At 62.7% G+C, this 226,745-nt stretch carries 209 protein-coding genes (1 of these 209 cut by a window edge); 124 read left to right on the forward strand and 85 right to left on the reverse strand.

All coding sequences use genetic code 11. The annotated features are described in order from the left end of the window. The first annotated feature begins 227 nt into the window (after positions 1-227). Both folE2 and AC1MEK_RS10195 read left to right on the forward strand, forming a co-directional pair. A complete protein-coding gene (folE2, locus tag AC1MEK_RS10190) occupies positions 228-1,160 on the forward strand; it encodes a GTP cyclohydrolase FolE2 (RefSeq protein WP_480396146.1) in 933 nt (310 codons plus the stop codon). Further along, on the forward strand, positions 1,157-2,335 hold the full coding sequence (locus tag AC1MEK_RS10195) for an acetyltransferase domain-containing protein (RefSeq protein ID WP_480396147.1): 1,179 nt from the start codon (positions 1,157-1,159) through the stop codon (positions 2,333-2,335). Before folE2 ends, AC1MEK_RS10195 begins: the two co-directional genes overlap by 4 nt. On the opposite strand, the gene AC1MEK_RS10200 is transcribed toward AC1MEK_RS10195, so the two are convergent. Further along, positions 2,322-3,470: a MalY/PatB family protein gene (locus tag AC1MEK_RS10200; protein WP_480396148.1), complete on the reverse strand. Its 1,149-nt coding sequence runs from the start codon at positions 3,468-3,470 to the stop codon at positions 2,322-2,324. The two genes, AC1MEK_RS10195 and AC1MEK_RS10200, sit on opposite strands and share 14 nt — an antisense overlap. Before the next feature lie 197 nt (positions 3,471-3,667). On the opposite strand from AC1MEK_RS10200, the gene AC1MEK_RS10205 reads away from it, so the two are divergent. Both AC1MEK_RS10205 and AC1MEK_RS10210 read left to right on the forward strand, forming a co-directional pair. Next, positions 3,668-4,285, forward strand: a complete 618-nt coding sequence (locus AC1MEK_RS10205; protein WP_480396149.1) for a hypothetical protein — start codon at positions 3,668-3,670, stop codon at positions 4,283-4,285. Further along, on the forward strand, positions 4,278-5,000 hold the full coding sequence (locus tag AC1MEK_RS10210; protein WP_480396150.1) for a hypothetical protein: 723 nt from the start codon (positions 4,278-4,280) through the stop codon (positions 4,998-5,000). The genes AC1MEK_RS10205 and AC1MEK_RS10210 overlap by 8 nt, the downstream gene beginning before the upstream one ends. 45 nt (positions 5,001-5,045) lie before the next feature. Here AC1MEK_RS10210 and AC1MEK_RS10215 read toward each other — a convergent pair whose 3' ends face one another. Next, positions 5,046-6,203 carry a cysteine desulfurase family protein gene (locus AC1MEK_RS10215; protein ID WP_480396151.1) on the reverse strand — a complete coding sequence of 386 codons (1,158 nt, stop codon included), beginning with the start codon at positions 6,201-6,203 and terminating at the stop codon, positions 5,046-5,048. 209 nt (positions 6,204-6,412) lie between these two features. Between AC1MEK_RS10215 and AC1MEK_RS10220 the strand changes: the two genes are divergently transcribed. The 9 genes from AC1MEK_RS10220 (at position 6,413) to AC1MEK_RS10260 (ending at position 14,465) form a co-directional block, all read left to right on the forward strand. Continuing rightward, the gene (locus AC1MEK_RS10220) at positions 6,413-6,874 is read left to right on the forward strand and encodes an Lrp/AsnC family transcriptional regulator (RefSeq protein WP_480396152.1); all 462 of its coding nucleotides are present in this window, start codon (positions 6,413-6,415) and stop codon (positions 6,872-6,874) included. A 238-nt stretch (positions 6,875-7,112) separates the two neighbouring features. After that, positions 7,113-7,874 (forward strand): GntR family transcriptional regulator, encoded by a 762-nt coding sequence (locus AC1MEK_RS10225; protein ID WP_480396153.1) that lies wholly within the window; start codon positions 7,113-7,115, stop codon positions 7,872-7,874. Continuing rightward, positions 7,871-9,601 carry a fumarate reductase/succinate dehydrogenase flavoprotein subunit gene (locus tag AC1MEK_RS10230; RefSeq protein WP_480396154.1) on the forward strand — a complete coding sequence of 577 codons (1,731 nt, stop codon included), beginning with the start codon at positions 7,871-7,873 and terminating at the stop codon, positions 9,599-9,601. Before AC1MEK_RS10225 ends, AC1MEK_RS10230 begins: the two co-directional genes overlap by 4 nt. 59 nt (positions 9,602-9,660) lie before the next feature. Then, positions 9,661-9,906 carry a 4Fe-4S dicluster domain-containing protein gene (locus AC1MEK_RS10235; RefSeq protein WP_480396155.1) on the forward strand — a complete coding sequence of 82 codons (246 nt, stop codon included), beginning with the start codon at positions 9,661-9,663 and terminating at the stop codon, positions 9,904-9,906. A gap of 224 nt (positions 9,907-10,130) precedes the next feature. Further along, positions 10,131-11,540 (forward strand): ABC transporter substrate-binding protein, encoded by a 1,410-nt coding sequence (locus AC1MEK_RS10240; protein ID WP_480396156.1) that lies wholly within the window; start codon positions 10,131-10,133, stop codon positions 11,538-11,540. A gap of 21 nt (positions 11,541-11,561) precedes the next feature. Beyond that, entirely contained in the window at positions 11,562-12,344 is a 783-nt protein-coding gene (locus AC1MEK_RS10245) for an ABC transporter permease (RefSeq protein WP_480396418.1), read from the forward strand. Then, positions 12,344-13,192: an ABC transporter ATP-binding protein gene (locus tag AC1MEK_RS10250; protein ID WP_480396157.1), complete on the forward strand. Its 849-nt coding sequence runs from the start codon at positions 12,344-12,346 to the stop codon at positions 13,190-13,192. The genes AC1MEK_RS10245 and AC1MEK_RS10250 overlap by 1 nt, the downstream gene beginning before the upstream one ends. Positions 13,193-13,200: 8 nt before the next feature. Next, on the forward strand, positions 13,201-14,172 hold the full coding sequence (locus AC1MEK_RS10255; RefSeq protein ID WP_480396158.1) for a HEAT repeat domain-containing protein: 972 nt from the start codon (positions 13,201-13,203) through the stop codon (positions 14,170-14,172). Next, complete coding sequence (locus AC1MEK_RS10260) at positions 14,169-14,465, forward strand: DUF971 domain-containing protein (protein WP_480396159.1); 297 nt, start codon at positions 14,169-14,171, stop codon at positions 14,463-14,465. Before AC1MEK_RS10255 ends, AC1MEK_RS10260 begins: the two co-directional genes overlap by 4 nt. 135 nt (positions 14,466-14,600) lie before the next feature. Here AC1MEK_RS10260 and pcsA read toward each other — a convergent pair whose 3' ends face one another. Continuing rightward, positions 14,601-15,320 carry a phosphatidylcholine synthase gene (pcsA, locus tag AC1MEK_RS10265; RefSeq protein ID WP_480396160.1) on the reverse strand — a complete coding sequence of 240 codons (720 nt, stop codon included), beginning with the start codon at positions 15,318-15,320 and terminating at the stop codon, positions 14,601-14,603. 298 nt (positions 15,321-15,618) lie between these two features. Here pcsA and AC1MEK_RS10270 point away from each other — a divergent pair, with 298 nt between their 5' ends. Continuing rightward, positions 15,619-15,948, forward strand: a complete 330-nt coding sequence (locus AC1MEK_RS10270) for a hypothetical protein (protein WP_480396161.1) — start codon at positions 15,619-15,621, stop codon at positions 15,946-15,948. A gap of 131 nt (positions 15,949-16,079) precedes the next feature. Here the strand turns inward: AC1MEK_RS10270 and AC1MEK_RS10275 are convergent, their stop codons facing one another. The 3 genes from AC1MEK_RS10275 to AC1MEK_RS10285 form a co-directional block, all read right to left on the reverse strand. Then, a complete protein-coding gene (locus AC1MEK_RS10275; RefSeq protein ID WP_480396162.1) occupies positions 16,080-16,658 on the reverse strand; it encodes an N-acetyltransferase family protein in 579 nt (192 codons plus the stop codon). Between the two features lie 212 nt (positions 16,659-16,870). Next, positions 16,871-18,865, reverse strand: coding sequence for a peptidase U32 family protein (locus AC1MEK_RS10280; RefSeq protein ID WP_480396163.1), 1,995 nt, complete (start codon positions 18,863-18,865; stop codon positions 16,871-16,873). A 250-nt stretch (positions 18,866-19,115) separates the two neighbouring features. Further along, positions 19,116-19,496 (reverse strand): RidA family protein, encoded by a 381-nt coding sequence (locus AC1MEK_RS10285; protein ID WP_480396164.1) that lies wholly within the window; start codon positions 19,494-19,496, stop codon positions 19,116-19,118. 198 nt (positions 19,497-19,694) lie between these two features. On the opposite strand from AC1MEK_RS10285, the gene AC1MEK_RS10290 reads away from it, so the two are divergent. From AC1MEK_RS10290 to AC1MEK_RS10325, 8 genes are all read left to right on the forward strand, one after another. After that, entirely contained in the window at positions 19,695-19,919 is a 225-nt protein-coding gene (locus tag AC1MEK_RS10290) for a hypothetical protein (protein ID WP_480396165.1), read from the forward strand. A gap of 301 nt (positions 19,920-20,220) precedes the next feature. Then, positions 20,221-21,576, forward strand: a complete 1,356-nt coding sequence (locus AC1MEK_RS10295) for an MFS transporter (protein ID WP_480396166.1) — start codon at positions 20,221-20,223, stop codon at positions 21,574-21,576. A gap of 3 nt (positions 21,577-21,579) precedes the next feature. Further along, positions 21,580-23,343 carry a dihydroxyacetone kinase family protein gene (locus tag AC1MEK_RS10300; protein ID WP_480396167.1) on the forward strand — a complete coding sequence of 588 codons (1,764 nt, stop codon included), beginning with the start codon at positions 21,580-21,582 and terminating at the stop codon, positions 23,341-23,343. Then, on the forward strand, positions 23,336-23,806 hold the full coding sequence (locus AC1MEK_RS10305) for a ribose-5-phosphate isomerase (RefSeq protein ID WP_480396168.1): 471 nt from the start codon (positions 23,336-23,338) through the stop codon (positions 23,804-23,806). Before AC1MEK_RS10300 ends, AC1MEK_RS10305 begins: the two co-directional genes overlap by 8 nt. Beyond that, positions 23,803-24,606, forward strand: coding sequence for a triose-phosphate isomerase family protein (locus tag AC1MEK_RS10310; RefSeq protein WP_480396169.1), 804 nt, complete (start codon positions 23,803-23,805; stop codon positions 24,604-24,606). The genes AC1MEK_RS10305 and AC1MEK_RS10310 overlap by 4 nt, the downstream gene beginning before the upstream one ends. After that, a complete protein-coding gene (locus AC1MEK_RS10315; protein WP_480396170.1) occupies positions 24,591-25,397 on the forward strand; it encodes a sugar phosphate isomerase/epimerase family protein in 807 nt (268 codons plus the stop codon). The genes AC1MEK_RS10310 and AC1MEK_RS10315 overlap by 16 nt, the downstream gene beginning before the upstream one ends. Positions 25,398-25,401: 4 nt before the next feature. After that, the gene (locus AC1MEK_RS10320; protein ID WP_480396171.1) at positions 25,402-26,271 is read left to right on the forward strand and encodes a phosphogluconate dehydrogenase C-terminal domain-containing protein; all 870 of its coding nucleotides are present in this window, start codon (positions 25,402-25,404) and stop codon (positions 26,269-26,271) included. A gap of 97 nt (positions 26,272-26,368) precedes the next feature. Then, positions 26,369-27,406 carry a Gfo/Idh/MocA family protein gene (locus AC1MEK_RS10325; RefSeq protein WP_480396172.1) on the forward strand — a complete coding sequence of 346 codons (1,038 nt, stop codon included), beginning with the start codon at positions 26,369-26,371 and terminating at the stop codon, positions 27,404-27,406. Positions 27,407-27,454: 48 nt separating this feature from the next. Here AC1MEK_RS10325 and AC1MEK_RS10330 read toward each other — a convergent pair whose 3' ends face one another. The 4 genes from AC1MEK_RS10330 to AC1MEK_RS10345 are packed head-to-tail and all read right to left on the reverse strand — an operon-like array spanning position 27,455 to position 31,896. After that, entirely contained in the window at positions 27,455-28,420 is a 966-nt protein-coding gene (locus tag AC1MEK_RS10330; RefSeq protein ID WP_480396173.1) for a substrate-binding domain-containing protein, read from the reverse strand. 44 nt (positions 28,421-28,464) lie between these two features. Beyond that, complete coding sequence (locus AC1MEK_RS10335; protein WP_480396174.1) at positions 28,465-29,568, reverse strand: ABC transporter permease; 1,104 nt, start codon at positions 29,566-29,568, stop codon at positions 28,465-28,467. Beyond that, the gene (locus tag AC1MEK_RS10340; protein ID WP_480396175.1) at positions 29,565-31,145 is read right to left on the reverse strand and encodes a sugar ABC transporter ATP-binding protein; all 1,581 of its coding nucleotides are present in this window, start codon (positions 31,143-31,145) and stop codon (positions 29,565-29,567) included. The genes AC1MEK_RS10335 and AC1MEK_RS10340 overlap by 4 nt, the downstream gene beginning before the upstream one ends. A 4-nt stretch (positions 31,146-31,149) precedes the next feature. Then, the gene (locus AC1MEK_RS10345) at positions 31,150-31,896 is read right to left on the reverse strand and encodes a DUF2291 family protein (protein WP_480396176.1); all 747 of its coding nucleotides are present in this window, start codon (positions 31,894-31,896) and stop codon (positions 31,150-31,152) included. 162 nt (positions 31,897-32,058) lie between these two features. On the opposite strand from AC1MEK_RS10345, the gene AC1MEK_RS10350 reads away from it, so the two are divergent. Genes AC1MEK_RS10350 through nanR form a run of 3 tightly spaced genes read left to right on the forward strand, consistent with a single transcriptional unit; the run spans position 32,059 to position 34,717 of the window. Continuing rightward, on the forward strand, positions 32,059-32,781 hold the full coding sequence (locus AC1MEK_RS10350; protein WP_480396177.1) for a D-apionate lactonase family protein: 723 nt from the start codon (positions 32,059-32,061) through the stop codon (positions 32,779-32,781). Next, a complete protein-coding gene (locus tag AC1MEK_RS10355) occupies positions 32,778-33,974 on the forward strand; it encodes a D-apionate lactonase family protein (RefSeq protein ID WP_480396178.1) in 1,197 nt (398 codons plus the stop codon). The genes AC1MEK_RS10350 and AC1MEK_RS10355 overlap by 4 nt, the downstream gene beginning before the upstream one ends. Positions 33,975-34,024: 50 nt before the next feature. Next, positions 34,025-34,717 (forward strand): transcriptional regulator NanR, encoded by a 693-nt coding sequence (nanR, locus tag AC1MEK_RS10360; RefSeq protein WP_480396179.1) that lies wholly within the window; start codon positions 34,025-34,027, stop codon positions 34,715-34,717. A gap of 44 nt (positions 34,718-34,761) precedes the next feature. Here nanR and AC1MEK_RS10365 read toward each other — a convergent pair whose 3' ends face one another. Further along, positions 34,762-35,853, reverse strand: a complete 1,092-nt coding sequence (locus AC1MEK_RS10365) for an NADH:flavin oxidoreductase/NADH oxidase (protein WP_480396180.1) — start codon at positions 35,851-35,853, stop codon at positions 34,762-34,764. 88 nt (positions 35,854-35,941) lie between these two features. Between AC1MEK_RS10365 and AC1MEK_RS10370 the strand changes: the two genes are divergently transcribed. Next, positions 35,942-36,244 carry an ArsR/SmtB family transcription factor gene (locus AC1MEK_RS10370; protein WP_480396181.1) on the forward strand — a complete coding sequence of 101 codons (303 nt, stop codon included), beginning with the start codon at positions 35,942-35,944 and terminating at the stop codon, positions 36,242-36,244. 118 nt (positions 36,245-36,362) lie between these two features. Next, a complete protein-coding gene (locus AC1MEK_RS10375; RefSeq protein ID WP_480396182.1) occupies positions 36,363-37,346 on the forward strand; it encodes an Abi family protein in 984 nt (327 codons plus the stop codon). Positions 37,347-37,361: 15 nt separating this feature from the next. Here the strand turns inward: AC1MEK_RS10375 and AC1MEK_RS10380 are convergent, their stop codons facing one another. Continuing rightward, on the reverse strand, positions 37,362-38,291 hold the full coding sequence (locus AC1MEK_RS10380; RefSeq protein ID WP_480396183.1) for a LysR substrate-binding domain-containing protein: 930 nt from the start codon (positions 38,289-38,291) through the stop codon (positions 37,362-37,364). A 118-nt stretch (positions 38,292-38,409) separates the two neighbouring features. Between AC1MEK_RS10380 and AC1MEK_RS10385 the strand changes: the two genes are divergently transcribed. The 3 genes from AC1MEK_RS10385 to AC1MEK_RS10395 all read left to right on the forward strand — a co-directional run bounded on the left by AC1MEK_RS10385 (position 38,410) and on the right by AC1MEK_RS10395 (position 40,759). Further along, positions 38,410-39,414, forward strand: a complete 1,005-nt coding sequence (locus tag AC1MEK_RS10385) for an aldo/keto reductase (protein WP_480396184.1) — start codon at positions 38,410-38,412, stop codon at positions 39,412-39,414. 77 nt (positions 39,415-39,491) lie between these two features. Then, the gene (locus tag AC1MEK_RS10390) at positions 39,492-39,908 is read left to right on the forward strand and encodes an SRPBCC family protein (RefSeq protein WP_480396185.1); all 417 of its coding nucleotides are present in this window, start codon (positions 39,492-39,494) and stop codon (positions 39,906-39,908) included. Positions 39,909-40,048: 140 nt separating this feature from the next. Further along, on the forward strand, positions 40,049-40,759 hold the full coding sequence (locus AC1MEK_RS10395) for an SDR family oxidoreductase (protein WP_480396186.1): 711 nt from the start codon (positions 40,049-40,051) through the stop codon (positions 40,757-40,759). A gap of 166 nt (positions 40,760-40,925) precedes the next feature. Here the strand turns inward: AC1MEK_RS10395 and tauA are convergent, their stop codons facing one another. From tauA to AC1MEK_RS10445, 10 genes are all read right to left on the reverse strand, one after another. Further along, the gene (gene tauA / locus AC1MEK_RS10400; protein WP_480396187.1) at positions 40,926-41,912 is read right to left on the reverse strand and encodes a taurine ABC transporter substrate-binding protein; all 987 of its coding nucleotides are present in this window, start codon (positions 41,910-41,912) and stop codon (positions 40,926-40,928) included. 182 nt (positions 41,913-42,094) lie between these two features. Next, entirely contained in the window at positions 42,095-43,282 is a 1,188-nt protein-coding gene (locus tag AC1MEK_RS10405) for an MFS transporter (RefSeq protein WP_480396188.1), read from the reverse strand. Positions 43,283-43,463: 181 nt separating this feature from the next. Further along, positions 43,464-45,113, reverse strand: coding sequence for a dipeptide ABC transporter ATP-binding protein (locus tag AC1MEK_RS10410; protein ID WP_480396189.1), 1,650 nt, complete (start codon positions 45,111-45,113; stop codon positions 43,464-43,466). Further along, on the reverse strand, positions 45,110-45,997 hold the full coding sequence (locus tag AC1MEK_RS10415; protein WP_480396190.1) for an ABC transporter permease: 888 nt from the start codon (positions 45,995-45,997) through the stop codon (positions 45,110-45,112). Before AC1MEK_RS10415 ends, AC1MEK_RS10410 begins: the two co-directional genes overlap by 4 nt. A 3-nt stretch (positions 45,998-46,000) precedes the next feature. Further along, positions 46,001-46,951, reverse strand: coding sequence for an ABC transporter permease (locus AC1MEK_RS10420; RefSeq protein WP_480396191.1), 951 nt, complete (start codon positions 46,949-46,951; stop codon positions 46,001-46,003). Beyond that, positions 46,948-48,576, reverse strand: a complete 1,629-nt coding sequence (locus AC1MEK_RS10425; RefSeq protein WP_480396192.1) for an ABC transporter substrate-binding protein — start codon at positions 48,574-48,576, stop codon at positions 46,948-46,950. The genes AC1MEK_RS10420 and AC1MEK_RS10425 overlap by 4 nt, the downstream gene beginning before the upstream one ends. 157 nt (positions 48,577-48,733) lie before the next feature. Further along, the gene (locus AC1MEK_RS10430; RefSeq protein ID WP_480396193.1) at positions 48,734-49,534 is read right to left on the reverse strand and encodes a class II aldolase/adducin family protein; all 801 of its coding nucleotides are present in this window, start codon (positions 49,532-49,534) and stop codon (positions 48,734-48,736) included. Positions 49,535-49,562: 28 nt separating this feature from the next. Continuing rightward, positions 49,563-50,501, reverse strand: coding sequence for a D-isomer specific 2-hydroxyacid dehydrogenase family protein (locus AC1MEK_RS10435; protein ID WP_480396194.1), 939 nt, complete (start codon positions 50,499-50,501; stop codon positions 49,563-49,565). Next, the gene (locus AC1MEK_RS10440; RefSeq protein WP_480396195.1) at positions 50,498-51,634 is read right to left on the reverse strand and encodes an acyl-CoA dehydrogenase family protein; all 1,137 of its coding nucleotides are present in this window, start codon (positions 51,632-51,634) and stop codon (positions 50,498-50,500) included. The genes AC1MEK_RS10435 and AC1MEK_RS10440 overlap by 4 nt, the downstream gene beginning before the upstream one ends. Before the next feature lie 359 nt (positions 51,635-51,993). Further along, entirely contained in the window at positions 51,994-52,512 is a 519-nt protein-coding gene (locus AC1MEK_RS10445) for a DUF4142 domain-containing protein (RefSeq protein WP_480396196.1), read from the reverse strand. A gap of 213 nt (positions 52,513-52,725) precedes the next feature. On the opposite strand from AC1MEK_RS10445, the gene AC1MEK_RS10450 reads away from it, so the two are divergent. Together AC1MEK_RS10450 and AC1MEK_RS10455 are read left to right on the forward strand one after the other, a co-directional pair. After that, on the forward strand, positions 52,726-53,634 hold the full coding sequence (locus AC1MEK_RS10450; RefSeq protein WP_480396197.1) for a pyridoxal-phosphate dependent enzyme: 909 nt from the start codon (positions 52,726-52,728) through the stop codon (positions 53,632-53,634). 139 nt (positions 53,635-53,773) lie between these two features. Then, positions 53,774-55,696 (forward strand): tyrosine-protein phosphatase, encoded by a 1,923-nt coding sequence (locus AC1MEK_RS10455; RefSeq protein ID WP_480396198.1) that lies wholly within the window; start codon positions 53,774-53,776, stop codon positions 55,694-55,696. Between the two features lie 27 nt (positions 55,697-55,723). On the opposite strand, the gene AC1MEK_RS10460 is transcribed toward AC1MEK_RS10455, so the two are convergent. Continuing rightward, positions 55,724-56,704 (reverse strand): helix-turn-helix transcriptional regulator, encoded by a 981-nt coding sequence (locus AC1MEK_RS10460; RefSeq protein WP_480396199.1) that lies wholly within the window; start codon positions 56,702-56,704, stop codon positions 55,724-55,726. A 225-nt stretch (positions 56,705-56,929) separates the two neighbouring features. Here AC1MEK_RS10460 and AC1MEK_RS10465 point away from each other — a divergent pair, with 225 nt between their 5' ends. Next, complete coding sequence (locus tag AC1MEK_RS10465; protein ID WP_480396200.1) at positions 56,930-57,511, forward strand: TetR/AcrR family transcriptional regulator; 582 nt, start codon at positions 56,930-56,932, stop codon at positions 57,509-57,511. Positions 57,512-57,615: 104 nt separating this feature from the next. Continuing rightward, on the forward strand, positions 57,616-58,191 hold the full coding sequence (locus AC1MEK_RS10470) for a DUF308 domain-containing protein (protein WP_480396201.1): 576 nt from the start codon (positions 57,616-57,618) through the stop codon (positions 58,189-58,191). 10 nt (positions 58,192-58,201) lie between these two features. Here AC1MEK_RS10470 and AC1MEK_RS10475 read toward each other — a convergent pair whose 3' ends face one another. Further along, entirely contained in the window at positions 58,202-59,068 is an 867-nt protein-coding gene (locus AC1MEK_RS10475) for a LysR family transcriptional regulator (protein ID WP_480396202.1), read from the reverse strand. 102 nt (positions 59,069-59,170) lie between these two features. Between AC1MEK_RS10475 and AC1MEK_RS10480 the strand changes: the two genes are divergently transcribed. From AC1MEK_RS10480 to AC1MEK_RS10515, 8 genes are all read left to right on the forward strand, one after another. Beyond that, positions 59,171-60,292 carry a muconate cycloisomerase family protein gene (locus AC1MEK_RS10480; RefSeq protein ID WP_480396203.1) on the forward strand — a complete coding sequence of 374 codons (1,122 nt, stop codon included), beginning with the start codon at positions 59,171-59,173 and terminating at the stop codon, positions 60,290-60,292. A 39-nt stretch (positions 60,293-60,331) separates the two neighbouring features. Further along, on the forward strand, positions 60,332-60,622 hold the full coding sequence (gene catC, locus AC1MEK_RS10485; RefSeq protein WP_480396204.1) for a muconolactone Delta-isomerase: 291 nt from the start codon (positions 60,332-60,334) through the stop codon (positions 60,620-60,622). A gap of 58 nt (positions 60,623-60,680) precedes the next feature. Continuing rightward, a complete protein-coding gene (gene catA, locus AC1MEK_RS10490) occupies positions 60,681-61,586 on the forward strand; it encodes a catechol 1,2-dioxygenase (RefSeq protein ID WP_480396205.1) in 906 nt (301 codons plus the stop codon). Positions 61,587-61,694: 108 nt separating this feature from the next. Continuing rightward, complete coding sequence (locus tag AC1MEK_RS10495; protein ID WP_480396206.1) at positions 61,695-62,663, forward strand: AraC-like ligand-binding domain-containing protein; 969 nt, start codon at positions 61,695-61,697, stop codon at positions 62,661-62,663. Between the two features lie 85 nt (positions 62,664-62,748). After that, positions 62,749-64,125, forward strand: coding sequence for a Rieske 2Fe-2S domain-containing protein (locus AC1MEK_RS10500; RefSeq protein WP_480396207.1), 1,377 nt, complete (start codon positions 62,749-62,751; stop codon positions 64,123-64,125). Continuing rightward, positions 64,122-64,610 (forward strand): benzoate 1,2-dioxygenase small subunit, encoded by a 489-nt coding sequence (gene benB, locus AC1MEK_RS10505; RefSeq protein ID WP_480396208.1) that lies wholly within the window; start codon positions 64,122-64,124, stop codon positions 64,608-64,610. The genes AC1MEK_RS10500 and benB overlap by 4 nt, the downstream gene beginning before the upstream one ends. Before the next feature lie 10 nt (positions 64,611-64,620). Beyond that, on the forward strand, positions 64,621-65,643 hold the full coding sequence (gene benC / locus AC1MEK_RS10510; RefSeq protein ID WP_480396209.1) for a benzoate 1,2-dioxygenase electron transfer component BenC: 1,023 nt from the start codon (positions 64,621-64,623) through the stop codon (positions 65,641-65,643). 10 nt (positions 65,644-65,653) lie between these two features. Continuing rightward, complete coding sequence (locus tag AC1MEK_RS10515) at positions 65,654-66,415, forward strand: 1,6-dihydroxycyclohexa-2,4-diene-1-carboxylate dehydrogenase (protein ID WP_480396210.1); 762 nt, start codon at positions 65,654-65,656, stop codon at positions 66,413-66,415. Between the two features lie 178 nt (positions 66,416-66,593). Here the strand turns inward: AC1MEK_RS10515 and AC1MEK_RS10520 are convergent, their stop codons facing one another. Next, on the reverse strand, positions 66,594-66,977 hold the full coding sequence (locus AC1MEK_RS10520) for a cupin domain-containing protein (protein ID WP_480396211.1): 384 nt from the start codon (positions 66,975-66,977) through the stop codon (positions 66,594-66,596). A 137-nt stretch (positions 66,978-67,114) separates the two neighbouring features. Here AC1MEK_RS10520 and AC1MEK_RS10525 point away from each other — a divergent pair, with 137 nt between their 5' ends. Next, positions 67,115-67,981, forward strand: a complete 867-nt coding sequence (locus AC1MEK_RS10525; RefSeq protein ID WP_480396212.1) for a LysR substrate-binding domain-containing protein — start codon at positions 67,115-67,117, stop codon at positions 67,979-67,981. A gap of 102 nt (positions 67,982-68,083) precedes the next feature. Continuing rightward, entirely contained in the window at positions 68,084-73,219 is a 5,136-nt protein-coding gene (locus tag AC1MEK_RS10530) for a trifunctional serine/threonine-protein kinase/ATP-binding protein/sensor histidine kinase (protein WP_480396213.1), read from the forward strand. 51 nt (positions 73,220-73,270) lie between these two features. Here AC1MEK_RS10530 and AC1MEK_RS10535 read toward each other — a convergent pair whose 3' ends face one another. The 3 genes from AC1MEK_RS10535 to AC1MEK_RS10545 form a co-directional block, all read right to left on the reverse strand. Then, complete coding sequence (locus AC1MEK_RS10535; RefSeq protein ID WP_480396214.1) at positions 73,271-74,677, reverse strand: alginate export family protein; 1,407 nt, start codon at positions 74,675-74,677, stop codon at positions 73,271-73,273. 13 nt (positions 74,678-74,690) lie between these two features. Next, a complete protein-coding gene (locus AC1MEK_RS10540; RefSeq protein WP_480396215.1) occupies positions 74,691-75,587 on the reverse strand; it encodes a VOC family protein in 897 nt (298 codons plus the stop codon). 173 nt (positions 75,588-75,760) lie between these two features. Continuing rightward, positions 75,761-76,234, reverse strand: a complete 474-nt coding sequence (locus tag AC1MEK_RS10545) for a response regulator transcription factor (RefSeq protein ID WP_480396216.1) — start codon at positions 76,232-76,234, stop codon at positions 75,761-75,763. A gap of 176 nt (positions 76,235-76,410) precedes the next feature. Here AC1MEK_RS10545 and nfsA point away from each other — a divergent pair, with 176 nt between their 5' ends. Together nfsA and AC1MEK_RS10555 are read left to right on the forward strand one after the other, a co-directional pair. After that, positions 76,411-77,232, forward strand: coding sequence for an oxygen-insensitive NADPH nitroreductase (gene nfsA, locus AC1MEK_RS10550; RefSeq protein ID WP_480396217.1), 822 nt, complete (start codon positions 76,411-76,413; stop codon positions 77,230-77,232). A gap of 128 nt (positions 77,233-77,360) precedes the next feature. Continuing rightward, a complete protein-coding gene (locus AC1MEK_RS10555; RefSeq protein ID WP_480396218.1) occupies positions 77,361-78,653 on the forward strand; it encodes a chloride channel protein in 1,293 nt (430 codons plus the stop codon). On the opposite strand, the gene AC1MEK_RS10560 is transcribed toward AC1MEK_RS10555, so the two are convergent. Both AC1MEK_RS10560 and AC1MEK_RS10565 read right to left on the reverse strand, forming a co-directional pair. Beyond that, on the reverse strand, positions 78,650-79,306 hold the full coding sequence (locus AC1MEK_RS10560; protein WP_480396219.1) for an alpha-ketoglutarate-dependent dioxygenase AlkB: 657 nt from the start codon (positions 79,304-79,306) through the stop codon (positions 78,650-78,652). The genes AC1MEK_RS10555 and AC1MEK_RS10560 overlap by 4 nt on opposite strands. Continuing rightward, positions 79,303-80,871 (reverse strand): AlkA N-terminal domain-containing protein, encoded by a 1,569-nt coding sequence (locus AC1MEK_RS10565; RefSeq protein WP_480396220.1) that lies wholly within the window; start codon positions 80,869-80,871, stop codon positions 79,303-79,305. The genes AC1MEK_RS10560 and AC1MEK_RS10565 overlap by 4 nt, the downstream gene beginning before the upstream one ends. Positions 80,872-81,051: 180 nt before the next feature. On the opposite strand from AC1MEK_RS10565, the gene AC1MEK_RS10570 reads away from it, so the two are divergent. Further along, positions 81,052-81,177 (forward strand): hypothetical protein, encoded by a 126-nt coding sequence (locus tag AC1MEK_RS10570; protein WP_480396221.1) that lies wholly within the window; start codon positions 81,052-81,054, stop codon positions 81,175-81,177. Here the strand turns inward: AC1MEK_RS10570 and AC1MEK_RS10575 are convergent. After that, entirely contained in the window at positions 81,174-82,022 is an 849-nt protein-coding gene (locus AC1MEK_RS10575) for a LysR family transcriptional regulator (protein WP_480396222.1), read from the reverse strand. The two genes, AC1MEK_RS10570 and AC1MEK_RS10575, sit on opposite strands and share 4 nt — an antisense overlap. Positions 82,023-82,157: 135 nt before the next feature. Between AC1MEK_RS10575 and AC1MEK_RS10580 the strand changes: the two genes are divergently transcribed. The 3 genes from AC1MEK_RS10580 (at position 82,158) to AC1MEK_RS10590 (ending at position 84,807) form a co-directional block, all read left to right on the forward strand. Next, positions 82,158-82,298 (forward strand): DUF2256 domain-containing protein, encoded by a 141-nt coding sequence (locus AC1MEK_RS10580; RefSeq protein ID WP_480396223.1) that lies wholly within the window; start codon positions 82,158-82,160, stop codon positions 82,296-82,298. A gap of 18 nt (positions 82,299-82,316) precedes the next feature. Further along, positions 82,317-82,646, forward strand: a complete 330-nt coding sequence (locus tag AC1MEK_RS10585) for a hypothetical protein (RefSeq protein WP_480396224.1) — start codon at positions 82,317-82,319, stop codon at positions 82,644-82,646. 97 nt (positions 82,647-82,743) lie between these two features. Then, the gene (locus tag AC1MEK_RS10590; protein ID WP_480396225.1) at positions 82,744-84,807 is read left to right on the forward strand and encodes a hybrid sensor histidine kinase/response regulator; all 2,064 of its coding nucleotides are present in this window, start codon (positions 82,744-82,746) and stop codon (positions 84,805-84,807) included. 54 nt (positions 84,808-84,861) lie between these two features. Here AC1MEK_RS10590 and AC1MEK_RS10595 read toward each other — a convergent pair whose 3' ends face one another. Continuing rightward, a complete protein-coding gene (locus AC1MEK_RS10595) occupies positions 84,862-85,479 on the reverse strand; it encodes a hypothetical protein (RefSeq protein WP_480396226.1) in 618 nt (205 codons plus the stop codon). 200 nt (positions 85,480-85,679) lie between these two features. Between AC1MEK_RS10595 and AC1MEK_RS10600 the strand changes: the two genes are divergently transcribed. Both AC1MEK_RS10600 and AC1MEK_RS10605 read left to right on the forward strand, forming a co-directional pair. Next, positions 85,680-86,387 carry a hypothetical protein gene (locus AC1MEK_RS10600; RefSeq protein WP_480396227.1) on the forward strand — a complete coding sequence of 236 codons (708 nt, stop codon included), beginning with the start codon at positions 85,680-85,682 and terminating at the stop codon, positions 86,385-86,387. Between the two features lie 182 nt (positions 86,388-86,569). Then, complete coding sequence (locus AC1MEK_RS10605; RefSeq protein WP_480396228.1) at positions 86,570-87,850, forward strand: cytochrome P450; 1,281 nt, start codon at positions 86,570-86,572, stop codon at positions 87,848-87,850. 189 nt (positions 87,851-88,039) lie between these two features. Here the strand turns inward: AC1MEK_RS10605 and AC1MEK_RS10610 are convergent, their stop codons facing one another. Next, the gene (locus tag AC1MEK_RS10610; RefSeq protein ID WP_480396229.1) at positions 88,040-88,354 is read right to left on the reverse strand and encodes a DUF7693 family protein; all 315 of its coding nucleotides are present in this window, start codon (positions 88,352-88,354) and stop codon (positions 88,040-88,042) included. Between the two features lie 188 nt (positions 88,355-88,542). On the opposite strand from AC1MEK_RS10610, the gene AC1MEK_RS10615 reads away from it, so the two are divergent. The 4 genes from AC1MEK_RS10615 (at position 88,543) to AC1MEK_RS10630 (ending at position 91,669) form a co-directional block, all read left to right on the forward strand. Beyond that, positions 88,543-89,730: a DUF2252 family protein gene (locus tag AC1MEK_RS10615; protein WP_480396230.1), complete on the forward strand. Its 1,188-nt coding sequence runs from the start codon at positions 88,543-88,545 to the stop codon at positions 89,728-89,730. A 77-nt stretch (positions 89,731-89,807) separates the two neighbouring features. Further along, positions 89,808-90,251, forward strand: a complete 444-nt coding sequence (locus AC1MEK_RS10620; RefSeq protein ID WP_480396231.1) for a GNAT family N-acetyltransferase — start codon at positions 89,808-89,810, stop codon at positions 90,249-90,251. A 143-nt stretch (positions 90,252-90,394) separates the two neighbouring features. Further along, a complete protein-coding gene (locus tag AC1MEK_RS10625; RefSeq protein ID WP_480396232.1) occupies positions 90,395-90,871 on the forward strand; it encodes a hypothetical protein in 477 nt (158 codons plus the stop codon). A 435-nt stretch (positions 90,872-91,306) separates the two neighbouring features. Continuing rightward, on the forward strand, positions 91,307-91,669 hold the full coding sequence (locus AC1MEK_RS10630; protein WP_480396233.1) for a hypothetical protein: 363 nt from the start codon (positions 91,307-91,309) through the stop codon (positions 91,667-91,669). A gap of 546 nt (positions 91,670-92,215) precedes the next feature. Here the strand turns inward: AC1MEK_RS10630 and AC1MEK_RS10635 are convergent. Next, the gene (locus AC1MEK_RS10635) at positions 92,216-92,572 is read right to left on the reverse strand and encodes a hypothetical protein (RefSeq protein WP_480396234.1); all 357 of its coding nucleotides are present in this window, start codon (positions 92,570-92,572) and stop codon (positions 92,216-92,218) included. 213 nt (positions 92,573-92,785) lie between these two features. On the opposite strand from AC1MEK_RS10635, the gene AC1MEK_RS10640 reads away from it, so the two are divergent. Continuing rightward, positions 92,786-93,397 carry a DUF1826 domain-containing protein gene (locus tag AC1MEK_RS10640; RefSeq protein ID WP_480396235.1) on the forward strand — a complete coding sequence of 204 codons (612 nt, stop codon included), beginning with the start codon at positions 92,786-92,788 and terminating at the stop codon, positions 93,395-93,397. An 84-nt stretch (positions 93,398-93,481) separates the two neighbouring features. On the opposite strand, the gene AC1MEK_RS10645 is transcribed toward AC1MEK_RS10640, so the two are convergent. Further along, the gene (locus AC1MEK_RS10645) at positions 93,482-93,901 is read right to left on the reverse strand and encodes a DoxX family protein (protein ID WP_480396236.1); all 420 of its coding nucleotides are present in this window, start codon (positions 93,899-93,901) and stop codon (positions 93,482-93,484) included. A 431-nt stretch (positions 93,902-94,332) separates the two neighbouring features. Continuing rightward, positions 94,333-95,217, reverse strand: coding sequence for a nuclear transport factor 2 family protein (locus AC1MEK_RS10650; protein ID WP_480396237.1), 885 nt, complete (start codon positions 95,215-95,217; stop codon positions 94,333-94,335). A gap of 1,018 nt (positions 95,218-96,235) precedes the next feature. On the opposite strand from AC1MEK_RS10650, the gene AC1MEK_RS10655 reads away from it, so the two are divergent. The 5 genes from AC1MEK_RS10655 (at position 96,236) to AC1MEK_RS10675 (ending at position 100,127) form a co-directional block, all read left to right on the forward strand. Next, positions 96,236-96,802, forward strand: a complete 567-nt coding sequence (locus tag AC1MEK_RS10655; protein ID WP_480396238.1) for a DUF6630 family protein — start codon at positions 96,236-96,238, stop codon at positions 96,800-96,802. 205 nt (positions 96,803-97,007) lie between these two features. Continuing rightward, a complete protein-coding gene (locus AC1MEK_RS10660) occupies positions 97,008-97,586 on the forward strand; it encodes a hypothetical protein (protein ID WP_480396239.1) in 579 nt (192 codons plus the stop codon). Positions 97,587-98,025: 439 nt separating this feature from the next. Continuing rightward, positions 98,026-98,172, forward strand: a complete 147-nt coding sequence (locus tag AC1MEK_RS10665; protein ID WP_480396240.1) for a hypothetical protein — start codon at positions 98,026-98,028, stop codon at positions 98,170-98,172. Positions 98,173-98,643: 471 nt separating this feature from the next. Continuing rightward, positions 98,644-98,931 carry a hypothetical protein gene (locus AC1MEK_RS10670; protein ID WP_480396241.1) on the forward strand — a complete coding sequence of 96 codons (288 nt, stop codon included), beginning with the start codon at positions 98,644-98,646 and terminating at the stop codon, positions 98,929-98,931. Positions 98,932-99,155: 224 nt separating this feature from the next. After that, positions 99,156-100,127 carry an aliphatic sulfonate ABC transporter substrate-binding protein gene (locus AC1MEK_RS10675; RefSeq protein WP_480396242.1) on the forward strand — a complete coding sequence of 324 codons (972 nt, stop codon included), beginning with the start codon at positions 99,156-99,158 and terminating at the stop codon, positions 100,125-100,127. A gap of 77 nt (positions 100,128-100,204) precedes the next feature. Here the strand turns inward: AC1MEK_RS10675 and AC1MEK_RS10680 are convergent, their stop codons facing one another. Then, on the reverse strand, positions 100,205-100,804 hold the full coding sequence (locus AC1MEK_RS10680; RefSeq protein ID WP_480396243.1) for a histidine phosphatase family protein: 600 nt from the start codon (positions 100,802-100,804) through the stop codon (positions 100,205-100,207). Between the two features lie 69 nt (positions 100,805-100,873). After that, positions 100,874-102,916, reverse strand: a complete 2,043-nt coding sequence (locus AC1MEK_RS10685) for a TonB-dependent receptor family protein (RefSeq protein ID WP_480396244.1) — start codon at positions 102,914-102,916, stop codon at positions 100,874-100,876. A gap of 565 nt (positions 102,917-103,481) precedes the next feature. Here AC1MEK_RS10685 and AC1MEK_RS10690 point away from each other — a divergent pair. The 5 genes from AC1MEK_RS10690 to AC1MEK_RS10710 all read left to right on the forward strand — a co-directional run bounded on the left by AC1MEK_RS10690 (position 103,482) and on the right by AC1MEK_RS10710 (position 107,959). Continuing rightward, on the forward strand, positions 103,482-104,291 hold the full coding sequence (locus AC1MEK_RS10690; RefSeq protein WP_480396245.1) for an energy transducer TonB: 810 nt from the start codon (positions 103,482-103,484) through the stop codon (positions 104,289-104,291). An 88-nt stretch (positions 104,292-104,379) separates the two neighbouring features. Then, on the forward strand, positions 104,380-105,102 hold the full coding sequence (locus AC1MEK_RS10695) for a MotA/TolQ/ExbB proton channel family protein (protein ID WP_480396246.1): 723 nt from the start codon (positions 104,380-104,382) through the stop codon (positions 105,100-105,102). A gap of 1 nt (position 105,103) precedes the next feature. Next, on the forward strand, positions 105,104-105,505 hold the full coding sequence (locus AC1MEK_RS10700; protein ID WP_480396247.1) for an ExbD/TolR family protein: 402 nt from the start codon (positions 105,104-105,106) through the stop codon (positions 105,503-105,505). A gap of 142 nt (positions 105,506-105,647) precedes the next feature. Beyond that, a complete protein-coding gene (locus AC1MEK_RS10705) occupies positions 105,648-106,835 on the forward strand; it encodes an acyl-CoA dehydrogenase family protein (protein WP_480396248.1) in 1,188 nt (395 codons plus the stop codon). Between the two features lie 23 nt (positions 106,836-106,858). Continuing rightward, complete coding sequence (locus AC1MEK_RS10710; RefSeq protein WP_480396249.1) at positions 106,859-107,959, forward strand: sigma-54 interaction domain-containing protein; 1,101 nt, start codon at positions 106,859-106,861, stop codon at positions 107,957-107,959. Positions 107,960-108,001: 42 nt separating this feature from the next. Here AC1MEK_RS10710 and AC1MEK_RS10715 read toward each other — a convergent pair whose 3' ends face one another. From AC1MEK_RS10715 to AC1MEK_RS10790, 16 genes are all read right to left on the reverse strand, one after another. Further along, positions 108,002-109,825, reverse strand: a complete 1,824-nt coding sequence (locus AC1MEK_RS10715; protein WP_480396250.1) for an ABC transporter ATP-binding protein — start codon at positions 109,823-109,825, stop codon at positions 108,002-108,004. A gap of 80 nt (positions 109,826-109,905) precedes the next feature. Further along, on the reverse strand, positions 109,906-110,418 hold the full coding sequence (locus AC1MEK_RS10720; protein ID WP_480396251.1) for an N-acetyltransferase family protein: 513 nt from the start codon (positions 110,416-110,418) through the stop codon (positions 109,906-109,908). 154 nt (positions 110,419-110,572) lie between these two features. Beyond that, positions 110,573-112,003, reverse strand: a complete 1,431-nt coding sequence (locus tag AC1MEK_RS10725; protein WP_480396252.1) for an MFS transporter — start codon at positions 112,001-112,003, stop codon at positions 110,573-110,575. 160 nt (positions 112,004-112,163) lie between these two features. Next, positions 112,164-113,387, reverse strand: coding sequence for an acyl-CoA dehydrogenase family protein (locus tag AC1MEK_RS10730; RefSeq protein WP_480396253.1), 1,224 nt, complete (start codon positions 113,385-113,387; stop codon positions 112,164-112,166). Positions 113,388-113,421: 34 nt separating this feature from the next. Continuing rightward, positions 113,422-115,137 carry a dipeptide ABC transporter ATP-binding protein gene (locus AC1MEK_RS10735; protein WP_480396254.1) on the reverse strand — a complete coding sequence of 572 codons (1,716 nt, stop codon included), beginning with the start codon at positions 115,135-115,137 and terminating at the stop codon, positions 113,422-113,424. Then, complete coding sequence (locus AC1MEK_RS10740; RefSeq protein WP_480396255.1) at positions 115,134-115,997, reverse strand: ABC transporter permease; 864 nt, start codon at positions 115,995-115,997, stop codon at positions 115,134-115,136. Before AC1MEK_RS10740 ends, AC1MEK_RS10735 begins: the two co-directional genes overlap by 4 nt. Beyond that, positions 115,994-116,986 carry an ABC transporter permease gene (locus AC1MEK_RS10745; protein WP_480396256.1) on the reverse strand — a complete coding sequence of 331 codons (993 nt, stop codon included), beginning with the start codon at positions 116,984-116,986 and terminating at the stop codon, positions 115,994-115,996. Before AC1MEK_RS10745 ends, AC1MEK_RS10740 begins: the two co-directional genes overlap by 4 nt. Next, positions 116,983-118,668: an ABC transporter substrate-binding protein gene (locus tag AC1MEK_RS10750; RefSeq protein ID WP_480396257.1), complete on the reverse strand. Its 1,686-nt coding sequence runs from the start codon at positions 118,666-118,668 to the stop codon at positions 116,983-116,985. The genes AC1MEK_RS10745 and AC1MEK_RS10750 overlap by 4 nt, the downstream gene beginning before the upstream one ends. A 306-nt stretch (positions 118,669-118,974) precedes the next feature. After that, complete coding sequence (locus AC1MEK_RS10755) at positions 118,975-120,396, reverse strand: LLM class flavin-dependent oxidoreductase (protein ID WP_480396258.1); 1,422 nt, start codon at positions 120,394-120,396, stop codon at positions 118,975-118,977. A gap of 9 nt (positions 120,397-120,405) precedes the next feature. Then, the gene (locus AC1MEK_RS10760; protein ID WP_480396259.1) at positions 120,406-122,064 is read right to left on the reverse strand and encodes a dipeptide ABC transporter ATP-binding protein; all 1,659 of its coding nucleotides are present in this window, start codon (positions 122,062-122,064) and stop codon (positions 120,406-120,408) included. After that, complete coding sequence (locus AC1MEK_RS10765) at positions 122,061-122,948, reverse strand: ABC transporter permease (RefSeq protein ID WP_480396260.1); 888 nt, start codon at positions 122,946-122,948, stop codon at positions 122,061-122,063. Before AC1MEK_RS10765 ends, AC1MEK_RS10760 begins: the two co-directional genes overlap by 4 nt. Positions 122,949-123,049: 101 nt before the next feature. After that, positions 123,050-124,099 (reverse strand): NADP(H)-dependent aldo-keto reductase, encoded by a 1,050-nt coding sequence (locus AC1MEK_RS10770; protein WP_480396261.1) that lies wholly within the window; start codon positions 124,097-124,099, stop codon positions 123,050-123,052. A 35-nt stretch (positions 124,100-124,134) separates the two neighbouring features. Beyond that, positions 124,135-125,484: an LLM class flavin-dependent oxidoreductase gene (locus AC1MEK_RS10775; protein WP_480396262.1), complete on the reverse strand. Its 1,350-nt coding sequence runs from the start codon at positions 125,482-125,484 to the stop codon at positions 124,135-124,137. Then, on the reverse strand, positions 125,481-126,755 hold the full coding sequence (locus AC1MEK_RS10780; RefSeq protein ID WP_480396263.1) for an acyl-CoA dehydrogenase family protein: 1,275 nt from the start codon (positions 126,753-126,755) through the stop codon (positions 125,481-125,483). The genes AC1MEK_RS10775 and AC1MEK_RS10780 overlap by 4 nt, the downstream gene beginning before the upstream one ends. 58 nt (positions 126,756-126,813) lie before the next feature. Then, positions 126,814-127,746, reverse strand: coding sequence for an ABC transporter permease (locus AC1MEK_RS10785; protein ID WP_480396264.1), 933 nt, complete (start codon positions 127,744-127,746; stop codon positions 126,814-126,816). Continuing rightward, entirely contained in the window at positions 127,743-129,323 is a 1,581-nt protein-coding gene (locus AC1MEK_RS10790; RefSeq protein ID WP_480396265.1) for an ABC transporter substrate-binding protein, read from the reverse strand. Before AC1MEK_RS10790 ends, AC1MEK_RS10785 begins: the two co-directional genes overlap by 4 nt. 16 nt (positions 129,324-129,339) lie before the next feature. Between AC1MEK_RS10790 and AC1MEK_RS10795 the strand changes: the two genes are divergently transcribed. The 4 genes from AC1MEK_RS10795 to AC1MEK_RS10810 all read left to right on the forward strand — a co-directional run bounded on the left by AC1MEK_RS10795 (position 129,340) and on the right by AC1MEK_RS10810 (position 134,572). After that, the gene (locus tag AC1MEK_RS10795) at positions 129,340-129,837 is read left to right on the forward strand and encodes a hypothetical protein (RefSeq protein ID WP_480396266.1); all 498 of its coding nucleotides are present in this window, start codon (positions 129,340-129,342) and stop codon (positions 129,835-129,837) included. Between the two features lie 116 nt (positions 129,838-129,953). Continuing rightward, positions 129,954-132,110: a TonB-dependent receptor family protein gene (locus AC1MEK_RS10800; protein WP_480396267.1), complete on the forward strand. Its 2,157-nt coding sequence runs from the start codon at positions 129,954-129,956 to the stop codon at positions 132,108-132,110. An 80-nt stretch (positions 132,111-132,190) separates the two neighbouring features. Next, positions 132,191-132,922, forward strand: coding sequence for a class I SAM-dependent methyltransferase (locus AC1MEK_RS10805; protein WP_480396268.1), 732 nt, complete (start codon positions 132,191-132,193; stop codon positions 132,920-132,922). A gap of 612 nt (positions 132,923-133,534) precedes the next feature. Beyond that, on the forward strand, positions 133,535-134,572 hold the full coding sequence (locus AC1MEK_RS10810) for an ABC transporter substrate-binding protein (RefSeq protein WP_480396269.1): 1,038 nt from the start codon (positions 133,535-133,537) through the stop codon (positions 134,570-134,572). A 33-nt stretch (positions 134,573-134,605) separates the two neighbouring features. Here AC1MEK_RS10810 and AC1MEK_RS10815 read toward each other — a convergent pair whose 3' ends face one another. Then, the gene (locus AC1MEK_RS10815) at positions 134,606-135,505 is read right to left on the reverse strand and encodes a LysR substrate-binding domain-containing protein (RefSeq protein ID WP_480396270.1); all 900 of its coding nucleotides are present in this window, start codon (positions 135,503-135,505) and stop codon (positions 134,606-134,608) included. A gap of 190 nt (positions 135,506-135,695) precedes the next feature. On the opposite strand from AC1MEK_RS10815, the gene AC1MEK_RS10820 reads away from it, so the two are divergent. The 7 genes from AC1MEK_RS10820 to AC1MEK_RS10850 all read left to right on the forward strand — a co-directional run bounded on the left by AC1MEK_RS10820 (position 135,696) and on the right by AC1MEK_RS10850 (position 142,390). Then, a complete protein-coding gene (locus tag AC1MEK_RS10820; RefSeq protein WP_480396271.1) occupies positions 135,696-136,646 on the forward strand; it encodes a branched-chain amino acid ABC transporter permease in 951 nt (316 codons plus the stop codon). Continuing rightward, entirely contained in the window at positions 136,643-137,743 is a 1,101-nt protein-coding gene (locus tag AC1MEK_RS10825) for a branched-chain amino acid ABC transporter permease (RefSeq protein WP_480396272.1), read from the forward strand. The genes AC1MEK_RS10820 and AC1MEK_RS10825 overlap by 4 nt, the downstream gene beginning before the upstream one ends. Continuing rightward, positions 137,740-138,513, forward strand: a complete 774-nt coding sequence (locus AC1MEK_RS10830) for an ABC transporter ATP-binding protein (protein ID WP_480396273.1) — start codon at positions 137,740-137,742, stop codon at positions 138,511-138,513. The genes AC1MEK_RS10825 and AC1MEK_RS10830 overlap by 4 nt, the downstream gene beginning before the upstream one ends. Beyond that, on the forward strand, positions 138,506-139,222 hold the full coding sequence (locus AC1MEK_RS10835) for an ABC transporter ATP-binding protein (RefSeq protein WP_480396274.1): 717 nt from the start codon (positions 138,506-138,508) through the stop codon (positions 139,220-139,222). The genes AC1MEK_RS10830 and AC1MEK_RS10835 overlap by 8 nt, the downstream gene beginning before the upstream one ends. 77 nt (positions 139,223-139,299) lie before the next feature. Beyond that, complete coding sequence (locus AC1MEK_RS10840; RefSeq protein WP_480396419.1) at positions 139,300-140,451, forward strand: branched-chain amino acid ABC transporter substrate-binding protein; 1,152 nt, start codon at positions 139,300-139,302, stop codon at positions 140,449-140,451. 215 nt (positions 140,452-140,666) lie between these two features. Continuing rightward, positions 140,667-141,158, forward strand: coding sequence for an L-2-amino-thiazoline-4-carboxylic acid hydrolase (locus AC1MEK_RS10845; RefSeq protein ID WP_480396275.1), 492 nt, complete (start codon positions 140,667-140,669; stop codon positions 141,156-141,158). Continuing rightward, entirely contained in the window at positions 141,155-142,390 is a 1,236-nt protein-coding gene (locus AC1MEK_RS10850; RefSeq protein WP_480396276.1) for an allantoate amidohydrolase, read from the forward strand. The genes AC1MEK_RS10845 and AC1MEK_RS10850 overlap by 4 nt, the downstream gene beginning before the upstream one ends. 37 nt (positions 142,391-142,427) lie before the next feature. Here AC1MEK_RS10850 and AC1MEK_RS10855 read toward each other — a convergent pair whose 3' ends face one another. From AC1MEK_RS10855 to AC1MEK_RS10870, 4 genes are all read right to left on the reverse strand, one after another. Next, positions 142,428-144,629 (reverse strand): TonB-dependent receptor family protein, encoded by a 2,202-nt coding sequence (locus AC1MEK_RS10855; protein WP_480396277.1) that lies wholly within the window; start codon positions 144,627-144,629, stop codon positions 142,428-142,430. 199 nt (positions 144,630-144,828) lie between these two features. Then, positions 144,829-146,331, reverse strand: a complete 1,503-nt coding sequence (locus AC1MEK_RS10860; protein WP_480396278.1) for a tripartite tricarboxylate transporter permease — start codon at positions 146,329-146,331, stop codon at positions 144,829-144,831. Positions 146,332-146,337: 6 nt separating this feature from the next. Further along, positions 146,338-146,799: a tripartite tricarboxylate transporter TctB family protein gene (locus tag AC1MEK_RS10865; RefSeq protein WP_480396279.1), complete on the reverse strand. Its 462-nt coding sequence runs from the start codon at positions 146,797-146,799 to the stop codon at positions 146,338-146,340. Then, complete coding sequence (locus AC1MEK_RS10870) at positions 146,796-148,115, reverse strand: LLM class flavin-dependent oxidoreductase (protein ID WP_480396280.1); 1,320 nt, start codon at positions 148,113-148,115, stop codon at positions 146,796-146,798. The genes AC1MEK_RS10865 and AC1MEK_RS10870 overlap by 4 nt, the downstream gene beginning before the upstream one ends. 143 nt (positions 148,116-148,258) lie before the next feature. Here AC1MEK_RS10870 and AC1MEK_RS10875 point away from each other — a divergent pair, with 143 nt between their 5' ends. After that, entirely contained in the window at positions 148,259-149,230 is a 972-nt protein-coding gene (locus AC1MEK_RS10875; protein ID WP_480396281.1) for a Bug family tripartite tricarboxylate transporter substrate binding protein, read from the forward strand. Positions 149,231-149,295: 65 nt separating this feature from the next. On the opposite strand, the gene AC1MEK_RS10880 is transcribed toward AC1MEK_RS10875, so the two are convergent. From AC1MEK_RS10880 to AC1MEK_RS10895, 4 genes are read right to left on the reverse strand one after another with little or no spacing between them, the layout of a single operon-like run. Continuing rightward, positions 149,296-150,456, reverse strand: a complete 1,161-nt coding sequence (locus AC1MEK_RS10880) for a GNAT family N-acetyltransferase (protein ID WP_480396282.1) — start codon at positions 150,454-150,456, stop codon at positions 149,296-149,298. 30 nt (positions 150,457-150,486) lie between these two features. Beyond that, positions 150,487-150,933, reverse strand: a complete 447-nt coding sequence (locus tag AC1MEK_RS10885; protein WP_480396283.1) for an NUDIX hydrolase — start codon at positions 150,931-150,933, stop codon at positions 150,487-150,489. An 8-nt stretch (positions 150,934-150,941) separates the two neighbouring features. Then, complete coding sequence (locus tag AC1MEK_RS10890) at positions 150,942-151,463, reverse strand: HIT family protein (RefSeq protein WP_480396284.1); 522 nt, start codon at positions 151,461-151,463, stop codon at positions 150,942-150,944. A 10-nt stretch (positions 151,464-151,473) separates the two neighbouring features. Further along, entirely contained in the window at positions 151,474-152,487 is a 1,014-nt protein-coding gene (locus AC1MEK_RS10895; RefSeq protein WP_480396285.1) for a GNAT family N-acetyltransferase, read from the reverse strand. A 182-nt stretch (positions 152,488-152,669) separates the two neighbouring features. Between AC1MEK_RS10895 and AC1MEK_RS10900 the strand changes: the two genes are divergently transcribed. The 3 genes from AC1MEK_RS10900 (at position 152,670) to AC1MEK_RS10910 (ending at position 154,536) form a co-directional block, all read left to right on the forward strand. Next, entirely contained in the window at positions 152,670-152,819 is a 150-nt protein-coding gene (locus AC1MEK_RS10900; protein WP_480396286.1) for a hypothetical protein, read from the forward strand. A 105-nt stretch (positions 152,820-152,924) separates the two neighbouring features. After that, complete coding sequence (locus AC1MEK_RS10905) at positions 152,925-153,674, forward strand: SDR family NAD(P)-dependent oxidoreductase (RefSeq protein WP_480396287.1); 750 nt, start codon at positions 152,925-152,927, stop codon at positions 153,672-153,674. 25 nt (positions 153,675-153,699) lie between these two features. Beyond that, positions 153,700-154,536 (forward strand): CmcJ/NvfI family oxidoreductase, encoded by an 837-nt coding sequence (locus AC1MEK_RS10910; RefSeq protein ID WP_480396288.1) that lies wholly within the window; start codon positions 153,700-153,702, stop codon positions 154,534-154,536. A gap of 90 nt (positions 154,537-154,626) precedes the next feature. On the opposite strand, the gene AC1MEK_RS10915 is transcribed toward AC1MEK_RS10910, so the two are convergent. Next, on the reverse strand, positions 154,627-155,166 hold the full coding sequence (locus tag AC1MEK_RS10915) for a cupin (protein ID WP_480396420.1): 540 nt from the start codon (positions 155,164-155,166) through the stop codon (positions 154,627-154,629). A gap of 312 nt (positions 155,167-155,478) precedes the next feature. Here AC1MEK_RS10915 and AC1MEK_RS10920 point away from each other — a divergent pair, with 312 nt between their 5' ends. The 3 genes from AC1MEK_RS10920 to AC1MEK_RS10930 all read left to right on the forward strand — a co-directional run bounded on the left by AC1MEK_RS10920 (position 155,479) and on the right by AC1MEK_RS10930 (position 158,273). Then, entirely contained in the window at positions 155,479-156,174 is a 696-nt protein-coding gene (locus AC1MEK_RS10920; protein WP_480396289.1) for a 3-oxoacid CoA-transferase subunit A, read from the forward strand. 8 nt (positions 156,175-156,182) lie between these two features. Further along, entirely contained in the window at positions 156,183-156,824 is a 642-nt protein-coding gene (locus AC1MEK_RS10925) for a 3-oxoacid CoA-transferase subunit B (protein ID WP_480396290.1), read from the forward strand. Between the two features lie 147 nt (positions 156,825-156,971). After that, entirely contained in the window at positions 156,972-158,273 is a 1,302-nt protein-coding gene (locus AC1MEK_RS10930) for a tyrosine-type recombinase/integrase (protein WP_480396291.1), read from the forward strand. A gap of 37 nt (positions 158,274-158,310) precedes the next feature. Here the strand turns inward: AC1MEK_RS10930 and fhuB are convergent, their stop codons facing one another. The 5 genes from fhuB to AC1MEK_RS10955 are packed head-to-tail and all read right to left on the reverse strand — an operon-like array spanning position 158,311 to position 165,914. Further along, a complete protein-coding gene (gene fhuB, locus AC1MEK_RS10935; RefSeq protein ID WP_480396292.1) occupies positions 158,311-160,323 on the reverse strand; it encodes a Fe(3+)-hydroxamate ABC transporter permease FhuB in 2,013 nt (670 codons plus the stop codon). Then, positions 160,316-161,239 carry an ABC transporter substrate-binding protein gene (locus tag AC1MEK_RS10940; RefSeq protein ID WP_480396293.1) on the reverse strand — a complete coding sequence of 308 codons (924 nt, stop codon included), beginning with the start codon at positions 161,237-161,239 and terminating at the stop codon, positions 160,316-160,318. The genes fhuB and AC1MEK_RS10940 overlap by 8 nt, the downstream gene beginning before the upstream one ends. Next, a complete protein-coding gene (locus AC1MEK_RS10945; RefSeq protein ID WP_480396294.1) occupies positions 161,236-162,063 on the reverse strand; it encodes an ATP-binding cassette domain-containing protein in 828 nt (275 codons plus the stop codon). The genes AC1MEK_RS10940 and AC1MEK_RS10945 overlap by 4 nt, the downstream gene beginning before the upstream one ends. Beyond that, on the reverse strand, positions 162,060-163,754 hold the full coding sequence (locus AC1MEK_RS10950; protein ID WP_480396295.1) for a cyclic peptide export ABC transporter: 1,695 nt from the start codon (positions 163,752-163,754) through the stop codon (positions 162,060-162,062). Before AC1MEK_RS10950 ends, AC1MEK_RS10945 begins: the two co-directional genes overlap by 4 nt. 6 nt (positions 163,755-163,760) lie before the next feature. Further along, on the reverse strand, positions 163,761-165,914 hold the full coding sequence (locus AC1MEK_RS10955) for a TonB-dependent siderophore receptor (RefSeq protein ID WP_480396296.1): 2,154 nt from the start codon (positions 165,912-165,914) through the stop codon (positions 163,761-163,763). Between the two features lie 87 nt (positions 165,915-166,001). Between AC1MEK_RS10955 and AC1MEK_RS10960 the strand changes: the two genes are divergently transcribed. After that, a complete protein-coding gene (locus AC1MEK_RS10960) occupies positions 166,002-166,829 on the forward strand; it encodes an AraC family transcriptional regulator (protein WP_480396297.1) in 828 nt (275 codons plus the stop codon). 27 nt (positions 166,830-166,856) lie between these two features. Here the strand turns inward: AC1MEK_RS10960 and AC1MEK_RS10965 are convergent, their stop codons facing one another. After that, positions 166,857-167,795, reverse strand: coding sequence for an AraC family transcriptional regulator (locus AC1MEK_RS10965; RefSeq protein ID WP_480396298.1), 939 nt, complete (start codon positions 167,793-167,795; stop codon positions 166,857-166,859). A gap of 267 nt (positions 167,796-168,062) precedes the next feature. On the opposite strand from AC1MEK_RS10965, the gene AC1MEK_RS10970 reads away from it, so the two are divergent. Further along, on the forward strand, positions 168,063-168,599 hold the full coding sequence (locus AC1MEK_RS10970; protein ID WP_480396299.1) for a 2,4'-dihydroxyacetophenone dioxygenase family protein: 537 nt from the start codon (positions 168,063-168,065) through the stop codon (positions 168,597-168,599). Between the two features lie 92 nt (positions 168,600-168,691). Continuing rightward, positions 168,692-169,594, forward strand: a complete 903-nt coding sequence (locus tag AC1MEK_RS10975) for a LysR family transcriptional regulator (RefSeq protein ID WP_480396300.1) — start codon at positions 168,692-168,694, stop codon at positions 169,592-169,594. Between the two features lie 9 nt (positions 169,595-169,603). On the opposite strand, the gene AC1MEK_RS10980 is transcribed toward AC1MEK_RS10975, so the two are convergent. Continuing rightward, positions 169,604-170,236, reverse strand: a complete 633-nt coding sequence (locus AC1MEK_RS10980) for a cupin domain-containing protein (RefSeq protein WP_480396301.1) — start codon at positions 170,234-170,236, stop codon at positions 169,604-169,606. A gap of 315 nt (positions 170,237-170,551) precedes the next feature. On the opposite strand from AC1MEK_RS10980, the gene AC1MEK_RS10985 reads away from it, so the two are divergent. Together AC1MEK_RS10985 and AC1MEK_RS10990 are read left to right on the forward strand one after the other, a co-directional pair. Then, a complete protein-coding gene (locus AC1MEK_RS10985) occupies positions 170,552-171,613 on the forward strand; it encodes an ABC transporter substrate-binding protein (RefSeq protein ID WP_480396302.1) in 1,062 nt (353 codons plus the stop codon). 126 nt (positions 171,614-171,739) lie between these two features. Then, positions 171,740-172,987: an aspartate aminotransferase family protein gene (locus tag AC1MEK_RS10990; RefSeq protein WP_480396303.1), complete on the forward strand. Its 1,248-nt coding sequence runs from the start codon at positions 171,740-171,742 to the stop codon at positions 172,985-172,987. Between the two features lie 420 nt (positions 172,988-173,407). Here AC1MEK_RS10990 and AC1MEK_RS10995 read toward each other — a convergent pair whose 3' ends face one another. Beyond that, the gene (locus AC1MEK_RS10995; RefSeq protein ID WP_480396304.1) at positions 173,408-173,632 is read right to left on the reverse strand and encodes a hypothetical protein; all 225 of its coding nucleotides are present in this window, start codon (positions 173,630-173,632) and stop codon (positions 173,408-173,410) included. Positions 173,633-173,794: 162 nt separating this feature from the next. Here AC1MEK_RS10995 and AC1MEK_RS11000 point away from each other — a divergent pair, with 162 nt between their 5' ends. Beyond that, the gene (locus tag AC1MEK_RS11000; protein ID WP_480396305.1) at positions 173,795-174,289 is read left to right on the forward strand and encodes a GNAT family N-acetyltransferase; all 495 of its coding nucleotides are present in this window, start codon (positions 173,795-173,797) and stop codon (positions 174,287-174,289) included. 27 nt (positions 174,290-174,316) lie between these two features. On the opposite strand, the gene AC1MEK_RS11005 is transcribed toward AC1MEK_RS11000, so the two are convergent. The 3 genes from AC1MEK_RS11005 to AC1MEK_RS11015 form a co-directional block, all read right to left on the reverse strand. Then, entirely contained in the window at positions 174,317-174,865 is a 549-nt protein-coding gene (locus AC1MEK_RS11005) for a cupin domain-containing protein (protein ID WP_274130975.1), read from the reverse strand. 146 nt (positions 174,866-175,011) lie between these two features. After that, a complete protein-coding gene (gene denD / locus AC1MEK_RS11010) occupies positions 175,012-175,992 on the reverse strand; it encodes a D-erythronate dehydrogenase (RefSeq protein ID WP_480396306.1) in 981 nt (326 codons plus the stop codon). Between the two features lie 16 nt (positions 175,993-176,008). Then, positions 176,009-177,319 (reverse strand): MFS transporter, encoded by a 1,311-nt coding sequence (locus AC1MEK_RS11015; RefSeq protein ID WP_480396307.1) that lies wholly within the window; start codon positions 177,317-177,319, stop codon positions 176,009-176,011. 162 nt (positions 177,320-177,481) lie between these two features. Between AC1MEK_RS11015 and AC1MEK_RS11020 the strand changes: the two genes are divergently transcribed. The 3 genes from AC1MEK_RS11020 (at position 177,482) to AC1MEK_RS11030 (ending at position 182,939) form a co-directional block, all read left to right on the forward strand. Further along, entirely contained in the window at positions 177,482-178,258 is a 777-nt protein-coding gene (locus AC1MEK_RS11020) for a FadR/GntR family transcriptional regulator (protein WP_480396308.1), read from the forward strand. Between the two features lie 284 nt (positions 178,259-178,542). Continuing rightward, positions 178,543-180,108 carry a methyl-accepting chemotaxis protein gene (locus AC1MEK_RS11025; protein WP_480396309.1) on the forward strand — a complete coding sequence of 522 codons (1,566 nt, stop codon included), beginning with the start codon at positions 178,543-178,545 and terminating at the stop codon, positions 180,106-180,108. 83 nt (positions 180,109-180,191) lie between these two features. After that, positions 180,192-182,939 (forward strand): RHS repeat-associated core domain-containing protein, encoded by a 2,748-nt coding sequence (locus tag AC1MEK_RS11030; protein WP_480396310.1) that lies wholly within the window; start codon positions 180,192-180,194, stop codon positions 182,937-182,939. Here AC1MEK_RS11030 and AC1MEK_RS11035 read toward each other — a convergent pair. From AC1MEK_RS11035 to AC1MEK_RS11045, 3 genes are read right to left on the reverse strand one after another with little or no spacing between them, the layout of a single operon-like run. Continuing rightward, on the reverse strand, positions 182,932-184,902 hold the full coding sequence (locus AC1MEK_RS11035; RefSeq protein ID WP_480396421.1) for a hybrid sensor histidine kinase/response regulator: 1,971 nt from the start codon (positions 184,900-184,902) through the stop codon (positions 182,932-182,934). The genes AC1MEK_RS11030 and AC1MEK_RS11035 overlap by 8 nt on opposite strands. A gap of 43 nt (positions 184,903-184,945) precedes the next feature. Continuing rightward, the gene (locus AC1MEK_RS11040; RefSeq protein WP_480396311.1) at positions 184,946-185,320 is read right to left on the reverse strand and encodes a response regulator; all 375 of its coding nucleotides are present in this window, start codon (positions 185,318-185,320) and stop codon (positions 184,946-184,948) included. Positions 185,321-185,371: 51 nt separating this feature from the next. Beyond that, positions 185,372-186,793 (reverse strand): ATPase domain-containing protein, encoded by a 1,422-nt coding sequence (locus AC1MEK_RS11045; RefSeq protein WP_480396312.1) that lies wholly within the window; start codon positions 186,791-186,793, stop codon positions 185,372-185,374. Between the two features lie 783 nt (positions 186,794-187,576). Here AC1MEK_RS11045 and arnB point away from each other — a divergent pair. The 8 genes from arnB to AC1MEK_RS11085 are packed head-to-tail and all read left to right on the forward strand — an operon-like array spanning position 187,577 to position 196,425. Continuing rightward, on the forward strand, positions 187,577-188,725 hold the full coding sequence (gene arnB / locus AC1MEK_RS11050) for a UDP-4-amino-4-deoxy-L-arabinose aminotransferase (protein WP_480396313.1): 1,149 nt from the start codon (positions 187,577-187,579) through the stop codon (positions 188,723-188,725). Further along, positions 188,722-189,744: an undecaprenyl-phosphate 4-deoxy-4-formamido-L-arabinose transferase gene (arnC, locus tag AC1MEK_RS11055; protein ID WP_480396314.1), complete on the forward strand. Its 1,023-nt coding sequence runs from the start codon at positions 188,722-188,724 to the stop codon at positions 189,742-189,744. Before arnB ends, arnC begins: the two co-directional genes overlap by 4 nt. After that, positions 189,741-191,732 (forward strand): bifunctional UDP-4-amino-4-deoxy-L-arabinose formyltransferase/UDP-glucuronic acid oxidase ArnA, encoded by a 1,992-nt coding sequence (arnA, locus tag AC1MEK_RS11060; RefSeq protein WP_480396315.1) that lies wholly within the window; start codon positions 189,741-189,743, stop codon positions 191,730-191,732. Before arnC ends, arnA begins: the two co-directional genes overlap by 4 nt. Further along, the gene (gene arnD / locus AC1MEK_RS11065; RefSeq protein WP_480396316.1) at positions 191,732-192,616 is read left to right on the forward strand and encodes a 4-deoxy-4-formamido-L-arabinose-phosphoundecaprenol deformylase; all 885 of its coding nucleotides are present in this window, start codon (positions 191,732-191,734) and stop codon (positions 192,614-192,616) included. The genes arnA and arnD overlap by 1 nt, the downstream gene beginning before the upstream one ends. Further along, positions 192,613-194,259: a lipid IV(A) 4-amino-4-deoxy-L-arabinosyltransferase gene (gene arnT / locus AC1MEK_RS11070; protein WP_480396317.1), complete on the forward strand. Its 1,647-nt coding sequence runs from the start codon at positions 192,613-192,615 to the stop codon at positions 194,257-194,259. The genes arnD and arnT overlap by 4 nt, the downstream gene beginning before the upstream one ends. Beyond that, the gene (gene arnE, locus AC1MEK_RS11075) at positions 194,256-194,600 is read left to right on the forward strand and encodes a 4-amino-4-deoxy-L-arabinose-phosphoundecaprenol flippase subunit ArnE (RefSeq protein ID WP_480396318.1); all 345 of its coding nucleotides are present in this window, start codon (positions 194,256-194,258) and stop codon (positions 194,598-194,600) included. The genes arnT and arnE overlap by 4 nt, the downstream gene beginning before the upstream one ends. After that, entirely contained in the window at positions 194,597-195,034 is a 438-nt protein-coding gene (arnF, locus tag AC1MEK_RS11080) for a 4-amino-4-deoxy-L-arabinose-phosphoundecaprenol flippase subunit ArnF (protein ID WP_480396319.1), read from the forward strand. The genes arnE and arnF overlap by 4 nt, the downstream gene beginning before the upstream one ends. Next, positions 195,031-196,425 (forward strand): UDP-glucose dehydrogenase family protein, encoded by a 1,395-nt coding sequence (locus AC1MEK_RS11085; protein ID WP_480396320.1) that lies wholly within the window; start codon positions 195,031-195,033, stop codon positions 196,423-196,425. Before arnF ends, AC1MEK_RS11085 begins: the two co-directional genes overlap by 4 nt. Before the next feature lie 843 nt (positions 196,426-197,268). On the opposite strand, the gene AC1MEK_RS11090 is transcribed toward AC1MEK_RS11085, so the two are convergent. Then, entirely contained in the window at positions 197,269-198,894 is a 1,626-nt protein-coding gene (locus AC1MEK_RS11090) for an ArnT family glycosyltransferase (protein WP_480396321.1), read from the reverse strand. Between the two features lie 217 nt (positions 198,895-199,111). On the opposite strand from AC1MEK_RS11090, the gene pmrG reads away from it, so the two are divergent. Both pmrG and AC1MEK_RS11100 read left to right on the forward strand, forming a co-directional pair. Beyond that, positions 199,112-199,795 (forward strand): lipopolysaccharide core heptose(II)-phosphate phosphatase PmrG, encoded by a 684-nt coding sequence (gene pmrG, locus AC1MEK_RS11095; protein ID WP_480396322.1) that lies wholly within the window; start codon positions 199,112-199,114, stop codon positions 199,793-199,795. A gap of 43 nt (positions 199,796-199,838) precedes the next feature. Then, positions 199,839-200,687 carry a phosphatase PAP2 family protein gene (locus AC1MEK_RS11100; RefSeq protein ID WP_480396323.1) on the forward strand — a complete coding sequence of 283 codons (849 nt, stop codon included), beginning with the start codon at positions 199,839-199,841 and terminating at the stop codon, positions 200,685-200,687. Here the strand turns inward: AC1MEK_RS11100 and AC1MEK_RS11105 are convergent. Further along, complete coding sequence (locus AC1MEK_RS11105; RefSeq protein ID WP_480396324.1) at positions 200,647-201,939, reverse strand: sensor histidine kinase; 1,293 nt, start codon at positions 201,937-201,939, stop codon at positions 200,647-200,649. The genes AC1MEK_RS11100 and AC1MEK_RS11105 overlap by 41 nt on opposite strands. Before the next feature lie 281 nt (positions 201,940-202,220). Between AC1MEK_RS11105 and AC1MEK_RS11110 the strand changes: the two genes are divergently transcribed. The 3 genes from AC1MEK_RS11110 (at position 202,221) to AC1MEK_RS11120 (ending at position 205,903) form a co-directional block, all read left to right on the forward strand. Beyond that, positions 202,221-203,228 carry an iron ABC transporter substrate-binding protein gene (locus AC1MEK_RS11110; protein ID WP_480396325.1) on the forward strand — a complete coding sequence of 336 codons (1,008 nt, stop codon included), beginning with the start codon at positions 202,221-202,223 and terminating at the stop codon, positions 203,226-203,228. A gap of 99 nt (positions 203,229-203,327) precedes the next feature. Next, positions 203,328-204,842, forward strand: a complete 1,515-nt coding sequence (locus tag AC1MEK_RS11115) for an ABC transporter permease (RefSeq protein WP_480396326.1) — start codon at positions 203,328-203,330, stop codon at positions 204,840-204,842. Further along, the gene (locus AC1MEK_RS11120; protein ID WP_480396327.1) at positions 204,839-205,903 is read left to right on the forward strand and encodes an ABC transporter ATP-binding protein; all 1,065 of its coding nucleotides are present in this window, start codon (positions 204,839-204,841) and stop codon (positions 205,901-205,903) included. The genes AC1MEK_RS11115 and AC1MEK_RS11120 overlap by 4 nt, the downstream gene beginning before the upstream one ends. A 3-nt stretch (positions 205,904-205,906) precedes the next feature. Here AC1MEK_RS11120 and AC1MEK_RS11125 read toward each other — a convergent pair whose 3' ends face one another. Further along, positions 205,907-207,145: an MFS transporter gene (locus AC1MEK_RS11125; protein ID WP_480396328.1), complete on the reverse strand. Its 1,239-nt coding sequence runs from the start codon at positions 207,143-207,145 to the stop codon at positions 205,907-205,909. 241 nt (positions 207,146-207,386) lie between these two features. Between AC1MEK_RS11125 and AC1MEK_RS11130 the strand changes: the two genes are divergently transcribed. The 3 genes from AC1MEK_RS11130 (at position 207,387) to AC1MEK_RS11140 (ending at position 209,991) form a co-directional block, all read left to right on the forward strand. Further along, the gene (locus AC1MEK_RS11130; protein ID WP_480396329.1) at positions 207,387-207,659 is read left to right on the forward strand and encodes a DUF2790 domain-containing protein; all 273 of its coding nucleotides are present in this window, start codon (positions 207,387-207,389) and stop codon (positions 207,657-207,659) included. A 218-nt stretch (positions 207,660-207,877) separates the two neighbouring features. After that, positions 207,878-208,144, forward strand: coding sequence for a DUF2790 domain-containing protein (locus AC1MEK_RS11135; protein ID WP_480396330.1), 267 nt, complete (start codon positions 207,878-207,880; stop codon positions 208,142-208,144). 1,079 nt (positions 208,145-209,223) lie between these two features. Continuing rightward, entirely contained in the window at positions 209,224-209,991 is a 768-nt protein-coding gene (locus AC1MEK_RS11140) for a 2-keto-4-pentenoate hydratase (RefSeq protein ID WP_480396331.1), read from the forward strand. 100 nt (positions 209,992-210,091) lie between these two features. Here the strand turns inward: AC1MEK_RS11140 and AC1MEK_RS11145 are convergent, their stop codons facing one another. Beyond that, entirely contained in the window at positions 210,092-211,000 is a 909-nt protein-coding gene (locus tag AC1MEK_RS11145) for a LysR family transcriptional regulator (RefSeq protein ID WP_480396332.1), read from the reverse strand. A 132-nt stretch (positions 211,001-211,132) separates the two neighbouring features. Between AC1MEK_RS11145 and gcl the strand changes: the two genes are divergently transcribed. The 3 genes from gcl (at position 211,133) to AC1MEK_RS11160 (ending at position 214,771) form a co-directional block, all read left to right on the forward strand. Next, positions 211,133-212,908: a glyoxylate carboligase gene (gene gcl, locus AC1MEK_RS11150; protein WP_480396333.1), complete on the forward strand. Its 1,776-nt coding sequence runs from the start codon at positions 211,133-211,135 to the stop codon at positions 212,906-212,908. A 36-nt stretch (positions 212,909-212,944) separates the two neighbouring features. Beyond that, positions 212,945-213,727, forward strand: coding sequence for a hydroxypyruvate isomerase (gene hyi / locus AC1MEK_RS11155; RefSeq protein ID WP_480396334.1), 783 nt, complete (start codon positions 212,945-212,947; stop codon positions 213,725-213,727). A gap of 141 nt (positions 213,728-213,868) precedes the next feature. Further along, positions 213,869-214,771 (forward strand): 2-hydroxy-3-oxopropionate reductase, encoded by a 903-nt coding sequence (locus AC1MEK_RS11160; RefSeq protein ID WP_480396335.1) that lies wholly within the window; start codon positions 213,869-213,871, stop codon positions 214,769-214,771. Positions 214,772-214,836: 65 nt separating this feature from the next. Here AC1MEK_RS11160 and AC1MEK_RS11165 read toward each other — a convergent pair whose 3' ends face one another. After that, a complete protein-coding gene (locus tag AC1MEK_RS11165) occupies positions 214,837-216,165 on the reverse strand; it encodes an OprD family porin (protein WP_480396336.1) in 1,329 nt (442 codons plus the stop codon). A gap of 786 nt (positions 216,166-216,951) precedes the next feature. Here AC1MEK_RS11165 and AC1MEK_RS11170 point away from each other — a divergent pair. The 8 genes from AC1MEK_RS11170 (at position 216,952) to AC1MEK_RS11205 (ending at position 222,402) form a co-directional block, all read left to right on the forward strand. Beyond that, positions 216,952-217,452, forward strand: a complete 501-nt coding sequence (locus AC1MEK_RS11170) for a tetratricopeptide repeat protein (RefSeq protein ID WP_480396422.1) — start codon at positions 216,952-216,954, stop codon at positions 217,450-217,452. 62 nt (positions 217,453-217,514) lie between these two features. Continuing rightward, the gene (locus AC1MEK_RS11175; protein WP_480396337.1) at positions 217,515-218,012 is read left to right on the forward strand and encodes an RNA polymerase sigma factor; all 498 of its coding nucleotides are present in this window, start codon (positions 217,515-217,517) and stop codon (positions 218,010-218,012) included. Further along, positions 218,009-218,797 (forward strand): anti-sigma factor family protein, encoded by a 789-nt coding sequence (locus tag AC1MEK_RS11180; protein ID WP_480396338.1) that lies wholly within the window; start codon positions 218,009-218,011, stop codon positions 218,795-218,797. The genes AC1MEK_RS11175 and AC1MEK_RS11180 overlap by 4 nt, the downstream gene beginning before the upstream one ends. 138 nt (positions 218,798-218,935) lie before the next feature. After that, the gene (gene copC, locus AC1MEK_RS11185) at positions 218,936-219,322 is read left to right on the forward strand and encodes a copper homeostasis periplasmic binding protein CopC (RefSeq protein ID WP_480396339.1); all 387 of its coding nucleotides are present in this window, start codon (positions 218,936-218,938) and stop codon (positions 219,320-219,322) included. 4 nt (positions 219,323-219,326) lie between these two features. Beyond that, a complete protein-coding gene (copD, locus tag AC1MEK_RS11190; RefSeq protein ID WP_480396340.1) occupies positions 219,327-220,199 on the forward strand; it encodes a copper homeostasis membrane protein CopD in 873 nt (290 codons plus the stop codon). Between the two features lie 84 nt (positions 220,200-220,283). Next, positions 220,284-221,420 (forward strand): bifunctional DNA-binding transcriptional regulator/O6-methylguanine-DNA methyltransferase Ada, encoded by a 1,137-nt coding sequence (gene ada / locus AC1MEK_RS11195; RefSeq protein ID WP_480396341.1) that lies wholly within the window; start codon positions 220,284-220,286, stop codon positions 221,418-221,420. A gap of 50 nt (positions 221,421-221,470) precedes the next feature. Continuing rightward, positions 221,471-221,920, forward strand: a complete 450-nt coding sequence (gene parS, locus AC1MEK_RS11200; RefSeq protein ID WP_480396342.1) for a type II RES/Xre toxin-antitoxin system antitoxin — start codon at positions 221,471-221,473, stop codon at positions 221,918-221,920. Continuing rightward, positions 221,920-222,402, forward strand: a complete 483-nt coding sequence (locus AC1MEK_RS11205; RefSeq protein WP_480396343.1) for an RES family NAD+ phosphorylase — start codon at positions 221,920-221,922, stop codon at positions 222,400-222,402. Before parS ends, AC1MEK_RS11205 begins: the two co-directional genes overlap by 1 nt. Here AC1MEK_RS11205 and acuI read toward each other — a convergent pair. Further along, positions 222,393-223,376 carry an acrylyl-CoA reductase (NADPH) gene (acuI, locus tag AC1MEK_RS11210; protein ID WP_480396344.1) on the reverse strand — a complete coding sequence of 328 codons (984 nt, stop codon included), beginning with the start codon at positions 223,374-223,376 and terminating at the stop codon, positions 222,393-222,395. The two genes, AC1MEK_RS11205 and acuI, sit on opposite strands and share 10 nt — an antisense overlap. A gap of 60 nt (positions 223,377-223,436) precedes the next feature. Beyond that, entirely contained in the window at positions 223,437-224,075 is a 639-nt protein-coding gene (gene acuR, locus AC1MEK_RS11215; RefSeq protein ID WP_480396345.1) for an acrylate utilization transcriptional regulator AcuR, read from the reverse strand. Between the two features lie 115 nt (positions 224,076-224,190). Here acuR and AC1MEK_RS11220 point away from each other — a divergent pair, with 115 nt between their 5' ends. The 3 genes from AC1MEK_RS11220 to modB form a co-directional block, all read left to right on the forward strand. Beyond that, entirely contained in the window at positions 224,191-225,273 is a 1,083-nt protein-coding gene (locus tag AC1MEK_RS11220; RefSeq protein ID WP_480396346.1) for an NAD(P)H-dependent flavin oxidoreductase, read from the forward strand. Between the two features lie 168 nt (positions 225,274-225,441). Next, positions 225,442-226,209, forward strand: coding sequence for a molybdate ABC transporter substrate-binding protein (gene modA, locus AC1MEK_RS11225; protein WP_480396347.1), 768 nt, complete (start codon positions 225,442-225,444; stop codon positions 226,207-226,209). After that, positions 226,210-226,745: the 5' portion of a molybdate ABC transporter permease subunit gene (gene modB / locus AC1MEK_RS11230; RefSeq protein ID WP_480396348.1), read on the forward strand. The gene runs 145 nt beyond the window's last position; the window shows 536 of its 681 coding nt (coding positions 1-536); it begins with the start codon at positions 226,210-226,212; its stop codon lies beyond the right edge, outside the window.

The following is a 226,745-nucleotide window of genomic DNA, read 5'->3' on the forward strand; positions in this document are numbered from 1 at the left end:
CGCGATGTAATGGGATACACCGCGGGTCAACTGTAGGAGCGAATTCATTCGCGAAGGGGCGGTAGGAACGATACAGCTCTGTCGCCTGGAAGATTTTTCGCGAATAAATTCGCTCCTACAGGTTCGAGATCCCGCAGTCAGGTGGTATGAAGTGTGTTTTATAGCTGTTATGTTATAACGCTATGGGTGAGCGATTTCTGCTCGCGCGCTTCGAGAATTTCCGCCAGATGAACAATCCGCTTCCTGACGTTGCTTCCTCCGAATTGTCCCAGGCCTTGCTGCCCCTCGACTGGGTCGGCATGCAAGGCATTGACATCCCCCTGATCCTCGACGAGCCCGGCGCCGATGCGCCGGTGCATGCCCGCGCGGATTTGCAGGTCGACCTGCCGGTGCCGCAGATCAAGGGCATTCACATGTCGCGGCTGTACACGCTGCTCGACCGTTTTGCCGAGCACCAGGCGGTCAGGCCGGCGAGTCTGGCCGCACTGCTGGAATTGATGGTGACCAGCCACACCGATTGCCACAGCTCCCAGGCCCGTTTGCGCCTGGCGTTCGAGCTGTTGTGCAAGCGTCCGGCGCTGGTTACCCAGGGTTTGAGCGGCTGGAAGTCCTACCCGGTGACCATCGACGCGCAGTGGCAGCAGGGCCGCCTGCTGCTGGAGCTGGGCGTCGAGGTGACCTATTCGTCGACGTGCCCCTGCTCGGCGGCGTTGTCGCGGCAACTGCTGGAGCAGGCGTTCATTGCTCATTTCGGCGCAGGGCCGGTGGACAGCGCGCAAGTATCGGCGTGGCTGCGCAGCAACGGTTCCCATGCCACGCCCCACAGCCAGCGCAGTGTGGCGCGGGTGACGGTGCGCATCGATCAAGACGCCGAGCGCCTGGGCTTGCTCGGTTTGATCGACCTGATCGAGGACGCCCTCGGCACGCCGGTGCAGACGGCCGTCAAACGCGCGGACGAGCAAGCCTTCGCCCGGCTCAACGGGCAAAACCTGATGTATGTCGAAGATGCGGCGCGCAAGGTTCAGCAGGCGCTGGCGATCCGTTTTCCAGTGAGCTGCGTGTCCGTCAGGCATCTGGAAAGCCTGCATCCCCATGATGCCGTGGCGTCGTCATCCAGCGCAGCCATGTTCCAGAGCGCAGGGCAGGGGCGTCGGGCATGAGCGGCTTTCAATCGGTGTTGCCCAAGAGCCAGATCCAAGCCTCGACCCGCCTGCAATCGATCGACGCGCTGCGCGGGCTGATCATCGTCTTCATGCTGCTCGACCATGTGCGCGAAACCTTCTTTCTGCACCGCCAGGTGTCCGACCCGATGGACGTGGCCACTACCGCGCCAGAGCTTTTTCTGAGCCGCACTCTGGCGCATTTCTGCGCGCCGTTGTTCGTGTTCCTGACCGGGCTGTCGGCGTTTCTCTACGGCGAACGGCATTCAGGGCCGCGGCAGGTCAGCCGTTTTCTGTTCGTGCGCGGGCTGGTGCTGATCGCCCTGGAATTGACGCTGGTGAATTTCGCCTGGACCTTTCAGTTCCCGCCCAGCGTGATCTACCTGCAAGTGATCTGGGCCATCGGCCTGAGCATGATCGCGCTGGCGCTGCTGGTGGCCTTGCCGCGTTGGGCGTTAGCGGCGTTGGGCATCGTCATCATCGCTGGCCACAACCTGCTGGATGGCCTGCATTTCCGCGTCGATTCGCTGATGCACGTCCCGTGGGCGGTGTTGCACGACCGCGGCTGGATCGAGGTCAGCGACAGCCTGCGCCTGCGCACCTCATACCCGGTGTTGCCGTGGATCGGCGTGATCGCAGTGGGTTATGCCGCAGGGCCGTGGTTCGCACGCGATGCCGACGCGGGCAAGCGCGAGATCAATCTGATCGCCTGGGGTTTCGGGCTGCTGGTGCTGTTTCTGGCCTTGCGCGGCGTCAATGGCTACGGCGAAAAGCCCTGGGTGGTCGGCGAAACCATGGGCCTGACCGTGATGAGCATTTTCAACATCACCAAGTACCCTCCGTCGCTGCTGTTTCTCAGCCTGACCCTGGGCATCGGCCTGCTGACGCTGGCCTGGCTGGAGCGGGCGGCGTCTGCCCGATGGCTCAAGCCGCTGGTGATCTTTGGTGCGGCGCCGATGTTTTTCTATCTGCTGCACCTGTATGTACTCAAGGTGCTGTACCTGATCGCGCTTGCGCTATGGGGGCAGAACCACGGCAGCTATTTCGGCTTCGATTCGGTGGCGGCAGTGTGGGCTTGCTCGGCGGTGCTGATCGTCGCGCTGTTCCCGGCCGTGCGCTGGTTCGCCGAGCTGAAGGCCCGGCGCCGCGATATCACTTGGCTCAAATATTTCTAAGGGAGAGGCTGCGCTCCATCCGCGCCAGTGCTTCTTCGAGCATTGGCCGCGGGCAGCCAAAGTTCAGGCGCACGAACTGGCCGCAATCATCGCCGAACTCCAGCCCCGCGCTCATCGCCACTTTGGCGTTTTCCAGGAAGAACTGCTGCGGGTTTTCCAGGCCCAGCTCCGAACAATCGAGCCAGGCCAGAAAGGTGCTTTGCGGCAGGTTCATGGCGATGCCGGGAAAGCGGGTCTTGATGGCGTGGGCCAGGTAGTCGCGGTTGTCCTGCAGATAGGCCATCACCTGCGCCAGCCAAGGCCCGCCTTCGCTGTAGGCGGCCTGGGTCGCCTCGTAACCGAGCACGTTGACGCTGTCGACCAGCCCGCGCTGGCCGCCATTGAAGCGCTGGCGCAGCTCGGGGTTCTGCACGATGGCGAACGCGGTTTTCATGCCGGCGATGTTCCAGGCCTTGCTGGCGGACATCAGGGTGATGGTGCGCGCGGCGATGTCCGGGCTCAGGGCGGCGATGGGCGTGTGCGTGCGGCCGTCGAACAGGATGTCGGCGTGGATCTCGTCGGAAATGATCAGCACATCGCGCTCCACACAGGCCTGGCCGATGGCGCGCAGTTCTTCTGCCTCGAACACCTTGCCCAGCGGGTTGTGCGGGTTGCTCAGCAGCAGGGCGCGGGCATCGGACAGGGTGTTGTCCAGCGCGGCGATGTCGGTCGGGTAGTTGCCATCGGCGTCAGCGTGAAACGGCAGGTCGATCCGCGCCAGATTCCAGTTGCCCGGGGCGCTGAGCAGCGGCGAATAGTTCGGCGTCTGCACCACCACCGCGCTGCCGTCCTCGACCAGCGCGTTGAGCGCCATGTTCACCCCGGGCTCCACACCCGGCAGGAACACCAGATCCTGCGGCTGAATCTGCCAGCCATACAGGCTGGCCATACGCGCGACCAGCGTCTGGCGCAGGCGATCCTGGGCCACCGAATAACCGAGCAGCGGATGTTCCAGACGCTGCTTCAGCGCCTCAAGGATGGGCTCTGCCACTGCAAAGTCCATGTCGGCCACCCACATCGGCAACACGTCCTGCGGGTACTGGCTCCACTTCTTGCTGCCGGTGTTCAGGCGCGGGTAAACGGCGTTCAGGTCCATGCTCGGGCGGTCTCGGAAAAACGGATGGGCGATTGTGCCAGAGAGCGGGGCAGGTGTGTGGCCCTCGGTGCTGGTTTTGCGGGGGCGTCCAAATGTAACCTTTTTGGGTTACTTTGGCGAAAGTAACCTTTAAAGGTTACTTTTTTGAGATTTGGCCTATAGTGGTCGCTATTGCACCTGTCATCAATGGGGCGCCCATGAGCAGCAAAGCCGTTTTGACCGGCGATCTGATGCACTCTCAGACCGCCAGCGACACCCAGGCCTATCTGGCCGGGCTTAAAAAGGTCCTCGCCACCCTCAAGAAATCTTATGGCCTGACCATCGACACCTATCGCGGTGACGGTTTTCAGGTGGAACTGAAACAGACCGCCAAGGCGTTCGAATGCGCGCTGGCGATTCGCGCCGGGCTGATTTCGGCCAGCCCCGCGGGTGAGCGCTGGGATGCGCGGATCGCCATCGGCGTCGGCAGTGCGGCCACCGGGGCGGGCTACGGCGAAGCATTCGTGCTCTCGGGCCAGGGCCTGGACGGCATGAAAAAGCTGACGCTTGGGCTGTTCAGTCACGACGCCACGCTGCTGCGCAGCGCCGGGCTGGTCACCGAATTCGTGGCGGCCATCGTCGACAAATGGACCGTGGTCGAGGCGCAGGCCTATTACGCGCATCTATTGGGCGCTGGCGATCAGCAGAGCATCGCCGAGCAACTGGGCAAATCCCGGGTTGCGGTGAACAAGGCCTTGCAGCGCGGGCAGGCGCGGCTGCTGGATCGCTATCTGGCCTGCACCGGCCAGTGGCTCCTGGAGATGATCGATGCGTGATGCTTCTGTCGTGCTGTTGACGCTGATCCTGGTCAGCCTGTTGCTGGGTTTCGCCTTTGGCAAATGGCACGAACGTCGATCGGCGACCGTTCTGTCTAAATCCGTGCACGCGCTGATACAGGGGCTGTCGGTCGCGCTCTTGTTGTTCGCATTCGATCGTCACCTGTTGCCTGCGCTGGGGGCGGGTATCGGGTTTGCCCTGTGCCGAGGGCTGATCGGCTGGCTGGTGCCGAAGATCCGCTCCAGTTACGCCTTCGTGATCCAGTTCGTGCTGCAGATCGCCGCGCTGGTCGTGATCTGGCTCAGCGCGGAAGGCTACTGGAGCTGGGCGTGGGAGCTGTGCAAGACACTGTTCACTGCGCATAACCTGCTGGTGATACTGGCCTACGTGCTGGTGCTGCGCCCGGCATCGGTGCTGATCGGCGCGGTGTTGACGCCGTTCATGGCGGCGGTGGAGCAGAGCAGCAAGGATTCGCTGAAAAAGGCCGGCACCTGGATCGGCTACCTGGAGCGCACGCTGATTCTGACGTTCGTATTGCTGGGCAAATGGGAAGCCATAGGCCTGCTGCTCACGGCCAAGAGCATCCTGCGTTTCAACGACATCAAGGGCGCCGAGCAGCGCCCGCTCAGCGAATACGTGCTGCTGGGCACGCTGGTCAGTTTCACCCTGAGCATCGCCATTGGCCTGGCGGTGATGATGCTGGGAGGAAAGTAACCTCTAGGGGTTACTTTCCGGAATGTAACCTCTAGAGGTTACTTCTCACCAGAATGTCGTGGACGTGCTGCTTAAGCGCTGGGCGATCACCGCGATAGCCTTTTCCACATCTGCCGCCTGGGTCCAGCGGCCCAGGCTCAGGCGCAGACTGCTGCTGGCCTGGGCCTGGGTCAGCCCGATCGCCAACAAAACATGGGACGCGCCGCTGCTGGCCGAGTTGCAGGCCGAGGTCGAGGATATGGCAATGTCGCCCGCCAGGCTCATGGCGTTGAAACCGGCCTTGTCGACGCAAATGTTCAGGGTGTGCGGCACGCGCTGGGCCGGGTCGCCATTGAGGCTGACGCCCGGCAGCTGCAGCAGGCCGTCGCGCAATTGCGCCGACAGTTCAGCGATGCGCTGGATTTCTTCGACCATCTCGGCGCTCGCCAGCGCATAGGCCGCACCCATGCCGACGATCTGGTGGGTGGCCAGGGTGCCGGAGCGGAAACCCTGCTCATGGCCGCCGCCGTGGATTTGCGCTTCCAGCAACGGCCGCGCACGCTCGCCGACGTACAGCGCGCCGATGCCTTTGGGGCCGTAGATCTTGTGCGCGGAAAACGACATCAGGTCCACCGCAAGCGCCTTCAGGTCGATGGCCAGCTTGCCTGCACCTTGCGCGGCGTCGACGTGGAAGATCGCCCCATGTTCACGCACCAGCTCGCCAATGGCGGCAATGTCGGTGACCGTGCCCAGTTCGTTGTTGACCAGCATCAGCGAGACCAGCAGGGTGTCGTCGCGCAACGCCTGGCGCACGGCTTCGGGCTGGATCAGGCCCTGGCTGTCGGGCTCCAGCCAGGTCACCGGGAAACCGGCCTGTTCGAGCTGGGAAACGGTGTCGACCACCGCCTTGTGTTCGATGCGGCTGGTGATCAGGTGGCGACGCGGGCCTTTGGCGCTCTGCGCAATGCCTTTGATCGCCAGGTTGTTGGATTCGGTGGCGCCGGAAGTCCAGATGATCGACTCGGCGGCGCAGCCCACCAGCTCGGCGACCTGACGTCGCGCCAGCTCTACGGCCTGGCGGGCCTGATTACCGTAACCGTGGGAGCTGGACGCCGGGTTGCCGAAGGTGCCTTCGCGGCCCAGGCAGGTGACCATGGCCTGGATGACCCGGTCATCGACAGGGGTGGTGGCGGCGTAGTCGAAGTAACAAGGAAGTGTGCTCATGGAGGAGAAATCCGCGCTGTCCGTAATGCAGAAAATACTACTAGCGCCGAACTGAAAAAAAATTGATAACTCGACGCTGATTTACGCACTGGATAGATTATTTTTCTCTTCGTTCTTGCCTTTGAGGAATAAGATTTCAGATCACCTGCAAAACAGGATTATCCTTATCGCTTTCGGCAATAACGCTCCCGATCCGGTGACCTCCCATCATGGACAAGTTCGACCAGGCGATACTCGCCATTCTGCAAACCGATTGCACCCGGCCCATCGCCGAAATCGCCGATGCCATCGGCCTGGGCAGCACTGCCTGCTGGCGCCGGGTGCAGAAACTGGAAGAGCAGGGGATGATTCGCGGGCGGGTGGCGTTGCTCGACGCGGCGCAACTGAACGTCGCCGTCACCGTATTCGCCGCGATCCGCACCAACCAGCACAACGCCCAGTGGCTGACACGCTTTCACGAGCTGATCGCGACCCTGCCCGAAGTGGTGGAGTGCTACCGCATGGCGGGGGACACCGACTACATGCTGCGCATCGTGGTGCCCGACATTGCCGGGTATGACGCGGTGTACAAGAAGCTGATCCAGCTGTCGGGGATCACCGATATCAGTTCCAGCTTCGCCATGGAGCAGATCAAGTCGACGACGCAGTTGCCGCTGACTTACAGCGCATAACCTCAAAAGCGGCGCAATTCATGTGGGAGCCGGCTTGCTGGCGAATACAGGGTGTCAGGCAACACATCATTGACTGACACCCCGTATTCGCCAGCAAGCCGGCTCCCACGGCCTTCGGCCAGAGTCAAACGCAAAGCGTCGGAAAACGCAGCCATAACCTTATATCCAAACGATATTTCCCAGCCGCAGCTTAGGCTCATTAAGATCAGGTCATAACTCGTTATAACAAGTGATCGCAATGACCGATTCCGCCACAAGCCTTTCATCCGTTTCCAGCGTGCCGCTGCACACTCAGCTGCGTGATCTGCTGCGCGCACGCATTCTCGATGGCGAATATGCGCAGAACAGCCGCATGCCATCGGAGAGCGAGCTGGGCGCCATGTTCAAGGTCAGCCGCATCACCGTGCGCCAGGCGCTGGGCGATCTGCAGAAAGAAGGGCTGATTTTCAAGATTCACGGCAAGGGCACCTTCGTCTCCAAGCCCAAGGCGTTCCAGAACGTCAGCACCCTGCAAGGCCTGGCCGAATCCATGACCGGGCGCGGTTTCGAGGTGATCAACCGCTTGCGCAGCCTGCGCTTCGTGCCTGCCGACAAGCTCGTCGCCCAGCGCCTGAACATTGCCGAAGGCGACACCGTGACCCAGATCAAGCGGGTGCGCCTGATCAACCGCGAGCCCGTCTCGCTGGAAGTGACCTGGTTGCCCGGCCACTTGGGCGAGCGCTTGCAGAACGCCGATCTGGTGACCCGCGACATCTTTCTGATCCTGGAAAACGACTGCGGCCTGTCCCTCGGCCACGCGGATCTGGCCATCGACGCCGTGCTGGCCGACGACGACCTGACCCAGGCACTGAACGTAGAGGCGGGCTCGCCGATCATGCGCATCGAGCGTCTGACCCACACCGCAGACGGCCAGCCCGTGGATTTCGAACACCTTTACTACCGTGGCGATGCGTTCCAGTACCGCTTGCGGATCGACCGTCATCGAGAGGCTCAGCCATGACACGCCAGACCCTTGAACAGGAATACGACATCGTGGTGATCGGCGGCGGCACTGCCGGGCCCATGGCTGCGATCAAGGCCAAGGAGCGCAATCGCGATCTGAAGGTGCTGCTGATCGACAAGGCCAACGTCAAGCGCAGCGGCGCGATCAGCATGGGCATGGACGGCCTGAACAATGCGGTGATTCCGGGCCACGCCACCCCTGAGCAGTACACCAAGGAAATCACCATCGCCAACGACGGCATCGTCAACCAGGCCGCGGTGTACGCCTACGCGACCCACAGCTACGAGACCATCGAGCAATTGGACCGCTGGGGCGTGAAGTTCGAGAAGGACGAAACCGGCGACTACGCGGTGAAGAAGGTCCACCACATGGGCGCCTACGTGCTGCCGATGCCCGAAGGCCACGACATCAAGAAAGTCCTGTATCGCCAGTTGAAGCGGGCTCGGGTGAGCATCACCAACCGCGTGGTCTGCACCCGGTTGCTGACTGATGCCGAGGGCGCGGTCAACGGCGTGATGGGCTTCGACTGCCGCACGGCGGACTTCCATGTGATCAAGGCCAAGGCGGTGATCCTGGCCTGTGGTGCGGCGGGGCGCCTGGGTTTGCCGGCGTCCGGCTACCTGATGGGCACCTACGAGAACCCCACCAACGCCGGCGACGGCTACGCCATGGCCTATCACGCCGGCGCCGAGCTTGCGAACCTGGAATGCTTCCAGATCAACCCGCTGATCAAGGACTACAACGGCCCGGCCTGCGCCTACGTCACCGGCCCGTTGGGCGGCTACACGGCGAACAACAAGGGCGAACGCTTCATCGAGTGCGACTACTGGAGCGGCCAGATGATGTGGGAGTTTCATCAGGAGCTGGAAAGCGGCAACGGCCCGGTGTTCCTCAAACTCGATCACCTGGCCGAGGAAACCATCCAGAACATCGAAGAAATCCTGCACAGCAACGAACGCCCCAGCCGCGGCCAGTTTCACGCCAATCGCGGCACCGATTACCGCAGCCAGATGGTGGAAATGCACATCTCGGAAATCGGCTTCTGCAGCGGCCATTCGGCCTCGGGGGTGTGGGTCAACGAACGTGCCGAGACCTCGGTCAAGGGCCTGTATTCCGCCGGTGACATGGCCGCCGTGCCGCACAACTACATGCTTGGCGCGTTCACCTATGGCTGGTTCGCCGGCAACAACGCCGCCGACTATGTGGCCGCGCGCGGCTTCACCGAGCTCGATGCCGGGCAGATCGAACGCGAGCAGGCGCGGGTCTATGCGCCGCTGGACCGTGAGCACGGTCTGCCGCCGGCCCAGGTCGAGTACAAGCTGCGCAGGTTCGTGAATGACTACCTGCAGCCGCCGAAAGTGACCAAGAAGATGCAGATCGGCCTGCAGCGCTTCAGCGACATCGAGCGCGACCTGGATCAGCTCAAAGCCAACAACGCTCACGAATTGATGCGGGCGATGGAAGTCAGCGTGATTCGCGACTGCGCAGAAATGGCCGCCCGAGCTTCGCTGTACCGCGCCGAGAGCCGCTGGGGCCTGTATCACCACCGGGTCGACCACCCGCTGCGCAATGATCGCGACTGGTTCTGCCACTGCCACCTGAAAAAGGACGAAAACGGGCAGATGGTCAGTTTCAAGAAGCCGGTGGAGCCCTACATCGTCGCCCTGGATGCCGATGAAATGCAGGCCTATGACCGCCTGCGGGTGTCTGTCGACGCCGCCTGAACCTGTTACAGCAGTGCATTGAAAAGAGAGAGCGCGATACGCGCCAAGGAATCCGTGAAATGGCCTACCAGCCCCAGGAAGTGTTCTTCCGCTCCAACGCTCCGGTGACCATCGACGAAGACAAGTGCATCGCCGAAAAAGGCTGCACGGTCTGTGTCGAGGTGTGCCCGATGGACCTTCTGGCGATCAATCCGGCGACGCAAAAGGCCTACATGGCCTTCGACGAATGCTGGTATTGCATGCCCTGTGAAAAAGACTGCCCCACCGGCGCGGTCAAGGTCGAAATTCCGTACCTGCTGCGCTGATACCCAACCCTGTGGGAGCGAGCTTGCTCGCGAATGCGTCATGGCAGGCAGTTCGATTTGTCAGAACGTGTGCTTTCGCGAGCAAACGAAGGCCTGCAGGTGATGTTTGCAGTTTTCCAAAGCCATCCGGACACCCCGGACGCCCGAGCCTTACCCCCTCGTTTCCCACCGCGCCTGATCGCGGCGCAGACGACTCTATTATCTTGATTCAAGGGGAGACACCCATGCTATTGCGCGCCACTTTGGCCAGCCTCGTGCTGGCGACCCTGAGCCTGTCGGCCCAGGCCCAGACCATCCGCATCGCCATCGGCACCCAGGACACCACCATCAACTGCGCCGCTGGCGGGTTGTTGATCCGTGAGCTGGGCCTGCTGGACAAATACCTGCCCCACGACGGCAAGTACAAGGATGCGACCTACGACATCCAGTGGAAGAACTTCACCAGCGGCGCGCCGCTGACCAATGAAATGGTCGCCGGCAAACTCGACTTCGGCGCCATGGCCGATTTCCCTGGCGCCTTCAACGGCGTGGCTTTCGAAGGCGCGGGCAAGCACAGCCTGTTCATCAGCGTGCTGTCGGGCAACATCAAGGGCAGTGGCAACGGCATTGTCGTGCCGGCCGATTCCAGCGCGCAGTCGCTGGCCGATCTCAAGGGCAAGACCATTTCCGTGCCGTTCGCTTCCACGGCCCACGGCATGCTGCTGCGTGCGGTAGCCGCCCAGGGCTGGGACCCGCTCAAGGATGTGAACATCATCGCTCAGGCGCCGGAAGTGGCAGGCTCGGCGCTGCAAGCCAACAAGATCGACGCTCACGCCGACTTCGTGCCGTTCGCCGAGCTGTTCCCCAACCGAGGCTTCGCCCGCAAGATCTACGACGGCTCCCAGGCCAACGCGCCGACCCTGCATGGCGCGCTGGTGGACGAAAGCTACGCCCGGCAGTACCCGGAAGTGGTGGTGGCGTACCTGCGCGCCGGCATCGAAGCCAGCCAGCTGCTGGCCGCAGAGCCTGAGAAATACAGCGAGCTGATCGAGAAGGTCACTGGCGTCGAAGCCGAGGTGAACTACCTGTTCCACGGGCCGCTGGGCCTGCAGACCCGCGACCAGACCTGGAAACCCGAATACCGCCAGGCGGTCGGCACCGCCATCGATACCCTTAAACTGCTGAAGAAGGCCGATCGCGGGCTGGACCTGAACACCTTCATCGACGACCAGTACATTCGTGCGGCGTACAAGGCTGCAAATCTGGACTACAACGCACAGCTGGCCAACTACGCGCAGTCCCCGCTCAAGGCTGACGATGCGCTGACTGGCAAGCCGATCACCGAGTTCGGCCATGTCGCAGAAATCTGGGTCAAGGGCGAGCCCAAGGTCCGCCATTACGCCTCCGCCGAAAACGCTTTCACCGCACTGCAAGCCCTGAAAAAGGACGGCAAGGACATTCGTGCGGTGTACGCCCAGGCCGAAGACAGCGGCATCAAGCTGCTGGCCAGCCAGGCGTGGTTCGCTTCCGACAGCAAAGGGCGGCTGAACGCCTTCCTGCTCAAAGGCCAGGCGCAGCAGTTCGCCCAGGCCCAGGGCGGCAAGGTGCTGGATTTCAATGACGCCAGCGCCCACGTGGCGGTTGCCAGCCGCTGAGTCGCTCAGGAGCCAATGATGATGCCCAGTCAAACCCTTCGCCTACTGCCCAGAGCCGCCTCTCTGCTGATTTGCCTCGGCTTCTGGCAGCTGGCGGCCAGCCAGCACTGGAACCTGTTGCTGGTGACCTTCGGCAACGTACCCACCCCGCTGGCCGTGGCGCAGGCGGCGCTGAACCTGCTGGATTCCGGCCGCCTGCTGCAGCACCTGAGCGCCAGCCTCGGCCGGGTATTCGCCGGGTATCTGGCGGCGGTGGTGGTCGGCGTGGGGCTGGGCGTGGTCATTGGCCGTTCGCGTTGGGCCGAAGACTTGCTCCTGCCGCCGCTGGAGATGCTGCGACCGATCCCGGCGGTGGCGTGGATTCCGCTGGCGATCCTGATGTTTCCGTCGTCGGAGTTGTCGATGGTGTTCATCACCTTCACCGGCGCGCTGTTTCCGATCCTGCTCAACACCGTGCACGGCGTGGAGGGCGTCGACCGGCGCCTGATCGCCTCGGCCAGCAGCCTGGGCGCGGGCAAGGGCGCGATCCTGCGGGAAGTGATCCTGCCCGGCGCTGCGCCCGGGATCATCACCGGGCTTGCCATTGGCATGGGCACATCCTGGTTCTGTCTGGTGACCGCCGAGATGATTTCCGGGCAGTTCGGCATCGGTTACTACACCTGGGAGTCGTACACCATCCAGAACTACCCGGACATCGTCGTCGGCATGCTGCTGATCGGCCTGTTGGGCATGGGCAGCAGCCTGTTGATCAAACGTCTGGGACTGTTGCTCACGCCCTGGCACCGACCACGAGGAAACGCCTGATGAACATGAACACCAGCCCTGGCGGGCGCATCGACGTGCGCGGCATTTCCATCCGCCTGGGCGAAGGGCAAGCCGCGTTTGAGGCGGTGCAGGGGCTCGACTGCCAGATCGAATCCGGCCAGTTCGTCTGCATTCTCGGCCCTTCGGGCTGCGGCAAGTCCACCTTGCTCGGCGCCTTGGCGGGGCATCTTCAGCCGGCGGCAGGCCGCCTGCAGGTCGATGGCGCCGACGTCCAGGGGCCCTCGCCACAGCGCGGCATGGTGTTTCAGCAACACACGCTGTTTCCCTGGCGCACGGTGCGCGAGAACGTCGCGTTCGGCCTGAAGATGAGCGGCGTGAGCAAAGCGCAACGGCTGGCCGAGGCCGATGAAATGCTCGCGCTGGTGGGCCTGGAAGGCTTTGCCGGGCACTGGCCCAATCAGTTGTCTGGCGGCATGCAGCAGCGGGTGGAGATCGCCCGGGTGCTGATCAACCACCCACGGCTGCTGCTGATGGACGAACCCTTTGGCGCACTGGATGCGCTGACCCGCATGAAGATGCAGGCGTTGCTGCTGGACATCTGGACGCGGATTCGCACCACCGTGGTGTTCGTCACCCACGACATCGACGAGGCGCTGTTCCTGGCCGACCGGATTCTGGTGATGAGCTCCCGGCCTGGACGCTTCATCGAAGATCTGCGCCTGGATTTCCCAAGGCCGCGGAACACCGAGCTGCTGACCAGCCCGGCCTTCGCCCGGCTCAAACGCCACTGCCTGGAATTGCTGCACCACGAGAACGGCGGGCAACTGCCGCGCCTGAATCCGCTTGGGCTTCCCCATGAACACGACGGACTGCGACTGGCTTTATGAGTGCCCCTATGACTGACCTGACCTGCAACCTTGATGACATCGACCACCCGGACATCCTCGCGCTCAAACCGCGCCTTGAGGACCCCGACCCGGGTGTGCGGCGCATCGCCCTGATCGATCTGGCCGACCTGGAAGAGCCGGACGGCCTGCTCTGGCTGGTCGACCGGCTGGCCCGCGACCCGGCCGAGCCGGTGCGCGCCCAGGCGGCGGCATTGCTGGAAGCCTGGGAAGAACCCGAGGTGGTGCAGGCCCTGTGTGAGGCGCTGACCGATCCCGCTACGTCAGTGCGCGAGGCGGCGGCCCAGAGCCTGAGCGTGCTGAAAACACCGGAGGCGGGCAGGGTGATCCTGCCGTGGACGGCCCATGAAAGCGTGGGCGTGCGCATCGCAGCGTTTCGCGCCTTGCGTGAATTGCGTCTGGATGAGGCAGCGCCAGCGGCTCTTGCTGCGCTTGAGGATGGCAGCGCAGAAGTGCGGCGTGAGGCGGTGGGCGTGCTCGGCTGGCTGAAGAACACCGACGCGCTGGATGCGCTGGCCAATCTGGCCAGCCAGGATCCGGACAGCGAGGTGCGCCGGTCGGCGACCGGTGCCCTGGGGCTGGCCACTGATGCGAGCGTGTTGCCGGCGTTGTCACGGGCGTTGCAGGACGGCGTCTGGCAGGTGCGTGAAGAGGCCGCGACGACCCTGGGCAAGGTCGGGCAACTTCAGGCCGGCCCGGCCTTGATCGACGCGCTGGCCGATGAATACTGGCAGGTGCGGCTGCGCGCGGCCCGCAGCCTGGGGCGGCTGCGCCATCCCGATGCGTTGGCGCCGTTGATCGAAACGCTGAACCACAGCATCAGCAACTTGCGCAAGGAAGCGGCGCTGGCCTTGGGTGAGTTGCGCGACAAGGCGGCCCGGCCTGCGTTGCTGCAGCTTGAGCACGACGCCGATCCGGAAGTGCGCAAGGCCGTGCGCATTGCGCTGGGGCAGTTGCCATGAACGCGGCGCCTGTTTCCATCGGCAACTCCCGCGAGCGTCAGTCATTACGATTGAGTTGGCAGGATGGCCGAGAACAGCAACTCGATCATGTGCTGCTGCGCCAGCAGTGCCCGTGTTCGCAATGTCGGGCGTTCAGGTTGCGGGGGATGACGCCGGTGGTGGCGTCTACGGTGAGGTTGCTGGAAGTGCATCCCCAGGGCTACGGCGTGCAACTGGTGTTCAGCGACGGGCACCAGCGCGGGATTTATCCGTGGGCGTATCTGGCCGCCATGGAAAGTCGTGGACACCACTGAAAATCCTGCGGACGCGGTCCACCCTGTAGGAGCGAATTCATTCGCGAAGCGGCCTGTCAGGCGATGCTGCAATGTCGCCAGAACGATTGTTCGCGAATGAATTCGCTCCTACAGGTGGATCACAACCCGAGGCTTTTAAAACCGCGCCTTGTCGATCCACTCCAGGGACGTGCGCCAGATGCAGATCCCAAGGAAATACGCCGACATCGCCAGCCACACCCACAGCACGAAGGTGCCGTTATACGGGTGGTTGAGCACCAGCAGGAAACTGCACAGAAACCAGATGCTGGTCACGGCGATGTTGATCGGCATGAAGCGGCGCACGCGAAACGGGTGGAGGAACTTCATCCGGGTCACGGTCAAAAGCGCCAGGCAGATCACCGTGATGAAGGTCAGCCACGGCGCGGGCGAGAGGATGTAGACGCACAGCACGACCACGTTCCAGGCCGCCGGGAAACCCTGGAAATAGTTGTCCTTGCTCTTCATCTCCACGTTGCAGAAGCAGAACAGCGACGACACCAGGATGATCGACACGCTTAGCAGCAAGGTGTAGTCAGGCAGCGGGATGTAGCGGTACATGAACAGTGCCGGGATGAACACGTAGGTCAGGTAGTCGATCACCAGGTCCAGCACCGAACCGTCGAAATTGGGCAGCACCGACTGCACGTTGACCTTGCGTGCCAGCGAGCCGTCCACGCCGTCCACGATCAGGGCGATGCCCAGCCATAGCAGGCAGGCCTTGGGCTGGTTGTCGAGCAGGGCGATGGTGGCGAGGAAAGCGAGCACGACGCCGGTGGCCGTGAAGCCATGGGCGCCCCATGCTTTGAGCCAGGCGATGCGTTGAATTGGGATCATGGACGGTCCTTCAGAAAATAAGGCCAACCTGACGGGCCCGCCGCGTGAAGATGCCGACAGACCTGGCCAGAGGTGCAACTATCGACAGGTTCGCGAGCGATAAGGTTCACCTCCAACTTCTACACGGTAGCAGGCGGCGCGGCCTTGCGTTGCCTGTTTGTCATGAGACTGTGCATGTTTTTTTCGGCCGGCTGCGCCGTTGGTCGGCTGGGCTGAAAAGGCGGCATTATACTGGCCCCTCGCGCACGGCCATCTCTGCACAATCCACCACCTATCAAATAGTTAGGCAAGGATCTGCATGCAAACTATCAAGGTCGTGTTGCTGTTCTGTGGGTTGGCGGGCGCCTCATCCCTCACGTTTGCAAGGGATCTTTCCAGCCATGAGCGCGACCTGTGCACCTGGGGCGCCGGGGTCGCTGCCACGGCGCAGCAGTACAAACTGTCGGGGCTGACCCTGTACGGCGCACGAAACAAGATGCAGGCCCGACGCTTTCCCCAGCAGTGGATGCGCATGAGCGCCCTGGGGATCACCGAGCAGACCTACGACAGCCCCTCGCGCATGCGCCCGGAAAGCGTGAGGCAGGTGTATTACGAAGGCTGCACCCGGCATGAGCTTGCCCGACGTTGACCATCTGAACACCAACCCCTCTGTACGCAACGATCAGCCTCCCGTAGCAGCCGGGCTTGCCCGCGGGAGCGATCTTGAGGACTGTGCGACCTTGAGGGCGGCCGCCGGCAAGCCGTGCTGCAACGGGACGCTCAACCGCGCAATGACAACCGCTGCATCAGATACGCCTCGCCGGTCACCCGAATCATCGGATGCGGCGTGATCTGACACGTCTTGATCACCGCAAACCCATGGCGCTCATAAAAGCGCCGGGCACCGGTGTTGGCGGCGTAATCGATCAGGCTCAATCCTTTTAGCCCCATCTGATTGGCCCGCGATTGCGCACGTTCGAGAAACTTCAGCCCCAACCCTTTGTTGCGCCAGCCTTCATGCAGGGCCAGGCTGGAAATGTAGAGCGTGTCCGGCACCTCCATATCGGCATAAGGCGCCAGCACCGGGTCGGTGACCGGCGATGGCTGCGGATCCTCGCGCATGGCGTAGCTGTGCATCATCCCGATGACCGAGCCTTGCGACTCGGCAATCAGGCAATTCTGGTAGGAAAAATCCACATCTTCCCGGGCATAACGCCGGGTGCCCACTTCCAGCAGTTCCTCTCCCGGTTCTGCCAACTGGCTCCAGATGTAATCGGACGCGCCTTCGGAGGTGATCTGAAACAGGCGGGCGATCTCCCGCGCATCCTGCGGTGTGGCCGGGCGAAACTCGACAGTCATGGACAAGGCTCCAGTGGCACAAGGGCGCCTGTTATAGCGTGGAGTTTCAGCGGCTTGCCATGGGTTGGCGCAGGCGGGTCGCAATCAGGCCTGCGGCCGTCGTTGTGGGGGCGGTATTGGACACGTAGCAGCAGGGCTTGCCCGCGGGGCGATCTTGAGAACGCTCCCGCCGGCAAGCCGTGCTGCTACGAGTTGTGAATTGAATCAACGACTCAATGCGGCGCCCGTGGGATGGTCTTGAGCAGGTCGGCCGGGCTGATGTGGCCCACCACCGGCGCGCTGCCCGGTTGTGGCGAGCTGAGGATGTGGCCTTTCATCTTGCCGATGATGTGCATTTCGCACGGCTTGCAGTCGAATTTCAGGGTCAGGACTTCATCGCCTTGAATCAGCTGCATCGGCGCCACCTTGGTTTTCACGCCGGTGACGCCCTTGGCCTGTTTCGGGCACAGGTTGAAGGAAAAACGCAGGCAGTGCTTGGTGATCATCACCGGCACTTCGCCCGGTTCTTCGTGGGCCTCGTACGCCGCGTCGATCAGTTGCACGCCATGACGATGATAGAAGTCACGGGCTTTCTGGTTGTAGACGTTGGCCAGGAACGACAGGTGCGACTCGGGGTAGACCGGCGGCGGGCTGGTCTCGGCCTTGCGTCCACCGCGCGGATGGGCGGCGACACGGGCGGCGGTCAGGGCTTCGATCACTTCGCGGCGCAGGGCCTTGAGTTGCGAGTTGGGGATGAAGAACGCCTGCGGCGCGTCCAGCTTCACATCGGTGGCGTGGTACTGGGTGGTACCGAGTTGGCCCAGCAGATCGCGCAGTTGCTCCAGCGCCTGTTCCGGCTTGTTGGCGGCACCGAACGGGCCATCCAGCGCCACGCTGGCACTGATGCCTTCTTCGCTGGTGACCGTCAGATCCAGACGTTCCTCACGCAGGGTGGCCTGCCAGCTCACGCCGATGCGGCGTTCGGCGGAGGTCTTGAGCAGGGCCTGCTGCCAGTTGTGATCGAGGTTGCGGCTCAGCGGGTGGTTCGGGCGTACCTTGTACAGGTCGGCCGGCATCTCGTTGGGTTCGACGCGGTAGCGATAGCGTTTCTCGCCCTCTTCGTCGAACTCGCCTTTGGGCTCGGCGACGTTGGCGCGGAAACCCACGACTTCACGTTTGATCAGCACGTTCAGGCCGTCACCGTTGGACAGCGGCTCGTGGGTGACCACTTGCAGGTCGCGCTTGCCGACTTTTTCCACCACGCCCACCGGCAGGCCGGTGAAGGTCGGGGTGTCGAAGGCGCCGATGTCGATCTTGCGGTCGGTGACGAAGTAATCGGTACTGCCCCGGTGGAAGGTCTTTTCCGGGTCCGGCACGAAGAAGTGCGCGGTACGGCCGCTGGAGGCGCGGGCCAGGTCCGGGCGGTCTTCGAGCACGTCGTCCAGGCGCTGGCGGTAATAGGCCGTGATGTTCTTCACATAGCCCATGTCCTTGTAGCGGCCTTCGATCTTGAACGAGCGCACGCCGGCTTCGACCAGGGCGCGGATGTTGGCGCTCTGGTTGTTGTCCTTCATCGACAGCAGGTGTTTCTCGAAGGCCACGACGCGGCCCTGATCGTCCTTGAGCGTGTAGGGCAGGCGGCAGGCCTGGGAGCAGTCGCCACGGTTGGCGCTGCGGCCAGTCTGGGCGTGGGAAATGTTGCACTGGCCGGAGAAGGCCACGCACAGGGCGCCGTGGATGAAGAACTCGATGGCGGCATCGGTCTGGTCGGCGATGCTGCGGATTTCCTGCAGATTCAGCTCGCGGGCCAGCACCAGCTGGGAGAAACCGGCCTGATCGAGAAATTTCGCCCGCTCAAGCGTGCGGATGTCGGTCTGGGTACTGGCATGCAACTCGATCGGCGGGATGTCCAGTTCCATGACGCCCAGATCCTGAACGATCAGCGCGTCGACGCCGGCGTCGTACAGCTGGTGGATCAGCTTGCGCGCCGGCTCCAGCTCGTTGTCGTGCAGGATGGTGTTGATGGTGGTGAACACCCGCGCGTGATAGCGGTGGGCGAATTCCACCAGTTCAGCGATATCGCTGACTTCGTTGGCCGCGTTGTGCCGCGCGCCGAAGCTCGGGCCGCCGATGTAAATAGCGTCGGCGCCGTGCAGGATTGCCTCGCGCGCGATGCTTACATCGCGGGCAGGGCTGAGCAATTCCAGGTGATGCTTGGGTAGGGACATGTTTTTCTAGTCAGGGTCGTCACGGTCAAGGCGCGCATTGTACCGGTGAATCAACCCCGCGACATCCCTGGGCTGCCCGGTGGGCGACCCAGTGAGCTGCGCATCGCTGCTTCTGGCCGAAGGCCGTGGGAGCCGGCTTGCTGGCGAATGCGGGAATTCAGCAACATCTATAGCGGCTGACACAACGCTTTCGCCAGCAAGCCGGCTCCCACAGGTATGCGCTTCGCAAGTTAGCGGTAGTGCAGAAAAATCAGCCTTTGGCCGCCATCGCCGTCACTTCCACGCGCATGCCCTCGACCGCCAGCGCGGAGACGCCGACAGCAGCACGCACCGGCCAGGGTTTGGCGAAGAAGCGTTTGTAGACTTCGTTGAATGCGGCGCGGTCGGCCATGTCGGTCAGGTAGATGGTCAGGTGCATGACCCGGTCCATCGAACTGCCCGCACGTTCCAGCGCCACTTTCAGCGCCTGCAGCGTGCATTCGCTCTGCAGGGTGATGTCGCCCAGTTCCAGGCTGCCATCGGCGCGGGTCGGGACTTGGGTCGAGACCAGAATGCCGGCGAAACCGGCGACATCGGAGGAAATGGAGTCGGCATCGGGATCGGGCGTGAAGACAACGTTTTCGCTGGACATAGGCATCTCGTGATTGAAGTGAATCGCAAACCCGCCGCAGACGCGACCGGCATGACCGGCTGACATCATAAGGCACAACGCAGGGTTTCCGTCGCCTGGCCCGCAAAGCCAGTGAAAATGACCGGCCCGCCATTCTGCCCGGCAGCTCAAGCGCTATGATCGCCTCGTTCAGGATCATCCTCGGAATGGAGGTGTGTCATGGGCTTTACGATTTTCTATACCTTCGAAGGCTGCGAACGGGCGCTGGAATGTCATGACGACACCCTGTGCTCCCACGATGCGGTGTATTACGCCCTGATTCATTCCGGCGCGCAGCTGGGCGTTTCGGGCAGCGAATGGCAGGGCAGTTACCATTCGATGGTGCAGACGGCGGAGCGCTCCGGCGTCAGTCAGATACGCTGGCATCGTTCGCCAGCGCAGTGAGCGGCCGCTAACGCGCTTGGGCTGTACCTTTTCAATTTCGATGAACGGTAAGAACCGCCAGAACAGCCCATAAGCCGGGCCGTCCTGGCGGTTATGCCGTGCGTGATTTTAGGTTGTATAGAGATCATACCATCACCACAGTATACAAATGAAAAATGCCGTGATAGAACGTTGCTCAAGCTTAACGTTTGCCCTGCGACGCCAAGCCAAGGTCTGGGTCGCTGCCTTTGAGCGGCCCTAATAAGAAAATCACCTCATCACACCAGTCCTCCGGGGCCTGTCGATGAGCCGGAGAATCGCCATGCATGACAGCTCCGCATCCCCGGTCGAGCAATCGGCCATCCGCAAGGTTTCCATCCGCCTGGTGCCGTTCGTGGCACTCATGTTCTTCATCAATTTTCTCGACCGCACGGCGATCTCCTTTGCCGGGCCCAATGGCATGACCCAGGACCTGGGCCTGACCATCGCTCAGTTCGGGCTGGCGTCAGGGATCTTCTTCATCGGCTACATCCTGCTGGAAGTGCCGAGCAACCTGGCCTTGCACAAGTTCGGCGCGCGCAAGTGGCTGGCGCGGATCATGGTTTCGTGGGGCGTGGTGTCGTTGCTGTTCACCTGGGTCAGCAGCGTCGAAGGCCTGTATGCACTGCGCCTGTTGCTGGGCATCGCCGAGGCGGGGTTCTTTCCCGGCGCGATCCTGTTTCTGAGCCTGTGGGTGCCGGCGCGCTATCGCAGCAAGATCCTTGCGTTGTTCTATCTTGCGCAGCCGCTGACCATCGTCATCGGTGCGCCGCTGGCCGCGTGGCTGATCGGCCACGACGGGTTGTTCGGGCTGTCGGGCTGGCGGGTGATGTTTCTCGGCGTGTCGCTGCCGGCCATCGCGGTCGGGGTCATGGCCTGGTATTACCTGGTCGATCATCCGCGCCAGGCCAAGTGGCTGAGCGCCGAGGAGAAAGCCTGGCTGGTCGATGAGCTCGATCGCGAGCAGGGCCAGGCGCGCCACAGCAAGCACCACCTGAGTGTCGGTGCGGCCATGCTCAACGGTCGGGTCTGGGTCCTGTGCCTGATCTACTTCGGTTTCATCTACGGGCTGTACGCGCTGTCGTTCTTCCTGCCCACCATCATCGGCGGCTTCCAGTCGCAGTTCGGCACCACCTTCACCGTGTTCGAGAAGGGGCTGATTACGGCGATTCCCTACCTGCCCGCAGCAGTGGCGCTGTACCTGTGGTCCCGGGACGCAACCCGTCGCGGCTGCCGGACCTGGCACATCGCGCTACCAGCACTGACCGGCGCAGTGAGCATTCCACTGGCGCTGGCCATGGGCTCACCGACTGCGACCGTGGCCGTGGTGACCATCACCGCCTGCTCGATCTTCGCCGCGCTGCCCAATTTCTGGACGCTGCCGACCCAGTTCCTCACCGGCGCCTCGGCCGCTGCGGCCGTCGCCCTGATCAACACCGTGGGCAACGTCGCCGGGTTTTCGGCGGGCTTTGTGACCGGCGCGCTCAAGGAGTCCACCGGCGGCTACATGGTGCCGATGTTCGTGGTCGGCGGCCTGATGCTGATGTCGGCCGTCCTCATGCTCGCGCTGGGCACCCGTCGCCGGGTGGTCGAGCCCGCCGCCAAAGCCGTCTCGCAACAGGTCCTCCAGGGAGAATAAGAAATGACCCGTTTGTTCAACCAACCTGCAGATTTCGCCAGCGAACTGGTGGAGGGCTTCGTCGCCGCCCACCGCGACAAAGTGCGCCAGGTGCCCGGTGGCGTGCTGCGCAGTACCCAGTGCAAGGCGGCAGAGGTGGCGCTGGTCATCGGCGGCGGCTCCGGCCACTACCCAGCGTTCGCCGGGCTGGTCGGCCAGGGCCTGGCCCATGGCGCGGTGATGGGCAACCTGTTCGCCTCACCTTCGGCGCAACAGATCTACAGCGTGGCCCGGGCGGCGCACAAGGGCGGCGGCGTGCTGCTGGGCTATGGCAACTACGCCGGCGACGTGCTGCATTTCGGCCTGGCGCGGGATCGGCTCAACGCCGAAGGCATCGCCTGCGAAGTCATTGCGGTGACCGACGACATCTCCAGCGCCTCGCGGGACGAACTGCACAAACGCCGAGGCATCGCCGGCGATCTGGTGGTGTTCAAGACGGCCGCCGCCGCCTGCGAAGCGGGTTATGACTTCAATGAGGTGGTGCGCATCGCCCGCCATGCCAACGCCCGCACCCGCTCGTTGGGCGTGGCGTTCTCCGGCTGCACCTTGCCCGGTGCCGATCATCCGTTGTTCGAGGTGCCGCAAGGCAAGATGGCCCTGGGCATGGGCATCCATGGCGAACCGGGCATCGACGAGGGCCCGGTGCCCAGCGCCGATGAACTGGCGAACATTCTGGTGTCCTCGTTGCTCGCGGAATTGCCAGCAGGCGTGACCCAGGTGGCGGGGCAGCGGGTGGCGGTGATCCTCAATGGCCTGGGCAGCGTCAAGTACGAAGAACTCTTCGTGCTGTACCGGCGCGTCGCTCAACTGCTCGACGCCGCCGGTTTGACCGTGGTCGAGCCTGAGGTCGGCGAGCTGGTCACCAGTTTCGACATGGCCGGGTTGTCCCTGACCCTGTGCTGGCTCGACGCCGAGCTTGAAGGATTCTGGCGCGCTCCGGCATCGACCCCGGCCTACCGCAAGGGCGTTATGGCCCTCGATGCGCAGCAGGCCGAGGCTGATAGTCAGGTGTTTGACGAATTGGTCATCCCTGCGGCCAGCGTCAAATCCCGGCGCAGCGCCCACTGTGTCCTGCAGGCGCTGGAAGCAGCGCAGCAGGTGGTGATCAAACAGGTTGACGAGTTGGGCCGCATCGATGCGGTGGCCGGCGATGGTGATCACGGCATCGGCATGCAGCGCGGGGTCATCGCGGCAGTCGCCAAAGGCCGTGAAGTCCTGGCGCTCAATGCGGGCGCCGGAACGCTGCTGCGCATGGCCGCCGATGCCTGGGCCGACCAGGCGGGTGGCACCTCGGGCGCGCTCTGGGGCGTGTTGTTGACCGCTCTGGGTACCGCGCTGGGCGATCGACAGGATCCTGATGCCCTGTCAGTGGCCGAAGGCATGCGCCGCGCCAGCGACGGCATCCAGCATTTTGGCAAGGCGCAGGTGGGCGACAAGACCATGGTCGATGTGCTGGTGCCGTTCAGCGCTGCGCTGACTCAGGCCGCGGGGCAGGGTCTGGAACTGCATGAGGCCTGGCAACGGGCGGCGCAGGTCGCCAGCGACGCCGCAGCCGCCACCGCCGAGCTGCGCCCGCGCATCGGCCGAGCCCGCCCACTGGCGGAAAAAAGCCTCGGCACGCCGGATGCCGGCGCCTCATCGCTATCGCTGATCATCAATGCCATCGAGCCGGTCCTGCGGGCTGGCGCCATGGCACCCCGTCGAGTCGAGGAGACCGTTCATGAATGACCCACTGCGCATTGTCATCGGCGCCGATGACGCCGGTTACGAATACAAGGAAGCCCTCAAGCGCGACCTGCTGGCCTTGCCCGATATCGAGCTGGTGGAAGATGTCGGTGTCGACAGCCAGAGCCACACCGCCTATCCGCTGGTAGCGATCGCGGCCGCGGAGAAGATCGCCTCGGGCCAGGCTGATCGGGCGCTGCTGATCTGCGGCACTGGCCTGGGCATGGCAATTTCCGCCAACAAGGTGCCCGGTGTGCGCGCGGTCACGGCCCATGACAGTTTTTCGGTGGAACGGGCAGTGCTGAGCAACAACTCCCAGGTGTTGACCTTCGGCCAGCGAGTGATCGGCCTGGAGCTGGCCCGGCGTCTGCTCAAGGAGTGGCTGACCTACCGCTTCGACGAGCAGTCGGCGTCGGCGCAGAAGGTGCAGACGCTGACCGATTACGAGCGGGTCAGCGCCCGATGAGCGCGCCCGTCGTCACCTTGGGCGTCAGCCTGAAAATGTACTTCGGCTATCGGCGTACGCTCGACTGGTGCCAGGCCATCGCCGCGCAATTGGCCGCTCACGCCGACGTGCGCAGCGGCGCCATCGAAGTGTTCGTGATCCCCAGTTATCCGGCCCTGGCCCCTGTGCTGGAAATGTTCGACGGCCTGGCCCGGGTCGGCGCGCAAAACCTGTTCTGGGAGGACGAAGGCGCTTTTACCGGTGAAGTCAGCCCATTGATGCTGCGGGAAATGGGTTGCCGTGTCGTCGAAATCGGCCACGCCGAACGCCGCCGCTACTTCGCCGAAACCGATCGGCAGATTGCCGACAAGACCGCTGCCGCCTGGCGCAACGGGCTCACCCCGGTGCTGTGCCTGGGTGAGGAGGCGCGCGGTTCGGTGGATCAAGCGCTGCAGGTGTGTCTGCAACAGCTGGATGCCTCGCTGTCCAGTGCCCGGCACAAGGGGCTGCGCGGCGAGCTGATCCTGGCTTACGAGCCGCAATGGGCCATCGGTGCCGCCACGCCAGCGTCTGCCAACTACATCGGTCAGGTCTGCCAGGCACTGCGTGAAGCCACGGCCGATGACAGCGTCAGGGTGATCTACGGCGGCAGCGCCGGCCCCGGCCTGCTCAGCCAGTTGGGCGGGCAGGTGGACGGGCTGTTTCTGGGGCGCTTCGCTCACGATCCGGCGGCGTTCGCCAGCATCCTCGACGAAGCCGCACAGCTGTGCGACCGGGCAAGCACGAACCGGAAGGAGGGCGCAGCATGGCAATCGGCCTGAGTACCTATTCATTCTTCTGGCGCGCCAGCGAGCGCGTGCCCCATCCGCTGGACTTGTCGGCCATGTTGCAGCAAACCGCGGAACTCGGCGCCCGGGTGTTCCAGATCTGCGATTACAAGGGCATCGAGGCGCTGAACATCGGCCAGTTGCGCGACCTCAAGCGCCAGGCCGACGAGCTGGGTCTGGTGCTGGAACTGGGCACACGGGGATTGGAGACCGAGCATCTGCGCAAATACCTGGGCCTGGCCGAGGTGCTCGACGTGCGCCTGTTGCGCAGCATGTTCAACAGCAACAGCCTCAAACCCACGGCCGACCAGGCGTTCGAGTTACTGCAGAAGGTGCTGCCGGGCTTCGTCGAGCAGGACGTGAAGCTGGCGCTGGAAACCTACGAGCAAGTGCCCACGCGCACCGTGCTGGAGGTGATCGAGCGCATCGACAGCCCGTGGCTGGGCATCTGCCTGGACCCCGGCAACTGTGTCGCCGCGCTGGAGAACCCGACCGCGGTGATCGACGCCACGGCCGAGCGCGTGCTCAACCTGCACGTCAAGGATTTCGCCTTTTCCCGCCGCGACGGCTGGGTCGGCTTCACCTTTGCCGGATGCCCGATGGGCGAGGGCTTGCTGGATTACCCGTACATGCGCGGCAAGGTTCGGCCCACGAGCCGGCAGATCAACCAGATCATCGAACACTGGCTCCCCTGGCAACTGGACGCGGCCACCACCTGCGCGCTGGAAGACCAGTGGACCCGGCACAACCTGAACTACCTGAATGCAAGGCAAACCGAGGAGTAATCCCATGACATACGAACTCAAGAAAATCGCGATTGTGGGCGCCGGCGGCAAGATGGGCATGCGCATCTCCAGAAACCTGCAGGGCAGCCACTACAGCGTGACGTACTGCGAAAACTCGCCCAGGGCGCAGGAGCAGATCATTCAGGCTGGCCGCAGCCTGTCGGTGACCAACGAGGTCGTGCCACAGGCCGACGTGGTGATCCTGGCGGTGCCGGACGTCGCGCTGGAGGCGGTGTCGGCGCAAGTGGTGCCGCAAATGAAAAACGGCGCGATCCTGCTGACCCTCGACCCGGCGGCGTCCTATGCCGGGCTGTTGGCCCAGCGCGAAGGCATTCACCAGGCCGTGGCGCACCCTTGCCATCCTTCGGTGTTCCTTGAGCGATATACCAAGGAAGAACACGCCGATGCCTTCGGCGGCAACGCCGCGGTGCAGGATGTCTGCGCGGCGTTCGAATCCGGCAATGACAAGCAGCGTTCGGAGCTGGCCAACATCATCGCCGTGATGTACGGCCCGGTCGGCGTGGTGCATTGGGTCACGGTCAAGCAACTGGCCTACCTGGAGCCGACCCTGGTGGAAACCGTGGCCTGCATGGTCGGCAGCTTCATGAAAGAGGCGCTGGATGAAACCATCAACCGCATCGGTGTGCCGGAGGCGGCGGCCAAGGCCATGCTCTACGGGCATATCCAGATCGCCCTGGCGGTGTCGTTCAACAGCACCAACCCGTTCTCCGACGCCTGCATGATCGCGATGGAATACGGCCGCGAACAGATCATCAAGCCCGACTGGAAGAAGATCTTCGAGGAAAAGGAACTGGACCTGATCATCGCCCGCATGCTCAAGATCGATGCGGTGCGCAAAGCCGACGCCGCTTGATTCATACTCGTTGCAGGCTTTTTTGGCGTCCGTGGGCTCTGCCCCCGGGCGTCTTTTTATGTGTGGCGCACCAGAACCCTAAAAAGGAAGACAGGAAATGGACACCAAGCCCCTGCGCGGCGCGTTGATCGGCTGCGGTTTTTTTGCCCTCAATCAGCTGCGCGCCTGGCAAGACATCAAGGGCGTCGAGATCGTCGCACTGTGCGACCGGGACCCTGCGCGCCTGGCCGACTTCGCCCGCCACGCGCCTCAGGCTGCGACCTTCACCGACGCACAGACCCTGCTCGAGGAGCTTGAACTGGACTTTATCGACATCGCCACCCCGACCTCGGCGCACAAGCCCTTGGTGCTGATGGGCGCAGAAGCCGGCGTCGACGTCATCTGCCAGAAACCCTTTGCCGCGACCCTGGACGATGCCCGGCTGATGATCGAAACCTGCGCTGCGCGCGGCGTGAGCCTGACCGTGCACGAAAACTTCCGCTGGCAGGCGCAGGTGCGGGCGCTGATCGAGCAATTGCGCAGCGGCGTGATTGGTGCGCCGTTCTTTGGCCGGGTGAGCTTTCGCAGCGGCTTCGATGTGTACCGGCTGCAGCCGTACCTGGCGCAAACCCCGCGCTTCATCATCGAGGATCTGGGCGTGCATGTGCTGGACATCGCCCGAGCGCTGTTCGGCGAGGTGGCGCGGCTTGCCTGTGAGACCCGTCGGGTCAATCCTGCTATCGCCGGGGAGGATGTGGCCACGGTGATGCTGGCCCATGAACAGGGCGCCACTTGCGTGGTGGATTTCAGCTACGCGACCCGGCTGGCCAGTGATCCGTTTCCGCAAACCCTGATCGAGGTCGACGGCGAGCGAGGCTCGTTGCGCCTGCTGGCGGATTTCAGGCTGCAGATTCACGACGCCAACGGGCATGTCGAAACCCTGGATGTGTCGCCGGTGGCCCCGGCGTGGAGCGAGGCGCCCTGGCGGGCGATTCAGGAAAGTGTGCTGCGCCTGCAGCGCGAATGGCTGGCCAACCGCTTGAGCGAGCGGGATTGCGAGACGTCGGGCGTCGACAATTTCAATACCCAGGCGCTGGTGGAAGCGGCCTACGCGTCGGCAGCCAGCGGTGCTACGGTAGTGCCCGCGCGACGTTGAAAGCCCGTGCTGTTGCGGGGCGACAAAAGCGCCCCGCAGCAGGCGGTATCAGCGCATGCCGAAGCCGCCTTCGCGCACTTGCTTGCTGTTGTCGCGGGACACCATCACGCAGTCCACCGACTGTTTTTCCGGCTTGTCGGACTTGCCAGTGCGCAGGAATTGATCGGCCTGTTCCATCGCCATGGCCGCCATCTGCGTCGCCTGTTGCAGGCCCGTGGCGATGATCGGGCCGTCAGCTGCAATTTGCCGCACCACGTCCGGATTGCCGTCGATGCCCACCACTTTGACCTGGCCTTTGCCGGCATTTTTCAATGCCGCCGCCGCGCCCAGGGCCATGGTGTCGTTGCCTGCCAGCACGCCGACGATATTGGGGTTGGCCTGGATGATCGACTGCATGACGTTGTAGCCCTGAGTCTGATCCCAGTTGGCCGATTGCTGCGAGACCATTTTCAGGTCCGGGATCTGGTCCAGCACCCGGTGAAAGCCCTCGGACCGCACATGGGCGTTGACGTCAGAACTGCGCCCGATCAACTCCACGTATTCGCCCTTGAAGCCGACCTGCTCGGCGAAATATTCGGCCACCGAGGTCGCGCACTGGGAGTTGTTGGAGACGATCTGCGCGGTGGCGATGCCGTTAGCGTTCACTTCACGGTCGATCAGAAACACCGGAATCTTCGCTTCTTGCGCGCGCTTGACCGCCGCGATCGAGGCGTCGGAGCCCGCGTTGTCGAGGATGATCGCCGAGGCGTTGTCGCCAATGGCGGTCTGCACCAGGCGCAGCTGGATGTCCGGGTCGTCCTGATGCACCAGGGCATTGGTGCGGTAGCCGAGTTTTTTCGCGGCGGCCTCGGCGGTGTCGGACTCGGCCTTGTAGAACGCGTTGCTGTGAGACGGGGTGATGATCACGATCAGGTGATCAGCCGCTTTGAAATCGGCAGCCGACGCGGTCATCGGGATCAAGGCGGCAGACAGCACGGCCAGTGACAGCAAGTTGCAGGAGAAGAGTCTTTTCATTGTTCTAGTCATCCCTCGTGGTAGAAGCGTTCATGTCGGAAAAATCAGGCCGCAGTGCCTGGCGCGCCCCGGTCCTCCTGGGCCCTGGCCTGGCGCTGGGCGCTGGAAACCTCGACGCGGCGTTGCAACTGATCGACCACCACCGCCAGCACAATCACGGCGCCGGTGATGACGGTCTGCCAGAAATCGGAAATCCCCACCAACACCATGCCGTTGCTCAGCACGCCCAGCACGAAGGCGCCGATGATAGTGCCGCCGATGGTGCCCACGCCGCCGAACAGCGAAGCGCCGCCCAGCACCACCACGGCAATGGCGTTGAGTTCGTAGGAGGTGGCGATGGCCGGGTTGGCGGCGCCCAGGCGCGAGGCGATGATCAGCCCGGCCAGTGCCGCGCAAAAACCGGAAATGGCATAGGTGCCGATCTTCACCCGGCTGACGCGCACGCCTGACAGTTCGGCGGTGCGCTCGTTGCCGCCGATGGCGAACACCTGGCGGCCGAAGACGGTCTTGCGGCTGATGTATACGGCCACCAGAGTCAGCAGAATCATCAGCCAGATCGACACCGGCACCGACAGCACCCGTGCGGTGCCCAGCAGCAGAAAACCGCTGTTGTTCAATTCGGCCTGGCCGGTCAGGTCGCCGTAGGTGGCGCCACCGGACACCAGCTGCGCCGCGCCGCGCGCCATGTACAGCATGCCCAGGGTCATGATGAACGGCGTGACTTTGAGCCGGGTGATGAACCAACCGTTCAGCGCGCCGACCAGTGTCCCCAGCGCCAGGCTGATGATGCAGATCACCGGGATGCTGAAAAACGCCGAAACCCCGAGCCACGGCAGCCGCAGCCCTTCGCTGATCAGGTAACCGGCGACCATCGCCGCCAGGCCCGCCACCGCACCGACCGACAGGTCTATACCCGCCGCAAGAATGACGAAGGTCATGCCGATGCCGAGAATGGCGAACACCGCGACCTGCTCTGCGACGATCACCAGATTGCGCGCCGAGAGAAATGACGGCGCGATGGAAGAGAACAGAATCACCAGCAGCGCCAGGGCCAGATAGGCGCGCAACCTGAGCAGCAGCAAGGGCAGGGAACGCAGGCTGATCGAGGCGGTTTTGCGGGCAGGCAGGGAAAGAGATTCGGCCATCATGCGATTTCCTTCTGGGTGAGGGCCGGGGCAGCCGGCTCCTTGCGCGTCACTTGGGACCAGCCCACCAGAGTGGGTTCGTCCAGTTGCTGGCGGGTGAGATTGGCGGTGATGCGGCCCTGGCACATCACCAGCGCGCGATCGGCGCCACCGATGATTTCGCCCAGGTCGCTGGAGGCATAGAGGATGGTCAGGCCGGCTTTGGCCAGGCGGTCGAGCACGTCGAACAGCTCGCGCCGGGCCTTGATGTCGATGCCCCGGGTCGGCTCGTCGAGCAATAGCACGTGGGGTTGGGTGAGCAGGTTCTTGCCCACCACGACTTTCTGCTGGTTACCGCCGGACAACGAAGAAATCGCGACTCCGGCATTTTCAGTCTTGATGTGCAGTTCACGAATCATCCGCGCCACGTCCGCGTCCATCGGCTGGCGTGCCAGACCGTCGACGCGCTTGTAGCGGTTCAGATTGGCCAGCAGCAGGTTGTCGCGCACCGATGCGTGGGTAACCAGCCCCAGTTTCTGCCGGTCTTCGGGCACCAGGGCGATGCCGGCGCGAATGCGCCCGCCGATGTCCTGGCGAAGGGGCAGGGCCCGGCCATTGATTTCGATGCGGCCAGCGATGGCCTGGCGCAGGCCGATCAGGGTTTCGAACAGCTCGGTGCGACCGGCGCCCATCAGCCCGTAGAAGGCCACGATCTCGCCGCGACGGACGCTGAACGACACCTTGTCCAGCAGCAGGGTGCCGCGCTCGCTGGCCACGTCCAGATCGGTGACGCTCAACACCTGCGGCGCATCGAGAAACCGCTCGGGATCGTTTGCGCTGCGCAGTTCGGTGGTCATCTGGCTGCCAATCATGCGTTGCACCAGCCAGTCGATGGTCACCGCGCCGCGCACGCCAGTGCCGACCAGTTGGCCGTCACGCAGCACCGTGAAGTGGTCGCCGATCTCGATCAGTTCCTCCAGCCGGTGGGAGATGTAGATGATCGAGACGCCCTGGCGCTTGAGGTCGGCGATCAGCGAAAACAGCACACCTACCTCGGCCTCGCTCAACGACGAAGTGGGTTCGTCGAGAATCAGCACCCTGACGTCACTGACCAGGACTTTGGCGATCTCGACGATCTGCCGCTTGCCGATGCTCAACTCCTGGACCAGCGCATCGACGTCGATGTCCTGGCCCATGCGCTGTAGGGTGGCGTGGGCGCGCTGACGTTGTTCATCGATCAGCAGGCGGCCGAAACGGCTGCGCAATTCCTTGCCGATGAACATGTTCTCGGCAACGCTCAGGTTCGGGCACAGGTTGAGCTCTTGGTGGACGATGCCGATCCCGAGGGCCATGGCCTGACGTGGGTTGCTCAGTGTCAGCGCTTCATCACCGGTAAACATTTGCCCTGAGGTGGGCTGTTCAATTCCGGCGAGGATTTTCATCAGGGTCGATTTGCCTGCGCCGTTCTCGCCGATCAGCACGTTGACCTGGCCGTGCACCACATCGAAGTCCACACCCTTGAGTGCTGTCGTGCCTTGATACACCTTGCGAATCTGCCGCGCGTGCATCGCCAGCGTCGGGGCAGGAGTTGGGGCATTCATCCGCTTACTCCTTGACGTTGAGGCTGACGGGCAGGATGCGAATCGAGGTCGGCGACTGCAGGTTGAACACCCCGCGCAGCTCGATGGTCTTGCCCACCAGGGTGGCCGCCGGGGCCTGGCCGAAGGCGCGGGCCAGGGCCTGCTTGTTGAGCGCGGCCGCGACATCGGCGTACTGGGTCTGATTGGTGAAGGCGTTCAACGACATGTTGCTGGCGACATCGCGCAGCACGGTGCTGATGACCAGCGGCCCGGTCAGCACTTGGACTTTCTGTGCGGCAAGCGCCGGGTTGTCGGGAAATTCGAGGGTCAGCAGGCCCATCGGCGACTTCAGGTTGGCCTCGCTGACCCGGGCCGTACCGGTGACCACGAAGTTTTTCGCATTGCCGTTGTGCGCCACGGCAAAGCGGGTCGCCGCCTCGGCGGGGTTGGTCGCGATGGCGTTCAGTACCGTGGCCAGGTCCGCAGCGCTGTTGTCCAGCACCGGCTGGACGTCGCTGTCCCATCGCTGGGCGGCGTACTGTTCGGCGTTGAAACTGTTGAGGGCGAATTTCTGATCCTGGCCCTGGGTGTTGGCGCTGTGTGCGCTGTTGAACACCACGCGGCCGGTGACCGGGTCGAGAGGGCGAAGGGTGACCAGCGGCGAACCCAGCCAGGTGGCAGCGGCGAGGATCGCAGCTGTGGCACCGACGATGGCGAAAGCGGGCAGGCCTCGGAGAACAGGTGCAGGTGTACCGGATACGGTCAAGCTCATACAGATCTCCTCGCCAGTGTTGGCGCATTTTTGTACTTGTCAGGAGGTGCAGTCATCACTATATATCATCATCATACCAGTTCAAGGCAATGAGTTTTTTCGGCACTCAGCGATGTGGCGAACTACCTTGATCCCTCGAATAACAACAAAGGAAGGTGATCCATGAGCCCGGTGCAGGCACGTGAACAGCGGACATTCGGCACACTGCAGGCAGCTGCCGACACCGAAACAGGGCAGGTGGGTGAGCTGGATTTTCTCGTTCAGGGCGCGCAGCTCAGGCGCTTGCGAAGCGACGGGCGGGAACTGCTGCGCAGTGTCGGCCTGGTCATTCGCGACGGCTTCTGGGGCACCCATGAGCTGATCGAGCAGTCACGGGAAACCCATGCAAGCCAGGCGCTGTGGTGGCGCAAGGTGCAGGGCATCGTCGGCGATACAGATGCCGAGCCGACGCTGGACTGGGAAGTGCAGCTGACGGTGGCCGAATTGTCGGTGTCAGTCATCGCGCGCCTGACGCCACGCCGGGATTTTCACACCTGCCGCGCCGGCCTGATGCTGCTGCACCCCTTGCAGGGCGTGGTGGGAGCGCCGGTCAGCGTGCTGCACGGCAACGGCCAACGGGAGGTCGGAAAGTTTCCCGAACTGATCAGCCCCGGCCAGCCCTTTTTCGATATCGCAGGTCTGACCCACTCACCGACGCCCGGCCTGACCCTGGAATGGCTCTTTTCCGGCGATGTGTTCGAAATGGAGGACCAGCGCAACTGGTCGGACGCTTCGTTCAAGACCTACAACCGGCCGCTGGCCTGGCCGTGCCCTTATGTCATCGAAGCGGGCCAATGCATCGAGCAGGCCATCGAGTTGCGGCTGATTCGGGGAGGCCAGGTATGAAGCCCATCCAGCTCAGCCTCGACAACGCCTGTGCCCCGGCGTTACCCGATCTCGGTCATGGCCTTTGGGTCAATCGTCTGGATGACCCGGCTGCGGTGCAGACGTTGATCGGGCAACTGGCGGGCGCGCATCTGGATCTGCTGGTGGACCTGCGCGCCCCTGACGCTCTCGAAAAACTGGGCACTGCGCTCGCCCTGTGCAACCGGACGCAAACCCAGGCCTGGTTGCTGGTGATCGTCGACGACGAAACAGCCCAAGACCAGCTCAAGGCGCTGGCCGCGGCGCTTCAGCGCACCGCCGTTCGGCCCGAGGGCATCCTGTTGACGCCTGCGGCCTACCTCAATAGCTACCAGCCGGATGCGCAGTGGCCCACCGGGCCATGCCCCGATGATCTGGTGCGGCTGGGTCGGGCCATTTTGCCCGGCTTGCGGATCGGCGGCGGGGTGCCAACCTATTTCACTGAGCTCAATCGTTGCCGCCCTGACCCTGGGCTGTTCGATTACCTGACCCACGCCACCTCGCCGATCGTGCATGCCGCCGACGATCTGTCGGTCATGGAATCCCTTGAGGCGCTGCCGGATATCGTCCGTTCGGCCCGTGCCCTGGCTCACGGCAAACCCTATCGCCTGACGACCTCGGCCATCGGCGCCTGGTGCAACCCCTACGGCGGCAAGCTCACCCCCAACCCTGACCGGTTGCGCCTGACCCTCAGTGATCGCGATCCACGCCAGAGAGGCCTGTTCGCGGCGGCCTGGACCCTCGGTCATTACGCCGCCGTACAGCGTGCCGGTGTCGACGCCGTCGCGCTGTGGGCGGTGAACGAGCCCTTTGTGGCCGCCGAACCCGCCGGCTACTGGCCGGTGTTTCACATCTTGCGAGGCTTGAACCGCGGGCGTGGCAGCGCAGCCGTTTGCGTCAGCGCGTCGAGTCAAGACCTGGCTGTGGTGGGCTGGGAGGAGGGTGAAGACGTGCGCCTGTGGCTGGCCAACCTGACCGACCGGGAGCACAGCATCGAGCTGCCCGGGCTGTGCGGCAGCCATTACGCGCTGCTCGACGCTGACAACTGCGCAGCGGCGCAGCTGGACCCGGCGTTCATGTTGCACACAGCGCAGCCGCTGTCCGGCATCCCGCCGCTCAGTGCCTACGCCGTGCTGACGCTGGTGTGCCGACGCGGCGTTGAGTGTGGCTTATAATCGCGTTACCGTTGCCGCCATTTATGCTTTCAGAAAAGAGATGTCGATTCATGTCAGAGATCAAGAAACGCACCATCCAACGCAAAAAGCTTTCTGACATTGTCTTCGAGCAACTGGTGGCACTCATCGAAGAAGAGAATCTTCAACCGGGGGATCAGATGCCCGGCGAACGCGAGCTGATGGAGAGTTTTGGCGTCGGGCGCCCGGTGGTTCGTGAGGCCATGCAGCGTCTGGCCGGCATGGGCATGATCAGCATCCAGCACGGCGAGCGGGCCAAGGTCGGCCGGGTCGACATGCACTCGATGATTGGCCAGATCGATCTGGCGGCGCGCCACTTGCTGTCCAGCTCGGCGAAGAACGTCGACCACCTGCGCCAGGCGCGGGAGTTCTTCGAAACCGGCCTGGTCAAGATCGCTGCGCAAAAGGCCACGGCCGACGACGTGCTGCGTCTGGAAGCGGCGCTGGCGAAGATGCACAAATACCGCGAAACCGATGAGTTCATTCCCGCCGACATGGAATTCCACGCCGAGATCGCGCGCATTTCCGGGAACCCGATCTACGTGGCGATTTCCCACGCGATCCTCGACTGGATGGCCGATTACCGCGAAGACATGCTGCGCTTCAAGGGCCGGGAGATGACCCTCAAGGAGCACGGGGTGATTCTCTCGTACATCAAGGCCAACGATCCGGCAGGGGCCGAAAAGGCCATGCACCATCACCTGGTCGAGCGCGGGGAAGAATAAAAAATGGCCCGACATTCAGTGTCGGGCCATTGTTTGCCTAGCGCTTAGCGGTAGCGTTCCAGCCAGTGCGCATACGGGGCGGGCAGGGTCCACGAGGCCTTGTCCACACCCAGTTCCTTGGCGGCGAAGTACGGCCAGTGTGGGTCGGCCAGGTGCGCACGACCCACCGAGACCAGGTCCAGATGCCCGGCGCTGATCGACTCCTGCGCCAGTTGCGGCGTACCGAAACCCCAGGCCGACGTGACCGGGATGCCGGCTTCACGACGCACGCGCTCGGCAATCGGCCCCATGAACGCCGGGCCCCACGGAATGTTGGTCTCGGGAATGGTGAAGCCAACGCTGACGCTCAGCAGATCCAGCCCGCCATCCTTGAAGCGGCGCGCCAGTTCGATGGACTCGGTCAGGGTCTGCTCGTCGCGGCCGTCATATTCGATCACGCCAAAGCGGGCAGTCAGCGGCAGGTTCTCAGGCCAGACTTCACGCACGGCTGCCAGGGTTTCCAGCAGGAAACGGCTGCGGTTGTCGAAGCTGCCGCCGTAGGCGTCGGTGCGCTGGTTGGAGTGCTCGGAGAAGAAACTCTGGGCCAGATAGCCGTGGGCGAAGTGCAGTTCGATCCACTCGAAACCGGCGTCACGGGCACGGCGTGCGGCGTCGACGAAATCCTGTTTAACCCGGGCGATATCTTCCAGGGTCATGGCCTTTGGCACTTTGGGCAGGCCGGCGCCGTGGGCGATCGCAGACGGGGCGATGGTCTGCCAGCCGCGCGAGTCGGATTCAGCGATATGGTCATCGCCTTCCCATGGACGATTGGCGCTGGCCTTGCGACCGGCGTGGGCGATCTGAATGCCCGGTACGGAACCGGCCGCCTTAATGGCCTTGACCACCGGCACGAAGGCCTGGGCCAGTTCATCGTTCCAGATCCCGGCGCAGCCCGGCGTGATGCGGCCTTCCGGCGCCACGGCGGTGGCTTCGACCACCACCAGACCGGCACCGCCACGGGCCAGACCGGCCAGATGGACGTGGTGCCAGTCGTTGATCAGGCCGTCTTCGGCCTTGTACTGGCACATCGGCGGGATGGCGATGCGATTGCGCAGGGTGACGTCTTTGAGCTTGAAGGGTTCGAACAATGCCGACATGGGAAGCCTCGGGTGTTATTGAGTTACGATTGTTCGATAGTATTCGAACAATGGCTTTTTTAGAACCCCCTCGCTATCATCCGGCCCCATGCGAACCTATCAGCACCCCGATCCCGAAAGCTTCGAACTCGAGCGCATCCTCTACGCGCTGAGCGATCCCGTGCGCCTGGGCATCGTCCGCCATCTGGCCGGCGTCGCCGAAGCCACCTGCGGCGAACTGGACGGCGGCCGGCCGAAATCCAGCGTCTCGCACCACTTCCGGGTGCTGCGCGATTCCGGGCTGGTGCACACCCGCAACGTCGGCACCACGCACATGAACTCGCTGCGGGGCGAGGAGCTGGATGCGCGGTTTCCGGGGTTGTTGAAGGCGATTCTTGGGCAATTGACTTGAGTTCGTCGGTTGACACCTGCGTCAGCCAAAGGCACCATTCCTGCAATAGCGCCTGAATCCTCTGGTGTCGGCTTGACCGGCATTACGTTCAGGCCTTCTTGTTTCTGGAACATGGAAGTTGGCTCTAGAACCCTCTAAGCAACATCTCGATTACTCGGCCATGGTCGCGCTCTTGCAGGCGCGGGGAATGCATGTTGCCGATCCGCAGGTTGCGAAGGCTCAACTCGTTCAATTCGGATACTACCGGCTTAGCGGTTTCTGGTATCCCGCAAGAACCTTTCTTCAAGACTCGGCAGGCCTTGGTGTTCTTTGCCGGATTTCCGGCAAGCCAAAACGTTCGGAAATCTTTCAGCCAGGCACCACGCTTGACGATGCCGTTGCGCTTTACAATTTCGACAAATCGCTTCGCCTGCTGATGCTGGATGCCGTCGAGACAATTGAGGTTCATCTCAGAACCGTACTGGCCCATGAACTGGGCAAGGCTGATCCCATGGCCTACACCAAGACGACTTTCATCGATCCGAAGTTTCTGACTGTCAGGGCTGGTTACAAGGACAGCAAGTGGGCGCAATGGCTGTCGCGGCAACAGAGCAAGCTTGAGAAAAGTAGCGAGGACTGTATCGAGTGGCACCGGCTATCTCAGCGAGCAATACCCTATTGGGTAGCGGTAGAAGCATGGGACTTCGGCACGCTCTCGACGCATTTCCAGATTCTGAAGCGTAAGCCCCAGAGTTGGGTCCTGGCACGGCTGAATCTATCCGACGCGAAGATCTTTGCGGGATGGCTTCGTGAGATCAACACGTTGCGAAATCGCAGCGCGCACCACACCAGAATCTGGAATCAGAAATCCGTTAACCCACTGGATGCGTTGAGCGCCGAGCCTTATTTTCAGACGCTGAATTTGTCCCGCACAGCTCGGGAGCGTTTGTACGGAATGATTTCGGTTCTGTGGTTTCTGCTACTGCGGGTCAATCCTGCGTCTCGGTGGATTCACGAGGTGGCAGACCTCATCGACGCCAAGCCTGCCATACCTGGATGCACATACGCTGCCATGGGCTTTGCTGACGAAGCCGGTTTTCCCAGGCCGCTCTTCGGCATTTAGCTTATCTCACGGCTTTCAGGCCATTGACTTAGCCGTATGCGTTGCACACGCAGCGTTGTCTTCCCCCGTCAAAATCACCCGAAATATCTCCACCAGCGCCCGCAGATTCACCCGATGCCACGCCGCCCACAGCGGCATGCTGAAGGTCAGCCAGGGCAGTTCGCGAAACACCACGCCCGGATGCGCTGCCTGATTCAGGCTTTTCTGGGTCATAGTGATGCCCAGTCCTGCGGCCACCAGTCCCAACGCGGTATAAGGCTCGGCCGCTTCGAGGCGAATCTGTGGCGTGAAGCCTGCGCGGATGCAGGCGGCGACGAATTCGCCGTGCTGGTCCTTGGCCTGGCTGGATTTCACGCCGATCCAGTCCTGATCCTTGAGGTCCGCTGGGGTCAGCCGCTCTTGCCTGGCCAGCGGGTGATCGGCCGGCAGCGCCAGCAGCATCGGATCTTCGAGCAACTGGCGGTACAGCAGGTCGGGGTCGTCATCGCGCGGCGGTTCGCTGACCAGCGCCACGTCAAGGCTGCGCTGGCGCAGGCCTTCGAGCTGATCGGCCGAACTCATCAGGTACAACGCCACATGCACGGCGGGGCGGTCGGCGCGCACGATGCTCAGCGCCTTGGGCAACACATTGGCATGCATGGCGTGTTCGATGTAGCCGATGCACAAGCCGCCTTCTTCGCCTCGGCCCAGGCGTTTGCCCAGGGATTCCAGGCGATTGGCGTGGGTCAGCAGGCTGCGCGCTTCGGTCAGAAAGGTGCGCCCGTCGCTGGTCAGGCGAATGCGTTGCTGGTTGCGCTCGAACAGGTTCAGGCCCAGGCGCTCTTCGAGCTGGGCGATCTGCCGGCTCAGCGGCGATTGGGAGATGTGCAGGCGCTCGGCGGCGCGGCCAACATGTTCTTCTTCGGCCACGACGACGAAATAGCGCAGCTGGCGTAGGTCGATCATGTGATGCTCTCTAGGTCTTAAGTCTGTCGCATTATGTCTTGGACGGTCTGGAGGCGGCAATCTAGGATCTGCTCAACGGTCGCCACAGCGACCCCTCAACTGACTGGAGACTAGAATCATGAGCTTGAAAGACAAACTGCCAGGTGTCCTCGGATTCGGTACCGCGCCACTGGGCAACATGTTCCGTAACATCCCCGAAGACGAAGCCACTGCCACCGTCGATGCCGCCTGGAACGCGGGCGTTCGCTACTTCGACACCGCGCCGTTCTATGGCGCGGGCCTCTCGGAAATTCGCCTGGGCCAGGCGCTGCACAAATACAACCGCGATGACTATGTGCTCAGCACCAAGGTGGGCCGGGTCATCCTCGACGAGTTGGACACCAGCGCCCGCGATCTGGGCGAGAAGAGCGGCGTGTTCGAGCACGGCCTGCGCAACAGGATCGTCAACGATTACAGCGCCGACGCCACCCTGCGCTCGATCGAAGACAGCCTGAAACGCCTGCAGACCGACCGCCTGGACATCGTCTGGATTCACGACATCGCCCAGGACTTCTACGGCGACCAGTGGCTGCAGTACTTCGAACAGGCCCGCACCGGCGCCTTCCGGGTGCTGGACCGCCTGCGTGACGAAGGCGTGATCAAGGCCTGGGGGCTGGGTGTGAACAAGGTCGAGCCTATCGAGCTGACGTTGGGCCTGGACGAGCCCAAGCCCGATGGCTTCCTGTTGGCCGGTCGCTATTCGCTGCTCGATCACGAGCGTGCCTTGCAGCGGGTCATGGCCGAAGCGAAAGCCCACAACACCGAAATCGTCGTGGGCGGCCCTTACAGTTCGGGGATTCTGGCCGGTGGCGAGCACTTCGAGTACCAGAAGGCCAGCCCGCAGATCATCGAAAAAGTCGAGCACATCAAGCGCATCGCAGAGGTTCACGGGGTTGATATCAAGGCCGCGGCGCTGCAATTCTCGCTGGCCAACCCGGCAGTGGCGGCGGTGATTCCGGGATCCAGCCGACCTGACCGGATTGCCCAGGACGTGGCGGCGCTCAAGGCAGTGATTCCTGCGGCGTTCTGGACCGCACTGCGCGAAGCCGGTCTAATCTCGATCCACGCGCCGCTGCCTGCATAACCATTGTTTGTGACTGTCTCGGCCGCATGACAAACACTGCGGCCGGATTATCCGATTCGACTTTCTGGAGAACACCCATGGCTCAAGCTTCTGCCTACATCGACATTCCGGCATCCCCCGACACCGTGTGGCAACTGATCGGCGGCTTCAACTCGCTGCCCGACTGGCTGCCGTTCATTCCCAAAAGCGAGCTGAGCGAAGGCGGGCGGGTGCGTACCCTGCAAACGCCGGAAGGCGATGTGATCGTCGAGCGCCTGGAAGGCTTCGACAATGCCGCGCGCTGGTACAGCTATTCGATCACCCAGGCGCCGTTTCAGGTCACCGGTTACAAGGCCACGCTGGGCGTTGCGCCACAAGCCGATCCGCAGACCTCGCGGGTGACCTGGTCGGCGAATTTCACCCCCAGCGGGATGACCGAAGCCGAAGCGGTCGCGCTGTTCGAAGGGATTTTCACCGGTGGTCTGGCGGCGCTGAGGGAGAATTTCCCGCAGTGATGCGGCCGCATTGATGTTTCACGCCGAGGGCAGCGAAAGCTGCCTTCGGCGTTTTTGCGTTTAATTTGACAGGTGTCCGATAATTAATATTATGATCGACATATGAACGCAATCTCGCGTCCTTTTTTGAGGGTTACCGAATGAACATCAGTGGATCAGTGGTTTTCGTCACCGGCGCCAATCGTGGGTTGGGCCTGGCGTTCGCCAAACTGGCCGTGGCCAACGGCGCAGCGAAAGTCTATGGCGGGATGCGCAATACCGAAGGCTTCGATGTTCCGGGGATCATTCCAGTCAAACTGGACGTGACCGATGAGGCCAGCGTCAGGGCCGCGGCCGCGCAATGTGGCGACGTTACCCTGCTGATCAACAACGCAGGCACCGCCAAGGTGATGGAAGGGCCGCTGGCTGAGAACATGATCGGGCTGACCGAAGAGCTGATGGACATCAACGTCTACGGCTTGGTGCGTTCGAGTTCGGCCTTCGCCCCGATCCTGAAACAAAACGGCGGCGGGGCGATCATCAACGTGCTGTCCAACATCACCTGGTTCAACGCGCCGATGCTCGCCGCGTATGGTGTGTCAAAGGCCGCCGCCTGGGGTTTCACCAATGCCCTGCGCGTGCAACTGCGTGCCGATGCCACCCAGGTGCTGGCGTTGCACGTGGGCTTTATCGACACCGATCTGGTCAAGGGTTTCGACGTGCAGAAAACCAGCCCGCAGGACGTCGCCGCCCGCACCTTCGCCGCGCTGGAGGCTGGCAAGGAAGAAGTCATGGCCGATGAAGGCACGCAACACATCAAGGCCAGTCTGTCGGCGGGCGATGCGTTTTATCTGAATCCGGTGGGGTTCTGAGCCGCGGGGTCCACCCGCAACCTCGCGATACTGTGGGAGCCGGCTTGCTGGCGAATGCGGCGGGTCATTCAATGATGGGATGTCTGACCTGACGCTTTCGCCAGCAAGCCGGCTCCCACGGCCTTCGGCCAGAGGCCGTCTTTGCGCGGCAATAACCTCGGCAGGGTTATTCCTTGACAAACCGGTCAGTGGCAAACGACGAGTAATCCGGCAACACCTTTTCGATCTTGCCCTGATCCTTCAGAAATTCGGCGGTTTTCGCGATAGCCGTCACCGTGCCGCCACCGAGCAATTCAGGCGATCGCTGTTCGGCGGCGGTCGGGAAGTGCGAGCCGTCGAGCAATTCCGGCACATCGGCGGCGTTGGAGCCGGTAAAGCGGGCGATGGCCTTGACCGGCTCAGAGTCCGCCGTCCACTGGGATTTGTGCGCGCTGTAGTCGGCAATCGCCGCCAGGCTCACCTTGGCAAAATTGGCAATCACGTCCGGGTGCTTCTCGGCGAAATCCTTGCGTGCCACCCACACTTCGAACGTCGGCGAACCCCACTGCGACACCTGGCCTGCGTCGGTGAGGATCTTGCCGGTCTTGCGAATCTCGCCCAGAGCAGGCGACCAGGTGAACGCCCCGTCGATATCACCGCGTTTCCAGGCGGCGGTGATCTGCAACGGCGTCAGGTTGAGAATGGTCACCTGCTTCTGGTCGATGTTCCAGTGCTTGAGCGCCCCCAGCAGGCTGTAGTGGGAGGTGGACACGAACGGCACGGCGATCTTTTTGCCGATCAGGTCCTCGGGCTTGTTGATGCCCGAACCATTGCGCACCACCAGTGCTTCTGAGCTCTGGATCTGCGAGGTGACGATGAACGCCACCAGCGGTAGGTTTTTCGAGGTGGCGGCGGCCAGTGGGCTGGAGCCAAGGTTGCCGATCTGCACGTCGCCCGAGGCCATGGCCGCGACCACCGCCGGGCCTGCATCGAACTGGCGCCAGTTGATTTTCGTGCCGATGGCTTTTTCGTATTCGCCATCGGCGATGGCGCGCTTGACCGGGTCGATGCCGGCGATCCAGCCGATGGTCAGGTCGGCCGCGTGGGCCGAGAGTGACAGCGCGAAGACACCCAGTGCCGCCGTTGCCTTTGCCGTCCAGTGCGTGATGTTCATGTGTCCAGATGCCTTGGGTTCAGCGCGAATTCGAGGGTGATTCGCGATCTGGATCAAAGCATAAGGTTCTATTAAACGAGATTTAAATACCGTTTAGGCATTAGCTTAGGCGGGGAAATTTCGCGGAGGAGTTGCCGGTGCGTGCCGTGGAACAGGCGCCGCACCGGCAAACAGGGCGGGACTCAGTCGCCGCCTTTCATGCGCCGGGCGATCAGGTAGATGCCCAGTCCCGCCAGCGCAGTGGCGGCGCCGATGTAGCCCGTGCTGGTCCAGCCCAGGCCCGCGCTGATCGCGATCCCGCCAAAGAACGGCCCCAACGCGTTGGCCAGGTTGAACGCCGCATGGTTGGACGCTGCCGCAAGGCTGGGCGCCTCATGGGCGATGTCCATCAGGCGGATCTGCAGCGGCGCGGCCAGCGCAACCATGGTGCCGACCAGACCGATACCCAGCATCACGCCCCACAGCGAGCTCGCCGCGAACGGGAAGAACAACAGCACCGCCATCGACCACACCAGCAGCAACCCGACGGCGCGGAACTGCATGCGGTCGAACAGCTTGCCACCGGCGATGTTGCCGAGGATGCCGCCCACGCCAAACGCCGCCAGACCGAACGGGATCCACTGCGGGGTGACGCGGGTGACTTCCAGCATGGTCGGCGCCAGGTAGCTGAACACGCAGAACATCCCGGAGAAGCCTACCGAGCTGATGCCCAGCGCCATCCACACTTGGGGTTTGGTGAAGGCGCGCAACTCCTTGCGTGGGTCGCTGCGCTGTTCGTCGTGCCGCGTGGGGACGAAGCGCCAGACCAGCGCGATGGTGGTGATCGCGATCACGCCCACCAGGCCGAACGCCGAGCGCCAGCCCATGAACTGGCCGAGAAAAGTCGCGATCGGATTGCCCAGCAGCATCGCCAGGGTCAGACCCATCATCACCCGCGCCACGGCACCGGCGCGCTGGTTGGACGGCACCATGCTGGACGCAACCACCGCGGCGATACCGAAGTAGGCACCGTGGGGCAGGCCGCTGATAAAGCGGAAGGCCACCAGCGACGTGAAGGAGGGCGTGAAGGCCGTTGCGATGTTGCCCAGCGCGTAAAGCACCATCAGCAGCATCAGCATGTTCTTGCGCAGCAGCCTGGCGCCGAGGATCGCCAGCAGCGGCGCACCCACCATCACGCCCAGGGCGTAGGCGCTGATGGCGTGGCCGACCTGGGGTTCGGTCAGGTGCAGGTTGCTGGCGATGTCGGGCATCAGGCCCATGATGGCGAATTCGCCGGTACCGATGGCAAAGCTTCCCACTGCCATCGCCGCTTCCATCTTCGCGGCGTCGCGCGCGGGCAACACGTGCCCGGGCGTTTGTTGGATGGACATGCGTCGCTCCGTTCAAGGGTAGTCATCAAGAACGGGCAATGCTAACCAAAGGATGGCGCGAGCGTCTAGGACGCTGGTCGCGCCGGCGTACTGGGCACAGTCTTCCGTAGCAGCACGGCTTGCCGGCGGGGCGTTCTTGAGATCGCTGCCGCCGGCAAGCCGGACTGCTACGGGGGTATCTTCAAACCGCCACTTTCAACGTGAAGGCAGGCGTCGTGGCTGCGGACACCCGCCCCGGTATCGCCGCCAGCAGCTCGCGGGTGTACTCGCTGGCCGGGCGCTCGAACACTTGCGCGATCGGCCCTTGCTCGACGACCCGACCCTGACGCAACACCAGCACCTGATCGGCCATCCGCGCCACCACCGCCAGGTCGTGGGAGACCAGCACGTAGGCGATGCCCGATGCCCGCTGCAACTCGTCGAGCAGCTGGAGAATCTGTGCCTGCACCGATACATCCAGCGCACTGACCGGCTCGTCGAGCAACAGCACATCGGGATTGAGCGCCAGCGCCCGGGCAATCGCTACCCGCTGACGTTGCCCGCCCGACAGCTCGTGAGGCAGACGATCGAGAAAGTGCACCGGCAAATGCACCCGCGCCATCAGCTCGATCGCCGCCCGTTCCAGCGCCGCCCCCTTGGGCAATCCGAAGGACACCAGCGGCTCCACGATGCTGTCGAACACCGTGAAGCGCGGATCGAGCGCCGAAAACGGATTCTGCTGCACCAGTTGCATGCGCCTGCGCAGTGGTCTGAAGGCCTTCCAGCTGAGCCCGGTCACGTCCTGTCCGGCGAACCACACCCTTCCTTGGGTCGGCGGCTCCAGCCCCAGTGCGATGCGCAGGGTGGTGCTTTTGCCCGAACCGGACTCGCCAACGATGGCCAGTGTCTGGCCCGGATACAGCTGCAAATCCAGCCCCTCAAGGGCGACGAACTGGCGTTGTGCGCCTTTCGCCCCGGGCAGCTCGAAGGTCTTGCCAACGCCTTGCAGGCTCAACACTGGCTGCCCTTGCGGTGGAGAAACCGCGCGGGATGGGGTTGTCCCAAAGGCCGGGGCGGCCGCCAGCAGGGCGCGGGTGTACGGGTGTTGCGCCGCCTCGAGAATCTGCCGTGGCGAGCCTTGCTCGACCAGTTCGCCTTGCTGCATCACCAGCAGGCGGTCGGCGCGGTCCGTGGCCACGCCCAGATCGTGAGTGATGATCAACAGGGAAATCCCGCGCTCGGCCACCAGTGACTGCAAGTGGTCGAGAATCCTGCGTTGCACCGTCACGTCCAGCGCACTGGTCGGTTCATCGGCGATGATCAGTTGCGGATTGCCCGCAAGGGCGATGGCGATCAAGACCCGCTGGCGCATGCCGCCGGACAGTTCATGGGGATACTGGCGGGCGCGCAGCTCCGGGTTGTCCAGCCCTACCAGAGCCAGCAATTCCAGGACGTCGGCATCAACACTGCGATAATCGCGCCCGTTGGCCAACTTCAACGCCTCGCCGATCTGCCGACCGACCCGCAAGGTGGGGTTGAGGCTGACCATCGGGTCCTGCGGCACCAGGCCGATGGTGCGTCCGCGAATCGACTGTTTCTCGCGCTCGCTGGCGTGGCGCATGTCGATATCACCGACCCGCAACTCGCCCTGATCGATCGACGCTGCGGCAGGCAACAGGCCGAGCAACGCATTGGCGAGGGTCGACTTGCCCGAGCCTGATTCACCGACGATGGCCACGGTTTCGCCGCGCTGCAAGGTAAAGGAAAGGCCTTTGACGGCGTGAGTCACCGAGTGTCGCGAACGATAGCTGACCGACAGATCGCGCACCGTCAACAAGGGGGATGGGCTCATCGCTGATGCTCCTCGAATGTGCGGGCGATATGGTTGAGGCTGAACACGACGGCGACCACGAAGGCGCCAGGCAACAGGGAGACCCAGGGCGCGGTGACCAGAAAGTGGCGGCCGTTGGCGATCAGCGTGCCCCATTCGGCGGCCGGTGGCGCAGCGCCGAAACCCAGGAAGCTCAAGCCGGCCGTGGCCAGGATCGCCGCGCCGAAATCCAGCGTGGCCAGCACCGCCACCGGGCCCCAGGCGTTAGGCAGCACATGGCGCACCAGCGTGCGTCGCCAACTGGCGCCGCCCAGGCGCGCGGCTTCCACATAGGGCAGGGTCTTGATCCGCAGCACTTCGGCACGGGTGGTGCGCGCGAAGCCTGGCACGATGCCCACGCCAACGGCGATGGCCACCGGCATCGTGCCAAAACCGATCGCCGTGACGATGGCCAGTGCCAGCAGCAGGCCGGGCAGGGCGAGCTTGACGTCGATGATGCGCATGATCAGTGCGTCGAGGCGCCCGCCGGCAAACCCGGCCAGCACGCCCAGCCCCAGGCCGCCGGCCAGCGCAATGCCAACCGCCAGCAACGCCGCCTGGATCGACAGGCTGGAGCCGTGAATCACCCGGGTGTACAGGTCACGCCCCAGCTCGTCGGTGCCGAACCAGTGCTGGGTGCTCGGCCCCAGCAGTTTTTCAGCCGGCGAAGTCGCGTAGGGGTCGAATCCGCTGAGCCACTGTGGCAACAGCGCCGCCACCAGGGCGAACAGCACCACCAGCAATCCCAGGCTGAAACCGGGTTTGCGCAGCAGTGGCGCCCAGGCGTCGAGTGCGCGTCGGGTAGCGGAGCGGCGTCGCCAGCTCACGGGTGCAGGAGCGTGCAGGGAATGAAGGTCCGTTGCCATGGTTCAGGCCACCTTGGGTACGTGAGTGATGCGTGGGTCGAGCCAGGGATAGAGCAGGTCGACGATCAGGTTGATGACCACGAACGCCGCCGCCGACACCGTGACGATGGCCAGCACCACCGGAATGTCCTGGCGCAGCACCGCTTCCTGCGCCAGGCGCCCGACGCCGTTGCGCGAAAAGATCGTTTCCACCAGCACCGCGCCCGAGACCGTATTGCCCACCTGCAGGCCGACCAGCGTCAGGATCGGCAGCGCCGCGTTGCGCAAGCCGTGGCGGGCCTGCACCTGCGCGCGGCTCAGCCCTTTGGCAAAGGCGGTCTGGATATAGGGCTCGCGCCAGACGCTCTGGAAGCCGCGCTGCAGCACCTGCGCGTACACCGCAGCACTGGGAATCGCCAGGGTGATGGCTGGCAGCACCAGACTGTCAAAGCCCTGGCTGCCGGTGGCGGGAAACCAGCCAAGGCCAAAGGCGAACACCTGAATCAGCAGCAGCCCCATCCAGAACACCGGAATCGAAAAGCCGAATGACGGCACCCGGGTCAGTGCCACTTTCAGCGGCCGCCACTGCACGTAGGCGGTCAGGTACGCCAGACCCACGCCACCGATCAGCGACAGCACGATGGCGAACCCGGCCAGCAACAGCGTCTGCGGCAGGCGCTCGGCCAGCAGATCCGCCACCGGTCGATTGAGCGACAGCGACTGCCCCAGATCACCGTACAGGGCCCGGCCGAGCAGGTCGAAATACTGTTCGATCAGGCCCTTGTCCAGCCCGTAATACGCCTTTGCCTTGGCCAGGTCTTCAGGTGACAGCCCGTCGGCCTGCAGCCCTGAGGCGCTGAGCATGATCGACAAGGTATCGCCGGGCAGCAGGTACAAAATGAAATAGGTCACGGTGTAGGCGCCCCACAACACCAGCAGCGCCTGCGCTACGCGACGGATCAGATAGCCGTTCATGGTTTGCCGACCTCGATGTCACTCAGGAACGCGAAGCCCTCGGCGGTCCAGCGGAAATCCTTGACCCGTGGCGAAGTCGCCGCCTGCCAGACCCGCTCGTAGATCGGAAACGCCGAGGCTTCGTCTGCCAGCAAATCCTGCAACTGGCCGTAGGCCTGCTTGCGCTGGGCGTCCTGGGTGGCAGTGATGCCGGCGTCGAACAGCGCCTGAGCCGAGGCGAGTGTCTGCGGCTCGTAGGTGTTGGTGGCCAGCGTGGCGCTGTTGGCCGTGCGCGGGTCGAGAATGGTCTGCAGGATGATCGGGTCGGCCCGGGTCATGTAGGTGGAAGTCAGGTCATAGTTGCCCTGGGCATTGCCGGCCACCCATTCGGCCCGGGTCAGCACGTTGAGCTTGAGCTCGATCCCGACCTTGCGCAGTTGATCCTGAATCAGCACGTCGCCGGCGGTTTCGGCGGGCGTCAGGTTGTAGCGGATGGTCAGGCGCTTGCCGTCCTTGTAGCGATAGCCGTCAGCCTGTTTCTGCCAGCCGGCCTGATCGAGCAGGGCCTCGGCGCCCTTGGGGTCGTACACCAGCTTGTCGCTCTGCGCCTTGAAGAACGGCGTGGTGACGTCATACACCCCGCTCACCACCGGAAAATCGGCGTTGTAGATGGTGTGCGCGTAGGACACCCGGTCGATGGACTTCTGCAGGGCCAGGCGCACCTGACGATCGGCCAGCACCCGCGCATTACGGGTATTGGGGTACAGGTTCAGCGCAGGGCCCGGCAGCGAGCGGCTTTGCAGGGTCGCACCCTTGGACTGGAACAGCTTGAGATCGACTTCGGAGAAGGGGTTGCGCGGCCAGAGGATGTCGGTCTTGCCTTGCAGGAACAGGCCGTTGCGCACGCTTTCTTCCGGCACGTAGCTGATGTCGACCACGTCGACATGGGCCGCGCCCTGGTTTTTCACGTTGGCCGAGGCCCAGGCGTAATCCTTGCGCTTGATCAGCCGCGCGCCGACTTCCGGGGTGTAGTGGTCGAGGGTGAACGGCCCGGTGCCGATGATCTTGCCCAGCGAGCGCTCCTTGGCCGTCAGCTTGTACGAGGCCGGGGCGAGGATCGCCAGGTTGGTGGTGGAGGTGGCCTGCAGAAAGCCTGCATTGGGCCGCGACAGTACCAGCCGCACGGTGAAGTCATCGATGACTTCGGCGTGGTCATAACCGGCCAGATAGGTCGCGCCGAAAGTGGCGGGGAGCTCTTTTGCGAAGGCCTTGTTGCTGTCGAACGCGGTTTTTACGGCGTGGGCGTCGAAGCGCTCGCCGTTGCTGAAGGTCACGTCCTTGCGCAAATGAAAGGTGTAGCTGAGTGCGTCGTCGCTGACCTCCCAACTGCTGGCCAGCCAGGGGATGATCTTGCCGTTGTCCGGGTTCTGGTCGGTCAGGGATTCGGCGACGTTACGCAGCAAGACCCGGTGCTCCAGCCAATAGACCTGAAACGGATCGACACTCACCAGCGTGGTGTTGTCGCCGAAAAAGGCGATGTTCAGGGTCTTGCCGGTGCTCTGCTCATTGGACGCCGAGCAGGCGGCCAGGCCCAGCGCCAGGGCGCACGAAGCCAGCAGCGCCCGGGTGATACGGGGTGCATTCATGGAGGTCTTCCTGAAAAGGTCGGAACGGGCCGGGTCAGATACCCGGCCAGTTGATCGGTGCTTCGGCAGCTGCAGGCGAGTTGTCGCCCGTCGTGCGGTGCTGGCTGCGCAGAGTGCCCAGCCAGCTTCTCAGCAGCAGAAAAAGGCGCATCACGGCTTACTCCTGATAATCCCGACCTTCGCGGTCGAGCTGTCTGATCAGCGCGTCCCAGTGCCGCTGGATGCCTTCGCCCTTGCCATCGGACCAGCGCTTGGACTGCTCGTGGACCTTGGCGATGGCCGCAGGCGAGGCGTGCAGCAGCGTGTCGTTGCCACCGGCCTGCGCGGCGATCTGGATATTGCAGGCGCGCTCCAGGCCGTGCAGCTCCTTGAAAGCGTGCTCGACACTGATGCCACCGGTGAGCAGGCCGTGGTTGCGCAGGATCAGGATGTTGCTGTCGCCCAGGTTGGCCACCAGCCGCGCTTGTTCGTCCAGGTCCAGCGCCACGCCTTCGTAGTCGTGATACACCACGCGGCTGTAGTAACCCAGCGCGTGTTGCGAGAGCGGCAACAGGCCCTCGCGCTGGGCCGACACCGCTGCACCGTCGCGGGTATGGGTGTGCAGCACGGCGGTGAGATCCGGGCGTGCGCGGTGAATGGCGCTGTGGATGACGTAACCGGCCTGATTGATGCCCAGCCCCAGCGGGTCATCGATGAGGGTGCCGTCGACGTCGACCTTGACCAGATTGGACGCGGTGATTTCGTCGAACAGCAGGCCAAAGGCGTTGATCAGGAAATGCTCCTCGGGCCCCGGCACCCGCGCCGAGAAATGCGTGTAGATGTGGTCGGTCCAGCGAAACAGTGCCGCCAGCCGGTACGCGGCGGCGAGCTTGACGCGCACCTCCCACTCCTCGGTGCTGACGCGTTGGCGGACGTTGTCTGGGCTTGGCTTCGGGTTCAGGACAGATACGGCACTCATGGGTGTTCTCCAGAAACGGGTGAAATGATCAGGCGCCGCGCTGCGCGTCGACCCGGTTGGTCAAGGGAAGCTGCGCGCGATAGCGGGTGAAGTTGTCGATGAATTGTTCGATCAGCCCCAGCGGACCGTCTTCGGAAATCGCCGAGGTGTGCGGCGAGACGAAGACCCGTGGATGGCGGTAGAGCAGGTGGCCGGCGGGCAGCGGTTCCGGATCGGTCACGTCGAGGCTGGCACGGCCCAGGATGCCGGCCTCCAGCGCCTCCAACAGCGCAGAATGGTCCAGCAGCCCGCCACGGGCGATGTTGATCAGGTGCAGGCCGGGCCTGGCGTGGGCCAGTTCGGCGTGGCCGATCATCCCGCGGGTGCCTGCGGTCAACGGCGCGGCGAGCACGACGTGATCCGAATGGGCGAACAGCTGTTCCAGCGATTGCGCCTGTTCGACACCGGGCAGCGGTTCGATGGCCTGGCCGGGGCGCCCGACGGCCAGCACATGCATCCCCAACGCCTGCGCCTTGCGCGCCAAGCTTTGGCCGATGTGGCCAAAACCGACGATGCCCAGGGTTCTGCCGCTCACCGGCGCCAACGGGCTGAGCTGCCATTGCGCGTCCTTGACCCACAGATCCGGCAGCCGCTTGGCCGCCGCGAGAATCAACGCCAGGGCAAACTCGGCCACCTGCTCAGCGTTCGAGCCTTTGCCGCTGGTCACGGGGACGCCTTCGAACAGCCAGTCCGGGAAGAAGTCAGTGCCCGACGAAGACAACTGCACCCAGCGCAGTGACCACGGCCAGCCCGGTGGCGGGCTGAGTATCTGCTTCACCTCTATTGGGCGGATCAGCAGCACATCGGCCTGGGCCGGCAGGGCCAGTGAGCCCGGCGCGATATCGACGATTTCATGCTGCGGCAGACAACTGCGCAGGTAACGGTTGGAGCGGGCGTCCAACTGGCTGGCGATGATCGAGGTGCTCATGCAATCTCCTGAGCCAAGGCGTTGCGGCCGACCTGGGCAAAAACCACGTCGTCCTGCGGGGTGTGAATGCGACTGCACAGCACGTCGCGGTAATGCCGTTCCAGCGGGTTGCGCCGGGACAGGCCGGGATTGCCGGCGGCGGCGATGGCCAGCTCGACGGCGCGGATGGCGTTGGCGCAAACCACCTGTTTGACCTGCGGCGCGGAACGCGGGTCGCTGTCACCGCTCACGGCGGCATTGAGCACGCTCTGGTTGCTGAACAGCAGGGTGTCGATTTCGCCGGTGACGTTCTGAAAACGCGGCAGGCTGGCCAGCGCAGCGCCCAGGTTGGACGGCGCGCGGCTTTGCAGGAACGTCACCCACCAGTCGCGAGCGGCCCGGGCGACGCCGTCGTACAGCGCCGAGAGCAGCACCGCCATCCACAGCAGGCCTTGGTCGTCCAGCGACGGCGCTGGTTGGCTGGCGGGGCTGACGCTGACCGCGTGATCCAGCGGAATCAGCGCATCCTCGAACACCACCTGATGGCTGCAGGTGGCGCGCATGCCCAGGTGATCCCAGTCCTCGACAATGCGTATGCCCGGGGTGTCCTTGTGCACCAGAAAACCGCCCACCAGCGGGTCGGCGTCATCGCTGCGGGCCCAGACCAGGTACCAGGTCAGGCCGACGCTGCCGGTCGAATAGATTTTGCTGCCGGACAGACGCCAGCCTTCGGGCGTACGGCGTGCAATGGTCGCCGGCAGGCCGCCGCGCGACGGCGAGCCCAGCTCGGGCTCGACCCGAAAGGTGTTGAACAGCGCGCCGTGCTCGACCGCATCGCGGGCAACGCGCACGCGCAGGTGTCCGGGCCAGCGTGGGTCCTTGTGCAAACGGCCATGTTGCAGGTACTGCATCACCAGAATCAGTGCGGTTGCGGGGCAGCCCTTGCCGACCGCCGCGATCACCCGGCGCGCCGTGGCCAGGTCAGCACCACCGCCTCCGAGCGCTTGCGGCACCGTCAGCGCCAGCAGGCCGTGGCGATGCAGCAGCTCGAAATTCTCGGCAGGAAAGGCGCCACTGCGGTCCAGTTGTTCGGCTCGGCTCGCCAGCGCCTGAGTCAGCTCGGCTAGGGTGCCGTCGGAAGAAGGGTGGATCATCAAGCGTCATCCTTGGAAGTCAGCATGAACAGGTTCGGTTGATGAAACCGACATGAGCGTTCAGTCAGAACTTATTCGCATGGATGGACGCTGTAAAAGGCCGATTGGCTATAAGCTAATATTTATATCTCGCATCATTATTGTTTTTATTATGCGTATAGCTTTGTTATGAGGCTGTCGGCAGCGGGTCAGTGGCAAGGTTCGACGACATAGGTCTCATCCACGCCGTCCCGCGGGCAAGCGCGGTTGCTACGCGGTTATGTGTTAAACGAGTCGCTCGTGGATGACACAACCCGTAGCAGCACGGCTTGCCGGCGGTGGGCCTCGAAATCACTGCAGCAACCGGAACCCACGCCGGATTATGGCTTCACCGAATCCCCACCATGCACCGCCGCGAGTTTCTGCGCCTGCACCAGATGCGCTTTGAGTTTGGGCAAGGTGTCAGCGGCGAACGCCTTCAGCTGCGGATCCTTGCCATCGGCTGCCTCTTTTTCAAACAGCTCGACGGCGGCCTCGTGTGCTTTCACCTGGTTGTTGGCATAAGCCTGATCGAAGGATTTTGCGCTACGCAGGTCCAGAATGATTGCCTTGATCTTGTCCATTACCTCTGGGTAACTCGATACCTCGAGCTTCTGCGCCTGGGCAATGGCCTTCAATTGTTCGTTGGCCGCAGTGTGATCGGTGACCATCATCTGTGCGAAGTTTTTCACGTCGGTGGCAACGCCTTTCTCCTGGGCCAGCTTGCCCACTTCGATTTCGGCAATGCCTTTGGCCGACGCGTCATCGACGAAATCGTCCGGGTCCTGCGCCGCCCATGCGCCGGTGCCCCCGAGTGAAACGATGAGGGCCAGCATGCTGATCTGAAAATAGCGGTTCATGTTCAATTTTCCTGCATTGTGAGGACAGATGAAGGGTCGACCGAACCGGTGGCCGAAACGTTCAGCCTTTCGGCTCTGTGGTGGCCGTAGCTAGCAGGCAGGCGCTCAACCCTCTGTAGGAGCGAATTCATTCGCGATGTCCTGGCATTGCTGGCAGGTCTCTGTGGCCTGATATATTCCGCCAATGCATCCACCGCGCCCAGGAATCCGATCATGCCCTTGAATATCGTCACCCCTTTGCTCGAATCCCTGCCGCTGTCGCAACCTGATGGCCCGCGCGTGTGGTTGAAAATGGAGGCGATGCAGCCGTCCGGCTCGTTCAAGATCCGTGGCATCGGCCACGCCTGTGAGCAGCATTTTCGCGCAGGGGCCCGCCGTTTCGTCTCGTCGTCGGGCGGCAATGCGGGGCTGGCGGTGGCCTATGCCGGGCGCAAACTGCGTGTTGCGGTGACGGTGGTGGTGCCACAGACCACCTCGCAGCGGGCCAAGTCGCTGCTGGAGCGCGAGGGGGCGCAGGTCATCGTGCACGGCCAGTCGTGGTTCGAGGCCAACGAACATGCACGTTCGCTGTTGGGCGCCACCGATGCATTTTTGCACCCCTTCGATGATCCGCTGCTGTGGGAGGGCCACGCCTCGATGATCGACGAGGTGCTGGCGCAGGGCGTACGGCCCGATGCCGTGGTGCTGTCGGTCGGTGGCGGCGGGCTGCTGTCCGGGGTCGATGAGGGCCTGACCCGCAACGGCCTGAACGATTGCGTGATTTACGCCGTGGAAACCGAAGGCATGGCCTCGTTCAATGCCTCGGTCAAGGCGGGGCAACTGGTCGAGTTGCCAGCGATTTCCGGCGTTGCCACTTCGCTGGGGGCGCGCAGGGTCTGTCAGCGGGCATTCGATGTTGCGCAGCGTCGTACGGTCGTACCGGTACAGGTCTCGGATCGCGCGGCAGTGGAGGCCTGCCTGAGTTTTCTCGATGATCACCGAACCCTGGTGGAACCGGCCTGCGGCGCATCGCTGGCCATGCTGTATCAGGGCGACAGCCGCCTGGCCAGGCACGCCAACGTATTGGTCGTGGTGTGCGGCGGATCGACCGCAACCCTGGCATCCCTTAGCCAATTCGCCTGAAACAGCCGATTCATAGACAGAACGCGCAGCAAAAAGACCGATCGCGCAGGCAATTCGTTTGCGCGCGAAACTGTCACATGGCGGTCCGCACTGACACTGATAGTAGCCATCCCAACCTGCATTCCAAGGAGGCTACACAGTGTTTCCCCGCATCTTGCCGACGCTTTCTGTCCTGACCCTTTCCATCGGCGCCGCCCACGCCGCCGACACCCTCGAGCTGGACACCCCGCGCCTGGCGGGCATGGACAACTTCCGCGACATCGCCGGCACCACCACGGCCTACACCACCGCGCTGGATGGCACGATGCGCGCCGGCGTGTTCTATCGCTCCAACGCGCTAACCCCGACCAGCTCCGACCTTGCCATCCTCAACAGCCTGGGCATCAGCGCGGTGTACGACCTGCGCACCGCCAGTGAAATCGCAGCCACGCCCGACACGCTGCCCAGCGGCGCCACTTACACCAACATCGACATCATAGGCAGCGGCACCTCGGGCGCCAACATCACCAGCGTTGCCGTGACCAGCGCCGCCGACGCCGTGGCGATGATGCAGCAGGTCAACCGCAGTTTCGTCAGCGACTCGGGCATGCGCAGCCAGTTCTCGGTGTTGTTCAATGACCTGGCCGGGGTCGACGGCGCCGCGCTGTTCCATTGCACCGCCGGCAAGGACCGAACCGGCTGGACCACCGCCGTACTGCTGAGCATCGCAGGCGTCGACAGCGCGACGATCATGAGCGACTACCTGGCGACCAACGAGTACACCGCCGCGCGGATCGCCGCGACCCTGGCCGCGATGCCCGCGAGCATGGCGGCGATCTATGCGCCGTTGATCACTGTCGACGCCAGCTACCTGCAGGCCGGGCTCGATGAAGTGACCGCCGAGTACGGCAGCATGGACAACTACCTCAAGCAGGGGCTGGGCCTGTCTCAGGAAACGATCTACGTGCTGCGGGCCAAGATGGTCTATTACAACAGCCTGCCCGGGCAGGCCGAATTCCTCGGCAACGATGCCGCCGGCGCGAAGTTGCTGCAGCAATTGCAGAACAGCAGCCTTTCAGGCAACTACAGCGCCTACAACTTCTACCTGCAATCGGCGCTGGATGCCGGGACGCTGGGCGGCGTGCAGTCCACGGTCGGCGGCCAGGTGCATGCCGATGCCAGCAGCTACCTGCTGCGTCAGCCCGGGGTGGTGGGCCAGGCGGCAGCGGCCTACACCAGCGGCGTGGGCTTGAAGGATGGGCAGAGCCGGGTGTGGACCACCGGCATCGCCAGCTATCTGGGCACCGACGGTTCGGCGCGGGCAGCCAGCAGCAACGAGCACACCCAGGGCACCTTGTTCGGCATCAGCCAGCGCTTCTCCGACCAGTTGAGTGGCTATGCCGCATTCGGCTACAGCCGCGGTAACGTGGGCGGCGCCGGTGGCGAGGTGGACACCGACCTGACCCTGGGCACCCTGGGCGCGCGTTTTGCCCCGGACGGCCTGGAGCGGGGTGTGTTCCTGGCCGGCGACCTCAGCGCCGGTTATGTGGACTACCGCAGCAAGCGCGAGATCGGTGGCGAATTGGGCGATGCCAAGGGCGACACCCACGGCAATCTGACCAGCGCCAGCCTCGCCCTGGGTTACCGCGCACCGATCGATAGCATCACCCTGGAACCGAGCCTGGGTCTGCGCGCCACACACCTGGACCTGTCGGGCTTCCAGGAGAAGGGCAGTGAACTGGCGCTGCAAGTCGACGGCACGCAACAGACCCGCCGCAGCGCATTCGGCAACCTCAAGGCCACCTTCGCGCCACTGCCGCTGGGTGGCGCCTGGCAACTGGTGCCCGGCGTCGAGGTGGGCTACGAGCACGTGCTGGGCGATCACAAGAGCGAAAGCGATGGGCAGCTGCTGGGCCTGAGCATCCAGCAACGGGCGGCCTATGCCAGCCGCGATCAGTTCACCGGCGCGGTGAATGTGATGGCGAGCCTGGGTGCGTTCAGCGTCGGTGCCGAGGCGGCTGCCATCGGCGGTGGCGACAGCCGGGGTTTCAGCGGCAGCCTGAAAGCCAGTTATCAGTTCTGATTAAGGCCGGGGTTGCAGGGGCGCCGATCAGCGCCGCTGCAGCCCCGTTTTCACATCCTGCGGCCTGACCCCGTAGGCGCTCTGGAAATACTGGCTGAAGCGCCCGGCGTTGGAGAACCCCAGGCGCATCGCCACCTCGCTGACCGAAGCACGCGGCTCGCTTTGCAGCAAACGATACGCCTGCTCAAGACGCACCTGACGCTGATATTCGCCGATGGACGTCCCGGCAAATCGACGAAACCCCTCCTGCAACGCGCGTAAGCTGACGTGGCTCAGCGCCGCCAGCTCGCTGCCGCTGACCATCGATTGCGGGTGTTGGCGCAGATAATCCATGGCCAGTTTCACGTGTCGTGGCGCCAGATTCGGCACCGGCCGGCGCAAGGCCTCGGTGTAAGAGTGCGGCCAGGTTTCCAGTACCGCATCGATGAGCATTTCCTGCAGACGCTCGGGCATCAGGCCGCGGGCGTTGATCAGCGAGTCGGCCTCGACACTGGTGGCGAATGTCACCAGCGCCTTGAGCCCGTCGAACGTGCTGTGGTTCAGATCGACCCGGCGCTGAAAGCGGATTGGCCGGATCGCAGGCCGGCCCAGCAGCAACGCCAGGCGCTCGGCAAACAGGCTGCGGCGCACCGAAAAGCCGAGCTGTGTGTGGCCGTCGGTCATGCGCACCGCGCGCATCTCGCATTTCTCCACTGCCAGCCCGACGGCCGAATCGCCCACGGTCTGGGTTTCCAGATCGACGATCATCTGGCCCGCCGTAGAAAGCACGAAGCTGATTTCATCGTCCATTTCCGGCATTTCGAACGCCACGTCGCCGCCGTAGCGCATGTGGCGAAAACTCGTGCCCTCGAAGCGGCCGTACACGCCGCACACGCGGATCGGCCTCTGCGGCGTGGGGAAGTTGGAATACAGGTTGCCGAACGCGCGAGTGAACAGGGCACCGAAATCGTCGGAGTTCATGTCGTCGGAGCGGATCATGATGGGCTGACGCAAGGCAGCAGGGGTCATTGTCTGTCTGTACCGAAGTGGACACAGGGCCCAGACCGGCAGGCGCCAAGCCAGGCCCCGAAACGGGTAGGGCGGCGAGCTTGTCGATTGTGATAGGCCGCCCGCGGGCGTGGGCACGCTAGCAAGCGGATGTGACGAGGTTGTTACATCTGTACATAGCTGACCACCCAATGATGACGATCACGGCGGTTGACGCCCAGCCTACCAGAAGGTAGGGTGCTGCCCATGGCTCATTCAAATACCTATTTCGACATCCTCAACTGCGCCCGTTCGCTGATCATCACCGGCGGCTACAGCGGTTTCAGCTACGCCGATATCGCCGAGTTCGTAGGCATCCGCAAGGCCAGCATTCACCATCACTTTCCCACCAAAGTGGATCTGGTGCGTGCGCTGGTGGTGCAGTACCGGGAAGAGGCCGAGGCCGGCATCGCGGCGCTGGAGCGGCATGTCACCGAGCCGCCCGAGCAGTTGCGCGCCTACAACAGCTACTGGCTGGGCTGCATCGGCGATGCGAGCAAGGGCTACTGCGTCTGCGCCTTGCTTGCCAGCCAGATGCCCGCCTTGCCGCAAGAGGTGGTGCTGGAGGTACGCGCACATTTCCGCTCGCTTTCGGCCTGGCTGACGTCGGTGCTCGAGCGTGGCGTGCGCCAGGGCTCACTGGTGCTGGCGGGCGACCCGCGTGCGGAGGCCGAGACCTTCATGGCCACGGTCCATGGCGCGATGCTGTCGGCCCGGGCGTATGGCGACCCGGAGATGTTCGGCAGCATCACCCGGCCGTTGATCGAAAAGCTCGTCGCTGGCCAATAACCGCGAGCGCCCGTTCAAGCGGGCGCTTTTTATTTAACGCAGATACCTACCTTCTAGTAGGTTTAGACCATGAAGTATTAATCGACCTCTTCAAAGGAGATCCCATGAAAAGCACAACCCTTGAACCCACCTCCATCACCCCTGCGCAGGGCAGCCGCCAATGGCTGCGGACCTATTACCTGGCCCGAGGCGTTGTGTCCCTGCTGTGGGTACTGGCAGCGCTGACGCTGGGAACAGGGCTGCCAATCGCAGCTGCCATCTTGCTGATTTTCTATCCCGCCTGGGACGCTGCAGCCAATCTGCTGGACGCAGTGCGCAACGGTGGGTTGACGCGCAACCCGCCCCAGGCGATCAACGCGCTGATCAGCCTGACGACCACCCTGGCCATCGCCGTGGCACTGGCCAGCGGCATGAATGCCGTGCTCGGTGTCTTTGGTATCTGGGCCGTGGTGTCCGGCTTGCTGCAACTGGCCACTGCGGTTCGTCGCTGGAGCCACTATGGCGCGCAATGGGTAATGATCCTGAGCGGCGCCCAGTCTGCCCTGGCAGGCGGTTTCTTCATCGTGCGCGCCAACACGCCGGGGTTGCACAGCATTGCCGAACTGGCACCGTACGTGGCATTCGGTGCGTTCTACTTTTTGGTGTCGGGGCTTTGGCTGCTGTTCGCCCGCCGCAAATAGTCTGTTCGGTCTATTTCCGTTCCAGCAGCTCCAGACACTGACGCAGCACCGGCGAAACGTCGCCAGCGCGGTAACTGACGACTATCGGCGACGTAGCGCTGCTGTCGAGCAACTGGGTATAGCCGATGTCATCGCGGTGCAGCCGCTGCACCGAGGCGGGCACCAGGGTGATGCCGATGCCGGCGGCGACCAGGCCGATGGCGGTCTGCAGTTCGTTGACGGTCTGCACGACGCGGATGCGCAGGCCCTGGGCCGCGAAAATCCCCAGCACATGGTCGGCGTAGCTGGGGCGCGGGCTGCCGGGGTAGAGCACGAAGGGTTCGGCCGACAGTTGTTCGAGTGTCACTGGCGCGCCCAGCAAGGAATGGCCTGCGGGCAAAGCCGCCACCAGTGGGTCCTGGCGCAGGATTTCCTGGGTGATGGCCGGGTCGTCGAACATGATCCGGCCAAAACCGATATCGATGCGGCCGCTTTTCAGGGCTTCGAGCTGCTGCAGGGTGATCAGCTCTGACAGCCCCAACTCTACATCGCCCAGATTGCGCAGTTTGCGGATCAGCTCGGGCAGGGCGCCATACAGGGTCGACGGCGCAAAGCCGATGCCCAGCCAGCGCTTTTCACCGGCGGCCACGCGCCGTGTGTCGTCGCCGATGCGCGCCAGTTGCTCCAGCAGCTGGCTTGAGTGCTCGTGAAAGAAGCGCCCGGCTTCAGTCAACCGCAAAGGTCTGGTGCGCTCGATCAGCGCCACGCCCAGTTCATCTTCCAGTTGCTGGATCTGCCGGCTCAGCGGCGGCTGCGCGATATTCAGCTGCTCTGCGGCGCGGGTGAAGTTCAGGGTCTGGGCGAGCACCCGGAAATAGCGCAAATGACGAAGCTCCACGATACCTCCAGGGTATTAAGCGAGACCTAATCAATATTGGACGGCAGTTCTGGCTGGCGTCAATCTGGGCTCAAGAACAAACACAAAGCAGACGGACTTCCCATGACTGCCATCACCCTCGAACGCTTCGACATCCAGATCGTCGATCTGCCCACCATCCGCCCGCACAAGCTGGCGATGCACACCATGCACGGCCAGACCCTGGTCATCCTGCAGGTGCTGTGCAGTGACGGCATCATCGGCATCGGCGAAGCCACCACCATCGGCGGCCTGGCCTACGCCGGGGAAAGCCCGGAAAGCATCAAGGTCAACCTGGAAAAATGGTTCGCGCCGCTGTTGATCGGCCAGGACGCCACCAACATCAATGCCGCCATGCAGCGCATCGACCGCGGCATTCGCGGCAATACCTTCGCCCGCTCGGCGGTGGAAACCGCGCTGCTCGACGCCCAGGGCAAACGCCTCGGCCTGCCGGTGTCCGAGCTGCTCGGCGGGCGGGTGCGTGACGGCGTGGAAGTGGCCTGGACCCTGGCCAGCGGCGATACCGGCAAAGACATCGATGAAGCCGAGCGCATGCTCGATCTGCGCCGGCATCGCCACTTCAAACTGAAAATCGGCGCCGGTGGCCCTGCCCGCGACATCGCCCACGTGGCCGCCATCAAGCGCTCGCTGGGCGAGCGCGCCAGTGTACGCGTCGACATCAACCAGGCCTGGAGCGAGGCCGTGGCCGTGCGCGCCTGCCGGATGCTGGCCGATGCCGGTGTCGAGCTGGTCGAGCAGCCGCTGTCGCGGCATGACCGCGCAGGTATGGTGCGCCTGAGCGCTCACAGCCCGATCCCGCTGATGGCCGACGAAGCCATCGAGTCGGTGCAGGACAGCTTCGCCCTGGCGCAGATGGGCGCGGCGTCGATCTTCGCGCTGAAGATCGCCAAGACTGGCGGCCCTCGGGCGGTACTGCGTACCGCAGCCATCGCCGAGGCGGCAGGCATCGGCCTGTACGGCGGCACCATGCTCGAAGGCAGCGTCGGCACCCTGGCCGCGGCCCATGCCTTTGCCACCCTCGACAAACTGGAATGGCACACCGAACTGTTCGGGCCGTTGCTGTTGACCGAAGACATCCTGGTCGAGCCGCCGGTCTATCGCGACTTCCAATTGATGGTCCCGACCACGCCGGGGCTGGGCATCGCGCTGGACGAAGAGCGGTTGTCGCGCTTCGCCCGCCGCTGATTCTGCCGCCGACTTCTCAAGCAAGAGGACACCCACCACATGCTTTTCCACGTACGCATGACCGTCAAACTGCCGCATGACATGCCAGCCGAGAAGGCCGCGCAGCTCAAGGCCGACGAAAAGGAACTGGCCCAGCGCCTGCAACGCGAAGGCGTGTGGCGCCATCTGTGGCGCCTGGCCGGGCTCTACGCCAACGTCAGCATCTTCGATGTGGCCGACAATCAGGCGTTGCATCACACACTGATGCAACTGCCGCTGTACCCGTACATGGAGATCGAAGTCACGCCGATGTGTCGGCACCCGTCGTCGATCCACGCCGACGACCGCTGAATCAACCGCTTCACCGCACTGCATCGACAAAACAAATAACAGTGATGAGGATTGAAAAATGACCGTTCGTATCTCGCAAACTGCCGACGTGCAGCAGTTCTTCGAAAAAGCCTCCGGGTTTGACCAGTCCGGCGGCAGCCAGCGCATGAAAGCCATCGTTCATCGCGTGCTGACCGACTCGATCAAGATCATCGAAGACCTGCAGGTCAGCCCCGAAGAGTTCTGGAAGGCCGTCAACTACTTCAACGAACTGGGCAGCCGCCAGGAAGCCGGCCTGCTGGTGGCGGGGCTGGGCCTGGAGCACTACCTGGACCTGCTGATGGACGCCGAAGACGAACAGGCCGGCCACGTCGGCGGCACCCCGCGCACCATCGAAGGCCCGCTGTACGTGGCCGGCGCTCCGGTGTCGGAGCACTTCGCCCGGCTGGACGACGGCCAGGATCCCGGCACCGTGCTGTACATGACCGGCCAGGTCCGTGACACCGAGGGCCAGCCGCTGGCCAATGCCGTGGTCGACGTCTGGCACGCCAACACCGGCGGCACCTACTCGTACTTCGATCCGTCGCAGTCGGAATTCAACCTGCGCCGCCGCATCCTGACCGACGCCGAAGGCCGCTACCGCTTCCAGAGCATCGTGCCGTCGGGCTACGGCTGCCCGCCGGATGGCCCGACCCAGCAACTGCTCGATCAACTGGGCCGTCATGGCCAGCGTCCGGCGCACATTCACTTCTTTATTTCTGCACCGGGGCATCGTCACCTGACCACCCAGATCAACCTCGCGGGCGACAAGTACCTGCATGATGATTTTGCCTACGCCACCCGTGACGAACTGATCGCCGAGATCCGTTTCAGCGAAGACACCAAGGGCCAGCGCGCCGATATCGATTTCGACTTCGTGCTCCAGCCCACCGCCGCACCGCAGGATGAAACACGCCGCGAACGGGTGAGGGCCCTGGAAGCCTGAGCCGGTGTAATGCCGCATTCAGCTTGATGCCACTGCCCCCGCAGCGTTCGCTGGCGGGGGCTTCGTGGTTTTTGGCGGCCGTCAATACAACAACAAGAGAGCCAAGACATGACCGTGTTATTGAGTGAACGCAGCCGGATCTTCGACCGCGCCGACGCCTATGCCGTGTCCGACTACGTCAACCAGCATGTGGGCAGCCATTGCATCCGCCTCCCGCCCAAGGGCCGACCGCAGGCGAGCATCAGCCACCGCACCTTCTCCAGCCTGGACCTGTGCCGCATCAGCTATGGCGCGCCGGTGCAGGTCACCTCCACGGCACTGGAAACCATCTATCACCTGCAGATCCTGCTGCAAGGCCATTGCCGCTCGGCGGCCCGGGGCAAGGAGCAGATCTTCGGCGCAGGCGAGGTGCTGCTGATCAACCCGGATGACCCGGTGGACCTGACGTACTCGGCCGACTGCGAGAAATTCATCGTCAAGCTGCCGGTGCGGCTGTTCGAGAACGCCTGCCTGGAACAGCACTGGGCGCTGCCGGACCCGGGCATCCGGTTCGTCGCCGAGCGTCAGCACCTGGATGACCTGAGCGGTTTCGCCCAGTTGCTGAGCCTGATCTGCCATGAAGCGGAAAACGCAGCGGACCCTGAAAGCGAGGCGCTGTACGAGCGGATCGTCGCCAATAAGCTGCTGGCGCTGCTGGGCAGCAACGTGCTGCGGGTCATCCCCAGGCAGGACGAGGCGGGTGGCTTCGAGGCGGTACGCCAGTTCATCGAGGAGCACCTGACCGAAGACATCAGCCTTGCGCAGTTGATGGCGGTGTCCAGAACCAGCGAGCGTTCGCTGTACCTGATGTTCGAACGGCATGTGGGCCTGCCGCCGCGGGACTACATGCGCCAGCGCAAGCTTGAGCGGGTGCATCTCGAACTACAGAAACAGACTGCGCGCAGTGTGACCGAAGTCGCGCTGGATCACGGTTTCGTGCACCTGGGTCGTTTCTCCGAGGCCTATCGCAAGCGCTTTGGCGAGCTGCCGTCGCAGACCTGGCGGCGTCAGCGTGAGCCCCATGCGCTGGATGGATAACGATTTGCAGCGGGCGGATATTGAGGGCAGGGGCGCAGGAATAGGGTGAAGGGGCCTGATAAAAGAACAACGGAGGGCCCGCCCCATGATCAGCACACTCGACCGCCTTGCCCGCCAATTGCGCGACTCGGTCCAGGATGACCCCGCCACTGGCGTCTTTCGCTGCCGCCGCGACATCTTCACCGATCCCGAACTGTTCGATCTGGAGATCAAGCACATTTTCGAAGGCGGCTGGGTCTACCTGGCCCACGAAAGCCAGATCGCCGAGATCAACGACTACTTCACCACCTACATCGGCCGCCAGCCTGTGGTCATCACCCGCGACAAGCAGGGCACGTTGCACGGCCTGGTCAATGCCTGCGCCCACCGTGGGGCCATGTTGTGCCGCCGCAAGCAGGGCAACAAAGGCTCGTTTACCTGCCCGTTCCATGGCTGGACCTTCAGCAACGCCGGCAAGCTGCTCAAGGTCAAGGACGCCAAGACCGGCGCCTACCCGGACAGCTTCGACTGCGACGGCTCCCATGACCTCAAGCGCCTGGCGCGTTTCGAAAACTACCGTGGTTTTCTGTTCGGCAGCCTCAGCGAAAGCGTGCCTGAGCTGAGCGACTATTTGGGCGAAACCCGCGTAATCATCGACCAGATGGTCGACCAGGCGCCCGAAGGGCTGGAAGTGCTGCGCGGCAGTTCGTCCTACATCTACGACGGCAACTGGAAGCTGCAGATCGAAAACGGCGCCGATGGTTATCACGTCAGCTCCGTGCACTGGAACTACTCGGCGACCATGGGCCGGCGCAACTACGAAGCCGAAGGCACCCGCACCGTCGACGCCAACGGCTGGTCGAAGAGCCTGGGCGGTGTCTACGCCTTCGAGCACGGGCACATCCTGCTCTGGACCCGGCTGCTCAACCCAGAAGTGCGCCCGGTGCATGCCCACCGCGCCGCACTGGCCGAGCGCCTGGGCCAGGCGCGTGCCGACTTCATCGTCGACCAGACCCGCAACCTGTGCCTGTACCCCAACGTGTACCTGATGGACCAGTTCTCGACCCAGATCCGGGTGGTGCGCCCGATCTCGGTCAACCAGACCGAAGTGACCATCTATTGCATGGCACCCAAGGGCGAGAGCTTTGCTGAGCGCGCCACCCGCATTCGTCAGTACGAAGACTTCTTCAACGTCAGCGGCATGGGCACGCCGGACGATCTGGAAGAATTCCGTGCCTGCCAGACCGGCTACCAGGGCGCGACCACGCTGTGGAACGACCTGAGCCGCGGCGCCAAGCAGTGGATCGAAGGCGCCGACGACAACGCCCGGGCCATGGGCCTGAACCCGCAACTGAGCGGGATCAAGACCGAAGACGAAGGCCTGTTCGTGCGTCAGCACGCGCACTGGGCCGCCAGCCTGCAACAGGCCCTGGAACGAGAACAGCAGACGCTGATCGCCACCGACAAGGAGGCACGGCCATGAGCTTTTCACGTCAGAATGTGCCCGACTTTCTCTACCGCGAAGCGCGCCTGTTGGACGACCGGCAGTGGGACGAGTGGCTCGAATGCTATTCGCCCAAGGTCGAATTCTGGATGCCGGCCTGGGACGATCAGGACTGCCTCACCGAGGACCCGCAGCGGGAAATCTCGCTGATCTACTACCCGAGCCGCGACGGCCTGGAAGACCGCGTGTTCCGCATCAAGACCGAGCGCTCCAGCGCCAGCACCCCTGAACCGCGCACCGCGCATTTCGTGGCCAACATCGAGGTGCTGGGCGAAGACGCCGGGCAGCTGGACGTACGTTTCAACTGGCAGACCCTCAGCCATCGCTACAAGACCACGGACACGTACTTCGGCACGTCCTTCTATCGCCTGGACGTCAGTGGGCCCAACCCGCTGATCACGCGCAAGAAAGTGGTGCTCAAGAATGACTACATCCACCAGGTCATCGACATCTATCACATCTGAGGACGGCCCCATGACGTACGCCATTGCGCTCAATTTCGAAGACGGCGTGACCCGTTTCATCGACTGCAAGGTCGGCGAAAAGGTGCTGGACGCCGCATTCCGCCAGCGTATCAACCTGCCCATGGACTGCTCGGACGGCGTCTGCGGCACCTGCAAATGCCGTTGCGAGACCGGCGCTTACGATCTGGGCGATGACTACATCGAAGACGCCCTCAGCGAAGACGAAGCCCAGGAGCGCCAGGTGCTGACCTGCCAGATGGTGCCGCAGTCCGACTGCGTGATTGCCGTGCCGGTGCCGTCCAGCGCCTGCAAGACCGGTACCTCGACGTTCGCCGCCAGCGTGGCCAGCATCACCCGGCACGCCGACGCGGCGCTGGAAATCAGCTTCGATCTGGACCAGATCCCGGCGTTCCTGCCCGGCCAATACGTCAACATCGAGGTGCCGGGCAGCGGTCAGACCCGCTCGTATTCGTTCAGCAGCAAGCCCGGCGAAAAGCAGGCGAGCTTTCTGATCAAACACGTGCCGGGCGGTTTGATGAGCAGTTGGCTGGAACGTGCGCAGGTGTCCGAGCAGGTGAGCATGACCGGGCCGCTGGGCAGTTTCTATCTGCGTGAGGTGACTCGGCCGCTGCTGTTCCTGGCCGGTGGCACCGGGCTTGCGCCGTTTCTGTCGATGCTCGAAGTGCTCGCCGAGCGCCACGATACGCAAAAGGTCTCGCTGATCTACGGCGTGACCCGCGATCAGGATCTGGTGATGGTCCAGGCACTGGAAGCCTTTGCCGCGCGCCTGCCCAACTTCAGTTTCGTGACCTGCGTGGCTGATCCCGCGACCGGCCATCCACGCCAGGGCTACGTGACCCAGCACATGCCTGCCGACGCGCTCAACGACGGCGACGTTGATGTGTACCTGTGCGGGCCGCCGCCGATGGTCGATGCCGTGCGCCAGTACTTCAAGGATCAGGGCGTCACCCCGGCCAGCTTCCTTTACGAGAAGTTCACCCCCAACGCCATCGCCACTGGCAACGCCGCCTGAGGACAGCTCCATGAATCCACGTTTCTTTGAGAAGGTGGCGCTGGTGACGGGCGCCGCCCAAGGTATCGGCCGGCGTGTCGCCGAGCGTTTGCTGGAAGAAGGCGCCTTGGTGGTTGCCATCGACCGCTCCAGCCTGGTTCACGAAATCCAGCATGAACGCGCGCTGAACCTCACCGCCAACCTGGAACAGTACGCGGACTGCGACCGCGTCATGGCCACGGCCCACGAGCGTTTCGGGCGCATCGACATCCTGATCAACAACGTCGGCGGCACGATCTGGGCCAAGCCCTTCGAGCATTACGCCGAGAACGAGATCGAAGCCGAGGTGCGTCGTTCGCTGTTCCCGACCCTGTGGTGCTGCCACAGCGTGTTGCCCTACATGCTCGAACAAGGCAGCGGCGCCATCGTCAACGTCTCGTCGATCGCCACCCGCAGCCTGAACCGCGTGCCCTACGGCGCGGCCAAGGGCGGGGTGAATGCCTTGACCGCCTGCCTGGCCCTGGAGACCGCTGGACGCGGCATCCGGGTCAACGCCACGGCGCCCGGCGGCACCGAAGCGCCGCCACGGCGGATCCCGCGCAACAGCCAGCCGCAGAGCGAACAGGAGCAGGTCTGGTACCAGCAGATCGTCGACCAGACCCTCGACAGCAGCCTGATGAAGCGCTACGGCACCATCGACGAACAGGCCGGCGCCATTCTGTTTCTGGCGTCAGACGAGGCTTCCTACATCACCGGCGTGACCCTGCCGGTGGGAGGCGGCGACCTGGGTTGATTGATTCAATGCCCGCAGCAGACGCCCCATCTGTAGGAGCGAATTTATTCGCGAAGAATCGTCCAGGCGACATCACTGCGGCGCCCGGACAACCGCATTCGCGAATGAATTCGCTCCTACAGAATCGTGTACCTATTCAGAATCCACAGCAGATGCTCCTGCAGAATCATGTGCCCATTTAGCTCAATTGCTGCTCGACGGTCTTGGTCAGCGGCGACTGCGCGGTCCCAGTGTGCAGGGTGTCGGCCGGCTCAACCAGCACGATCCAGCATTCCTGCTCGGCAATCGGGTTGTGCATCACGCCACGGGGCACCACGTGCATGGAGCCTGCGGGCAGTTCGACGACGCGGCCACCTTCGTACTCGATCTTCAGGTGGCCCTTGACCACGTAGAACAGCTCATCCTGGGTCTCATGGTTGTGCCAGACCAACTGGCCGTGCACCTTGGCGACTTTCACGTACTGGTCATTGACTTGCGCGACGACCTTGGGCGACCAGTGCTCAGTGATGCTGCTGAACGACGCGTCAAGGTCGAAGGATTCGGCAAACGGGTGGTGGGGCATTTTCGGTATCCAGAGCAGGCGTTGAAGGAGGCGGGCAGTACCGTGGCACGGCCGGTGAATGCCACTCACGCTACTGTTGTGCCATCCATTAGAAAATCGAATATCCTTAATGCCTGCCATTACACGCCGTAATCCCCATGAACCGTAACCTCGACCTCGCCCTGATTCGCACCTTCGTCGCTGTCGCCGACCACCGCAGCATGACCACGGCCGCCAACCTGTTGTTCATGACCCAGGGCGCCGTGAGCCAGCAGGTCAAACGCTTGGAAGAAAACCTGGGCTGCGTGTTGTTGAACCGCAAACCCAGGCAGCTTGAACTGACGCCCCAGGGTGAGCTGTTTCTGGCCAAGGCTCGCAGGCTGTTGCAACTCAATGACGAGATCTGGGCCGACACCGTCGATAGCCCTGTGCGCGGTCACTTGCGCATCGGTGCGCCACCGGACCTGATCACTTCGCTGGCCCCGGCGTTGAAGGCGTTCAGCCAGGCCCATCCGCTGATCGAGCTGTCGATGAAGTGCGTGCCATCGCCCGAGCTGCATGAAGACATCAAGGAAGGACATCTGGACGTTGCGCTGATCGAATACCTGGCGAGCAACCCGCAAGGCGAAGTGATCCGCACCGAACCGCTGGTCTGGGTCGGCAGCGCCAACAGCGATATCTGGAAAGCCCGGCCGCTGCCGTTGTCGCTGGTCGACGAACGCTGCGTGTTCCGCCCGCTGGTGCTCGGCGCACTGGCGAAAGAAAGTATCGCCTGGCGCACGATGTTCGAGAATGGCAGCTTCGAAGCGACGGCCTCGACCGTTCGAGTTGGATTGGCCATTACGGCCTGGCTGGCGTCGACCGTGCCGGATGACTTGATCGTGTTGCCTGACGACGTCGGATTGCCGGAGCTGCCCGAGTTCGCGGTGTGCCTGCGGGTTTCGTCTTCGGCGCAGCCGGTGGTGGAGGATTTCAGGCGGTGCCTGCTCGACAGCCTGCAGATGACGCCAGCGCTTGAAGTTTGACTGGCCGGCAAGGCGCTGAGCGTTAAAACAGCGGCTGATGCGCGGTCTACGCAGTAGTACACTCGCCGCCTGGCTGAATGATTCCCGATCTGGATAAGCAGTATGTTGCACAGTGGATACGAAACCGCAGGGCCTGAAACTGTATATGACGAGCAATGGTTGGCGCAGTGCACCCTCTCGCTGCTGCGTCACGAGGAATACCTGACCTACCTGCGCATCCATGATCCTGCACGGTCGCTGGCGTGGGACGCCGCCAGGGCGCCGCTGGCGTGTCCGGTCGCCTGCCAGAGGCTGGAGCGCGATTACCGTATTCCTCTGGACCCCGCCTGGGCGATCATTCCGGCCGCCTTGATGCATACCGTCGAAGGCCCGATGGTGATTTATCCGCGCCTGCCCAACTGGCGGGAGACCTTCGCCGGTGGCCGGTCTGAACTGGCACAGTTTCTTGAGCTGGCGACCAGCGCGGCCCGCGCCCTGGCGAGTGCCCATGGGGCCGGGGTCATTCACGGCAACCTCACGCCGGAACACCTTGCGGTCAGCGAGCACGGTGTGAAGCTGAATTTCTTCAAGTCGCTGGACACCAGCGAGCCCACCGAGCGGGGCTTTTGCGAAGCCCAATGGCCGTATCTGGCGCCCGAGCAACTGCACAGCGACTACGCGATCCGCGAAGTCTGCAGCGACATCTATTCGCTTGCGGTAATTCTGTATGAAGCGCTGGTGCACAAGCTCCCGCTGCAAGCCGACACGCTGGTCCAGTGGCTGCACGTTCATGCGGCGGTGCAGCCGGCCGCGCCGTCGCAGCTCAATAGCGAGATCCCCGCGGTTCTCAGTCGCATCCTGCTCAAATGCCTGGCCAAGGAGCCGGAAGACCGCTACCAGCGGGCCGAGACCCTGGCTGCCGACCTGGCGTTCTGCACCCGGCAGCTGGACAGCGAGGGGCAGATCGAGGATTTCGAGCTCGGGCTGCTCGATCAATCGATCCAGTGGTCGATGTCCACTCAGTTGATTGGCCGCGAGCAGGAGCTTGCGCTGCTCGACGAGTGTTACGGCAAGACCCTGCAGTCCGGTGAGTCTGGAGTTGTGGTGGTCTGCGGTTTGCCGGGGGAGGGCAAATCCACCCTGGTGCGGCACTGGCTGACCACGGCCTCGCCGAGTTACTGGGCGGTCGGCAAAAGCCGCTCGTTGCAACGGGAGATTCCGTACGCGCCGTTTCGTCAGATCCTCTCCAGCCTGACCAAAGTGCTGTCGGTGAAGAGCTTCGAAGAAGTCGAGCGCTTCAAGGAGGCGCTGACGAAAAAGCTGGAAGGCAGAGGGCGTCTGGTGGTCGAGCTGTGCCCGGCCTTTGAGGAACTGCTCGGCCCGACCAGTGAGCAGGCGGTGGTTTCGGCGTATCACGCAATGGTCCGGGCGAACCAGACACTGCTCGATGTGCTGGACGTGTTCGGCAGCCTGGGCACGCCGCTGGTGCTGTTCTTCGATGACCTGCAGTGGGCGGACGATTCCACCCTGTCGTTGCTCAAGGCGTTTTTCGCCGCACCTCCCGGGAATGTCCTGCTGGTGCTGGCCCATCGTACGGCCGCCACCTCGCGGCTCAGCGCGCCCGAAGGCTTGCTCTACCGGGACAACCTGCTCGGTTTCGACAACGCTCGGAATATCGTGCTGAGCCCGTTTTCGGTCGACGGTGTTGCCCAGCTGCTGGCCCAGCGCTTGCGGATGAGCACCCAAGACGTCAGCGAAATCGCCGGCCTTGTGCATTTCAAGACGGCGGGCAACCCGTTTTTCATCGTGCAGATCCTGCGCGCGCTGGTCGACGACAAGCTGCTGGTGTTCGATGGGCAGGCAAGGACCTGGCACTGGGTGCTGGAGGACGTCGCCCGGCACCGGTACGCGGACAACGTGGCCGACCTGATGGTGCACCGCCTGAATCGCCTGCCCGAGGCGGAGCGCGAGTTGATGCGCCTGGCCAGCTGCATCGGCACCCGGGCCGATGAGCACATCCTGCGCGAGCTGTGTGGCCTGTCGGCGATTGCGTTCAGAAAGGTGCTGGGCACGCTGGTCGACGCCGGGCTGTTGATGAGCAAGAGCCAAGCGCTGATCTTCCCTCACGACCGCATCCACGAGGCCGCCTACAGTCTGACGCCGATGCCGGCGCGCCCCGCGTTGCACGGGCAGATCGCCTCGCTGATGCTCGGTTTCGCCAAAGCGGGGTTCCGGACACCGGCCTTCGAGATCGCCAACCACATTCAGTGGAGCGCGCCCGCGTACCCCTTCACCGGGTATGAGCGGGGCGTCATCGCGGTATTGGTCGAGGCCGCCAAGCTTGCGCGCAACGCCGGTGCGGTCAGGCAGGCCGCTGATTACCTGGCCACGGCCGATGCGCTGCTCGGCGTTCAGGTTCGCCCTGAGCTGCACCAGCAGGCGTTTTCAGTGCGCTGGCAGGCCACCGAGTGCTGCCTGCTGCTGGCTGAACTCGACCGGGCGGACGAGCTGGTCGCCGAGTGCTTCGTGTACGCCAGGAGCGACCTCGAACACGCCAGCACTTTCCGGCTGCTGGCCACGCTGAAGACCTTGCGCTCCGATCATGAAGCCGCCATCGGCGCCGCATTGGAAGGGCTCAGCCTGCTAGGCAGTCCGCTTCAGCGCAAACCCAGCGAAGCCGAGCAGGATGAGCTCTATCAGCGGATCAGAGCCCTGATTGGCCAGCGCCCGATTTCCAGCCTCGCCACGCTGCCGCGCATGGATCAGCCGCACATCGAAGTGTCGATGGCGCTGCTCAGCACGCTGATATCGTCGTTCTTCGTCCACGACGGCATGGGCTTCATGCATTTGGCGAAGATGGTGGAGCTGACCTTGCTGCATGGCACATGCCCCGCCAGTTGCTATGGGCTGGCGTGGTTCGGCGTGTTGATCGCTTCCCGTTACGACGAGTACGTGGACGGCCACGCCTTTGTGCAGCTGGCGCTGGATATCGGTGAGCAGCGCGGCTACGAGGGCAGCCGCACTTCCACGTTGCTGGCACTGGATCAGGTGAGCCCCTGGACCTTGCCGCTGGACTTCGCCAGGCAACAGGCGCTCAAGGCGTTCGACATCGGCAGCCAGGGCGAAGACCTGGTCATGGCCTGCTACGCGGTGACGCACCTGGGCGCCGATCTGTTCGTCATGGGCCAGCCGTTGCCGCAGGTCTTGGAAGAACTGGAGCGTGGCCTTACATTCATCCAGAAGTACGGTTACCTGGACGTGCAGCGCATCGTCGAAGCGCAGAAGCGCTTCGCCCTCGATCTGCAGACCAGCCCCTACACACGGCGCGGCATCGACTGGGGCCGCAACGCGCAGTCGAGCCTAGCGCAGGCGCCGGATGAGGTCTCGGCGCCGACCCGTTTCTGGACCTTGCTCTATGCGGGGATGTCGGCCTGCCTCATGGGCGAGGCCAAGTACGCCATCGGCCTGTTCGAAGCCGCTGCGCCGTCGATCTGGGCCGTTGCGGCGCATATCAACCTGTCGAACTTCTATCTGTACTACAGCCTGGCGCTCGGCCATCCCCATGCGCCGGGTGACGTCGACACCCGGCTGGCGATGCTGGCCAGCCATCGGCAACATTTCGCCCTGTGGGCAAAGCTCAACCCGGCCACCTTCAGGCACAAGCTGCTGATCATCGACGGGCTGATCGCGAGGCTGGAAAAACAGGACCTGCTAGCGATCCGTCATTTCGACCACGCGGCGATTGCGGCCACCGCGACCGGTTTTGTCCACGAACAGGCCATCGCCAACGAGCAGCTGGCACTGACCTGCATTCCCACCGGGCTTATCTCCGGCGCCAACCTGCACCTGCGCATCGCCCGGGATTGCTACCGGCTGTGGGGCGCCCACGCGAAAGTCGAGCAGATGGAGCGCGAGCATGCGTTCCTGACCATCGATCCGATCCAGGAGCAATCGCGCACCACCGTGCAGGTGCAGCTGGACATGGAAGCGGGGATAGGCGTCGCCAAGGCGGTTTCCGAGGAAGTGCACCTGGATCGTCTGGTTGAAAGCCTCATGACCCAGTTGATCCTCTACGCCAGTGCCGATCAGGGCGCGCTGGTCACGGTGGACGGCGCGGTGTTGAAGGTGGCGGCGTACGCGAAGGTCGAAGGCGGCAAGGTCATTGCCTCGTCCCAGGTACTGCACAGCGCGCTCAATGACTTGCCGATGTCGGTGCTCTACGCCACCGCCCGCAGTTGCAAGCCGCTGGTCATCGACGATGCCAGCCGCCATTGCCCGGCAGCACATCGCTCGGACTTCAGCCATCGGGGCTCCAAATCCGTGCTGTGCCTGCCGGTGATTCGCCAGGGCAGCCTGCTGGCATTGCTTTATCTTGAGAACAGCCAGATCTCGCGGCTGTTCGACCAGAAGAAACTGGCCATGCTCGAGGTGTTGGGCTCCCAGGCGGCGGTGTCGCTGCACACCGCCCGCATCTACGCCCACGCCCTGGAAGAGAGCCAGCTGCGGGCGAAAACCGAAATGGAGCTCAGCCTGTCCCAAGCGGAACTGGCGCGCAGTTCGCACCTGGCGGTGCTGGGTGAGCTGGCGGCGTCCATCGCCCACGAAATCAGCCAGCCGCTGTTGAGCATCATGTCCAATTCGTCGGCCACGCTGCGCTGGCTCCGGCACGAAACGCCTCATGTCAGCCAGGCGATCGCCGGGGTCCAGGACATCGCCGAAGACAGCCAGCGCGCCGCCGGCATTCTCGGCGCCATGCGCTCACTGGCCAAGCAGGCACCGATGCAGATCGCCGAGATCTCGGTGGACAAGATCATGCGCGACGTCTTGCGGCTGTTGATGCCCAGGCTCACCGCCTGCGGGATTCATCTGGATGTGGTGCTGGCGGCCCATACCCTGGTGCCGGGAGATCAGGTGCAGATTCAGCAGTTGCTGTTCAACCTCATCAGCAACGCGGTGGATGCCGTGAGCAACCACCGGCAGAGTGGGCGGCTGTTGATCATTCGCACCGAATGCGACGAGAACGGGCTGCAGGCGAGCATTCAGGACAACGGCCCGGGCATCCCGGAGGAGAATCAGGAGCAGGTTTTCGACGCCTTTTTCACCACCAAGGGCAGCGGCATGGGCATGGGGCTGGCGATCTGCAAATCCATCGTGCGCGCTCATCAGGGCTGTCTGGAAGTCGATCCTGCGTTCACCTCCGGATGCCGGATGCGCTTTCGCCTGCCCATCCGCCGTAGCCGCGACCCGGCGGCGCAGTGAGCCCCGGTGTGCGGTGCCGCCGGATGCGATGATCCGGCGGCACTGCGTGCGCTACCACATGAACTTCAGCTCAACGCCCAGGTAATTGCTGTCATCACCGCCGGCATTTCTGAGTGCATCGCCGACCTGATAATGAACCGCCTCGACGGCGCCTGACAGGTTGCGGGTGAACGCGTAATCCGCGCGCAACTGGTCGTAATAGCCTGTCCAGCGTCCGCCTTGCCCGGCCGTGCCGGCGACCGGCAGGTTGGGCTGGGTGTACACCGCGTCTTGCGTGGTCTGGCGCCACAGCAGGCCGACCGCCGTCTGAACGGACAGCCCCGTGAGCGGCTTGACGGTGATGGAAGGCTTGACGTGAATCAGGTTGCTGTAGCCGGTGTAGCCCGCCAGGGAGAAGTAGTAGCCGTTGGGAAACAGCGGATTGAACGTCCCGAGCTTGCCATCGCCACGATGACGATCGCCGGACGCCGCGTCCAGTTGCAGCCCCACCCGTGGCGCCCATGTCACATTCTGCCAGGTGTAGCCCAGCCGGCTGCCGCCACCCCAGGCCTGAATGTCCTTGGAACCGACGGTGCCGGTCTGAGCCATGGCTTCCAGGTCCCAGTCATAGCCGTCGTTGCTGCCGGCGGTCCGCGCATCGAAGATATGCCGGGTCTCGTCGCCCTGACCATCCAGGTAACTGGCATCACGCTCCTCATACAGCGCGTAATAAGCCGATAACTCGTTCTTGCCGTCCAGCAGCCGTTCGACACGAAACATGTGAAACGCCAGGTCAGAGTTGGACTTGTCATCGAAATGCCGGTTGTCCAGGTACTGCACCGGGTGGCTGGCCAGGCCGATCACCCGCCAGTTGGCCGTTTCCCAATCGGCCCAGACGGCGTCGAACGACTGCCTGACGTTAGGCCCGTCGCGAGACGAAATGAAACGCTGCAAGTCGAAGGCAAAATCCTGCCGGCCGACCCGGGCCTTGAAGGTGTGATCGGCGGTCTGATCGACGTATTCGGCAAAGGCCAGGCGCAGGTCCAGGTGGTTCTGGTCGGCACCGCCTACTGTGGTCTTGTCGAATGCACGGGCATCTTCCAGCTCGGTAAAGACTCGCCAGTGTTCGTTCAGGTGCAGATCGGCATGCACCTGCAAGCGCTGGATCAGCCACGAATCGCGCTTGCGGTTGCCGATACCAAAGCCGTTGGCGTCGTTGAGCTCGTAGCGCTCACGCAGGGTTGCGCCCAGCGACAGGTAACGCTGCGGGTCGTCATCGGACAGCGAAATGTACTTGAGGCTGTCCAGCGGCTCGGTTCTCAGCGCAGGGTTCTGCAGGACTGACCAGTCTTCCTGCCAGCGGTTGGTCTTGAGCACCGGGCGTTCTGCCGGATCGGCAGCGTAGCCACTGGAAATCCCCAGTGGCCACAGCACAGCCAGGGCCCATGCACAGCGGTGCGAGGGACGTCGGCTTTTCATGTAGGTCCCAAACTTATTGCACAGCGACGGGCTGGTGAATTTCCGCGACATAACCGCCGGGGAACGAGACCAGCGCAGCCTCACGCCCAGGCTCAGGCTTGGGTTCCACCAGAACCTGCGCGCCGGAGTCCTTGGCCTTGGCCAGGGTTGCGCCGAGATCGCTGACTTCATAGCCAGTGGTTTCCCGGCCATAGGGGTAGGGCAGGTGACCGTCGGTGACCAGCACCACCATCTTGCCGAAGTCGGACTGAATGCTGACCCGGCGAATGGATTTGCCCGGCTCGCCAACGACCGCGCCGTCCAGATGCTTTTCATCGGCGACGATCTTGCCGTGGGCGAAGCCGGTGAAGCCCTTGATGAAGGCGTCGGCGCGCTGTTCAGAGACGTAGACGCGGTTCTCGGGCACGGTCTGGAACGGGGCGTAACTTGGCGCTTTCGAGTGCCAGTAGAGCTGCATGTTGACGCCGCCCGGCCACTGAACCACCGCGTCGCGGCCAATCGGATCGGGGAAGTCGTGGACGATCACATCGGCGCCGTGCTTTTTGGCTTCGGCGATGGCCACGTCCATGTCCTTGACCAGATAGCCGTTGCGCTCGGCGCCGAAGGGGTAGGGGACCGGCGTCTTGAAGCCGAACAGCGATACGGTGCCAGCCGGCGTCTGCACCAGCTGCGAGGTGGTGCTGCTAGGCACGGGCAGCACGTTCACCACGATCTGTGGGGTGCTCTGGCCACCGAAGGTTGCGGTGAAGCTTTTCACGAAACTGTCGACTTCAGCCGGGTCCACATAGACATGGCTGGTGTCGTACTGCGCGCCGACCGCGACGCTTGGCGTGGTTGCGGCCTGTGCCGCCGTGCAAACAGTGGTTCCCAAGGCAACAGCCAGCGTCAGCTGTTTGAGCGAGACATTCATATCGATCCCTTTGTGCGAGTGGAGTGGGACACGCAGCCGATAACGCTGCCGGGCCTTTGAAAAGCCTAGGGGCCCCACCCGCTCGCCTATAGAATCAATGTGCGCGCGAACATGTAATTAAGTTCATTTGACGAGCCTGAATACGCCTGTCTGCTTGACGCTGTCTGGATCCATCACTTGCGAAGCAAAGCTTGCTCGATGGTGCTGAGCAACAGATCTTCCGAGAACGGCTTGGCCAGACACTGATGCGCACCCAGGCTCAAGGCTTCGGCCATTGCCGCTTCATTCCAGAACGCTGACATGCAGATCATCGCGGGGGCATCGGCGGTCATTTTCAGACAGCGCTGCACATCGATGCCCTGCATGCCTTTCATGCGCGAGTCGATCAGCACGCAGTCGGGAACGGATTCGTTCAGCGACTGCAGAAATTCTTCGCCGGATGCATAGGCACAGGCCCTGTAGCCCGCAGAATTGAGCAGGTTGGCCAGACTGCGGCGAACCGATGAATCATCGTCAATGATGCCAATCGCCGGTGCGAGCGAGGGTGAGGTCAGTCCTGAATTTGGGGAGCACACATTCTTGTTCCTGCGGCCAGTTACCGCCCGGTGGTAGGGTAGATAGCGACGTGGGCAGAGGGAGCCCGACATGACCTGCACGTCTGCGCCGTCAGCTAACCACGATCATGGACGTTTCGATAGCAGAAACGTGCGCTAAAAATCAGGAATTTCGTTTTGCGGATGTTCGGTGTGCTGGTCAGCGTCATTGAAGTGAGTGCCGCCTCGGACGTGATTTGCTAGCCTCGACCTCTTTTTGGAGAACTCCCATGACCGCAGATGCCCAGCTGAAACTGGCGGCGCGCTATGGCGCGCCGGATATCAAGCCGCTTGAACAATGGAACGCCACGCTGGACCAACTGCTAGACCACCGCAGCGTTCGCGCATTCACCGACCAGGCGCTGCCTGAGGGCACACTCGAAACCTTGATTGCCGCTGCGCAGTCGGCTTCGACCTCTTCGAACCTGCAGGTGTGGAGCGTTGTCGCCGTCCAGGACAGCGAGCGCAAGCAACGGCTGTCGGCGCTGGCGGGCAATCAGGCGTATATCCGCCAGGCGCCGCTGTTTCTGGTGTGGCTGGCGGATCTGTCCCGGGTTTCCCGGATTGCCGGGCAAAGTGAGGTCGAGCTGGAGGCGTTGCCTTATCTGGAAAGCCTGTTGCTGGGCACCATCGATGCCGCGCTGGCGGCCCAGAACGCCGTCGTGGCCCTTGAGTCGCTGGGCCTGGGCAGCGTTTACATCGGCGCGATCCGCAACGACATCGAAGGCGTCGCCAAAGAACTCGAGCTGCCGACCCAGGTGTATCCGGTGTTCGGTTTGTGCGTCGGGCACCCCTCGGCGGACCGGCCGGCCAAGGTGAAGCCGCGATTGCCTCAAGGCGCGGTGCTGCACCGGGAAACCTACTCGGCCGCTGACGAACAGAGCGTGCTCGCCGAGTATGACCAGCGCCTGGGCGCGTTCTATCAGCGCGAAGGCATGAAGGCTTCCGGGTGGTCGGAACAGGTGATCAACCGGTTGCGCAGTGTCTCCAGCCTGCATGGCCGGGAAGCGCTGGTCGAGGAGCTGCAGCGGATGGGGTTTGGGTTGCGCTGAGTATTCGCAGGGCGACGCGGCCAGTGCGTCTGACAGCTGGGCGAGAAAGTTTTTTCATCACATTGTGGCGTGCATTTGGTTAGTCTTCCCTTTTCAACCAAGACGCTACTGAACGGGAACGCAAGCCTGTGATCAACCCGGCAACGCTGTTACGCCGCCGTTTCGCCTCCATTCGCTGGCGGACTCGCGTCACCCTCTGGGCCGCCGCGACCGTGGCCGGGTTGCTGGTGGTGATGTTCGCAAGGCTCGCCGACCTCGCACTGGCACAGTTCGCCCAACAGACAGCCGAGCGGTCGTGGTTGCCCTTCATCTACACGCCGCTGGTGGGCATGCTGGTGGTGTGGCTGACCACCCGGTTTTTCCCTGGAGCACAAGGCAGTGGTATTCCGCAGGTGATCGCGGCGACGCGTCTGGTGCACCAAGGCAAGCCTGTCGACCGACTTGTCTCGCTGCGCATCGCCTTTGCCAAGATCAGCCTGGGCACGCTGGCGCTGACCGGTGGCTTTTCGGCAGGGCGGGAAGGGCCTTCGGTGCAGGTCGCAGCGTCGATCATGCATGGCTTCCACCGTTTTCTGCCCAATGCGCGCATCGTGCGGCCCGAGGATCTGATACTCGCCGGCGGTGCTGCGGGCATCGCGGCGGCGTTCAACACGCCGCTGGCGGGTATCGCATTTGCGGTCGAAGAGTTGGGCCGCAAGCTGGAAACCCGGACCAGCGGGGTGCTGCTCAGTACCATCATTCTTTCCGGGATGGTCGCCATCGCCCTGCAAGGCAATTACAACTACTTCGGCCATCTGGATGTCCAGGACGTCACGCTGGATATCGTCGCCCCGGCACTGGCCATCGGCATCGGTTGCGGCCTGCTGGGCGGCCTGTTCAGCCGCATGTTGCTGTGGCCACAACGGCACAGCCGGTTTGTCGTCTGGGAGTGGCGTCGCCTGCACCCGGTATGGTTCGCCGGCATCTGCGGCCTGATCGTGGCAATCCTGGGCTGGCTCAGCGGCGGGATGTCGTTCGGCAGCGGCTACGGGATCACGTCTCAGGTGATTGCCTCGGACATCGGGCTGCCATGGCATGCGCCGATCACCCGGTTTCTGGCGACAGTCGTCACGTATTTTTCGGGTATTCCCGGCGGCATTTTCGCGCCGTCGCTGGCCGTGGGAGCGGCGGTGGGCAGCAATGTCGCAGATCTCTTTCATCTGGCCGCGCAACCGATGATTGCCCTCTGCATGGTGGGCTTTCTCGCCGCAGTGACCCAATCGCCGATCACCTCGGCGATCATCGTGATGGAAATGATCGACAGCCACGGGCTGGTCATCAGCCTCATGGCAGTAGCGCTGATTGCCAAGGCGGTCAGCTCGAGAATGGGGCCTGAGCTGTATCAGCAACTGGCACGCGGGTTTCTGCAGGGGGCGCGTTAGCCGTTATCAGGCACCGCCTGATCGCTGCTCATGAAGTTAACGCTGATCCGCGCCCCTGTTGCACCCGACGCCTTGGGCACGCAGTGCAGCCAGTCCTGCTGCGCGCGGCCGCCCATGACGACCAGGTCGCCGGATGAGGGGATGAAGGTCAGGGAGCGCCCGCCGTGATAGGGCTTGATCTGAAATCGCCGCGAGGCGCCCAGGGTGAGCACCGGGACAATACACTCAAGCTTTCGGCAGGACGGGTAGTCGCGGTGCCAGCCGGTGCTGTCGTGTTCATTGCGGTAGAGGTTCATCCATAGCCCGTCGTAATTCACCCCGTAGTGCTCCGACAGCGCGGCCATGGCCTGCACCAGGCCTTGCTCGGTGATCTTGCGGGCATCGCGATAGGTGGCTGTCAGGCGTGGCTCCTGGAAGACCTTGTTGAACATCCGCCGCTGATGCTCGGCCCAGGGCACGCTGGTCAGCATCTGCTCGAACAGCAGCGCCGCGCCTGTCGCCCAGCCGGGGACGATCTCGACCCACGAGTACTCGTCCAGCGTGACGCGTTTAGCTGTGCGAAAAGAGGCATCGACGGCGAATTCGGCATGGCTGTCGCCGAACAGGTCGATCTGGCCCGGTGGCGAGTTCAGCGTGTGGCTCAGTGAGTTCATGGCGCTGCTGATGCTCCATTCGCAAGAGGGCTGCTTTGCCTTGGCTGATCGATCGGCGTTGCTTTGACAGTTGGGGTTTTGCCGCCGAGGCTGTGCCAGGCGCGCAACACCGCGTAGCTGCGCCAGGGTTGCCAGCGTTGCGCGGCCACTTCGGCATCTTTGGCACGGCTCACATTCAGCGCTTTTTGCAGCGCCACATCGCCTGCGGGAAATGCATCGGGCCAGCGCAATGCGCGCATGGCGATGTACTGCGCGGTCCAGTCGCCGATGCCGGACAACTTACGCAGCTCGGCGCAGGTTGCGTTGACGTCGACCCCGGGGCTGAGCTGCAGCTGACCACTGAGCACCGCCTCGGCCAGTGCATACAGCGCGGCCTGACGCTGGCGGGTGATGCCCAGCCGGCCCAGTGAGTCCGGGCTTGCCACCGCCAGGGCGGCTGGCGTTGGAAAAAGCCGGTTGAGTCCGGCAACGGGCGTTTCAATGACTTCGCCAAAGGCATCGATCAGACGCGAGCCCAATGTGCGTGCAGCAGCCACCGTGACCTGCTGTCCCAGCACCGCTCGCACCGCCAGTTCGAAGCCGTCCATGGTGCCAGGCACGCGCAGGCCGTCGCTCGCCGGAAAGTCGGCGTGCAGCGTGGCATTGATTGCCATCGGGTCGGCATCCAGATCGAACGCGGCGCGCACCCGGTTGATCAGGGCGGGCAGGGCAGTGGCCAGTGATTCGCTGAGGGTCACCACCGCCAGCGTGCGCTCTTCATCAAAGCGCACACGCAACCAGCCGCGCAGCAGTTTGCCGTCCTGCAGCAGTTGCAGCGTGCGCAGGTAATCCTGCCCGTCAACCTGCTCGGTGCCGGACAGCGCGCGCAAGCGAAGAAAGTTCAGCATCGCGGCGACGTCGTAAGGCGGACGCCAGCCCAGGCGCACGCTGACACCTTGCCCGTCAGGTGAAGCCTTGCCGCGTCGCATTGCGCTGGGATTGAAGCCGTAATGTTGGGAAAAGGCGTCGTTGAACCGGCGCACACTGGCAAAGCCACTGGTCAGGGCGATCCGGGTCATCGGCAATTGGGTGTCGGCAATCAGTTGCTTGGCCGTCAACAGCCGCCGTGTCTGAAGGTATTGCAGGGGCGAGACGCCGAAGTGCGCTTCGAAGATTCGGCGCAAGTGCCGGTCGCTGACACCCAGCCGCTGCGCCACGCAGGCCATCAGGCCGCCTTTTGCAGTACCGGCGGGCGTGGGCGCATGCCAGTTTTCCGGCTCGTCCATCATGCGCGCCGCCTGCATCGCCAGAATGCGCGAAGCATCCTCGGTGCTCCAGGACGCAGCCCGCGGCGCCAGCTCCGGACGGCAGCGCAAACAGGGCCTGAATCCCGCGGCCTCGGCTTGGGCAGCATGACGATAGAAGCGGATATTCTCCTGCCGTGGCGTTTTCACGCGGCACACCGGCCGGCAGTAAATACCGGTGCTGGTGACCGCCACAAAGAACGAGCCATCGAATCGCGCATCGCGCGCTTTCACGGCCAGGTAGCAGGCGTCGCTTTCGGGGATATCTATTGAGTTCGGCATGATGGGCATCATAGCGCTCGCTCGTGGTTCATGACTGGCCATATTCGGACATCTGGTGCGGACGCCTGAAATCCTTTCATCCCACCGATTCAGTTATCACTGAAATAGTCCCCAAGCGCTGTTTACCCCCTGGGTCACCCTGAATAATCGGGCCTTCACCACCCGACAAGGATGACCGCCATGCATCGCTCTACAATCCCCGCAGCCGTTTTCGCACTCCTGCATCTGGGGGCCCTGATCAGCTGCGCCGTGGCGCTGTCGGGGCTGACGCTGGCGTGCGTGGCCATCGCCCGGTTGTGGCATTAACCGGTGGCGGTGATGACCGTGCTCAAGGTGTCGATCAGGGCGCGCACTTGAGCATCGCGTTGTGCGGTGTATAGCACGATGTCCCGCTCGGGCAGCTGCGGCAGGTTGAATCGTGCGCCAACGTCGACGCATTCAGCAGGCGCCATGCGCCCGACCATGGCTCCCACTCCGATGCCCGCTGACACCGCAGCGCCGATGGCCAGGATGCCCGAGCCCACGAACGCCTCTGACCAGCTACGCCCGCAGGCGCCCAATGCGTCGGCCACCATGCTGCGCATGCCACAGGGCGCAGGTTGAATGGCCAATGGCAGGGGCTGGTCCTGGGGCATCTCAAAGCTGTCTGCGGCCATCCAGCTGAAACGCTCGGTGCCGATGACGTCGCCGTCCTGGCGCCGGTTGTCGTGGCGCAGGATCAGGGCCACGTCCAGCTTGCCCGACTCGTAGCTGTCGAGCATGTCCCGCGAAGTGCCCAGGCTGAACGACACCACAACGTCAGGATCGGCGGCACTCAAGCGCCTGAACCAGGACGACAGGTCAGCCCCGACGATGTGATGGCTGACGCCGATTCGCAGCGTTCGCTTCGGGCAATCGAAGCTCAGCATGGCCTGGTTGTAGCTTTCCAGCAGCCGCTGGGCGCTGGACTGGAAGGCCAACCCGTGCAGTGACAGGGTCACGCGGCGTGGCGTGCGTTCCAGCAGCGAACGGCCGAGCGCTTCCTCAAGACGCCTGATCTTCAGGCTGACCGCCGCCTGAGTGGTGCCCATGACATCTGCCGCTTTGGTAAAACTCTTGAGCTGTGCGACCAGTACAAAGGCGCGAATGGCTTCAATGTCGGGAGACTTCATAGGGCTCTTCGTGGCGAGGTGGGCGGATGAAGGATAGCTTGATGCATAGGGCGAGAACCGACGATAAACAAGGTTGGCCAAGGCAAGAACAACAAGAAAGGCGGCCAATGCCCGGATTGAAGGAGCACGCATCCCTTGAAAAAAAGTGAGCTTCCGGTAAAAACCTGTGCAGCCTGCGGCCTGCCATTCACCTGGCGGAAAAAGTGGGCGCGCTGCTGGGCAGAGGTGAAATACTGCTCTGAACGGTGCCGCCGCAAAGGCCGGGCATCACTGTAATTGCCAAGGAACCGCTCAATGGAGTCAATGCTGGAAACCGTCGCACTGTTTTGCCTCAAGCTTGCCTATGAATCAGAGGATCAAAGCCCGATTCTTCGGGACGATCTGATCATGGGTGACTATCAGCGCGATGTCTTCGAACTGCTCGTTGCCAGAAACGATCTGCCGACCATCCAGGGCAAGATGAACGAGTGCCTGGCGATGGCCATGAGCGCCATGGGCGGTGCCGACAAGCCGCTTGGGCGTGAGCTTCAGCGCCTGTCCACGAGCTTGCATGCTGCGCAAACACTGAATTCGATGGAGGCCCCGCTGCACGAGATCAAGGGATACCTGCGCGCGGTGGTATAGATCAGTGGTATAGATCGGTGGTGACCGCCGACAGTTTCGTCTGGCGCAGGTGCACGGGTATGCTTGCACCTTTGAAGCTCAGCAGTGGTTGTAGCAGATGGATCGACACGATTCAGGACAACGGGATACGCCCGATCCATTTTCCTCCCAGGCGGATGAGGCGTTTGGTGCCGACGCCGTCGAGCGCCTGCAACTGGCCCTGGATGCCGGCGCGATCATTGGTACCTGGGTGTGGGACATTCCCAGTGACCGCGTCACGGCCGATGATCGATTCTCCCGAACCTTCGGCATCCCGTTTGAACGCTGCCTGGCCGGTATTCCGATTGCCGAGGCGTTCGCGTCGGTGCATCCGGACGACCTTGTCCGGCTTTCCCGGGAAATAGAACAGACCATGGCCCGAGGCGGCGCCTTCAGGTGCGAGTATCGCGTTCGCCATGAGCAAGGCCGCTACCACTGGGTCGAAGCCAATGGCCGTGCCGAACTCGATCCGGCCGGGAAAGCCATTCGGTTTCCCGGCGTGCTGATGAACATCGAATCGCGCAAGCAGGCCGAGGCCGACCGCGACCGGGCCACGGCCTTGCTCCGGACGTTCACGGCGGTGGTGCCTGGCGTTGTCTACGCCAAGGATTTGCAAGGGCGTCTGCTGGTGGCCAACGACGGCGCCACGCAGCTGATCGGCAAACCGCCTGAGTTTTACCTGGGCAAGACTGACCTGGAAATCCTCGAGGACAAGACCCAGGCGCTGCAGGTGATGGAAACCGATCGGCGAATCATGGGCAGCGGCCAGGCCGAACAGATCGAAGAACGGGTCGACATGCCGGACGGCTCGGCGGTGATCTGGCTGTCTGCCAAGGCGCCGCTGATGGATGAGTCCGGGCAGGTCATCGGCCTGGTCGGTTCGTCAATTGACGTGACGGCCAGGAAGCAAGCCGAGACGGCGCTGCTGGAGTTGAACCGCACGCTGGAGAAACGCATCGCCGACGCCATCGCCGAGCGCGAAACCGCCGAAGCGGCCCTGCGTCAGTCGCAGAAAATGGAAGCGATCGGGCAACTCACCGGCGGCATCGCTCATGACTTCAACAACCTGCTGGCCGGCATCGCTGGCAGCCTTGAACTGATTCAGATGCGCTTGAAGCAGGGCCGGGTCAGTGACGTGGAGCGTTATGTGGCAGTGGCTCAAGGCGCCGCACAACGCGCCGCGTCGCTGACCCACCGGCTTTTGGCGTTTTCTCGCCGGCAGACGCTGGTGCCGGTGCAGACCGATGTGCACGCGCTGATTGCCGACATGGAAGAACTGATCCGGCGCACCGTGGGGCCGTCGATCCATCTGCAGGTCGAGCTGGCCGCAACTTCGTCGATCTGCGTCGTGGACGCCGCGCAGGTGGAAAACTCGCTGCTCAACCTCTGCATCAATGCACGTGATGCGCTGTCCGGTTCGGGCAGCATCATGATCAAGACGTTCAACCAGACCCTCGAGCAGGGCGCAGACGGCGACTCTGACCTCAAACCGGGCAAGTTCCTGACCATCAGCGTGACTGACGACGGCACCGGCATGAGCCCGGACACACTGTCCAAGGCGGTTGACCCGTTCTTCACCACCAAACCGGTCGGCCAGGGCACAGGCCTGGGGTTGTCGATGGTGTACGGCTTCGCCAAGCAATCCGGCGGGCAACTGAAGATCGAGTCCACCGAGGGCCATGGCACGCGGGTGTTCCTGCAACTGCCGGTCGATGCACAAGCCAATGGACTCGCCTGCGCGCAGGAACCGGCTGCACCGTCGCAGTCGGCGGTGGCCAGCGAGACCGTGCTGGTGGTCGACGACGAGCCCTCGGTCAGGCTGTTCGTCAGTGATGCGCTCAGCGGTTTCGGCTACACGGTGCTTGAGGCCGCGGACAGCCAGGCGGGGCTCAAACTGCTGCAGTCCGACACCCGCATCGATTTGCTCATCACCGATATCGGCCTGCCGGGCGGCATCGATGGTCGGCAGTTGGTCAAGCTGGGTCGTGAACTGCGGCCCGGGGTGCCCGTGCTGTTCATGACCGGCTATTCAGAGCCTCAAGACCTTGAAAGCTGCGCGTATGGCGCGTCCACCAGGATTGTCACCAAGCCGTTTGCGCTGGAAGCGCTGAGCGCAAACGTGGATCTGCTGTTGAACAATTGAAGGACGAGCCGGGCCGGGCAGGGTGCGCCTGAGGGCAGAGGCGCGGTCTTTCGATTACTTGATCAGGTCAGGCCGGGTGGCTTTGAGGATTTCAGGGCTGACCGTGCCTTGAACCGAGCAGGTGATCATGCCTTTGCTGGTCTTGGCCACATCCGCCAGCGCAGGCTCGACCATCAAGATCCGTTCTGCGGTATCGGTCACCAGCTTGCCTGCAGTGTCATCGCCTTCCGCGACCCAGCCAGCCTGTTTGTGCGACCAGATTTGCGGGCGAGCGTAGATCCCGTTGACCTGCTCAAGCTTGCTCACCGGCAGTTTATTGAGCTGCGCATAGAGCTCGTCCGGGTTTTGTTGGGTGTAGAAGCCCCAGCCAATGATGCGCGACCCCATCAACTCCTGGTCTTCGGCAAAAAAGCCGGTCAGCGCAACACCGTCGAGGACTACCGGCGAGTCGAACATCCAACGCTGCCCGGCGTCGGTCTTGCTTCCGCCGCTGAGGGTAATCTTGCCGTGTTCTTGCGTGCTTGAAATGCGTTCCTTGAGCCCGGGCTGGTTGACCACCGACAGGGAGCTTGCATCACAGGCCAGGAAGGTTTGCAGCGGCGAGGTGGAGGCGAGGGCGCTGGTGGAGGAAATCAGCGCGCAGAAAGGGACCATCAGATGACGCAACTTCATGTGTAACTCCTTGGATTGAAACGATGTCCTGGGGATTGCAAGCGTCTGTGCATGATGACTGACACATCCGTGATACACAAATGTCGTGTTCTGGCGTTTAAACGCGGCAAATTTTGTCAGCAAAGCTACGCTTGCTGAGGGCCAGGGAGACGCGAAGCGTCCTCAGGGCCGCAAGCCTGTCATGGGAAGACGAGGTGCATATGAGCCGCAGTCATCGTCGGCGCTTCGAAAAAATGATCCCGCAGATCCTGCAGCGAGCAGGGCGTCACTGCGGATTGTGCGGTGTTCGCTTCGAGTCCAACGACCAGGTGTTCGCCGGCTTCAGCCGCCAGGACAGGGTGGTGCTCACCGGCGAATGCTGCCGGCCCGCGCTGTTCTCGATACACGCCACCGGCACATATCCGCCAGACAACGGGCTACCGATCCATCTCTCACGCACCCAGCTGGAGCTGCAGTTTGACGCCTGGGTACCGGCCGATATGACCCCCGGCCCCCTCGACGATCCGTTTCCACGCATCACCGGCTTGTCTGCGGCATCCACCACTCAGGTCGAAGCAGAGCGCTGGAAGGCCGATGACAGCGCCTGGTTCAGTGATAACCCAAACCGCGCCCACCGCCTGCGGCCTGCCTATGCTCGGGAGCTGGCAGCCTTATCGGCGCCGCTTGATCTCGAAGGCCTGCCGCAGCAACACTGCTGGGAAATGCTCGTGCGGCAAGTGGGCAATGGACGCTGTGTCCGACTGGCGTTCTGTCGCGACGCGCAGACTGAAGTTCCCGACGTCGAGGCGGTGATCCGCGACATTTTCGATGCCGTCAGCCGCCCGAGTGCTTCGGGATACATACAAAGCCAGGAGCTTGCGGAAATCGTGATGCGGCATCAGCCGACGTTTAGTGTTGAAGTGGCGTAGGTCGGGGGGCAAGTCCCAATCGAGCTGCTGAAAAAAGCCAAGGAACAGAGCAGGGCGCAGAGACCGGGTATTGAAGGTAGTATGCTCATCGCGGGTGCCGAGCGTGGCCCGGAAAGCCAATGACACCCAACCGGAAAAGGCCCCGCACAGGCTGGCTAATCTGGTTGTATAGAGACGAAGCCATGCTTGAAGCCAACCGCAATTGCCCTATTCGTCGTCGATTGGCCCACCTGCCCTGGGTTGGCGATAACCGGGCAGGCCTTGGCCACTGGCTTGAGATCCAACGCGATCCATTGTCCTGGTTGCAGAAAATGCACGCGAAGCAACCGGACGTCGCTGTCATGCGTATGGGGCCGCAGCGTGTCTGGTGCCTGTTCCATCCGCAAGCCGTGCACGAACTGATGGTCGAACATCGCAATGAGTTACGCCGCTGGGCGCCGGCGCTCTGCATGCTCAAGCAGTGGAATGGCCGCAGCTTCATGATGGGTGAAGGCGAGTCGGCCAGGGCACAGCGCAAGGCAGTCCGTCCTCACCTTGCTGCACCGGCAGCCAATGATGTGCGCCACCTTGCTGCGCAGTGGGCAGAGCGGATAGTGGAAGGCCGCGAGTATGATCTCGATCTGGAGATGGCCGCGTTCAGCGCCACGCTTGGCGGCCATGCCTTGTTCGATGTAGACCTTGAGCCCGCAGCCTACCGGATCGCCAAAGCGGTCCGCCTGCTGTCGCGGGTGGCGCTGTTGGAAGTCTCGACCGGCTTGCCGTTGGGGCACTGGTTCCCGAGTAAACTGTGCCCACGCAAACGCTGGGCGCTAGGCCAATTGCGGGCGGTGATCGATGACGTTGTGCAGCAGTCGAGCCGTCCCCTCATCGAGCTGCGTGATGAACTCTGCACGTTGTTGATGGCGTCGCACCAGTCCACTGGCGCTACATTGACCTGGTGCTTGCTGCTATTGGCGCAACGTCCCGAACTGTGCGAGCAACTGCGAGCCGAACTGGCACCGATCGACTGGCCAGCCATTCGCTCGGTCAGTGATCTGCGCAACTGTCCCTTGCTCAGATCGGTGCTGCAGGAATGCCTGCGTCTCTATCCACCGGCCTACGGGCTTACGCCGAGACAGCTGACGGCAGACATCCAGGTAGCGGGTCATCCACTCAAACGTGGCGATGTGGTCATGATTTCCAGCTGGATCACCCATCGCGACGCGCGCTGGTTCGAAGACCCTCTGGCGTTCCGCCCGGAGCGCTTCCTTGCTCCTGCCACATGGCCGCAGGGCGCCTACTTTCCATTCGGTCTGGGTGATCGCGCGTGCCCGGGAACCGCGATGGCAATGATTGATCTTGCAGCGGCGCTGGCGTACTGGGTGGAACATTGGGACATCGTACACAACGGCGAACTCACGCCGCGTGGCTGGTTCTCACTGCGCCCCCAGCGGGCCAGGGTTCGTTTCGTTCGAAGGGCCTGAACGCCTGGACCTCAGTTGCAAAGCTTGGGGCAGATCAGTCATCAGCCCGAACCAGCATTTTTGCGGCTTGAACCTGGTCAAAAAGGTGGGCGATCAGGAGAGCCTTGCGCCTGTTCAGCCGTTGCAGATCAAGACCGGATTTGCCTGTCTTGAGTTCGTAAAATAGCGACGGGGTGGAACTCGCATCGGCTACTCGACGCTCAAGAGTTTCTCTAGCTGGGCGTGCTCCCAGGTACTCAAGAGCTGCACGGGGTCAGTGCCATAGGGCTTGCCCGAATCGAAGAGATAGGCGCGGCCATCCGGGCTGTGACAGCTGTCGCAATAGGAGAGGGCATTGCAATCGTTGTACAGCGTGATGACCCAACCATCTGCTTCCACGCTCATCCGACCGCAGTGGATTTGGGACCAGGACTGCTCGCCCAATCGGCGCATGACTCGAACGCCCAGGGCGATATCGCGCAAGATCTGATAGGCCTCACGCGCCGTTAGAGAGTTCGTCTGCAAATCAAAGTCCTTGATCCGGTGGCGGCAACGTAGGCTGGAATGTGCGCATGATAATTGAAAGGCCAAGCGGAGGGCGCGCTCAGCTTGTGCCCACAGTAATAGGTGGATGCTTCCTGGATTTTAGAAATATTTCGCAACATTCTCACGCGCCCGAAGTCGTAGCTGTAACGCCTCACATCAGACTTCACATGAAAAAACCACCTCGTCCTTCCGACCGCCTGCAACCTCTCAACGAACTCCGAAACCTCAAGATGGCCAGGTCTGCCCATGTCTACGTGCGAGGCAGCACGGTGCAGTTCTATGACTGGCTGCATACGCAACCTGGCCGGCGTTTGCCCAGCGGCCCGCCGGTATGGATCTGCGGCGACTGTCACGCCGGCAATCTCGGCCCGACCGGCAACCTCAAGGGCGGAATCGACATTCATATCCGCGATCTTGATCAGACGGTCATCGGCAACCCCGCCCATGACCTGGTGAGGCTTGCCCTGTCCCTGGCGACCGCAGCGCGGGGTTCGGATCTGCCCGGGGTGACCACCGCCCGGATGCTCGAAGAGATGATGCGCGGCTACGAGATGGCGTTCGAGGACAGCGTCGACGAGGAACCGCCACGGCCCACTCAAGTGAAAGCGGGCATGCGCACCGCTGTACGACGTACCTGGAAGCACCTGGCGCAGGAGCGCATCGAACACACCAAGCCGACCTTTCCACTGGGCAAACATTTCTGGCCCTTGTCCCGGCAAGAGCGATCGGAACTTCGTGAACTGTGCTCCACCCACGATATTCATGCGCTGGTGACTTCGCTCAAAGGCCGCTCCCACCATGACAAGGTCCAGCTGCTGGACTCTGCCTATTGGGTGAAAGGGTGCAGCTCTCTGGGACTGCTGCGCTACGCCGTGCTGATGGGCGTCGGGGAGGGCGACGACCAGGAATACTGCCTGCTGGATGTAAAACAGGCGGTTGCCGCCGCCGCACCGCGTTCACCCCGTGCGTCAATGCCGCGGGACAACGCCAGGCGCGTGGTCGAAGGCGCCCGCCATCTGTCGCCGGGCCTGGGCAACCGCATGGTTGCCGCGCGCATGGGCGAAAATGGCTTCTTCGTTCGTGAACTGCTGCCCCAGGACATGAAGCTTGAGTTGGACCAGATCAGCCAGACCGAGGCGATTCAGGCGGCAGGCTATCTGTCCCGAGTGGTCGGTCAGGCACACGCCCGGCAGATGGACCTGGCGACCCGCGCGTCCTGGATCAGGGATCTGCAGCGCAACCGCTCGGAAACGCTGGATGCGCCATCGTGGCTGTGGTCGAACGTCGTTCAACTGGTTGGCAGTCATGAGCAAGGGTATCTGGAGCATTGCAGGCGTTATGCGTTGAAGGCTTAATAGGCCGCCACCGCATTTGCCAGGTGCCGGCGTCCTGCATCAGAATCTTTCTCCCGTACCCAGCCAGGGAGCCGCACATGGAAGTCATTGAATGCACCCGCCAGAACGTAGACAGTGCCGCGAATCTCTTCAACCAATACCGCATGTTCTACGAACTGCCTGACGATCTGGAAAAGTCCCGAGACTTTCTACGCGCCAACCTCGAACAGCAGCGCTCCCGGGTTTTCCTGGTGGTGAGCGAGCAGAAGAAAGCCGTGACGTTCGCCCAGTTGTATCCGGCGACCTGTTCGTTGGCGATGAAGCATTTTTATTGGCTATACGATCTGTTCGTCGATCCTGCAGCGCGAGGGACAGGATGCGCGCGTATGTTGCTCGATCATCTGGCAAACATGGCGCGCGCTGAAGGTGCCCAGCGGATCAGTCTGGATACCGCGAGGACCAATCTGGGTGCGCAGGAGTTGTACCGTAGTCAGGGGTACGAAGCAGAGGGTGAGTTTTTGACGTTTCATTTGATGCTCTGATCCTGACGAGTGCAGGGTGAGCATCGGTGTGCAACAACCAGCCGCGTTGTAGCAGTGGAGTTCAGGGAGGATTATGAATGGTGATGCGTCTAGATCCGATGCAACCGCGTGACAGAAGGAAACCAGGTCAAGACCGCACTTCAATGTTGATCCTGGGCTTGGCGCTGACGATCCCTGGTGCCTGGACGGTCATCGGAGAGGGATGGCCGATCGGCTACCTCCTCATGCTGATGGGCGGGATTGCGCTAGGGGCTGCAACGCTGTGCAATCGTCAACAGCTTCAGACTTTCAACGAGTCGCTAGGTGCGCGTCTAAACGGCCACACGCTCGGCCAGCTCCCAGGCTATCGATTACGATTCTATGGATTCTTCATAGGGCTGGCGTGCCTAGGTGGCGTCTTTGCTGTGATCAATGAAATGCTTGATGCATTGCACACTGGACAGTTGCAGGTTTTCACCGGCCCTAAGGTTCATCGCGTAAAAGAAAGCGTGACATCTGAACTAGAGCCTTGGCGCTTCAGACTGAATTTGATCGGTGACTTGTTGCTGCTGGTGGTTTTTGGCGCAGGTATGGTCTTCGCTGCCAGGTGCCTGTTCCTTGGTCGGCGCGCATTCAAATGACTCAAATTCCCAGCTGCTCAACGATACTCGGAGCCCTTCGACTCATCAGCAGCGATGAATCAACGTGGGGGCATCGCTACGTCACGATTCGATTCCAGAGCGCATCTCAAGGATGGATTGTGGTTTATCCATTGCTTGCCGACACTACGCCATGTTTTGACTTCATGTACACCTCAGATGAGGCACCCAAAAGGGCGTTTGCTTCCCTCCTAAGCAACACGTAGGAAGCCAAGTTCTTGATTGGTCGCCTGGTCGATTGGCTTGTGTGGAGGTACCCGTTGTCGATGTTGTAGCGCTTGCTGACGTTATGTTGGCTATCGCAGAAGTCGCTTGGGGCGAATCCACTGCGCTTGTCGAAGTTTCATATGAAGAAATGGGAAGGGCATGATCCTGACTTTGGAAAGCAGGCTCACTTTGAAGTCGATGGAGTTTTGAATGCCTGATACTTACCGTGCACATGATCATGCGAACAAAAATCAGGCAGAAATCATGGTCAGCACTGATTGCGCATGCTTCGGCTGCTATGCGGTATTTCCTGCGTCCGATGTGACCCGATATACCGAATCGACAGCGTGGTGTCCAAGATGCGAGGCCTTCAGTACGGTGATTGGCGATGCCTCGGAGCTACCTTTGGATCGAGATTTTCTCGAAGCCGTCCATGATCATTGGATTGGGCCTCAGGACTGGCTGGACGAGCTGGCGCAGCAGACTCACACAATTGCTACTGCTGTTTACAGACAGAGCAGCACCCGTGTTGAAGTGGAGCGAAAACGCCCTTGGTGGAAGTTCTGGCAATGAGGCTCCCTGTCATCCAATGGGTGCGAGTGCCTGGTTTTCTGTGCCTTTGCTGGCTAAGCACTTACGCGGCAGCGGGCTACGACGTCCACATCAGTCGAAAAGCTTTTTGGGCAGACGAGGAGGGGCCTCAGATCACCTTCGAGCAATGGCGGGAGTGAGTCAGATCTGACCCTGAAATCGTCAAGGATCCCAACAACGGCCCAGAGGATTTCATGGTTGCCCTCCCGGAAGGCGAGTTTCCCGTGTGGTATCGAGCCGACCTTGGCGAGGTGTACACCAAAGACCCATCTGAGCCGGCGATTATCAAGCTCCAAACGATCGCCAAATGCTTGAATGCACGAGTACAAGGTGACGATGGTGAGTTTTACTCTTCAGATCCCTGAAGGTAGTTCAGGATCTCTGATAACTGACCAGTCATATCTCTGCATGTGCTTCATGGGCTATGGTCAATGGTGGTCCGTCCATGATGGGCCGGCATTTCGAAGCACAATGATGCAGACCGTCAAAAAGCTGAACCCGCTAAAGGGTTTTCAATACTGAACGAACTCAGCCAGCAGTAGAGGATTCGTCATGAGCACTTGCAATGCACCTCACCACCAACATCATGATCACCAGCACGGTCCGAACTGCGGTCATACCGCTATCAGGCATGAGGGCCACGTTGACTACCTTCACGACGGGCACCTGCACCACATGCACGATGGCCACGTCGACGAACACAAGATTGAGGTGTCCAGCGTGAACCCGAGCCAGTGCACGCCGAAACATCAGTGCACCGGTCATGCAGCCGATCATGTCCATGGCCCGAACTGCGGGCACCCGTCCGTACCCCATGGTGACCACGTCGATTATCTGGTTGACGGGCATCTCCACCACCCTCATGGCGATCACTGCGACGATCACGGGCCGATCGAAATCGTGAAGTGACGGCCACCCCTTGCTGCCTGCGCAAGCGGGCGGCAGCCTCAGGCTTGTTCCCCGAGAACTCCTTCCTCACAAAATGGTACGTTATAGTGTAACATTCTGGTTTGCCGGTGAATTGGACATCCATCCACACAGCGGTAAGGAACCTCAGTTGTCGATCGGTTCGATCACCAAAAACCAGAGTGGCAGGGCATGCAGAAGCACTACGCAATCTCCGACAGCATCGTTGGCTTGACCGAAATCCTGAACGATGAGATCAACCTCGCCATTTGGCAGCGTACACCCGACCCGCTCGGGGCGAGCTTTGCCGAACAGCTTGTCGCTAACGGCGCGCATCTGTCCGATAACCGGGTGGTAGACGTCTCCAACGACCAGGTCCCTGATCTCACTGATCTGATGCAAGCCTACCGTCACTACGCCGGTCATGCCGAGTTCGTGGAGGATGTATCAGGCCTGGTTCAAGCCTACAGTTTTCTGCTCGGGGCGACCCGGATCGGCTTGCGACTTCGCGTCCTGGCGAAGGCGATGTGCCCGCGCTTTCATGTCGACTATGTGTCAGTACGCCTGATCACAACTTACGTGGGTGTCGGCAGCGAATGGCTGGAGGAACATCAGGTGGAGAGGGCGCCACTGCTTCAAGGTGGTGAAACCGATACCTCGCCAAACAGACTCAATGCCGGCGATGTCGCCCTGTTCAAGGGCGAACGATGGTCTGGCAATGAGGGGCGCGGCATTATCCATCGCTCACCGGTGGTCGATGATAACCAGCGGCGGTTGATCCTGACGCTCGACTGGTTGAGGTAGGGGCTGTTGAGACAAAGCAAAAAGCCGCCGGAATCCGTTCTGGCGGCAAGGTCGATCAAGAAGATCAGGAGCAATGAAGGTTAATCAGTGAGCTGCGGCGAAAGCTCTGCGACGTTCGAAAAAGGCATCAACGCTCAACAGGCCTCCACCGAAGGCTGCGGTCTGCAGAAGACCGCCGGCAATCGAGATGTTCTTGAAGAAGTTGACGAACTGACCTTGGTCACCGAGCGAGTTGTGGAACATCACCGCCGTGACAACGGCGAACACTGCCATGACTACTGCTACCAGCCGGGTACGCACGCCGAGCACGAGCAGCGAGGCCAGGCCCAGTTCAACACCCAGAGCACCCAGGTACGCCAGTTTCGGGAACGGCATGCCACTCGATTCGATGTAGGCCATGGTTGCAGCCGGCCCGGTCAACTTCGCGAATCCGCTTAGCAGAAACAGCGCTGCCAGAAGTACGCGGCCAACTGCAGCAGTGGTGTCTTTAGTCGTGATGGTCATGATGATTCTCTAAGTAGGTGATCTGTGGCCCCTTGCTGAGGCGTTGAGAGAATTCTAGGTGTATCAAGATATTGTGATAATCCGGCTAGTTTGGACTTGTGTGTTTCCAAGTTGGGAACAGTCCGGGAGATGCGCTGGGGTAGCTTTACTGGCCACCCGTTCAGCGCCGGCGGCTACGCGCGTACGGATCTGACGCGTTCTACGATCTGAACAAGAACGTGCGGCTGTCACTCAACGCGCGCAATATCTTTGATCGGGATTACATGGAAACGGTCGCCAGTGCTGGCAACTATGCCGGTGACCCAGCCTCGGTTGTGGCAACGGTCGCTGCTGGATTCTGAGACAAACGGTGGCCGAGGCCTTACCGCGCGTGCCCGAGAGGGGGGAACGTGCGGTAGGGGGGCAGATCACTAAAAGAGTTGTCTGGGCTATCAATCGAACATGCCATTGGCGTTGGCGGCTTTGTCAGGTACGTCCTGAATAACATCCCAATGCTCAACGATCTGCCCATTCTTGACCCGGAAAATATCCATCACGGCCTGGCCACGATCCTGATCGGACTCTGTCGAGTGCACATGCAGCCACACCAGATCATCCTGGGCCACGCTGCGGACTACCCGTGCCTTCGCTTGGGGATGTTCTTTGAAATACCCGGTGAAGTAATCCACGAACGGTGCCTTGCCATCGGCGACATAGGGGTTGTGCTGGATGTAGTCAGGCGAGACCACTTGGCTCGATTCCGCGACTTTGTGCTGGTTGAACACCCCGTCGTAGAAATCCAGGACGAGCTTGCGGTTGGCTGCCTCCTGGGCGAGATCGCGAGGCTTGGCGCTTGTGGATTCAGCAACGCCAAACATGCCATTGGTGTTCGCTGACTCTGCCGGTACGGGCTGGATGACGTCCCAGTGCTCGGTGATCTTTCCATGCTCGACACGGAACACGTTCAGGATGGCCGAGCCAGGGCTGGTGCTGTCAGGCTTGCTGTGCAGGTGCATGTACACGAGATCACCCTCGGCGGCGCTGCGAACAATCTCGGAGCGTGCGTCGGGATGAGTTTTGTAGAATTCGGTGAAGTAATTCACGAAGGGTGCTTTACCGTCGGGCACTGTTGGGTTGTGTTGCTTGTAGCTGTCAGCGACGACCTTGGCCGCCTCAGTTGTTTGGTGTTGGTTGAAAAAACTCTCGTAGAAGTCTAGAACCAGACGCTGGTTGACCTGCTCCTGAGCAAGGTTTCGCGCCGGCTCAGCGTGAGTGACCGGAGTGAAAAGACAGGCCCCGAGAAGTGTGATTTGAATGGATTTGAGTAGGCGTGTCATTGCGTCATCCTTGGAAATGGTGGTCGCACTCTAACGCGCGACCATCAGACTTCCCAGTGGTGTCACTTCGGAGCTCCAAAGAACGTTTTGCCCTCAAGCTCGTTGGTGATGTGTATCGTCGCCATTTGCCGAGGAGCTAACGCTTCAGCAACCTTGGTTTTTTGCTAGGGGCCTCATCGGTGCGGCTGGGCGGACTCACTTCGCGCTCTGAGTACACGCGTTTGCTGACAAAAGCAGCTATTGGCCCGGTGAGTCAATGGATTACGGCTCAAAGGCTGCCTAACGCCGGGGGCCTAGCGACGGTAATGGTGGGTTGCGTGGGGATGATGACGCTCCCAATCTCTACGGCGTTCAGCTTCTCTGCGGGCTTGCTCTCTTCGCCAGTGGGCTCGACGCATCTCTTCTTTGCGTGAGTGCCACCGACCGTCATGCCAGTAGCGGTCGCCCTGGGCCAGCATTGGCTCGGATGTCGAGGTTTCCGAGCTGAGTAGGTTAGGCCACGGATTTTCTACTGGATGGGATATGGCTTGGGCAGGTGTCAGATCCGTTGGCACAGCTGCGGTGTGCTGCATCTGCATGGCTGATACGTTGCTCACCACCGTGAACGAGAAGAGACCTGCCAGCAGCACTTTGGGAATGTAGGATTTCATTCAGATATGCAACCTCAGATGAACAATGGAAGGCATGAGTACCTGCCTAGCTTGATCAAATAGACCTGAGATGAAAGAAAAGTTCGGAAAGTGACTTGGTTAAATAGTCAATTAAAACAATAATTTACATACTCCTTACGCCGGCTTGACACAGACGGTGCCCGACACGGCACAGCTTCTGTGTTTGACTGAGGGCCGTCACAAGGTAGGAGGGCATCGCTTAGGGCCAAGACGCCGTCAGGCTGCTTGGTTCACGACAGCCGTGCCGGAGGCCACGCTCAACTGAAGTACCATTCGGGCTCCGCCCCAAGTGAACACTGATTACTGCTGGGGTAGGGCGCAAGCTTCAGTCCAAGGAAGAGAGATGTATGGGAATTCTGAATAGATTATTCGGTGGTCGCTTCACCCAACCACCTCCTGATGAGCCACCGTTGAGTGATGCCGCGATCATGCGAGAGCTTCATCCTTTTCGCGTTGAGCTCAAGGCTTTCACTCAAAGCCTGCTGGCCCGTCTGCCTGAAAGGGAGCAAGCCCGTCTCATCAGACGAGTCATGCGTTCTTACGGTCAAGGGGAAGAGCCATCCAGCGCGCTGACAGAGGGCTTGCTGGATCCTGATAAAGGACAATCGCTCGAGCACCTTGTCCTGCTCGCCATAGATTGGAAAGGGTTTGACGGCTTCCTATATCTGGCTCCCCATCTGACCAAAGCCTACGGCATTCAAGAGCTGTATCAGCACGAACTGCGCGATGGGCAGACCGTTGTGCAGGTGCTGGCCGAATTCGATGACTGGCTGACCAGGTTCGACAAACGCTACCTGCACCTGAATACCGGTGGCGACGAGTACGTGGGATTCATCGTGGATGCCGACCGCGTCGACGCAATGATCGCCGCGGCCAAAGACGCCGGCATTGAGGCAAGGCTTGAGGCTTTCTAACGCAAGGCGATAGGCCGCCAGCCAACTCGCCTCTAGGTCGGCTGGACTTTTCGGTTCCAACCGAAGCTGTCAGCGCAGGGAGCCAGCCACTGGCGTAGCTGCGGATTCTTGGCCAGCGCGTCGCGCTCAGCAGGCATGCGCCTGTATAGGCGGCGAAACTACTCGCTTATGAGCTAACAAATTTTCACACATCTAAGGAACTACTGTGGGTGAAATCGCAGCCATCACTGACCTGATTTTGCAAACAAGCCAAGCGCTTGAAGAAGCGGTAACCGCGCACTGGCCGGTGATATATCCGGAGCGAAATGGATTACAAGAATCAAACCTGATCATTCACCTAGCCGCACGGGCACTACGCTCGGGCTTGCATGCCTATCCTGAGGCCTCCAACCATAACGTGGTCAAAGGACACAGCCGGGTCGACCTTTTGATCAGAGGAAATCTGGCAGGTATTGACGTGGCAGTCTTGGTGGAGGCCAAAAAGCTTTTCTCTGCCGGCAAGGCTGCGGAAATGTATCGTGACTATCTCAAAATGATCGATTTTGCACACGCGCCTCCCATATCTTCAGACGAGCTTAACCAATCGCCTCGGGCTGAATTTGGCGTTTTGCTCGCGATAACTGCCGATATTAACAATAGAGAATGGTGGAACGAACCTTATCCATATGATGGAAAATCATGGGATGGGTTGGGGGATGTTCTGCAAACGGCAAGTGCCAGAGGAAGCTTTGAGATAACAGGACTGTATCCGCAATACATCCTTTTCGCGATCTTCAGGCTATAAGCGGTCGACTTGAGAGGTCGATCTGAAGTTCTTCAGAGCCTTTCGAAGGCAGTTCCGGCTTGGCTAGAGGAGTGTCATGAGTCACGGGCGACCCGATGAGCACTCAACTTTTTACGCCTGCAGCCGCTACAGACTCGACTGAAGGCCGACACTGGCCTGCTCAAGCTGCATGCATAGGGAATAGTAATTGAAACTGCGCTCATTGCTGGCTGTTGCCCTAGTGGCCAGCTTTCTTACGGGTTGTGATTTTCAAGACCCTCGCCTGGTGGGGCAATGGAAAGGGATGCGGAATCCAGAGACCCAGTGCCAATTCTTGTCGTGGAGCACTGACTTCAGGGTCGATGGCACATTTTCGGTCACCTTCTTCAGCGACGCCGAACAGACCCACAGGCTTTACAGAGAGACTGGGAATTGGGTAGCGGTACTAGGCAAGAGGGCGATGAGCATCAGAGGTGTGCACGACCCCGACTTCTACAGTTACAAAGTCCTCGATGCCGACACTGTCCGCTTTGAAAGTATCAAGCCGGGCCCGACTGCCGATTGCCATGCGTATTACGTGTTCACCGAGCACCGCATTCTTAAGTGAGCCAGCCAGAATTTCGTATCGGTCAAAGGTTGTCCATGTAAAGTCCGGCAGATCACTCTCCAGGTGAGTAGCGTCCGACGAGCTCAACAGATTCAAGAGCGAGAACCCGAGACGTCACCATCTTGCCATTGAGGGGAAGGCTGAGGAATCAGGCACAACCTGAAAACCGCCTGACAGCTCACGAGCATTTCTTCCGCATCAATGATTTAACATAATATACATTATACGTAATTATGCATACGATCTCCGGACCCGAGTGTGCCACATCGCAACCTTGGTAAAAGCCGGTCCTCCCGCTTTCTACCCCAAACCGCTTTTCACAGACACCCATCACATTCCTCGTTCCGCATCTCGTCTAGTGGTCTCAACGCGCGCTGTTCCAGCAATCAATTCTTCGCTCATTCCGCTGCTTTACGAATCACGCGCCACGCACAACAATTCGCAACCGCGCTTTCACTTCAAGGACGAACCATGAAACACATCGCCGCAATCTTGTTAGGCTGTGCGAGCTTCAACACCCTGGCTGCTGATCCTGTGACTCAGCCGCTGGTCATTCAAATGCAGAAGCTGGCCAATGCCTCGATGTGTGAATCCTACAAAGGCGATACGTCAGCGCTTGGCAAGGTCATGAATCAAAACTGCAAGAACAGGCAACGGGCCGAATTCGAGGCGTTGCAGGATCAACGATCGCTGAAGGACTGTATGAAGCCCGGGAATGTGATCGATGACGATGTCAGGAAATGCATGAAAGGGTTTTGACCTTGTGGTTCAAGATCAGCGATTGGGCGGCCGAAAATCCCATGCTTGAGCCCTGGAGGTCCGAGATGACGCATTTGCAATATCCGATAACTGTCAGACCCGGATATTGCTCCTTACGCCCGCCCCGAACGGTTGAACCTGTCTAATCAAATAACCAAAGGGTATTTAACAGTCGCTTGTTTATAACCATAGACTCGGGTTTTCAATTTTCCGAGACGTGTCATATGGCGTTTATCAAAACTTCCAAAAAGCCCCTTCAACGCTACCTTTTGGCAGGACTTTCCGTGGCCTTGGCCTGCGCGCTTTCTCTACCTGTCCAGGCCCAGGAAACTGTCCGTATCGGCTATCAAAAATCCTCGACCCTGATCACCCTGCTCAAGACCCAAGGCACGCTGGAACAGGCGTTGAACAAGGACGGCATTGATGTCAGCTGGCACGAATTTCCCAGCGGCCTGCCCTTGCTCGAAGCGCTGAACGTGGGCAACGTCGACATCAGCGCCGACGTGGCGGACACGGTGCCAATCTTCGCTCAGGCCGCCGGCGCAAAGCTGACTTACTTTGCTCAGGAGTCGCCCTCGCCCAGCGCTCAGGCCATCGTGGTTCCCAAAGACTCGACGATCAAGCAACTGTCTGATCTGAAAGGCAAAAAGGTCGCGGTCACCAAGGCTGCCGGCACGCACTATTTGCTGATCGCGGCCCTGGCCAAGGCAGGCCTCACGTTCGCCGATATCCAGCCAGCCTATCTGACGCCCGCCGACGGCCGTGCTGCCTTCGAGAACAATAAAGTGGATGCCTGGGTCACCTGGGAACCCTTCCTGACCAGTGTGCAGCGTCAACTGCCTACTCGCACGCTGGCCGATGGCGCCGGGCTGGCCAGCTACAAGCGCTACTACCTGACCAGTACCGCTTACGCGCAGGCCCATCCTGAGGTGCTCGCGCGTATTTTTGGCCAGTTGCAGCAAGCCGGCAGCTGGGTCAAGAAAAACCCGCAAGATGCCGCGAAAGTGCTGGGGCCTCTGTGGGGAAATCTGGATGTGACGACGGTGGAAGCCGCCAACGATCACCGCAGCTATCAGGTGCAGGCAGTGAGCGTCGATCAACTGGGTGAACAGCAGAAGATTGCTGACGCCTTCTATTCAGCGGGGCTTCTGCCGAAAACGGTGAATGCCAAAGAAGTCGGGACCTGGTCGCCCTGAGCCTCTCGATGTGGCGGCGTCATGGATGTCGCCACGTCGGGGGTAAAACGATCGAGCTCGCTCTACTCCTCTCGGTTTCAGCCAACCGGCAACGGATCTTCAGCCAGCAACGGGTAATCCAGCACCCGCTCGACATGATCGAGTACCAACCAATGCCCGTTGCCCAGCTGCCAGTCGAAAAAGTCCGAGAAATCCTGTCGCACCAATGCACGCACGGTCTTGGCGACGAAGCCATGACCGACCAGTAACGGGTGCCTTGAGGACGGCTCGGTCAACAGCTTCACCAGCCCGGCATGCACCCGCTGCACCACTTGCAGGATCGACTCGCCCTGCGGTGGCGCTGCATCCCAGCGACGAGTGATGTTCTGCTGCCAGAGCTCGGGATACTGCGCCTGGGCCTCGGACTGGGTCAGGCCCTCGAAAGCGCCAACGTTGCGTTCGCGAAAGGCATCGACCACCTGCAGCGGCAAATCCTTGCGGTAGCGGATGATGTCTGCGGTTTGCCGGGCGCGCAGCAAAGGTGAAACCACAATGCTGTCGATGGCGTCCGGCAGTTCCATGCGCAGGGCCACGGCCTGTTCGCGACCGATCTCGGTCAGTTCGGGGTCCAGTGCGCCTAGGTAGCGATGTTGCACATTGGCCAGCGTCTGGCCGTGTCGCACGACGTACAGTTGCATGAGTCCTCCTGGGTTCAAGCCGGCCCGCAACGCCAGTCTGCCCGCCGAGGTGGCGGGCAGTTGCCGGGGTCAGAAACGGAATGCCACGCCGGTGGTGACGTTGATCGGGTCGCCCGGATAGAAGTTGGCCGAGTCTTGGCCCTTGGCGTCATAGGCGGTATTGGACGCTGTGGCGTAGCGCTCGTTGGTCAGGTTGCGCGCGTCGACGAACACTTCCCACTTCTTGCTCGGCGCCTGGTAGCCGAACTTGGCGCCCCACAAGGTGTAGGACGGTGCCCCCAGCGAATTGGCGAAATCGACGTAGTAGCTGGACGCCGAGCGACTGTTCAATTGCGCATAGAAACCGCTGGGTTGGCGGTATTCCAGCTCGGCCTGATACACCTGGCGCGGCAGGCCAGGCAGTTCGTTGTCGCCAAAAGTCGCATCGTGACGGTAATGGAAGTCGTTGTAGGTGTAGGCCTGGCGCAGGGTCACGGTATCTCCGCCCTGTCCTTCCCACAGCAACGCGTTGAGCCCGGCTTCGACGCCCTGGTGAATGGTCGGGCTGCCGTTGGAGGTGGCGACCAGTTGGTCCTGGGTGGCCGTGGCCTGGCGCACGACCACCGACAGCAGCTCCTTCTGCACCCACGAGCGATAGAGCGTCAGGCTGCCGTCGAAGATGCCGTGCCCTCCCCTGATGCCGAACTCGACCGTGTTGGCCTTTTGCGGACGCACATCACGAATGTAGGGTGTGCCGGTGCTGCCCAGTTGCCAGGTCACCGGCGGATCGATGGAGCGGCTGACGTTGCCGAACAGCTCGAACTCCGGCGTCAGCTGATAACGCAGGCCGATGCGCGGCGCGATGTCGTGCTCTTCGTAATTGACGCCGTTGGGAAATGCCGTGGTGTTGGTGCCGGTGGTGTATTCGATCTCGGCCTTGCGCTTGATGTCGATGAACGACAAACCGGACGACAGCCACAGATCATCGGTCAATTGCAGTTCGTTGCCCAGCGAGAACACCGTGTCGCGCGAGCCGGTGTAGTTGGCTTCTTGCTGTTTGATCTTGGTCGCCTTGCTGTGGGATTTCACGTCAGCCAGGTAGGCTCGGGTGGTGCTGAAGGTCACTGTGCTGTCGCTGTTCAGGCCCAGAAAGGTGTCGCCGGTGCGCAGGTAGCGCAGGGTCAGGTTGATGTCTTTCGAGCGCCAGTCCTGGGGCGTGGCTGAATAACGCCAGCCGTTGTACAGCGGGTAGTCGTTGTAGCCCAGGCCGACCTCCAGTTTCGCGTTGTCGTCGAAGGTGTAAGTGGTCTTGCTGCCCAGCAGCGTGGTGCCGTCTTTCTTGCGGCCGAACGGCACGGCGTTGCTGGTGGGGTCGTGCTTGATCTGGTATTTGGTCAGCGTGTTGCCCTGGCTCAGGGTTTCTTCGCGGTAACGCAAGAAGAATCGGGTCTCCAGCTTGGGGTTGAACACGTAGCCGAAGTTGGCAACGATGCCTTGCCCTTTGTTCTCTGTATCGTCCTGATAACCGTCGCGTTCGTTGTGTTGCACGCTGACGTAATAGTCGGCATTGCCTTCGACGCCGCCGGTGCTCAGTACCTGTTTGCGATAACCGTAACTGCCGGCTTCGAAGCGTGCGTAGTTGCCAGGATCGGTGCGTCCGGTCTTGCTGACGAAGTTGATCGCTCCGCCCAGCGACAACGCCGAATAATTGAAGGCGTTGGCGCCGTACAACACTTCGGTGTGATCGACACCGGCCATGTCCAGCATGTCTTCCTGTGTACCGCCGGGGCCGGTCAGGGGCAGACCGTCGAACAGGAATTTGATGCCCAGCACATAGCCTTGATAGAAGGTATTGAGGCCTGAACCCCGAATGGAAATCTTGTTGGCCGCCGATCCGCTGGTGGCTTGGGCGAATACACCCGGTTGCAGGGCCAGCACATCTTCGGCGTTCGAAGCGCGGCCTTTTTCAATCTCGTGGTTGTCGATCACAGCCGTTTTGCCCGGCACTTTGGCCAGCTGTTTTTCGGCCTTCTGTGCCTCGGTTGCCTGCGCTCCGGTCACTGTCACCGTGGCCAGCCGGGGCGCCTGTTCAGCGTTCTCGTCGGCCGCCAGGGTGGTGCCATGAACCAGCATCAGCAGTATTCCCATACTTGAAGCGGTGGCCAGCGAATCAAAGCGGCGAGCGCGTATATCCAACTTGTGCAGCATCAACATCCTGACTCCCCATTTCAATAATTTAGTCGGAGCATCTATTCGTATAGTCGCGCTCAGGAACAACTAAGCAGGGTTCGTGCCACGATTGTTTATGGATAATCCGCTGTCTTGTACGCCAACTTCGCTGTGCCGGGACGACACTTTGTTCTTTAACTGTGGCGTTTTAAACATTTGCAGCAATATTCAGCGCCACCACCAAAGCCTTGAGGCAGACACGTCCGCCTGGCATATAGCCAAATGTAAGTGTCTCATAACACACAGTGTTCACTGCCCAACAGTGCAACGACAAAAAGTATGACCACCGTATTGAAACAGCATCAGGCAGCGGCAAATGGCTGCGTATTTACGGCGGTGCACTAGTTGGTATGGCTCTTGCTCGTGACTCTTGCGTTATTCGTCGGCCGCGATTCAACAGGTTATCGCCCGTCGGACAATCATCATGGAACAGCTGTTCCGGTTTCATTCAATAGCCAGGAGTCAATCAATGGCCAATACCCAAGCAGCGAGCGCACTGGATGTGCTCTGGCGCCAGGCGCCGGGGGGCGAGTTGCTCGATCTGGGTCGGGTTTATCGCGGCCCCTTGGCGCTGTCGAGGCTGCACACCACACCCCGGCGCATTCTGAGCCGACGCGAAGCCGCCTTGCTGGGCGTGTTCGCGCTGGTGCTGCATGGCGCGGTGATCTACTGGGTCAACAGTTCGTCGACGCCGCCGTTGCCGGTGGTGCCGCCGGAAATCCCGCCCATGACCATCGAGTTCGCTCAGCCGGCGCCGCCTGTTGTGGAACCCCCGCCACCACCGCCTGAGCCCATTGTTCAGCCTGTGGTCGAGCCGCCACCGCCGGTGGAAGACGAGCTGGCAACCAAACCGCCGCCCAAGCCGATCCCCAAGCCCAAGCCGGTGGTCAAACCCGTGCCCAAGCCTGTGGCCAAGCCCGTTCCTCAGCCCGTGGAGCCGCCACCGCCACAACCCGTTGCAGCCCCTGCCCCGCCCGCGCCTCCTGCGCCTGCGCCGGTCACCCCGGCCTCGGCCAACGCTGGCTACCTGCACAACCCGGCTCCGGAATATCCGGCCCTGGCCATGCGCCGCAACTGGGAGGGCACCGTGCTGCTGCGTGTGCATGTGCTGGCCACCGGCAAACCCGGCGAGGTCCAGATCCAGAAAAGCAGCGGTCGCGATCAGCTCGACGACGCCGCCTTGGCCGCAGTCAAGCGCTGGAGCTTTGTCCCGTCCAAACAGGGTGACAAAGCCATCGACGGCTGGGTCAGCGTGCCCATCGACTTCAAGTTGCAGTAATACCTGACACCGATTCATCGACATCGCGGGCTACCTGACCAAAGGCGCATCGCTACAACGATTCATTTGCCTTGCTGGAGAGCCTCACATGAACCTTATCGCCTCACCTTTTGAATCCATCGAACACGCAGTCATCTGGCTGCTGATCGTTTTCTCCGTCGCCACCTGGGGCCTGGCCCTGCTCAAGGGCGTACAGTTCGCCCGCCTGAAAGGCCAGGACAAGCGCTTCCACAAGCAGTTCTGGGCCGCCTCGAGCCTGGACTCCGCCGCCGAGCTGGCGCACAACAAGCCGGGCGCTGCGGCCCGCGTCGCCCTGGCGGGCTACGCGGCCATCCAGGTGCCGGACGGCGCGCAGGCCACTGACCTGAGCCAGTCGATCAACCACCAGGATCGCCTCGAACGCGCCTTGCGCCAGCAGATCGTGCGTGAGCGTCGCTCGCTGGAAACCGGCCTGGCCATCCTCGCCAGCATCGGCAGCACCTCGCCCTTCATCGGCCTGTTCGGTACGGTCTGGGGCATCATGTCGGCGCTCAAAGGCATCAGTGCGGCGGGCTCGGCGAGCCTTGAAACCGTGGCCGGGCCCATCGGTGCTGCGCTGGTCGCCACTGGTGTCGGCATCGCCGTCGCCGTGCCGGCCGTGCTGGTTTACAACTACTACTTGCGCCGCCTGAAACTGACCGCCGCTGATCTGGACGACTTCGCTCACGACTTCTACAGCCTGGCGCAGAAAAACGCCTTCCGCGTGCTGCTGCACCCGGTGCTCAAGTCCGGCGCCACCGCTGCCGGCCAGAAAGTGAAGGAGGCGTCCTGAGATGGCTTTTTCCACCCAAGACAGCGATGAAGTGCTGAGCGAAATCAACGTCACGCCGCTGGTGGACGTGATGCTGGTGTTGCTGGTGGTGTTCATCGTCACCGCGCCCCTGTTGACCAACTCGATCCCGATCAACCTGCCCAAGACCGAAGCCGTGGCGCCCGCGGAGAAGAAGGACCCGCTGGTGGTGAGCATCGACGATCAGGGCAAGCTGTACATCAACAAGGATGAAATCCAGCCCGATCTGCTGCAGAGCAATCTGCAGGCGGCTAAGGACAAGGACCCGGACGTGCGCGTGCAGTTGCAGGCCGACAACGGCGTGAACTACGGCGAAGTGGCCCGGGCCATGGCGTCCATCGAGAAGGCCGGGATTACCAAGCTGGCGGTGATTACCGCGAAATGATCGATCCCGTAGCAGCACGGCTTGCCGGCGGGGCGGTGTGTCTGTGACGAATGTATTGCCTGACACAACGCTCCCGCCGGCAAGCCGTGCGGCTACGGGTGTGATTCAGCCAACGCCTACCCATCAAGGAAGAGGTACTCCCATGACCGTCACGTATCTCAATACCCGCACCGCGCCGTTGGAAATCGCCCGCGAGCTGGCCGCCGACTTTGCCCGTACCGCGGTCGATCGCGATGCCCGCGGCGGCACGCCCAAGGCCGAGCGCGACCGGTTGCGCAGCAGCGGCCTGTTGTCGTTGAGCATTCCCCGTCAGTTCGGTGGGCTGGAAGCCACCTGGTCGGAAACCTTCGAGGTCGTGCGCGAGTTCGCCCGGGTCGACAGCTCCATTGCCCACGTCTTCGGTTTTCATCACCTGATGCTCGCCACCGTCCGGCTGTTCGCCAGGCCTGAGCAGTGGCAGACCTGGTTCAAGCTGACCGCCAACCACAACTGGTTCTGGGGCAACACCCTCAATCCGCTGGACACCCGCACGGTCTCGCGCGGGCGCGGCGGCTGGCGTGAATTTTCCGGGCAGAAGAGCTTCTGCTCGGGGGCCACCGACTCGGAAATGCTCATCGCCTCGGCGGTGGACGAGGTCGCCGGGGGCAAGCTGTTGATCGCCGCGATCCCCAGCGGCCGCACCGGCATCACCCTGCACAACGACTGGCAGAACATGGGCCAGCGCCAGACCGACAGCGGCAGCGTGACCTTCAAGCGTGTGCGCGTCGAGGAATCGGACCTTTTGCTGGATCCAGGCCCCCTGAGCACGCCGTTCGCCTGCCTGCGCCCGCTGATCGCCCAGCTGCATTTCGCCAACATCTTTCTGGGCATTGCCGAAGGCGCTTTCGAAGAAGCACGCAAGTACACCCGGGAAGAAACCCGGCCGTGGTTTCGCTCCAGTGTGCAGGACAACAGCAAGGACCCCTACGTGCTCGGCCATTACGGCGACTTCTGGGTGGGCCTTGAGAGTGCCCGCCTGCTGGTGGAGCGTGCCGGGCAACTGCTCGATGCCGCCTGGCTCAAGGGCTCTGCCCTGACCGCTGAAGAGCGCGGCACGGTGGCGATCGCCATTGCCACGGCCAAGGTCGCCGCCAGCCGCAACGGCCTGGAGCTCTGTAGCAAGGTCTTCGAGGTGACTGGCGCGCGGGCCACCCACGCGCAGGTCGCCCTCGACAGGCACTGGCGCAACCTGCGCACCCAGAGCCTGCATGACCCGCTGGATTACAAACTCCATGAATTGGGCGATTGGGCGCTCAACGGCACCGCGCCCATCCCGACTTTTTATTCATAGCTTTGCTATCGACAGGAACGACCATGCACCTGCTGACGCTTCCCCCTTCCCCGTCCCTGGCCACCTCGATTCGCGCCACCGCGCAAGTCTTTGAAGACCCCAAGTCCAAAGCCCTGCTCAAGCACCTGCAACAGGTCGCGCCCAGCGAAGCCAGTGTCCTGATCATCGGCGAAACCGGCACCGGCAAGGAGCTGGTGGCGCGCCACATCCATAACCTCAGCGCACGCAAGGGCCAGCCCTTTGTGGCGGTGAACTGTGGTGCCTTTTCCGAATCGCTGGTCGAGGCCGAGCTGTTCGGCCATGAAAAAGGCGCGTTCACCGGCGCCCTCAGTTCAAAGGCCGGTTGGTTTGAAGAGGCCAACGGCGGCACGCTGTTTCTCGATGAAATCGGCGATCTGCCGATGTCGATCCAGGTCAAGTTGCTGCGCGTGCTGCAAGAACGCGAGGTGGTGCGCCTCGGCTCGCGCAAGAGCATCCCGATCAATGTCCGGGTGCTGGCCGCCACCAACGTGCAACTGGAAAAAGCCATCAACGCCGGGCATTTTCGCGAAGACCTGTTCTACCGGCTCAACGTGGTCAATCTGGACCTGAGCCCGTTGCGCGAGCGGCCGGGCGACATCATCCCGCTGGTGCGGCACTTCATCGACAGCTACAGCCGCCGCCTGAACTACGGCAACATCGTGCTCAGCGCCGAGGCCGAGCGCAAACTGGTGCATTACAGCTGGCCGGGCAATATCCGCGAACTGGAGAACGTCATTCACCACACCTTGCTGATCTGCAAGGACGGCGTGATCCACAGCGATGACCTGCGCCTGTCCAACCTGCGCATTGACCGTCACGAGGAACCGCTTGGCACTGATCAGTCCGCACTGGGGTTGCTGGAGCAGGCCATGCAGCGTCTGTTTGAAGAACAGGTGGAGAATCTGCACGAGCAGGTCGAGCGCACGCTTCTGGGCGCGGCGTATCGCTTCTGCCATCACAACCAGGTGCACACCGCCGAGTTGTTGGGGCTGAGCCGCAACGTCACCCGCACGTTGCTGATCAACCTGGGCGAGTTGAAGGTCAACAAACGTCGCCCCGCCCAAGCGCAACCCGATGAGCGCGTGCTGCACCTGTCGATCTGACCACCACGCGAGCACCAGCAACGGTGCTCGCAGAGCCTCTACTCAAACCGCCTCGCCTAGCTCATCGCTGAACTGCTGATTCCACAACCGCGCGTAGTAACCGCCCTGGCGCAGCAGCTGGTCGTGACGGCCGTCTTCCACCACCCTGCCCTTGTCAAACACCAGAATGCGATCCAGATGGGCCACGGTCGAAAGCCGATGCGCGACCACCACGACGGTTTTGTCTTCCATGATTTCGTCGAGTTTGTCCTGGATGAAGCGCTCGGTGATCGAGTCCAGGCTTGAAGTGGCCTCGTCCATCACCAGAATTGGCGCGTTCTTCAGCAGCACCCGGGCGATGGCGATGCGCTGACGCTGGCCGCCGGACAACTTCACGCCGCGCTCGCCCACCAGCGACTCATAGCCCTGCTCCATGCTTTCGATGAACTCCCGGGCGCCGGCACGATGAATCGCTTCGTCGACCTCCTCCATCGAGGCATCCAGGCGGCCGTAATGAATGTTCTCGCGGATGCTGCGGTGGAACAGCCCCGGTTCCTGGGGAATCAGGCCGATCTGCTGGTGCAGCGAGTGCTGGGTGACGCTGCGCACATCCACGCCATCGATCAGCACCTCGCCTTTCTGCACGTCGTACAGACGCAACAGCAGGCTCAACAGCGTCGACTTGCCCGACCCCGAGGCTCCGACCAGGCCGACCTTCTGCCCGGCAGGAATGACGATGTTCAGGTGCTGGAAAATCGCCTGTTCGCCGCCGTAACTGAACCCGACGTCACGAAACTCGATGGCGCCGTGTTTGACCTGCAAGACCTTGGCCTCGGGACGGTCGATCACCTCATGAGGGCGGATCAGCGTGCGCACGCCGTTGGAGATGTTGCCGGTAGCCTCGAAGAATTCCAGAAAGCGCCGCGACAGGTTGCCCACGTCGCTGATGATCAGCAGCGACAGGCTGGTGGACATGACGAAACCGGCGATGTCGATGCGCTGGCTGCGCCACAGGTACAGCGCCAGCAGCAGCAAGCCGAGCTTGAGCAGCACCCCGCAGCCGGTCTGGAACCAGCGGATTTTCTCCATGTAACCCAGCGAGCGATAGGCGGCCGCGACTTCCTTGTCCAGGAAGCTGCCCAGATAACCGTGCTCGAAGGCATGCCGGGCAAACAGACGGATGTTGGCCAGGTTCGACACCGCATCCACTACCTTGCCGGAGCTGGTGCTGCGCGCCGCTGAATACTGCTGCGCCAGCGGATGGCTGCGCCGCGCCAGCAGATAGCACACGGCAATGAACAACGCCGACCAGCCGGCCATGAACGCCGCCATCAGGGGCGAAGCGGTCCAGAGCAGCACCGTAGCCAGGGTCAGGGTGACCACCAGCGGAATCAGGTCGAACAGCAGAATGCTCAACGTCTGGTTCACCCCCAGCGCCACTTCGGACACACGATGGGCCAGCGCGCCGGCGAACTCGTTGCTGATGAAGCGATGAGAATGCTGCTGCAGGTAGGCGTACACCACGTGGGTCACGGTACGCCGCTGCAGCGGCAGCACATGGATGTGACAACCGGCGGCAGCCCGCGTGAACAGCACCTCACAGACCAGCAGCGCGGCAAACAGGGTCAACGGCCACTGCAGCACGGCAAACGCCTGCTCGGCCTGCAAGCCGCTGCTCACCGTGCGGGTGATCTGCCCCAGCCCGTAGGGGATCAAGATCGCGCAGATCACGGCCGCGGTCTGCAGCAGCAGAATCGCGAGGTACCAGCCCTTGAAGTTATTGATAAAAAAGCGCACGAACGCACCGGGCGTCGAGGGCAGTTGCTGAACATTCCAGCTGCGCAGCCGCCGGTCACGCGGTGCGAAGGAAGAAAAAGAAGAGCTCATAGGTTGGATGTTCCTGGATGACACCTGTGGCCGCGCAGCTTCCAGGCAAGAATGGGCAGGCAGCCCACGGGTACGGCGTTTCAAAGGTGCGAGCGGTAGCGGATCTCCGTCAGCGTGCGCCCGCCACGGCTGAGGCTGCGTACCGACTCGGGTTCGGCAGCCAGGCCGGCATTGCGATAAAACTCGATGGCTCGGGTGTTGCCGGTCAGCACCCAGAGGGTCAGCTCATCGAAACCCTGGGCGATCAACGCGGCGCGGGCCGTCAGCCACAGCGCACGGCCCACGCCGGTGCCCCAGTGTTCGGCCAGCAGGTAAACGGCGCGGACCTCAGCGGTTCTTCCGGGTGTTGCGTCCGCATCACGGCTCTGGCCGCAGGCGATCCAGCCCACCAGTTGTTCCTGCTCGATGGCCACGAACACCTGCTCGTGGCCGGTTTCGATTGCCTCCTGCCACCAGGCGCTGCGCCGTTCGAAGGTTTCATCCAGTGAGGTCAGGTACGCCTCGGGTAGCAGCGTTTGATAGGCCTGCTGCCAACTGCGGATATGCACGGTCGCAATGGCAGCGGCATCCTGAGCAATGGCGGGACGGATCATTGAGCGGCTTCCTGACGGCAGTGAGAACAATCACTGCTATCAGGATTCGTGCCAGCGCGCAGCCGCCAGATTCAGTGGGTGTGCAGAGTTTGTGACCTGTCACACAGCCCGATTCGCGACAGCGCTCGAACACCACTGTCGCAAATCCGACAGTTCAGCCTTTGCGCGCCGCGAACACCGCATTGCCCGCCGCCACCGGCAACCTGCGATAGACCGCCGCCGAGGCGATGCACAAGGCGCCAGCCAGACACATGACCCAGGCCACGTCGCTCTGGGTCAGGCTCACATGGCCGCGCAGATTCATGATCAGCCCCAGCAGTGCTGCGGCTAGCCCCACCGAAACGCTCATGGTCAGCTGGATGCTCATGGCCGACAGGCTGCTGGCACTGCTCGATTGCGCCGGCGGCACATCGGCGTAGGTCAACGCGCCCAGGGTGCTGAACTGCAGCGAGCGAATCACGCCACTGACGAACAGCACCACGACGATCACCCAGTACGGCGTGGACAGGTCGAACAGTCCGGTGGCGGCCAGGGTCAGCCCGGTCAGCAAGGCGTTGCCGATCAGGGTGCGCTTGAAACCGAAGCGGCTGACGATGCGCACCGCCAGCAGTTTCATCACGAACGCACCCGCGCCACCGACGAAGCTCAGCAAGCCGGCCTGTAAGGGATTGAGGCCAAAACACAGCTGAAACAGCAGCACCAGCAGAAAGGGCTGCGAGGCGCTGCCGATGCGCATCAGGTTGCCGCCCCAGAAGGTGATGCAAAATGTCGGAATTCGTAGCAAGGACAGATCGATCAACGGGAATTTCGTGCGCCGCGCGTGCCAGACATAGCCCAGCGCACTCAGCACGCCCGTCGCTATCAGCAACAGGGCCCACCCGCGCGGCAGCAGACCGTGCCCGAAGGCTTCGCAGCCGAACACCAGCCCGGCCAGCCCTACGGCACTGAGCAGCAACCCCGGAATATCCAGCGGCCCGCCGCGCTCGCCCGGATAATCCGGGATATTGCGCAGCACCAGCCACACCCCCAGCACACCGATCGGCAGGTTGATCAGAAAGATCCATTGCCAGGACAGTAGCGTCACCAGCAACCCGCCCAGCGGCGGCCCCAGCACCGGGCCGATCAGCGCCGGAATGGTGAGATACGACATCGCCCGCAGCAGGTTTTCCCGTGCCGACCAGCGCAGCAGGATCACCTGCCCCACGGGCACCATCATCGCCCCAGCCGCGCCTTGCGCCATGCGCGCAATGGACAGCTGCAGCAACGAGGTCGAGCACGCGCAGGCCAATGACGCCAAGGTGAACAGCACGATCGCGCTGACGAACACCCGCCGCGGGCCGAAACGGTCTGCCGCCCAACCGCTGACCGGCACGAACAGCGCCGCCGCCAGCAGGTACAGCGACACCACCAGGTTCATGCGCACGCTGGGTTCGGCGAATTGCTCGGCCATCTGCGGCAAGGCCGTGAGCACCGCCGTGGCGTCGATCAGTTCCATGAACAAGGCGCAACCGATGATCATCGGAATGCGCCACAGGTTAGGGGAAAGGTTGCTGGCTTGAATCTCGAGCCTTTGGTTGATGCCCATGCAGGATTTTCTTTTTGTCAGGTCATTCGTTCAGGCGTTGAATGCGTGATCGCATTCGCCACCAAGGCGGCTCCCACAGAGACAGCGTCGACCACATAATTTCCGTTCGACGTGACCCATGTGGGAGCCGCCTTGGTGGCGAAGCAGACGACGCGATGGATCAGAACAACCCCGACGTCGGCGGCGGCGTGCCCTTGAGCTGCCAGGCGCCCACGGCAGCAGCTTTCCACTGGCGCGGGTTGTGGTTGGCCACGGTGCGCGCGTTGCGCCAGTGGCGATCCAGGTTGTGACTGCGACCGGTGGTGGACGCCCCGCCGACATCGAACACCAGCTCGGCCGCCTTCAGCGCCGATTCAGCCGCAATGTACTGGGCCTGAGCCACGTCCACGGCAGCCTGATCCACCAACAGCGGATCAAGCTCCGCTGCCCAGGCCCGGTCAATCGACTCGGCGGCACGCAGCACCACGGCCTCGGCGGTAAACGCTCGGGCCGACACATCCCCCACGCTCAACTCCACATACGGATCGTCCACCGAGCGGCTGGCGGTGCTGTGCTTGATCGGCCGTGCATGCTGGTTGGCGAAACTCACGGCGTCATTCAGCGCGTTGCGGGCAATTCCGGCCTCGACCGAAGCGAGGAACAACTGCAGAAACGGCGTGACGATGGTGCGCTTGCCCTCTTCCACCGTGCGGGTGCGAATTTCCTCGGGTTTGACCAGGACGTCGCGCAAATGCGTGGTGCCGCTGGCGGTCAGGCGCTGGCCCATGGCATCGAAATCGTCCAGCAGCTCCAGGCCCTGGCGGTCGCGAGGCAGGATGAACGACACCGGCTGTTCGTTCTCGTCCAGCGCCACCGCGCTGACCCAGTCGGCATACAGGGAGCCGGTGCTGTAGTACTTGCTGCCACTGGCCCGGTAGTTGTCGCCGTCGCGGACGATCCGCGCGCTGACCACGCCGTTGGCCCCGCCGATTTCCCAGCCCGCATTGCCGACCACCGCGCCGTCCAGATAACGGGCGAACCAGCGTTCGCGCTCGGCCTCGGCACCCTCGGCACGGGACGCCAGCAAGCCTTCGACAAAACCGAAACCCGGACGCAGCGCCTGGGCCACGTTGGAGTCGGCCGAGGCGATGCGCACCAATAGCGCGATGACATCCTTGACCGAGCCGCCCGCGCCGCCGTAGCGCTTGGGAATGCGTGCAGTGAAAAAACCGGCAGCAGCGATCTGCGCCACCGCTTCGTAGGGCAATTGCCGCTCGCGTTCGCGCTGGGCGGCGCCTGCGGCAATCTCGGGCAGCAGACGATCGGCGCGAGCGTTGAGTTCTTCGATGGTGATGACCGCAGCTGTGGCAGCGGCCGAGTTGGAAACAGCAGACAACGTACTCATGACAATTCCTTGTGCAAGGTGCTAGACGCAAAAACTAAATGGCGATTTTCCAGAGGCGGGACTCGTCGAACAGCCACGCCGGGTTTTCCGGTTCAAGAGGCGGCACCACCAGTGTGTTGCCGGAGCCTGGCAGGCGCGGGACAGCGCCCAACAGACGCTTGGTGTATTCGTGTTGCGGATGCTCGAACAGCGTTTCGACGTCCGCGCTTTCCACCACCTGGCCGTGACGCATCACCAGCACGTCGTCGCTGACATGGCGGATCACGCCCAGATCGTGGGAAATGAACAGATACGCCAGGCCCAGCGAGGCTTGCAGGTCGGCCAGCAGGTCGAGCACCTGGGCCTGCACCGAGACATCGAGTGCCGAAACTGGCTCATCGCAAATGATCACTTTCGGGTTGCTGGCAATGGCCCGGGCGATTGCCACCCGCTGACGCTGCCCTCCGGACAACTGCAAGGGGCGGCGCGTGGACAGCTCAGACGGCAGGCGTACCTGATGCAGCAGTTCGGTAATCCGCTCACGCTGTTGCTCGTACGCAACACCTGCGACATCCAGGGCATCGCCGAGGATCTGCCCGACGCTCCAGCGCGGGTCGAACGAACTGAGCGGGTCCTGATAAATCACGCTGATGTCGCGACGGTGCAGGCGGCGGGTCTTCTCCGCGATGCGCCCGTCGCCGGCGGCGGTCCACGGCACGCTGAGAAACTGCACCTGGCCGGCGTCCGGCTCAAGCAACCCCAGGGCGATGCGTGCCACCGTGGTCTTGCCCGAGCCCGACTCGCCGACGATGCCCAGCGTACGGCCGGCGCGCAGCTCGAAACCGACGCCATCGACCACCTGACGCACCTGCTGATCGGGGCCGATGTAGCGTTTGCCCAAGCCCTCGGCCTTGAGCAGCACCGGTGCGTCGTTGCGCGGCCGAGACGCGAGAATCAGCGCCGCCTGGCCCGGCGACAGACGCGTGCCTCGCGCATGCTCCGCAGGCACGGCATCCAGCAGCGAGCGGGTGTACGGATGCTGCGGCGTACGCAGCACCTGCTCCATCGGGCCCTGCTCGACGACTTCGCCGTGGCGCAGCACCAGTACCTCATCGGCCAGTTGCGCGACCACCGCCAGATCGTGGCTGATGATCAGCAACGAATCGCCGCGCGCCTTGATCTGCTGCAGCACTTCGAGGATCTGCGCCTGCACCGTGGCATCCAGCGCGGTGGTCGGCTCATCGGCGATCACCAACCCGGGATTGAGCGCCAGGGCACTGGCAATCAGCGCGCGCTGGCGCAAACCGCCGGAAAGCTGGTCGGGGCGCTGGCGAGCGCGCAGCTGCGGTTCGGGCACGCCCACGGTTTCCAGCAACTCGATCACGCGCTCGGCACGACTGTGCTTGTCGCCCCAGCGGTGGGTCTCCAGCACTTCGAGAATTTCCTTGCCGACCGGTCGTAGCGGGTCCAGCGACACCAACGCGTCCTGCAGGACAAAACCGATGTCCTTGCCGCGCAAGTCGCGCCAGCCGCGTTCGGACAGGCTCAACAGGTCCTGCCCGGCATAGCTGAGCCTGCGGGCCGTCACCCGAGCACCCTCGCCCGCCAGGCCGATCAGGCTGCGTGCGGTAACGCTCTTGCCCGAGCCCGACTCACCGACCAGCGCCAGGGTCTTGCCCGGTTCCAGGGTGAACGACAGGTTGCGCACCACCGACTGCCCGGCGAATTCGATGGACAATCCTTCGACGATCAAACGTTTCGCCTCGCTCATGACAGGCGACCCTCCAGGCGTTGTTGCAGGTAACGGCCGGCCACCGTGGTGGACAGCGTGGTCAGGACGATGAACAGCCCCGGAAAAAAGGTGAGCCACCAGGCGTTGGCGATGAAGTCACGGCCCATCGACAGCATGGTCCCCCACTCCGGTGCCGGAGGCCGCGCGCCGAGGCCGAGGAAGCTCAGAGCCGAGGCCCAGACGATGGCCTGGCCAACGCCCATGGTCAGCGTCACGATTAGCGGCCGCATGGCGTTGGGCAGCAACTGACGGGTGATGATGCGCAGCGGCGGATGCCCGAGGGCCTTGGCTGATTCGATGTAACCGGCATTGCGTACCGCCAGCACCTGGCCGCGGACCATGCGGGCGTAACCGGGTGCGCCGCCAAGGCCGGTGGCGACAATCAGCGGGCCGATGCCGCTGCCGAAGATCGCCACGAACAACAGCGCCAGAATCAGGCTCGGAAAGGCGAACAGCACTTCCAGCAGCCAACTCACCCCACGGTCGACCCACGCGCCGCCCAGGCCACCGATCAGCCCCAGCACGATGGCGATACTCATGGCGATGGCCGTGGCCGCAAGACCGATGAACAACGACTGACGGGTGCCGTAGATGACCCGGGAAAAGATGTCGCGCCCCGACTGATCGGTGCCGAACCAATGGGCCCAGCCCGGCGGATGAAAGGCGTCGCGCGGCACGATAGCCAGCGGGTCACTGTGAGCGAACCACTGCGGCGCGATAGCGGCCACGATCACAAACAGCAAGAAAATCACCGCCAGCAGCGGCCCGGGACGGACCTTGCGTGGCGTGCGCTGCACCCGTACAGCGGGCAGCGAGGTATCCAGAGTCAATTCGCTCATGCTGCGCTCCCCTGTTGACGAGGGTCGACCCACAGGTACAGCAGGTCGACCACGATGTTGGCCAGCACATAACCGGCGGCGACCACCAGGCTGATGCCGATGGTCAGCGGCAGGTCCTGCGCCTGCACCGCCTGAAACAGCTGGCGCCCCAAGCCTTTGCGGGAAAAGATCACTTCGATCACCACTGCGCCGCTGATCAGTGCGCCAATGGCCCAGCCAGACAGCGAAATGCCCGGCAGCACGGCGTGACGCAGCGCATGCTTGAAGCGCACGGCGACGTCACTCAGACCGCGGGTGCGTGCGGTCAGTACGAACGGCTGTTCGAGGGTCAGGTCCAGCGATTCACGGGTGACTTGGGCGATGAACCCGGCCAGCGGAATCGCCAGGGCGAAGGACGGCAGTACCAGCGTGCGCCAGCCATCGCTGCCCGCCGGCGGAAACCAGCGCAAGCCGAAGGCGAACACCGCCAGCAGCAGGATCCCCAGCCAGAAATGCGGCAGCGCCGCCGACAGCGTCTCGGCCAGCGACGCCACGCTGCCGACCCAGCGTCGGCGTCCGGCGGTCAGTACGGTCAAGGCCAGCACCAGCAGCCAGGACAGTGCCAGCGCAGAAAACGTCAGCTCCAGGGTCGGCCAGGACTGCTCGGCGAGCACCCGGGTCACCGGCAAATGCTGGGAATAGGACACGCCAAGATCGCCCTGCACCAGGCGCCCCAGGTACAGCGCGTACTGCACGGGCAAGGGCTTGTCCAGGCCGTACTCGCGGGTCGCCTCGGCGATGGTTTCCGGGGTCGGGTTGCCGCTGGGGCCGCCAAGGATCGCCTGCACCGGATCGCCCGGCATCAGGCGCAGGGCGAAGAAGGTCAGCGTCGCCACCGCCCACAGTACCAGAATTCCGCCGCCCAGGCGCCACAACGCGCGACGCCCCAATTGCTGCAGACGCTCACGGCGCGGGTTTGCCGCTGCGTCGTTGGTGATGACACTGCTCATTTGTTCACCCATGCGTCATAGAGGTAAGTCACGGCCAGCGACGGTTCCAGGCGCACGCCCTGGGTGGTCTTGTAGATCCCCAGCCGCGTGCTTTGCGGGTACGTGGTCAGTTGCAGGTACTGGCTGGACGCGATCTGCTGCGCCTTGAAATACAGCGCGCGGCGCTGCTCAGGGTCCTGGGTCACCAGCGCCTGCTGCACCAGGCTTTCGAAGGCAGGGTCGGTGTAGCCCGCGGTGTTCTGGTGATAACCGCCCACACCCGCTGGCTGAATGAAGTCGGCGCCAAAGATGATCCGCAGCACATCCGCCGTGTTGGTGTTCCAGTAGCCCAGGCGAATGTCGTAGTCCCAGTCCGCTTGACGCTTGGTGGCCAGCACGTCACTCATCTGGTCGATGATCAGCTCGAACCCGGCCTGGCGGGTGGTCGCCTGTACCTGCTCCCACAGGGTGTATTCCGATGGCGGTGTGCGGTTGCCCATCACCACGTAGACCCGCAGCCGCTTGCCGTCCTTGACCCGGTAGCCTTCGCTGTCGCGCTGGGTCCAGCCGGCTTCGTCGAGCAGGCGAGCCGCGCGCGCCGGGTCGTAATCCTGGGCGCGCTCGAAGTCCGGGCTGTAGAACCGCGTCGCCGAACTCAACGGGCCGCCGGCACGGGGAAACTCGTTGAAGTACACGCTCTTGAGCGCGCCTTCGATGTCCGCGCTGCGCACGAACGCCTCACGCACCCGCAGGTCGTTGAACGGCGCCCGAGTGATGTTCAGCGTGCCATTGGTGGGGTTGCCGGGGCGCAGCGCGACCAGCACCTGCAGATCCGGGTTGCGCCGGGCCGCCTCGTGGGATTCCGGCGGCAGCGCCTCGATCACGTCCACTTCGCCGGCCTGCAACGACGCAAAGCGCACGGACGGCTCCTGGATGAACTTCCAGATCACCCGGTCCAGCCAGGCCGGGCCTTGATGTTTAGCCGTGGGCGGCGCCCAGTTGTAATCGGGGTTGCGCACCAGCTCGACCTGGCTTTGCCGATCCCAGCGCACGATCTTGAACGGGCCGCTGCCCACCGGGCTTTCACAGTTCACATCCCGTGGTCGCTGCAATGCCGTGGGCGATTCGATGCCGAGAAACCCCTGCGCGAGGACTTCCAGAAACGCCGCGTAAGGCGTGGCCAGGTGCACCACCGCCGTGTCGTTGTCGATCACCTCGGTGCTGCGGTACTGGCGGATGTAGCCACCGGCGGTGCTGGACTGGGTTTTCGGGTTGGCCATGTGGTCGAGGTTGGCCTTGACCGCGTTGGCATTGAACGGCGTGCCGTCGGTGAAATGCACGTCATTGCGCAGGTGGAAGGTGTAGGCCAGCCCGTCCGGCGAGACCTCCCAGCTTTTTGCCAGCCACGGGCCGATCTTGCCTTCGGCGTCCATCGACACCAGCGAATCGAGGTACTGCTGGCCGATGAACACTTGCGGCATGTCGCCTGCCACGTGAGGGTCCAGACAGGTGGGTTCGCGGTCGGTGGCGTACACCAGCGTGCCGCCGCTGACCGGCTGATCACTGCGCGTGACCGAGGTACTGTTCTGACCGCAGCCCAACAAGACGCTGCACAGTGCGGCCGCGCCCACGAGGTGAGCCTGTTTGAGCAACGACCTCGCAGGGCCGCCTGAGGGGGGTGAATACGGAGCGGATTCTCGCATGGGTCCTGATGCCTATAGTCCGGGGACAGAACCATTGCACAGGGCATGCCGGTTTTTCGGCCCGTAAATACGGGGGTTGGCGGGGTTTCGGGGTGTTGGGGATCGACAATCTGTGCAGCAGGTGTTGAAGGGCCAACAGTTGCGCAAGTAGCAGCACGACGTGCCGATGAGGGAGGTGAATGCGGATCTGTTTGGCCGAAGGCCGTGGGAGCCGGCTTGCTGGCGAAAGCAGTTGGTCAGACACCACTGCGTTGAATGACAAACCGCTTTCGCCAGCAAGCCGGCTCCCACAGGGAAAGTGGATGATCAGGTAAACCGCAACCGCCTGGCCGCTTGCTGCAACGCCGCAGGATCACGATAGCGGGCGCCATAGTGATCGTTCGGCAACCGCGCCTGGCCTGCGCCGAACAGCCTTTCGCGCAAGGTCTCCCCATCGTTGTAGCGTTCACGAAACCGTCCACGCCGACGCAGCTCGGGAATCACCAGCTCGATGAAATCCCGGGCCGTTTCGAACGACAGGTACTGACGCAGATTGATGCCATCGATGCCGTCGACATCCAGCCATTTTTCGATCTCGTCGGCGACCACCGTCGGTGTGCCCGCCACGAAGAACCGCTCACGGTTGAACCCTTCCAGTTGCCCCAGCACCGTGCCCACCGTCCACTGCGGTTTGTAGCGGCGTAGGCTCTCCCAGCCGTTGACCTTGCGCTCGATCAGCTCGCTGATCAGCGTGTCGCGTGGTAGCGCGGTCAGATCCACCGCGGCCTGCGCATGGGCCAGCGAGGCCTCGACGCTCATCAACTTGCGGTAACTGTCGAGCTTGCGGCTGACTTCTTCGTCGGTGCGGCCGACGATCACCCCGGCCATGACGATGAACTTCAGCCCCGTCGGGTCGCGCTCGTGGGCGATGGCCTTGTTGCGCATGGCCTGGATATTGGCCCTGACCGCCGGGGTATCGAGCCCGCCGGTGAACACCACTTCAGCGTGACGCCCGGCGAACTCGATGCCCGCTGGCGATCCGGTCGCCTGAAACAAAACGGGCGTGCGCTGGCGCGATGGTTGGCACAGGTGCGGGCCCGCCACCTTGAAATGCTCGCCGACATGGTCGATGTAGCGCACTTTCTCCGGGTCGGTGTACACCCGCTTTTCCCGGTCCTGAATCACCGCGTCGTCGTCCCAGGAGCCTTCCCACAGCTTGTACAGCACGTCGAGATACTCGTCGGCGATTTCGTAACGGTGATCGTGGACCACTTCGGTGTCGTGGCCGAAGTTGCGCGCGGCGTTGGGCAGATAAGAGGTGACGATGTTCCAGCCCACACGGCCCTTGGTCAGATGATCCAGCGTGCTCATACGCCGGGCGAAGGCGAACGGCGGCTCGTAGGTGGTGGAAAAAGTCGCGCCGAAGCCGAGGTTTTTGGTCATCGCCGCCATGGCCGGAATCACCAGCAGCGGGTCGTTACTGGGGATCTGCATGCCCTCGCGCAGAGACGTCTGCGGGCCGCCGCGAAAGGCATCGTAGGTGCCGATCACGTCGGCCAGAAAGACCCCGTCGAAGGTGCCGTACTCCAGCAATTGCGCAAGCTCGGTCCAGTAGTCCAGATCATTGAAGCGGTGACGGTTGTTTTCCGGGTGTACCCACAGCCCGTGGACGATGTGGCTGACGCAGTTCATTTCAAACAGGTTGACGTGCAGTTGCTTGGGCTCGCTCGCCCTTGCCGTTTCGCTCATGACCGGGCCTCAAATCGCAATTTGCAGATAAAACTCGCTGGGCGGGTATTCGCTGTCCAGCGTCGGGATCGCCGCGATCAGCGAGCGGGTGTAGGCATGGGCGGGCCGGTCGAACACCTGGCGCACCGTACCGGACTCCACCACCTCGCCGTCTTTCATCACCAGCACCCGTTCGCTGACGTGGTTGATCACCCCCAGGTCGTGGGAAATGAACAGGCAGGCCAGCCCCAGCCGCCGCTTGAGATCGTCGAGCAGTTCCAGGATTTGCGCCTGCACCGACACATCCAGCGCCGACACCGGCTCATCGCAGATCAGGATCTGCGGCTCTGAAGCCAATGCGCGAGCAATGGCGATGCGTTGCCGTTGCCCCCCAGACAGCTCGATGGGCCTGCGCGCCAATACCGCAGGGTCCAGCCGTACCAGTTCGAGCAGTTGCTCGGCCCTGCTGCGCCAGGTCTTGCGCGGCAATCCGGCCACACTCAGCGCTTCGAACAGCACGCGCTGCACCGTGTAGCGTGGGTCGAACGAACTCTGCGGGTCCTGAAACACCACCTGCACCGCGCGCCGGGCCTGGCGTTTTTGTCCGGCATCCAGCTGCGCCCAATTCTGCCCGGCGATGTGCACTTCGCCGCTGTCGGCGGTTTCCAGGCCCAGAATCAGGCGAGTCAGGGTCGTCTTGCCGGAGCCTGATTCGCCGACGATGCCCAGCGTCTCGCCACGGCGCAGTTGCAGCGATGCCTGCTTGAGCACCGTACGCCGCCGGCCGTCCGGCCCGACAAACGATTTGGTCAACTCGTGGGCCTGCAGCAGGACCTCGCTGTCCGGCTCGGGTGTTGCCTCCACCAGCGTCAAGGGCTGGCGCTGTGGTTGGAAATGCACCGCGCGGGCGGCGCGCAACAGCGAGCGGGTATACGCGTGCCGAGGGTCGTGCAGCACTTGCTCAGTGCTGCCCTGCTCCACGATCACGCCGTGATGCATCACCGCGACTCGGTCGGCCAGCCGCGCCACCACTGATAGATCATGGCTGACCATCAGCAAGGCGTTGTTCTCGCCGCGCAAGCTTTCCAGCAAGGCGATCACCTGCGCCTGTACCGTGGCATCCAGCGCCGTGGTCGGCTCATCAGCAATGATCAGCCGCGGATTGCAGGCGATGGCCGACGCGATCAACGCACGCTGGCGCAAGCCGCCGGACAGTTGCCAGGGGTACTGACTGGCGCGCAGTTCCGGTTCGGGCACGCCCACGGCACGCAGCAGTTCGAGCACGCGCAGGCGCCGGGCTTCGGCGTTCAGATTCGTATGCAGGTGCAAGGGCTCTTCGATCTCGGCACCCACCCGGCGCAGCGGGTCCAGCGCGCCGAGGGCGTCCTGCATGACAAAACCGATGCTCGCCCCGCGCAGGCGCTGCCAAGAGCCCTCGTCGAGGTGTCGCAGGTCGATGCCCTGATAGGCCAGTTTCGCCGCTTCGATCCGCGCACCCTGGCCAGTGAGCCCGGCCAAAGTGCGCGCGGTCACGCTTTTGCCCGAGCCGGACTCGCCGACAATCGCCAGGCACTCGCCGCGCTCGATCTGCAGGCTGACGTTGTGCAGCACCGGCTTGTTCTGACCGAAGCGCACGGTCAGATCGCGGATATCGACCAGCGGCCCCAAGGCATGGATGTTCGCATTCATAGTGGTTTTCCTTCGCTGCGGCGCAGCAGTTCACGGCCAATGGCACTGATGGAAACGACAGTCAGGGTGATGATCAGCGCGGGCCAGGCCACCAGCCACGGCGCGTTGGCCAGAAAACTGCGCCCTATAGCCATCATCCCGCCCCACTCCGGAGCGGGTGGCGGCGCGCCGAATCCGAGAAAACTCAAGGCGGCGCCGGCGGTGATGGTGCCGCCGATGCCGATGGTGGCGAGGATCAGCACCGGCTTGAAGGCATTGGGCAGGATGTGCCGCAGCACCACGGCGAGCTGCGACTGCCCCAGGGTCACCGCCGCTTCGACGTATCCGGCCTGGCGCACGCTGAGGGTTTGCGCGCGAACCAGCCGGGCGTAACGCGGCACACCGGCGATGCCCACCGCCAGAATCAGATTGGCGGTGCCCTGGCCGAAGAAGGTGATGATCACCAGCGCCAGCAACAGATCGGGAAACGCCAGCAGCACGTCGATCCCGCGCATCAACGCGGCGTCCAGCCAGCGCGGCCCCAGCCCTGAAACCAGGCCGATCAGCGTGCCCCAGGCCAGACCCAGTGCCGTGGCCGCCAGGCCCATGAACAGCGACGAGCGCACGCCGAAGATCAACCGGCTCAGCACGTCCCGACCGTTCTCGTCGGTGCCCAGCCAATGCACGGGGTTGGGCGGTTGAAACGCCAGGCGCGCCGTGGCGTCCAGCGGATCGTACGGCGCCAGCCATTGCGGAACTGCTGCGGCCAGCAACAGCAATAAGACAAACGCCCCTGCCGCCCATAAACCGGGACGCACATGTCGCCAACCGGACAAACCCAGCGGCCGGTCGCCCGCCACACCTATGGCGGGGCCTGTGATGACGGTTTCAATTGCCTGAGACATCAACGCTTTCCTCTGTCTTTCGTCATGCCGCAACCCCCTGCCCGCGGGAGATCATGAAATCGCCATCGCCGGCAAGCCGTGCTGCTACACGGGTCGTCGCCTCAAGGCGCCGGGTTGGGAATGCGCTGGTGAATGGCCTGCACCTGCGCCTTGATCTCATCGCTTAACGTAACGTCCAGCGCACTGAGGTTGTCGCGCAGTTGCGCCAGGGTGGTCTGCCCGGTCAGCGCACTGGCGACAAAAGGTTTGTCGAACAGGTAGGCCAGCGCCAGTTGTGCCGGGGTCAGGCCGTGCTCGCGGGCAATCTCGACGTACCCGGCAATCGCCTCCTGGGCCGAGGGGCTGTCGTAGCGGTTGAAGGTGCGGTACACCGCCGACAATCGCGAGCCCTCAGGCCGCGCACCGTTGAGGTATTTGCCGGTCAAGGCGCCAAAGGCCAGCGGCGAATAGGCCAACAACCCTACGCCTTCGCGGTGGCTGAACTCCGACAGCCCGCCCTCGTACAGGCGGTTGAGCAGGCTGTAAGGGTTCTGAATGCTGACGATGCGGGGCAAGGCCAGGCGCTCGCTCTGCTTGAGGAACTCAGCCACGCCCCAGGGCGTTTCGTTGGACACGCCGATGTGGCGAATCTTGCCCGCCTGCACCTGCTCGGCCAGCACCGACAGGGTTTCCTCGATGACCGTGCTGTCGGCGTCGTCCAGATACGGGTACTCACGCTGGCCAAAGATATTGGTGGTGCGGTCCGGCCAGTGCAGTTGGTACAGGTCCAGGTAGTCGGTTTGCAGGCGCTTGAGGCTGCCGTCCAGTGCCTCGACGATGTTGCGTCGGTCATGGCGGCTCAGGCCATCGCGAATGTGCCGCTGGTTGGCATCCCGCGCGGGGCCGGCGATCTTGCTGGCCAGCACCACGTCTTTCCGGCGCCCGCTGGCCGCCAGCCAGGTGCCGATGAAACGCTCAGTGGTGCGCCAGGTCTCGGCCTTGGTCGGCGTGGGGTACATCTCGGCGGTGTCGATCAGGTTGACGCCGTGCTCCAGCGCCAAGTCGATCTGCTGATGCGCATCGCTTTCGCTGTTCTGATGGCCCCAGGTCATGGTGCCCAGGCCGAAGATGCTCACATCGATGTCGCTGTTGCCCAGTTTGCGGTAACGCATGATGAATCCTTTTTCAGTGAAGACCCGCGCCGGGTTCAGGCCCGCAGCGCATATTGATTGGTCGGAAACGGCAAGCCCAGGTGCTCGCGCAGGGTGCTGCCGGTGTATTCACGACGGAACAGGCCGCGCTGTTGCAGCAGCGGCACCACTTCGTCGACGAAGATCTCGACGCCGGACGGGAACATGTCCGGCATGATGTTGAAGCCGTCGGCGGCATGGGCCAGGTACCAGTGGCTCAGCGTGTCGGCCACCTGCTCGGGTGTGCCCACCAGCAGCCGATGCCCCACCAGAATCCGCCGCGACAATTGGCGAATGCTGAGGTTTTCCCGACGCGCCAGATTGAGCTGCGCTTCAAGAAAGCCCTGGGACCCGCGCTCGAAATCCGCCACCGCGCCGATTCGATCCCACGGCAGCGGCGCATCGGGGTCGAGCTCCCTGGCAGGAATGCCGATGCGCCCGGCCACTTGCTCCAGCAATCCATGCTCACCGTGCCAGGCATTGAGTTCATCGAAGCGGGCATGGGCTTCGGCCTCGGTGCTGCCGATCACCGTGGACAGGCCCGGCATGATTTTCAGGTACTCCGGGTTGCGCCCCCAGCGGGCGGCGCGGTCTTTCATCTCGCGATAGAACTGCTGGCCGTCTTCCAGGGTGGTCTGGGTGGTGAAGATCGCATCGGCGTAACGCGAGCCCAGGGCCTTGCCGCCTTCCGAGGAGCCCGCCTGTACCAGCACCGGCCGGCCCTGGGGCGAGCGCGGCACGTTCAGCGGCCCCTTGACCGAGAAGTGCTTGCCGACGAAATCGATGCTGTGCACCTTGCCGGGGTCAGCGAAACGCCCGCCACGGGCATCGCCGATGATTGCGTCGTCTTCCCAGCTGTCCCACAGTTTGAGGGTGACATCGATGAACTCGTCGGCCCGGGCATAGCGGTCAACGTGCAGCGGCGCACCGGCCAGGCCGAAGTTCTGTGCCGCGGCGTCGCCGGCGTTGGTCACCACGTTCCAGGCCGCGCGCCCGCCGCTGATGTGATCCAGCGATGCGAAGCGCCGGGCGATGTTGAAGGGGTCGTTGTAGGTGCTCGACGCGGTGGCGATTACGCCGATGCGTTGGGTCGCCAGTGCCACAGCGGTGAGCAGGACCGTCGGTTCGAGCCTGCCGGCCGGCTGTTTCGAGACGTCGCCCGCCAGCGCCGGGCCGTCGGCGAGAAAGATCGCATCCAGGCAACCGCGCTCGGAAATCCGCGCGATGTTGCGGTAGTACTCGACATCGAGGTACGCGTTGGCGTCGACTTCGGCGCTGCGCCAGGCACCGGAGTGCGCGCCGAAGCCAAGGATGTTCATGCCCAGGCTCATCTGCCCGTCACGGATGTTGCTGGAGGTTGTGCTCATACTGCGCTCGCTTCGTCACGGGCACCGGCGGCCTGTTTTTCGGCGTCCGCCGCCTGCAAGATGCGCCACGCCGCGTTGGGGGTGATGTCGTTGAGGTAGTAGTTGCCCAGCGCCCGCTCGCGGTAGATCGCCGGGTTGTGCGAAGCCAGGGTGCGCGCGTTACGCCAGTGGCGATCGAAGCGCCGGGTCTCGCTGGTGGCCGAAGCGCCGCCGACCTCGAACAGCAAGGTGGTGGCTTCCAGCACCTGTTCCAGCACGATTTGCTGAGCCTGATAGGCGCGGATTTCCGCTTCGGTGTAGTGGGCCTCTACTGCGTAATCGCCCTGCTCTGCCTCGTGAACGTCTTGCAGCACCTGAGCCACGGCCAGCACTTGCGTGCGTGCGGCGTAAGCCAGGCTGGACAGGCGGCCGATGACCCGCTGCACCAGCGGATCGTCCTTGGGGCTGGACTGGCCGGGAACGCCAAAGGCGCGGGTGCGACCTTTGACAAAAGCGCTCGCGTCACGCAGCACTGCATTGGCGATACCGGCCAGGGTCGCCAGATGGAACAGTTGGTAGAACGCGCTCAGGTAGGATTCGGCCCGCAGCTCGTCCTTCTTGAAGCGCCGCACGATATGCGCCTGCGGCACCTTCACGCCGTTGAAACGCGTGGTGCCGCTGCCGCTCAGGCGCTGGCCGAAACCGTCCCAGTCATCTTCCACCGACACGCCTTCGGCATCGGTGGGCACCGAGACACTGACGAAATCCTCGCCATCCAGGGCCACGGCAGCGATCCAGTCGGCGTACAGCGTGCCGGTGCAGTAGAACTTCTCACCGTTCAACAGCCACGTCGTGTCGGGGTTACCGGGTTCCTGCGCATCCAGGGTCACCGAATTGCGCGTGGTGTCGGTGCGCTCGGCCATTGCCGCGCCCCACAGCTGGCCGTCCACCACTTTGGGCAGCCAATAGTCCTGCGACGCCTGCTCACGACTGGACAGGCGCCCTTCGACAAAGCCGAAATGCGCTCGGACGATCTGCGGCAGGTTCGAATCCGCCTCACCCAGGTCGATCAACAGGCGAAACAACTGCGGCAGGCTGGCGCCCAGGCCGCCTCGCGCCGTTGGCACGCGTAAGGCACCGAACCCTGCGTCACGCAGCCACTGCACCGCCTCGAAAGCCAGTTCGCGTTCCTGTTCGCGGGCCACGGCGGTGTCGGCAATGCGCGTGAACACGTCGGCGAAACGCTGGTGCAGGTCTTGATAGTTCACTTCGGAGGATGGGGCAGTACTCATGGTTTTTCCTTGTTCAAATGTGGTTCACCGCTCATGGCTTTCACCGCTTCGCCGGCGCTTATTCGTGGGCACCGCGTGGGTCGATCCAGCGGTTGATCAAGTCGACGGCCAGGTTGACCACCACGTACACGGTGGCCGCCAGCAGGGTCACGCCCAGCACCATCGGCACGTCTTTGTTGCTGGTGGCATCGAGCATCAGACGGCCCAGGCCCTGGCGGGCGAACAGCAGTTCGATGACCACCGCGCCGCCCAGGAGGCTTGCGAAAATGAACCCGGCCAGGGTCACCAGCGGCACCAGCGCGTGACGCAAGGCATGGCGCAACCGCACGGCGGTTTCCGACAACCCGCGGGCGCGGGCCATGGCGATGAAAGACTGCTCCAGCGTGTCTTCCAGCGACTGGCGCAGCAGCTGGGTCAGCACTGCCGCCACCGGCAATGCCAGCGCCACGGTGGGCAGGATCAGCGAGCGCCAGCCCTTGGAGCCTGAAGGCGGCAGCCAGTGCCAGTGAAAGGAGAAGACCAGCAACAGCAGGATGCCGATGACGAACGACGGCGCGGACGAAATCACCAGCTCGCTGCCCGAAGCCAGCGAACGAACCCACGGCGCGCGATTGGCGGTCAGAATCGCGCAGCTCAGCGCCAGCACCACCGCCAGCAGCGCCGCACTGATCGACAACTGCACCGTGGCGCCAATCTGCTCGCCGATGGCTTGCGCCACCGGAATGCGCAGGCGATAGGACTCACCCAGATCGCCCTGCAGCAGCCGCCCCAGATAATGGCCGTACTGCACGATCAGCGGCTGATCCAGGCCGTATTCGGCACGGACACGAGCCAGCAGCTCCGGTGTGGGCAATGCTTCCGGGCCACCGAGAATCGCCAGCGCTGTGTCGCCGCCACTGAAGTTCACCGCCAGAAATGTCAGGGTCGCGGCGCCCCACAGCACGCCGATGCCTGCCAACAGGCGCAGTGCGATGCGTTTGAACAGCTTCATGGTTGCCCCCGGTCCAGCCAGACGCTGGTGAAAAACGGCACGTTATGGGAGGTGTCGAAGATCACGCCCTTGACCTGGCGCCGGAAAGCGGCCAGGACCTGACTCTCCACGGAGGGAACGGCCGGTACGGTTTCGGCGAGGCGTTTCTGTGCCTGGGCATACAACTGCTTGAGCTGCTGCGGATCGCGGGACTGGCGCGCGGCACTGAGCAGGCGATCGACCTCGGCATCGCGGAAATTCCCGGCGTTCTGGCCGATCAACTTCGCGGTGCTGATGGACTGGCTGTGATACAGAATGAACAGCCCGTCCGGCGTATTGGTGTGCCAGTAACCGGCCGCCAGCGCCTGAAACTTGCCCGCGTACCGGCGCTCGGTGACGCGGGTCAGCGGCAGCATTTCGATGGGCATGTCGAAACCGACCTTCTTCAGGTCTGCCTGGATCGCTACCGAAACGCTGGCCGGAAACGCCGGGTTGTCGTAGGTCAGTAACGTGGCCTTGAGGCGTTCGCCGTTGCGGGTGCGATAGCCCTGGGCATCGCGTCCGGTCCAGCCGGCCTGATCGAGCAAGGCATTGGCGGCCTTCGGGTCATAGGCCAGCGCGTCGTTGTTCGGCTGGTAGAAACGGGTGTTGGCGGCGAGAAAATCCGCCTTGGCGATGAACTCGCCAAAGCCAGAGATCCACGCCAGCCCATCGCGATCGATCGCCTTGGCCACCGCACGGCGCACCAGCACGTCGTCGAACGGCGGCTGCGCGACGTTGAAGGTCATGCTGCGGCTGGGGTTGCCCTTGCGAATACGGCTGCGCAGCACCAGGTCCGGGTTGGCCCTGATCGCGGCAGCGTTCTGCGCCGGTGCATCGAGGGCGAAGTCCGATTGCCCGGACTCGAGGGCCGTGAAGCGGATCATCGCCTCTGGCACGTAGCTCAGTTCGATGCGGTCCAGATAGGCTTCGCCGACATGACGGGTCACCGGTGGCGCCCAGTGATAACCCTTGCGTTTGACGAACACCGCACCCTGATCGCGGGTGTAGCTCTCAAGCACAAAGGGGCCGCTGCCGACCGGATGTTCGGCGATGCTTTTCGGCGCCTCGCGGATCTGCTTCGGCGAAATCATGCCCAGCCAGGATTGCGCCAGCACATCCAGAAACGGCGTATAGGGCTCACGCAGATGGGCTTCGAAGGTGTAGTCGTCGATCACCTTGCCGCCGGTATACGGCGCGATGTACGCCGCGGCCAACGGCGATTTGGTGGCCGGATCGCGCATGTGCTCCAGATTGACCTGCAGGGCCTGGGCGTTGAATTTCTCGCCGTCACTGAAGGTCACGTCGTCGCGCAGGTGAAAGGTGTAGGTCTTGCCGTCCTCGGAAATCTCCCAGGATTTGGCCAGCCACGGCGAGATATTGCCCTGCTCGTCCTGGGCCACGAGGCAGTCGTACAGGATCCGCCCCATCCACTGCATGTTGCCGTTGGACAAGGCATGGATGTCGAAACTGCCCGCGTCAGACGCGGCCGATACCCGTAATGTGCCGCCGGGTCGTCCCGCTACTTGCTCGTGAAAGTCTGAAGCGGGATACGTCACTACACCGTCTATTAACGTGCCGTCGGCGCGCGCCGTCGCAGAAGTGGGCGGCGGCACCGGCGAACAGGCACCGATCGCCAGATATAACGAAAGAACAACGGTTGATTTGAAGAGCGCGGCCAAAGCACATTCCTTAGTTGATCCGACTGAGCACTTTGAGTGTTTCAGCGAGAACTCAAACTATGCAGCGAACATGCCACTCTCCTTTTTCAAGTGTTTGGCAAACACTTTAGAACAGCGCTACACGACACCGGAAACCTTGAGTGGCGGCGCTTGCAAGCCGTTTCAGAACTGGATGAAACCTGCGCCAGAACCCGCGAAAGCGTTTGATTTAGAAGGTTCTCTTCTATTCATAGAATCAAACTCACGAGCCTGCCTGCTGGGCGATTTACAGACTGTCAATTCGCTGTTGATTTTTCGACACTGCCCCATAACTCCCCTGCTGTTGAAAAATAGACACCGCAACAAAACAAAGTGTATCGCCGAGCACATCATTGCCGAACCCGCACTTTGAATGCCCCAAGTTGATGGACTTTTCCCCTTGGCACAGAAACTGCTGATCCCCCTCTGAGCATGACTATACGAATAGAAAGCTGAAACTCATTTATCTATTCACAAGGAACACCTTAGATGCCTTCAGCTTTTCGGGGAGAGTTACACACGTTATCGCGGTCGATCGCCAAGGCGTCCTGCGTGACATTGGGGTCTGCGCTGTTACTGTCGACCGTGGCTTACGCCGACGATCCGGCAACACCTGCAGCAGACAGCACACAAACCACACCACGGCTGAAAACCGTGACCGTACAGGCGCAGAAGATCACAGAGGTTGAGGCTGCCAAAAGCCAGCTGCAAGAAGTGCCAGGCGGCACCAGCGTGGTCGACAGCGAGCAGGTCGCCAAGGGCCGCACCGCCACGCTGCAGGACACCCTGGCGTATCAACCGGGGGTGTTCGTGCAGTCCACCGGCGGCAACGATGCGGCGAAGATTTCCATTCGCGGCTCGGGCGCCAACACCTCGCCGGGCTATTTCCGCGAGGGGATCAAGTTTCTCTTCGACGGCCTGCCGATCACCGGCCCCGGCGGTACGCCCTATGAGTTTCTCAACGCCTCAGGGGTGAACTACACCGAGATCCTGCGCGGTGCCAACGCCTTCCAGTACGGCGCCCTGACCCTGGGTGGCGGCATCAACTTCATCAACCACACCGGCTACACCGCGCCCGGCCTGCGGGTGCGCGCAGAGGCCGGCAGCTACGGCTATCAGAAACAGAGCGTGAGCATCGGCGGCGTCGAGGGCGACTTCGACTACTACCTCAACGCCGACAACTATCGCAACGACGGTTATCGCGACTATAGCCTGTCCAAGAGCCAAGGCATCGTCGCCAACTTCGGCTACAAATTCAGCCCGAAACTGGAAACCCAATTGCTGCTGCGCTATCGCGACGAATACCACAACGACCCCAGCGCCACCACGCTGGACGCAGTCAAGCATCACACCCGCGATGCCAGCGCGACGGCCGCCACCAGCGGCGCAGGCAGCCGGCGTCCGGGCAGCGTCTGGGTCGGCAGCAAGACCACCTACACCTTCGACGACGATTCCAAGCTCACCTTCGGCGCTTCCTATTACGAGTACGCCCACAACAACAGCCCCAACAGCCCGTCCAACCCCAGCTACTGGGACTGGCATGACCTGTCGTTCGTGCTCGGTTACGACCGTATCGACAAACTGTTCGGCCATGAAAGCCGCACCAACCTGGCATTCACGTCCACTGAGCACCTCAAGGGCGAGGTCAATTCCACCTTCGCCAACAAGCAGACGCGCAAGTTCGTCGACTACGGCTCGTCCTTCGATCATGTGTTCTCGTTCGGCAACGACCTGGAACTGGTCGACGGCCTGTGGCTGACCAGCGGCGTTTCGGCGATCAACGTGCGCCGCCATGCCGATGTGAAACAGGCGCTGCAGGCCAACACCACCACCTACCCGACCGACGTCACCTACGACAACTGGAGCCTGGCCCCGCGCATCGGCCTGCGCTACGAGTTCACGCCGCAGTTGCAGGTGTTCGCCAACGTCAGCCGCTCGATCGACCCGCCGGCCTCCTGGGAATACTCGGGCTCCGGTCCGACCACGCCCTATGTGCGCCCGCTGGTCGAGCAGAAAGCCAACACGGTGGAGATCGGCGTGAAGGGTTCCTCGGGGATCTTCGATGGCAGCCTGGCGCTGTACCGCTCCTGGATCCGCGACGAGCTGCTCAACGTGCAGATCGTCGCACCGACCGCCACCGCCGCAGCGGTCACCGGTGCGTTCAACGCCACCCCGACCATTCACCAGGGCATCGAGGCCGGGCTCAACACGCGCCTGTGGGAGAACGAGTCCGGCGAGCAGATCAGCCTGCGTCAGGTCTACACCTACAATGACTTCTACTACCGCCATGACCCGACCTTTGGCGACAACCAGTTGCCAGGCATTCCCAAGCACATTTATCAAGGTGAAGTGCAGTATCAGCACCCGACCGGCTTTTATACCGGTGTGAACGTGCAGTCGGCCTCGCGCACGGCTGTCGACTACGCCAACACCTTCTACGCGCCGTCCTACACCATCTTCGGCGCCAACGTCGGCTTCGAAACGCCGAAGAAGGACTGGAAAGTCTCGCTGGACCTGAAAAACCTGGCGAACAAGAAGTACGTGACCGCCGTGCAGCCGATCTACAACGCCAACGGCCAGGACACCGCGTCGCTGTATCCGGGCGACGGCATCGGCGCCTATGTGGCGGTGGAAATGCGTTACTGAAGGACCTCATCCCGAACACCGAACAGGGCCTGCGGGCCCTGTTCGTCGTTCCATGACCTGCTGGCTTACGAGGACACAGCATGACCCAGAATATCTACGACACCCAGGCGTTCTTCGAAGGCTACAGCCAGCTGCCGCGCTCGCAGCAGGGCTTGGCCGGCGCGCCGGAATGGCCCGCCCTGCGCGCGCTGCTGCCCGACATGCAAGGCCAGCGCGTACTGGACCTGGGCTGCGGTTACGGCTGGTTCAGCCGCTGGGCGGTGGAGCACGGCGCGGCCAGCGTGCTAGCCCTGGACGTCTCGCAGAAAATGCTCGACCGCGCAGCCGCCATCAACGCCGATGGGCGCATCGACTACATGCACCAGGATCTGGAAAACCCCGATTTGCCGACCTGGGCATTCACCCTCGTCTACAGCTCATTGGCGCTGCATTACATCAGTGACCTGGGCGGGCTGCTGCGCAACGTGCACCAGGCATTGCGCGACGGCGGCACACTGGTGTTTTCCATCGAGCATCCGATCTACATGGCCTCGCTGCACCCGGACTGGATCGTCGATGCCGAAGGCCGCAAAAGCTGGCCAGTGGACCACTATCAGGTCGAGGGGCAGCGCACGACGAACTGGCTCAGCGATGGCGTGATCAAGCAGCACCGCACCCTGGGCACGCTGATCAACCTGCTGATCGACAGCGGCTTTCGCGTGGACCGTCTGATTGAATGGGGGCCATCGCCCGAGGACCTCGCCGAACGCCCGGCCCTGGCGGATGAAATTCACCGGCCGATGATGCTGATCATTGCGGCCAGTCGGGAGTGATGCACTGCCGTGGCTCGCGAGGAACCCCGCCTGTGGACCTCGCCCCGTAGCAGTCCGGCTTATCGGCGACAGCGCCCTCAAGATCGATCCCGCTGGCAAGCCAGGCTGCTACGGGATTGTTGTTTTCATCACGATCCATAGCGCAAGGATGCACAAATGCAACGCGATCCGCTTCTGCCCACAGGGCGTGGGAGCCCGGCTTGCCGGCGATCTGCCGCGCAGCGGCAGCACATCCAGACGCCTCGGCCATGTCAGACACACCGCATGCGCAGGTCTTACTGCCGCTTCGCGGCAGATCGTCAGCAAGCTGGACTCCCACGGCCTGCGGCCAGAATCAAAAGCCTGACCAACACCACGCCGCGTAGCAGCACGGCTTGCCGGCGGGGCGTAATGAAGATCGCTGTCGCCGGCAAGCCGGACTGCTAGGTCAGAATCGGCTGCTCCAAGTTCCGTTGTAGGTCTTCAAGCCCGCTGACGGCACTCGAAAACTCGCATATTTATATTCCATAACGATATTTATATTTTATTTTTTATACCTATAAATTCGGTTCCACAAACAGGCGCCCAACCGCGGTGACCTGTCGTCGATCCAGATGCATCAAGGAGCCTCCCGTGTTCAAACGTATCTTCTCCCGGCCTCGTGCCGGTCGCCTCGGTGCCGCCCTGCTGCTGGCTACCAGCGTCAGCACTGGCAGCTTGATCGCCCCGCAAATGGCCCAGGCCGAAGGGCAATTGCGCATCGCCGAGCAGTTCGGCGTGGTCTATCTGCTGCTCAACGTGGCGCGGGATCAGCAGTTGATCGAAAAACACGGCAAACAGGCCGGGATCGATATCAAGGTGGACTGGACTCAACTGTCCGGCGGCGCGGCGGTGAATGATGCGTTGCTGTCTGGCGCGGTGGACATCGCCGGCGCCGGTGTCGGCCCGCTGCTGACCATCTGGGACCGTACCCACGGGCGGCAGAACGTCAAGGCGGTCGCGTCCCTGGGCAACTTCCCGTATTACCTGGTCAGCAACAACCCGAACGTGAAGACCATCGCCGACTTTACCGACAAGGACCGCATCGCGGTGCCTGCGGTGGGCGTGTCGGTGCAGTCGCGCTACCTGCAACTGGCCTCGGCCAAACTCTGGGGTGACAAGGAATACGCGCGGCTGGACAAGTACACCGTCAACCTGCCCCACCCTGACGCCAGCAACGCGATCAAGACCGGCGGCACCGAGCTGACCGGGCACTTCTCCAACCCACCATTCCAGGAGCAGGAGCTGGACACCCCAGGCGTGCATGTGGTGCTCAACTCCTACGACGTGCTGGGCCCGAACTCGCCGACGCTGTTGTTCGCCACCGAAAAATTCCGTGAGGACAACCCCAAGACCTATCAGGCGTTCATCGAGGCGCTGGTCGAGGCTTCGGACTACATCAAGCGCGACAAGGCGGGTGCGGCGGACACCTACATTCGCGTGACCAAGTCCAAGACCGATCGTGATCAGTTGATCAAGATCCTCTCCAATCCGCAGTTCGAATTCACCATCAACCCCAAGAACACCTACCCGCTGGCCGAATTCCTCTACCGCGTTGGTGCGATCAAGAACAAACCGGACTCGTGGAAGGACTACTTCTTCCAGGATGCCAAGTTGCTGCAAGGCAGCTAAGCCTCTGCAACGCGGCCAAGGATGGCCGCTCCCTCAAGCACCCACCAGGCTGCGCCGGATCCAGCTGTACAGGTTCAACCCCTCTCTGGACAGCTCGCTGTCCGCCCGGCGACATAGGTAGTAACCGCGGCCGTCGTCGACCGTGGCGTCGAACAATCGGACCAGTTCACCATTGGCCAGATAAGGCGCCACCAGCGGCTCGCGCAGCAGTGCGCAACCCAGCCCGGTCAGTGCCGCCGTCAGCGCCAGTTGCCCGTCCTCGAACAGCAAGCCGTTGAGCGCCGCCGGGTGGCGCACCCCGCTTTGCTGAAACCACTGCGCCCAGGTCCCGCGTTCTTCGTCGTGCAACAGCGGCAGGCTGGCCAGCGCTTCAGGCGTGTCGATCGGCCCGTGGCGCTGCAGGAATTCGCGACTGCAGAACGCTGCCACCGCGCCGGAAATCAGCGGTTCACTGTGATAACCCGGCCAATGCCCGGTGCCGAAGCGGATCGAGATGTCTGCCGCGTCGCTGGGGTAGCTGCGGTGGTTGGCGTAGGTGACGTTGATGTCCAGGCCGGGGTTTTCCTCGAGAAACTCCGCAAGCCTGGGGATGAACAGGTTGATGCCGAACAGCGGGATCAGGCTGATGGTCACCTGACGCAGCGCAGACTTTTCGCGGACATGGTCGGTGGCGCTGCGCAGCACGGCGAAGGCCGAGCGAATCGCCCGGTAATACTCGCGGCCCTCTTCGGTGAGGATCAGGTTGCGGCCCTGGCGGAAGGTCAGCGGCTGCTGAAGGAACTCTTCCAGCAGGCGCAACTGGTGGCTGATCGCCGACGCAGAGATGTCCAGCTCGCGGGCGGCGGCATTGACGCCGCCGTGTCGCGCGAAGGCTTCGAAGGTGCGTACGGCACGCAGTGGCGGATCGTTATCCAATTGTTCTGTATTTTTCATGTGATGAGCATATTCGAAAAATAAATCGTTGAAAACTGAGTTTTTCTAGCGTTTTTACAAGGAATTCGTTCGGTTATAAGGATAGTACTTTCTGATATTTGATAAAAACAGAATGTATCTTTACTGTTGCGCGTCTTCCTGACCCGTACCCGCGTGCGCGGGCGTTCGCTGCAAGAGATTGGTCCCACCGATGGATACCCTGATTCAACAACTGCTCAACGGCCTGATGCTCGGCAGCCTGTATGCCTTGGTCGCGCTGGGCTACACCATGGTCTACGGCATATTGCGCATCATCAACTTCGCCCACGGCGATCTGTTGATGATGGGCGCACTGATCGGCCTGTCGATCATTCGCTTGCTGCAATCGCTGTTCCCCTCTCTTCCCGGGTTACTGGTCCTGCTGCTGGCGACCCTCGGCGCTATGGCGGCCTGCGCCGCGCTGGCCGTGCTGATCGAGCGGGTGGCTTACCGCCGCCTGCGCAACGCGCCGCGTCTGGCACCGCTGATCAGCGGGATCGGCGTATCGCTGCTGCTGCAGACCGTGGCCATGCTGATCTGGTCGCGCAACCCGCAGATGTTCGTGCAGCTGCTGCCGCTGGACCCCATCGAAATCACCGCAGGCGACGACAGCCACGCGCCGGCGATCACCAACGTCACGGCCATCGCCACCGTGGGCATCGCCCTGGCGTTGATGGCCGGGCTGCTGTTGCTGGTCAACCATACCCGCCTGGGCCGTGCCATGCGTGCCGTGGCGGAGAATCCGCAGGTGGCCAGCCTGATGGGCATCAATCCCAATCAGGTGATCGTGTTGACCTTCGCCATCGGCGGCGCGCTGGCGGCACTGGCCGGCATCATGATGGCCAGCAACTACGGCAGCGCGCACTTCTACATGGGCTTCCTGCCCGGCATCAAAGCCTTCACCGCTGCGGTACTGGGCGGCATCGGCAACCTTAAGGGCGCGATGCTCGGCGGCATTCTGCTGGGCCTGATCGAAGCCCTCGGCACTGGCTACCTGGGCGACGCCACCGGTGGCGTGTTCGGCAGCAACTATCAGGATGTGTTTGCCTTCATGGTGCTGATCGCCGTGCTGGTGCTGCGTCCTTCCGGCCTTCTGGGCGAACGACTGGCGAGCCGCGCATGACTGCCCTCTCGATTCTGCAAAACACCGCGCCACGGGCGAAGATCGGCCTTGTACTGTTTGCCGTCGCGCTGCTACTGGCGCCCTGGCTGATCGGTCAGGCAGGCGGCAACGCCTGGGTCCGCACCCTCGATTTCGCCCTGCTGTACATCATGCTCGCCCTGGGCCTGAATATCGTGGTCGGTTACGCCGGGCTGCTGGACATGGGCTTCATTGCCTTTTATGCGGTCGGCGCCTACCTGGCCGCCCTGCTCTCATCGCCTCATTTACTGAATCAGTTCCCGGCGCTGGCTGCCGCGCTGCCCGGCGGCCTGCACACGCCACTGTGGCTGATCCTGCCGCTGGCGGCCCTGCTGGCGGCAGGCCTGGGCATCCTGCTCGGTGCGCCGACCCTGCGTCTGCGCGGCGATTACCTGGCCATCGTCACCCTCGGTTTCGGCGAGATCATCCGCATCTTCATGCGTAACCTGGATCGCCCGATCAACCTCACCAACGGCCCGAAAGGCATTTCTTCGGTGGACCCGGTGCAGCTGTTCGGCGTCAATCTGGCCCGCACACAGGAACTGTTCGGCCTGCGCCTGCCGTCGGTGTACCTCTACTACTACCTGTTCGCCGCGGCGATGCTGCTGATCCTGTTTGCCTGCATCCGCCTGCAGCATTCGCGCATCGGCCGCGCCTGGCTGGCGATTCGTGAGGATGAACAGGCCGCCGAAGCCATGGGCCTGAACACCCGCAACCTGAAGCTATTGGCGTTTGCCATCGGTGCCGCGTTCGGCGGTGTCGGCGGTGCGCTGTTCGCGTCGTTCCAGGGCTTCGTCTCGCCGGAATCCTTCAGCCTCAACGAGTCCATTGCCGTGCTGGCGATGGTGGTGCTGGGCGGCATGGGCCACATTCCGGGGGTGATCCTGGGCTGCGTGCTGTTGGCGGCGCTGCCGGAAGTCCTGCGCGCAAGCATGGGCAGCCTGCAGCAGATGCTGTTCGGCCAGGTACTGGTCGACCCGGAGATCATTCGCCAGCTGTTCTACGGCCTGGCGCTGATTCTCGCCATGCTCTATCGCCCCGCCGGGCTGTGGCCGGCCCGTGAAGGAGGTGCACGATGAGCACACCGTTGCTGCACATCGAGCAGGTGGACAAGCACTTCGGCGGCGTCGCGGCCCTGTCCGGCGTGAACCTGAGCATCCAGGCCGGGCACATCCATGGCCTGATCGGGCCGAACGGCGCGGGCAAGACCACGCTGTTCAACGTCATGACCGGTCTGTACACCGCTGATGCCGGCCAATTCACGCTGGATGGCCAGCGCTACCGGCCGTCTTCGGTGCACAAAGTGGCGCAGGCCGGCATTGCCCGCACCTTTCAGAACATCCGCCTGTTCAACGCGATGAGTGCGCTGGAGAACGTCATGGTCGGCCGGCATATCCGTACCCGCAACGGGCTGTGGGCCGCCCTCACCCGCCATCGCCGTGCCCGCGAGGAAGAACGCCAGACCCGCGAGCGCGCACGCGAACTGCTGGAATACGTCGGCATCGGCGGCTTCGCCGACTACCGCGCCGACAGCCTGTCGTACGGCCATCAGCGCCGCCTGGAGATCGCCCGCGCACTGGCCACCGAACCGCGCCTGCTGGCGCTCGATGAACCGGCGGCCGGCATGAACCTGAGCGAAAAACAGCAGTTGCGCACGCTGCTGGAAAAGATCCGCGACGATGGCCACACCCTGTTGCTGATCGAACACGACGTGAAACTGGTGATGGGCATCTGCGATCGCCTGACGGTGCTCGACCACGGCCAGGTGATCGCCGAAGGCCCGCCCGAGATCGTCCGTCATCAACCTGCCGTGGTGCAGGCCTATCTGGGAGCCGGTGCCCATGTCTGATGCCCTGTTGCAGATTCAAGGCCTGAGCGTGCGTTACGGCGCCATCGCTGCGGTGAAAACCCTGGACCTGGAGGTCCGTGAAGGTGAACGCGTGACCCTGATCGGTGCCAACGGCGCCGGCAAGACCTCCACCCTCAAAGCCCTGACCGGCCTGCTGCCCGCCAGCGCCGGCGAGATCCGTTTCGATGGCAAACCGGTCCTTGGCCATGCCCCGCACGACCTGCTGCGCCAAGGCATTGCCATGGTGCCGGAAGGCCGCGGCATCTTCGGCCGCATGAGCGTGGTGGAAAACCTGCAGGCCGGTGCGTTCCTGCGCCGTGACCAGGCTCAGGTCAACGACGAAATCGAGCATTGGCTGCAGCTGTTCCCGCACCTGGGACGTCGCGCCCGGCAACCGGCCGGATTGTTGTCCGGTGGCGAGCAACAGATGCTCGCCCTGGCCCGCGCACTCATTTCCCGCCCGCGCCTGCTGGTGCTGGACGAGCCGTCGATGGGCCTGGCGCCGATCATGGTCGAGAAAATATTCGAGGTGATCGATCAGGTCTGCGACGACGGCATGACCCTGCTGCTGGTCGAGCAGAACGCCCGCCTAGCCCTGCAGGTCTGCCAACGCGCCTACGTCATGGACAGCGGACGTATCACCTTGCAGGGCGCCGCTGGCGATCTGCTGGACGATCCCCACGTGCGCGCCGCCTACCTCGGCGAATGAACCCGAACCGCCACCGGGCCTCCGGAGCCAACATGAACAGCGCCCCTTCAGGGCGCGACCTGCAACAGGAAGCACACATGCACATTTCTGCCCTCATCAAACGCGCCGCCCTCATCGGCATCGCCGTCAGCAGCCTGGCCACGGCTATTGCCCAGGCTGACCAGACCGTACTGATCGGTCTGGCCGGCCCGCTGACCGGCCCTTCGGCCCGGATCGGCAAAGACCTGGAAAACGGCGCGCAACTGGCCATCGATGCCGCCAACGCCCGCCACCCGCAAATCAATGGCGAAGCGGTGACCTACAAGCTGGTGTCCGAAGACGATCAATCCGACCCGCGCACCGCGGTGACCGTCGCTCAGCGTCTGGTGGATGCCGGAGTGGTCGGCGTGGTCGGTCACTGGAACACCGGCACCAGCATTCCGGCGGCGCGGGTCTATCACGACGCCGGCATCGCACAAGTGGCGCCGGTCGCCACCGGCCACGCCTACACTCAACAGGGTTTCGACACCAGTTTCCGCATCATGGGCCACGACGATGACGGCGGCCAGGTGGCCGGTCGCTACGCGCTGGACACCTTGAAAGCCAAGCGCATTGCGGTGATCGACGACCGCACCGCGTTCGGCCAGGGTCTGGCCGATCAGTTCGTCAAATCCATCGAGGCAGGCGGCGGCAACGTGGTGTCCCGTGAATACGTGGACGACAAGACGGTGGACTTCAGCGCCGTGCTGACCACAGTGCGCAGCAAGAACCCCGATCTGATTTTCTTCGGCGGTGTCGACGCTCAGGCCGCCCCGCTGGCCCGGCGCATCAAACAGCTGGGGATCAAGGCCACGCTCATGGGCGCCGGTGGTTTCGTCAGCCAGACCTTCCTGGAACTGGCGCAGAAGGAAGGTGACGGCGTGATCGCCCTGGAGCCGGGCCTGGCCGTGGCGCAGATGCCCGGCGGTAAGGACTTCGAACAGCGTTACGAGCAGCGCTACAAGACGCACATCGAGCTGCATGCCCCGTTCGCCTATGACGGCGTCGGCGTGCTGATCGCGGCCATCGAAAAAGCCGGTTCGACCGATCCGTCCAAATACCTGCCTGCGCTCAAGGCCAGCCAGTACCAGGGCGTCACCGGCGTGATCGCCTTCGATGGCGAAGGCAACCTGAAAAACCCGACCTTCACTGTTTACCAAGTGAAGGCCAATGCATGGCAGCCGGTCAGCGTAGCCGGCGGCAAACCCTGATCCGACCGACGTCGGCGGCCCTGTGTCGCCGACGTCCGGCCCAGGGTATGTCAAAACGTAGCGAGCGAAGGCAATACAAGGCAAAAACAGGCGAAAAAGCGGAGTTTAGGTGTTCTAAATGAGCATTTTTCGCCTGTTTTTAACGCAGTAGTGCCGAGCGCAGTAGTTTTGACACAGCCTGGGCCGGCCCGTGAGAAGCGATGGAGATACCCCACATGAGTCAACATGACGGTGAACTGGGCATTCTGGCCCGGCGGCGCATCGAAGCCGAAATCATCAAACCCATCTACGAAATCCTCGTGCGCGATTACGGCAAGGACAAGGCAGCGGCTGTCATCGGCGAAGCGGTGTCCGAGGCTGCGGTCAACGCTGGCAAGCAGTTTGCCGCTCGCGAGCCCAACGGCCCCGACCTGCAAGGCTTCATTGCCCTGCAGGAACTCTGGGAAAAAGACGACGCGCTGAAGGTGGACGTGATTGCCACCGATGCCACCCATTTCGATTACGACGTGCACCGCTGCCGCTACGCCGAGATGTACCACGCCATGGGTCTGGGCGAGATCGGCCACTTGCTGTCGTGCAACCGCGACGAGCTGTTCATCGTCGGCTACGACCCACGGGTCGAGCTCAAGCGCACCCAGACCATCATGGGCGGTGCTTCCCATTGCGACTTCCGCTACAAGGTCAAATCGCCGGAGCCGGACGCATGATCAAGCCACTGCGGATCAACGGCGAGCGCCTGTGGGGCTCGCTGATGGAAATGGCGCGCATCGGCGCCACCGAAAAAGGCGGCGTGTCGCGCCTGGCGCTGACCGAAGAAGATCGCCAGGGGCGTGACCTGTTCGTCAGATGGGCACGCGAAGCCGGGTGCAGTATTCGCGTCGATGCCATGGGCAACATCTTCGCCCGCCGCGAGGGCCGTGACGCCAGCCTGGCGCCGGTGGTGACGGGATCCCACGGCGATTCGCAGCCCATGGGCGGCAAGTTCGACGGCATTTATGGCGTGCTGGCCGGCCTGGAAGTGATTCGCACGCTCAATGATCTGGATATTCAGACCGAGCGGTCTATCGAAGTCATCAACTGGACCAACGAAGAAGGCTCGCGCTTCGCTCCGGCGATGATCGCCTCGGGTGTGTACGCCGGGGTGTTCGATCTGGAGTACGGCTTGTCGCGCACCGATGCCAAAGGCGTGACCATCGGCCAGGCGTTGCAGGCTATCGGTTACGCCGGTGAGGCGCCCATGGGCGGCCAGGATATTCATGCCGCATTCGAACTGCACATCGAGCAAGGCCCGATTCTCGAAGCGGAAAATCTGACCATTGGCGTGGTCACCGGCGCCCAGGGCCAGCGCTGGTACGAAGTCGAGCTCACTGGCCGCAGTGCCCATGCCGGCACCACGCCAATGAATCATCGGCTCGACGCCCTGCTGGGCATGGCGCGGGTGGCCGAAGCGGTCAACGCCCTCGGCCTGGCCCAGGGCGATGAAGGCCGCGCCACCATCGGACTGGTCAACGTGTTCCCCAACTCGCGCAACGTAGTGCCGGGCCGGGTGTTTTTCAGTGTCGAGTTCCGTCATCCACGGGAAGCCGCGCTTGAAGCACTGGACCTGGAATTTCGCGACAAGGTGCAGCAGGTTGCCGACGGCATCGGCCTGCAAGCGAAGGTCGAGCAGATCTTCCAGTACGCGCCGATCAACTTCGAGCAAAGCTGCATCGACAGCGTGCGCCGCGCCACCGTGCAACTGGGCTACAGCCACAAGGACATGGTCTCCGGCGCCGGTCACGACGCCTGCTACCTGAACCGCGTGGCCCCGACCTCGATGATCTTCGTGCCGTGCGTCGACGGCCTGAGCCACAACGAGGCCGAGCACATTCACCCCGAATGGGCCGAAGCCGGCACCAACGTGCTGCTGCTGGCGATGCTCGACAAGAGCGCACGTTGAGCGCAAGCCATGTGGCCTTTGAACCACATGGCACCGCTTACCTGAAGCTGTACTGCACCCCGGCGTAAGCGCCGAAACCATCACCCGGAATGATCGTCCTGGGGTCGGTGCCCTTGGCATCGAACGTCGGGCTGATCGAAGCTGCGTACTTCTCGTCGGTGATGTTGCGCAGATCCAGATACACCTGCCAGTCTTTCTTCGGCGAGTTCCAGCCCAGCGTCGTGCCCCACAGGTTGTAAGAGCCGGCCGTGGCGGTGTTGGCGAAGTCCACTGCCGTCTTGGAGGCGTAATAGGTGTTCACGCCGACGTAAACGCCGTTGTTGAAGTCGTAGCGCAGTTCGGTCTGGTAGTTGTGCTTCGGAATGCCGGGCAGACGGTTGCTGCCGAACTGATCGTCATCACGGTAGAAGAAATCGCTGTAGGTGTAGGACTGGCGCAAGTGCAGGCTGTCGCCGTTGTTTTCCCACAGCAGCGAGTTGAGCCCCAGTTCCACCCCTTGGTGGATGGTTTTGCTGGCGTTGTATTCGGAGGTCAGCGCATCGGAGGTCGAGGTCGCTTCGCGGATGATCACCGAGAGCAGTTCATCCTGCACCTGGGAGCGATAGAACGTCAGGTCCCAGTCGGTACGGTCGAAGTGGCCACGGGTACCGAATTCTAGGGTGTCGGCCACTTGCGGCTTGAGCTTCTGCCCGCCCGAATTAAGACCGGTGGCGGGACCCGAGGTGAACACTTGCGCCCCCGACACGAATGCCCAGGACTGCTGCGCCTCGACCGTGCGGCTGAGGTTGCCGAACAGCTCGAAGTCCGGCGTGAGTTGATAGCGCACACCGAAACGCGGGGCGAACTTCCAGTCGTCTTTCTCCACCGGGTTGTTCGGGTTGTCGGCCTCGCCGCCCACCGGGTAGGACACCCGCGCCTTGCGCTCGAAGTTGACGGCGGACAGGCCTGCGCTGAGCCATAGCCTGTTGTCGACCACTTCGGTTTCGTTACTGGCGCTGAGCACCATGTCCGAGCCCTGATACTCGGCCTTGCGCACCTCTGCCCCCACCGGCAGATTAGCCGTCACGCCCGAAGGAATGCGCACGGAAGTCTTCGAATAGCCATTCAAATGCTCGGTACGTAGGAAGTTGAGCCGGGTGACGCTGTTTTTGCCGAACAGTTGATCCAGGCGATCGTATTTCAGGCTGGTGGAGTAGTCGGTGAACCCCCACACCGTACGGTTCACCCCTTGCCGGGCGTCGATCGGGTAGTCGTGATAGACCAGCCCCAGTTCCAGATGGGAATCGTCGTCGAAGGTGTACTGGGTCTTGCTGCCGACCCAGGTCGAGCCGGGCTGCTTGCGATGGGCATGCACATTGACGCTGGTCGGGTTGGCCTGTTCAGGGTCGTCCTTGAGCTGGGCCTTGGTGATGTAGCCCGGCGTCTCGTTGTCGGTGGTGCGGTAGCGGTAATAGAGGCGCGTCTTGAGCTGTGGCGAGAACTGATAGCCGACGTTACCGGCGAATCCTGCGCTCTTGCCGCGGGTCTGATCCTGGAAACCGTCGGATGAAGAGTCGGTCAGGCTGACGTAGTAATCCAGTGGCCCGAGCACCTGGCCGGAGCTGATCTGCCGTTTCTGGTAGCCGTAACTGCCTGCTTCGTAACGCACCTGCAGGGGCGCTGCGTCATAGCCGGTCTTGGTGACGTAGTTGATCGCCCCGCCCAGATACAGCGAGCCGATGTCGAAGGCATTGGCGCCGCGCAGAATCTCGGTATGGCTCAGGCCCAGTGGCTCGAACAGCTCGTAGGGCGTGCCGCCCGGCCCCGACACCGGCAAGCCGTCGAACAAGTAAAAGATACCGGCGCGGAAATACCCCACGCCCTTGTTGATCCCGGAGCCGCGAATCGAAATCCGCCCGCCGTCATTGTTGCCGCCGCCCTGAGTGGCGATCACCCCGGGTTGCAGGGCGAACACGTCGGTGGCCGTTGACACCCGGCCCTGCTCCACCGTTTGCGCGTCGATGTAATTGACACCGCCGGCCACTTCCTTCAGCGCCAGCTCGGCTTTCTTGTTGTCGTCGAGTTTGGCGCCTTTTACCACCACTGTGCTCAGCTGTTTGGTCGGCTGCGCGCCACTCGATTCATTCACGTCAACCGACGCGGCGTGCAACTGGCCCACCAGAAAAAACGTGGCGCTCGCGCCCACGGCAGATGGCAACCGGCTGCGCGCCGAAGAACGTGAAGCTCTTCCCTTGTTCATTCCACACTCCTGCTTGACTCATTATCCAGCGCCCGAAAGACGCTGGGTTGGCGCAAGCTACAGAGCACGGAGCGTGCCAGAGAAAAACGCTTGAAATAGGCCTGAAAACCGCGAAATAGAGCGTTCTGGTGCCTCGATCGCGACAGTTGACATACAGTGCCTGACCGAGGCTGGACAGTTCGCGCATCACGGGCCGGCTTCACTCCGGCTCGAATGCCACCTCACGATTGCGGCGCAACGCAGGCATGATCATCAGGATCACCAACCCGAGGGTGGCGCATAGCAGCGCCAGCGAAATCGGACGCTCGATGAACACGGAAAAATGCCCGCGGGAGATCAGCAAGGCGCGGCGCAGGTTTTCTTCCATCAGCGGGCCGAGCACAAAGCCCAGCAACAGCGGCGCAGGCCCCAGCCGCAGCTTGGCCAGCAGGTATCCCGCCACGCCGAAGACCAGCATCTGCCACAGGTCGAAGATCGAGTTCTGCACCGAGAACACGCCGATGGCACAGAACACCAGAATCGCCGGAAACATCAGGCGGTACGGCACCTTGAGCAGCTTGACCCACAATCCGAGCATCGGCAGGTTCAGCGCCAGCAGCATCAGGTTGCCGATCCACATCGAAACGATCAGGCCCCAGAACAGCTCGGGGTTCTGGCTGATGACCATGGGACCTGGCTGAATATTGTGGATCAGCATCGCGCCGATCATCATCGCCATCACCGCATTGGATGGAATGCCCAGGGTCAGCAGCGGCACGAATGAGGTCTGCGCCGCGGCGTTGTTCGCCGACTCGGGCCCCGCTACGCCTTCCAGTGCGCCTTGGCCGAACGCCTGTGGGGTGCGCGAGACCTTCTTCTCCAGCGCATAGGACGAAAACGACGCCAGCGCCGCGCCGCCACCGGGCAGAATGCCGAGAAACGCCCCCAGCGTCGTGCCGCGCAGAATCGGCGCGGCCATGCGCTTGAAATCTTCCTTGCGCGGCCAGAGTTGATCAAGGCCTTGCGTCACGGCGTGGCGCACTTCATCGTCTTCCAGATTGCGCACGATCTCCGCCACGCCGAACAACCCCATGGCCAGGCAAACGAAGTTCAGGCCATCCACCAGTTCCAGTTGGCCGAAGGTGAAGCGTGCGATGCCCGAGTTCACATCGGTGCCGACCATGCCCAGCAACAACCCCACCAGAATCATGCCGATGGCCTGGTAGATCGAGCCGGTCGCCAATACCACTGCGCCGATCAGCCCGAAAACCATCAGCGAAAAATAATCGGCCGGCCCGAAATCCATGGCCAGGTCGGTCAGCGGCCCGGCGAACGCGGCCAATAGCAAGGTGCCGACGGTGCCGGCGAAAAACGAACCCAGCGCCGCCGTGGCCAGCGCCAGACCAGCCTTGCCCTTGCGCGCCATCTGGTAGCCGTCCAGGGTGGTGACCACCGAGGACGACTCCCCCGGCAGGTTGACCAGAATGGCCGTGGTCGAGCCGCCGTACTGGGCGCCGTAGTAGATACCGGCCAGCATGATCAGCGCGCTAGTAGGCTCCAGCGCATAGGTGGCCGGCAGCAGCATGGCGATGGTCGCCACCGGCCCCAGGCCCGGCAGCACGCCGATCAGCGTGCCCAGCAGGCAACCAATGAACGCGTAAGACAGGTTTTGCAGGGTCAAGGCGGTGGAAAAGCCCAGCGCCAGATGATTGAGCAGATCCATGGGGTATCAACCGATAAAGAGAGGCCACAACGGCAGGGGCAAGCCCAGGCCGACGACGAACACCAGCGCACAGAACACGCTGACCACGACGGCGCTCACCAGGCTGGCGCCCCAGGTAAACTGCGCACTGGCGCGACTGCTGACCAGCACCAGCGCAGCGGTGGCGATCAACAACCCGGCCAGCGGCAACAGCACGGCGAACAAGGCCAGCGCGCCCAGCACCCAACCCAGCGGCTTCCACGCCCAGGATTCCAGACGTTGCGCCGGTTGCTGAAGGGACCAGGCCCGCAGCATCGCGCCCGCCCCCAGCCCGCCCAGCCCGATGCCCAGCCAGAACGGAAAGAACCCGGCGCCCATTCGCGCGGGCGTGCCCAGCCCGTAACCGTAGGCGCCCCAACTGAAGGCTGTGCCCAGCAGCAGATAAAGCAGGCCGACGCTGAAGTCGACCTGCTGACGCGGCGCACTCATTGACCGGCTCCCCAGCGCCGATGCGCAGGGCGCGGCAACCCCAGATGCTCGCGCAGGGTGCTGCCGCTGTAGGCTTCGCGGAACAGGCCGCGCTTGCGCAGAATCGGCAGCACGCCCTCGACGAACTGCTCCAGTCCCTCGGGAAAATGTGGCGGCATCAGGTTGAAGCCGTCGGCGGCCTGCCCCTCGAACCAGGCGATCAACTCGTCGGCGACCTGCTGCGGGGTGCCGATCAGAATCTTGTGCCCGCGTGCACCGGCCACCAGATTGCAGATCTGGCGCAGCGTCAGGCCGTCGCGGTGACTCATGTCCAGCAGCAACTGGGCGCGGCTTTTCATGTTCTGCGGCAATGGCAGCTCAGGCAGTGGCTGATCCAGATCGAAGCCGCTCAGATCCTGACCGAGGCGCTCGCCCACCAGCTTCAGCGCGGTATCCAGATCCGTCCACTGCTGCAGACGCTCGAAACTCGCCTGTGCATCAGCCGCCGTGGCGCCCAGGATCGGCATGATGCCCGGCATCACCAGGCAATGCTCCGGCTGGCGGCCATGGGCGACAACCTGACGCTTGAGCTCGCGGTAGAACTGCTGCGCGGCTTGGATATCCTGCTGTGCGGTGAACACCACCTCGGCGATGCGCGCGGCCAGGCTCATGCCCGGCCCGCTGGACCCGGCCTGGATCAACACCGGATGACCCTGCGGGCTGCGGGTCATGTTCAGCGGTCCGTCGATGCTGAAGTGCTGACCGCGATGGTCGAGCCGATGCATCTTGCCAGTGTCCAGGTACACACCGCGCTCGGTGTCACGCACGTAAGCATCGTCCTCGAAGCTGTCCCACAACCCGCGCACCACGTCCACGAACTCTTCGGCCACTTCGTAGCGCTGGTCGTGGTTGGGGTGCGTGGCACGGGTGAAATTCGCGGCGCTGTCATAGCCGGTGGTAACCACGTTCCATGCCGCCCGCCCTTCGGAAATATGATCGACCGTGCCGAACTGGCGAGCCACGGTGTAAGGCTCGCTGTAGGTGGTGGACGCCGTGGCGGCCAGGCCGATCTTCTCGGTGACCGACGCCAGCGAGCCAAGCAGCGTCAGCGGCTCGAAGCGCACGATCATCGAGGGGTGTTCCTGGGCGCTGGTGACCAGTTTGTCGCCGAAGAACACCATGTCCAGGCAGGCGCGTTCGGCCGCCAGGGTCAGTTGCTTGATCAGCTTGAAGTTTTCGCTGCCGCTCTGGGCGCCGGGGTAGCGCCAGCCGCTGGCGTGGTGACCGGCGGCCTGGATGAACAGGCCCAGGCGCATCTGTTGCAGGGTTTGGCTCATGACACTCTCAGCGATATGGAGACGCGCAGCGGGATCGCTGGCGAATAACGATAGAAGAAAACGTTATAGATAACAGTTATTTAATTTCTGAATAATAATAAATATAAATTATCTTTTACGTCTACCTGTCACGCGAGCCTGTCATGCACCTGCTAAAGAAAATCGTCGCTACAGCCCTGATCTCGTTGACCGCCGCCACCGCGCTGGCGCAATCCCCGGATAATCAGCCGTACCCGAACAAACCGATCACCTATGTGGTGCCCTACACACCTGGCGGTACCAACGACAACATCGCGCGGATCATCGCCCGGCATCTGGGCGAGCGGCTGGGGCAGCCAGTGGTGGTGGAAAACAAACCGGGCGCTGCCGGTACGCTGGGCGCTGCGTATGTGGCCCATGCCGCCGCCGATGGTTACACGCTGCTGAACGCTTCCATCGGCAACCTGGCCATCGCACCGCAACTGGTGCCGGTGCAGTTCGACCCGTTCAAGGACCTCACCCCCGTGGCGCACTTGGCCGGGTCGCGCTCGGTGATTGCGGTCAACCCGAAGCTGCCGATTCATTCCATTGCAGAACTGGTCAGCTATGCCAAGGCGCATCCGGGCCAGCTCACCTACGGCACCTCGGGCAACGGCACGCCGGGGCACATCTCGACGGAATACCTCAAGCTGCTGGCAGGCATCGACCTGGTGCATGTGCCCTACAAAGGCAGCGCCCAGGCCCTGACCGATGCCACGGCAGGCCACATCGATCTGGTCAGCGATCCGCTGGCCAACACCTTCGTGCAGGCGGGGAAACTGCGCGGGCTGGCGTTCTTCGGCACAGATGAGGCCCCGGACCTGCCCGGCGTGCCGCCACTGACCGAGAGCTACCCACAGTGGAAATTTTCAGGCTCTTTCGTGGCCATGGCGCCGACGGGAACGCCGCCACAGGTGTTGGCCACTATTCGCAAGGCATTCGACGACGTGCTCAGTGAACCGTCGACCATCAGCGAACTGAAAGCGCTGGGCATGGCGCCGCAGCGCTTGAGCACCGAGCAGACGGCGGCGCTGATTCAAGTCACCCATGACCTGAGCAAGGACATCATTGCCCAGGCGCATATCAAAGCGGATTGAGGGCGATTGTGGCCGGGAAGCCGGACCGCCATGAAAGCCAGGTGTCGTGGCCGAGCGTGCACGCATCACGCTTCGGTGTTACTGGCTTCTCGATCCCGAAAAGCCTCAACGCCCCGTCGATACACCAGCGTGTCACAGACACCGAACTTCTCCGACTGCCGCGCACCCACGATGACGTTCACCTGGCGGAAACCCACCGACTCGGCCAGTCGTTGGCTGGCTTCATTGGCCGACGATGTGGTCAGGTGCAGCGCTTGCCCTTTCAAGGCGGCCACCAGCGCGGCCAGCGCTTCGCTCATCAGCCCCTTGCCGGCATGGCGCTGGTTGGCCCAGTAGCCGACTTCGAACGGCTCGGGTGCGTCGGGGCGCGGCAAGAGCCCGATGCAGCCGACGATATCGGCAGGCTCATTGCGGGCAATCACGAAATAACGCTTCTCCCCTGCCGGCAGGAAATAATCCCGCGCCGCGACCTCCAGGCTCTGCTGCGCCTCCTCCAGCGTCCAGTGCGGCTGGTTCCACAGCAGAAAGTCACGGTGCAACTCGAAACTGGCGTTCAGGGCATCGGCCAGCCTGGGTGCCAATCGCGTATCAGCGGGCACCAGGGCCACCCGCTCGGTTGTCAGGTTGAACGGCACCCGCGGCGATCGCGCGTGGGCATGGGTCCAGACCACATCTGATGCCAGCGCGGGGTGTGCAGTGGCCTCGCGCTTCTCCAGCAGATGCACCGTCGGATCCTCTTCACGAGGACCCAGGTCATGCCAGCCCTGTTTGCGATAGAAATTCCAGGCGGCAGTGTTGGTCGGGCTCGCAGACAGCCGAATCGATCGGCAACTCAGTCCGCTCAGATACGTCCACGCATACGCCTCCAGCAAGCGTCCCAACCCCTGCCCCCGAACATCAGGAACCAGGTAGAACAGGTTGACGTAGCCGATGCTGCGCTCACTCGGCACCCGGCCCATCTCGATCTGCCCGATGATCGTATCGCCACGCCACAGATGCACCAGACAGCCTGGCAAACGGTCGGCGCGGGTTCTCAGCCAGTCGGCGTAACGCTCGGCACCCCGTCCGTCGCTCTCATGAAATCGCTCGGCCGAGCCGAATCCGCAAACGTGGGTATCGATCCGAAAGCGCACACAGATATCCATGTGTGCGTCCAGATCGATGGGTTTGAAAACCAGGGTCGAGTCTTTATCGGGGTTGATGCCTAGGGTTGAAATCCTGTTCACAGGTGCTCCTTTTTTGCGGCCATAGCGTGGTCAATTCAATAACGACAGCGACGTCAACAACGCCTGTAACCCTTCCGGCACCAGTGGGGACGCTTCGGTGAACGATGCGCTGTCGCACCATTTCGCCCTGAAGGGCGCGCCGTCGCTCTCTTCGCCTTCCAGCCACGGCAGCTGATACAGCGAGGCGTCTTCGAAACGGGCGTCATAGACCTGCACCACTTCATGCCCCGGTTTGCCCAGGTAGGTGAAGATGCTCTCCAGCGTGCCGATCAGGCGCAGGTCGGTGATGGGCTGGCCCAGCTCCTCGCGGATTTCACGAACGATGGCGTCAGCGCTGCGCTCGCCGAACTCGATGCCGCCGCCCAGTGGACGAAACAGCGTCAGTCCTTTCACAGGGTCGACGAATTCGTTGACGAGGATTTTTCCCTGATGATGAAAGATACACAGGGCAAGGTGGCGAATACGGAGTTCAGGCATTGCAGCGCTCAAGCAGGTTGTAAAGGGTTGGCAAACGCCGAGCGCAAGCGCTCGATAACCTGCTCGATCGAAGCCCCTTGCACCGCGCGCGGGGGCTGGCGCTCACCGAACTCTCGCCAGATGAACAGCGTCAGCTCCGCGCCATCGGTGCGGGTCTGGGCCTTTTGCGGATTGGCGAAGGTATTGAGCAAGCGATAACGCTCATCCTCCCAGAACAACTTTTCCACCCATGCGTAGACAGGGATCAGGTGGAAGTGGATCGGATAGCCCGGCGAATGGCCGTAACGGCTGATGTACAGGCGTTCAGGCTTGAGGGTGTCCTGTACCAAGCGCTGGGCCCGGGCCAGCAGCTCGGCGAATTCGTGCAGGGCCTGGGGCGGCAAGTCGGCCAACGACTCGACTGGCGCCTTGGCACCCAGGATCAGGTACCCCGGCAACGCCGTGGCGAAGCTGTGGTTCAGGACCCAGTGCTCGGTCTCATGCACGATAAAGGGCTGCGGGATGTAAAACTGGCTGTCGATCACTGACATGGGCTGTCCTTCATTGGGTTTGCGATGAAATGCTCACAGGTTCTGGTGGAACGGTTTCGACCCAGGCGAAACCCTCTTCACGAGAAGGCGGTTCGAGCATGGCGAATACGCTTCGGATGGCGTCTTCCGGGACCTGTTTGTCTGCACTGCGTCGGGCGTTTCGTTGCCGCGCCAAGGCCAGGGGTACCTGCACGAATATCGCGATCACTGGCACGTCGAACTCGGCGGCGATCTTGAGCAGCGTCTGCCGATGACGCCGGGCCGGCAATGCCGCGTCGAACACGATAGCGCTCGCACCGAGCCTGCCGTGGTTGTCTATCACCCAGCGCGACTTGCCGCTGCCCTGCACGCCCATCACCAGATACAGGTGAGTGCCGGGCCGCTTCTGCGCCAGTTCATCGCGCAATCTCGCCCGGCATCGATCCCACGCCAGACGGTTGCGTTCTTCGGTGAACACCCGACCGAATTCGGTTTCCAGGTAGTCGTCAGGGTTGATGATCACCGGCTGTCCTGCGACCGTCCGGTCGGGCTGTTTTTCCAGCAGGTTGACGAAGGGCGCATCCTCGCGCGGCCCGAGATCCTGCCAGCCGTTGCGCAGGTAAAACCCCAATGCGCCCAGGTTGGTGGGGCTCGCCGACAGTCGCAACGCACGGCAGCCCTGCTGCGCAAGAAAGGACCAGGCATACGCCTCCAGCAATACGCCCAGACCCCGTCCACGGGCCTCGGGCACCAGGTACAGGAGGTTGATGTAGCCGATCGTGGGATCGCTCTCGACCCGGCTCATGTTGAGCTGGCCGATGATCTCGCCGTTCTGCCAGACATGCACCAGACAACCAGGCTTGAGCGCCACCCGTTGCCGCAGCCAGGCGATGTGGCGCTCGGCGCCCTTGCCATCGCTCTCGTGGAAGCGCTCGGCCGACCCAAAGCCGATGACGTGCACATCGATGGCGAAGCGAACGCAGAGGTCCGCGTGGGTATCGAGGTCGATGGGTTTGAACGTCAGCAAAGGTGCAAGGTCCGTCATGCCGTTAAAGACTCCTGTCAGGTCGACCATTCGGCGGCATTCAGTGCCCGGGTGTCAACCTTGGGAGCAACCAGGATCTGCACCGCATCGGCAAACGGCTCTAGCACCTTGAGCAATCCCTGCTCACTCTGCCCCGCGTCAGCCACGGCGATGATCAGATGCCCCTGGGCCCGTCCCTGTAAATGCTCGATGTTGCCGAGTACCAGGTTGACGCCGACGCCTGGGCCATCTGGGAGCCGTTTTCCTCGCTCGCGCAGCAGGCGACGGCGGATCTGTTCTACAGCAACCGATTACTGCCCAAGAAGATCGACGTGAGTGCGGCAACCCATTGACAGCATCGGGTTCGGTTGCGCGAACGGGAGGCGCTATATCGTTAGCGTTCGAAATTCTATTTGACGGCAGATAGGGCACGTTAGAGTGGTGACATTACGTTTGCCATGGAGAACAGCATGTCCTCACCTGCTCGTAAAGTTGCGTGGGTCAACGGTGTCGGCGCCGTGCAGGGGCTCGGTGCAGCCATTGCACGGCGCTTCGCTGCCGAAGGCTATCGGGTCGTGGTCAGCGGGCGCAGTCGCGACAAGCTCGACGCGGTGGTCGCAAGTATCCGCGACGAAGGCGGCGATGCTGTCGCGGTGGTCGCGGATGCGGGGGTCGAGCCGGATGTGTTGGCCGCGGTGGCTCAGGTTCGTCAGGCAGGGCCGTTGCACGCCGCGGTGTTCAACGTCGGCAACTCGGTGGCAGCCCCGTCGCTGGAACTTACGGCCGAGCTGTTCGAGCAGACCTGGCGAGCGGCCACGCTGGGCGGCTTTCTGTTTGCACGGGAAGCGACTCGGCTGTTGCTGGAAAACGGCGGTGGATCGCTGTTGTTCACCGGCGCTACGGCATCGCTTCGGGGAAAACCGCCCTACACCGCTTTCGCGGCCGCCAAAGCCGGTTTGCGCTCGCTCAGCCAATCCTTCGCGCGCGAATTCGGCCCCCGTAACGTGCATGTCGCCCATGTGGTCATCGACGGTGGAATCAACGGAGAACGGTTACGCAACCGCGCTCGCGACCGGTTCGAGCAGTTGGGCGAGGACGGCACGCTGGCCCTCGAAGACATCGCCGACGCTTACTGGTACCTCCATTCGCAGCCTCGCAGTGCCTGGACCCAGGAGCTGGATCTGCGTCCTTTCAAGGAACCTTTCTAACGCCAGCCCGGCGTGAGGAGTCGCTATGGGTATTCACCAACCACATCTGCTGCATGAGTCGGTCACCGGCGAACTCAACTACCTGCTGGATGACGGCACGCGGCCAGTCAACTATGCCTACCCGCGGGAAAATGGCTTGCCACAACGCATAGGCACCGTGCAGCCGACCCGAGTCCAGATCCATAACGCACGCCTGCTGGCCACTGCTCCGCGGCTCGACGATCAAGGGTTTCAACGTGTCGAGCACGCCAGCGAGGTCTTCGACTTCGAAGACGAACAGCAGGTGCGCGAGCGCTACTACGCCGAATCCGATGCCTTGGTGCGTCAGGTCACAGGCGCCGTGAAAACGGTGATCTTCGACCACACCGTGCGCATCGATCAGCCGGGCCGCGAAGCCGCCGGCCTGCGGGAGCCGGTGCGTTACGTGCACAACGACCAGACCGAACGCTCGGCCATTCGCCGGGTACGTGATCATCTACCGCCGGAAGAAGCCGAACAACGGCTGCTCAAACGCTTTGCGATCATCAACCTCTGGCGCCCCATCGGCGGGCCGGTGTTCACCACGCCGCTGGCCGTGTGTGACGCCAGCAGTATCGCTGCTTCAGACTTCCTGGCCAGCGATCTGGTGTATCGCGATAAAGTAGGCGAGACCTTTGCACTCAAAGCCAACCCTCAACACCGCTGGTTTTACTTCCCGCAACTGCGACCAGACGAAGCGCTGCTGCTGAAGATCTACGATTCACGTCAAGACATCGCCGCCCGGGCAGGCGCCCATACCGCCTTCGATGACCCCACCACACCCGCCGATGCACCGCCGCGGCAAAGTATCGAGTTGCGGCTGCTGGTGTTTTTTGATGAGTGAGGGTTTGCGATACCGGCGCACCGTGAAGATCGTGTGATCACTGCGAAACTGCCGTGACGCCACAGCATCTGTCATTGCCGTTCGGACAGATCAGCCTCTGCCAGAAAGACGCGTGCGCCAGAACTCCACGACACCGCCCTTTTGGCCCAGCACCGGGTCGGAGTGGGGAAATGGCAAATGTGCAATCTGTTCGATCTGCGCAGCGGTGGCCGGGCCACGGTTGATGTCACCCTCCTGCCCCGGCGGATAAGCACCAACCACACTGAAATCATCGCTGGACCCCAGGTTGCAGTGCCCCGTGCCCGCAGGCAGCAACAGTACATCCCCGGCCCTGACCTCCAGCACATGGCCGTTCGGCCCACCCAGCATCAAGCGTGCATGCCCGGCGTAAACGCCCAGCACTTCATGGCCGTGGGTGTGGTAGTGGTGATACGTGAACACGCCATAGCGCCATTGCGGCGGCCAGCCATTGGCGGCAAATGTGCGTTCGAACAGGGATGCGGGATCGCTGCCGGTAACGTCCAGCGCAGCCGGGTAAATCAGCACCGGCAGCGTCGGATTGTTGGGAATACCGCCGTTGGCTTTTAACACCAGCGTCTGCACGGCGGGTGTGGCTTGCACAGGCTTCATGGTCAATGCTCCGATGCCGGTAAGGCTCAGCAAGGTCAGTGTATTGAACTGACGTCGGGCCAGCGTCATGGTTCGAACTCCTTGCGCCGTTTATTGGCGAACTGTTTCCCCGTTGGATAATAGCGATGCCCGTATATCGCACAACCGTTCGATAACCGCACAACTTCCCATTCTCCCTCTCTCTTATTCCCCGCTATTGCGGCACGCTATAGGCCAGACCCACAAACAATGACAGGCGTTTCTGGTCTGCTCGCCCAAGCGCGCTCTGGCCAGATCGTCACCCCACACTCCAGGACAAACCAGGAGCTCACTTTGATCAACAAAACCTTCGAGACCATCGCCAGCGCGGTGCAAGGCATCACAGACGGCTCGACCATCATGGTCGGCGGCTTCGGCACGGCCGGCATGCCGTCCGAGCTGATCGATGCGCTGATCGACATCGGCCCTCGCGACCTGACCATCATCAGCAACAACGCCGGTAACGGCGAGATCGGCCTGGCCGCGCTGCTCAAGGCAGGCAGCGTGCGCAAGGTGATCTGTTCCTTCCCGCGCCAGTCGGACTCCTATGTGTTCGACGAGCTGTACCGCGCCGGCAAGATCGAGCTGGAAGTGGTGCCCCAGGGCAACCTGGCCGAGCGTATCCGCGCGGCAGGCTCGGGGATCGGTGCGTTCTTCTCGCCAACCGGCTACGGCACGCTGCTGGCCGAGGGCAAGGAAACCCGTGAGATCGATGGCCGCCAGTACGTGCTGGAAATGCCGCTGCACGCGGATTTCGCACTGATCAAGGCGTACCAGGGTGATCGCTGGGGCAACCTGGTCTACCGCAAGGCCGCGCGCAATTTCGGCCCGATCATGGCCATGGCCGCCAAGACCGCCATCGCCCAGGTTGACCGGATCGTCGAGCTCGGCGAGCTGGATCCGGAGCACATCATCACCCCGGGTATTTTCGTTCAGCGCGTGGTCGCCGTTTCCGGCGCTGGCGCTTCGTCGATCGCCAACGCTGTCTGAGGCCTGCCATGACTATCACTAAAAAGCTCTCCCGCACCGAGATGGCCCAGCGCGTGGCCGCGGACATCCAGGAAGGCGCGTACGTCAACCTGGGCATTGGCGCACCGACCCTGGTGGCCAACTACCTGGGCGACAAGGAAGTGTTCCTGCACAGCGAGAACGGTCTGCTGGGCATGGGCCCGAGTCCCGCGCCGGGCGAGGAAGACGACGACCTGATCAACGCAGGCAAGCAGCACGTGACCCTGCTCACCGGCGGTGCCTTCTTCCATCATGCCGACTCGTTCGCGATGATGCGCGGCGGCCATCTGGACATCGCCGTACTGGGCGCCTTCCAGGTGTCGGTCAAGGGTGATCTGGCCAACTGGCACACCGGCGCCGAAGGTTCGATCCCGGCCGTGGGTGGCGCGATGGACCTGGCCACCGGCGCACGCCAGGTGTTCGTGATGATGGATCACCTGACCAAGTCCGGCGAAAGCAAGCTGGTGCCCGAGTGCACCTATCCGCTCACCGGCATCGGCTGCGTCAGCCGTATCTACACCGACCTTGCCGTGCTGGAAGTGACGTCCGACGGCCTGAAAGTGGTGGAGATCTGCTCGGACATCGACTTCGACGAATTGCAACGACTCAGTGGCGTGCCGCTGATCAAGTGACGCGCGGTACCCGCCGGCAGGTGTGTGCCTGCCGGCGCGACTGAAACTTCGCAACACCGCCAGCCAGACGCTGCGCCAGCCATTGCATCACCCCGCCTTCGAGAGGATCATGCCGGCATTTTCCGACTCCTGCTCAAGCTGATTTCAATGTCTGCGCCTGCCACGCCCCATCCGCTGTTCGAAACCTATGCCCGATTCGGCGAGCTCAATTTCAGCTCGTTGAAGGAAGAACTGCCTGCCATCAGCCATTACCTGACCCAGTTTCCCGAGCCGATTCAGGCGCTGGAGGGATACCGGGCGGTGCGCAGTTTCCTCAAGTCTTATGCGGGTAACGAGGCGACGTTCAACTCCTATCGCACCCACGTCGAGCGACTGCTGTTGTGGACGCTGCTCAAGGCGCGCATCCCCCTGCTGGAAATGCGCCGCACCCATGCCGAAAGCTTCATGGAGTTCTGCCTGACGCCTGATCCGGCCTGGGTCGGGCCGGTGGTCAAGGCGCGCTTCAACCGCATCGGCGCGCGCAAGAAAACCAGCACCGACACCTACGTGCTCAACCCTGAATGGCGGCCGTTCAGCCAGACGATTTCCAAGGAAGAACGCAAGCGCGCCAAGGAGCAGAATCGCCCCGCCCAGGCCGACGCCTACAAGCTCGCCCAGGGCTCCATCGCGCAGATATTCGCGGTGTGCGGCAGTTTCTTCCAGCATGCAATCGACGAAGGCTTTTGCGAGCAGAATCCGTTTCGCGCAGTCAAGCAGAAGAGCAAGTACAAGCAACGCAACACCGACGATCAGGACACCCGGATCCTGACTTCCCTGCAGTGGGATTTCGTCCTGGAAACCGCCGAGCAGATGGCCGCGGCTGACGCCCGTCACGAGCGCACGCTGTTTATCGTGGCGACGATTTTTGCCATGTACCTGCGGGTGTCCGACCTGGTCGGGCGCGACAACTGGCAGCCCACCATGGGCGATCTGCGCAAGGACAACGCCGGCAACTGGTGGTACCACGTGGTGGGCAAAGGCAACAAGGCCGGCAAGATCAGCGTGCGCGACGATTACGTGGAGAACTATCTCAAGCGCTGGCGGTTGCATCAGGGCCTGTCTCCCCTGCCCGGCTTTCGTGAAACCACGCCACTGATTGCCACGCAGCGCGGCCGCGCCGGGCTGTCGGACCGGCATATCCGCGTGCTGCTGCAAGAGGTATTCGACCGCGCCCTGGCGCGCATGCAGGCAGAGGGCTGGTCGGACGAAGACGTCGGCCGCCTGCGCGCCGCCTCATTGCACTGGTTGCGGCACACCTCGGCGACCTTCGACGCACCCCACCGCGACATGAAGGACCTGCAGGTCGACCTTCGCCACAACAGCTTGAGCACCACGCAGAACGTCTACTACAACTCAGAGGACGAGAAACGCGCGTATTCGGTCAAGCGCCTGGGCATGAAGGAGCGTTGAATGTCTGCTTGAGCGTCGGCGTCTTCTCACGCCGCGCTCAATGGGCATCGATCCGGCGTTGACCGAGCATCAGGGCGATCAGATAAGGCCCGCCCAGCAGGGTCGCCACCAGCCCGGCCGGCATCTGTTGCGGGAACAGCCATTGCCGCCCCAGCCACTCCGACAGCACCATCAACACAGCCCCGAACAGCGTCGCCACCAGCAATTGCGGCAACGCTCTGCGCGCCCCCAGCAGGCGCGCGACATGGGGCGCCAGCAGACCCGCGAACGACATCGGCCCGATCAGCAGCGTCGCCATCGCCGTCAAGACGCCCGCCAGCAACACGATCAACAACCGCACTCGCCTTACCGGAACGCCGATGCTCGCCGCTCCGCCCTCGCCCAGCGACAGTGCCGTCAGCCAGCGCGCCAACAGTGGCAACGACGCCAGCGCGAGCAACAGCACCACGGCACTGAGCCAGGCCAGTGACGCAGGCACGTAATAAATCGACCCCATCAACAACTGCAGGACCTGCTCCGACCGAGCATCGCCGCTGGACAGCACCGCGCTGACGATCGCCTGAAACCACGCACTCACCGCGATGCCGGCGAGCAGCAGGCGTGCGGGAGTGAAGGCCTTGCGACCGAACCACAACAGCACCCCGAGGGCTGACAGCGCGCCGGCCAGACAGGCAAGCAACAGCCAGCCGGCGGACGGCGAAGTGACGGTAAATACCAGCACCACCACGCCCAGCCCGCCGCCTGCGCTGACGCCAAGCAAGTCAGGGCTGGCCATGGGGTTGCCGGTCAGTCGTTGCAGCAACCCGCCAGCCAGCGCCAGCAAGCCCCCGGCAGCCAGGGCGGCGACGGTCTGGGGCAGTTGCCAGAACAGCAGCGCCTCAACCTGGGCCAGGCTCGCGACGCGCCAGCCATCGGGCGTACGGGACAACATGAACGACAACCACACGCCGAGCAGCAGCAAGCCGACCAGGCCGAGGGCCCGTGGCACGCCGAGGCCGGCGCGTTGCGGCCAGACGGTTTTCCAGTGTACGGCCCCCAGGCTCTTGAGACGCGGCAGCAACGCCACCAACAAGGGAACGCCCAGCAGCGAAGTGACGGTGCCCGTCGGTATGACGTGCCCGGTAAAAGGGGACATCGACGACAGCAACAGCACGATCTGATCGGTCGCCCACAGCAATGCCGCGCCGATACAGGGTGTCCAGCACAGACGTTGAGTGAGGGTCCGTGCGCCCAGCATTCGCGCGAGCGCAGGTGCGGCCAGGCCAAGGAAACCGATCACGCCCACCTGTGCCACTACCAGCGCCGTGAGCACGACCGCCAGCAGCAGTGCGACCAAACGCAGGCGCCCGACCTTCAGCCCCAGACTGCGCGCCGTTCCCTCGCCGGCGTCGAGCAGTTGCAGCGGGCGGCGGATGAGCCACACCACCAACCCGCACCCCGCGAGGCAAAGCAGCAAATGCCGACTGGGCGACCAGCCGGACTGCTCAAGCGATCCCCCTCCCCAGATCTGCAACCCCAGCAGCAGGTCGAAATGCACCAGTGCCATCCCCAGGCTGATCGCCCCGCAATACAGGTTGACCACCATGCCCGACAGAATGACCGCCAGCGGTGCCAGGCGTTGCGGCCAGGCCAGCAGCAACACCAGAAGGATCGCCGCGCCGCCGCCCAACAGCGCCACCACTTCGCGCCCGAGACTGACATCGTCCGGCATGAACAAGGTGTAGAGCGCCAGCGCCAGGTAGGCGCCGGGGAAGATGCCCAAGGTCATCGGCTCGGCCAGCGGGTTGCGCAGGACCTGCTGCAGCAGAACCCCGGACAGCCCCAATGCGGCCCCGCTCAACAACGCCATGGCGATCCGGGGCAGGACAACCTGATGGACCAGTAACTGGCTTATGTCCCGGGCATCCGGCGCGAGCAATGCGCTGGGCCAGGCGCCGTCACCCAACACCGCATGCAGGTGCAACAGCGCCAGCACCGCAGCCATCGCCAACAACCCCATCGAGAGCAGCAGACACCCGCGGGCGTTATCCTGTGAAGCTCTGTCAGACACTGGCGTTCTCCTGATCGGCAGCAGGGAGCAGAACCTGCTCCACGGCGAGGGCAAAACGTTGCATGGAACGCAGCCCACCGTACGGCGCGATCACCGGCAACGCGGACACGCGGCCTTCACGCACCAGCGCCAGCGCCTGCCACACCGGGTTGTCCTGCAAGGCAGCCGACAGGCGTGGCGCCAGCGGGCTGAGCAACAGCTCGCAGCCCTGCACCCGGGCCAGATGCTGCACGGGAATCAATGCCGAGCCACTGCCCTGCACCGCCAGGTCGTTGGCCGGCGACACCGCATTGGTCACGCCGATCTTGCCCAGCACGGCATCGAACAGACTGCCCGGTCCATACACCCGCAGGTAATGTTCATCGATCATGTCCGCCACCAGTATTGCGCGACCGGGCTGGCCGCTCAGGCGCTGTCGAATCTCGGAGAACAGGTTGTCGGTGGCCGCAATGACGGCTTCGGCTTGCACCTGGCTGTTCAATGCCTGGGCCATGCGTCGGGTATCCCGCAGCAGGGCCGGCCAAGGATCAGGCGCGCCGATGTACGTCCCCAACGTCAGCGTCGGCCCCAGCCGCGCCAGTGCCGGTTGCAATGGCCTATGGCCGGGCGTGAGGATCATCAGGTCCGGCGCCAGCGCCAGCAGCACCTGGAAATTCGGTTGGTAGAGCAAGCCGATGTCGACCACGCCGTCAGGCAGTGCAGGCTCGACCATGGTGTTGCGATACCAGTCGGGCAGCGACAGGCCCACGGGCACGTGCCCCAGCAGTAACAGGGTTTCGGTCAACTCCCAACTCATCGACACAATGCGTTGCGGCGCGGATGGCGCGCCTTGCCCTTGCGCTTGGGCCAGCCAGGGCATGGCACACAGGCCGAGCATGGTGTGCAGGACATGCCGCCGGGTAAGAGCCTGGCTCATCGCGGAAAACTCACCGAACGGCCGCTGAGCGGATCGACGAACACACCCATCGGTACGCCGTAAATGGCCTGTAGATGTGGCTGCTGGAGGATTTCATCGGCGCGCACCTGCAAGAGAAGCCGACCGTCACGCAGGGCGATCACCTCGTCACAGAAGCGCGCGGCCATGTTGACGTCGTGCAGGATGATCACTGCACCCATGCCACGCTCGCGGCACAAGCTGCGCACCAGTTCCAGCAGCGCCAGCTGATGACCGATATCCAGCGCGGACGTTGGCTCATCGAGCAACATGCAGCGGCAATCCTGCGCCACCAGCATTGCCATCCAGGCGCGCTGCCGTTCGCCGCCCGACAGGCTGTCCACGGTCCGTTCGGCATGGTGTGCGACATCCGCGGCGATCATCGCCTGCTCGACATGCCGGTGATCCTGAGTGTCGAACCTTCCCAGCGCACCGTGCCAGGGATGGCGCCCCAACGCCACCAGTTCGCGCACGCGCATGCCGTCGACGGCCGGTGGCTGCTGCGGCAGGTAGGCGACCTGGCGGGCGAATGATTTCGCCGACCATTGCTGCACGGGCTGCCCGGCCAGGCTCGACAGGCCCGACGTCGGCGTGAGCTGGCGAGCGAGCAATTTGAGCAGGGTCGACTTGCCCGAACCGTTGTGGCCGACCAGGCCGTAGATGCGTCCGGCCGCAAGGGTGAGATCCAGCGGGTGCAACAGCACTCGTGTGCCCACGCTGACGCTGATGCCTTGCAGTTGGAAGAGTGCCGGGGTGTCCACTTCGCTGGCCCTGTCAGTGGCGGGTTGTCGTTCGATGATGGTCATCCGCGCATCGGCTCCTCGACGCAGGCCAGCTGGGTGGTGTCCGCAATCACCTGTCCGCCCTCGAGTTTGATCCAGCGATCGGCCAGCGGAAAATATCGATCGTCATGGGTGATCACCAGCACCGCCTTGCCTCGCGCTTTCAGATCCGGCAGCAGGCGCCGGTAGAACACTTCCTTGAAAGCCGGGTCCTGATCGGCGGCCCATTCATCGAACACATAAAATGGCCGGTCCTCCAGCAGCGCCACCAGCAGCGCCAGGCGTTTGCGCTGGCCCTGGGACAGATTCAGGGTGGTGAACGCGCCATTCTCGATGCTGACCTTGTGCTCCAGTTGCAGCTCATGGAGCAAAGTGCGCGCCTGGCTTTCCAGGTGCTCGGGCAGGACGCCGAGCAGGCTGTCGAACAGAAAGAAATCACTGAACACCGTGGAAAACCGTTGCCGATAGGCATCGCGTCCGTCGCCGTCCACGGCAGCGCCGTTGAGCAGCACCGTTCCCTCTTCGCTCTCGTACAGCCCCACCAGCAGCTTGGCCAGGGTGGTCTTGCCGCTGCCGTTACCACCGATCAGGTAGGTGATCTGGCTTGGCGTGAACGCCAGGTTGATCGGCCCGAGCATGAAGAAGCCGTTCTCTTTTTCGCGAAAGTACCGATGGCTGACCCCACGCAATTCGATGCGGCCCATCGCGCCTTGCACAGCCTCGCTGTATGAAGGCTCCAGCGGCAACTCGCTTTCGAGACGTGCAATGCGTTCCAGCGCGATGCGCGCGGAACCCAGCGACGGCAAGGCGCCCAGCAGCGCCTCGATCGGCAGCAGCATGTACAGGAAGGTCATCGCATATCCGGACATCACCTGACGGTCGACCTCGTACAACCGGGCCAGCACGAACAGGGTCACGCCGACGAACGCGAACAGCGCCAGATTGCCCCAGCTCGACGCCACGCTGTACAGCACGTAACCCCGGGTACGCTGCACCCGCACCGCCTCGATGTGCGGATTGAGTGTGTCGCCGACAAAACGCTCGCGGCGCTGGCGATGCAGCTTGAGTTCCTTGGCGCCGTCGAACAGCGCGCGAAATTGCTGGATCAACTGATCTTCGCGTTCACGGGAAGCACGCAGCAGCGCCAGCGCCCGGCTGTTGACCAATAGATAGCCCAGTGCCCCGACGCCGATCGAGAGCAGCGCGAACAGCAGTATCTGCCACGACAACCAGCCCAGGTACGCCAGGCATCCACTGATTACCGCCCCTTGCATGACGATGGTCGGCAAATTGAGAAAGAACACCACCAGCGTGTCCAGATCGCCGGTCAGAATTCCCAGCGGCCGCGCCGCGCCATGGCGCTCCAGGTGCGGGTACGAGGCGTTGGCGATGTGCCGGATCGTGTGCACTCGCACAGTGGCCTTGGCCAGTTGCCCCAAGTGCATGAAGGCGGTCTGCGACACCAGCCGCAGCACCGCCACGGCCACGCCCAGCGTAAGAAATTGCAGCCCCAGCCTGCCCAGTTCCTCATTCGACGCCGCCAGCGCCTGGTTGATCAGCGCGACCATGGCCGCGCTGCCAAAACCGCTGACCAGGCTCGCCACGGCCGCGCACAGCAACAACCAGCGGCTGCCGCGCAGCAGGGTCAGCAATCCGGCGAACGGTGCGCGCGTGGGGATGGGCAGCAAATCGGACGTGGTATTTTCAGAAGGCATGCTTGATCAGTACTTCATCCGCAGGGTCAGGGTGGTGTTGCGCGGTTCACCGTACAGGCCGTAGTAGCTGGACGGCACCCGGGCATAGTACGTGCGATCGAGCAGGTTGTTCATGTTCATCGCCACGTCGAAGTGGCTGTCGATCTCATAACCCACCAGCGCGTCGACCACGGCGTAACCGCCCTGCCAGCTGACATCGTTGCGGGTGGTTCGGGTCTGGGCGCGCACGCCACCGCCTACCCGCCACTTGTTCAGCAGGTCGCCGTCGAAATGGTAGGTGTTCCACAGCTTGACCAGGTGCTTGGGCTCTTCGGGGTCCTGATTGCTGCCATCGCTGGCGGCGTCGCCACGCAGTTCGGTCTGCAGATAGGTGTACCCGGCCTGGACGTCCCAGTTCGGCGTGACCTTGCCGCTTATTTCTGCCTCGAAACCACGGGTCCGCGCTTCGCCCTGGGCGACCCAGTACGTCGGATGGGCATCGTCGGCAACCGCCCGGTTCTTGTCGTTGATCTGGAACACGGCCACCGACGCCGTGGCGCGCCCGTCGAACAGATCGCCCTTGAGGCCCAACTCGTACTGCTTGCCGGTGCGCGGCTTGAGCACGTCGCCGTTGAAGGTGGTCTGGAACGTCTGCGACGGGGTGAAGATGTCCGAATAACTGGCGTAGGCCGACAGCCACGAATTGAGCGCCAGCACCACACCGGCGTACGGCGTGAACTTGTTCTGGTCGGGGTCATTCACCCGGTCGCTCTCCACCGGAAGGATGCCCTTGCGCGAGCTTTCATAGTGGTTCTGGCGGCCGCCAACAATCACCGACAACGCATCGCTCGGCTTGAAGGTGACTTGTCCGTAGGCGGCGTACTGGGTCGACTCCGAGCGCCGGCCGAAGTCATACGGGATGTCCGGCTCTGGCTCGATGATGTCGAAAATGCCGGTGCGATCCCCCGCTACGCCGCCGGATACGCTGCGCTGATGCACGCTGGCGTAGTTGGCGCCGAGCATCAATTCGTGAGTCCGACCGAACAACTGGAACGGCCCATTCACGAAGGAGTCGATCCCCAGCCAGCGATACTGGTCGTGCTGACGCTGCATCCAGTAGTCGTCGGTGTTGTCGGACGGGTCAACCGGGCCGTCCAGATAACCGTATTTGGACTGCACGTCCGAGGTTCGGTAGTTGACCGCCGTGCGGCTCTGCCAACCGTTGTCGAACCGATGCACAAGGTCGGCATACAGCTCGTTCAAGCTGGTGTCGCTGTAACTCCAGGGCGTGCCGTAGAAACCCGAGCGCTTCGAATCGATGAAGCTGCCATCGGTGTAGGTGCCCAGGCCGTAATCGATACCGTCCAGATTGACCTTCTGGTGCGAGGCGCCGACGGTCAGCTCGGTGGCGTCATCCAGATCGAACGCCAGCGAGCCATACACCAGATTCTGCGCCGACTTGCTGTGATCGACGAATGCGTTGCCATCTTCGGCACTGACGCCGAAGCGCCCTTTGATATTGCCGCTCTGGGTCAGCGGCCCGGTGACGTCGATTTCGGTCCGGTAAGTGTCCCAGCTGCCCGCCGACACGCTGCCGGTCAGCCCGAATACGTCCTGCGGGCGCTTGCGCACCAGGTTCACCGTACCGCCCGGGCTGCCGAAGCCCTGAAGCAGACCGGCCGGGCCGCGCAGCACCTCGACCCGGTCGTACATCGCCAGGTCGAACTGGGTCAGGTACTGCAGGCCATTGTTGGCCGGCAAACCGTCGAACTGCACTTCGGCCGGGTAGCCGCGCGACTGGTAATAGCTGGTGCCGTCGCCATAGTTGATGGCCGTGATGCCTGGCGTGTTGCGCAGCGCGTCCTCTACCGAGGTCATGTGCTGATCGTCCATGCGCTGGCGGGTGATCACCGTCACCGACGACGGCACGTCCTTGAGCTCGGCCGCGGTTTTGGTAACGGTCACCAGCGCTGGCTTGTAACTGCCCGAACCTTCAGTGGTCGCGGCATCAGCCGTCAGCAGGTCGCTGGAAATCGTCGTTGCAGGCAGGGTCGTGGCAGCAGGCGTCTGTGCATGCGCCGTGGCGACCGCCAGCATCAGCGGGGCGAGCAACAGCGGCGGCAGCGCGCCGGAGCGAGTCTGGGCTACAGGCTTTGCGAAATCGGTGCTACGTTTGCTCATGGACGGAACGCTCTGGCAATTGAAAACGAATGTCATTTGCATTAATTTTGCCAGTCCGTTTACTTTGCTTCAGGACAACAAATATCGATGAAAGGACAGAATTGGCAGATTTCTTTCCCTCCTGAGCATTCCCCGCAAAAAACCGCCATCAGCCCTTACAAGGAGTTTGCCGATGATGCCGGTCCACTGGTGGTCCGGGCGTTCGACTATGTGTCGGGCGCGCGCCAGCAGCCGCACTCCCACGAGCGCATCCAGCTGATGTACTCGCCTCACGGATTGATGCGCGTGTCCACCGACAAGGGCGCCTGGACCCTGGCGCCGATGCGCGCGCTGTGGATCCCCGCGGGCATTACCCATGAAGTGCGTATGGTCGGGCAGATTGCCATGCGCTCCGTGTACCTCGACCCGGATGTCGTCACCTGGGGCTGGGATGAATGCTGCGTGCTGACCATGACCCCGTTGATGCGCGAGCTGATCCTGATGCTCAACGCCAGCAGCGTGACGGGCGAGCAGCCGCGCCAGCTGGCGTGTGACCTGCTGATCCAGCTGCTGGCGCAGTCCACGCCGCAGACCGGCAACTTGCCGATGCCCAGCGACCGCCGCCTGCGCAAAGTCTGCGACACCATTTTGCAGTACCCGCAGAACAACGAAACCCTCGATGAATGGGGCGAGCGCATCGGCGCCAGCGCCCGCACCCTCGCGCGGCGCATGAAGGAAGAAACCGGGGTCACCTTCCATCAGTGGCGGCTGCAGGTCCGCGTGGACGAAGCCGTGTGCCGCCTGGCCCAGGGCAGCTCGATCAACGAAGTGGCCCACGCCTTGGGCTATCGAAGCGCGAGCGCCTTTATCTACATGTTCCGCAGCCTGCTGGGCAGCACGCCTGCGCAGTACCTGGAACAGCTGCTTACGGCCTGAGCGCGGGGTGCTGTGGCCCCGCGCGAGTCAGTGCGAAGACACATACTCCGACGGTCCGCTGGGTGCAGGCAACGCATAGGTCGCCTTCATCCACTGGATTTCCGCCTGGGGCGTACGCCCGAAGAAACGCTTGAATTCCCGGCTGAATTGCGAGGGGCTTTCGTAGCCCACGTCAAAGGCTGCTGCAGACGCTGTGATGTCGTTGCGCAGCATCAGCAGTCGCGCCTGATGCAGGCGCGTCGACTTGAGGTACTGCATCGGCGAGGTGTCGGTCACGGTGCGAAAATGCAGATAGAAATTGGGCACGCTCATGCTCGCTTCCTCGGCCAGGGATTCCACGTCCAGCCGCTCTTGGTAACAGCTGTGAATCTTGCGAATGGCGCGGGTCACCTTGCCGAAATGCCCCTGTTTACTCAGCGCCGCGCGCATCGAACCGCCCTGCTCCCCGGTGATGATGCGGTAGTAGATTTCACGAACCAGAGACGGCCCGAGGATCGGCGCTTCGACCGGATGACTCATCGCCTCGAGAAAACGCAAGGTCGAGTCGTACAGAGGGTCATCCATCCTTGAGGCGTACATGCCCTTGGGTTCGGCGTGGGCAGGCCCGGATGCCTGGTCGATCTCCAGCATCAACTCGCCAGCCAGCTTGAAATCCAGGCGCATGTACACCGCCAGCATCGGCTCCTCTTCGCTGGCGTCGGTCTCCATGGTGAACGGTACCGGTACCGACACCACCAGATAATGCTCCGCGTCATAGACGTATACGTCATCGCCCAGATACCCACGCTTGCGACCCTGGCACAGGATCACGATGCCCGGGTCGTACAGCACCGGCGTGCGGGTGAGCGGGCGGTTGCAGCGCAAGAAGCGCACATCGTCCAGCGCACTGAGGTTGTAGCCCTCCAGCGGCGCCAACTGTTCCATCAACTGGACCATGCGCCGGGTACGCCTGGCGTTATCAAGCATGTTCAATCTCCACGATCGGCGGCGTGCCAAGTCACACATGCACCGCGCGAGGCTCATGTTAGTGCCCTTGGTGCACGGCTCCAAGGCTGAAAGTCTGCAACTCTTGCCTGTTTCTATCGGATGAGTCGAGGCGAAGCGCCAATGCTGTGACGAGAATTCACACCTGCTGTGCCCTGCGAGGGATTCCTGTACCCGTGGCGCTAGCCTACTCTGTGCCCACCCCGACCCCAGATCAGGGATTCCCATCATCTCCGTGGAATGAAGCCGATGAGCACAGCCGCCAAGCCAGACGAACTCGCGATTCCCTACCAACTGCCACAAGTGCCCTACATGACCCCGGACATGGTGCACCCTGGCGTGCTGACCCATTGGCTGGAGGATGACAACCTGTGGGTGCCGGTGACGGCTTCGGTGTCGTTCAAGCCGCTGCTGCTGAGCACCACTGGCGGTTACTACATCAATCTTTTGCGTGTACGCCAGAGTGGCGTGCTGTCGCGCCACCGCCATTCCGGCGGCGTGCATGCGCTGGTACTCAAGGGGCGCTGGTACTACCTGGAGCACGACTGGGTCGCCGAACAAGGCTCCTTCGCCTATGAACCGCCGGGCGAAACCCACACCCTGTTCGTGCCTGAAGGCGTCGATGAAATGATCACCTGGTTCCACGTCCAGGGCGGCTACACCTATGTCGACCCACAGGGCGTTGCAGTCGGTTACGAGGACGTCTTCACCAAACTCGAAGCGGCGCGCAAGCACTACAAATCCTTGGGTTTGCCAGACGACTACGTTGAGCAGTTCATTCGCTGATGGGCAAGATTCAGACGCTGCCCTGCCCGGTTGTTCCGGACCTCGTTTGCTGGCAGGCTGCGTGCCAACCCTAGCCTGTCGCGAGCATGCAGATGGATAACTACTCACAACTGCTGGCCTTCATCTGGGCGACCGAACATGGCAGCTTTTCGGCCGCAGCGCGGGCCAACAACCTGACGCCGTCGGCCATCAGCAAGCTGATCACGCGCCTTGAGGACCGCTTGCAGGTGCGCCTGTTCCAGCGGGGCACTCGCGCGCTGACCTTGACCGAGGAAGGTTCGGCGTATCTGCTGAGTGCGCGGGCGGTGATCGAGGCCATGGCCGAAGCCGACTCACTGGCCGAGGCGTTCCCGGACCGGGTCAGCGGCTCGCTGCGCATCCACACCATGACGACCTTCGCCAAGCATCAGATCCTGCCCTGGCTGCCGGATTTTCTGGCGCTGTATCCGGGCCTTGCGGTCGATGTGCAGGTGGGGCCGCAGTACGTCGACCTGTTCGATCAGGGGCTGGATATCGCCATTCACAGTGGCGGCCTGGCCGATTCGTCGCGGGTGGCGCGCAAGATCGGCGAGAGCGCCTGGGTGACCTGCGCCTCGCCCGACTACCTGGCGCGCCGGGGCACGCCGCAACGCCCCGAGGATCTGCTGGCCCATGACTGCTTCAACTTCGGCTTCACCAGCGCCTGGAACACCTGGCAGTTCGTCGACGGCCAAGGGCAGATCAGCACCGTGCCGATCACGCCCAAGGCGGTCTTCGGCCAGGGCGATCTGCTGCGGGAAATGGCGCTGGGCGGTGCCGGCATCGTCAAGCTCGCGCAGTTTCACATTGGCGAGGACCTGCGACAGGGCCGGCTGATACCTTTGCTTGCGGACTTCAACCTGCCAGGCAAGGAGCCGGTGTATCTGATTCACGCGAACCGCAAACACCTGAGCCCGCGCATTCGGGTGTTTCGCGACTTCCTGCAACGCAAGCTCGAACAACACCCATGGGCGTGACGGCCTGTATCAGAACGTTGGAGGCGACACCGCACTGACCACCACACAGATTTCGTCGAACGGGTTTCTCATCCGGTGCGGCAAGCGGCTGTCGAAGTAGTACGCATCGCCGGCCGAGAGGATGCGCACCTCATCGCCGACGGTCATTTCCAGCCGGCCCTCGATGATGATGCCGCCCTCCTCGGCTTCGTGGGAATACAGCTCCTCGCCTTCCTGGCCGGTGTCGGCACCGGGCTCGTAACGCTCGTGCAGGATCATCATCGAGCTGTTGGCCAGGTTCGCGCCCACTTGCCGATAAGACAGTTTCTTGCCGTCGGCCAGCTCCACCAGGTCGCCGGCCTTATAGAACACCGCGCGGTCGACCACCGCCGAATCGGAGAAGAACACGCTCAGGGTAACGTTCAGCGGTTTGAGCAGGCGCTTGAGGATACTGACCGACGGGCTGGATTTGTCGCGTTCGATGATCGACAGCGTGGCGTGGGGCACACCGGCGAGCTCGGCCAGGCCACGAATCGAGAGGCCGCGGCTCTGGCGCAGGGCCTTGAGGCGTGCGCCCACCGAGGCGCTGTCTTCGCCTGCGCCTTGTTCGACCGGCTCTTCCGGCGCGTGGGGGTTGCGGCTGATCGCCGGCGTATCTGTCACGGATTCTGTTCCTCGCATGGACTCGCTCGCATGGGCGCGCTGCACGGGCTTGCGCACCACGCTGGGTATTTCGCACCAACACGCGTCAGCTGACAAGCGCAAAAGTAACAGCGTCAGGTTGCAGCATGGCTGAGCGAATGGGTTCGTGCGGGCGCTTCAGGTGCGCGATGGGGTTCAGCGGTGTGCATCGAGGGCGCCGTGCAGGCCGGCGATAGAGGGATTTGCGGCGCGCAGAGAAATAAGACTTGCCTCGCAGAATCGGCAGTGGTAATTATTTTTACCACCCAACACCCACACTCTGCGTCGAGGTTTCAAATGCACAAGAAGCACAAGCCGTGCCACGCTTTAGCCGCTCTCGCGTTCACCGTTGCCAGTCTGGCAGCCGCCCAGTCGGCCAACGCCCGCGACCTGACCATCGTGTCCTGGGGCGGAAACTTCCAGGACGCGCAACGGGAGATTTTCTTCGTCCCCTTCGGCCAGCAGATCGGCAAGAAAGTCCTCGACCAGAGCTGGGATGGCGGCGTCGGCGTACTGGACGCCAAGGTCAAGGTCGGCAACCCGAGCTGGGACGTGGTCGAAGTGGAATCCGAAGACCTGGCCCTGGGCTGCGAGTCGGGCCTGTACGAGAAAATCGACTGGGCCAAGGTCGGCAACAAGGCCGACTTCATCCCTGAGGCGGTGCACGACTGCGGCGTCGGGGCGATCGTCTGGAACACCGGCCTGTCGTGGGACGCCGACAAACTGAAAACCGCGCCCACCTCCTGGGCCGATTTCTTCGACACCACCAAGTTCCCGGGCAAGCGCGGCCTGCGCAAGGGGCCGAAATACTCACTGGAATTCGCCCTGATCGCCGACGGCGTCAAGCCCGCCGATGTCTACAAGGTCCTGCGCACGCCGGAAGGCGTTGACCGCGCCTTCGCCAAGCTGGGCAGCATCAAATCCAGCATCGTCTGGTGGGAAGCCGGCGCGCAGCCGCTGCAGATGCTCTCGGCGGGCGATGTGGTCATGAGCTCGGCGTACAACGGGCGCATCACCGGTTTCAACCGCAACGAAGGCAAGCACTTCAAATTCCTGTGGAACGGCAGCGTGTCAGCCATCGACTCCTGGACCGTGCTCAAGGGCAGTGAAAACAAGGCCGCCGCCATGGACTTCATCGGCTTCGCCAGCAAGCCGGAGAACCTGTCCAAGTTGCCGAAGTTCATCGCCTACGGCCTGCCGAACACCAAGGCCAACGACTTCGTACCGGCTGAGCTGAAGGCCGACCTGCCGACCACCCCGGACAACCTGGCAGCGGCCCTGCCACTGGATGTCGAGTTCTGGGTCGACAACAGCGAATCGCTGACCGAGCGCTTCAACGCCTGGATCGCGCGCAACTGACGCTCAGGCGCAAGAACGCAAGCGGCTGAATGTTCCAAGACACACCGGGCCCCAAATGGGGCCCCTCCCAATTTCTGTGAAGCAGCCGCGAGGCTGCAGATGAACGTCCGGATTTCGAGGTTGAAAATGGCTAACTTAGTGGGCGATGTCTCCAGTGCAGCGCGCATCCTGCCGGAGCTGAACGGCGAAAAGCTGTTCATCCAGCGCGGCAAGGGGCCTTGGCTGTGGGATGACAAGGGTCGCCAGTACATCGATACCGCGCTGGGCTTCGGCGCCGTGTTGCTGGGGCATGCCAACGACTCGGTCAATGCCTGCGTGGCTCAGGCCCTGGGTGACAGCGCGTCGCCGTCCTGGGCCCACGTGCGCGAACATGGCGCCGCCAGCGCATTGGCCCGGCACACCGGCGAGCTGAGCAAAGTCATCTTCACCAACTCCGGCAGCGAAGCGGTACACCTGGCGTGTCGCGCGGCACGTGCCTACACCGGCCGCGGCAAGATCGCCAAGATGGCTGCCGGTTTCGACGGCTGGTTCGACGACGTCAGCTACGGCAACGTGACGTCCAGCGAGGCCAGCTTCGATAACGGCGCGCGCCCGTCCACCGAGCGCACCACGCTGCTGCGCTTCAACGATTTCGATGATGTCGAGCGCCTGTTCGCCGAGGACCATGACATCGCCGCAGTGATTCTCGAACCCATGCTGGCCAATGCCGGTTGCATCATGCCGTTGCCCGGGTACCTGCAGCATGTGCAGGCAGTCGCTCATCGCCACGGCGCGCTGGTGATCTGCGACGAAGTGCTGATGGGCTTTCGTTTGTATGCCGGCCTGGCGGGCCTGCGTGACGGACTGGACCCCGATCTGGCCAGCGTCGGCAAGGCCATCGGCAACGGCGTGCCGGTGTCGGCGGTGGTCGGCAAGCCGCACATCCTGGCGGGCTTCGAGGAAGGCCGGGTGGCCCGTGGCGGCACCTTCAGCGGCAACCCGCTGGCCTGCGCCGCTGTGACTAGCACCCTCGCCCTGCTCGACCAGCAGGACTACGCACAGCTGATCCAGCGCGGCGAGCACCTGCGCCTGGCCATCGAGCGTATTTTCAAGGCCCAAGGCATCGCCATCGCCACCAGCGGCTACGGCAACGTGTTCGGCATCTGGCCTGCCGCCGCAGCGCCGCAGACCTATGAACAAGCCGCACAGATCGCCAACCCGGCCTTCACTAAGGCCCTGCACCTGGCCCTGCGTGAAGCCGGTGTGTTGATGATGCCGTCGCCCTATGGCCGTATCTATATTTCCTTCGAGCATGACGAGCCGGTGATCGAGCAGATGAAAGCAGCATTCGACATCGCCGCCCGGCAACTGCGTGCCGAGTTCGCCAGCGAGTAAGCCCTCACGCACCGACAATACAAAACCCCGTAGCAGTCCGGCTTGCCGGCGATAGCGATCTTGCGGACGCTGGGCAAGCCGGACTGCTACGGGATGGTTGTTTTCATCACGACCAGTAGCGCCCGGACGCACAAAAGCAACACGATCCGCTTCTGCCCGCAGGGCGTGGGAGCCCGGCTTGCCGGCGATCTGCCGCGCAGCGGCAGCACATCCAGACGCCTTGGCCGTGTCAGACACACCGCATGCGCAGGTCTTACTGCCGCTTCGCGCCAGATCGTCAGCAAGCTGGACTCCCACGGCCTGCGGCCAGAATCAAAAGCCTGACCAATACCACGCCCCCCGTAGCAGTTCGGCTTGCCGGCGACAGCGTCCGCAAGATCGCTATCGCCGACAAGCCGGACTGCTACGGGGTGTGCGTCGTCAGATTTCTCCCGGGTGTTCCTGGACAAAAGTGTTGTTTCTTTCGACCTTCTCGACGTCTTTCTCCAGCGGCGCGTCGTCGTCAGGTTCAAGCGGAATATCATCGTCTCCCCCAATGTCTTCGACGGGCGGAACCGGAATGACGTCCGGCCTGCCCGGCTCCAGCGGCTCGATGGAATTCACTGCGTTTTCGGTACCGCCGGCAATGCCTGTTGAACGGTTCATGTGCACCTCGCTCAGGCCACGAATCGGTCATGACCTAAACATGTCGAATCCGCCCTGCGCCGAGGGTTCGATGAATTTGCGCGAGCGGCACGCCCGCGGTTTACCCGCCGCGTCATGCCGGGCACTATCGCGTACTGGCAAAAAGCACCCAAGGAGCTTCAAGTGACACAGCAAGACATCCGCATCGAGCGTTACGCCGCCGGTGACGAGCACGGCATCGTTGACCTGATCGTGCCGATCCAGCGCGAAGAATTCGGCATCGCGATCACCGCCCAGGATCAGCCGGACCTGATGGCGATTCCGGCCTTCTACCAGACCGGCAGCGGGGATTTCTGGGTGGCCAAGGAGAATGGCGTGGTGGTCGGCACCATCGCCTTGAAGGACATCGGCAACGGCGATGTGGCCTTGCGCAAGATGTTCGTCGGTGCACCGTGGCGCGGTCGTGAACTGGGCGTTGCCAGGCAACTGCTCGAATGCCTGATCGAAGCCGCCAGGGCCCGCAGCGTGAAGCGGATCTTCCTCGGCACCACGGCGAAGTTTCTCGCCGCCCACCGCTTTTACGAGAAACACGGTTTCAGGCTGATCGACCAGCAGGAACTGCCATCCAGTTTCCCGCTGATGGTGGTCGATACGCGCTTCTACGCCATGGATCTCTAAATCGCGCTGCGCAGAAAAAACGCCTCGTCAGAAGTTGGCGGGGGTGTTGGCGCTGATGATTTCCGCCTCATCCTGGCCGATGTTGCGAAACCGGTGCGGCAGCGTGGTCGGAAAGTAATAGCCGTCGCCTGCCGTGAGGATGCTGATCTGGCCGTCGACAGTCAGCTCGATGGTGCCCCGGGTGACCAGCCCGCACTCCTCGCCCTGGGCGTGGACGATCGGCTCGGCCCCTGAGCTGGCGCCGGGCGCATATTGCTCGCGCAGCATGCGCATCTGCCGGCTGGGCACCGAGGCGCCGATCAACAACAGACGCAAGCCATCCCGGCCCAGGTCCGGCTGCTCGCCGGCGCGGAAGATGTAGCGTTGTTCCTGTGGTGGCTGGTCGAACGAGAAAAAGTCCGCCAGGGTCATGGGAAACCCTTCGAGCAGTTTTTTCAGCGAACTGACCGAGGGGCTGACGCGATTCAACTCAATCAGCGAGATCGTGCCGTTGGCGACGCCGCTGCGTCTGGCCAGCTCCCGCTGGGACATCTTGTAGCTTTCCCGCACTAACTTGAGTCGTGACCCCGTATCCATGACAGCCCTTTGTGAAAGCCCGAGGGTATCGAGGGACGCGCCGTGATCGGGCGCTACCCCCACTTGAGTGGGGGTGATTAGAGCACGTTTGCACGCCACGAACCTATACGCGCAAGCGACATCCACAGGTCGCTTGCGCACAGTCTTCAAGCAGACACGGGCGGATACTCGGCCATGAACTGCCCGATCACATCGGCAAAGTCGTGATCGGCGGTAAACCCCAGGTCCCTGGCATAGCGCGCAGTGAACGAGCCTGGCCAGGAGCCGACGATGCGCTCGATGGCCGGGTTGCGCTCCAGCCGAATGCGCGCGGCAACGTCGTCCCCTGCCGTGCGGCGCAGGGCATCGATCATGCGCTCGACGGTGATCGACAGCCCCGGCATGTTGATCACCCTGCCCCGGGTCAACAGCTGCGCCTTGAGCTCGTGGCCGTGAATCAGGTTGGCGATCGCCTGGCTGGGCGACATCAGCCACAAGGGCGTCTCCACCGCCACCGGGCAGACGCTTTCCAGGCGATTGAGCGGCTCGCGAATGATCCCGCTGGCAAAGCTCGACGCGGCCATGTTCGGTTTGCCGGGGCGTACCACGATGGTCGGCATGCGCAGGCTGCGGCCGTCGACGAATCTACGGCGGCTGTAGTCGGCCAGCAGCAGATCGTTCATGGCTTTCTGGGTGCCGTAGGAGCTTTGCGGCGCCCAGACCTGATCGTCTTCGACCTGCGCCGGCAGTTGCCCGCCGAATACCGCCACCGAGCTGGTCATCACCCATTTGGGGCAAGTGCCCAGCTGGCGAATGCGCTCCAGCAGGTTGTGCGTCGCGCTGAAGTTGATGCGCATGCCCAGCTCGAAGTCCTGTTCGGCCTGGCTGGAAACCACCGCCGCCAGATGGAAGATGCTGTCGGTGTCGGCGTTCACCAGGGTTTCCAGGGTCTGCGGGTCGGCAATGTCGCCGCACACCACCTGCACCCGGGCGTCGTTGATGCCGCTCAAGGGCACCACGTCGAATGCGACGATCTTGCCGATGTTGCGGCTCACGCCCTGGCGGTCGCTCAAGGTGCCACGTTCGAGCAGCGCTTCGATCAGGCGACGGCCCAGAAAGCCGGCCGCACCGGTCACGAGAATATTCATCGATTGCTCCTAATGCTCAGCGATTCACGAGTTTTGCAGGAATACGGAAGATCAACGCCGCGCCCAGGAACAGCGCGCTGGCCATGACGTACATGCCGATGGTGGTGCTCTGGGTCATGTCCTTGAGAAAGCCCATCAGGTACGGCGAGACGAAACCGGCCAGGTTGCCGCAGGAGTTGATCAGGGCGATCCCGGCCGCGGCTGCGGTGCCGCCGAGAAACGCGGTCGGCAGCGGCCAGAACAGCGGCAGCGTGCTCAACGCGCCCATCGCCCCGAGGGTCAGGCCGATCATCGACAGAGTGAAGTTGTCGCTCCAGGTCGCCGAAATGATCATGCCGATGCCGCCGACGATCGCCGTCAGCGCCAGGTGCCAGCGCCGTTCGCGCAGGCGATCGGCGTTGCGCGACACCAGCATCATGGTCACCACCGCGGCGCCGTAGGGAATGGCCGTGAGCAGACCGATCTGCAGCACATCCGTGACCCCGGCCTGACGCACCAGGGTCGGCAGCCAGAAGCCCACGGTGTAGAAGCCGGCAATCAGACAGAAGTAGATCGCAGTCAGCAGCCAGATCCGCGGCTGGCGGAACACTTCACGCACGCTGTGGGATTCATGAACGTGGCTTTCGGCATCGATGCGCGACTGCAGCAGGGCCTTTTCATCGCGGCTCAGCCAGCCTGCGTGGGAAATCCGGTCACTGAGGCAAAAGATCACCACGATCCCGATCAGGATCGACGGCAGCCCCTCGATGAAGAACAGCCATTGCCAGCCGGCATAACCGTGGGCGCCGTCGAAAGCCGTCATCAGCCAGCCCGATAGCGGCGCGCCGATCAGGCCGGAGAGTGGCACTGCGGTGGCGAACAGCGCGAACATCTTGCCGCGCCGGTGCGAGGGGAACCAGTACGACAGGTAAAGGATCACGCCGGGATAGAACCCCGCCTCTGCCAGGCCCAGCAGAAACCGCATGATGTAGAACGACATCGGCGTGGTCACGAAGGCCATGCACGACGAAATCACGCCCCAGCTGATCATGATCCGGGCGATCCACAAGCGGGCGCCAACCCGGTGCAGAATCAGGTTGCTGGGGATCTCCACGAGAAAGTAGGCGATGAAGAAAATCCCGGCGCCCAGGCCGTACACCGCTTCGGAGAAATGCAGATCATCGGACATTTGCAGCTTGGCGAACCCGACGTTGACCCGATCCAGGTAGGCCATCAGGTAGCACAGCAACAGCAGCGGCAGGATCCGCCAGGCGGCTTTGCGGTAGGCCGCGTCTTCCGACACGCCAGCGGACGTGCCGATCACATCTTGAGCCAGTGATTCACTCATGTCTTTCCCATCCCGTTGTTTTTGTAGTGGGTGTCTTTGGGGGTAGAACGGTGCGCGACAAAACAAGTAACATAATACGTCATACGAATTCAATGGCGATTCGAGACAGGACGCCGACGCCCAAATGCAGTAACGTTCGCTGATTTGCAGCAAGAGATCGCCATGGCCCCGCTCGACCCTTCTCTACCGCACAATCCGGCGCCCGCGCTGAAGGACGCCTCCAAGGGCACCCTGGCCGATCAGGTGACCGCGGCGCTCAAGGCGCACATCGCCAGCGGCGAAGCCCTGCCCGGCTCGCGCCTGCCCACCGAGCCTGTGCTCTGCGAGCGCTATGGCGTCAGCCGCACCGTGGTGCGCGAGGCGATTTCCCGGCTCAAGTCTGCGGGGCTGGTGGAAGTGCGCCAGGGCAGCGGCACGGTGGTCAGCGAAGGCGCGCACATCAAGGCGTTCACCATCGACCTGGACGTCAGCGGTTCGATCGAGGCGGTGCTGCGGGTCACTGAACTGCGGCGCGGCATCGAAGGCGAAGCGGCCGCGCTGGCGGCGCAGCGGCATACTCCCGAAGAACTGGCGGCCATCGAGCGCGCGTTGAAGGCCATCGACGAAGCCGAACAAGCCGGCCGTGATGGCGTCGAAGAAGACCTGGCGTTTCACCTGTCGATCTCCCACGCCACCGGCAACCCGCTGTATCCGTCGCTGCACGAGTTCATCGCGCAGTTCGTCAAGGAGGCGATCCGCATCACCCGCTCCAACGAAGAACGCCGCAGCGAAATGGCCAGCACCGTACGCATCGAGCACGTCGCCATCTACGACGCCATCGCTGCAGGTGATGCCGACGCAGCACGCTTCGCCGCCCTCACCCACATCCACAACGCGGTGGAACGGCTCAAGAACGCCGACCCTGCGTTCTGGCAGAACCCGGGCTCGCGCAAGGCATGAGCCCGTGAAAATGACCGTTCGTCGCCATTTTCCAAATGAGAATTAGTTATAAATCGGTTTTCACAAAATATTCACGCCTCGGGGTTCAGTCTAAACCCACTCCTTTTGATCCTCTTTAAAGCCCGTCTTCCCCAGCGGGCTTTTTTTCTGCCTGCGATTTGTGTGGACCCATCCACAGCCGCGACACCTTAGCCACCCGCCCTGCTGGCGCTTTGCGCTCATTGGGCAATGTTGTGCTACACCTATTTCGACGCACTGTTCAGCTTTCAGGGATGACACGATCCATGCGTATGAATTTGCCGGTTACCCAGCAGGAACGCACTTTTGCCGCCCATGAGCGGCTGATTTCCACTACTGATCTTTCCAGCCGCATCACCTATTGCAACGACGCCTTCGTTGACCTGAGCGGCTTCACCCGCGAAGAGCTGATCGGCCAGCCGCACAACCTGGTGCGCCACCCGGACATGCCGCCCTCGGTGTTCGCCCACATGTGGGAGACCATCAAGCAAGGCAAGCCCTGGATGGGCGTGGTGAAGAACCGCAGCAAGAACGGCGACTTCTATTGGGTCAGCGCCTACGTCACGGCGATTTACGAGAACGGCAAGATCGCCGGCTACGAGTCGGTCCGCTCGCTGCCCACGCGCGATCAGGTTCGCCGCGCCGAAGCCCTGTATGCGCGGCTGCGGGACGGCAAGTCTGCGGTGTCGAAGGCCAGTACCCTGCGTTATCACCTGCTGCGCCAGTTGCCGCTGGTGATCGCCGCCGTGGTGCTGGGCTTCTGCAATTATCTTTTGTCCGACCACGTCGAGCTGGTGGTGATGGTGCTGACGCTGATCGCACTGAGCGCGACCCTCGAGCTGCGCCAGCGCAAGGCCCTGCAGACGCTGCTCGATGAGCATCCGAAGGCCTTCACCGACCCGCTGATCGCCCTGACCTACAGCGACAACCGCGGCCCTCAGGCGCAACTGGATCTGGCGCTGGTCAGCGAGGAGGCGCGCCTGCAAACGGCCCTCACCCGCCTGGCCGACGCAGGCGAGAGCGTCAAGCAACGCGCCGGGCAGTCTGCCAGCCTCTCGCAGTTGCAGGCCGTGGCGCTGGATCAACAGCGCAGCGAGACCGATCAATCGGCCACCGCCATCACCCAGATGGCAGCGACCATTCAAGAGGTCACGCACAACGTGCAGAACACCGCCCACGCGGCCCAGGAAGCCGACACCCTGGCCCAGCAGGGGCGCGGACTGGCCGACGACAGCCTGCTGGCGATCCGGCACATGGCCAACTCGGTCACTGAAATCGGCCAGGCGGTGGGCGAGCTGGCGGGGGCGACCCAGTCCATCGGCAGCGTGGTGGACGTGATCAACGCCATCGCCCAGCAGACCAACCTGCTGGCGCTCAACGCAGCGATCGAGGCGGCCCGTGCGGGCGAACAGGGGCGCGGCTTTGCGGTGGTCGCTGACGAAGTCCGCTCACTGGCTTCACGTACCCAGACCTCAACCGAGCAGATTCAGGGAATCATCGGCGAATTGCGCGAGGGTGCGAGCCGTGCGGTGGCCACCGCTACCCGTGGTCAGGCCATGTCCCAGGAAAGCGTGGCCAGCGTCGAGGCGGTCCAGCAGGCGCTGAGCGGCATCAGTGAGGCGGTGACGCGCATCACCGGCATGAGCCAGCAAATGGCCGCAGCCTCTGAGCAGCAGACTCACGTCGCAGAAAGCATCAACCAGCAGATCAACCGCATCGCCCAGCTCTGCGATCAAAGCGCCGGCCAGGCCCAGCAAGGCTCGAGCATCAGTCGCGAGCTGGAGCAGATGGCGCAGTACCTGCACAGCCTGGCCGAGCGCTTCAACCGCTGACCGTATCGTCCCGTCGTGCCGCGCCCCTCTGCGGGGCAGCGGTGTACTAAGCTTTAGTCACTTCGGGCCTCTGGTGGATATCCATGACGGCGCTGTTGCATCGACACACACCGCGCTTGACGGTCAGGGATCCGCGCGACCTCGTGGTGCGCACGATTGATTACCATCGACAAACCGTGAGCCAGGACGCGACGGAGCGCATACAGCGTCAGAGCTTCGCCACCAGGGTGTTCGACACCCGGCAGTGGGATGCTCGCAGGCTCGACGCCACGCCGATTCAGGCGCAGGCGATGCCAAATCTAGTCACCCAGTGCAGCCTCTCGGGACAGGTTCTGAGTTCACGAAGTACTGATTCGGGCTGGCGAGTGACCCTGCACGATTGCGCAGCATCAGTACGCGAGACATGGGATGGCCGTCTGACCCACCAGAGCTTCGAGTACGACGGCTGCCTGCGCCGCATCGCGGTGTTTGAGCAGCTCGCAATCGACGCTTGTGCCCAGTGCGTCGAGCGCCGGCATTACGCCAGGGCGAACGAAGACTGGCATGACAACTGCCGTGGCCAGTTGGTCCGCCACTACGACAGCGCGGGTAGCGTTGAACGTAAAGGTTTTTCATTGTCGGGCCAGCCCATTATCGAGTCTCGGCGCCTGCTCGCATCGCTCACACGCCCGCAATGGCCCGATTCGTCCAGCGATCTGGAACCCGTCAGTTACACCACTCAGTGGCGGTATGACTCGACAGGGACGATCGTCGAGCAAATCGACGCCCTGGGGCACATCCAGCGTTATAGATACAACCTCGCGGGGCAGCCCGACTCGATCTCTCTGGACGCAGAACCACTCAAGAGCACGCAGTACAACGCGTATGGCCAGATCGACATCGAGCAATTCGGCAACGGTGTTGTGACGGCTGCACATTATTCGCCTGACGAAGCCCGACTCGTCAGGCTCAAGACCACTCACCCCTCGGGCAAGGCGCTCCAGGATCTGTCCTATCAATACGATCCGGTGGGTAATATCTGCTGTGTTCAGGACGATGCGCAGCCCGTGCAATGGTTCGCCCAGCAACGCGTTCAAGCCAGGCATGTCTATTCCTATGACACGCTGTATCAATTGATCCAGGCCACCGGCCGTGAGAATGCTTCACAGACCATCGGGCCGCAACTGGCAGGCCTGGTCATCTTTGGCGCTCAAGACGATAGTCGCTGGCGTAACTACACCCAAACCTATGATTACGACCCGGCAGGAAACCTGATCCGGCTCACACATGACGCAGGACCCGGTCATCTCCACGTTCGCCGGATGATCGTCGACGCACACAGCAACCGCAGCCTGCTCGATGACGGCTCAGCCATTGATTTCAACCAGAGCTTTGACGCCAATGGCAATCAGCGCCTTTTGGCACCGAGGCAAACCCTGACGTGGGATGCCCGCAATCAATTGCACAGCTTCACGCAAGGGGCACACCAGGGGTCCGTAAACAACCACGAAACCTATACCTACGACAGCGCCGGGCAGCGCATTCGCAAGTTATGCAGCGTCAAGGCAGGGAGTCGCGAACAGGTCAGTGAAACCCGCTACCTGCCAGGCCTCGAAATTCGAACCACAACCAGAAAACATCGTTTATCCGTCGCCGTCGTCAGCTTGGGCCGCACCAGCGTACGCAAGCTATATCGGGACGCAGCGCTGTCCCGACGTCGGGGCAACGCGCAGTTGCGCTACAGTCTCAGCGATCACAGTTGCAGCAGCGTACTGGAACTGGACCAGTGCGCCCGGTTGCTCAGCCAGGAAAGCTACTACCCCTATGGCGGTACGGCGTGGTGGGCCGCCAGGAGCGTGACTGATGCGAGATACAAGACCATGCGTTATTCGGGAAAAGAGCGTGACGCGACCGGCTTGTACTATTACGGATTCAGATATTACGCACCCTGGCTGCAACGCTGGATGAGCCCCGACCCGGCAGGCGAAGTGGAAGGCTTGAATCTTTATCGCATGAGCAGCGGCAATCCTGTCTGCCGACTGGATCGCACCGGATTGCTGAGTGAAGAGGCCCAGCAGATCAAGTTGAGAATGAGCCGACATCGAAAACTGCTCTCAGTCATTACCGCGCAAGCCGCCCGCGTAGAACCGACCATCCGCCACCATGAATCGATGGCTGGCCGTCTGACGGCTGTCAGTCAGCGTATGAGCACGGTGTTTGTGAAACAGCTAGTGAGTACCGTTGGCAAAAGTGCAGGCGCCACCGTGGGCGCTGTGGCCGGAGGCATGTTGGGAGGAACTATCGGGGCACTGGCAGGGGGAGCGTTAGGCAAGACCTACGTGGACAAGCGCGTCGGCAAATATTTTGCCACGTTCATCAAGGCGTACGATCTGCAGCCATCCAGACTTCACATCACCGGGGCGGAAATGGATCCGGCCAGGATTGTGAGATCGGCGTTGTCCAAAAACAAAGCGGCCAACACCCCAGACAAAATATTCAAGAAGGCCTTCAAATCGATAGCCGCACCCTTGGTGGGGAAAGCGTTCAATGAACGAAACCTTGGGATCCTGTCTGCACTCAGCGAGTTTCAGCAAGCATCCACTCCCATTCGAGAAGTGGATCTGACGACGTTGGAAAATGACATCCGCACCTTGCACCAATTCGTCAAAACTCAGATGCTCAAGTTGAATAACGCAATCGATGAACTGGAAGATGAAGCGTCCACATTGCTCGCCGACAGGGATCGCCTGGTCGATCAGACGCAGTCAGTCGTACGGGCGTTGGTCACATTAAGAGAGGTCACCAACGCCTATCGTCTTCGTCACTACCCAGGTGTCGCGCCGCTCACTTGAGTGCGGGGCGAGGATCGGACACCGCTGTGCACCTGCCCCCAGGCCAGACCTGAGAAAAGGCACGGGCGAGGTCTGTCTGGTTGAACGGTTTGGGCAGCCGCAGCAGCCCTGATGCAGCCACCGACGGCGAGTCGGCAAATCCGGAGCAGATGATGATCGCAAGCGCTGGAAACAGTGCCCTGATGTGCTGAGCCAGTTCCGATCCGGTCATGTTCGGCATGACCTGATCGGTGATCACCAGGTCGAAACCCTGCTGTTGGCCAATCATCTCCAGCGCTTGTGCCCCTTCGCTGGCCGATACGACCTGATGCCCAAGGTCCTCAATCATGGCGCGGGTGTTCAGCAGCACCAATGGATCGTCATCGACCAACAGCACCTTGAGTGCGCGTGACTGCTCCGCAGGTTCAGCCTGGCTGACGACCTCGCTCATCTGGCCGGGCATGGCTGTGGAGACCGGAAGCCAGAGCTCAGCGGTCGTTCCATGGCCTGGCTCGCTCTTGAGCAGCAGTTTGCCGCCAGACTGTGCAGCCAGCCCATGGATCATCGACAGCCCGAGCCCTGTGCCTTTGCCCAGTCCCTTGGTGGTGAAGAACGGTTCCATTGCGCGCTGCAGCGTGGCGGGGTCCATTCCGGTGCCGGTGTCGGTCACGCAGATGCACACGAACGGTTCCTGAACGCCGGATTCACCGGCCTGATCCGCCATCACTTGCGCCGCCGACACGATGATGTTCCCGCCGTCGGGCATAGCATCCCGGGCGTTGATCATCAGGTTCATGATCGCCATTTCCAGTTGCCCGGCGTCGACGAACACCTGCGCAAGCATCAGCGGAAAACGGGTTTCCACATGAATGCGCGGCCCCAGCGAACTGCCGAGCAATTCCGACATGCCGCGCACCAGCGCCACCACGTCCACCGAAGTGGGGTCCAGTTCCTGACGGCGGGCAAACGCCAACATGCGCTGGGTCAGGGACGAGCCGCGATGGGCGGCGGCCAGTGCGTTCTCCAGCAACGCGAGGGTTTTCGGGTCATCGCCCAGGCGCTTTCTGACCAGACCCAGGCTGCCGAGAATCACCGTCAGCAGGTTGTTGAAGTCATGGGCGATGCCGCCGGTGAGCTGGCCGATGGATTCCATTTTCTGCGACTGGTACAGCGCTTCGCGGGCTTCCTTGAGTGCGGTCTGCGCCTTGACGCTGTCGGTGATATCGCGGGTGATCTTGGCAAACCCGATGATCCGCCCGGCGTCGTTGCGAATCGGGTCGATGACCACATGCACGAGAAACCGCGAACCGTCCTTGCGCACCCGGCAGCCCTGCCCCTCGTAACGCCCTTCGCGCTCGGCGATTTCCAGCGAGCGCTGGGGCATGCCGGCCTGGGCGTCGGCAGGTTCGAAAAACAGTGAAAAGTGCCGGCCGATCACTTCGACCGGCTCATAGCCCTTGATCCGCTGCGCGCCGGCGTTCCAGGTGGTGATGATGCCGGTCGGGTCGAGCATGTACAGCGCGTAGTCGGTCACGCCCTGAACCAGCAGGCTGAACTGCTGCTCGCTGTAGCGCAGCGCTTCCTGAGCGGCCCTGCGCTCGGTGAGATCGCGGGTGACCTTGGCAAAACCGATCAACGAGCCATCACCGGCGTAGATCGGATCGATGACCACCGACGCCCACAATCGGGTACCGTCCTTGCGCACCCGCCAGCCCTCGCCCTCGAAGCGCCCCGAAGTGGCCGCGATCTGCAAGGCCCGGGCGGGCATGCCGGCCTCGCGGTCTTCTTCGGTGTAGAACAGCGAAAACGAGCGGCCGAGGATCTCTGCCTCGTCGTACTGCTTGATCCGTCGCGCACCGGAGTTCCAGCTGCGCACCAGGCCTGCGGTGTCGATCATGTAGATCGCGTAGTCGAAGACCGCGTCGACCAACACGCGGTAGCGGTCTTCCTGGGAGATCAGCGGCGATGGATCGGCTTGTTGCATGTCAGCCTCGGGCAACGGGGTACGACGCTCGCTCATTCTGCGATCAGGCCTTGTGGCCGTCGGGCTTGACCTGCCTGGCGACGCTGGCCAGCACCGCCTGAATGTCGAACGGCTTGTCGAACACTTCCACGAACAGATCGGGCCGGGCCACGCCCAGGTGCCCCTGAGCGCCGCTCATGAGCATGATCGGCAGGTCACCCAGCTTCTTGTGCTTGCGCACTTCTTCGGCCAGCTCGATGCCGTTCATGCCCGGCATCATGTAGTCGGTGATGATCAACTGCGGCTTTTCCCGGTCCAGAATGCTCAGCGCCTTGGGGCCACTGCCGGCGGTCACGGTGAGATAGCCGACATCCTCCAGCGCAAAGCTCAGGATGTCGGCAATCAGGTACTCGTCATCGACAATCAGAATCGTGGTCATGGCGCCCTCTTTCCGCTCACTCGATTGCGAGCGTGGTGGCGACCGCGATGGTTACGCGTTGCTGGTATCGCCAAGGGCATGGGTATCAACCTTTTTCACGTCCAGGCCTCGCGTGCCGATGGTGACTTCCAGCAGCGCGGGGTCGTAGGGGTTATCCCTGATTTTAAGAATCGAAAGCTGGCGCTTAAGTTCACGCGATGTCTGCACGAAGCGCAGCAGCATCAGGTTGTCGACGATGCAGGAAAGATCCGGCGCCGGTGCATCGACCTCCGAGCCCAGCAGCGTGAGGACTTCCCAGGACGCGACCACGGTGACATTTCGGGCCCGCAGCTCGTTCATCAATGCGGTGTACAGATCCAGCACCCGGGACTTGTCGGCGGCGGCGCGAGCCATGCCGGCCAGGCTGTCGATGAACACACGCTTGATCGACTTTTCTTCGACGATGCGCAGAAGATCCAGCGCCAGCTTGTCGATCAGCTCGATGGTGATGGATTTCCAGACGATGGTCAGCGCGCCGGAATCCTCCAGCGCCTTGAAGTCCACACCCAGGGTCAGGGCCTTCATGCGCAGGCGCTGGGGCGATTCATAAAAGCCGAAATACAGGCCGGGGTCTTCGACCGTCGACTGATTGAGGAAGGTGATGCCGAACGAGGTCTTGCCCGATCCGGACGGCCCGATCACCAGCGACACCGAAGACGTCATCAGCCCGCCGCCGATCAAGGGATCGAGGGACACCAGACCGCTGGAAACCATGGAAAACGTGTCGCTGTCGCGCGTGCCCGATTTGGTGACGACACTTTCAAGGCGAGGGTAGACCACCAGGCCATCGTCGGTGATTTCGCACTCGTGGGCCCCGGAAATGGCGCCGCTGCCGCGAGTCTTGCGCATCTTGATGCGCCGCACAACGCGCCCGCCGACCAGTTCTTCACCCATCTCCAGCACGCCATCGACCATGGTGTGCTCGGGGCTGCCGTCGTCCAGTTGCGAACTGGTGAGGAAGAACACGGTGCAGCCCGCGAAGGCCGCATGACCCTGCAGATCGGAAATGAAGCGTTTGGTATTCAATGGCGAATCGGCCCGGGACCTGGCATTGAGCAGGCCGTCGAGAATCAGCACGGTGGACTTCTGCCGCACGATCTCGCGACGCAGCAGTTTGACGACCTCGTCCAGGCCGTCGTTTTCCATGGTGTCGAAGGCGCTGACGAATTGAATCTGGTCGCCGACCTTGTCCTTGTCAAAGAAGCTCATGGTCGACAGGAACTGGAACAGCCGCTCGTGGGGCTCGGCCAGCAGGGTCGCGAACAGCACACGCCCGCCGTTGCGCGCGTGATTGAAGCCTATCTGGTTCGCCAGGATCGTCTTGCCCGATCCGGGGCGCCCTTGAATGATGTAAGAGGAACCGGCGACGAATCCTCCCTTCAACAACTCATCCAGCCCGATGATTCCGCTCTGAAGGCGTTTTAGCTGGTTCAAATTCGCTTCCTCCACGTGGAGCGTTCGGGCACGGCGACTGGTGCCAGTCGTGCCCACGCGCAATGAACGCATTCTTTCGCGTTTGGAGGCGTATTCCAAGAACAATTATCTTGGGTGGCGCAGGATTGCAGGCACTTTGCTCCCCTGGCTGTCATCGGACGGGGCGCAACAAAGATGGGCAACAACACTTGAACAATCGAGTCACCGATCAAGTATCTCGCTTTACTTTTCCAACAGAAACGCGACAGTACAGAGTTACCAATACAAGCATGCAGTCATCACTACTTGCCCCCTGACCCGTAACATCCAGACGATTTTATTTCCCTTTCAGTTTTCGTTCAGCTTCACCGGCGTAGGCTCTCCCTCATTCCCGCAAAAGGGACTAAACCCTTGAACGGCCGAGCCACTAGCAGGGCTGTAACGTAAGGATTCCGTGGCCTTGCGCAAAGCGGAGCGAAAGGATAGACGAGTTTCATGACTTTTCCATTTCAGAAAAAACATTTATGAAACATGTTGCGAAAAATCGGCCAGCCCATGAAAAACCAACATCGACTAAACGGAATTTTCATAATTAATCTTCTATTGTTCTGGCACTCATAGTTCGCGCTCTCTTTATTTCTCGACACGGATGTAAATGCGTTGGCCCACGGAGTGGTCGCTTTGTTCAATTCCGCTATTCGCGCAGTTGTTGCGCCTGAGTCATCTCATTAACGAGCCCCTTGGTCACAGAGGCGCACGCAGCTTGCGCTCGCCCTGAATTCGAATAACTGGCGGAGGATGTACATGAATCTGGATTTTCTTCCTTTTTCCCGCCCCAGCATGGGCGATGAGGAAGTCGCGGCGGCGACGCGGGTGTTGCGCTCTGGCTGGATCACCACCGGCCCCGAATGCCAGTGCCTGGAGCAGCGATTCGCCGAGCGCTGTGGCGCCAAACATGCGGTGGCGCTGTCATCGGCCACCGGGGCAATGCACATCACCCTGCTGGCGCTGGGCGTGGGCCCGGGCGATGAGGTCATCACCCCGTCGCAGACCTGGGTTTCGACCGCCAACATGATCTGCCTGCTGGGCGCCACCCCGGTGTTCGTCGACGTCGACCGCGACACGCTGATGGTCGATGCCACTCGCATCGAACAGGCGATCACCCCGCGCACCAAGGCCATCGTTCCCGTGCACTACGCGGGGGCTGCGCTGGACCTCGACCCGATTTGCGCACTGGCCCGCAAACACAGCATTCCCGTGATCGAGGACGCCGCACACGCTGCCGGCACCGCCTACAAGGGCCGTGCAGTAGGCAGCAGCGGCACGGCGATTTTTTCCTTTCACGCCATCAAAAACATGACCTGCGCCGAAGGCGCGATGTTCGTCACCGACGACGAACAACTGGCCGACCGGGTGCGCCGTCTGAAATTCCACGGCCTGGGCGTCGACGCCTATGACCGCCTGACCCATGGCCGCAAGCCCCAGGCCGAGGTGATCGAGCCCGGCTTCAAATACAACCTGGCCGATATCAACGCCGCGGTGGCGCTGGTGCAGTTGCAGCGCCTTGACGCCATCAACGCCCGCCGCACCGAACTGGCCAACCATTACCTGGAGCGCCTTGCGGGCAGCCCGGTGCTGCCGCTGGCCCAACCGCACTACGACCAGCAGCACGCCTGGCACCTGTTCATCCTGCGCATCGACGCCGAACGCTGCGGCATCGACCGCGACGGCTTCATGAAGGCCCTGCAGGCGCAGAGCATCGGCAGCGGCATTCACTTCATCGCCACCCACCTGCACAGCTACTACCGCCAGCGTTTCCCCCAGGTGCACCTGCCCGACACCGAATGGAACTCGCAGCGGCTGTGCTCCATCCCGCTGTTCCCGGACATGACCTTCGCCGATGTCGACCGCGTGGTCAGCGCCATTGAATCGATTGTGGAAGCCCGCTCGTGAAACCTTACCCTATCAACCTCGTGTCGATCATCATTCCGGTCTACAACGAGGCGCAAAGCCTGCCAGAGCTGCTGCGCCGCACTGAAGCGGCCTGCGCGCAGGTCACTCAGCCCTGTGAAATCATCCTGGTGGACGACGGCAGCCGCGACGACTCCGCAGAGATTCTGCTCGACGCCAGTCAGCGCCCGGGAAGCCCGGTGGTCGCCGTCATCCTCAACCGCAACTACGGCCAGCACGCGGCGATCATGGCCGGATTCGGCCAGTGCAAAGGCGATCTGGTGATCACCCTGGACGCCGACCTGCAAAACCCGCCCGAGGAAATCCCGCGTCTGGTAAAAGTGGCCGAACAGGGCTACGACGTGGTCGGCACCGTGCGTGGCGATCGCCAGGATTCGGCCCTGCGCCGCTGGCCGTCAAAGCTGATCAACCTGGCCGTGCAGCGCTCCACGGGCGTGGCCATGACCGACTACGGCTGCATGCTGCGCGCCTACCGCCGCACCATCGTCGACGCCATGCTCGCCTGCAGCGAGCGGAGCACCTTCATCCCGATTCTGGCCAACAGCTTTGCCCGTCACACCACTGAAGTATTGGTGACACATGCTGAGCGCGAGCATGGGGAATCCAAGTACAGCGCGATGAAACTGATCAATCTGATGTTCGACCTGGTCACCTGCATGACCACAACGCCTTTGCGGCTGTTGAGCATCATCGGCTTCAGCATGGCGTTTCTGGGTGTGGCCTTCGCTTTGATGCTGATCGTGCTGCGCCTGATTTTCGGCGCGTCCTGGGCCGGCCACGGCACCTTCGTGCTGTTCGCGGTGCTGTTCGTGTTCACCGGTGGCCAGTTCATCGGCATGGGCCTGTTGGGTGAATACCTGGGCCGCATGTACAGCGATGTGCGCGCCCGCCCACGGTACTTCATCGAAAAGGTCGTGCACAGCCAGCCTGCGCCGGTCGCCAGCAGCGCTTGCAACACCAACGATTCCCCCGCTCCTCTCTTGAATAAGGTCGCACCATGAGCCTCAAAGCCGTTGTTTTTGCCTATCACGATATCGGTTGTGTCGGTATCGAAGCCCTGCTCAACGCTGGCTACGAGATCTCGGCGGTGTTTACCCATGCGGACGATCCGAAAGAAAAGACCTTCTTCGGCTCCGTCGCGCAACTGTGCGCCCAACACGACATTCCAGTGCACGCGCCTGAAGACGCCAACCACCCGCTGTGGATCGAGCGCATTGGCAAGCTGGCCCCGGATTTCATCTTCTCGTTCTACTACCGCAATCTGCTCGGCGAGGAGCTGCTGGCCTGTGCGAAACACGGCGGCTTCAACCTGCACGGCTCGCTGCTGCCACGCTATCGCGGCCGCGCGCCCGCCAACTGGGTGCTGGTCAACGGCGAGACTGAAACCGGCGTCACCCTGCACCGCATGGTCAAACGTGCCGACGCCGGTGCCATCGTCGCCCAGCAGCGCATTGCGATCAGCGCCACTGACACCGCCCTGACCCTGCACGGCAAGTTGCGCGCCGGCGCGGCCGACCTGCTCTCCGAAACCCTGCCACTGCTGGGCAAGGGCCAGTTGCCCGGCATCGAACAGGACGAATCCAAAGCCAGTTACTTCGGTCGTCGCACGGCAGCCGACGGCCTGATCGACTGGCAGCAGCCGGCCTCGCGCCTGTATAACCTGGTGCGCGCCGTGACCCAGCCCTATCCCGGCGCGTTCTGCCCGGTGGGCGAGCACAAGCTGATTGTCTGGAGCGCGAAAGTCCAGGCGGGCAACGACGGTCAGGTGCCTGGCAGCGTGATCAGTTGCGATCCGCTGCGCATCGCCTGCGGCGAAGACTCGCTGGTGATTGGCGCAGGCCAGCGCGGCGACGAAGGGCTGTACCTGAGCGGCCCGCAACTGGCCCGTGAGTTCGGCCTGGTGGACGGTTCGCGACTGGTCGGTGGCGAGAAACGAAAACAGCAGCGCCGCACCCGGGTGCTGATCCTGGGCGTCAACGGCTTCATCGGCAATCACCTGTCCGAGCGCCTGTTGCAGGACGAACACTACGAAATCTATGGCCTGGACATCGGTTCCGACGCCATCGAGCGCCTGCGCAGCCATCCACGCTTCAATTTCATCGAAGGCGACATCAGCATTCACACCGAGTGGATCGAGTACCACATCAAGAAGTGCGACGTGGTCCTGCCGCTGGTGGCCATCGCCACACCGATCGAGTACACGCGCAACCCGCTGCGGGTGTTCGAGCTGGACTTCGAAGAAAACCTGAAAATCGTCCGCTACTGCGTCAAGTACAGCAAGCGGGTGATCTTCCCGTCGACCTCGGAAGTCTACGGCATGTGCCAGGACGCCCATTTCGACGAGGACAGCTCCAACTTGATCGTCGGCCCGATCAACAAACAGCGCTGGATCTACTCGGTGTCCAAGCAGTTGCTTGACCGGGTGATCTGGGCCTACGGCCAGAAAGGCCTGCAGTTCACCCTGTTCCGTCCGTTCAACTGGATGGGCCCACGCCTGGACCGCCTGGACTCGGCGCGCATCGGCAGCTCCCGGGCCATCACCCAGCTGATTCTGCACCTGGTGGAAGGCACGCCGATTCGCCTGGTCGATGGCGGCGCACAGAAGCGCTGCTTCACCGACGTGGTCGACGGCATCGAAGCCCTGGCGCGGATCGTCGAAAACCGCGACGGCCTGTGCAACGGCCAGATCGTCAACATCGGCAACCCGGACAACGAAGCCAGCATCCGTCAGTTGGGCGAGGAGCTGCTGCGCCAGTTCGAAGCGCACCCGCTGCGTGACAACTTCCCGCCCTTCGCCGGCTTCCGCGAGGTGGAGAGCCAGGCGTTCTACGGCAAGGGCTATCAGGACGTCAGCCACCGCAAGCCGAGCATCGACAACGCCCGCCGCCTGATCGACTGGCAGCCGACCATCGAACTGTCCGAGACCATCGCCAAGACGCTGGATTTCTTCCTGCGCGAAGCCATGGCTGAAAAAGCGGAAGCCAACTGATGCAGGCGGGATTGCGCATAGACGTCGACACCTACCGTGGCACCCGCGATGGCGTGCCACGCCTGCTCGATCTGCTGGATGAGGCACGGATCAAGGCCACGTTTTTCTTCAGCGTGGGGCCGGACAACATGGGGCGCCATCTGTGGCGGCTCGCCCGGCCGCAGTTCCTCTACAAGATGCTGCGTTCCAAGGCGGCGAGCCTGTACGGCTGGGACATCCTGCTGGCAGGCACGGCCTGGCCGGGCAAGCCGATCGGCCGCGATCTGGGGCCGCTGATGCGCCGCGCGCAAGAGGCCGGGCATGAAGTGGGTCTGCACGCCTGGGATCACCACGGCTGGCAGGTCAATGCCGGGCGCTGGACGCCGGAACAGCTCAACAGCCAGATTTCCCGTGGGGTGGAATGCCTGGGCGATATCCTCGGCAATCCGGTGACCTGCTCGGCTGCCGCCGGGTGGCGCGCCGACGAGCAAGTGGTGCAGGCCAAGCAGGCCTTCGGCTTTCGCTACAACAGCGATTGCCGCGGGCACAGCCTGTTTCGCCCGCTGCTGGACAATGGCCGGCCCGGTACGCCGCAGATCCCTGTGGACCTGCCCACCTTCGATGAGGTGGTCGGCCCGCAGGTGGCCGCCGATGCCTACAACGACTACCTGCTGCGCCAGTTCATCCCCGACCGGCTGAACGTCTACACCATTCATGCCGAAGTGGAAGGCATCGTCATGGCCGCCCCGTTTCGCCAGCTGCTTGAGCGGGCACGCCAGAACGATGTGCAGTTCCAGCCGTTGGGCCAGTTGCTGCCGTCCAACCTGCGTGACATTCCCCAAGGACACCTGGTGCGCGGGCTGCTGCCCGGGCGCGAAGGCTGGCTGGGGGTGCAGCAACCATGAACCGCCATGTCCATCTCATCTGGCTGCTCGCAGCCTTCATGCTCGCTTATCTGCTGCCACTGGGCAGCCACGGCCTGTGGATTCCCGACGAGACCCGCTATGCGCAGATCAGCCAGGAAATGCTCCACAGCGGCAACTGGGTCGCGCCACACTTCATGGGCTTGCGTTATTTCGAGAAGCCCGCTGCCGGTTACTGGCTGATTGCCATTGGCCAGGCGATCTTCGGCGAGAACCTGTTCGGGGTGCGCATCGCCTCCGCCCTGGCCAGCGGCCTGACGGTGCTGCTGGTCTATCTGTTCGCCGGCAAGCTGTGGAGCGATCCGCGCAAGAGCTTTGCCAGCGCCCTGCTGTTCATGAGCTACATGCTGATCGCCGGTCAGGCGGGCTACGCCAACCTCGATCCACAGTTCATGTTCTGGGTCACGCTGTCGCTGGTTGCCTTCTGGTACGCGGTGCACAGCGAGGGGCGGCAACGGCTGCTGAGCTGGGGCGTGCTGGGCGTGGCCTGCGGCATGGGCTTCATGACCAAGGGCTTTCTCGCTTGGGCACTGCCGGTGATCGTCGCCCTGCCCTATATGGTCTGGCAACGCCGCCTGCGTGAACTGCTGGTGTTCGGGCCGCTGGCCATTGCGGTCGCCGCACTGGTCTGCCTGCCGTGGGTGTTGGCCGTGCATGCCCGCGAACCGGACTACTGGCGGTTTTTCTTCTGGCATGAACACATCCGCCGTTTTGCCGGCGACGACGCCCAACATTCACGGCCATGGTGGTTCTATCTGCCGTTGCTGTTCGCCTCCAGCATTCCCTGGGCCGTGCTGCTGCCCGGCACGTTGAAACAGACGTGGCAGGAGCGCCGGGTTCCGGCCTACGGTTTCCTGCTGGCGTGGCTGGTGCTGCCGCTGGCGTTCCTGAGCATGAGCCGCGGCAAGCTGCCGACCTACATCATGCCGTGCCTGATTCCGTTGGCACTGATGATGGGCAGCGTGCTGGTCGAGCGCCTGCGCCAGGCCAGGACCGGCACCCTGCGCAGCAACGGCCTGCTCAACGCCGTACTGGGTGTGGCTGCGCTGATTGCCCTGCTGGTGGTGCAGCAGCGCAATCCGATCTACCAGGACCAACCGCTGCACATGACCCTGGCGGTGGTGATTCTGCTGGTATGGATCGTTGCCAACGCCCTGCAGGGTGCCCGACCGCTGCGCTTCTGGGCCGTGCCTGCGGTGAGCGCCTGGCTGGCCGTGGTGTTGATCCCTCTGGCGTTGCCCAACAGCGTGGTGTTCAACAAGAACCCGGATCAGCTTGTGCTGCGCCATTTCGACGAGCTGAACTCGGCCACTCACCTGTTGAGCAACGATCTGGGCGGGGCCTCGGCCTTGTCATGGCGCCTGAAGCGTAATGATGTGGTGCTTTACGACACCCAGGGCGAGCTGAAGTACGGCCTGCAATACCCTCAGGACAGCACCCGCGCCGTCGACTGGAATCAGGTCCAGGCCTGGATGACCCAGGCCCGTCGCGAAGGTTCGGTGGCCGTGTTGATGCGCGGCGATGAAGCAGACAACGCCCACGAGTTCAGCCTGCTGCCCCAGGACGGCAAGCGCTACGAGGAAGGCAACCTGACCCTGCTGATCTTCGACAGGACGCCGTCATGACCTTCGCTCTGCTGCTGTGCGCATCCCTGTTGACGTGCCTGGGCCAGATCGCCCAGAAGCTGGCGGTCGAACAGTGGCAGGGCCGGTTTCCAGGCGTGGCAGCCATGCTGCGCAGCGCCTGGCTGTGGCTGGCGCTGGTCTGCCTGGGCAGCGGCATGCTGCTCTGGCTGCTGGTGTTGCAGCGCCTGGAAGTGGGCATTGCCTACCCGATGCTGGCGCTCAATTTCGTCTTCATCACCCTGATTGGCCGCTACCTGTTCAACGAGGCCGTCGACCGGCAGCACTGGATGGGCGTGGCCATGATTCTTTTGGGCGTGGTGTTGCTGGGGCAGCATTCATGAGCCTGCAACCACGCGTAGGCAGAGGTTTGCTGCTGGCCAGCGCCAGTGTGCTGCTGGTCAGCTCGGCGCAGTTGGGCATGCGCTGGAGCATGGTTCGGCTGCCGCAACCGGCCCAGTGGCTCGATGCAATTGAAGCGGCTTCTGTCGATATTCACGCGTTGGGCGTGGTCATGGCGTCGATCGCCGCCTACGCCCTGTCGATGCTCTGCTGGCTCGGCGCGCTGCGTGATCTGCCGCTGAGCCGGGCCTACTCGCTGCTCAGCCTCAGTTATGCGCTGGTGTACCTGAGCGCGGCGTTCCTCCCCTTTTTCAATGAATCGCTCAGCGTCTCCCGGACGCTGGGCGTCACCCTGATCGTGCTCGGTGTGGTGACGATCAATTTCCGGCGTAGCCACAGCGATATCGCTCACAGCGACAAGGAGTTTTCCCGATGAAAATCAGCGTCTTCGGTAGCGGATATGTGGGTCTGGTACAGGCCACCGTGCTGGCAGAAGTCGGTCACGACGTGGTGTGCATGGACATCGACCCGGCCAAGGTCGAGCAACTGAGCAAAGGTCACGTGACCATTTACGAACCCGGTCTTGAAAACCTGGTGCGCGAGAACCTGGAAGCCGGGCGGCTGCACTTCACCACCGACGAACAACGTGCGGTGGTGCATGGCGAAGTGCTGTTCATCGCCGTGGGCACGCCTTCCAAGGCCGATGGTTCGGCGGACCTGAGCGGTTTCTTCGCCGTGGGTGAAGCCATCGCCCGGCATCGCGTGACGCCGGTGATCGTGGTCGAGAAGTCCACCGTCCCTGTCGGCAGCGGCGACGCCCTGCGCGAGCACATCGAACAACACCTGCGTCAGTCGGCGCGGTTGCTCAAGTTCGATATCGTCTCCAACCCCGAATTCCTCAAGGAAGGCTCGGCCGTCAAGGATTGCCGTCGCCCCGACCGTATCGTCATCGGCTGCGGCAACCAGGACGTGTTCCCGGTGATGCGCGAGCTCTACGCGCCATTCAACCGCAACCACGACCGCATGATGTTCATGGACCTGCGCAGCGCCGAGCTGACCAAATACGCCGCCAACTGCATGCTGGCGACCAAGATCAGTTTCATCAACCAGATCGCCGAACTGGCCGAACACCTGGGCGCGGACGTCGAGTCGGTGCGTTTAGGGATAGGCGCTGATTCGCGCATCGGCTACGACTTCATCTACCCCGGCTGCGGCTACGGCGGCTCGTGTTTCGGCAAGGACATCCGCGCGCTGATCCACAGCGCCCGCGAAGCCGGTTGCTCGAATGACCTGCTCAACGTTGTGGAAGACATCAACGAGCGGCAGAAACACAAGCTGTTCGACCGGGTCAACGCGTTCTACAAAGGTGAACTGCGTGGCAAGACCTTCGCCCTGTGGGGCCTGGCATTCAAGCCCAACACCGACGACATGCGTGATGCCCCCAGCCGCGTGCTGATGGAAGCCCTGTGGGCGGCGGGCGCCACCGTGCGCGCCTTCGACCCCGAAGCGATGCAGGAAACCCAGCGCCTGTACGCCGAGCAGCCGAACCTGATCCTGATGGGCACGCCCGAATCGGTGCTGCTGGGCGCCGACGCGCTGATCGTCTGCACCGAATGGCAGCAGTTCAAGGCCCCGGACTTCGACCTGATCGCCACGCGCCTCAAGGCCCCGGTGATCTTCGACGGCCGCAATCTGTACGACACCGAGCGCATGGCCAAACGTGGCTTCCAGTACTTTCCGATCGGTCGCGGCGACTCCTGCAGCCTGCCTATCCCCCAGCAGCAATGGGCGCCGTATGAGTTGCTGGCCAACCATCCGGCGGTCTGACGTCGCCTGCTACAAAAACGCCCGGCTTGCCGTCGCTGGCAAGCCGCGATGTTCTGGCTAACGTCAGACCTGTTTTGAGTTCGTCGGATCAAGATCAAGATCAAGATCAAGAGCGCTCTTCCTAACGTCAGATCTGTTTCGACTTCGTCGAGTTACTTGGAAAGGACACCCCCTCTCTGTTTCAAGAGCAGCCAAGGTGTCCTGCTCCTGGTTTGGCCTCGACTTCGTCGAGGTTCCTTCACTCCGGTCCCGCTCCGTGGGCCCGGCGCGAATGGGCCATCCATGGCCCCGCGCCTCGCGCGGCATCCTGCCGCTTGGCCCACTCCGCGAGACCTCCGTTCAGCCTGCACCCAAGTCGCGATTTGTGTCGTTTGTGGGATCTGCACACGAAGATCAAAAGCCAGATCAACAGCTCGAGGGCGATGCCCTCCGTAGCAGCCGAGCTTGCTCGCGGGTGGTCCTCAAGATCGCTCCCGCCAGCAAGCCGTGCTGCTACGGACGGTGTTGCTCAATCGCTTTTGATCTGCCTTTGATTTTGATCTTCTTACGCGGTAGTCCAGACGCCACAAATCGCGACTTGGGTGCAGGCTGAATGGAGGTCTCGCGGAGTGGGTCGAGCCGCATGGATGCGGCGAGAGGCGTGTGGGCCATGGATGGCCCTTTCACGCCGGGCCCACGGAGCGGGACCGGAATGAAGGAAGTCCGACGCAGTCGGACCCAAACCAGGAGCAGAAGGACTTGGTTACTTGGTCCTTTCAAGTAACTCGACGAAGTCGAAACAGATCTGACGTTAGGAAGAACGCTCTTGATCTTGACCTTGGCAACGTCCACCCCAACCCAAGTTCAAGCCCCTGGCACGCGCAGCAGCACATAGTCCTCCTTGTCAAAGCGCCCGCTGAGCGCCACCGGCAGCCCGGCGAAGCGGGTGCCGTGCAGGCGCTGGAAGTCGCTGTTGCTCATCACCACATTGGCGGGCCCCTGCACCGCATCGAGCTGTTCAGGGGTTTCGGTGAACACCGGCAGCAAGTCCTGATCGACATTGACCATGAACTTGATCGCCTTGGCGTCCTTGCCCATCGAGTGCAGGACCAGCGGCGCGCTGTCGTTCTGGATCAAGGCCATCACCGCCTCGGTAAAGCGATGGGTGTCGTAAAGATTGCGCTGGACCTTCTCGTACACACCGATGTAGCTGATCCACACCGCCAGCACCGCGCACGCGGGCAACCCGTACAGGCGCAGGCGCGGGCGCATCAACAGCGGCAGCGCGATCAACTGCAGCATGCCCAGCACAATCAGCACCGGGCCGATATCGCCCAAGGCTTCGGGGAAGCGCGGGCGCACTGCCAACAGCCCCGCCATCAAAGCGCCGGGGATGAAGCAGTAGAGCGTCAGCATCATGCCCCGCAGCCACCAGAAGGCGCTGCCGATACGCATCTGAAACGGGTAGCCGGCGATGATCGCCGCCATGGGCGCCATCGACAGCACGTAGCGCGATTTCTTGGCCTCGGGAATCGACAGCCCGACCATCACGGTCAAGGCCGCAAAGGCGCACAGCCACAGCAGTTTCTGCGTGGCGCTGCGTTCGGCTCGGGCGCCGATTGCCACGGTCGCCAGTACCAGCAGCGCCAGCGGGTAGGCCAGCGCGTAATTGCCCAGGGAACTTGAGAAATACCAGAGCATGGGGCTGGCCCCTTCACTGCCATCCATGCGGCCGGTGATCTGCATGCGGATGACTTCACTGACCAGCGCCTGGCCGCCTTCGACACGCGCCATCAACAGCAGCACCAGCGTACACGCCACCAGCAATGCCAGCGCGGCAACCCCCGTCAGCAACAGCCGCTTGTACTGCCCGCTCAACAGGTAATAGCTGCAGGCAACCCCGGTGGGCACCACCAGGCCGATCGGGCCGCGGATGGCGAACCCGAGCAGCAGCAACGCAAACACCAGCCACAAACGTCGCGATGAGCCGAAATGATCGGTGGCATAAACCAGATAGAACACCGCAAACACCACGGTGGCCAGCATCTGGTCGAGGGACACGGCGCGGGTTTCGCTGATAAAGGTATTGCTCAGCAACAGTGCGGCGATGCTCAGCCACGCCCAGCGCCTGGAGTACGGTGCGAGCAGCCGGTACATCAGCCCGACCATTACGGCGCTGGCGATACAGGTCGGCAGCCACGCGGTGAAACTGCTCACCTGCCCCAGCGGCAACGAGGCCAGCCAGATCAGCCAGGTGGAGAACGCCGAATAGTCCGGATAGGGCTCGCCATAGGTGGTGGGAAAGAAGCTCGGGCCGTGGCGCAGCATTTCCTGGGCGAACATCACGAACCGCGAGTCGAAGCCAATGATCGTCTGGTGCCAGCTGGCAGCGATGAACAACAGAAAGGCCAAGCCGCCGGCGCTCCAGGCCTGGCGCCGGGCCTGGGCGGGCGAGACACCGGATAAAAACTCGGTAACGATCGATGTCAACGCAGGATCCTCATGGCAATTGGGCATGGCCTGACTCGTATCACGATTGACACAAGCGTAGACGCGATCTTCCGGTCTTATTCGACGGCCGGTCTCCACCTGCTCGGATCCGGTACATATCAAAGTTTTTTCACATCCACTTCACTCACCCTTGACCGCTGCATCCCTAACCTTCAGCGCCATGTCTCCCGCCTCCAACCGGCCACATGGACCGCTCATGACTTCGAACTTCAGCCACACCCTGGACATGCTGACCGCGCGTTTTCACGTGCGAAGAAAAACCGTACGACTGGCCGCGCTGTTCCTGGGCAGCCTGTTGTTGATCGGCGCCACGACCACTGCCGTGCGCCCGGCGCCAATGACCGACCTTGCCGAGGCGCACCATGCGCTCAAGGCCGATTTCTATTCGCTGTGGGACAAGGGCGAACTGGTGGTGCTCATGCGCCACGTCGAGCGCTGCGATCATTCGACCAATCCGTGCCTGAGCGCACCTGATGGCATCACCGTCAAGGGCCGTGGCATCGCTGAGCGTCTGGGATTGTCCTTCCAGCAACTGGGGCTCGGTCATGCCGATATCTTCAACAGCCCGCTGCAACGCACCGAGCAGACCTCGCGCTACGCCTTCAACCAGAAGAGCCAGTCCCAGGACTGGCTGATCAACTGCCGCCGCTCGATGCTCGATGATGTGCTCAAGCACAAGCAGGACCAGCACAATCTGGTGCTGGTGACCCACAGCGAATGCATCACGGAACTCGAGAAGTCGCTCAAGGTGCGCGCGCCCTGGTCAGCCGAGTACGGCTCTTCGTTGATCCTCTCGGTCGACCCGGTCGATCACAGCACCCACGTGCTGGGTTACATCGACGCGCAGGACTGGACCAAGGTCCTGGCCCGGCGCCCGTGAGTTCGCGCCTCCTTCCTTTCCCCCTCTGACGGACGATTAGACCGTGCCCGATAGCAGATCCCGTTTCTACCTCAACCACGCTGGCCTCCCGCTGCTGCTGGCGCTCCTGTTGTTCGGCAGTTTCGACCTGACTGGCCTCGATGTAATGTTCAGCGACTGGATGTACAACAGCGCTACTCACGCGTTCCCGCTGCAGCACAGCAAGCTGTTCGAGACCATCACCCACAAATGGGCGCGGATCATCCCGAACTGGACCGGCGAGGCAGCGGTAGTGGGTGCGGTGCTGGCGTTCGCCTGGTCACTGCTCGGCGTTGAAAAACATCCACGGCTGCTGGCTTGGCTGGAAAAGATCCGGGTTGCGCCGGTGCTGCGCTTTTTACATCGCCATCGTCGCGATCTGCTGTTCGTGGTGGTCGCCTTCTCCATCACCACCGGCGCCATCCATTACTTCAAGAGCCACACCAGCATCTATTGCCCGGTGGAAACCACGCTGTATGGCGGCACCGAGCAGAAGAAAGAATGGTTTGAAAACTTCAGCCTCCTGCACGACGCCGGCAAGGGCCGCTGCTGGCCCGGCGGCCACGCATCGGGCGGGTTCACCATGATGGCGCTGTTCTTCGTGGCCCGCCGTTATCGCTGGCGCCATGCACGCAAGCTGCTGGCGTTCTCCCTGGCGCTGGGCATGGTCTATGGCACCACGCGGGTGCTGCAGGGCTGGCATTTCATGTCCCACACCTTCTGGGCGGGCATCATCGTCTGGTTCTCGATGTTCCTGACCGCCATGGCCTTCTATGGCCGCAAGGGGCTGGATCCGGCGCTGCCGTTCCAACGCCCAGAGCCTGACGCAGCACTCAAACCGGCGGCATACCCGGTGCCTGAAGCACAACCGTAAAGCGGCAACCGGCAGGCTCGCGACTGGCCAGCGTCACACTCCAACGCTGGTTGGCGCAGATGCGCTGCACCAGCGACAATCCCAGCCCCAGCCCTTCCCCGCGCTGCTCGTCGCCGCGCACGAAGGGCTGGAACATCGCCTCCTGTTTCTCCAGCGGAATGCCGATGCCGCTGTCTTCGACGCAGAAACCGTCCGGACTGAGGGTCAGGCTGATCGCGCCGTGATCGGTGTAGTGCCAGGCGTTGCGCAGCAGGTTGCCCATGACCGAGCGCAGCAGAGGCGCGTTGTACAGGGTGTCAGCGGGCGTTGCGCAGCGGTGAAACGCGAAGTGCAGCCCTTTGTCCTCGATGGGCTGTCGCCAGGTATCCACCAATTCTTCAGCGATCTGCGCCAGTGTTGCCTGCTGGCCCTGGGGCGCATTCTTGCCCTCGGTGCGCGCCAGCAACAGAAAGGTTTCGACCAACTGGTTCATACCCGCCGTGGCCTTGCTGATGCGCCCCACCTGCGTGCGTGAACGATCGTCCAGGCGGGGGTATTCCAGCAGCAACTCGCAGGAGGTGGCGAGCACCATCAGTGGTGTGCGCAGTTCGTGGCTGACATCGCTGGTGAAGAGTTTTTCCCGACCCAGCGCCGCGCGCAGGCGACCCAGGGTTTCGTCGAAGGACCGCGCCAGCGCGCCGACTTCGTCCCGGGCATAGTCATCGGCCAGCACTGGCGCGCGTTCCAGCACCTGGTCACGGTGACGCACCTGCCCGGCCAGACGCGACACCGGCGCCATGACCCGCGAAGCCAGCAGGCGCCCGAGCAGAATCGCCAGCAGCACGCTGAGAATGAAGCCCACCAGCACAATCCCCAGCAGAATCCGCTCGCGCTTGGCCGACTTGCGCTGATCGCGCAGCAGCACATAACGCCGCTCGCCTACGGCTTCCACCAGCGCGTAATAGGATTTCTTGCCGCGCACGAAGGTCTGAAAACCCGGCGCCAGCCCCTTCAGATCGTCGCTCATCGCCACTTCATCCAGGCCGTCGTCGGCATAGAACAACTCTTCCTTTTCAGGCCGGTGGCGCCAGTCCTCGATCCGGTCCTGAGTCAATTGCCGGTGCAGGTTGCCGCCCATGCTGATCATCGTCAGGCGGTTGCCCACCACATGAACGGTGGCAATGATGCCGACCGCGAAGACCCCGGCCACCAGCGCGCTCATCAACGCAAAAACGATGACGATCCGTTGTTTCAGGCTGTGCTTGATATCCATGATTTTCCGTACATCGAAATACTCGGGGCCGCCATTGCAGGCAAGTATCCGAGAACGCATGTCATGGTTTCGTCAACGCAGGCGCGCTTTTGCGGAAAGATGCCTACCGGCTTCACGTTCGGCCTACAAGGTTTTAACGATTTTTTCTCGCGAGCGACTCTAATTTGCCACTCCCTCCCATGCGCTAATGATTCGCATTGAAGGATTGAGTCCTACACTCATCACACCGCTGTCGCACCTGGCGGTCTCACGACTCCCACACCTCTTCGGGAAGCATAAAAATGACTCTGCACCGACCCGCTTTCGCCAAGGCCGCACTGGCCGTCGCTCTGACCTGGTCCTGCGCCAGCGCCCATGCCGATGACGGCATCGTCGTGTACAACGCCCAACATGAAGGCCTGACCAAGGCCTGGGTCGAGGGGTTCACCAAGGACACCGGCATCAAGGTCACGCTGCGCAACGGCGATGACACTGAAATGGCCAACCAGATCGTGCAGGAAGGCAAGGCATCGCCGGCCGACGTGTTCCTGACCGAAAACTCGCCGTCGATGGTGCTGGTCGACAACGCCGGTCTGTTCGCACCGATTGCGCCGGCCACGCTGTCGCAGGTCTCTGAACCTTATCGTCCGGCCCACGGCAACTGGGTCGGCATCGCCGCGCGTTCGACGGTGTTCGTCTACAACAAGGAAAAGCTGGCCGAAAACAAGCTGCCCAAATCGATCCTCGATCTGGCCAGCCCTGAATGGAAAGGCCGCTGGGCCGCCTCGCCGGCCGGTGCCGACTTCCAGGCGATCGTCGGCGGCATGCTCGCGCTCAAGGGTGAAGCGGCCACGCTGGACTGGCTCAAGGGCATGAAGGCCAACTTCACCGCCTATCGCGGCAACAGCGCGGTACTCAAGGCAGTGAACGCCGGGCAGATCGAAAGCGGCGTGATCTTCCACTATTACAGCTTCGTCGATCAGGCCAAGACCGGCGAAAACAGCAAGAACACCGCCCTGCACTACTTCAAGCACAAGGATCCGGGCGCCTTCGTGAGCATTTCCGGCGGTGGCGTGCTGGCGTCCAGCAAGCACCAGGAGCAGGCTCAGGCACTGATCAAGTGGATCACCGGCGCCAAGGGCCAGGCCGTGCTCAAGGACGGCAAGTCGTTTGAATACGCGGTGGGCCAGGGCGCGGCGTCCAACCCGAAACTGGCGCCGCTGGCTGATCTCGATGCCCCGGCCGTCGATGCTTCCAAGCTCGACAACAAGAAGGTGGTCGAGCTGATGACCCAGGCCGGGCTGCTGTAAACCGTGCAACCGGAACCCTTGCCTCATCTTGCAACAAAAGCCACCGGGGTCGTTTCGGCCACCCCGGCGGCCCTGCACAGGCGCAGACCCGGGCGGCGCATGGCGGCGTGGATCACCGGCAGTTCGCTGTTGGTCTCGCTGCTGTCGTTGCTGCCGCTGGGCTTTGTCATTTACATCGCCGTGATCAGCGGCTGGGACAGCATCGTCCAGTTGGTGTTTCGCCCGCGCGTGGCCGAGCTGTTGCTCAACACCCTGCTGCTGGTGCTGATCACCTTGCCGCTGTGCATTGCGCTGTCGCTGGCGCTGGCCTGGCTGACCGAGCGCAGTGATTTGCCGGGGCGTCGAATCTGGTCGCTGCTGGCCACCGCGCCCATCGCGGTGCCGGCCTTCGTCCACAGTTACGCCTGGGTCAGCCTGGTGCCTTCACTGCACGGCTTGCCCGGTGCGGTGCTGGTGTCGGTGCTGGCCTATTTCCCGTTTCTCTACCTGCCGGTGGCCGCGACGCTGCGCCGGCTGGACCCGGCCATCGAAGATGTTGGCCAGTCGCTGGGGCTCAAGCCTGCGGCGGTGTTTTTTCGCGTGGTGCTGCCGCAATTGCGTCTCGCGTTGTGCGGTGGGTCGCTGCTGATCGGCCTGCACCTGCTGGCCGAGTACGGGCTGTTTGCGATGATTCGCTTCGACACCTTTACCACGGCGATTTTCGATCAGTTCCAGTCGTCCTTTAACGGCCCGGCGGCGAACATGCTCGCCGGTGTGCTGGCCCTGCTCTGCCTGGCGCTGCTGACCCTTGAATCCGCCGCCCGCGGCAAGGCGCGCTATGCCCGGCTGGGGTCGGGCAGCGCCCGTGAGCCGCAACTTCAGCGTTTGAGCCGTTCGGCCACGTTGCTCTGCCTGACGCTGCCCTTGCTGGTGACTGCGCTGGCGCTGGGCGTACCGTTGATCACCTTGGCGCGCTGGCTGATCGCCGGTGGCGGTGAGGTGTGGCAGCAGGACGGTCTGCTCGACGCCGTGCGGCAAACACTGGTACTCGCCAGCACCGGCGCCGTTCTGATCACTGCGGCCGCCTTTCCCATTGCCTGGCTGTCGATCCGCGCGCCGGGGCGGTTCAACCGTGTGCTGGAAGGCTGCAATTACATCACCAGTTCATTGCCCGGCATCGTCGTTGCGCTGGCGCTGGTGACGGTCACGATCAGAGTGGCGCGGCCGATTTATCAGACCGAAATCACCGTGTTGCTGGCCTACCTGCTGATGTTCCTGCCACGGGCGCTGGTCAGCCTGCGTGCGGGGATCGCCCAGGCGCCTGTCGAGCTGGAAAACATCGCGCAAAGCCTGGGACGTTCACCGGCCCAGGCGCTGTGGCAAGTGACCTTGCGCCTGACGGCACCCGGCGCGGCGGCCGGCGCCGCGCTGGTGTTCCTGGCCATCACCAACGAACTGACCGCGACCCTGTTGCTCTCCCCCAGCGGCACCCGCACCCTGGCCACCGGCTTCTGGGCCATGACCAGCGAAATCGACTACACAGCCGCAGCGCCCTACGCGCTGATCATGGTGCTGCTGTCGCTGCCGCTGACCGCCCTTCTCTATCACCAATCCCGACGCACGGCTGGCCGATGAACGCCCTTGAATTGCACGCTTTGCACAAGTCCTTCGGCAGCGTCGTTGCCCTGAACAATGTCAACCTGGCCATCGCCCCCGGCAGCCGCACGGCCATCGTCGGGCCTTCGGGCTCGGGCAAGACCACGCTGTTGCGCATGATCGCCGGTTTCGAATTCCCCGACAGCGGACGCATCACTATGCACGCCAAGCCGCTGGTGGACGAGACCCGGCAAGTGGCCGCCCACCAGCGCAATATCGGCTACGTGCCCCAGGACGGCGCGCTGTTCCCGCATCTGTCGGTGGCGGCCAATATCGGCTTCGGCCTTAGCGGTGATCGCTCCAGCAAGCGCCAGCGGGTCCTTGAGCTGATGGAAATGGTCTCGCTGGAAACCTCGATGAGCGAGCGCTGTCCCCATGAACTGTCGGGCGGCCAGCAACAGCGGGTCGCTCTGGCCCGGGCGCTGGCGCAGAACCCGGCGATCATGTTGCTGGACGAGCCGTTCTCGGCGCTCGACACGGGCCTGCGCGGCAGCATGCGGCGGGCCGTGAGCAAGCTGCTGTCCGACGCCGGAATCACTACGATTCTGGTCACCCACGATCAGGCCGAAGCCTTGTCGTTCGCCGATCAGTTGGCGGTGATGCGCCAGGGCCGGCTGGTGCAGGCCGGCCCGCCGATGGCGCTGTACCGCCAGCCGGTGGACGAGCAGACCGCGCTGTTTCTCGGTGAGGCCATCATTCTCCCGGCGTGGGTGGAAGGCGAAACCGCCACCTGCGAGCTAGGCACGATCCCGGTGATCAAGCCGCGCCGTCAGGGCACCGCACAGATCATGCTGCGGCCTGAACAGCTGAAGGTGTCCTTCGCCCACGACGACGCCGACCATGGCACAGCAGGCTGCGTCAGCGAAATCGATTTCGCTGGAGGCTCCTGCGTGCTCACTCTGGAACTCGCGCCCAGGCTAGGCGCCAACGGCGAGCAGATTCCCCACCGCAGCTTCAACGTGCGCAACCCCGGGATCGATATCCCGGCGCTGGGCAGCATTGTCCGAGTCTCCGCGGCCGGCCAGGCCCACGTGCTGTAGCGGTCAGGCCGGGATCGTGACCGGTTTCATGACCAGCATCACCACGGCGCACGTGGCCATCAGCACACAGGTGACGATGAACACGATGGGCATGCCAAAATGCCCGCCCAGATAGCCGCCGGTCAGCGGGCCCAGCACCTGGCCGACGTACTGGCTGGAGGTGGAATAGCCCAGCATGCGCCCGGCAACGATGTCCGGTACTGAATGGCGGATGATCGCGGCAATGCACGGCAGCAACCCGGCCAGGGCGATGCCCATCAGAAAGCGCAGCACCAGCAACTGCCATTCGTTGCTGACGAACGCCTGGGGAATCAACAGCACTGCCGCCGTGGTCAGGCAACCCATCACCACTTTCCAGTGGCCGATGCGGTCGGCCAGCTTGCCGATGCGCGAAGCTGACAGCACGCTGGCCAGCGCCGTGGCCGACATCACCAGGCCGGCCATCAGCGTCACGTTCTGGCTGTGCAGTTGCGTCAGGTAAACCGTGATGATCGGCTCGATGGACATGATCGAAAACATCACCAGGCTCGCGACCACGAACATGGTGATCACCGGTTTCTTGTCCGGAATCACGTCCCAGGCCCGCACCGTGGCAGGCTTTGGCGCCCCAGCCGCCGCTTTGGGACGCGGCGCTTCCTTCATCAGAAACAAGGTCGCCAGAAAGGTCAGGAAAATCACCCCACCGGCGAGAAAGAACGTGCTGCGAATGCCGATCAGCGGCGGCAGCAAGCCCCCGATCAAGGGCCCGGTGAGATTGCCGGCCATGATGCCCGACGAAAGCATGCCCAGCGCCCAGCCCGAGCGCGCCTTGGGCGTCTGGGTCGCGACCAGAATCGTCGCACCGGAGGCGTAGCCACCGAGCAATCCGGCCAATAGCCGCAACCCCACCAACTGGTAGATGTTTTCCGCCAGACCAATCAGCGACATGGCGATGGCCATGCCCAGGCTGGCGCGAATCAGCATCAGCTTGCGCCCGTAGCGGTCCCCCAGCCGGCCCCACAAAGGCGCGGTCAATGCAGCGGAAAGAAAGGTCGCGCCGAACGCCACCCCGGACCATTGCACGATGGCCGCCGGATCGCTCACCCCCAGATGCTCGACATACAGCGGCAGAAACGGCAGCAACAGCGTCATGGCGACGATGGTGGTGAACGCGCCCATCACACAGACGGCCAGGTTGCGTTTCCAGTGCAGTTCGGCGGGATTCTCGGCCTTGTCTTCGGCGGTGCGCTGCTGAGCAGTCATGATGGCTCCACGGGTTCGGAATCCCGTCACGGTAAGACCCGCAGCGCCATAAATAAAATTCATGTTTTTTATGCAGTGGATTCCTGTGCGGAATAGCCAGGACTGGGCCCTGGCATCATCGACAATGATGACGTTTATCGACAGACCGTATTTCTATGCACGCGGCTGGCTTACTTAAACTTCTTCCATCAGCAAGCCCACCCCGAAGTCGCTTGCTCTAATCGGAAAGTTGGAGCTCGTCATGAAATACGCACTGTTTGCCGCACTGTCTCTGTTCAGCCTGTTCGCCTCGGCCAATGACACGGTCAACACCGCCCCGGCAGCGGCGACTTCGAACAATCAATACGATTACACACAAGACCTGGACATCGCCAAGGTCGTGCGTATCAGCACCGGCGCCAACGCCAGCAATGCCTGCGGCCCGGTCAAGGCGCAGATGGAGTACGTCGACAGCAAGGGTATGACCCACAAGCTTGAATACACGCGGCTTGGCGACACTTGCGAGAACGGTTGAGACCTGCTTTCAAGCGGCGATTGCGTGGTCTTTTCGCAACAGTCATTTACTTGAAAAGAAACAATTAGCCTGACAGTAACGCGTGCGTGGCATTTATCACTAACGATGATTGCGCGAATCAATATCGACCATTTTTGTAAATGGTACGACGCTCTTAGCATGACGACTAACAGCAAGACACTTCCCGTTTTGCTTGACGATTTCTGTGGAGTGAAATGATGAAATACGCACTGTTTGCCGCGCTTTCCATTTTCAGCGCGTTTGCTTCGGCCAATGGCAGCGTGGGCGGCGAGTCGACGCCTGCTGCGGTTGAGTACAATTATTCGCAGCATCTTGATATTGCCAAGGTGATCAGCATCACCAACGATGGCAACCTTGCGACCGAATGTGGTCCGGTGCGGTCGCACATGATTTACGTGGACAGCAGGGGCCAGACGCACAATCTGGAATACACCCGGTTGGGGGATGGTTGTCAGAATGGGTGATTTTGGCTTGCGCTGGCATGAGTAGTCAGGCCGCGGATAGTCAGTTGCTGCTTTAGCGGTTGTCAGAGTTCTGCCTAATGGCAGAAGCGTTTCGGCTTCGCCGAGTTACTTGGAAAAGACCCCCAAGTAACCAAGGGGTCCTGCTCCTGGTTTGGGTCCTCCTTCGTCGGGTTCCCTCTCTCCGGTCCCGCTCCGTGGGCCCGGCGCGAATGGGCCATCCATGGCCCACGCGCCTCTCGCCGCATCCATGCGGCTCGACCCACTCCACATCACCTCCGTTCGGCCTGCACCCAAGTCGCGATTTGTGTTGTCCGGGCTATCGCGCATGAAAATCAAAAACCAGATCAAAAGCTCACGGCTAACGCCATCTTCCGGCTGACGCCATCCCCGTAGCAGTCCGGCTTGCCGGCGGTCTGGCGCGCAGCGGCAGCAAATCCTGTGCATGCGGTTTTCTTGACACGACCAGGTCGCCTGATTTTACTGCCGCTTCGCGCCAGACCGCCGGCAAGCCGGACTGCTACGCCCTTCGGGCAGAATCAAAAGCAGATTGCACAAAAAACTCCGTTGCCGTTGCCGTTGCCGTTGCCGTTGCCGTTGCCGTTGCTTTTGATCTTCATGCGCAAATCTCACAAACGCCACAAATCGCGACTTGGGTGCAGGCTGAATGGAGGTCTCGTGGAGTGGGCCAAGCGGCAGGATGCCGCGCGAGGCGCGGGGCCATGGATGGCCCATTCGCGCCGGGCCCACGGAGCGAGGCCGGAATGAAGGAAGTCCGACGAAGGAGGACCCAAACCAGGAGCAGGACCCCTTGGTTACTTGGGGGTCTTTTCCAAGTAACTCGACGAAGTCGAAACAGGTCTGACGTTAGGAAGAACGCTTTTGATTTTGATCTTGATCTTCCTCTACTGAGCTTTTTTTACCCCCTGCAGCCCCCGCAAATCATGGCCTCGAGCCCTTCCGGCACTGCAGGGCTTCCGCTGCCCCAGCCATTTGCGGTTAGAGTAACGCATGCTGGCTTCGCGGATGGACCCCGTCCGCCGTGGAGCACTTTCCATTCAACTGCCTGAAGGAAGTCCCGCGTGAATCTACCGTCCAACCCTGCGAACATTGCCGAACTGATCGTCGACGCCATGCGCCAAGGTCAGAAAATCTCCGAGATTCGCCCCGATTACGTGCCAGCCGACGCCGCCAGCGCCTACGCCTTGCAGCGCGAAATCCTCAGGCTGCGCGATACCACCGTCGGCGGCTGGAAAGTCGGGGCCAAATCCATCAGCGGCGGCCCCATCAATGGCGCGCTGCTGCCCGAAGACGGGCTGTTCGCCAGCGGCAGCCAGCTGGAAATCGCCGATTACCCCTCGCCCATCCTCGAACTGGAAATCTCCTTTCGCCTGAACCGCACCTTCGAGCCGCGCGAACAGCCCTATTCCGACGAGGAGGTGCTGGCCAGCATCGGCTCGATGGGCACCACCATCGAAGTCGTCAGCAGCCGCTTCATCGCCTGGCCGAAGATCGAGCCACTGCTGGCGCTGGGCGATCTGCTCAATCATGGCGCGCTGATCGTCGGCGACTTCATCCCCTACGACGCCAGCTTCCCGTTTCTGGAACCGGCCCTGAGCTTCACCTACGCCGATCAGGACATCGTGCCCGGCGACGGCGCCAACCCGGCGGGCGATCCGCGCCGGCTGTTGCCGTGGGTGGTCAATCACCACACGCAAAATGGCCAGAGCGTGACCCCGGATCTGGTGATCACCACCGGCTCCTACACCGGCATGTACCTGACCAAGGGGCCGGGTCTGGCGGTGGGCGAAATCCGTGGCTTGCCGCCGATTTCGGTGGAGTTGATCTGAGCCGGCATGAACCTCGTCCGTAGCAGCACGGCTTGCCGGCGGGAGCGCACTCAAGATCGCTCCCGCCGGCAAGCCGTGCTGCTACGGGGCGGTGTCATATTCACCCCCGCGTCCAATACCCCGGCCGGTTGTACACCTCCTTCAGAAACGCGATGAAAAACCGCACCTTCGCCGGCAGGTAATGCTGCTGCGGGTAAACCCCCTGAATGTCGTAACTGGGCAGCGCAAACTCGTCCAGCACGGTGATCAGCTCGCCGTTGTCGATCTCGTTCTGAATTTCCCAGGTCGAACGCCAGCACAGGCCTAGCCCGCGCTTGGCCCAGTCGTAGAGCAACTCGCCATCGTTGCAGTACAGATTGCCCGCCACCTTGATCGCCACCTGCTTGCCATCGCGCTGGAAGGTCCAGCCGCGATGCTGGCCGCCCTGCAGGTTGAAGGTCAGGCAGTTGTGCTCGGCCAGTTCCTCAAGGCTTTTCGGGTAGCCGCGTTCAGCAAAGTACCCAGGCGAGCCACAGACCACGCGGTTGTTGGCGAACAGCTTGATGGCCACGTAGTTGGGGTCCAGCACCTCACCGATGCGAATGCTCATGTCGTAGCCCTCGCGCACCAGATCGACCACGTTGTCGGTGAGGTTGAACGACAGCTGCAAGTCCGGAAAACGCGCCTGGAATTCCGGCGCATGGGGCGCCACATGCTGGCGGCCGAACCCGGCAGGTGCCGACACCACCAGGTGCCCGCGCACGCTGCTTTCGTTCTCGCTGATGCTGGCGTCCAGCTCCTCGAATGACTGCAAAACGGCCTTGGCGTTTTCCAGGTACGACTCCCCGGCGTCGGTCAGGGTCAGGCCGCGCGTGGAGCGGTGAATCAGCTTGACCCCCAGGCGTTCCTCCAGCGCACTCAGGCGCCGCCCCATGATCACCGGTGTGACGCCTTCGACCAATGCCGCCGCGGCAAAACTGCCGCGCGTGGCCACCAACACGTAGCTGCGAATTTCTGTGTAACGGTCCATTCGATACTCCTGATACCGATAGAACCGATAAAAACAGCCATTCACAAAAACTTCAATTCAAATCAGGCTGATCCTGTACACAAATTCTGGTTTTACGTACCAAAACTATCGAGTTTCAGGAGAACAACAAAAATGACCATCATGAGAGCCATCGAAGCCGCCGTTCTGGTGATGCGTCGCGAAGGGGTCGATACCGCCTTTGGTATCCCCGGCGCTGCGATCAACCCTCTGTACGCCGCATTCAAGAAAATCGGCGGTATCGACCACGTGCTGGCCCGCCACGTCGAAGGCGCCTCGCACATGGCCGAGGGTTATACCCGCGCCATTGCCGGCAACATCGGCGTGTGCATCGGCACTTCCGGCCCGGCCGGCACCGACATGATCACCGGCCTGTATTCCGCTTCCGCCGACTCGATCCCGATCCTGTGCATCACCGGCCAAGCGCCACGTGCCCGCATGCACAAGGAAGACTTCCAGGCGGTCGACATTGCCGCCATCGCCTCCCCCGTCGCCAAGTGGGCGACCACGGTCATGGAACCGGGCCAGGTGCCTTACGTGTTCCAGAAAGCCTTCCAGCTGATGCGCAGCGGCCGTCCGGGCCCTGTGCTGATCGACCTGCCGTTCGACGTGCAGATGGCCGAGATCGAATTCGACATCGATGCCTACGAACCGCTGCCGGTGACCAAGCCTCAGGCCAGCCGCAATCAGGTCGAGAAAGCCCTGGCGATGCTCAACGCCTCGGAGCGCCCGTTGATCGTCGCTGGCGGCGGCATTATCAACGCCGATGCGTCCGATGCACTGGTGGAGTTCGCCGAGCTGACCGGCATTCCGGTCATTCCGACCCTGATGGGCTGGGGCGCGATTCCGGACGATCACCCGCAGATGGCCGGCATGGTCGGCCTGCAGACCTCGCACCGTTATGGCAATGCGACGATGCTGGAATCGGACATGGTGCTGGGCATCGGCAACCGCTGGGCCAACCGCCACACCGGCACCGTGTCGGTGTACAGCGAAGGCCGCAAGTTCATTCACGTTGACATCGAACCGACCCAGATCGGTCGCGTTCTGACGCCGGATTTGGGCATCGTTTCCGACGCAGGCGCGGCGCTGGCGATGTTCCTTGAAGTGGCCCGCGAGTGGCACACCGCTGGCAAGCTCAAGGATCGCAGCCAGTGGCTGGCCAGCTGCCAGGAACGCAAGCGCACGATGCAGCGCAAGACCCACTACGACAACGTGCCGGTCAAGCCGCAGCGGGTCTACGAGGAAATGAACCACTTCTTCGGCAAAGACACCTGCTACGTCAGCACCATCGGCCTGTCGCAGATCGCCGGCGCGCAGTTCCTGCACGTGTACAAACCGCGTCACTGGATCAACTGCGGCCAGGCCGGCCCGCTGGGCTGGACCATCCCGGCGGCGCTGGGCGTGGCCAAGGCTGACCCGAGCCGCAAGGTGGTGGCGCTGTCCGGCGACTACGACTTCCAGTTCATGATCGAAGAGCTGGCCGTCGGCGCGCAGTTCAAGCTGCCGTACATCCACGTCGTGGTGAACAACTCGTACCTGGGCCTGATCCGCCAGGCACAACGCAACTTCGACATCGATTACTGCGTGCAACTGGCGTTCGACAACATCAACGCACCGGAGCTGGAAGGCTATGGCGTCGATCACATTGCCGTCGCCGAAGGCCTGGGTTGCAAGGCGATCCGTGTCAGCGACCCGGCGCACATCCAGGCGGCGTTCGCCGAGGCGGCGAGCCTGATGCAGCAGTACAGCGTGCCGGTCGTGGTCGAGGTCATTCTGGAACGCGTCACCAACATCGCCATGGGCACCGAGATCAATGCGATCAACGAGTTCGAATCGCTGGCCGAAAGCCGCGACGACGCCCCGACCGCCATCAGCCTGCTGGACTGAGCCGCAGCCTGACAGAACCAGAACAAGGAGCCCGACATGCCACGTTTATGCGCCAACCTGTCCATGCTGTTCACCGAGCAGGACTTTCTGCAACGCTTCGAAGCGGCCGCCAACGCCGGTTTCAGCGGGGTCGAGTATCTGTTTCCGTACGATTTCAGTTCGGCGCAGATCAAGGCCGAACTCGACGCCCACGGCCTGACCCAGGTGCTGTTCAACCTGCCCGCCGGCGACTGGGCCAAGGGCGAGCGCGGGATTGCCTGCCACCCGGACCGGGTCGAGGAGTTCTACGCCGGTGTCGACCTGGCCATTGCCTACGCCAAGGTGCTGGGCAACACCCAGGTCAACTGCCTGGCCGGGATCAAACCCCAGGGGTTCGATGATGCACTGATCGAGAAGACCTTCGTCGACAACCTGCGCTACGCCGCCGACAAGCTGCAGGCCCAAGGCATCGACCTGGTCATGGAAATGATCAACACCCTGGACATTCCGGGCTTTTACCTGAACACCACGGCCCAGGCCCTGGCGATCCGGGAGAAAGTCGGCAGCCGCAACCTGTCGCTGCAGTACGACATCTACCACATGCAGATCATGGAGGGCGATCTGGCCCGCACCATCGAGAAAAACCTGCCAGCGATTCGTCACGTGCAACTGGCCGACAACCCCGGCCGCCATGAGCCGGGCACTGGCGAGATCAACTACGGCTTTTTGTTCGGGCACTTGGACAGGCTGGGTTATCGCGGCTGGATCGGCTGCGAATACAAGCCGCTGACCACCACCGAAGCAGGCCTTGGCTGGCTCAAGACCCACAATTTGATCTGACCAAAAACGCCCCTTGTAGGAGTGAGCTTGCTCGCGAACCCGTGGTGTCATTCAACACCTTTGCCACAGACAAATCGCAATCGCGAGCAAGCTCACTCCTACGAGGGGACCGCGCAAGTACATAAGAAGAGGACATAAAACATGGCCAACATCGGATTCATCGGCACCGGCATCATGGGCCTGCCCATGGCGGAAAACCTGCAGAAGGCAGGTCACCAACTCATTCTGTCCAAGCACTTCGTCGCACCTCCGGCCTCGCTGGTTTCAGGCGGCGCCACGGTGCTGGCCAACCCGCGTGAAGTGGCGCAGGAAGCCGAGTTCATCATCGTCATGCTGCCTGACACCCCGCAGGTCAACGACGTGCTGTTCGGTGAAAACGGCGTGAGCGAAGGCACCGGCGCCGGCAAGGTGGTGATCGACATGAGCTCGATTTCGCCTTCGGCCACCAAGACCTTCGCCGAGAAAATCAGCGCCACTGGCGCGCAATACCTCGACGCGCCAGTCTCGGGCGGTGAAGTGGGCGCCAAGGCCGCGACCCTGAGCATCATGGTCGGCGGCAACCAGGGCACCTTCGACCGCGCCCTGCCGCTGTTCCAGACCATGGGCAAAAACATCACCCTGGTCGGCGGCAACGGTGACGGCCAGACCGCCAAGGTCGCCAACCAGATCATCGTTGCCCTGAACATTCAGGCCGTCGCCGAAGCATTGCTGTTCGCTTCCAAAAATGGCGCCGATCCGGCCAAGGTCCGTGAAGCGCTGATGGGCGGCTTCGCATCCTCCAAGATTCTGGAAGTGCACGGCGAGCGCATGATCAAAGGCACCTTCAACCCGGGCTTCCGCATTGCCCTGCACCAGAAGGACCTGAACCTGGCGCTCGAAGGCGCGCGTGAACTGAGCCTGAACCTGCCCAACACCGCCAACGCCCAGCAAGTGTTCAGCACCTGCGCCGCGCTGGGCGGCAGCGGCTGGGACCACTCTGGCCTGATCAAGGGCCTGGAACACATGGCCAACTTCTCGATCCGTGGCGACCACAAGCCAGACTGATCGTCGGCCGCAAACAAAAACGCCAGGCACTCGCCTGGCGTTTTTTCATGCCTGAAAATCCTGAATCAGAACACGTTGATCGGGTAATCGGCGATCAGGCGCAGTTCGTTGTTATCGCCTTCGGCCTGATCGGCATTGGCCCGGTGGAACGACTGACGCAGACGCAGGGACAGGTCTTTGGCCGGACCTGCCTGAACCACGTACTTGGCTTCGATATCGGTTTCATGGTGTTTGCCGTCGTCGCCATAGCCATAGTTGACATACGTGCTGTTGGCCGGCATGTGCGAGCCGTCAATATTATCGCCGGTGATGTAACGCGCCATGAAACTCAGCCCAGGCACACCGTAACTGGCCATGTTCAAGTCATATCGGGCCTGCCAGGACTTCTCGCCCGGGCCGTTGAAGTCCGAGTATTGAACCGAGTTGGCGAGGAAAATCGAGTCGGCGGTGTCGCCCGGGCCGTTAATCCCGAAAGCCACATAATCGAAGGGGGTATCGCCGTGAACTTTCTGATAAGCCAGCGTCACGGTGTGCGCAGTCAGGAATGAATAAGCAGCCGCCAACGACCAGGTGGTGTTGCTGATATCGCCCGCTTTGGCGGAACCGGCATCATTGGTTCGATAGATATTGAAGTCGAAGTTCACCGACTGATCGCCGGTAATAGGCTGGGTGTAGTTGATATTGCCGTAGTACTGATCCCAGACATCCTTGAGATTGGAGCCATAAAGGCTGGCAGTCAGATTATCGTTGAACGTGTACTTGCCACCCGCGTAGTCAATGCTCGATGCAGTGACACCGGCATAGGATGCATAGATGTCGTGGTCGTGGTTGGTGGTGACAGGGCCGTTACCACCAGTGAAATGGCCACCGTCCAGCTCAAGACCGGCAATGTCGCTGCTCAGCAGATTGAAACCGGTTGCCGTTTGCGGAAACAGGCGTGAGCCACCGGCGGCGAACACCGGCGCAGCTGGCATCAGGTCGCCGTAGCGCAATTCGGTCTTGGAGATGCGCATCTTGATGGCACCGCCCGCCGTGCCGTATTCGTCTTCAGGATCGCCGTGTCGGTCCAGCGGCAGGTTACCGGTGCCCGCTGTCCCCGCACCGCCGTCAAGCTTGATGCCCCAGTAGCCATACGCATCAACACCAAATCCGACCGTACCCTGTGTGAACCCGGAACTGAAATTACCCAGTACGCCCTGGGTCCAGTCTTTGCGGTCGCTACCGCCGTTTTTGCCGTCACGATTGAAGTAATAGTTCTTCAAGTGCACGGTCAGGCTGCTGTCTTCGACGAATCCCTTGGCATCGGACTGATCGCTCACCACACCAGCGGCCGCCAGTTGACTGACGCCCAGCGATACCGCGAGCGTGACCAGATTCCATTTTACGAATGTCATTATTATCCCCTGTCTCAATTAAGGCCCAACGTTCCGCATACCCCGGACAACGGGGCATCCCCCTGAGTTCAGGCGAAGTTTGAAACGTGTGGAATACGCGCTATGGCAGATGGGCTAAATACAGCGGGCCGCATGAACAATCACGGCAGAACTACAGGCTTTCAGCCCATTTCATTATTGTTTCCCGAGGCGCTGGATGCCCCGATTTAGCGGGATTGCTCCCCCGACGCGAAAAACTTTTAGCATTTTTCCGCCAGGCGGTTGATAAATGAGAGGTGATAGTCACTATCGATCTTCGTAATAGTAAGTTCGATGGATCCAGTGTTACCGTTGTCGGCGATGAAGCACACGACTCAATGGCCTGATGAATCCGCAGCATCAGGCAATCGAATCATGCTCCACTTCATCATTCCTTTGGTAAGACTTTTTAGCCACCCCACGTCAAGTGCGGTGGCTTTTTTTATTTAAATAATTCTTCATGTTCATTGCACTATCCGGTTAATTCGTCGCCAACTAACATATTGCACTCCGCTGTTCAACCCTTGATATTTGCAGGATCAGGCAAGTTCAACTTCGCCCCCTCACACGGCCTACGCCTCCCCCACCTGCCCCCACTCGGCCTGCCGACCCTCTGCCGGGCGTGAAAAATACTTTGTCCCCTACCGAATAACCGCTCCCGCTGGCGTGTTCATCTGCTGACACTGCATCACTTCACGGAGCATCACACCCATGAGAACCCGCTACGAACGTGCTGTCGACTGCCGCACCTTGCTCACAGGCGCCTTGATGGCGCTGTTCCTGCTGACCGGACAGGCCTTTGCCTCGGGCGGCGGCGGTGACGACGAGGCGCCGCGCAAGCCCAACTGCCCCAAGGGCCAGGTGTGGGACAGCAAGACCCGGAAGTGCACGATGCAGACCAGCAAGGCGACCTCCGATGAGGACCGCACCGATTACGCATACCGCCTGGCCAAGGACGGGCGCTATGAAGAAGCCCTGGCGCTGCTCGATACGCTGAAAAATCCGGACACCGCCAAGGCGCTGAACTATCGTGGATATGCAACCCGCAAATTGGGCCGCACCGATGAAGGCATCGGCTATTACCTGAAATCCGTGGCGCTGGACCCCAACTACGCGCAAGTGCGCGAGTACCTGGGTGAGGCGTACGTGATCAAGGGCCGCGTGGACCTGGCCCAGGAGCAACTGGCCAGGATCGAAACGCTGTGCGGCAGAACGTGCGAAGAATACGAGGACTTGGCTCAGGCCATTAGCGCCGCACCCAAGACCTGACGGGCGAACTTGCGAGAAACCGGGAGGCCGCTATCGCTACAGACGCGGATATTCGCAGCGAATTGGGCCCGCTGTTGCCACGTCTGTGGCGCTATGGCCTGGTGTTGTCCAGACAAAAGCACCTGGCCGATGACCTCGTCCAGGCCACCTGCGTCCGGGCATTGGAGCGTGCCGATCAGTTCATGGCCGGCACCCGGCTGGATCGCTGGCTGTTGTCGATCATGCATTCGATCTGGCTCAACGAAATCCGCTCGCAGCGGGTGCGTCAGGGCCAGGGCTTCGTCGATGCCGAGCAGGAGCTTGCGTTCGATGGCGAAACCCAGGCGCAGGATCAGGTGCTGGCCGCGCAAGTGATCAAGCGCGTCAACGCCCTGCCCGAGGCGCAAAGGGAAACGGTCTTTCTGACGTATGTCGAAGGGCTTTCGTACAAAGAGGCTGCCGAGATCCTGCATATCCCGGTCGGCACAGTTATGAGTCGGCTGGCCGCTGCACGCTTGAAACTGGCTGAAACCGCAACACAACGCGCCATGTCGGATAAATCGACAGGAGAACGGCGATGACTTACAGCAACGCGCACTCACCACCTTCGGACGAATTGCTGGTGGCCTATCTGGACGACGAACTGGACCGCGATCAGCGCCAGGAAGTCGATCATTGGCTGCGCACCGATGCCCCCGTTGCCGCACGGCTGGACCAGCTCAAGTGCGGCGATCTGCCATTTAGCGATGCATTTGCCGCCATGCTCGACCAGGCGCCGACCGACCGGCTGCAAGCGATGCTCGATGCACTGCCGCCCGCTGCACCCGCTGCGCACCGGGCGACCATGAGCCGTCGGGGGTTCCTTGCGACTGCCGCCAGCTTCGTGGTGGCCGGCATCGCTGCGGACCGCCTGTTCCTCAACTGGCAAGCGGCCGAGCCCGATGACGGCTGGCGTGCCTCGGTGGCCGAATACATGGCGCTGTACACTCCGCAGACCCTGGAAAACCTCAATCTGGACGACAGCACTCACAGGGCTCAGCTCAGCTCGGTGGGCAACCAGTTGGGCCTGCCGCTGACACCCGCAGTGATCAGCCTGCCGGGCGCCGATTTCCGTCGGGCACAGATTCTCGACTACGAAGGCGTGCTGATCGGCCAGTTGACCTACCTGGACCCGCGCCACGGCCCGCTGGCACTGTGCATCACCACCAACAACGGTGGCAACGACACGCTGAGCAGCGAAGAACGCTCCGGGATGCATGTGGTGTATTGGTCCAGCCGCACCCACGCGTTCATGATCGTGGGCAGAAACCCTTACGAGGACTTGCGCATCATGGCCCGCAGCGCGCAGAAGGCGCTGCCCGCCTGAATGACAAATGAGGTGTCCGACTGGAGTCGGCAGGCCGTTTCTGGTCTAGTAGCGCTCGCATTTTCGAGAATCGATGCCTGTCGGTTCCTGTCATGAACGTTGCTGCAAAAAGCTGCCGCACAACCAAAGGTGCCTCTGATGTCTGCCCATCGCCTGAAACACGCCCTCTCCTGCCTTTCTCTGCTGGCCTGCCTGACCACGACCCAGGCGTTTGCCCATGCCCACCTGGAAAGCCAGTTGCCCGCCGCCGACAGCGAAGTGAGTTCCCCGAAAGAGCTGCGCCTGAACTTCTCCGAAGGCGTGGAGGAGAAATTCACCAAGGTCGCCATCAGCCTCGACGGCCCGGGCGAAAGCACCGAAATCATCCAGACCCAGAGCGTCAGCACCGATCCTGCCAACAAAAAAGTGCTGATCGTCATCCCCGCCGTGCCGCTGGCGCCGGGCAAGTACAAGGTCGAATGGCACGCCGTGTCGGTCGACACCCACAAGAGCGAAGGCGTGTACCGCTTCAAGGTGACGCCATAACGCCATGCATGAAGGATTGATCCTGTGCCGATTCGTGCATTTCGGCGCAGTGCTCCTGCTATTCGGCATCGGCCTGTTCCGTCACGCCCTGTTCACTGCCGCGCTGCGCCCGTTCGAGGCCGCTCCCGCCAGCCGGCGTCTGGATCGGGCGCTGGGCCTGATCGCGGGCGTCGCGCTGCTCAGCGCGCTGGGCTGGCTAGTGCTCACTGCGGCCAACATGACCGACAGCTGGCGCGACGCGCTGGATGCACAAACACTGACCCTGGTGCTGACTCACACCTTCTTCGGCCACATCTGGATCGCGCATTTGTTGCTGAATGTGGCAGTGGTGCTGTGCGCGTTGATCTGCGGACGCAACCGGCCTGGGCTGCAACTGCTATTGGCCACCTTGCTGTTGGTGACGCTGGCGCCGGTCGGCCATGGCGCGATGTTCGACGGCACCCGGGGCCAGTTGTTGATCGCCAATCAGATGCTGCATCTGCTCGGCGTCGCCACCTGGCTTGGCGGGTTGGCGATGCTGGCCACGCTGTTGCTCGGCCCGAACAGCGTAGACATGGGCGCGTTGCTTTCGCGCTTCAGCGGCATCGGTTACGGTCTGGTGGCGCTGATCGTCGTCACCGGGATGATCAACGTCCGCGCCTTGAGCGGCGCGATCTGGCCGGCGCCTGCGCTGTCAGGCTTTGGCCTGGTGCTGGGGGCCAAGGTTGCGATGGTGTTGTGCATGCTGGCGCTGGCCGGGATCAATCGTCAGTTGGCGCGCAGTTCTGTGCTGAATCTGTCCTGGCTCAGGGTCAGCGTGTTGCTCGAATGCCTGTTTGGCGCGCTGGCGCTGGGCGCGGTGTCGCTGCTGGGCACCCTGCCGCCGATGCTGGCCTGAATTTGAGCGCAAGACTCGGAGTTTCCACACCCGCAATCAGCGCTAACCTGTGGCACATCAGGACAAAGGCGGAGAACAGCGGTCATGGCGTGTAACAAATTACCGGCGACAGCGAACGCCAAACGCACGGCCGAGCAGCATGACGATCCGCGCTGGGCGGCTGTCGTGGCGCGCGATGCTGCGGCAGATCAGCAGTTTGTCTACGCGGTGCGCACCACCGGGATCTACTGCCGCCCCGGCAGCGTGTCACGCCTGCCGCGCCCGGAGAACGTGGTGTTCTTCGACAGTGCCGAGCAGGCCGAAGCCGCCGGTTTTCGCCCCAGCAAACGCGCAGTTGCCGACCAGAGCCACCTGGCACGCCAGCACGCGGCCTTGGTGGAACAGGTATGCCGGCAGATCACCCAGGCCGAGCAACCGCCCAGCCTGCATGAACTGGCCCAACACGTGAACATGAGCCCTTGGCACTTGCATCGCGTGTTCAAGGCCGTCACCGGCCTGACCCCCAAGGCCTGGGCCAACGCCCACCGGGCCGGCAAAGTGCGCAGCCGGCTGGCTGAGCCCGACACCGAGTCCGGGACCATCACCGACGTCATGTACGACGCGGGTTTCAACTCCAACAGCCGCTTCTACGCGTCCAGCGCGAAGCTCTTGGGCATGAAGCCTTCCGACTACCGCAAAGGCGGCTGCAACGCCGACATCTACTTTGCCGTGGGCGAGTGTTTTCTCGGCTCCATCCTGGTCGCGCAAAGCCAGCGTGGGGTTTGCGCCATCCTGCTGGGCGACGACCCCGATCAACTGGTACAGGATCTTCAGAAACAATTTCACAGCGCGAGGTTGATTGGCGGCGACGCCCGGTTCGAGCGCCTGATCGCCCAAGTGGTCGGCTTCATCGAAGCCCCCGGCATCGGACTGGACTTGCCGCTGGACCTGCAAGGCACGGCGTTTCAACAGCGCGTGTGGCAGGCATTGGCGCTGATTCCACCCGGCACGACGGTCAGCTACGCCGAAATCGCCCAGCGCATCGGCGCACCCAAATCCTTCCGCGCCGTGGCCCAGGCCTGTGGCGCCAACCACCTGGCTGTCGCCATTCCCTGCCATCGCGTGGTGCGGAGCGACGGCGGCCTGTCGGGCTACCGCTGGGGTGCTGAACGCAAGCGCCAGTTGCTTGATCGGGAAGCCCGGGAAAATGCCTGTAACAGCTTGGCGCTTGAGAAACCGTGACAGCGGCGTAACGTCTCCAACCCTTGATAGCCGAATCGAGGAACACGGACGTGCCAGCCATTTCTCCATCCGCGAACAGTGATGCCAGCTCGGCCTTCTGGCTGATTGCCGACCAACTCAACACCCGCAACGACACCGAACGCCTGGCCTACATGCGCACAGGCTTCCCGCCAGCCTGGGTCAAGGCGGTGCGCAATGCCTTTCACCTGAGCAACAGCCAACTCGAAGCGCTGCTCAGCAGCTCGGTCTCCACCCTCGAACGGCGTCAACGCCAACACCGCCCGCTGGACCTCGTCGGCTCGGAGCGACTTGCCCGGGTGGCTGCGGTGGCAGTGCGTGCGGCGGTAATCTTCGGCAGCCAGGCCGCCGCGCAACGCTGGATGATCACCCCCAACCGGGCATTGGGCGAGCAGATCCCCATCAATCTGTGCGCCACTGAAATCGGCGGCACTCAGGTGCATCGGGTGCTCGCGGCGCTGGAACACGGCGGGGTTTGCTGATGCAGGCCTGGAAAGTCGGCAAGGCCGCACAGATCGAAGACCTCACCGGGGCCGGCCCGGCAAAATCGGGCGGGCGCTGGAACCATCCCGACCACCCGGCCCTCTACCTGAGCCTCAGCCCCGCCGCAGCGGCATTGGAGCGGGTATTGCTCGCCGGTGAAATACCTCGCCCCCCGCTCCTGCTCATGCACCTGCAATTGCCGGAAGATCCGGCGCTGTACCGGGAAGTCCCGCCCGAGCAACTGCCCGCCGGCTGGAATGCCCTGCCAGCGGACCAGGCCAGTATGGATTTCGGCACGCGCTGGCTCGAAGGCGGCGAGCAACTGGGCCTGATTCTGCCGTCGCTGGCGATGGAGCAGACGCACTGCCTGATCATCAACCCTCTGCATCCGGCCGCTGGCGAGATTCGCATCCTGCGCATCGACGATATAGACCCTGGCAAGCAGGCATCCGCCGCCACCACGCCTGGGACTCAGCGTTGAAGGTCGACCACCACGCGGCCACGCACCTCGCCGTTCATCAGCTGCGCGGCGGTTTCGATCACCTCGTCCAGGCCGATTTCCCGTGTAATCAGCGCCAGCGCATCGCGATCCAGGTCAGTGGCCAGACGCGCCCAGGCCTCGATGCGGTCCTTGCGCGGACGCATCACGCTGTCGATGCCGGCCAGCGTCACGCCGCGCAGAATGAACGGCGCAACGGAGGCAGGAAACTCCATGCCCTGAGCCAGGCCGCAGGCCGCCACCACGCCCCAGTAGCGGGTGCTGGCGCAGATATTGGCCAGGGTGTGGCTGCCCACCGAGTCGATTGCGCCAGCCCAACGCTCTTTGCCCAGAGGGCGGCCGGGTTCGGAGAGCGTATTGCGATCGATGATTTCGGCAGCGCCCAGCTGCCTGAGGTAGTCGCTCTGCTCCAGGCGGCCGGTGGACGCCACCACCCGATAACCGAGCCGCGCCAGAATGGCGATGGCGAAACTGCCCACGCCGCCATTGGCGCCGGTGACGAGAATCTCCCCCGAATCCCGGGTCACGCCGTTTTTCTCCAGCGCCATGACCGCCAGCATCGCGGTGTAACCCGCCGTGCCGATCGCCATGGCCTGAGAGGCGCTAAACGCCTCGGGCAGCGGGATCAGCCATTTACCTTCAAGGCGCGCCCGTTGCGCAAGGCCACCCCAATGCCCTTCACCCACGCCCCAGCCATTGAGCAGGACCTGATCGCCGGGCCTGAAATCCGGGTCGCTGCTCTGCTCCACCGTCCCGGCCAGATCGACGCCCGGCACCATCGGAAACCTGCGCACGATCGGCCCCTTGTTGGTGATCGCCAGCGCGTCCTTGTAATTGAGCGTGCTGTAGGCCACGCGCACTGTCACATCACCGGGCGGCAACTGGGCATCATCGATGGCCGTCAGTTTCACGTGGTAACCCGCGTCGTCTTTGTCGATCAGAATCCCGTTGAACATGCCGAGCCTCCATTTAGACCGGTCGTCTATAAACAAGCGTCGAAAAACACCCGCCCGGTATCAGCGCGGCAACCCGCGCAGAAACCCGGCGATGAAGGTGTTGAGTGGGGTGTCACTTTGAACCAGCCGCGCGCGCAATACCGCGCCTTCCCAGCCGATCCAGAAATACGCGGCAAGCTCCGCGCAATCAGCGTTGCGCGGCAGTTCGCCGGCCTGTTTTGCAGCGTCGAAGCACGCGCTCAAGCGCCGTTGCCAGTCCAGGAATACGGTTTCCAGGGCATCACGAAAACCTTCCGGCAATACGCTGACTTCCTGGCCCATGTTGCCCACCAGACAACCTCGGCGGAACCCGTAGCGGGCCATGCTGGCCTTGGAGTGCTGGACGAAACCGACCAGACGCTCCAGCGGCGACAGCGCTTCATCGAGCAGCCAGCGATCAAGACGCCGGGCGAAATAACCGGCGTAGCTGTCCAGCACGGCCAGGCCATAGACTTCCTTGCTGGCGAAATAGTGATAGAACGAGCCCTTGGGCACGCCGATACGCCTGAGAATGCTGTCGATGCCGGTGGCCATGAAGCCTTGCTCGGTCAGCACTTCGACCCCGCAGCGGATCAGCGCTTCACGGGTGTCGAAGTCGTCAGGCCGGGCGATTTTCGGCGGACGGCCCGGGCGTCTGGGTTTTGCGATCATTTCATTCATGGGGTTGCATATTAGACCGACCGTCTATTAAATCAACCGAAATGTTTCCTGATATTGAGAGCGCGTCTGCCACTGCTCTCGCGATGTCTTTCCCCTGCCTATGGAGAACCTGCCCATGATCGCCTGGCCCGACACCCGCCTCCTCAAGCTGTTTGGTATCGAAGTGCCCATTCTGCTCGCCCCCATGGCCGGCGCCGCAGGATCCGGGCTGGCCATCGCGGTGGGCAACGCAGGCGGCCTGCCCTCACTGCCATGCGCCATGCTCAGCCATGAACAGATTCGAGAAGAGGTTGCGCTGATTCGCGCCGGCACCCGCGCACCGCTGAACCTGAACTTCTTCAGCCATCAGAATCCGGAAGCAGACCCGGCAGCCGATCAGGCCTGGAAAGAACTGCTCAAGCCTTATTACCTGGAGCTGGGTGCGGACTTCGACGCACCGACGCCGAAGTCCAACCGTGCGCCCTTCGACGAAGCCAGCTGTGCGCTGGTCGAAGAGCTCAAGCCAGAAGTCGTCAGTTTCCATTTCGGCCTGCCATCCGAGGATTTCGTGCGCCGGGTCAAGGCGACCGGTGCCAAAGTCATCTCCTCAGCCACCACGGTGGATGAAGCCATCTGGCTGGAGCAGCGCGGCTGTGACGCGATCATCGCCATGGGCAGCGAAGCCGGCGGGCATCGCGGCATGTTCCTCAGCGATCAATTGCACACCCAAGTCGGCACCATGGCGCTGGTACCGCAGATCGCCGATGCCGTGAAAGTGCCGGTGATCGCCGCAGGCGGCATCGCCGACAGTCGCGGCATCGCTGCGGCCTTCATGCTCGGCGCATCGGCAGTGCAATTGGGCACCACCTACCTGTTCAGCCCTGAAGCCAAGGTATCAATGCTGCACAAAGCCGCACTCGCCAGCGCCAAGGACAGCCAGACCGCGATCACCAACCTGTTCACCGGGCGCCCGGCACGGGGCATCGTCAACCGCATCATGAGCGAAATCGGGCCGATCAACCCGCAGGCGCCGGCCTTCCCTACCGCTGGCGGCGCGTTGATGCCGCTGCGGGCCAAGGCCGAGCCTCAGGGCAACCCTGGCTTCATGAATCTGTGGGCGGGGCAGGCTGTCGGCATCAAGCACCAGTTACCTGCAGAACAACTGACTCGCCAACTGGCCGTGCAGACCCTGGAGAAACTCGGCGGCCTGCGCAGTTGATTGCCGGCGCAACTGATTGAATGCGCAGCAGAACAGGCTTCCTTGAAGTGATGACACGCTATATATTCCGGTGCATAGCGTTTGGCCGCTACTGGTGATCGGGTATCCGTGACCGGGTTTCGCGCCGACATGAGTCATCACTTCAAAAAAACAACACGGAGCTGTTCCATGCGCGTCACATCCCTTCGCACGACCCTGACATCCCTCACGCTGGCTTTCGCAGCCCTGTCGGCCAGCAGCGCTTTCGCTGATGAAGTCCAGGTGGCCGTGGCCGCCAACTTCACCGCGCCGATCCAGGCCATCGCCAAGGACTTCGAAAAGGACACCGGCCACAAGCTGGTGGCCTCGTTCGGCGCCACCGGCCAGTTCTACACCCAGATCAAGAACGGCGCGCCGTTCGAAGTGTTCCTGGCCGCTGACGACACCACCCCGGCCAAGCTGGAAAGCGAGAACGAGATCGTCAAGGGCTCACGCTTCACCTACGCCGTCGGCACCCTGGCGCTGTGGTCGGCCAGGGAAGGTTATGTCGATGACAAGGGCGCTGTGCTGAAGAAAAACGAGTACCAGCACCTGTCGATCGCCAACCCGAAAGCCGCGCCGTACGGTTTGGCCGCGACCCAGGTACTGGACAAACTGGGCCTGACCGACGCCACCAAGGCCAAGATCGTTGAAGGCCAGAGCATCGCCCAGGCCTATCAGTTCGTGCAGACCGGCAACGCCGAGCTGGGCTTCGTCGCCCTGTCGCAAGTGTTCAAGGACGGCAAGCTGACGGGCGGTTCGGCCTGGATCGTACCAGCCAACCTGCATGAGCCAATCAAGCAAGACGCGGTGATCCTCAACAAAGGCAAGGACAACGCTGCCGCCAAGGCGCTGATGGAATACCTCAAGGGCCCGAAAGCCGCTGCCGTGATCAAGTCGTTCGGATACCAGCTGTAAATGCCGCTGGACAGTGCCGACCTCGCCGCGATCTGGCTGACGCTGAAACTGGCGTCGCTGACCACCGTGATCCTGCTGATCGTCGGCACACCCATTGCGCTGTGGCTGGCGCACACCCGGTCCTGGCTCAAGGGACCGGTTGGCGCGGTGGTGGCATTGCCTCTGGTGCTGCCGCCCACCGTGATCGGTTTCTATCTGTTGCTGATGCTCGGGCCTAACGGTGCGCTGGGGCAGTTCACCCAGAGCATCGGCCTGGGCACGCTGACGTTCAGCTTCACGGGGCTGGTGATCGGCTCGGTGCTGTACTCGATGCCGTTTGTGGTCCAGCCGCTGCAGAACGCCTTCGTCGCCATTGGCCCGCGTCCACTTGAAGTGGCTGCAACCTTGCGTGCGAGCCCTTGGGATACGTTCTTCTCGGTGGTGCTGCCACTGGCGCGCCCCGGTTTCATCACCGGCGCGATCCTGGGCTTTGCCCACACCGTGGGCGAGTTCGGGGTGGTACTGATGATCGGCGGCAACATTCCGCAAAAAACCCG

This window comes from Pseudomonas sp. 2, assembly GCF_056627435.1.

Excerpts from the sequence above, each read along its gene's own strand:
- folE2 (WP_480396146.1), top strand. The coding sequence starts at position 228 with ATGAACAATCCGCTTCCTGACGTTGCTTCCTCCGAATTGTCCCAGGCC.
- AC1MEK_RS10195 (WP_480396147.1), top strand. The coding sequence starts at position 1,157 with ATGAGCGGCTTTCAATCGGTGTTGCCCAAGAGCCAGATCCAAGCCTCG.
- AC1MEK_RS10200 (WP_480396148.1), bottom strand. The coding sequence starts at position 3,470 with ATGGACCTGAACGCCGTTTACCCGCGCCTGAACACCGGCAGCAAGAAG.
- AC1MEK_RS10205 (WP_480396149.1), top strand. The coding sequence starts at position 3,668 with ATGAGCAGCAAAGCCGTTTTGACCGGCGATCTGATGCACTCTCAGACC.
- AC1MEK_RS10210 (WP_480396150.1), top strand. The coding sequence starts at position 4,278 with ATGCGTGATGCTTCTGTCGTGCTGTTGACGCTGATCCTGGTCAGCCTG.
- AC1MEK_RS10215 (WP_480396151.1), bottom strand. The coding sequence starts at position 6,203 with ATGAGCACACTTCCTTGTTACTTCGACTACGCCGCCACCACCCCTGTC.
- AC1MEK_RS10220 (WP_480396152.1), top strand. The coding sequence starts at position 6,413 with ATGGACAAGTTCGACCAGGCGATACTCGCCATTCTGCAAACCGATTGC.
- AC1MEK_RS10225 (WP_480396153.1), top strand. The coding sequence starts at position 7,113 with ATGACCGATTCCGCCACAAGCCTTTCATCCGTTTCCAGCGTGCCGCTG.
- AC1MEK_RS10230 (WP_480396154.1), top strand. The coding sequence starts at position 7,871 with ATGACACGCCAGACCCTTGAACAGGAATACGACATCGTGGTGATCGGC.
- AC1MEK_RS10235 (WP_480396155.1), top strand. The coding sequence starts at position 9,661 with ATGGCCTACCAGCCCCAGGAAGTGTTCTTCCGCTCCAACGCTCCGGTG.
- AC1MEK_RS10240 (WP_480396156.1), top strand. The coding sequence starts at position 10,131 with ATGCTATTGCGCGCCACTTTGGCCAGCCTCGTGCTGGCGACCCTGAGC.
- AC1MEK_RS10245 (WP_480396418.1), top strand. The coding sequence starts at position 11,562 with ATGCCCAGTCAAACCCTTCGCCTACTGCCCAGAGCCGCCTCTCTGCTG.
- AC1MEK_RS10250 (WP_480396157.1), top strand. The coding sequence starts at position 12,344 with ATGAACATGAACACCAGCCCTGGCGGGCGCATCGACGTGCGCGGCATT.
- AC1MEK_RS10255 (WP_480396158.1), top strand. The coding sequence starts at position 13,201 with ATGACTGACCTGACCTGCAACCTTGATGACATCGACCACCCGGACATC.
- AC1MEK_RS10260 (WP_480396159.1), top strand. The coding sequence starts at position 14,169 with ATGAACGCGGCGCCTGTTTCCATCGGCAACTCCCGCGAGCGTCAGTCA.
- pcsA (WP_480396160.1), bottom strand. The coding sequence starts at position 15,320 with ATGATCCCAATTCAACGCATCGCCTGGCTCAAAGCATGGGGCGCCCAT.
- AC1MEK_RS10270 (WP_480396161.1), top strand. The coding sequence starts at position 15,619 with ATGCAAACTATCAAGGTCGTGTTGCTGTTCTGTGGGTTGGCGGGCGCC.
- AC1MEK_RS10275 (WP_480396162.1), bottom strand. The coding sequence starts at position 16,658 with ATGACTGTCGAGTTTCGCCCGGCCACACCGCAGGATGCGCGGGAGATC.
- AC1MEK_RS10280 (WP_480396163.1), bottom strand. The coding sequence starts at position 18,865 with ATGTCCCTACCCAAGCATCACCTGGAATTGCTCAGCCCTGCCCGCGAT.
- AC1MEK_RS10285 (WP_480396164.1), bottom strand. The coding sequence starts at position 19,496 with ATGTCCAGCGAAAACGTTGTCTTCACGCCCGATCCCGATGCCGACTCC.
- AC1MEK_RS10290 (WP_480396165.1), top strand. The coding sequence starts at position 19,695 with ATGGGCTTTACGATTTTCTATACCTTCGAAGGCTGCGAACGGGCGCTG.
- AC1MEK_RS10295 (WP_480396166.1), top strand. The coding sequence starts at position 20,221 with ATGCATGACAGCTCCGCATCCCCGGTCGAGCAATCGGCCATCCGCAAG.
- AC1MEK_RS10300 (WP_480396167.1), top strand. The coding sequence starts at position 21,580 with ATGACCCGTTTGTTCAACCAACCTGCAGATTTCGCCAGCGAACTGGTG.
- AC1MEK_RS10305 (WP_480396168.1), top strand. The coding sequence starts at position 23,336 with ATGAATGACCCACTGCGCATTGTCATCGGCGCCGATGACGCCGGTTAC.
- AC1MEK_RS10310 (WP_480396169.1), top strand. The coding sequence starts at position 23,803 with ATGAGCGCGCCCGTCGTCACCTTGGGCGTCAGCCTGAAAATGTACTTC.
- AC1MEK_RS10315 (WP_480396170.1), top strand. The coding sequence starts at position 24,591 with ATGGCAATCGGCCTGAGTACCTATTCATTCTTCTGGCGCGCCAGCGAG.
- AC1MEK_RS10320 (WP_480396171.1), top strand. The coding sequence starts at position 25,402 with ATGACATACGAACTCAAGAAAATCGCGATTGTGGGCGCCGGCGGCAAG.
- AC1MEK_RS10325 (WP_480396172.1), top strand. The coding sequence starts at position 26,369 with ATGGACACCAAGCCCCTGCGCGGCGCGTTGATCGGCTGCGGTTTTTTT.
- AC1MEK_RS10330 (WP_480396173.1), bottom strand. The coding sequence starts at position 28,420 with ATGAAAAGACTCTTCTCCTGCAACTTGCTGTCACTGGCCGTGCTGTCT.
- AC1MEK_RS10335 (WP_480396174.1), bottom strand. The coding sequence starts at position 29,568 with ATGATGGCCGAATCTCTTTCCCTGCCTGCCCGCAAAACCGCCTCGATC.
- AC1MEK_RS10340 (WP_480396175.1), bottom strand. The coding sequence starts at position 31,145 with ATGAATGCCCCAACTCCTGCCCCGACGCTGGCGATGCACGCGCGGCAG.
- AC1MEK_RS10345 (WP_480396176.1), bottom strand. The coding sequence starts at position 31,896 with ATGAGCTTGACCGTATCCGGTACACCTGCACCTGTTCTCCGAGGCCTG.
- AC1MEK_RS10350 (WP_480396177.1), top strand. The coding sequence starts at position 32,059 with ATGAGCCCGGTGCAGGCACGTGAACAGCGGACATTCGGCACACTGCAG.
- AC1MEK_RS10355 (WP_480396178.1), top strand. The coding sequence starts at position 32,778 with ATGAAGCCCATCCAGCTCAGCCTCGACAACGCCTGTGCCCCGGCGTTA.
- nanR (WP_480396179.1), top strand. The coding sequence starts at position 34,025 with ATGTCAGAGATCAAGAAACGCACCATCCAACGCAAAAAGCTTTCTGAC.
- AC1MEK_RS10365 (WP_480396180.1), bottom strand. The coding sequence starts at position 35,853 with ATGTCGGCATTGTTCGAACCCTTCAAGCTCAAAGACGTCACCCTGCGC.
- AC1MEK_RS10370 (WP_480396181.1), top strand. The coding sequence starts at position 35,942 with ATGCGAACCTATCAGCACCCCGATCCCGAAAGCTTCGAACTCGAGCGC.
- AC1MEK_RS10380 (WP_480396183.1), bottom strand. The coding sequence starts at position 38,291 with ATGATCGACCTACGCCAGCTGCGCTATTTCGTCGTCGTGGCCGAAGAA.
- AC1MEK_RS10385 (WP_480396184.1), top strand. The coding sequence starts at position 38,410 with ATGAGCTTGAAAGACAAACTGCCAGGTGTCCTCGGATTCGGTACCGCG.
- AC1MEK_RS10390 (WP_480396185.1), top strand. The coding sequence starts at position 39,492 with ATGGCTCAAGCTTCTGCCTACATCGACATTCCGGCATCCCCCGACACC.
- AC1MEK_RS10395 (WP_480396186.1), top strand. The coding sequence starts at position 40,049 with ATGAACATCAGTGGATCAGTGGTTTTCGTCACCGGCGCCAATCGTGGG.
- tauA (WP_480396187.1), bottom strand. The coding sequence starts at position 41,912 with ATGAACATCACGCACTGGACGGCAAAGGCAACGGCGGCACTGGGTGTC.
- AC1MEK_RS10405 (WP_480396188.1), bottom strand. The coding sequence starts at position 43,282 with ATGTCCATCCAACAAACGCCCGGGCACGTGTTGCCCGCGCGCGACGCC.
- AC1MEK_RS10410 (WP_480396189.1), bottom strand. The coding sequence starts at position 45,113 with ATGAGCCCATCCCCCTTGTTGACGGTGCGCGATCTGTCGGTCAGCTAT.
- AC1MEK_RS10415 (WP_480396190.1), bottom strand. The coding sequence starts at position 45,997 with ATGGCAACGGACCTTCATTCCCTGCACGCTCCTGCACCCGTGAGCTGG.
- AC1MEK_RS10420 (WP_480396191.1), bottom strand. The coding sequence starts at position 46,951 with ATGAACGGCTATCTGATCCGTCGCGTAGCGCAGGCGCTGCTGGTGTTG.
- AC1MEK_RS10425 (WP_480396192.1), bottom strand. The coding sequence starts at position 48,576 with ATGAATGCACCCCGTATCACCCGGGCGCTGCTGGCTTCGTGCGCCCTG.
- AC1MEK_RS10430 (WP_480396193.1), bottom strand. The coding sequence starts at position 49,534 with ATGAGTGCCGTATCTGTCCTGAACCCGAAGCCAAGCCCAGACAACGTC.
- AC1MEK_RS10435 (WP_480396194.1), bottom strand. The coding sequence starts at position 50,501 with ATGAGCACCTCGATCATCGCCAGCCAGTTGGACGCCCGCTCCAACCGT.
- AC1MEK_RS10440 (WP_480396195.1), bottom strand. The coding sequence starts at position 51,634 with ATGATCCACCCTTCTTCCGACGGCACCCTAGCCGAGCTGACTCAGGCG.
- AC1MEK_RS10445 (WP_480396196.1), bottom strand. The coding sequence starts at position 52,512 with ATGAACCGCTATTTTCAGATCAGCATGCTGGCCCTCATCGTTTCACTC.
- AC1MEK_RS10450 (WP_480396197.1), top strand. The coding sequence starts at position 52,726 with ATGCCCTTGAATATCGTCACCCCTTTGCTCGAATCCCTGCCGCTGTCG.
- AC1MEK_RS10460 (WP_480396199.1), bottom strand. The coding sequence starts at position 56,704 with ATGACCCCTGCTGCCTTGCGTCAGCCCATCATGATCCGCTCCGACGAC.
- AC1MEK_RS10465 (WP_480396200.1), top strand. The coding sequence starts at position 56,930 with ATGGCTCATTCAAATACCTATTTCGACATCCTCAACTGCGCCCGTTCG.
- AC1MEK_RS10470 (WP_480396201.1), top strand. The coding sequence starts at position 57,616 with ATGAAAAGCACAACCCTTGAACCCACCTCCATCACCCCTGCGCAGGGC.
- AC1MEK_RS10480 (WP_480396203.1), top strand. The coding sequence starts at position 59,171 with ATGACTGCCATCACCCTCGAACGCTTCGACATCCAGATCGTCGATCTG.
- catC (WP_480396204.1), top strand. The coding sequence starts at position 60,332 with ATGCTTTTCCACGTACGCATGACCGTCAAACTGCCGCATGACATGCCA.
- catA (WP_480396205.1), top strand. The coding sequence starts at position 60,681 with ATGACCGTTCGTATCTCGCAAACTGCCGACGTGCAGCAGTTCTTCGAA.
- AC1MEK_RS10495 (WP_480396206.1), top strand. The coding sequence starts at position 61,695 with ATGACCGTGTTATTGAGTGAACGCAGCCGGATCTTCGACCGCGCCGAC.
- AC1MEK_RS10500 (WP_480396207.1), top strand. The coding sequence starts at position 62,749 with ATGATCAGCACACTCGACCGCCTTGCCCGCCAATTGCGCGACTCGGTC.
- benB (WP_480396208.1), top strand. The coding sequence starts at position 64,122 with ATGAGCTTTTCACGTCAGAATGTGCCCGACTTTCTCTACCGCGAAGCG.
- benC (WP_480396209.1), top strand. The coding sequence starts at position 64,621 with ATGACGTACGCCATTGCGCTCAATTTCGAAGACGGCGTGACCCGTTTC.
- AC1MEK_RS10515 (WP_480396210.1), top strand. The coding sequence starts at position 65,654 with ATGAATCCACGTTTCTTTGAGAAGGTGGCGCTGGTGACGGGCGCCGCC.
- AC1MEK_RS10520 (WP_480396211.1), bottom strand. The coding sequence starts at position 66,977 with ATGCCCCACCACCCGTTTGCCGAATCCTTCGACCTTGACGCGTCGTTC.
- AC1MEK_RS10525 (WP_480396212.1), top strand. The coding sequence starts at position 67,115 with ATGAACCGTAACCTCGACCTCGCCCTGATTCGCACCTTCGTCGCTGTC.
- AC1MEK_RS10530 (WP_480396213.1), top strand. The coding sequence starts at position 68,084 with ATGTTGCACAGTGGATACGAAACCGCAGGGCCTGAAACTGTATATGAC.
- AC1MEK_RS10535 (WP_480396214.1), bottom strand. The coding sequence starts at position 74,677 with ATGAAAAGCCGACGTCCCTCGCACCGCTGTGCATGGGCCCTGGCTGTG.
- AC1MEK_RS10540 (WP_480396215.1), bottom strand. The coding sequence starts at position 75,587 with ATGAATGTCTCGCTCAAACAGCTGACGCTGGCTGTTGCCTTGGGAACC.
- AC1MEK_RS10545 (WP_480396216.1), bottom strand. The coding sequence starts at position 76,234 with ATGTCGGGCTCCCTCTGCCCACGTCGCTATCTACCCTACCACCGGGCG.
- nfsA (WP_480396217.1), top strand. The coding sequence starts at position 76,411 with ATGACCGCAGATGCCCAGCTGAAACTGGCGGCGCGCTATGGCGCGCCG.
- AC1MEK_RS10560 (WP_480396219.1), bottom strand. The coding sequence starts at position 79,306 with ATGAACTCACTGAGCCACACGCTGAACTCGCCACCGGGCCAGATCGAC.
- AC1MEK_RS10565 (WP_480396220.1), bottom strand. The coding sequence starts at position 80,871 with ATGCCGAACTCAATAGATATCCCCGAAAGCGACGCCTGCTACCTGGCC.
- AC1MEK_RS10570 (WP_480396221.1), top strand. The coding sequence starts at position 81,052 with ATGCATCGCTCTACAATCCCCGCAGCCGTTTTCGCACTCCTGCATCTG.
- AC1MEK_RS10575 (WP_480396222.1), bottom strand. The coding sequence starts at position 82,022 with ATGAAGTCTCCCGACATTGAAGCCATTCGCGCCTTTGTACTGGTCGCA.
- AC1MEK_RS10585 (WP_480396224.1), top strand. The coding sequence starts at position 82,317 with ATGGAGTCAATGCTGGAAACCGTCGCACTGTTTTGCCTCAAGCTTGCC.
- AC1MEK_RS10590 (WP_480396225.1), top strand. The coding sequence starts at position 82,744 with ATGGATCGACACGATTCAGGACAACGGGATACGCCCGATCCATTTTCC.
- AC1MEK_RS10595 (WP_480396226.1), bottom strand. The coding sequence starts at position 85,479 with ATGAAGTTGCGTCATCTGATGGTCCCTTTCTGCGCGCTGATTTCCTCC.
- AC1MEK_RS10600 (WP_480396227.1), top strand. The coding sequence starts at position 85,680 with ATGAGCCGCAGTCATCGTCGGCGCTTCGAAAAAATGATCCCGCAGATC.
- AC1MEK_RS10605 (WP_480396228.1), top strand. The coding sequence starts at position 86,570 with ATGCTTGAAGCCAACCGCAATTGCCCTATTCGTCGTCGATTGGCCCAC.
- AC1MEK_RS10615 (WP_480396230.1), top strand. The coding sequence starts at position 88,543 with ATGAAAAAACCACCTCGTCCTTCCGACCGCCTGCAACCTCTCAACGAA.
- AC1MEK_RS10620 (WP_480396231.1), top strand. The coding sequence starts at position 89,808 with ATGGAAGTCATTGAATGCACCCGCCAGAACGTAGACAGTGCCGCGAAT.
- AC1MEK_RS10625 (WP_480396232.1), top strand. The coding sequence starts at position 90,395 with ATGTTGATCCTGGGCTTGGCGCTGACGATCCCTGGTGCCTGGACGGTC.
- AC1MEK_RS10630 (WP_480396233.1), top strand. The coding sequence starts at position 91,307 with ATGCCTGATACTTACCGTGCACATGATCATGCGAACAAAAATCAGGCA.
- AC1MEK_RS10640 (WP_480396235.1), top strand. The coding sequence starts at position 92,786 with ATGCAGAAGCACTACGCAATCTCCGACAGCATCGTTGGCTTGACCGAA.
- AC1MEK_RS10645 (WP_480396236.1), bottom strand. The coding sequence starts at position 93,901 with ATGACCATCACGACTAAAGACACCACTGCTGCAGTTGGCCGCGTACTT.
- AC1MEK_RS10650 (WP_480396237.1), bottom strand. The coding sequence starts at position 95,217 with ATGACACGCCTACTCAAATCCATTCAAATCACACTTCTCGGGGCCTGT.
- AC1MEK_RS10655 (WP_480396238.1), top strand. The coding sequence starts at position 96,236 with ATGGGAATTCTGAATAGATTATTCGGTGGTCGCTTCACCCAACCACCT.
- AC1MEK_RS10665 (WP_480396240.1), top strand. The coding sequence starts at position 98,026 with ATGAGCATCAGAGGTGTGCACGACCCCGACTTCTACAGTTACAAAGTC.
- AC1MEK_RS10670 (WP_480396241.1), top strand. The coding sequence starts at position 98,644 with ATGAAACACATCGCCGCAATCTTGTTAGGCTGTGCGAGCTTCAACACC.
- AC1MEK_RS10675 (WP_480396242.1), top strand. The coding sequence starts at position 99,156 with ATGGCGTTTATCAAAACTTCCAAAAAGCCCCTTCAACGCTACCTTTTG.
- AC1MEK_RS10680 (WP_480396243.1), bottom strand. The coding sequence starts at position 100,804 with ATGCAACTGTACGTCGTGCGACACGGCCAGACGCTGGCCAATGTGCAA.
- AC1MEK_RS10685 (WP_480396244.1), bottom strand. The coding sequence starts at position 102,916 with ATGCTGGTTCATGGCACCACCCTGGCGGCCGACGAGAACGCTGAACAG.
- AC1MEK_RS10690 (WP_480396245.1), top strand. The coding sequence starts at position 103,482 with ATGGCCAATACCCAAGCAGCGAGCGCACTGGATGTGCTCTGGCGCCAG.
- AC1MEK_RS10695 (WP_480396246.1), top strand. The coding sequence starts at position 104,380 with ATGAACCTTATCGCCTCACCTTTTGAATCCATCGAACACGCAGTCATC.
- AC1MEK_RS10700 (WP_480396247.1), top strand. The coding sequence starts at position 105,104 with ATGGCTTTTTCCACCCAAGACAGCGATGAAGTGCTGAGCGAAATCAAC.
- AC1MEK_RS10705 (WP_480396248.1), top strand. The coding sequence starts at position 105,648 with ATGACCGTCACGTATCTCAATACCCGCACCGCGCCGTTGGAAATCGCC.
- AC1MEK_RS10710 (WP_480396249.1), top strand. The coding sequence starts at position 106,859 with ATGCACCTGCTGACGCTTCCCCCTTCCCCGTCCCTGGCCACCTCGATT.
- AC1MEK_RS10715 (WP_480396250.1), bottom strand. The coding sequence starts at position 109,825 with ATGAGCTCTTCTTTTTCTTCCTTCGCACCGCGTGACCGGCGGCTGCGC.
- AC1MEK_RS10720 (WP_480396251.1), bottom strand. The coding sequence starts at position 110,418 with ATGATCCGTCCCGCCATTGCTCAGGATGCCGCTGCCATTGCGACCGTG.
- AC1MEK_RS10725 (WP_480396252.1), bottom strand. The coding sequence starts at position 112,003 with ATGGGCATCAACCAAAGGCTCGAGATTCAAGCCAGCAACCTTTCCCCT.
- AC1MEK_RS10730 (WP_480396253.1), bottom strand. The coding sequence starts at position 113,387 with ATGAGTACGTTGTCTGCTGTTTCCAACTCGGCCGCTGCCACAGCTGCG.
- AC1MEK_RS10735 (WP_480396254.1), bottom strand. The coding sequence starts at position 115,137 with ATGAGCGAGGCGAAACGTTTGATCGTCGAAGGATTGTCCATCGAATTC.
- AC1MEK_RS10740 (WP_480396255.1), bottom strand. The coding sequence starts at position 115,997 with ATGAGCGAATTGACTCTGGATACCTCGCTGCCCGCTGTACGGGTGCAG.
- AC1MEK_RS10745 (WP_480396256.1), bottom strand. The coding sequence starts at position 116,986 with ATGAGCAGTGTCATCACCAACGACGCAGCGGCAAACCCGCGCCGTGAG.
- AC1MEK_RS10750 (WP_480396257.1), bottom strand. The coding sequence starts at position 118,668 with ATGCGAGAATCCGCTCCGTATTCACCCCCCTCAGGCGGCCCTGCGAGG.
- AC1MEK_RS10755 (WP_480396258.1), bottom strand. The coding sequence starts at position 120,396 with ATGAGCGAAACGGCAAGGGCGAGCGAGCCCAAGCAACTGCACGTCAAC.
- AC1MEK_RS10760 (WP_480396259.1), bottom strand. The coding sequence starts at position 122,064 with ATGAATGCGAACATCCATGCCTTGGGGCCGCTGGTCGATATCCGCGAT.
- AC1MEK_RS10765 (WP_480396260.1), bottom strand. The coding sequence starts at position 122,948 with ATGTCTCAGGCAATTGAAACCGTCATCACAGGCCCCGCCATAGGTGTG.
- AC1MEK_RS10770 (WP_480396261.1), bottom strand. The coding sequence starts at position 124,099 with ATGCGTTACCGCAAACTGGGCAACAGCGACATCGATGTGAGCATCTTC.
- AC1MEK_RS10775 (WP_480396262.1), bottom strand. The coding sequence starts at position 125,484 with ATGAGCACAACCTCCAGCAACATCCGTGACGGGCAGATGAGCCTGGGC.
- AC1MEK_RS10780 (WP_480396263.1), bottom strand. The coding sequence starts at position 126,755 with ATGAGTACTGCCCCATCCTCCGAAGTGAACTATCAAGACCTGCACCAG.
- AC1MEK_RS10785 (WP_480396264.1), bottom strand. The coding sequence starts at position 127,746 with ATGAAGCTGTTCAAACGCATCGCACTGCGCCTGTTGGCAGGCATCGGC.
- AC1MEK_RS10800 (WP_480396267.1), top strand. The coding sequence starts at position 129,954 with ATGCCTTCAGCTTTTCGGGGAGAGTTACACACGTTATCGCGGTCGATC.
- AC1MEK_RS10805 (WP_480396268.1), top strand. The coding sequence starts at position 132,191 with ATGACCCAGAATATCTACGACACCCAGGCGTTCTTCGAAGGCTACAGC.
- AC1MEK_RS10815 (WP_480396270.1), bottom strand. The coding sequence starts at position 135,505 with ATGAAAAATACAGAACAATTGGATAACGATCCGCCACTGCGTGCCGTA.
- AC1MEK_RS10820 (WP_480396271.1), top strand. The coding sequence starts at position 135,696 with ATGGATACCCTGATTCAACAACTGCTCAACGGCCTGATGCTCGGCAGC.
- AC1MEK_RS10825 (WP_480396272.1), top strand. The coding sequence starts at position 136,643 with ATGACTGCCCTCTCGATTCTGCAAAACACCGCGCCACGGGCGAAGATC.
- AC1MEK_RS10830 (WP_480396273.1), top strand. The coding sequence starts at position 137,740 with ATGAGCACACCGTTGCTGCACATCGAGCAGGTGGACAAGCACTTCGGC.
- AC1MEK_RS10835 (WP_480396274.1), top strand. The coding sequence starts at position 138,506 with ATGTCTGATGCCCTGTTGCAGATTCAAGGCCTGAGCGTGCGTTACGGC.
- AC1MEK_RS10840 (WP_480396419.1), top strand. The coding sequence starts at position 139,300 with ATGCACATTTCTGCCCTCATCAAACGCGCCGCCCTCATCGGCATCGCC.
- AC1MEK_RS10845 (WP_480396275.1), top strand. The coding sequence starts at position 140,667 with ATGAGTCAACATGACGGTGAACTGGGCATTCTGGCCCGGCGGCGCATC.
- AC1MEK_RS10850 (WP_480396276.1), top strand. The coding sequence starts at position 141,155 with ATGATCAAGCCACTGCGGATCAACGGCGAGCGCCTGTGGGGCTCGCTG.
- AC1MEK_RS10855 (WP_480396277.1), bottom strand. The coding sequence starts at position 144,629 with ATGAACAAGGGAAGAGCTTCACGTTCTTCGGCGCGCAGCCGGTTGCCA.
- AC1MEK_RS10860 (WP_480396278.1), bottom strand. The coding sequence starts at position 146,331 with ATGGATCTGCTCAATCATCTGGCGCTGGGCTTTTCCACCGCCTTGACC.
- AC1MEK_RS10865 (WP_480396279.1), bottom strand. The coding sequence starts at position 146,799 with ATGAGTGCGCCGCGTCAGCAGGTCGACTTCAGCGTCGGCCTGCTTTAT.
- AC1MEK_RS10870 (WP_480396280.1), bottom strand. The coding sequence starts at position 148,115 with ATGAGCCAAACCCTGCAACAGATGCGCCTGGGCCTGTTCATCCAGGCC.
- AC1MEK_RS10875 (WP_480396281.1), top strand. The coding sequence starts at position 148,259 with ATGCACCTGCTAAAGAAAATCGTCGCTACAGCCCTGATCTCGTTGACC.
- AC1MEK_RS10885 (WP_480396283.1), bottom strand. The coding sequence starts at position 150,933 with ATGCCTGAACTCCGTATTCGCCACCTTGCCCTGTGTATCTTTCATCAT.
- AC1MEK_RS10890 (WP_480396284.1), bottom strand. The coding sequence starts at position 151,463 with ATGTCAGTGATCGACAGCCAGTTTTACATCCCGCAGCCCTTTATCGTG.
- AC1MEK_RS10895 (WP_480396285.1), bottom strand. The coding sequence starts at position 152,487 with ATGACGGACCTTGCACCTTTGCTGACGTTCAAACCCATCGACCTCGAT.
- AC1MEK_RS10900 (WP_480396286.1), top strand. The coding sequence starts at position 152,670 with ATGCTCGATGTTGCCGAGTACCAGGTTGACGCCGACGCCTGGGCCATC.
- AC1MEK_RS10905 (WP_480396287.1), top strand. The coding sequence starts at position 152,925 with ATGGAGAACAGCATGTCCTCACCTGCTCGTAAAGTTGCGTGGGTCAAC.
- AC1MEK_RS10910 (WP_480396288.1), top strand. The coding sequence starts at position 153,700 with ATGGGTATTCACCAACCACATCTGCTGCATGAGTCGGTCACCGGCGAA.
- AC1MEK_RS10915 (WP_480396420.1), bottom strand. The coding sequence starts at position 155,166 with ATGAAGCCTGTGCAAGCCACACCCGCCGTGCAGACGCTGGTGTTAAAA.
- AC1MEK_RS10925 (WP_480396290.1), top strand. The coding sequence starts at position 156,183 with ATGACTATCACTAAAAAGCTCTCCCGCACCGAGATGGCCCAGCGCGTG.
- AC1MEK_RS10930 (WP_480396291.1), top strand. The coding sequence starts at position 156,972 with ATGTCTGCGCCTGCCACGCCCCATCCGCTGTTCGAAACCTATGCCCGA.
- AC1MEK_RS10940 (WP_480396293.1), bottom strand. The coding sequence starts at position 161,239 with ATGAGCCAGGCTCTTACCCGGCGGCATGTCCTGCACACCATGCTCGGC.
- AC1MEK_RS10945 (WP_480396294.1), bottom strand. The coding sequence starts at position 162,063 with ATGACCATCATCGAACGACAACCCGCCACTGACAGGGCCAGCGAAGTG.
- AC1MEK_RS10950 (WP_480396295.1), bottom strand. The coding sequence starts at position 163,754 with ATGCCTTCTGAAAATACCACGTCCGATTTGCTGCCCATCCCCACGCGC.
- AC1MEK_RS10955 (WP_480396296.1), bottom strand. The coding sequence starts at position 165,914 with ATGAGCAAACGTAGCACCGATTTCGCAAAGCCTGTAGCCCAGACTCGC.
- AC1MEK_RS10960 (WP_480396297.1), top strand. The coding sequence starts at position 166,002 with ATGAAAGGACAGAATTGGCAGATTTCTTTCCCTCCTGAGCATTCCCCG.
- AC1MEK_RS10965 (WP_480396298.1), bottom strand. The coding sequence starts at position 167,795 with ATGCTTGATAACGCCAGGCGTACCCGGCGCATGGTCCAGTTGATGGAA.
- AC1MEK_RS10970 (WP_480396299.1), top strand. The coding sequence starts at position 168,063 with ATGAGCACAGCCGCCAAGCCAGACGAACTCGCGATTCCCTACCAACTG.
- AC1MEK_RS10975 (WP_480396300.1), top strand. The coding sequence starts at position 168,692 with ATGGATAACTACTCACAACTGCTGGCCTTCATCTGGGCGACCGAACAT.
- AC1MEK_RS10985 (WP_480396302.1), top strand. The coding sequence starts at position 170,552 with ATGCACAAGAAGCACAAGCCGTGCCACGCTTTAGCCGCTCTCGCGTTC.
- AC1MEK_RS10990 (WP_480396303.1), top strand. The coding sequence starts at position 171,740 with ATGGCTAACTTAGTGGGCGATGTCTCCAGTGCAGCGCGCATCCTGCCG.
- AC1MEK_RS10995 (WP_480396304.1), bottom strand. The coding sequence starts at position 173,632 with ATGAACCGTTCAACAGGCATTGCCGGCGGTACCGAAAACGCAGTGAAT.
- AC1MEK_RS11005 (WP_274130975.1), bottom strand. The coding sequence starts at position 174,865 with ATGGATACGGGGTCACGACTCAAGTTAGTGCGGGAAAGCTACAAGATG.
- denD (WP_480396306.1), bottom strand. The coding sequence starts at position 175,992 with ATGAATATTCTCGTGACCGGTGCGGCCGGCTTTCTGGGCCGTCGCCTG.
- AC1MEK_RS11015 (WP_480396307.1), bottom strand. The coding sequence starts at position 177,319 with ATGAGTGAATCACTGGCTCAAGATGTGATCGGCACGTCCGCTGGCGTG.
- AC1MEK_RS11020 (WP_480396308.1), top strand. The coding sequence starts at position 177,482 with ATGGCCCCGCTCGACCCTTCTCTACCGCACAATCCGGCGCCCGCGCTG.
- AC1MEK_RS11025 (WP_480396309.1), top strand. The coding sequence starts at position 178,543 with ATGCGTATGAATTTGCCGGTTACCCAGCAGGAACGCACTTTTGCCGCC.
- AC1MEK_RS11030 (WP_480396310.1), top strand. The coding sequence starts at position 180,192 with ATGACGGCGCTGTTGCATCGACACACACCGCGCTTGACGGTCAGGGAT.
- AC1MEK_RS11035 (WP_480396421.1), bottom strand. The coding sequence starts at position 184,902 with ATGCAACAAGCCGATCCATCGCCGCTGATCTCCCAGGAAGACCGCTAC.
- AC1MEK_RS11040 (WP_480396311.1), bottom strand. The coding sequence starts at position 185,320 with ATGACCACGATTCTGATTGTCGATGACGAGTACCTGATTGCCGACATC.
- arnB (WP_480396313.1), top strand. The coding sequence starts at position 187,577 with ATGAATCTGGATTTTCTTCCTTTTTCCCGCCCCAGCATGGGCGATGAG.
- arnA (WP_480396315.1), top strand. The coding sequence starts at position 189,741 with ATGAGCCTCAAAGCCGTTGTTTTTGCCTATCACGATATCGGTTGTGTC.
- arnD (WP_480396316.1), top strand. The coding sequence starts at position 191,732 with ATGCAGGCGGGATTGCGCATAGACGTCGACACCTACCGTGGCACCCGC.
- arnT (WP_480396317.1), top strand. The coding sequence starts at position 192,613 with ATGAACCGCCATGTCCATCTCATCTGGCTGCTCGCAGCCTTCATGCTC.
- arnE (WP_480396318.1), top strand. The coding sequence starts at position 194,256 with ATGACCTTCGCTCTGCTGCTGTGCGCATCCCTGTTGACGTGCCTGGGC.
- arnF (WP_480396319.1), top strand. The coding sequence starts at position 194,597 with ATGAGCCTGCAACCACGCGTAGGCAGAGGTTTGCTGCTGGCCAGCGCC.
- AC1MEK_RS11085 (WP_480396320.1), top strand. The coding sequence starts at position 195,031 with ATGAAAATCAGCGTCTTCGGTAGCGGATATGTGGGTCTGGTACAGGCC.
- pmrG (WP_480396322.1), top strand. The coding sequence starts at position 199,112 with ATGACTTCGAACTTCAGCCACACCCTGGACATGCTGACCGCGCGTTTT.
- AC1MEK_RS11105 (WP_480396324.1), bottom strand. The coding sequence starts at position 201,939 with ATGGATATCAAGCACAGCCTGAAACAACGGATCGTCATCGTTTTTGCG.
- AC1MEK_RS11110 (WP_480396325.1), top strand. The coding sequence starts at position 202,221 with ATGACTCTGCACCGACCCGCTTTCGCCAAGGCCGCACTGGCCGTCGCT.
- AC1MEK_RS11115 (WP_480396326.1), top strand. The coding sequence starts at position 203,328 with ATGGCGGCGTGGATCACCGGCAGTTCGCTGTTGGTCTCGCTGCTGTCG.
- AC1MEK_RS11120 (WP_480396327.1), top strand. The coding sequence starts at position 204,839 with ATGAACGCCCTTGAATTGCACGCTTTGCACAAGTCCTTCGGCAGCGTC.
- AC1MEK_RS11125 (WP_480396328.1), bottom strand. The coding sequence starts at position 207,145 with ATGACTGCTCAGCAGCGCACCGCCGAAGACAAGGCCGAGAATCCCGCC.
- AC1MEK_RS11130 (WP_480396329.1), top strand. The coding sequence starts at position 207,387 with ATGAAATACGCACTGTTTGCCGCACTGTCTCTGTTCAGCCTGTTCGCC.
- AC1MEK_RS11135 (WP_480396330.1), top strand. The coding sequence starts at position 207,878 with ATGAAATACGCACTGTTTGCCGCGCTTTCCATTTTCAGCGCGTTTGCT.
- AC1MEK_RS11145 (WP_480396332.1), bottom strand. The coding sequence starts at position 211,000 with ATGGACCGTTACACAGAAATTCGCAGCTACGTGTTGGTGGCCACGCGC.
- gcl (WP_480396333.1), top strand. The coding sequence starts at position 211,133 with ATGACCATCATGAGAGCCATCGAAGCCGCCGTTCTGGTGATGCGTCGC.
- hyi (WP_480396334.1), top strand. The coding sequence starts at position 212,945 with ATGCCACGTTTATGCGCCAACCTGTCCATGCTGTTCACCGAGCAGGAC.
- AC1MEK_RS11160 (WP_480396335.1), top strand. The coding sequence starts at position 213,869 with ATGGCCAACATCGGATTCATCGGCACCGGCATCATGGGCCTGCCCATG.
- AC1MEK_RS11165 (WP_480396336.1), bottom strand. The coding sequence starts at position 216,165 with ATGACATTCGTAAAATGGAATCTGGTCACGCTCGCGGTATCGCTGGGC.
- AC1MEK_RS11170 (WP_480396422.1), top strand. The coding sequence starts at position 216,952 with ATGGCGCTGTTCCTGCTGACCGGACAGGCCTTTGCCTCGGGCGGCGGC.
- AC1MEK_RS11180 (WP_480396338.1), top strand. The coding sequence starts at position 218,009 with ATGACTTACAGCAACGCGCACTCACCACCTTCGGACGAATTGCTGGTG.
- copC (WP_480396339.1), top strand. The coding sequence starts at position 218,936 with ATGTCTGCCCATCGCCTGAAACACGCCCTCTCCTGCCTTTCTCTGCTG.
- copD (WP_480396340.1), top strand. The coding sequence starts at position 219,327 with ATGCATGAAGGATTGATCCTGTGCCGATTCGTGCATTTCGGCGCAGTG.
- ada (WP_480396341.1), top strand. The coding sequence starts at position 220,284 with ATGGCGTGTAACAAATTACCGGCGACAGCGAACGCCAAACGCACGGCC.
- AC1MEK_RS11205 (WP_480396343.1), top strand. The coding sequence starts at position 221,920 with ATGCAGGCCTGGAAAGTCGGCAAGGCCGCACAGATCGAAGACCTCACC.
- acuI (WP_480396344.1), bottom strand. The coding sequence starts at position 223,376 with ATGTTCAACGGGATTCTGATCGACAAAGACGACGCGGGTTACCACGTG.
- acuR (WP_480396345.1), bottom strand. The coding sequence starts at position 224,075 with ATGAATGAAATGATCGCAAAACCCAGACGCCCGGGCCGTCCGCCGAAA.
- AC1MEK_RS11220 (WP_480396346.1), top strand. The coding sequence starts at position 224,191 with ATGATCGCCTGGCCCGACACCCGCCTCCTCAAGCTGTTTGGTATCGAA.
- modA (WP_480396347.1), top strand. The coding sequence starts at position 225,442 with ATGCGCGTCACATCCCTTCGCACGACCCTGACATCCCTCACGCTGGCT.